Raw genomic sequence first — 201,371 nt, 5'->3', positions numbered from 1 at the left:
ACCTGGCAGTGGAGTCCCCGGAGCGCAGCGATAGGGGCGGAACGGTCTCCCGCGGGAGGAGCGGAAGTGAGATCGACGAACCCGGGACATGAATTTGATCTTCAAAGCACGGCACTCGAAGCCGGCGAAGTCCGGAGGCCCCAACCCCGGGACCGGATAGGCTGACGGGATGCGTACGCCTCAGCAGCCCGTCGGCAGCGGATTCGGCTACCGGTCGACCGCGACCGAAGTCCTCGGCGGGATCGACCTGACCGGCAGGCTGGCGATCGTCACCGGCGGCTATTCCGGGCTGGGACTGGAGACGGTGAAGGCGCTGCGGGGCGCGGGCGCGGAGGTCGTCGTGCCGGCCCGGCGCCCGGAGCACGCGAAGGACGTCGTGCCCGAGGGGGTGGAGGTGGCCACCCTCGACCTCGCCGACCAGGACAGCGTCAAGGCCTTCGCCGCGGGCTTCCTGGACAGTGGCCGCACCATCGACATCCTCATCAACAATGCCGCGGTCATGGCCTGCCCGGAGGCGCGGGTCGGGCCCGGCTGGGAGTCGCAGTTCGGGATCAACCACCTCGGGCACTTCACGCTGACCAACCTGCTGTGGCCGGCCGTACGCGGACGCGTGGTCGCGCTGACCTCGACCGGGCACAAGCTGTCGGGCATCCGCTGGGACGACCCGCAGTTCACGACCGGCTACGACAAGTGGCAGGCGTACGGGCAGGCGAAGACGGCCAACAGCCTGTTCGCGGTGCACCTCGACGCGCTCGGGCAGACCTCGGGCGTACGCGCGTTCGCGGTCCACCCCGGCGGCATCATGACTCCGTTGCAGCGGCACCTGTCGCGCGAGGAGATGATCGCGTCGGGCTGGATGGACGAGGCGGGCACGGTCAACGAGCGGTTCAAGACACCGGAGCAGGGCGCGTCGACCTCGACCTGGGCGGCCACCTCCCCCGCGCTGGCAGGCCTGGGCGGGGTGTACTGCGAGAACTGCGACATCGCCGAGCCGACCGACCCGTCGTCGCCGACAGCGCGGTTCGCCGGGGTCGACGCGCACGCGGTGGACCCGGAGGCCGCCGCCCGGCTGTGGGACCTGTCGGCCGAGCTGACCGGGGTGAACGCGTTCGCGTGACGCCGGACGCGCTCAGCGGTGAAGGCGGCTGACGCAGACCGGGCTTGACCTTGACGCTACGTCAACCCCCGACACTGGCCGCATGAGCAACCCGCCGACAACAACACAGCAGGCCGCCGAGCCTGCCATCCGGGTCCAGGACCTGGCGAAGTCGTACAAGGAACTGCACGTCCTGCGCGGCGTGAGCTTCGAGGTGGCCCGGGGCGGCATCTTCGCCCTGCTCGGCTCCAACGGAGCGGGCAAGACCACGGTGGTGCGGATCCTCGCCACGCTGCTCAAGGCCGACGCGGGGACCGCCCGCGTGCACGGTTTCGACGTCGCGACCCGCCCCGCCGACGTACGCGAGTCCATCAGCCTCACCGGCCAGTTCGCGGCGGTCGACGAGATCCTCAGCGGGCGGGAGAACCTGATCCTGGTCGCCCGGCTGCGGCACCTCCCCGAGCCGGGAAAGATCGCGGACGGGCTCTTGCGGCGGTTCTCCCTGACCGAGGCGGGCGGCCGGCGGGTGGCGACGTACTCCGGCGGCATGCGCCGCCGCCTGGACATCGCGATGAGCATGATCGGGAATCCGCCGGTGATCTTCCTCGACGAGCCGACGACCGGGCTGGACCCGCAGGCGCGCATCGAGGTCTGGCAGGCCGTCAAGGAGCTCGCCGGCGGAGGCACCACGGTGCTGCTCACGACCCAGTATCTGGAGGAGGCCGAGCAGCTCGCCGACCGGATCGCGATCCTGCACGAGGGCCGGATCATCGTCGACGGCACCCTGGCCGAGCTCCGGCGGCTGCTGCCGCCGGCCCAGGTCGAGTACGTCGAGAAGCAGCCCTCGCTGGAGGACGTGTTCTTCGCGGTCGTGGGCCGCACGGGCCCGGACGGCAGCGCCCACGACCTCCTGACCACGTCGAACGAGCAGTAGGGGACGACCATGGCCACGAACTTCCTCGGCGACACCGCCGTCCTCACCGGACGGACGATGCGCCACGTCACCCGCAGCTTCGACACGATCATCACGACCGCGGTCACTCCGATCGCGATCATGGTGATGTTCGTGTACGTGTTCGGCGGCGCGATCGACACCGGGTCGGTCAAGTACGTCAGCTACATGCTCCCCGGCGTCCTGCTCATCACGATCGCCTCGGGCATCTCCTACACCGCGTTCCGGCTCTTCACCGATCTGAAGAGCGGCATCTTCGAGCGCTTCCAGTCCATGCCGATCGCGCGGTCGGGCGTCCTGTGGGGGCATGTGCTGACCTCGCTGGTCGCGAACGCGATCTCGCTCGTGCTCGTCATCGGGGTCGCGCTGCTGATCGGGTTCCGGTCGAGCGCGGACCTGCTCGCCTGGCTCGGCGTCGCCGGCATCCTCCTGTTGTTCACCCTCGCCCTGACCTGGCTCGCGGTCATCCCGGGGCTCACCGCGAGCAGCATCGAGGGCGCCAGCGCCTTCTCCTACCCGCTGATCTTCCTGCCGTTCATCAGCTCGGCGTTCGTCCCCACACAGACCATGCCAGGTCCGGTACGCGCGTTTGCCGAGCACCAGCCGGTGACCTCGATCGTCGACACGATCCGCAACCTGTTCACGGGGCAGCCGGTCGGCAACGGGGTGTGGACGGCGCTCGCGTGGTGCGTCGGCATCCTCGTCGTCGCGTACGCGTTCGCGGTCTCGGCCTACCGGCGGAAGATCTCCTGAGCGGCGCCGGCCGGCCGGGACGGGATGAGGGGCATGATCACAAGATGCTGACGATCGGTCAACTGGCGGAGTACGCCGGTGTCACGACCAGGGCGGTGCGGCACTACCACCAGATCGGGCTGCTGCCCGAGCCGGACCGGGACGCCTCGGGGTACCGGCGGTACGACGCCACCGCGGTCGTGTCCCTCATCAAGATCCGCACCCTGGCCAATGCCGGCGTACCGCTGTCGCAGATCCGGCTGATGCTCGACGCCGACGAGACGACGTTCGCCGACGCCGCCGAGCGCATCGACGAGCGGCTGCGCGAGGAGATCGACCGGCTGGAGGCCAGCCGCAAGCAGATCGCCCAGCTCGTCGCCGGAGACAGCCTCGTCCTGCCGCCGGAGGTGGTCCGCTACCTCGACCGCCTCCGGGAGATCGGCGCGTCGGAGCGGATGGTCGCGGCCGAGCGGGACGGCTGGATCCTGATCGCCGCACGCTGGCCCGATCAGGTCACGACGTGGATGCCGTCGAAGTTCGCGCAGCTCGAAGATCCCCGCCTCGTCCGCATCTACCGGCTCGGATCCGAACTCCTGGAGACCGAGGGGGACACCGAGCCGGGGCTGCGGGAGCTGGCCGACATCATGGCCGAGATGGCCGAGGAGGCGTACCGGCGCGGCGAGCCGGACGTGGCCGAGAGTGTCCACGACGATCTGCCCTTCGACCTGCTGGACTCGCTCGCCCTCGAAGCCAGCCCGGGCGCCCGGCGGCTGCTGGACCTGATGCACGAGCGCGGCTGGGCACGGTGGACCCGGCTGGAACGCTGGCCGAAGCCGCCGGCATGACCTGCCGCTCGACCCTGCCGACAACCGTTCCCGCTATCGAACCAGCGGGGCGGCGGCCGCCGGCCGGAGACCGGTCAGCAGGGAGCGCAGGTCGGCCAGCGGCTGCGGCGGCGCGACGTGGTAGCCCTGCGCGTACGTGACACCGACCTCGGCCAGCGCGGCGAGCTGCTCGGGGCGCTCGACTCCCTCGGCCGTCACCCGCATGCCGAGACCGTGCCCGAGGTCCGCCAGCAGTTTGACCACGGCGTGGTCGCGGGGATTGTCCAGCATCCCGGCCACGAACAGCCGATCGATCTTGATGTCGTCGATCCGCAGCGCCGACAGGTAGCGCAGGTTGGTCGAGCCCGTGCCCATGTCGTCCAGTGCCAGGCGTACGCCGAGAGCGCTCAGCCGTTCCAGCCGCGGGGCCGCCTCGGACAGCGTACGCAGATCGGCCTCCTCCGGCAGTTCGAGGTTGAGCTGGCCGGAGGCGAGGCCGGCGGCGGTCAGCGCCTCCTCGACGATCTCGTCGAACGACTGCCCGAGCGAGGCGGTCGAGATGTTCACGTTGACCCGCCGGGGCGCCTGGCGGCCGAGCGTACGCCGCAGTTGCCGCAGGTCCGCGCAAGCGGTACGCAGCACCCAGCGGTCGAGCGCGGGCAGGTGGCCCTGGCGCAGCGCGCCGGGCAGGAACCGTTGCGGGGGCAGCAGTCCGAGGCGCGGGTGCTGCCAGCGGACCAGTGCCTCCACTGAGGACACCGCGCCGTCGCGGATGCGCACGATCGGCTGGTAGTGCAGGCACAGCTCACCGGCGTCGATGGCCTCGGCCACGGTCCGGTCGACGATGCCGATGTCGTCCGGCAGGCCGGCCTCGACCCCGACGGCGATCTCGACCTGGGCGCCGCCGGCCTGTTTCGCGTGGTACATCGCCATGTCGGCCTCGGCGAGCAGCGTCTGCGGGTCCGGGCGCCCGCCGCCGACCGCCACTCCGACGCTGGCCGTCACCGTGATCCCCGGCGGGTACGCGCCGTCGGGGCCTCCGACTGCCAGCAGGAACCGCCGGCCGAGGCGGTGCGCGGCCTGGACGGCGTCGGCGTCGCGGTCGACCCGGCCGAGCACCGCGAACTCGTCCGCGCCGAGCCGGGCGGCCAGTTCCCCGGGGCCGAGCGCGTCGCGCAGGCGCCGGCCGGTGGCACCGAGCACGGCGTCGCCGGCGTGATGGCCGCGCGCGTCGTTGATGCGTTTGAGGCCGTCGAGATCGAGGAAGACCAGGGCGACACGGTCGTCCTCCGAGGTCGCGTCGGCGCACGAGGCGGCGAGCATGTCCAGGAAGTGCGCGCGGTTGGCCAGGCCGGTCAGCTCGTCGCGGACGGCCCGGGCGCTGAACTCGCGGGCGAGCCGGTCGAACAGGAGCGCCGCCGACACCAGGCCGAGCTCGCCGCGCGGGAGGTCCACGAGGATGTCGTCGTAGCGGCGGGATTCCGCCCGGGTCCGCAGCCGGTGGGAGACCGCGACGACCGTCGAGCGCCAGCCGACCCGCAGCACGTCCCAGGCGGCGACCTCACCGGCGGGCAGCCGGTCGAACAGCGCGTGCCCGAAACCGAAGCGGCCTGACATGACGTGCTCGAACCGCTCGCGCATGATCAGTCCGTGCCGCTCGCCGTCGGCGACGACCACCGAGCGCAGCGCGGCGTCCTGCCGGAAGACGTCCTCCAGCTGCCCGCACCACATCGTCGCCGGGACCACTGTGGCCCGGTTCGCGAGTGCGCCGATCCCGTCGCCGAGCGTCACCGTCCGCCCTCCGCGTCGCCGATGCTGCACAACGTACGCTAACCGGCTCCCCAGCGAATGCCCACTTCCGGCGAGGTTATCGGACCGGCCGCGCCGGCTGCCCGATTCGGCCCCGCCGCCCAGCCTCGGACCAGGCCGTTCACGGCTCGATCCGGACTGGACGGCGGTGGGAGAATTCGCCGGCCGTTCACCCGGGATGCGCGGGTTACCGGCCGGTATTCGTCACCCAGCGTAATGGTCAGGCGGCGAATCGCTCCCCGTACCGCTCGGCCAGTTCGGCCGCCCGGCCCGCGAAGTCCGCGTGCTGCTCGATGTAGCGCAGCGCCCCGCCCGTCCAGGCGGGGTAGCCGATGCCGAGGATCGAGCCGATGTTGCCGTCGGCGGCCGACCGCAGGACGCCTTCCGCCAGGCACTTGCGCGCCTCGATCGCCTCGACGGCGAGCAGCCGGTCCTTGAGGTCGGCCAGCGGCACCCCGGTGTCCGTGCGGTACTCGGCGAGCCCGGACCACAGCCCGAGGCGCTTGCCGCTCTCGTCGTAGTCGTAGAACCCGGCGCCGCCCGCGCGGCCTGGCCGCCCGGCGTCGATCAGCGCGTCGACGAGCCCGTGCACGGCCTCGTGCGGCAGCGCGATCCCGGCCGCCTGCGACTGCCGGCGGATGCGCTGCATCAGGGTGAGGCTGACCTCGTCGGCCAGGGCCAGCGGGCCGGTCGGGTAGCCGGCCTGCAGCGCCGCGTGCTCGACCGACGCCGGCGGTACGCCTTCGGCCACCATCGCGATCGCTTCCTCGATGAACGTGCCGATGACCCGGCTGGTGAAGAAGCCGCGGCTGTCGTTGACGACGATCGGCGTCTTGCCGATGCGCCGGCCGAGGTCGAAGGCGCGGGCGATCGACCGGTCGCTGGTCTGCCCGCCGACCACGATCTCCAGCAGCGGCATCTTGTCCACGGGCGAGAAGAAGTGCATGCCGATGACGTCGGCGGGCCGCTCGAAGCCGTCGGCGATGAGCGTGATCGGCAGCGTCGAGGTGTTGGAGGCGATGAGCGCGTCCGGCGCGACGACCGCGGCCACCTCGGCCAGCACCTTGCGCTTCAGCTCGACGTCCTCGAACACCGCCTCGATGACGACGTCGCAGCCGGCGAGGTCGGCCACGTCGGCGGTGGCGGTAATGCGGCCCAGCACCCCGGCGGCCGCCGCTTCGGTGGTACGCCCGCCGCGTACGGACTTGGCGAGGAGCTTCTCGCTGTAGGACCGGCCCCGCTGGGCGGCTTCGAGCGACACGTCCCGCAGCACGACGTCCACTCCGGCCTTCGCCACCACGTACGCGATCGCGGCGCCCATCATTCCCGCGCCGAGCACGGCGACCCGGGTCGCCGGTGCGACCTCGACGGCGGGCCGGTTGGCACCCGAGTTGACGGCCTTCATGTCGAAGAACAGCGCGTTGATCATGTTCTTCGCGATCTGGCCGGTGAGCAGGCCGACCAGGTAGCGCGTCTCGACGACGGTCGCGGTGTCGAAGTCGACGGCCGCCCCCTCGACCGCGGCGGCCAGGATCGCCTCCGGGGCCGGCATGTCGGCACCCTTCAGCTGCTTGCGCAGGTTCCCGGCGTACGCGGGCAGCTGCATGGCCACCGACGGGTTGCTGATCGAACCGCCGGGGAACTTGAACCCGGGCCGGTCCCACGGCTGGGCCGCGTCCGGATGCGCGGCGATCCACGCGCGGGCCGCGGCGAACATCTCGTCCGATGTGGACACCACCGCGTCGGCCAGCCCCTCCGCCACCGCGTCCGCCGGCCGGAACTGCCTGCCGGTCAGCAGCACGTTCATCAGCGCCGGCGCGAGGCCCATCATCCGCGTCGTCCGGACGACCCCGCCCGCGCCCGGCAGCAGGCCGAGCGTGACCTCGGGGAAGCCGAGGCGGCAGCCCTTCGCGTCGAGGACCACGCGGTGGTGGCAGGCGAGCGCGATCTCCAGCCCGCCGCCGAGCGCGGAACCGTTGACCGCCGCGACGACCGGGCGGCCCAGCTTCTCCAGCCGGCGCAGGTCGCGCTTCATCCCGTTGACCATGTCGGTGAGCATCGCCGCGTCCGACGGCTGCGCGGTGACCATGAGGTCGAGGTCGCCCCCGGCGAAGAAGGTCTGCTTGGCGCTCGTGACGATCACACCGGTGATCTCGTCGCGCTCGGCCTCCAGCCGGTCCACCGCCGTACGCATCGCGGTCGCGTACCGGTCGTTCATCGTGTTCGCGGACTGCTCGGGGTCGTCCATGACGAGGGTGACGATCCCGGCTTCGTCGCGGGTGTAGGAGATCATGCGGTCCTCAGATGCGTTCGATGACGGTCGCGACGCCCATGCCGGCGCCGATGCACAACGTGATCAGGCCCCGCCGCTGGTCGCGGCGTTCGAGCTCGTCCAGCACGGTCGCGACGAGGATCGCGCCGGTGGCACCGAGCGGGTGGCCGAGCGCGATCGCCCCGCCGTTGACGTTGACGACCTCGTGGTCCAGCCCGAGATCCTTCATGTAGTGCAGGACCGCCGCCGAGAACGCCTCGTTCATCTCGTAGAGGTCGATGTCGCCGATGCCGAGGCCGGCCAGGTCCAGCGCCTTGCGGGTCGCCGGGGCCGGGCCGGTCAGCATGATCGTCGGGTCGGCGCCGCTCGTGCCCACCGACACGATCCGGGCGCGCGGGGCCAGGCCCATCGCCTCGCCCGCCTCGGCGGAGCCGATCAGCACCAGGGCGGCGCCGTCGACGATGCCCGAGGAGTTGCCGGCCGTGTGCACGTGCTCGATCTTCTCCAGCCAGTGGTACTTGCGCAGCGCCACCGCGTCGAAGCCGCCCATCTCGCCGATGCCCGCGAAGGACGGCGGCAGCTTGCCCAGCCCCGCCAGCGTGCTGTCCGGCCGGGCGTGCTCGTCGTGGTCCAGCACCGTCAGCCCGTTGCGGTCGGTCACCGGCACGAGCGTGCGGTCGAACCGGCCGTCCGCGATCGCCGCCGCCGCTCGCTGCTGCGACGTCAGGGCGTACGCGTCGACGTCGGTGCGGCTGAAGCCGTTGACGGTGGCGATCAGGTCGGCCGAGATCCCCTGCGGGACGAAGTTCGTGGCCAGCGCCGTCTCCGGGTCCATCGCCCAGGCCCCGCCGTCCGAACCCATCGGTACGCGCGACATCGACTCGACCCCGCCGGCGAGCACGAGATGCTGCCAGCCGGAGCGGACCTTGGCGGCGGCGAGGTTCACGGCTTCCAGGCCGGAGGCGCAGAACCGGTTGAGCTGCACGCCGCCGACCGTGTCCGGCAGCCCCGCGGCGATCCCGGCGATCTTGGCCAGGTCGCTGCCCTGCTCCCCGATCGGCGACACGATGCCGAGCAGGATGTCGTCCAGCCGCTCGGGATCCAGGCCCGGATTGCGCTTGCGCAGCGCGTCGATGAGCCCCACGACGAGCGACACCGGCTTGGTGCCGTGCAGAGAACCGGTCGCCTTGCCGCGACCGCGCGGTGTGCGTACCGCGTCGTAGATGTAGGCCTCAGAGTGCACGGGCCAGCAGCTCCTTCATGATCTCGTTGGTACCACCGTAGATCTTCTGGGCCCGGGCGTCGGCGTACATGCGGGCGATCGGGTACTCGGTGGTGAAGCCGTAGCCGCCGAACAGCTGCAGGCACCGGTCGATCACGGTGCACTGCGACTCGGTCAGGTGGAACTTGGCCATCGCCGCCGTCGGCACGTCCAGCCCGCCCGCGACGTGCCGGGCGATCAGGTCGTCGAGGAACGTCCGCCCGCTGCGGACCAGCGCGGCGCACTCGGCCAGCTCGAAGCGGGTGTTCTGGTGCTTGATGAGCGGCTTGCCGAACGCGGTGCGCTCCTTCGCGTACGCGACCGTCAGCGCGAGCGCCCGTTCCATCGCGGCGACCGCGCCGACCGCGATGACGAGGCGTTCCTGCGGCAGCTGCTGCATCATCTGGAAGAACCCGACGCCCGGCTGCCCGCCCAGGATCGCCGAGGCCGGTACGCGCAACCCGTCGAAGAACAGCTCGGCGGTGTCGTTGGCGTGCAGCCCGAGCTTCTCCAGCGGACGCCCGCGGCGGAAGCCGGCCGGGGCGTCGCGGACGTCGCACAGCACGAGCGAGATGCCCGCCGCGCCCTGGTCCGGGTCGGTCTTGACGGCCAGCAGGACCAGTCCGGCCAGCATCCCGTTGGTGATGAACGTCTTGGACCCGTCGATGACGAGCTCGTCCCCCTCGACCCGGGCGGACGTACGCATCGCCTGCAGGTCGGAGCCGCCGCCGGGCTCGGTCATCGCGATCGAGGCGACCATCTCGCCGGCGCACAGCGGGGGCAGGAACGCGCGCTTCTGCTCCTCCGTCCCGTACGCGAGCAGGTACCCGGTGACGATGCCACTGTGGACGGCCACGCCGAGGCTGTTGTCCCCCGCGTACGCCTGCTGCTCGAACAGCACGGTCTCGTGGCTGAAGTCGCCGCCACCGCCGCCGTACTCCTCGGGGATGGACAGGCCGAGCAGGCCGAGGGCGCCGGCCTTGCGGTAGAGGGCGGGATCGGGGTGCCCCTGGGCGATGAACTCGGCCTCGCGCGGGGCGACCTCCTTGGCGAAGAAGGCGGCGACGGTTTCGGCGAGGGCGTCGTGGTCGGCGGTACGCCACGCGGACCGGTACCCAGACAGCCCTGGGACCTCGACACCGGGAACGGAGAACATACCCTCACCCTCACCCAGTTATTGGCAGATTGTCAACAGCCGTTTCCCGCACCAGCCGTACGCAGTCCCCCGGCGCGTCGGCGAACGGCAGGTGACCGGCCCCGGCCAGGATCTCGTGGCGGGCGAACGGCAGCTCGGCGGCGGCCCGGCGGGCCTGCCGGGCGGGCAGGATCCGGTCGCGGCTGCCCCACACCACGGTGACGGGAACCTGCGGCAGCCGGCCGGGGTCCGCAGGGAACCGGTGTCGCGCGAACGCGTCCCGGGCGGCCGTGAACCCCGGCGCCGCGACGAGCGCCCGCGCGTCCGCGACCCCGGCCACCGGGTCCACCTTCGCCGGATGCCCGAAGAACAGCCCGAACAGCGCCGCCCGGCCGGCCGCCGAACGCGCGAGGAGCGGCAGCGCCGGACCCGCCAGCCGCCCCGACCACCGGCAGGCCGTGATCGACGCCTGGCACCAGCGCCGGCCGAGCGGCCCCCAGAAGCCGATCGGCGCGAACGCGGTCACCGAGCGCGCGACGCCCCGGCGGCCGAGTTCGAGGGCGATCCCGCCGCCGAGCGAGCTGCCCGCGACATGGCAGGGCCCGAACTCGGCGGCCAGGAAGTTTGCGTACTCCTCCACAGTGGACGCACCCGACGCCGTGGACCCGCCGAACCCCGGCAGGTCCACGGCGACCACGTCGTAATGCTCCGACAGCACCGGCAGGACCGGTTCCCAGAGCTGCCACCGGCTGCCCAGCCCGTGGATCAGCAACAGCGGCTCGCCCGCCCCGGCGCGGTGGTGACGCAGACCTTCCGGCATGGCATCACCGTAAGACCTCATTGACACGGCGCCAATAAGGGTGCACGTTGTCGGTCATGTCCGCGGACTACGACGTCATCGTGATCGGCTCCGGCTTCGGGGGCAGTGTCAGCGCGCTGCGGCTGACCGAGAAGGGCTACCGGGTCGGCGTACTGGAGTGCGGCCGGCGCTTCGCCGACGACGAGTTCGCGAAGACCTCGTGGCGGCTGCGCGACTACCTCTACGCGCCGGCCCTCGGCTGCTACGGCATCCTGCGCATGACGCTGCTCCCGCAGGTGCTCGTCATGTCCGGGGCGGGCGTCGGCGGCGGCTCGCTCGGCTACGCCAACACCCTCTACCGGCCGCCGGACGTCTTCTTCGCCGACCCCCAGTGGGCCGGGATCACCGACTGGCGGGCCGAGCTCGCGCCCTACTACGACCAGGCGAGCCGGATGCTCGGCGTCGCCGTCAACCCGGTCACCACGCCGTCGGACGAGGTGCTGAAGGCGGTCGCCGAGGACATGGGCGTCGGGCACACGTTCCGGCTCACGCCGGTCGGCGTACTGTTCGGCGACCGGCCCGGCGCGGCGGTCGCCGATCCCTACTTCGGCGGCGCCGGGCCCGCACGTACGACCTGCACGTTCTGCGGCTCGTGCATGACCGGCTGCCGGGTCGGCGCCAAGAACACCACCGTCAAGAACTACCTCTACCTCGCCGAGCGGGCCGGGGCCGAGGTCCACCCGCTCACCACCGTCGTCGACGTCACCGAGCGCGCCGAGGGCGGTTTCCTGATCTCGACCGTACGCACCGGCGGGAAGCTGCGCCGCGGCCGCCGGACGTTCACGGCCGACCAGGTGATCTTCGCGGCCGGGGCGGTCGGCACCCAGCGGCTGCTGCACCGGCTCAAGAAGACCGGTGCGCTCCCCCGGCTCTCCGACCGGCTCGGCGAACTGTCCCGGACCAACTCCGAATCGATCCTCGGACCGCGTACGCGCCGCGGCACCGCCGATTTCAGCCGCGGGGTCGCCATCACGTCGTCGATGCACCCCGACGCCGAGACGCACATCGAACCGGTCCGGTACGGCCCCGGCAGCAACCTCCTCGGGCTGCTGGCCGCCGTGCTGGTCGACGGCTCCACGCGTACGCCGAGATGGTTGCGGGGCCTGGGACGCACGATCGCGAGCTGGCGCGACTGGCCGACGCTGTTGTGGCCGCGGCGGTGGTCGCAGCAGACGATCGTGCTGCTGGCGATGCAGCCGCGGGACAACTCGATCACGGTACGCGGACGCCGCGGCCCGTTCGGCGGCCGGCGGCTGACGAGCCGGCCGGGGGCCGGTGAGCCGACGCCGGTGGAGATCCCGATCGCGCACGAGGTGACCCGGCGGGTGGCCGAGAAGATCGACGGCGTGCCGATCGGCTCGGTGACCGAACTGGTGGGGCGGCCGGTGACCGGGCATTTCCTCGGCGGCGCGCCGATCGGCGCGGATGCCGACCACGGCGTCATCGACCCGTACCACCGCATCTTCGGCCACCCGGGGCTGCACGTGGTCGACGGCGCGGCGGTGACCGCGAACCTGGGCGTGAACCCGTCGCTGACGATCTGCGCGCTGGCCGAGCGGGCGCTCGCCCTGTGGCCGAACCGCGGCGAGCCCGACGGGCGGCCGCCGCTGGGGGCCGGATACCGGCGCCTCGACCCGGTCGCGCCCGTACGCCCGGCCGTCCCCGACGGCGCCTCCGGCGCGCTGCGGATCGCGGGTGATAATGGCTGACGTGACCGCCGACCTGTTGCCCCGCTGGCGGCGGCTGGAGCCCGACGAGCGCCGGGAGCAGATCCTGGCCTGTGCCGTGCGCCTGTTCGGCGAGCGCCCGTACGCCGACGTCAGCACGACCGACATCGCGACCGCCGCCGGGGTCGCGCGCAGCCTGATCAACCACTACTTCGGCACCAAGCGCGGCCTGTTCATCGAGTCCGTACGCGCGCTCGTCACGATCCCGGCGGTGGCGGTCGAGCAGCTGCCCGAGGGCGACCTGGCGACCCGGGTCGACGCGAGCGTGGCCTGGTTCCTCGACGTGGTGTCCCGGCACAGCCGCTCGTGGCTGGCGGCCGTCGACGGCGGCGGGGTCGGCCGCGACGCCGACATCGAGGCGGTGCTGTCCGAGGCGGACGAGATCGCCGCCGACAGCATCCTCGTGGCCGTCGGCCTGGACGCGGTCACCGAGCGGCGCACCGAGCTGCGGGCGGTCATGCGGGCGTACTGCGGGCTGGCGAAGGCGACCGCCCGCGAGTGGCTGGAACGCGACGCGCTCGACCGCGAGCAGGTCCACCAGGTCCTGGCGACCACGTTGATCATGCTGGTGGAGCAGGTCTTCCCCACCCTAAAGAGTTCCGTCAAAATCAACTGAACGCCCGTTCTGCCCGGCGTTTCTGGCTTTATCTGTCAGCTAGGCGACAGATCAGCTAGATCGATTGATTCATATATTGGCAATGATTTCGATCAATGTTTCCATGGTTCGCAAGCGAGTGGTGCACCCCTCGGACCCCGTTTCTCCCCATCCATAGGAGGAAACCATGGAGAAGACCGTCGAGACCCGCAAGCCGTCCAAGGTCGTCGTCCGCAAGCTCGAGCGGCTGGAGACCACGGCCGTCATCGTCGTCGACCCGGGCTGCCGGAACGAGGTCTGCGGCTAACAGCCGCCGAGCCGGGGCCACGGCGCGAGCCTGGCCCCGGCTCCCTCGTATCCGGGCCGTTCAGTACCTCGGCCTTTCAGTACCTGGGCGCTTTCAGTATCTGGGCGCCTTTCAGTACCTGGGCGCCTTCAGTACTTGGGCCGTTCTGTCTCGACGGAGGTTCGACGGAGTGTTGCGACCACGGATCAAGCGCATCCACAAACCGATGCGGCTCACCCCGACGCTGATCAGCATCGGCGGCCGGCAGCTGGGCATCGGCGCCGAGATGGACGACGAGGACGGCTCCCTGTGGGCGCTGCTCGGCCTGATGGACGGCACGCGTACGCGGGACGCGATCGTCGCCGACCTGCGTACCGCGTACCCCGATGCCGACCCGGCCGACACCGCGGAGACGATCCAGACGATCATCGACGCCGGTTACGTCGAGGACGCCGCCGCCCGCGTACCGGCCGAACTGAGCGCGGCCGAGGTCGAGCGGTACGACCGGGCGCTGACCTACTACGCCTGGGTGGACCTGACTCCGCGTACCTCGCCGTATGACGTGCAGGCCAAGCTCAAGAACAGCCGCGTGGTGATCGCGGGGCTCGGCGGCACCGGATCGGCCGTCGCCGCCTCCCTGGTCGCGGCCGGCGTCGGCGCCGTGCACTGCGTCGACTTCGACGCCGTCGAGGAGGGCAACCTCACCCGGCAGCTGCTGTACACGGAGGACGACATCGGCCTGCCCAAGGTCTCCGTGGCGGTCGAACGGCTGCGCCGGCTCAACTCGTACACCAAGGTCACCGGGCAGGAGGTCCGCATCGACTCGGTCGAGTCCGCCGCCGCGCTCATGCACGACCAGGACCTGCTCGTGCTCTGCGCCGACCAGCCCCGCCACCTCATCCGCGAGTGGACGAACAAGGCTGCGCTGCGTACCGGCACCCCCTGGATGCTCGCCCAGTACGCCGGCCCCATGGCGGTCGTCGGCCTGTTCGTGCCCGGCGAGACGTGCTGCCCCGACTGCCTGCCGAGCGTGGCCGACCGGCTGGCCGACGAGCACGGCGGCCGGCCCGAGGACCTGTTCGCCTTCGACGGGCACGCCGTGATCGCGCCGTCGGCCAACCTCACCGGACACGTCGCCGCGCTGGACGCCGTCTACCACCTGACCGGGATCCCCACGAGTACGCGCGGCCGGATGTTCCACCTGAGCCTGACCGACCTGACCTACCACTACGCCGTCCGGCCGGAACCCGGTCGCACCTGCGCCACCTGCGGCTGGGTCGGGGCGCCCCGATGATCGCCCTGAGCCCCGCCAGCCGCCTGGACGTCGCCCACCTCGTGGTACGCCAGGAGGACGAGGACGAGTTCGTCGTCGGCGACCCGGCCAGCGGCACGTTCGTCGTGGTGCCCGAGGTCGGCGCGCGGCTCGTCGAGCTGTTCGCGGCCGGGCGTACCGTCGCGGAGGCGGCCGACGAGATCGAGCGCACCACCGGCGAACCCGTCGACGCGCTCGACTTCGCCGAGGTCCTCGTCGACTCGGGCATGATCCAGGACCGCCGGGAGCGGGGCGGCCGCAGCTGGTCGGTGTCGCGGATCCCGGCGAGGTTCGTCCGCCCGCTGTTCGGCCGGGTCGCCTGGACCTGCTACGCCGCCTGCCTCCTCGCCACCGGCGTGATGTTCCTCGCCGAACCGTCGCTGCTGCCGTCCTATGAGGACACTTTCCTCTTCCCCGACGTCGTGCTCAGCCTCATCGTCACCAACGTCGTCGTCATCGCGCTCACCGTCGTGCACGAGATCTGGCACGCGCTGGCCGGAGCGGCGGTCGGCGTACCGTCACAGCTGCGGCTCGAACGCCGGGGCATCTTCCCCGTCCTGGAGACCGACCTGTCCGGCCTGTGGGCGCTGCCGCCGGAAAAGCGCTACAGCCCGTTCCTCGCCGGGATGGCCGTCGACTGCGTCCTGCTCTTCTCCGCCGTGGCGCCCCGGTTCGCCTGGTCGCGCGGCTGGCTGGACATGTCCCCCGGATTCGCCCGGCTGCTGGCGATGGTGGTCTTCAGCCAGGTCGCCAAGCTCGCGTTCCAGACGATGGCGTATCTGCGTACGGACATGTACCTGGTGATGGCGACCGCGACGGGCTGCCGCAACCTCCACCAGATCACGCGGCTGTCGGTCAAGCGGCTGTTCCGGCGGCTCACTCCGGCCGAGGCCGCGATCCTGCGCGACGCCCACGCCCGCGACCTGCGCGTCGCCCGGTGGTACCGGCTGCTCTACGTCAGCGGCCTGATCTGGATGGCCTGGTTCTTCCTCCACTTCTTCCTGCCCAGCGCCAAGGTCGTCTTCGGCTGGGCGGCCGGCGTCCTCATCGGCGCTCCGTTCGGCAGCGCGTACTGGTGGGAGGGGATCGGATTGCTCGTCTTCGCCCTGCTCAACGTGACGCTGCCGCTCGGCGTCGCCGTCCGCAACTGGCTGCGCGGCCGCCGCGCCGCCGGAGCGCTGCCGTGACCCGCCGCGGCTGGCTGGGCACGGCTGTCAGCATCGCCGTCACCACGCTCAGCATCATCACCATGTCCAGCCTCGGCGTCGGCGTCCTCGCCCACACGGCCGCCCAGACCGCCGCGCTGCCGTGCGACCAGCTGCCCGGCACGCCGGAACAGTTCGAGGGCAACAACCACATCCCCTACGAAGGCGCCGGGCACGATCCCTACCGGACGATGCCGCCCACCTCCGGGCCGCACTCGCCCCGGGTGGTCACGCCGGGCGTCTACCGCGAGCCGATCCTGCCCGAACTCCAGGTGCACGTGCTCGAGCACGGCCACATCATGCTCCAGTACGCGCCGGACGTGTCGGCCCAGGACATCGACAGGCTGGAACGGATCGGGCGCAAGCATCCGCGGGACGTGGTCGTCGCGCCCTACCCCGACCTCGGCCACGGCATCGCGCTGTCGGCCTGGCAGCGCCTGCAGCGGCTGGACACGCTCGACGAGAAGGCGATCGTCGCCTTCATCACCAAGCTCGCCGGCCGCTACAACCACGCCTGGCAGAACGGCGCCACGGATTGCGTCGTCGCACCGTCCTACAGCGACTGAACCACCCGCACGGGTGACCGCCGGCGTCAGCACTGCGAGTGACGCCGTGTCAGCAAATCGTCACCACTCTCGGCGGAGCGGCCAGACCTTGATGGAGTGGCACCAGTCGATCCCGAGGGGGCCTGATGCTCATCATCATCACCAAGGACCGGAAGATCCGGCAGTTCTACACCAGCACGCGCTCCAATTCCGGCGCCTGGGGACAGGTCATCGAGCTCAACGACACCTACGATCAGGAGCGGGCCACGAACGCGCTGAAGAAGGCGCTCAGCCGGCTCGGCGCCAACGAACCGCTCTGCCTCGTCGGCCACGGCAACGACACCGAGATCGGCGGCAGCGGCAAGACCCGCGACCCGTGGGGCTGGAGCTACGCCGACGTGGCCCCGATGCTGGCCGCCCTGCCGCACCGGCCCACGGCCGTCCTCATCGAGGCGTGCGCCGAGGAAGAGGAGGACGGCACCAAGATCGACCCGGTCTTCGGCTTCGCCCAGGCGCTCGCCCAGCAGCTCAACCGGCACGGGCAGGCGGGCCGGATGAGCGGCTGCACGGTCTACGGGTACATCAACGAGACCGACTCCGAGCACTCGCTGCCCAACCCGGCCACGATCGGGCGAAGCGTCGAGCTGATCCCGTACGTGATCCACTGACGGCGTATCTGCCCAGCTCACGGACCCCCTCATCAGTCAAGACAGGCAAACCGTGAGGGGGAGCACATGCTGATCATCATCACCAAGGACCCGAAGATCGTGCGGTTCTACACCAGTGCCCGGTCCGGCTCCGGCGCATGGGGGCAGATCGTCGTCCTCGACCCCGGCTACGACCAGACGCAGGCGACCAGGCAGCTGAGCGACACGCTGGCGAAGCTGCCGGCCGGCGAATCGCTGTGCCTCGTCGGCCACGGCAACGACACCGAGATCGGCGGCAGCGGCAAGCGCAACGACCCGTGGGGCTGGCATGCCGATGAGCTCGCCGGGATGCTTTCGCTCCTGCGGCAGAAGCCCGACGGCGTCCTGTTCGAGGCCTGCGCGCTGGACGAGGACGATCCCCACAAGGTCGATCCCGTGTTCGGGTTCGCGCAGGCGGTCTGGTCGCGGCTCAACGGTTCCGGCCAGGCCGGCAAGATGAAGGGCGTCACCATCTTCGGTTACCAGAACGGCGTACCGGTGGAGCACACGCTGCCCCGGCCGGGCACCGCCGCCCTGGACAAGAACGTCGAGCTGACCGGCCTCTACGTCAGCTGACATCCGGTGACCGGTGCGCCCGCCCGTCGTGGTGGGCGTACCGGCCGGGGTCACACCTGATACTGGTCGTGGCTCGCCCAGAGCTCGACCCATTCCTCCTGCGACAGTTCCCGTCCCGACGCCGCGATCTCCGCGAGCGCCTCGAAGTACGCCTCCCGCGGCGCTCCCGGCGTGAAGAGCACGAGCATCGACGCCTCGGCGCCGGACTCGTTGGCGAAGCCGTGGACGCCGCCCGGCGGGACGTAGAGGAAGTCCCCGGCGGTCGCCGAACGCCACGTGGCACCGTCGTACAGGGACACCGTGCCGTCGAGGATGAAGAACGATTCCGACATCGTCCGGTGGAAGTGCCCGGCGGGCAGGCTGCCGGGCGGCGGATAGGCGGCCATGTTCCAGCGGTAGAGGCCGAACCGTCCCTCGGTCGACGCGCCGGTGGCCAGGTGGTCCACGAGCGTGCGTACGCCGATCGCCAGATCCGAGGGCGTGTCCGACGGCCGGAAGGTGGCGCTGACGTTGCCGGCGTCAGCCGTGTACTGGACGGGCGGGTACGACATGAAGGGCTCCTCCTGTTGTGCGCGGTCCTTTTCATGATCGCACGCGGGCCTATTGGCAATCTGTCAACAGGGGGTTACGCTGCGGCCGTGACGCGAGTGGCGATCATCGGCGCGGGCTTCGGCGGCATCGCCGTCGCCCATCAGCTGCGCCAGGCCGGCTACCGGGACCTGACGATCTTCGAGCGCGCGCCGGAGGTCGGCGGAGTGTGGCGCGACAACCTCTATCCCGGCTGCGCCTGCGACATCCCCGCGCCGCTCTACTCCTACTCCTTCGCACCCAATCCCGAGTGGACGCGCAGGTTCCCGCCGCGCGCCGAGATCCTCGACTACCTTCGCGCGTGCGTACGCGACTTCGGCCTCACCGCGCACCTGCGGCTGGGCACCGAGGTCGTCGAGGCCGCCTGGACCGGATCCGCGTGGCGGGTCGTGACGGCCGCCGGAGCCGAGGAGTTCGACGTCCTCATCCCCGCCATGGGCCAGCTGTCGCGACCGGTGATCCCGGTGCTCCCCGGCGCGGCCGAGTTCGGCGGCATCGCGATGCACACCGCGCAGTGGGACGCCTCGGTGGACCTGACCGGGCGGCGGGTCGCCGTCCTGGGTACCGGGGCGAGCGCGATCCAGCTCGTCCCCGCGATCGCCGGGCAGGCCGCCCACGTCACCGTGCTCCAGCGGACACCGCCGTGGACGCTGCCGAAGCCCGATCGCCGCTACGGCCGCCTGCGCCGGGCGCTGCACCGACGCGTACCGGTGGTGTTGCGGGCGGCGCGGGCGGGGACGTGGCTGCTCACCGTCGTCACCGGCAAGGCGGTCACCGGCAGCCGGCTCGCCCAGGTCGTCGTCGGCACGATCTCGCGTACGCAGCGGGCGATCCAGGGCCGGGGCCTTGCCGGGGTCCGCCCCGACTACGCCCTCGGCTGCAAGCGGGTGCTGTTCACCGGGGACTGGTACCGGACGCTGCGCCGGCCGGACGTCAGCCTCGTCACGTCCGATGTGGACCGTCTGACGCCGGCCGGCGTACGCACGGCGGACGGTGTCGAGCACCCGGTGGACGTGCTCGTCTACGGGACCGGCTTCGCCGCGACCGAGTTCCTCGCGCCGGTACGCGTCCACGGGCGTACCGGTCCGCTGGACGCCGAATGGCGCGACGGCGCGTACGCGCATCTGGGGATCGCCGTACCGGGCTTCCCGAACCTGTTCCTGATGTACGGCCCGAACACCAATACGGGCAACACGTCGGTGGTCTACTTCCACGAATCGCAGGCCCGCTACATCGTCCAGGCGGTACGCCACGTCGACGCCCACGGCCCCGTCGAGGTACGCCGGGAGGTGGCCGAAGCGTTCGACGCGGAGATCCAGCGGCGCCTGGCCCGCAGCGTCTGGACGGCGTGCTCCAGCTGGTACCGGACGGCGACCGGCCGGGTCGTCACCAACTGGCCCGGGATGGCCGGCGAGTACCGGGCCCGGACGAAGGTGTTCCGCCCGGCCGACTACGCGCCGGCCGGTCAGTTCCAGGGGACGTCGGCCCCGAACGGCTTGGGTTCCAGGTCGCAGTAGGCGTACGCCTCGGTCCGGGCGGCGGCGCGCTGCTCCGGGGCGTCCGCGGTCGCGTCGAGGAAGGCCGTCGCCGTACCGGGCCGGCAGACCTGGTCGCCCGCCGAGCGCAGCGGCGCCTCGTCACCGCCGACGATCGTCCCGTTCGCGGCCCGGTAGACGACCGCGCCGCCCCGCGAGTCCAGTGCCCGGCAGTTCGCGGAGTCCACCGTCATCGAGACCGTCGGCGGGGCGTTGCTGCTCGTGCCCGCGTACGCCGCCGTGACGGGACGGTACGCGCCGAGCACGGCCGGGTCGATCCAGCGGGTGCCGCTCGGCAGGACGTCGATCGACACGGCCTGCCCCGTCCCGGCCACGTACGCGAACGCCCCGACGCCGATCCGCTCGCCCGGCATGAGCACGGGGATCTCCTGCACGAGTTGCAGCGACCTCGGCCGGGCGACGTCGTGGTGCGCCGCGTCGAACACCTGGAACGTGATCCGGGTCCGGTACGCCACCCGGCTGCCCGTGTTCCGCACGACCGCGCCCATGCTCACGCCTTCGGCGCCGCTGTCGGCGGTCCGCCGCTGCCGGCTGAAACCCTTCTCCAGCACGGTGATCACGCCGCCGGACGCGTCCGGGGCGGCCGCCACCGAGTCCGGGATCGTGCACGCGGCCGGGGCCGGCGCGGGTCGGCGATGCGTGGCCCACCAGACCGCGCCGGCCGCGGCGACGATCACGACCAGCAGCACCGCGCCGGCCCGGCGGCTCATACGTAGTACCGCTTCTTCAGTTCCTCGATCTGGTCCATGTGGTTCTTGGCCAGGACGACCACCGCCTCGTGCACCCGCTCGGCGAACTGCCACTCGGTGAGCTCGCGTACGGTGCCGGCGGCGATGCGCACCTCGACGTCCTGCATGGCCCGGCCGGTGACGGTCACCCGGCCGTCGTTCGAGGCGCCGGTCGAGACCATCTCCCCGCGCGCCCTCAGATAGGCGCGGTCCTCGTCGCTGTCCGCGCCGACCAGCGCCTCGCGGAACGATTCGCTGAGCGCCTCGGAGTACGCGCGCTGCCACGCCACGAACAGCAGCCGGGCCAGGCTGGCCAGGTAGTGTTCGAGATCCCGCTCGGACAGCCCGTCGTACACGCCGTGGCCGAAGGAGATGCTCACCTCCTCCCGGTTGCGCAGCTCCGCGGAGATGTCCGTCCCCGGTACGCGTACGCGCAGGTGGATCCGGTCGAGCCGGTCGGCGAGCGCGCCCATCAGTTGGCCTGTCCGAGGTTCTGGCCGCTGGTGACGTTCTGCGCGGTGGCGTCGGCCAGGGCCGGGCGGGGCGCGACGAACAGCCGCTTGCCGTCGCCGAAGACGAGGTCGTGGGTGGCGTCCAGGGACTGGCTGATCTTGGACTCGGTGTCCTGGATGTCCTGCGTCAGCTTGACCAGCGCCCTTGCCCATCTCGTCGGTGATCTGGCGGGCGGTCGTGCCCTGGTACTTCACCTTCGGCGCCTCCGGCGGCTTCACGGCGACCACCGACGAGGCGGACCCGACCGCGGTGATCCCGGTGGCCAGGCCCAGCCCGATGCCCTCGATCGGAGCGAGCGGGACGGCGGCGACGAACGCGACCGCGGCGATCACCGTGAACGTCATGACCCACGAGTTCGTGCTGCAGCAGCCGGAGTTGTCCAGCGCGTCCAGCGTGTCGTGGACGATGGTGTCGACGTTCTGCCGGGCGTTGCGCCACATCTCCTGGTGCGCCTCCAGGCCGGCCTTGAGGATCGAGACCAGCAGGAACTGGTTGCGGCAGACCAGCGGGAACGGGTCGACGAAGTTCGTCTTGAAGGCGATCGCCGCCCGGCCGTCCCACATGGTCATGTAGTCCGCCGCCGTGGTCATCATGGCCAGGTCGGTGTTGGCGTAGAACACGTCGTTCTTGTTCAGCGGCGTGTCGTTGTGGTCGCCCGCCGACAGCCGCGACAGCAGCCTGCGCAGGTCGGCGATCATCGGGTCGTACGCGGCCGGGTCGGGCATCTGCGAGAACGGCTTGAACTGGTCCGGCAGGCCGGCGTAGTAGCCCTCGACGCCGTGGGCGGCGTAGGCCGGGTCGTCCTCGTGCTTCTGGACCGCCCGGCGGATCGCCGTCTGCTGGACGTCGTTGGCCTCTTCCATGAGTTTGTCGAAGCTCATTTCGGGGTCACCGTCGCCTTCGGCTCGCCGTTGACCGAGCGCAGCGAGGTGAGCTTGTCCCGGGCGCCGGTGTCGGCCGCCGCGTACGCGTTGACCGCCAGCACCAGCGCGTGGCCGGTGTCGTCCAGGTTGGACGCGGTCTGCTTGAGCAGGCTCTGCACGGTCTGCTGCAGGGCCGCCCAGGAATCGTGCACGGGGCCGCCCGACCCGCCGCCGAAGTACGCCGGCCGGTTCATCGCCGAGGCGGCCTGCCCACCGGCGGCGTCGACGTCGCCCACGCCCTCGTGGTAGATCTCGGCGATCGACGGCAGATCCTGCTGGCCGACGATCAGCAGCTTGTAGAGGTCGGCTCCCAGTGCGTCACCGTGATCGGGCACGGCGCCCTCCCCCGTATCAGTGGACCGCTCGTGTACCGCGGACAGCGGACGACACCATGGAACACAGCGGCACGCCGAGACGTCAAGGAAGATCGATCCGCCTGTGGATAACCACGCGGACGACTATGCCCCGGCGGGGGCGGCCGCCCCGAAGCGCATGTCGAAGTCGCCGATCGCGAACGACAGCAGCGGGCGCCGGCCGGCGAGGTACCCGAGCGGGCCGCCGGGCGCCACGTCCCAGGTGACGCGGGCCGTTCCGGGCCGGGCGGTCGCGCGTACGGGCGAGGTCTTGGGGCGGCCGCCGAGATCCTGGGCGACCTTGAACCCCACCGGTACGCGGAACGGCAGCAGCCGCCGCCGCAACACCGCCGTGGCGAGCGGGCCGCCCTCCGCCGCGGCCGAGGCGTCCGTTCCGGTCAGCTCGAAGGCGGCCAGCTCCTTCGGGATGCCCCACAGCGCCCGGCCGCCGTCGCGGGAGGGCACGCTGTCGACCCAGATGCCGGTGATCGTGACGCGCGGCCGCAGCCCGTCGCGGGTCAGCGTGGACACGAGCAGCTCGCGGTAGGACAGCACGCCGCCGGGCTCGTAGTCGACCCAGGCCGCGCCGACGAGCGCGCGGCGGCCGAGGCGGACCGGGCGCAGCGACGCCAGGGCGGCGGGCAGCGGCGGCAGGTCGGCGACCGGCACTCCGAACACGGACACGTACATCCGGCCTCGCAGGTGCCACGGCTCAGGCGGGTAGCTCATCAGGCTCCTCGATGATCGAAGGATCATTGTCGCGCGGCCGCTACCATTCCGCGAGAGGTTGTTTTCCTTCCCCGGCCGGAGGCGGACGTGAGCGAGCAGGGCTGGCGGGCGTTCCTCGCCGCGGACGGGGTCGGCGACTGGGTCGTGCTGCACGGCGGCGCGACGGCGGCCTTCCGCGTACCGGGGATGGTGGCGGCGGCCCGGCTGGCGGAGGCGGTCGCCCGGATCCCCGGCACCGGCGAGCTGCTGATGACCGTCGCCGCCGACCGCCTCACCGTACGCCTGACCCGCGACCTCTGGCTGCTGGAGGAGCGCCACGTCGAGCTGGCGCGGGCGGTCTCGGCGACGGCCCGCGAGCACGGCGCCCCCGCCGACCGGACGCTCGTGCAGGAGGTCCAGTTCGCGGTCGCCGCCCGGCCGGACGCGGTGGACGTCGGCTTCTGGCGGGCGGTGCTCGGGTACGCCGCGATGTCCGACGACAACGCCGTCGACCCGCTCGGCCACGGCTCGACGGTCTGGATGCAGGAGCTCGATCCCGGCCGGCCGCTGCGCCACGCGATGCACGTCGACGTCTCGGTCGCCCGCGAGCAGGTCGAGCAGCGGGTCGCGGCGGCGCTGGCCGCCGGTGGCCGGATCGTGGTGGACTCCGGCGCCCCGTCCGCGTGGATCCTCGCCGACCGGGCCGGCAACCGGGTCTGCGTCTGCGCCTGGCCCGACGGCGCCGAGCCGCAGGGGTCCTGACCGGACGCCGCCGGTCTTGTCGCCGGCCGGCCGGCGTGGCAGTGTCGGACCGGTGCAGTACGTCGACGTCGCCGCCCGCCTGATCCTCGTCACCGTCTTCGCGCTCGCCTTCGCGAGCAAGGTCGCCGGCCGGGCCGCGTGGGCCGCCTTCGTGAAATCGTTGCGGGACATGGCCGTCGTCCCCGAACGGCTGGTTCCCGCCGCCGCGGTGGCCGCCGCCGCCGCCGAGGCCGCCGTGGTGCTCGTCGCCCTCGTTCCCGTACGCGTCGCCGGCACCGTGGCGTTCGTGCTCGCCGCCGGCCTGATGGCGGCCCTGACGCTGGCCGTCACGGCGGTGGTACGCCGCGGCGCCGCGGTCGCGTGCCGATGCTTCGGTGCGACCACGGCGCCACTGGGAACAGCCCACATCGTGCGTAACGCGCTGCTGCTCGGGGTGAGCCTGCTCGGCCTGGCCGGGTCGTTCGTGGACGGATCCGTCCAGTGGGGACTCGCCGCGATCGTCGGGCTGTTCGGCCTCGTGATCGGTTTCGTCGTCACCCGCTGGGACGACCTGGCCGCCCTCGTCTGACCCTCGGTTCCACTCGTCCGGCCGTCAGTTCCAGAGGCGTACCTCGACGGTGGGGACGTCCTCGTGCAGCACGGTCGTGGCGATCTTCTGCCCGTGCTCGTCGAGCGCCTCGAACGCCGCCGTGGCCGGCTGGTCCACGTCGAGCGTCGCGGCACCGCCGGTCACGACCGCCTGGGCGACCGTCGCGCCGTCGCGTACCGCTCGGACGGTCCGGGCGCCGACCGGGGCCAGCAGCAGGATCCGGTTCGCGTCGGGGTCCGCCCGGATCGCGGTGAGCGCGGTCGCCGCACCCGGGTCGTGCGACGTGGTGAAGGTCGCGGACGTTGCCACCGAGCCGCCGCTGCCGCTGTCCGGCGAGTCGAACCGGATGTACGCGATGCCCTGCCACCCGGACTGCTTGACCCGCGGCACCGCGGCGACGACCACGCGACCGGTGATCGTCCCACCGGACCCTCCCGGCCAGACCGCGGGGCCGCCCCACAGCAGCCGCGGAGCGCCTCCGGCCAGCGGCCGCTCGCCGTCGAGCTCGCGCAGCGTGTCCCGGGCGACGTCGGGGTCCACGGTCCCGCGCGCCGCCCCGATGAGCGCAGCGAGTTCCGCGTCGGTGTACACGGGCGGCGCCGTGTTCGTCCACGCGGGACTCTCCTGCCGCACGATCCCGTCGCACGTCGCCTGATACCACTCCGTACGCGTCTTCCGGTCGCCGTCGCGGACCAGGAAGCGGCCGTCCGGGGCGGGCTGCCACGGCTGCAGGCCGGGTACCGGGGCGGTGGCGAGCGTGCAGCCCGGCGGAACGATCGCGACCGTGCCGCCGCTGAAGTTCACCCCGGTCAGCGGCTGGATGCTCGGCTGGTTCCCGGCCTCGGCGGCGGCCAGCTGCCGCGGTGTGGCACCGGCCGGCGCCTCGTACAAGGTCATGCCGTACTCCGGGTCACCGGACGTCGATCGGGTCGGCTCCGCCGTGGGGTGGCCGGAACCGTTCCGCCGGACCGCGACGATCGCGACCCACTGGTCGCCGACCGCCCCCAGGAACAGCACCTTCGACTGCCCCTTCGCCAGCGCGGACAGGTACGCGGGATCGTGCGCGGCCGCGATGTTCCCGACCGTCGGGCCGTTCACCAGCCGGTCGGTCCAGCTGTTGCCGGTCGCGGCGTCGATCTCCGGCGCGGCCCGGCCGAGCTGGGTGACGGTGGCGGCCACGACGGCGAGCGCCGCGACCCCGCACACGGCGGCCATCGAGCGGCGGCGCCGTTGCGAGCGGCGCAGGCCGGCCCGGGCCCGGGCGGCCGCCCCCGGCTCGGCGCGTACCTCGCCGGCGAGGTCCAGCATCAGCTCGCGGAGCTGGTTGTCGGTGCTCATAGCGTGATCTCCTCGGGTTCGCGGGTCGGGGCGGCTTTCATGGCGGCGCGCAGTTTCGCCAGGCCCCGCGAGGCCAGGCCCTTGACGTTGCCGACCGAGGTGCCCAGCGCCGCGGCGACCTCGGCCTCCGACAGGTCGGCCAGGTAGCGCAGCGTCACCACCACCCGGGCGCGGGGCGCCAGCGTGCGCAGGGCCGCCTGCAGCGCCAGCCGCTGGGCGACCCCGTCGGCGATGTCCGGTACCCGGTCCGGCTCCGGCGGGCGGGCCGAGACGTACTCCCGGCGGCCGAACCGCCGCCACGAGTTCACGTGCTGGTTGACCATGGCCCGCCGCACGTACGCCATCGGATCGTCCACTTTCGACCATTTCCGCAGCGTGCTCACGAGCGCGCCCTGCACCAGGTCCTCGGCGTCGTGCGCCGAACCCGTCAGCAGGTACGCGACGCGTACCAGATCGCCGTAGCGGGCTTCGACGAATTCGTCGAAGCCGTCGTCGGCCGGTTCTCCGGCCATGCGACCACCTCCCTTGTCACACACTCCGACAATGCACGGTCCTGGAAGGTTGTTGACCGAGGGGAGGAGAATCGGGGCGGGATCTGATCATCGGAGGTGCATGGATCTATGATCTGGGCCACTCCCGCCAACCCGCCCGCACCGCCAGCCGGTTTCACGAAAGCCGGATCGATCCCGGATGGACATCATCTGAGCAGCACAGACTGAGCTGATCGAAAGGGTGCCTCTCCGCAGTGGACCATCGGCCGCAGCCCAGCCGCGTCGGCGTACTCCTGCGCGAGTACCGGCGCCGGGCCCAGCTGACCCAGCAGCAGCTCGCCGAGCGCAGCGGCCTGAGCATCCGGGCCGTACGCGATCTCGAAAGCGGCAAGGTCGCCGCGCCCCGGGCCGGTTCGCTGGCCCGCCTCAACGAGGTCCTCGGCCTGTCCGGCGTGGACGGGCTGGACCAGCGCGTACCGGGGGTGCGGATCGGGGTGCTCGGCCCGCTGACCGTCGTGGCCAGCGGCCTGCCCGCCGATCCGGGGCCGCCGGCGCAGCGTACCGTCCTGGGGCTGCTGGCTCTGCGGGCCGGCGAGACCGTCTCCCGGGACGAGATCGTCGACGTGGTCTGGGGCGACGATCCGCCGCGGACGGCCGTCGGGCAGGTGCAGACCGCCGTCAGCCGGCTGCGCCGCCTGCTCGAGGAGGACGGGACGGTCCGGCTGCACACCGCACCGCACGGCTACCGGCTCGCCCTCGGACCGGACGAAGTGGACAGTGCCGAGTTCGCCGCGCTCCTGGACGCCGGCCGGACCGAGGCGGCGCTGCGGTGCTGGCGCGGCCTCGTGCTCGCCGACGCACCGGCCCGGCTGCGTACCCACCCCGCGGCCCTGGCCCTGGCCCGGCAGCGGATCACGGCGGCGCTCGCGTACGCGGCGTCCGGCGGCCCGGCCGTCGACCTGCTGCGCGAACTGGCCGCCCAGGAACCCCTGCACGAACCGCTGCACGCCCGGCTCGTCCTCGTCCTGGCCCGGGCGGGCGACCGCGCGGCGGCCCTGCAGGCACACGCCGAGATCACCGACCGGCTCGCCGACGAACTGGGGGTGCTGCCCGGCGACGAGCTGCGCTCGGCGTACCGGGAGGCGGCCGGCGACGACGAGCCGGCCCGGGTCCACCCCGCGCAGCTGCCCGGCGTCGGCGCCGGCTTCGTCGGCCGGCTCGACGCGCTGCGCCGTCTGGACACGAGCCGGGCCGCGGTCAGCGTGGTCACCGGCACCGCCGGGGTCGGCAAGACCACCCTGGCCGTACGCTGGGCGCAGAGCGTACGGCAGTCCTATCCGGATGGTCAGCTGTTCGCGGATCTGCACGGCTTCGACCCGGCCGGCGCGATCGCCCATCCCGGTACGGTGCTGCGCGGATTCCTGGCGGCGCTGGGCGTTCCGGCGGGACGGGTACCGGCCGGGTTCGACGCGCAGGCCGGTCTCTACCGCAGCCTCATGGCCGAGCGGCGGATGCTCGTCGTGCTCGACAACGCCCGGGACGCCGCCCAGGTCCGGCCGCTGCTGCCGGGGGCGCCCGGCTGCCGGGTCGTGGTCACCAGCCGCGACCAGCTGCGGCCGCTGCTCGCCGAGGGCGCCGAGCCGATCACCCTGGACCTGCTCAGCCCGTCCGACGCCGTCCGGCTGCTGGCCGAGCGGATCGGTCCACAGCGGACCTACGCCGAACCCCGGGTCGCCGAGCACATCGCCGAACGCTGTGCCCGGCTGCCGCTCGCCCTGGGCGTCGCCGCCGCGCGGGCCGCGCTCTACCCCGGCTTCTCGCTGGCCGAGATCGCCGACGGGCTTCGGCCCGACGATGCCGACCTCGGCGAGCTGGGGGACGTGCGGGCAGTGTTCTCCTGGTCGTATCAGGCCCTGGGCGAAGACGCCGCCACGCTGTTCGCGTTGTGCGCCCTCGTCCCGGGCACCGACTTCGCCGCACCGGCCGCGGCCAGCCTGGCCGGGTGGCCGGCTTCGCGCACCCGGGCCGCGCTCGGCGAACTCGTCCGCGCCCACCTGGTCACCGAGCACGCGCCGGGCCGCTTCACCCAGCACGACCTGCTCCGCGCGTACGCCAACGAACTGCTCGACGCGGACGGGCAGCGGGACGCCCGGCTGCGCGTACTCGATCACTATCGGGCGACGGCGACGGCCGCGGCGCTGTTGCTGGACCCGCACCGGGAGCCGATCGTGCCGCAGCCGCTCGTCACGGGTGTGACGGTGCTGGTGCTCGCGGACGCCGACCAGGCGATGGCCTGGTTCACCGCCGAGCACGCGGTGCTGATGGCGGCGGCGGAACGGGCGGCCGCCACGGGCGAGGACGCGCGGGCCTGGCAGCTGGCCTGGTCGCTGCTGGACTACCTGGACAACCGCGGGCACTGGCGGGACTGGATCACGGTGGAGGGCCTGGCGCTGACCGCCGCCGCCCGCCGCGGCGACCGGATCGGCGAGGCCTACGCCCACCGGCTGCTCGGCCGCGGCCATGCGCAACTCGGCGAGTACGCCCAGGCGATCGGCCACTACAGCGCGGCGTTCACGCTCTACCACCGGCACGGCGACCTGCTCGGCAGCGCCCACACCTCGATGGGCCGCTCGTTCATGCACATGACCCGCGGCAGCCATCACGCCGCCCAGCGCGACCGGTTCACCGCCCTCGACCTGTACCGGCGGGCCGGCCACGCGATCGGCGAGTCCCGGGCGCTCAACGCGATCGGCTGGGGCTACGCCCAGCTCGGCGAGTACGCGCGGGCGCTGGAGCACTGCCGCCAGGCACTCGTGCTGGCCGAACCGCTCGACGACCCGGCCGGCTGCGCCGCGATCTGGGACAGCATCGGCTACGTCCACCATCACCTCGGCGAGCACGAGCTGGCCGTCGAATGCCTCGACCGGGCGGTGACCATGTTCCGGCGGGTGCACGACCTCTACAACGAGGCCGACGCGCTGACCCACCTCGGCGACGCGTACGCCGACACCGGCCGCACCGACGACGCGCGCGCGTCCTGGGAGGCGGCCGTGACGATCCTCGACCGCCTCAGCCACCCGGACGTGGACGGGGTCCGGGCCCGCCTCAAGGACTGAGACGGGCCCGGGCGGTCACTGGATCACCCGTAGCGCGTTCCAGTCGAGGCCGCCGCCGTTGTTGGAGTCCCAGCGCAGGTTCTCGCCGGACAGCGCCGAGCCGGTGTTGTAGAGCACCCACAGCGTCGAGCGGCCGGTGCCGCTGGCGTAGAAGTGGGCGAGATCGGTCTTGCCGTCGCCGTTGAAGTCACCGGTGAAGGCCTTGACGTTGGCCGCGTCCGAGTAGCCGGACGCGGCGCCGATCTGCGCGCCGTTGGCGAGATCGGGCCCGAACCAGGTGAACACCTTCCACACGCCGTTGCCGTAGTAGTACATCGAGGCGATGTCGGCGTACCCGTCGCCGTTGAAGTCGCCGGGCAGCAGGTTCATCGTGTTCGCCGCGCACCACGCGTACTGGGTGGTGACAAACCAGGTACGCGCCGGCCAGCCGCCGATGAGGCCGGAGCCGCTCGACAGGAACCGGAACATGCCGGCGTGGCAGTTGAGGTAGTCGTACAGCGCGCCGATGTCGTCCTTGCCGTCGTGGTTGAAGTCGCCGGCCACGATCCGCATGAGCGTCCAGTCGAAGTTGCCCACTCCGGAGTCCCACCAGATCACGGGGGGCGTGAACGACGTGCCGGTGGAGATCATCACGTACAGCTTCGTCTGCGCGTTGCTGAAGTTGTACAAGGACGCGATGTCGTCCATGCCGTCGCCGTTGAAGTCGCCGACCGCCGTCTTGTCGCCGGTGTAGAAGCACCAGCTGTTGACTCCCGAGTCCCACCACGGGCTGGGGCTGGCGGCGAGGCCGTTGCCGTTGGACAGGTAGACCGATCCGGTCGTGCGGCAGTTGCCCTCGTTGCGGATGGACACCAGGTCGCTCTTGCCGTCGCCGTTGAAGTCGCCCATGTACTGGCGGCTGGAGTACAGCTCCATCACGTAGGGGTCGCTGCTGACCGGCGAGGCCGGGTTGAACACCGTGGAGCCGTCGGCCTTGGTGGTGAAGTCGAGCAGCTTGCTCTTGGCGGCGCCGAGGTCGAACGCGGTGGTGATGTCGGCCTTGCCGTCGCCGGTAACGTCACCGTGTACATGGTGGACGGTGCCCGGATCGGCGCGGAACTGGCGGGTACCCGCGGCGTCCGCCTGGGACACCGGTACGGGTGAACGGTTGCCGGCCGCGTCGACGGCGACGACGGTGAGGAAGTTCTTCGCGATCCCGGAGACCACCGGCACCACCGGGATCGTGCCGACGCCGCCGGGTGCCGCCGGGATGTAGACGGTCGGATCGGTCGGCACCGACCCGACGCCGTAGTAGTAGCCGACGATGTCGGTGTCCCCGTTCGCCGGGGTCGCCGTCACGGACGCCGGAGTGCCGGTGACGTCGTTGGCGGTCGGCGCCGCGGGATAGACCGGCAGATCCGACGAGGTGAGCAGTGGCTGGCCGGGGGCGTTGCTGTCGTAGCCGAAGTGGCACCAGGCGGACACCGAGCCGTTGTCGGTGCCGTCGAACCCGTGCACCCGCCACTGGAAGTTGTGCCCGTTGGGGAACGAGGTTCCCGGGATGGTGACGTCGAACTGGTGTCCCGACGGGAACGCCGGTGTGTCCGGCACGGTGACGACCGCCGTGCCCGCGCTCACATCCTGCCATTCGTAACGGGCCACGAGGTTGTCGCCGGAGTCGTTGTCGGTCAGCGTCGCCTTCAGGTGTACGCCACCGGACGCGTTGATGTACGGCTGCCCGTCCGTTCCCGCCGTGTAGCAGGGAATCGTGGCGGTGATGCCGCTGGCCGACAGGTTCGCGGCCGGGGGCGTACCCGGGAGCGAGTTGTACTTGATGATCAGCCAGGTCGAACCGACGTCGAACTTCTTCCACCGGTCGGTCGTGCCCTCGTTGTTGCCCGACACGTCCCGGGCCGAGAACGCCAGCGTGGTCGCGGTGACCCCGGCGTTCGCCCACTCCTGGACCTTGCCGGTGAGCCCGCCGGTGAACGTCATCGGCATGTCGGGCTGCGGGTCGTTGCCGCACCCGGCGCCCGAACTCGGCTTGTGCGCGTTGCCCCACTCCTCGTCGAGCGAGGCCAGCAGCGCGGTGCTGTACGACACCCGGGTCCCGTTGACCCCGGCCGGCAGGCCGCCCGCCCAGTACAGGTCGACCGGCGTACTGCCGCAGGACCAGGAGTGGGTCAGCAGCGTGCTCACCGACGCGGCGATGATCCGCGTACCGACGACCGCGCTGGTGGGGAACTCGAAGAAGGAGCGGTAGATGCCGCTGCCGTCCGGGTTGAGACCGACGCGGGCGATGCCGTCGTTGCGGTCGGAGTTGCTCGAGTCCGAGTACGCCCACCGGTTGCGGCCCGACGTCTGCGGGTCGATGAACACCGGCAGCTTCAGGGCCGGGTCGGCGAGCGCGGCGGGATCGGGGGTCAGCACGATCTCGCCCGACCCCGCACGTACGCCGACCGGGGCCGAGCGCGTCGTGTCACCCGGGCCGGTGGCGCTCGCCTCGCCCGAGGAGTCCCACAGCACACCGCCGCCCGACGACAGCAGCACCGAACCGTCCGGCGCGACGACCTCCGCTCCCCCGTCTGCCCGCGGTCGCACCGCCGGCCCGGACACCGTCAGGTGTACCGGCTGGAACGTGGTCAGCGCCGTCCGGTCCCGGACGACGAGGACATAGGTGAATCCGGTCGGCAGCGCGCGGACGCGCAGGTCGACCTCGGGGCGGACGTTCGCGTACACGGCCGTGTCGCCTTCGATCGACGGGACGGGCAGTACACCCGGCCAGCCGAGCGCGAAGCGGCCCGCCTTCGTGTCGACGGCTGCCAGCGGACCCGTGCCGCCGCCGGAGAAGCTCACTTTCTCGGTGACCACGCGCGGTGCGATCCGGCCGCCGACGGGCCGCAGCGCGGTGTCGATGGCCGCCCACGAGCCGTCCGCCTGGCGTACGCGCTGCGGGGTCGCGGCCGTCTCGACGGTGTAGGAGCCGTCCGGGTTCGCGTACGTCTGCGACTGCTCGTCGGTCTGGTCGGCCGCCTGGACGCGGTGGCCGCACGAACGGGCCGAGGCGAGGGCCGTTCTTCGGTCGGCGGCCGACGTTACGGGATGCGGGCACCGCGCAGCCGCCGAGGCCGGCGGCGCGAGTGCCACGATCCCCGCCGCGGCGACCAGAGCGGTCGCTGCGATCACGGAAAGGACAGATGGAATGCGCACTAAGTCTCCCAAGCTCTGCGCCGATGACAGTTCAGCGCAGCGTAGGGAGCGGGCACGGGTCGATCGCTCAGCGCCGATCCGGATGTTTCGACGCTGGCCGGAGGGGGTAACGGCGCCCGGACCGGCAGCTCGCGGCGGCAGAAACGGCCGCCTTCTGCCGGTCGCCAAGGTCACGACGGCGAGCGGGGCACCTCCGCCGCCGGGTCTTCGGTCCCGTCCACTCAGGACTAAAGTCCTGTCCTTTCGGGACTAAAGTCCCTAATGTGAAACCTGTTGAGCCACATAGTGTTTCGCGGCGAGGGGCGCTCGCGGCGGTCCGCCGATTCGTCGCACGGGCGGCGCCCCTCACCCTCACCCGCGGCGACGCTCCCGCCTCGGCAGCACTTTCCGGAGCGCACGGCTACGGGTGCTGGGCAACGAGTACACCGCTACGAGCGCAGGTTACGAGTGCAGGGCCTTGAACGCCTCGTAGACCAGGAACGCCGGCCAGACGAGGGCCTTGAGCACGCCGACGACACCGGACCAGAACCCGTCGGCCTGCTGGATATAGTAGATCAGGGCGCCGATCAGGCCCAGCCCGTACACCGCGCCCCCGCCGCCGCCCCCGCGTCCCGACCAGCGACGGCCCTCCCGCTCCGACATGACGCCCACCTTCCGCGATCACCGGCCACAGCGCCCCGCCGTGAGAGACGGCGTTCGATGGCCCCGGCCTCGACGGTAGGCCCCGGCCGCCACCCGCGCCCGCAGTTTGCCCGGCTTTCCTCAGGCCGTGCGCAGTGCCGCCCGGATCGCCTGCTCCGCCTGCTCGGCGCCCACGCCGAGACCGTGCGCGACCCGGGCGAAGTCCCGCGCGGCGACATCGAGCCGCTCGGCCACCGCCGCCGCGGACAGGGCCGGCCGCGGCGCGACGACCGTCCCGTGGCGTACGCGCGAGGTGACCAGGCCCGCCCCTTCCAGCTCCCGGTACGCGCGGGCGGCCGTGTTGACCGCGAGACCGAGATCGGCCGCGAGCTGCCGGACGGGTGGCAGGCGGCGTCCCGGCGGCAGCTGGCCGGTCTCGATCAGCCCCGCGATCTGGGCGCGGATCTGCTCGTAGACCGGGACTGCGCTGCCGGTGTCGACTTCGACGATCATGCGTACGCCAGCGGCCCACGGGCCGACGCGGCGTACCGGCCGACGAGGACGATCGCGAGTCCGATCAGGACGACGACGCCGGGATCGCCGCCCCAGCCGGCCAGCCCGCAGAGCCCGGCGAGGGTGAACCCGCCGCCGCTGAGCACGTGCAGCGAGCGGGCCCGGACGGCGTCGTCCGCGCGTACGCGGTCCGGCTCGCCGGGATCCTGCGCGCGCCGCAGGACGCTGCGGCGCACCAGCCCGACCGCGAGCAGGATGGCGAGCCCGATCGCGGTCCACAGCACCGGCCGCCGACCGGTCGGCCAGGGCGCGACGAGCACGACCGAGGCCGCCGGCAGCAGCCCCCACACGAACCAGCTCACGTACCGGTCCGGCGTACGCGCGTCGAGGGAGGCGGCGCGACGCGTACTGGAGGCGGTGAACGCGAGATGGAGCTCCGCGCACAGCGCGCCGGCGAACCAGCCGGCGAACAGGGCGAGGAAGTTGACGCTGACCCGGTCGGGCAGGCTGACCAGGACCGAGGCGACGGCACCGGCCGCGAAGCCGGCGCTGCGCCAGCGTCGGGTGACCGCGAGGTAGCGGATGACCTGGTCGCCGTTGCCGGCGGTGACGGCGAGCCGGGCGTGGCGGGCGAAGGAGCGCACCCGCGACCGCGAGATCGGCCCGTACGCGTAATACCCGGCGACCAGCACCGCGAAGCCGGCGAAGGAGGCGGCGACCGTCCACAGCGAAGACATGACGACAATGTAGCAATGTCTTGCTACATTGCTCCACATGACGGCGACGGAGATCTCCGATGATGTGTGGCGGCAGCTCGACCGCAACGCGGGACGCATGTCGCGCCGCGGCTTCCTGCTCTTCCTGACCGCCTGCCTGGCCCTGCCCGCCGTGGCCTACGGCGGCCTGGTGGCGTGGCGTACGGTGGCACACCCGCTCGTCGCCGCCGACGACTTCCTCTCGTACTCCGCGACGGCCGGGCAGCACAAGGTGTTCTCGCTCCAGGTGAAGGTCCGCAATCAGGGGATCACGGCGCTCACGGTCGTCAGCGCCGGCCAGGACGGTCCCGGGCTCCACCTCGTCGCGCCCGTGCTGGCGGTCGAGCACCACCTCGCCGTGGGACAGGAACTCCTGCTCGTCCTCGAATACGAGGTGACCGACTGCTCGGCGGTCCCGGCGGGCACGTGGCCGGTGCCGATCGTCGTCGACCAGCCGTGGGGCCGGCGGACCGTCGAGGTGCGACCGCAGACGATGCCCGATCCGGCCGACACGAACGGCGCGTTCACCGCCGCCGACGAAGTGCAGTGGCAGACGGCGATGGCGTACCAGAGCTGCCGGTCACCCTCGGCGTAGCACCACCCAGCTGAACGGCTGCACGGAATCCCACGGCGTACGGTGCTCCTCGCGTTCCACCGCGACGATCTCGAACCCGGGGAACTCCGCCGCCAGCTCCGCCGGCGCGTACCGGGCGGTCGGCAGGCCCGAGCAGGTCTGCGGGCCGTCCGCGGCAAAGGTTCCGATCACCACCCGGCCGTCCGGGGCCAGCCCGTCGACGAGCGCCCGCCGGTAGCGGTCCCGCTCGCGGTGCTCGGTCAGGAAATGGAACACCGCGCGGTCGTGCCAGAAGTCGTACCGCCGCTCGGGTCGCCAGGTCAGCAGGTCCTGGACGAGCCACGTCACCCGGTCGCCGAGCCGCGTACGCCCGGCCGCCAGCGCGCTGCCGGCGATGTCCAGCACGGTCACGTCGGTGACGCCGCGGTCCAGCAGCCGGTCGGCCAGCACCGAGGCGCCGCCGCCGATGTCGATCACACTGCGCCCCGCGGCGAGACCGGCGACGTCCAGCAGGCGCAGGGACGGCGCGGGCTCGGCCTGGTACCAGCTGACCTGGTCGCCCTTCGTGTCATAGGTGGTACGCCAGTGCTCGGCGGAGTCCATGACCTCACGATCTCACGGCCACCAGCACGTCATCGGCGGCTTGCCGGGAAGACCTCCGCGCGAGCGGTACGACGAGCGGCGTACCCGTCTCCGGATCGGCGATGATCCGGCAGCGCAGCCCGAACACCTCCTCGACCAGCGCGGCGGTCACGATGTCGGCCGGCCGGCCCTGCGCGACGATCCGGCCCCGCTTCAAGGCGATCAGGTGGGTCGCGGTTGAGGTCGTGCAGGACGGCGACGAGCGTACGCCCGTGCTGTTCGCGCAGGTCCGCGCACAGCAAGATCCACCGGAGCACCCTATCCGGGCGGCCGCAGGCTCGGCGGAGTCGGTCTTGGACGGGAACCGTTGCTGGGACCGCGCCCCGCCAGTGATCAATAAACGGCCGCCACCTTGATCAGATACCACTAATACGGCATCACGACGCCGATTCCCTTGATCAAGTACCGCCATTACGGCACGAGGGCGCCTCCTTGCCGAATAGACGGTACTTGATCAAGGCCATCCGTCGCGTCCTGCCGTAATAGCGGTGAACGATCACTCGGGGGGCGCCCTGTCAGACGCGAAGGCATGATCAAGTTCCCAAATCCTGCAGAAAACGGGCCGATTCCGCAGCTCCAGGGAACTTGATCACGCCATGGAGATCCACTACAACAGACTCCGGGTACTGGATCGAGGCCAGGGATGTTCCGGACCCACAAGCAACCGGAGAGCGCGGTTTCCATCCAAGACCAACTCGCTGCCGCCGTTTCTAGCCGGCGGCGAGGGCGGTCGCCGGCGCTACCCGGCTAGCGCGGATCGCCGGATACAACCCCGCGATCCCTCCGATGACCAGGGTCGCCGCCACTCCCCCGGCCGTCGCCCAGGCCGGTTCGACGGGCGGCCACCCCCGGCTGTACGCGTACGCGGCGGTGACCGCGATGCCGACCGCGACCCCGCCGACGCCGCCGAGGGCGGACAGCAGGAGGGACTCGGCGAGGAACTGCGTACGCACGTGGCCCCGGGTCGCGCCGAGGGCCCGGCGCAGGCCGATCTCGGAGCGTCGTTCGAGGACGGAGATGACCATCGTGTTCGCCACGCCGACGCCGCCGACGAGCAGGGCGACCCCGCCGAGGCCGACGAGCAGGGCGGTGAGCGCCGAGTCGGTGGCCTGCTTGGCGGCCAGGGCGTCGGACGGGCGGGACACCGCCACCTCGTGCGGGGCGGCCGGGTTGGCGGTCGCGCCGAGGATCGCCTGGACGGCGGCCACCTGGTCTTCCGGCGTACGCAGGTAGATGCGTGTCGGATGCCCGTCGAACCGGGCGAAGGCCTGGGCGGCGGCCCAGCCGATGATGGCCGAGCCGTCGAGTTCGGGGGCGAGGGTGACCGGGCCGAGGAGTCCGGTGACGGTGTACCAGCGCCCGCCGAGCCAGACCAGCCCGCCCGGTACGCGGATGTCGAGCCGGGCCGCGGCCCGCCGGCCGAGGACGACGGTGGGCAGGTCGGGGGCGATCCAGGAGCCGGCCGACAGGTGGGCGCGCAGCGTGCCGAGCAGGTCGCGGTCGGCGGCCAGGACGGCGATGCTGCCGGTCTCGCCGGCCGGGATGTGGTCGTTGCGGTAGACGTGGACGTCGAGGGTGCCGGTGGCGGCGACCGACTGCACCGGGCCGATCCGCGACACCATGACGGTCGACTCGGGCGGCAGCTTGGCCGCCTCGCCGAAGGCGCTCGCGCCGGGCTCGACGGTGAGCAGGTTGGTCCCCAGGGTGCTCAGCTGCCGGTCGAGGTCGGCGTGGCTGGACGCGGAGATCCCGACGACGGCGAGCATCGCGCCGATCCCGATGGCGATGCCGAGCGCCGACAGGAACACCCGCAGCGGCCGCGTACGCAGTCCGCTCGCGCCCAGCCGGGCCGACTCCGCGGGCGACAGTCGCCGGACCGTCCTCATACGACACTTCCTTCGATCGAGGCGGCCGAGCCCGCCGAACCGGCCGAGCCCGCCGAACCGGCCGAGCCCGCCGAGCCAGCCGCGCTCGCCGGCCCGGCCGCTCCCCCGGAGCCGGCTGCCGGTGAGCCCGAGTCGGCGACGATCCGGCCGTCCTTGAGCTCGACCCGGCGCGGCAGTCCGGCCGCGATCTCGCGGTCGTGGGTGATCACGAGGACGGTGGTCCCGGCCCGGTGCAGCTGGTCCAGCAGGTCGAGCACGGCCGCCCCGGCCACGCTGTCCAGGTTCCCGGTCGGCTCGTCGGCCAGCAGCAGCACCGGCTCGCCGACCACCGCGCGGGCGATGGCGGCCCGCTGCCGCTCGCCGCCCGACAGTTCATGCGGCCGGTGATCCAGGCGATGGTCCAGGCCCACCCGGGCGAGCGCCGCCGCCGCGCGTCTCCTTCTCTCCTTGCGGGGTACGCCGGCGTACAGCAGCCCGTCGGCGACGTTGTCCAGGACCGGGACCCCGGCGGCCAGGTGGAACTGCTGGAAGACGAAGCCGATCGTGGTCGCCCGCAACGCCGACAGGGCCCGGTCGGACAGGCGGGCCACGTCGTGCCCGTCGACGCGTACGCTGCCGGTGGTCGGGCGGTCGAGGGTGCCGAGCAGGTGCAGCAGGGTCGACTTGCCCGAACCGGACGGGCCGACGATCCCGGCCAGCTCGCCCCGCCGCACGACGACGTTCGCCTCCGCGAGCGCGGTGACGCCACCGGCGTACACTTTGGATACGTCGGTGAGTTCGACGGCCGCGATCATTGCGGCACCCGCACGACGACGTTCTCGGCGATGCCGGAGCCGGAGATCTCGACCCGGCCGCCGGCGAACATGCCGACCTTCACCGCGACGATCCCGCCGCTGTTCAACTCGACGCCGTAGCCGCCCTCCGACAGTGCCAGCAGCGCCGCCACCGGGACGGTCAGCACGTTCGGCCGCTGCTCGGCGGCGTACCGGACGGTGACCGCGCCCCGGTCCTGGCTCAGCTTGCCCTGGTCGGCGACCGTGATCGTGACGGTCACGGCCGGCGGCCCGCCCCCCGATTCGGCGGTGGCGGCCGGTTGCGTGACGGCCTGCACCGTGCCGGCCACCTCCGCCCCGTCGGCGCCGATCGTCACGGCGACGCCCGCCTTGGCCCACCCGGCCTCGGCCGCCGGGACGGACGCGGTGACCATCTTCGCCGTGCCGGTGACCGAGGCGATGTCGGCCGGGGCCGGGCTGCCCAGGCGTACCAGATGCTGTTCGATGCGCACGGGACCGGGCGCGTAGACGACCCGGGCGAGGGCGACGGAGCCGGTCTCGGGCAGGCCGAGGTCGTGCTGCCAGCGCCTGATCGCGGCGGTGGTGGCCGCGGAGAGCCGGCGGTCGGCGGTGAACCCGGTGTAGCCCAGGGCTTTCAGATTGGTCTCCAGCTGGACCACGTCGGCGCCCTCGGCCGGCTCGGCGAGGTCCCGGTACGCCGGCAGCACCCCGTAGAGCAGCACGACGGGCTGGTCGTCGACCCGGGCGACGGTCTGTCCACGCCGGACGGTCGAGCCCTCGGGGGCGAGCCAGGTGACCGTGCCGGCCGCCTTGACACCGAACGGTTGCGGCGTGCCGAACCCGACCTGCCCGTCCGCGGTGACCGACCGGACGAGCGTCTCCCGCCGGACCGGCACGCCGGCCACCGACGCGGCCGGCGCGGGCGCGGCGGGATCGGTGCCGCCGCCGAGGCCGAACGCGGCCCAGCCGGCGGCCCCGGCGACGGCGACCAGGCCGCCGCCGGTGAGGATCGTCCGGCGCCTCATCCTTGGGCCGGCACGGGTGAGGCGGAGCCGCGCTGGATCGACTCGCACGCCGCGGTGGCTTTGAGCGCTCCCGGGGTGTCCTGGTTCCAGTCCGGCTTCCCGTCGCCGCTGCCGAGGAAGTAGCCGTCGGGGTCCGGATCGGGGAAGTCGGGGGCGCCGTTCTCACGCATGCACCTGGCATAGCGGCCCGCCCGCTCGATCTCCTCCGGCGTCAGCTTCGGCAGCCGCGCCCGCAGCAGTTCCATCGGCATCGGCACGCTCAGGCTCTGGCATTTGCGCTGCGCCTGCTGGAACTTCGGATCGACCTTGAACACCTTCGGGTCGCCCTCGAAGTGCACGTCCCCGGTCGGATCCGGATCGGCGACCTTGACCCCCTCGCCGCGCAGGCACGCGACCCAGGCCCGCTGCGCCTCGATGAACTGGGCGAGCACGTCCGCCGGTGCGGCCGAGGCGGTCGGCGTACCGCCGGCGGTCGCGATCCGCGGGGACGCCGCCGGGGAGCCGCAACCGCCGAGCGCGGTCACGAGAAGCAGGAGCACAGCTGTTCGCTTCGACATGGGCCAGGACGCTAGGCAACCCCCTTTGAAGAACCCGTGAAGAACCTGTGGACTGCCCGTCCGGCCGCGTTCCGACCGGTTCACCCCGCCGACCCGCGCGGCCTACTGTGGCGGCATGACCGCCCGGGTGCTCATCGCCGAAGACGACCGCAAGCAGGCCGACCTGCTGCGCGTGTACCTCGAACGCGAGGGCCACAGCGTCCTCGTCGTCGGCGACGGCCGGGCGGCCCTGGACCGCAGCCGCGCGTACCGGCCGGATCTGGTGATCCTCGACGTGATGATGCCGCTCGTCGACGGCCTGGACGTGTGCCGCATCCTGCGCGCCGAGTCCGCCGTGCCGATCCTGCTGCTGACCGCCCGCAGCACCGAGGACGACCTGCTGCTCGGGCTCGACATCGGCGCCGACGACTACATGACCAAGCCCTACAGCCCGCGGGAGCTGACGGCTCGCGTACGCGCGCTGCTGCGCCGGTCCGGCCGGATCCCGTCGGGTGAGGCCGACGTGCTGACCGTCGGCGACCTGACCGTCGACACCGGCCGGTTCGAGGTACGCGTCGCCGGCCGCGCGGTCACCGTCACCGCCAAGGAGTTCGGCATCCTGCAGACCCTGGCCGCCGAACCCGGCCGGGCCTTCACCCGCGCACAGATCATCGACCGCGCGTTCGGCTTCGACCACCACGTCGAGGAGCGCACGGTCGACGCGCACGTGATGAACCTGCGCCGCAAGATCGAGGACGACCCGGCCGAGCCCCGCTACGTGCAGACCGTATACGGCCGCGGCTACCGGATGGGCGAGCCGTCGTGAGCTTCCGGCTGCGCGTCCTGCTGCTCATCGTGTTCCTGGTCGCGACCTCGTCGGCCGCGACCGCGTGGCTCACGCTCCGCCAGGCCGGCAAGGACCTCACCGCCTCGGTCGTCGCCAGCCAGCACGACGTCACCGAGGCGAGCACCCGGCTCGCCGCGTACGGGCACCTGCACGGAGGCTGGCAGGGCGTCGAGGCGGTCGTGTCCGACCTCGCCCGCTCGCTCGGCCAGCGGGTCCGCGTCACGACCGGCACCGACACCGTGCTGGCCGACTCCGACCTGCTCGCCGGGCACGCCGCCCGGCCCGCCCCGGCCACCTCGTCCCCGGTGGACGCCCGGCCGGTCATCGACTTCGGGCTCGTCCACGACGACTACAACCGGATGATGTTCACCCTCGGCGCGGTCGACGCGTACACCCGCAACCAGCGGTACGCGGCCTGCCTCAGCCAGGCCCGCATCCCCGCGCAGGCGGTCCCCGCCAAGGGATTCGCCCTGGTGGTACCGGTCGACCCGGTCGCCGCCACCGGGGCCGGCTGCGCCTTCCCCAACACGCCGGTCACCAACCCCGCCGCCGCCGACCGCGGCAAGCAATGCCTGCGCGCCACCGATCCCGCCGGCTGCCTGCGCGGCCTTTTCGCCGACGCCATCTCCCCCGCCGCGCCACCCCAGCTGCACCTCTACCTCGGCGTACGCGACGAGCCCACCCACCAGTTGTCCACCGGCTCGATCGCGGTGGCCGCCGGGGCCGTCACGATCGCCGCCATCCTCGCCGGATTCCTGCTCAGCCGGCGCGTCCTGCGCCCGATCGGCGCGCTGACCGAGGCTTCCCGGCGGCTCGGTGCCGGCTCGGCGGCCGCCCGCGTACCGGAGAACGGACGCGACGAGCTGGGCGAGCTGGCGCGTACCTTCAACCGGATGGCCGAGTCGCTGTCGCGCAGCCGGGAACAGCAGCGGCGGCTCATCGGCGACGTCGCGCACGAGCTGCGTACGCCCCTGGCCAACCTGCGCGGCTATCTGGAGGCCCTCGCCGACGGCGTGATCCCGCCGACGCCCGAACTGTTCGCGTCCCTGCACGAGGAAACGCTGCTGCAGCAACGGATCGTCGACGACCTGCAGGAGCTGGCGCTGGCCGAGGCGGGCGCGCTCGCGTACCACCGGGCGGCCGTCGACCTCGCCGACCTCGCCGAGACCACCCGCGCCGCCTTCCTCCCCCAGGCCGAGACCGCCGGCGTACGCGTACGCGTCGAGGCCGTCCCGCTGACCGTGCCCGGCGACCCCGACCGGCTCCGCCAGGTGCTCGGCAACCTGGTACGCAACGCGGTCGCCGCCACACCCGACGGCGGCACCATCACGATCGGCGTACGCCCGGCCGGCGGGCGGGCGATCGTCGAGGTCGCCGACACCGGCCGGGGCATCGCCGCCGCCGACCTGCCGCACGTGTTCGACCGGTTCTGGCGCGCCGACGCCGCCCGGGCCCGGTCGACCGGCGGCAGCGGCCTCGGCCTGGCCATCGCCCGCGAGATCGTCACCGCCCACGATGGCACGATGAGTGTCGTGAGCAGCGAGGGCGCCGGAACGGTGTTTACTGTGGAGCTTCCGGCATAATCTTGAGCCACGTCCAAGCGGTGGGACGCGCCGACCAGATCACATCTTTGAGGGGCTCGCACGGGTTCCGCTCCAAGCACCTGCTACCGCACCATGGATCACCAGTTGGACGCACCCCGCCCCCGGGGAACGTGCACGGTATTCACGATCGCTACTGTTGCGTAGTCCCTCTATCACCGGGAGTGCACGTGGATCAGGTAGAAAGCGCCGACCAGCCGGAAGGCGCCCAGCCCGGCGCGGTCCCGGCCACCGGGCAGCGACTCGGCGTCGTGGCCGAGTCACTCGCGGGCGAGACCCGGGTCGCCGCGACCCCGGCGACCGTACGCCAGCTCACCGGTCTCGGCTACGAAGTGCTGGTCGAAGCCGGCGCGGGTGCGAAGGCGAACTTCCCCGACGAGGCGTACGCCGAAGCCGGCGCGAAGATCGCCCCCCAGCGCGACTGCTGGCAGGCCGACGTCGTCATCAAGATAAACGCGCCCTCGGATCCCGAGGTCCAGCGGCTCGGCACCGGGCAGACCCTGATCAGCCTGATCAGCCCCGCGCTGAACCCCGAACTCGTCCAGAACCTCGCCGCCCGGCCGGTCACCGTGCTCGCGATGGACGCCGTCCCCCGCATCTCCCGCGCGCAGTCGATGGACGTGCTCAGCTCCATGGCCAACATCGCCGGCTACCGGGCCGTCGTCGAGGCCGCCCACGCCTTCGGCCGGTTCTTCAACGGCCAGGTGACCGCCGCCGGCAAGGTCCCGCCCGCCAAGGTGCTCATCGCCGGGGCCGGCGTCGCCGGGCTCGCCGCCGTCGGCGCGGCCAAGAGCCTCGGCGCGATCGTCCGCGCCACCGACCCCCGCCCCGAGGTCGGCGAGCAGGTCCGCTCGCTCGGCGGCGAATTCCTCGCCGTCGAGGTCGCCCAGGAGGTCGGCACCGACGGGTACGCGAAGGCCACGTCGGACGCGTACAACAAGCGGGCCGCCGAGATCTACGCCGAGCAGGCGCCCGACGTCGACATCATCATCACGACCGCGCTGATCCCCGGCCGGCCCGCGCCGCGGCTGCTGACCGCGGAGCACGTGGCCGACATGAAGCCCGGCAGCGTCATCGTGGACATGGCGGCCGCCCAGGGCGGCAACGTCGCGGGCTCGGTCGCCGGGCAGGTCGTCGTCACCGACAACGGCGTGACCATCATCGGCTACACCGACCTGCCGGCCCGGCTGCCGAGCCAGGCCTCGCAGCTGTACGGCACCAACGTCGTCAACCTGCTCAAGCTGCTCACCCCCGCCAAGGACGGCCGGATCGGGCTCGACCTCGACGACGCCGTCCAGCGCGGCATGACCGTCGTGCACGCCGGCGAGCTGCTGTGGCCGCCGCCGCCCGTCCAGGTCTCCGCCACCCCGGCGGCCGCCGCGACCCCGGTCGCCGCACCGGCCCCCGCCGCCGCACCCGTACGCCGTCCCGGCCGCACCTACACGGTCGTCGGCGTGACCGCGGCCGCGCTGTTCGGCGTGACCGCGTTCGCCCCGAACCAGTTCATCGGCAACTTCACGGTGTTCGCGCTCGCGGTCGTCATCGGTTACTACGTCGTCGGCAAGGTGCACCACGCGCTGCACACGCCGCTGATGTCGGTCACCAACGCGATCTCCGGCATCATCGTCGTCGGGGCCCTGCTGCAGATCGGCCACGGCGACGCCGTCGTCACCGCCCTGTCGTTCGCCGCGATCCTGCTGGCGAGCATCAACATCCTCGGCGGTTTCGCCGTGACCCGCCGCATGCTCAGCATGTTCACGAAGGGCTGACCGCCATGACCGCCACCACCGCCGCACAGGCGGCGTACATCGTCGCGGCCCTGCTGTTCATCCTCAGCCTGGCCGGCCTGTCCAGGCACGAGAGCTCGCGCTCCGGCGTCGTCTTCGGCATCGCCGGCATGGCCATCGCCCTCGCCGCCACCATCGCCCTGGCCACCCGCAGCATCTCCACCGCCGGCGGCGCGCTGCTCGCCCTCGCCGTCGTCATCGGCGGCGGCATCGGCCTGTGGCGCGCCCGCGTCGTCAAGATGACCGGCATGCCCGAGCTGATCGCGATCCTGCACAGCTTCGTCGGCCTCGCCGCCGTCCTCGTCGGCTGGAACGGCTACCTCGAAGTCGAGGCCCACCCGGCCACCGCCGAGATGACCGGCTCGCTGCTGCGCATCCACCACGGCGAGGTGTTCGTCGGCATCTTCATCGGCGCCGTCACCTTCACCGGCTCCATCGTGGCCAACCTCAAGCTGTCCGCCCGGATCAGCTCCAGCCCGCTCATGCTGCCCGGCAAGAACCTGCTCAACATCGGCGCGCTGGTGGCGTTCGGCGTACTGACCGTGTTCTTCGTGATCCACCCCAGCCTGGGCCTGCTCATCGCGGTCACCGCGCTCGCCCTCGCGCTCGGCTGGCACCTCGTCGCCTCCATCGGCGGCGGCGACATGCCCGTCGTCGTGTCCATGCTCAACAGCTACTCCGGCTGGGCGGCCGCCGCGTCGGGCTTCCTGCTCGACAACAACCTGCTCATCGTCACCGGCGCGCTCGTCGGCTCGTCCGGCGCGTACCTGTCCTACATCATGTGCCAGGCGATGAACCGCTCGTTCATCTCCGTCATCGCCGGCGGCTTCGGCATCGAGGCCCCCACCACCGACGACAAGGACTACGGTACGCACCGCGAAGCGACCGCCGAGGAGGTCGCGGGACTGCTCAGCGAGGCGAGTTCGGTCATCATCACGCCCGGCTACGGCATGGCCGTCGCGCAGGCCCAGTACCCGATCGCCGAACTGACGCGGCGGCTGCGCGACCGGGGCGTCAACGTGCGCTTCGGCATCCACCCCGTCGCCGGCCGCCTGCCCGGGCACATGAACGTGCTGCTCGCCGAGGCCAACGTCCCCTACGACATCGTCCTGGAGATGGACGAGATCAACGAGGACTTCGCCGACACGTCCGTCGTCCTCGTCATCGGGGCCAACGACACCGTCAACCCGGCCGCGGCCGACCCCGGCAGCCCCATCGCCGGCATGCCCGTCCTGCACGTGTGGGACGCGGCCGACGTCATCGTGTTCAAGCGCTCGATGGCGGCCGGGTACGCCGGCGTACAGAATCCGCTGTTCTTCCGCGACAACACGCAGATGCTGTTCGGCGACGCCAAGGCGCGGGTCGAGGACATCCTGCGGGCACTCGAACGCGAAGGCAGCCCGAACCGGGTGGCCGTGGCCGTCGGCTGACCGGTCCGCGCTCAGCGGCCCGGACCCTGGTGGTCCGGGCCGTTTTCATCGGGCCACGCGGGCGGCAGCGGACTGCTAATCTCACGTCCCGTGACCGATCTCGCCACGCTCCCCGCCCCCGAACCCGCCGAGCAGCCGAGCCCGCGTGGCCGGCTGAGGATCGCGGCCGTCGCCGTCGTGGCGATGCTGGTCGGAGCGGCCGCCGCGACCGGGATCCTTTCCCTCACCGGCCTGCCGGGCCAGCCGGTGCACCGCTTCTCCGTCTTCGTCTACCTCACCCACGACGTGACCGCCGACCAGAAGGCGAGCATCCGGGCGGCGCTGCCGTCCTTCGACCCCACCGGCGACATCACCTTCGTCAGCCGGGACGACGCCTGGCGTATCTTCCAGGAGCGCGCGAAGGACTTCCCCGACCTGTTGAAGGGCACCACCGCCGACAGCCTGCCGGAGTCGTTCACCCTGCAGACCAAGGGCCGCCTGTTCGACTGCACCGGGTACGCGAAGGTCCGCCACCTGCCCGGCGTGGACCGGATCCAGGTGCTCCAGCAGCGTGTGGCCGACTACGGCGCCACGATCGTCTGCGACGCGGAGTACGCCTCCTGACGCGAGTCGCACGTGCTCAGGCGCCGGGCGGTCTCCAGCCCGACGGCGGCGGCACGGGCGGCCCGGACACCGGTGGCGGCGGCGGCATCGGCTGACCCGGCGGCGGGGGCGGCGCCTGGTAGACCGGCGTGACCTGCTGCGGCCCGGCGGAGCTCCCCTGCCCCGCGGTCGGTCCCGGGCGCGGCGTGAAGTCGGTCGGGTACAGCGGTCCCTGGAACGACCGCTTCGGCCGGAACGCCTCGATCGCCTTGTAGACGATGCCGGTCAGCGCCGCGGCGGCGAAGACGAAGCACAGGACCGCTCCGACGAAGCCTCCCAGCGACCGTGCCGGATCCATCGCGCCGCTCACATCCCCTGAAGCGTCCTAGGCCGCTGGGCTGATGCCCCCGTGTGCTCGATGGTAGGCCGACCCGGTCCGTCCCCGCTGCCCCGCGAGCATCCACATCGGAACGCGCCATATCGGACAGTCGCGACAAAGGCCGGGGCGAGGGGTGAAACGGTGACCGAGCCGCGGTGACAGATGCTTCGCCCCACTCACCTGGCAGTGGAGGCCCCCCAGGGCCGGAACGGTCTCCCGCGCGAGGAGCGGAGGTGAGATCGACGAACCCGGGACATGAAATTGATCTTGAATTGATTACGGTTTCAGGTAGACGGCGAGCGCGATGTCGGTGGCCTCGCGTACGGCGGCTTGGACCGCGGCCGGATCGTCCTGTTCGGACAGGTCGTCGAGGAGCACCGCCAGTGCCCCGGTGACCGCTCCGACGAAGGCACCCGTGAGCGCGCCCGCCTGGACCTCCGTCAGCTCACCCGGGTACGCGGCCGCGAGATGCCGGGCGATCTCCCGTTGTGCGTCGAACTGGATCTGGGCGGCGCGCCCCCGCACGGCCGGGACGGTACGCAGGAAGCGGACCCGGAGCGCGGCCATCCGGCTGCCCATGTCGTCGCTGTCCTCGCCGACCGTGCGCAGCGCCCGCAGCAGCACGGAGGCCGGCGGCTCGTCCGGGGCCCGGTCGGCGATGGCCTTGATCGCGGCGACCACCCGGGCGTCGCTCTCGGCGAACATGACCTCTTCCTTGCTGGTGAAGTAGCTGAAGAAGGTACGCGTGCCGATCTCGGCCGCCGCGGCGATCTCGGCGACGGTCGTCTCGTCGTAACCGCGCTTCTCGAACAGTTCGGTGGCGGCCTCGACGATCGCCTGCCGGGTGCGTACGCGCTTGCGGTCACGAAGGGACATGCCGAGGAGTATACGGCAGCCAATGCCGAGCTGCACTTGTTGCAATTCTGCACTCGATGCAGTTATTGTCGACGGCATGACCGACATCCTGATCTCCGGGGCCGGCGTGGCCGGCCCGACGCTCGCGTACTGGCTGGCTCGCAACGGTTTCCGGCCCACCGTGGTGGAGCGTTCGCAGGGCCTGCGCTCCAGCGGCAACCCCGTCGACGTCCGCGGCCCCGCCTTCCCCGTCGCCGAGCAGATGGGCATCCTGCCCGCGCTGCGGGAGCACCAGACGCGGGCCAAGGCGATGCGCGTCCTCGGGATCGACGGAAAGCCGCTGGCCCGCGTACCGATGGGGGCGCAGCGGGCCGGCTCGCAGGAGGTCGAGCTGCCGCGCGGCGAGCTGGCCTCGGTCCTGTACGCGGCGGCCCGCGACCACGCCGAGTTCCTGTTCGACGAGACGATCACCGGACTGCACCAGGACGAGGGCGGCGTGGACGTCACCTTCGACCGGGCCGGGCCGCGCCGGTTCGACCTGGTGATCGGGGCGGACGGGCTGCACTCGACGACGCGGCGGCTGGTGTTCGGGCCGGAGGCGGACTTCGTCCGGCACATGGGCGTCTACGTGGCCACGCTGCCGCTCGGCGAACCGGCCCGCGAACCCGACGAGATCCTCATGTACAACACGCCCGGCCGGCTGCTGTCCATCCACCCGGCCAACGGCGACGCCCTGGCCGCCTTCATCTTCCGCGGTCCGGCCATCCCCGGCTTCGACCACCGCGACATGGACCAGCACAAGAAGATCGTCCTCGACGCGTACGCGGGGATCGGCTGGCGCGTACCGGAACTGCTGGACCGCGTACGCACGGCGACGGACCTCTACTTCGACTCCGTCAGCCAGGTACGCCTCCCGGCGTGGTCGACCGGCCGGGTGGCGCTCGTCGGCGACGCGGCGGCGTGCCTGTCGCTGTTCGGCGAGGGGTCGAGCCTGGCGATGTCCGCGGGGTACACGCTGGCGGCCACGCTGGCCGAGGCTCCCCACGACGTCGCGTTCGCGCGGTACGAGACCGAGCACCGCAAGCTCGTGGAACCCAAGCAGCGCAACGTTTCCCGCGCGGCGGGCCTGATCGTGCCGAAGACCCGCCTCGGTATCGGCGTCCGCAACCTCGCGGCGCGTGTCGGCGGGACCCTCTGACCGGCCGACACCCCCGAGATCCGGTGTGGATCACGGTTGTCACCGGAATCATGGGCCATGATTCGGGTGACTTCCCTGATCCACACCGGATCTTGGGCGGTGCTGGGCGGCGGTTCAGAGGAGCGCGGCGAAGCAGGCGCGTACTTCGCGGAGGAAGATCTCGGGCTGTTCGAAGGCCGCGAAATGCCCGCCCCGCTCCGGCTCGCTCCAGTAGCGGATGTCCGTGAAACGACGCGCCGCCCATCGCCGCGACGGCCGCGGGTTCTCCCGCGGGAAGATCGAGCAGCCCACCGGCACGCTCACGGTGTCACCGGTTCCTTCGCGGAAGATCTGCCGTACGCCGCGGAAGCTCTCCCAGTAGAACCGGGCCGCCGACGCGCCGGTACCGGGCAGCCAGTAGAACATCAGGTTGTCGAGCAGGTCGTCGCGGGCGAAGACGGAGTCGAGATCGCCGCCGCAGTCGCTCCAGGCGTGGAACTTCTCGATGATCCAGGCACAGAGCGCGGCCGGCGAGTCGACGAGTCCGTAGCCGAGAGTCTGCGGGCGGGTGGCCTGCTCGTGGGAGTAGCCGTCGCCATCTTCACGGTCACCGTCGCCGGAGCGTTCCAGGTCGTCGAGCGCACTGCGTTCGGTCGCGGTCAGATCACCGAACGTGTCCGGGTCCGGAGCGACGAGCGGCGGCACGAGATGCAGGCCGAGGATCCGGTCGGGGAACTGCTGCCCGAGCGACGTGCTGACGCTGGTGCCCCAGTCGTGGCCCTGGGCCGCGAAGCGCTCGTAGCCGAGCCTGGTCATCAGGCCGGCCCAGGCACGGGCGGTACGCTCGACGCCCCAACCAGGCCGGGTCGGGCGGTCGCTGAAGCCGTAACCGGGCAGAGACGGGCAGACCACATGAAAGGTCTCGCTCAGCGGGCCGAGCACGTGGCGGAACTCCACCACCGAGCCGGGCCAGCCGTGCGTCAGGATCAGCGCCGGCGCGTCGGGCCGGGGTGCGCGTACGTGCAGGAAGTGCAGGTTCAGGCCGTCGATCTCGGTCCGGAACTGCGGGTACGCGTTGAGCCGCGCCTGCCGCGCCGGCCAGTCGTACTCCTCGGCCCAGTACCGGCACAGGTCCCGCAGATACTCCACCGGTACGCCCTGCGTCCAGCCCGGCGCGGTGGCGGGTTCGGGCCAGCGCGTACGGCGCAGCCGGTCCCGGAGATCGTCGAGGGCGGCGGACGGGACGTCGAGGACGAAACGATCCATGATCAGCACCTTCCCGGGATCGGGCGGGGGTAACCGTCCAGAGGATGACAGCGACGTTGGCATCTCCCGCTTACAGTGAGTCAACGGATTGTTGCCATCTGTCGATCTCTCGCTAGGGCGTGTGGTTGTGCCGACCGAACCTTCCGCTCGAAGACTTCGCGACCCCTTCCTCAAGCATCCCGGCTGGACCGTCCTCGGCACGCTCGCGGGCGTGGCGAGCGCGATCATCCCCTTCCTCATGGCGAACGGGTCACCGAACGATCGGACCGCACCGCCGCAGCCCGGCCCGGCCGCGAGCGCCTCCGCCGCACCGAGTCCGAGCGGCGTCGCCGGGGTCGTGCTGTCGCCGTCGGCCGCTCCGCCGGCCACCCCGTCGGCGACGACCGGCCCGAGCGCGCTCGCTTCGCCGATCGTCGCGGTGCCGAGCCGTACCGGTCCGCCGCCGGCGACCCCGTCGCCGAGTCCCAGCCCGGTCGGGAACGGCGGCGTGCTGCAGGCCGCCGAGGGGACGTGGATCGACTGGGACGCCGGTACGCCGACCGTCCAAGGCGCCACCGGGGACACGCCGACACCGATGGACGTGCGGATCGGGCCGGACAACGCGTACCCGGAGAACAGCGCGCGGCTGTGGCGCACCGACAGCCCCGGCAGTTGCGCGGCGCAGGCCGCATCCAACGGCGGCACGGGCTTCCAGACCGAGTTCGACCTGCACACGGCACTGCAACCGCAGGCCGGGTCGACGATCAGCGCCTGCCTGGTGACGACGGGACGCCGGGTCGCCGTCCTGACGATCTCCTCCGCCGGGGACAACACGTTCGCGCCGTACCGCATCCAGTACCGGTTCTCCTGACCGATCTCCCGCCGCAGTACTCTTGCCCGTCATGTGGACGAGGTACGTGGCGATCGGCGACAGCACGACCGAGGGCCTGGACGATCCGGACGGCCGGGGCGGCTACCGGGGCTGGGCCGACCGGTTCGCCGGGCACGTGGCCGCCGCCCATCCCGGTCTCGAGTACGCCAATCTCGCCGTCCGCGGCCGCTTGACCGCCGAGATCCGCCAGGAGCAGCTGCCGGTGGCGCTGGACCTCCGGCCGGATCTCGCGACCGTGGTCTCCGGGGTCAACGACATGCTGCGGCCGAAGTTCGACGCCGACGAGGTGACCGGGCAGATCGGCCAGATGCAGGCGGCCCTGATCGCCGGCGGCGCCACCGTGATCACGTTCACCATGCCCGACCCGGTACGCGTCATGCCCCTGGCCCGGCCGTTGCGGGGCCGGTTCGCGGCGTACAACGCCCGGCTGCGGGAGGTCAGTGCCCGGACGGGGGCGATCCTGCTCGATCTCGGCGCCCATGAGGTGGCCGGCGATCCCCGGCTGTGGAGCCTGGACCGGTTGCACGCCAACAGCGCCGGGCACGAGCGGATCGGCCGGGCCCTCGCCTGGGCGGCGGGGCTGCCCGGGTTCGACGACACGTGGACGCAGCCGCTCCCGCCCGCCCCCCGCCGTACGCCGTGGGGCGCGCTCGCGGCGGAGGGCGCCTGGCTGCGCGGGCATTTCGTGCCGTGGATCGTCCGGCACGCCCGGGGCGAGTCGTCCGGGGACGGCATCACGGCCAAGCGGCCGGTGCCGACCCCGGTGACCGGCGCGGATCAGGCCGTGTAGATCAAGCCGTGTAGCCGGTCGTCGACCAGACCCACCACGCCACGTTCGCGAGACTCATCGTGTACCGGTGCCCGCTGCCGAGGGCGACGTCCTCGATCACCGCGTACGCGCCGGAGCTGCTGTAGCCGACGACCGTGAGGTAGTGCCCGCCCGGATAGTTGTGGTAGACGCCCGCGGTGTCGGTACGCCCGCCCCGCACGTTGAGCACCAGCACGTAGCCCCGGTCGATGTCGAACGTGATGTCGTACTGGAGCAGGTTCTGCTCGGCCGCGCTGTTGCTGTTGATCACTTTGTGCTCGTACCAGTTGTTGACGTTCGCGTAGCTGTTGAGCACCCGCATCACCTGCGTGATCGAGTCGGTCCCGTTCGTGTCGGTCGGCAGCGCGTTCGCGAGCGTGCTCTGCGCCGGGGCGTACCCCCGGGCCGTGAGCGCGAGCCGGGTCGCGGCGGGACCGCACCAGTAGGAGGTGCTCTGCGCCTGGAACGTGTAGCTCGTGAGGGTGTTGGCGGTCGCGGCGTGGGCGGCGGTCGGCCCGGCCAGGCCGACGACCAGGACCGCGAGGGCGGACAGGGCGGTCGCGGCGAGCCCGCGGCGCAGGGGGTGGAGCGCCATCGGTAAACCCCTTTCAGAGATCGGTGAAATCCTGAAAGGAATTTACATCCACACATCCCTATATGGCGATACCCCTCGCATTCAGCCACGTGTCGATGAGGCGCAGCTGGGACGGCGTCAGGCCGGTCTCCTCGTCGGGCGCGATGATCAGGGCCCCCTCGATGGCGGCACCCTGGCGCAGGGCGTCGTCGTCGGTCCACAGCAGCGCCCGGCCCGAGTCCGCGACCCGTTGCGCCGCGGGCAGCTTCCACCACGGCTCCGCCGCCTCCGTCAGCGGTACGCCGAGCGGCGCCGACGCGTACTCGGGGCAGTCGAGGATCGGCCAGGCGGGCAGGTCGAGCGCGGCGGACACGTTGCCGGCGTAGTGCTGCCAGCCGGTGTGCCAGCGGATCTCGGCCCGGCCGGACCGGTGCACCTCGCGCAGGAAGTCGAGCACGGGCCGGGCGGCCTGCAGCGGCCACTCCAGATCCCCGGCACTGCGGGCGGTCGTGGTGATCCACTGATCGGCGGGCCAGACGGACGCGGGCGGTTCGTCGGCCAGCGCGTTGATCACGCCGTCGATGTCGAGCAGCCACATCGGAATCGCCATGAAATATCGCCCCAACTCGTGCGGGTCCCGGCCAAGCCACCAGTATGCCGAGTTCAGGATGCCCGCGCGGCGTACCTGGCGGTCGTGGACACGGTGAATCACACTGCCGGTATGTCGTTGATCGATTCGCATGCGTACGCCCTCGACGGTCGGGTCGTGGCGGTCGCGCACTGCCCGAAGACCTACGACGTCGGCGGTTGCGACACCTGGTATCTCGTGGAGGCCGCCGGCTCCACCGTCCGCGTGGTCGTCGACGGCCCGACCTGCCGGTACTGCGACCCCGACGGCGACCTGACCCCGGTAACCGGCGTACCGACCCGGGCCGAACGGGAATCCACCGGGGCGCGTACGGTGCTGCGCTGCCGGATGACGGCCGGACGGCGGCCACGCCCCGCGACGGCCACCGGCACCACCGCCGTGCTCGTCCGCCGATGGGCGGCCCAGTACGACGAACCCGGTACGCGGGAACTGCCCACGTTCGGCCGGTCCCTCGCCGAGACGCTGGCCCTGCTCGCGGACGTCCTCGACGACGCGACCCGCCTGATCGGCCGGGGCACCTCCCGGATCGCCGAGGTCGAGCTGACCGTGGACGGCCTCGCCGACGAACTGGCCGAGCGCATCGTGCGGCTGACCGGCCGGGCCCTCGTGCACCATTTCCTCGCGCCCGCGTACTCGGTGTCCATCAGCCTGCGGATAGCGAGCGTCGCCGCGTGGACCCTGGCCGGCGAGCCGGTCGCGCAGTGCCCGGCCGCGACGCTGCTGGCAGCCGAGGCGCTGGACAAGTACGCGCCGCTCGGCGCCGATCTGATGGTGGCCGAGGCGTGGGCCTGGCTCGACGCGACCGTGGGCCTGGCCCGCGAGAAGTTCACCGAGCTGGCCGAGGTGGCCTCGCCCGAGCAGTTGGACGAGCTGCTGACGCTGACGGTCGGCGCGGCGGCCGTCGTCGCGGCGCAGCGGCCCGAGCCGGTGGCCGACCTGCCCCCTGCGCCGAAACGCCCGCTCCGCTCGCTGCTCGACCGGGGTACGCGACGCCGCCGGAAGGCCGCGCCCGCGATCGAACCGGCCGGCGCCGACTGCCGTCCCGAAGCCTGGACCACGCCCGACCCCGAGCAGGACCAGCCCTGACCACCAGCCCTGACCACCAGCCCGACCGCCAGCCCGATCGCCGGCCCTGACCGCCGGCCGGGCAACGGCCAAGATCCCGCTTGGATCAGGGATCGCCACGTAATCTTGGGCCAAGATTCGGGTGATTTTCCTGATCCAAGCGGGATCTTGGGGGTGGGGGGTGAGGTTGGGGGCGGGGGTTGGGGATCAGCAGATCGGGTGCAGCCAGTTGTCCGGGTCGGGGCGGCGGCCGTGCTGGATGTCGAGCAGCGCCGTGCGCAGCTTCTTCGTGATCGGGCCCATCGCGCCGTCGCCGATGGCGAAGTCGCCGTCGCGGTCGCGTACCGCGCCGACGGGGGTGACGACGGCCGCCGTGCCGCACGCGAACACCTCGGTGATCGTCCCGGCCGCGCACTCGGCCCGCCACTGGTCGACCGTGATGCGCTCCTCGCTCACCGCGTGGCCCTCCAGCCCCGCGATCGTCAGCAGGCTGCTGCGGGTGTTGCCGGGCAGCAGCGTACCGGTGAGCTGCGGGGTCACCAGGGTCGCCGAGGAGCCGGAACCGCGGACGAAGAAGAGGTTCATGCCGCCCATCTCCTCCACGTACCGGTGCTCGGCCGCGTCGAGCCAGACCACCTGCGCGCAGCCCGCCTCGTGCGCCTGCCGCTGGGCCAGCAGCGACGGCCCGTAGTTCGCCGCGCACTTCACGTTCCCGGTGCCGCCCGGAACCGCCCGGGTGAAGTCGCGGCTGACCAGTACGCGTACCGGCTCGACCGCGTCGCCGAAGAAGCCGCCCGCGAGGAACGCCATCATCAGGAACGTGTACTCGTTGGACGCCCGCAGCATCAGGTTGTTCTCGCTCGCGTACAGCAGCGGTCGCAGGTAGAGGGTGTGCCGCGGGTTGTCGTGCAGCCAGTCGGCGTCGGCACGCACGACGTCCTCGACCGCCCGCAGGAACATCGCCTCTCCGACCTCCGGCATCGCCAGGCGGGCGGCGGAGCGGGCGAAGCGGGCGGCGTTGGCCCGCGGGCGGAACGCCGCGATCGACCCGTCCGCCTGGACGAAGGCCTTGAGCCCCTCGAACACCACCTGCGCGTAGTGCAGCCCGATCATTCCCGGGTGGATCGTGAGGTTCTCCAGCGCGCCGAGCCGGGCCGGACCCCAGCCCGCCTCTCTGGTCCAGTACGCCGTCACCATGTGGTCGGTGAACGCGTCGCCGTGGCCCGGGTTGGCCATCGCCTTGCTGGGCCGGCCGCCGGGGTGGACGGCCGTCATGGGTTCGGCAACAGCGGTCATGTCAGGTCTCCTGTCGGTCAAAGGGAACAACTCATTCGGAAGATTCAGCCGAGCGGTGCGAAGTAGTACGTGTCGCGGCGCGAGAACAGTCCCGCGTCGCCGAGTTCGAAGAAGTCCGCGAAGCGCAGGTCCATCGGCGTACCGTCGTGCAGTTCGCCGTGGAACTCCCCGTGCACGGCCACGTGGCCGCCCGTGTCGAGGATGGCCGTGAAGTCGTGGCTGCCGCTGCGGAACTTGCGGCCGCTGCTGTAGAAGGCGGCCATCTCGGCGTGCCCGTTCATCCGCGGGTAGCCGGGCCGGCAGTAGACGGCGTCCGGTTCGAACAGCGCGACCAGGCCGGCCACGTCTCCGGCGTCGACGCAGGCGTAGTAGCGGCGGACCAGGGTCTCACCGGAGTCGGGCGTGCTCATCGGTTTCCTCCTTCAGGATTTCGGTGAAGAGCTTGCGGTGCAAGGGCTTCGGTGATCAGCGGGGCGATCCGCGCCAGCGGGCCCGGCTGGAGCATGTCGCCGTGGCGGCACGCGACCTCGTGGACGGTGAGCCGGCCGCCGACGTGGCCGCGCCACGCCGCCGGGTCGGGCCGTTCGCCGGGGTCGCCGGTCGCGGCGACGAAGAGCACGTCACCGCCGAACGTTCCGCTGTCGTATGTGGACATCGCGTTGCCGTTCCCGGCGAACACGGCCGGCAGCGCGGCGATGCCCTCCGCCCCCAGCACCGCGAACGGGCTGTCCGGCGCGGCGGCGAGCGCGAGGAACTCCGCCCGGGAGGCGACCGGCGCGTCGACGCCCACGGAGTCGAGCAGGGCCCGCAGCGACACGGGATCGTCGGCGGCCAGCGGGACCGCCCCGGCATCGCGTACGGCGGGGTAGCCGTCCAGGATCGCGAGCAGTTCCACCCGCTCGCCCGCCGCCTCCAGCGCGGCGGCCATCGCGTGGGCGACGACCCCGCCGAAGGACCAGCCGAGCAGGCGGTAGGGGCCGTGCGGCCGCACCGTCCGGATCTCGGCCACGTAGTCCGCGGCGATCGCCCCGATGTCCGGGGTCACCGGGTCCGCCGCCGTGAACCCCCGCGATTGCAGGCCGTAGAGCGGCTGGTCCGGGCCGAGGTGGCGGAGCAGTCCCGAGTAGACCCAGCTCGTCCCGGCCGCCGGGTGCACGCAGAACAGCGGCGTACGCGAGCCCGACGCGCGCAGCGGCACGAGGACCGCGAGGGCGTCGGCGTCCGTGCCGGCGCCGTCCAGCTGCTCGGCGAGCAGGGCCGGGGTCGGCGCGGCGAACAGCGTACGGATGCCGACGGTGCCGCCGAGCTCCCGCCGGATCCGGCTGATCATCTTCGTCGCCAGCAGCGAGTGCCCGCCGAGGTCGAAGAAGCTGTCGTCGATCGTCACCCGGGGCAGGCCCAGCGTCTCGGCGAAGATCTCCGTCAGCGCCTTCTCGACCGGCGTACGCGGGTCGCGGCCGGTCCCGCCCGCTCCCCACTCCGGTTCCGGCAGTGCCCGCCGGTCGAGCTTGCCGTTGAGGGTCAGCGGCAGGTCGTCGACGATGACGAACGCGGCCGGGACGAGATAGTCGGGCAGCAGCGCACCGCAGTGCCGCCGCAGCTCGGCCGCCGAGACGTCCGGCGCCGCCGGATCCGCGGCCACGTACGCCGCCAGCCGCTGGACGCCACCGGCCGGTTCCGGGCCGGCCGTGACGACGAGGACGACCGCCTGGCGTACGGCCGGATGGCGGCCGAGGACCGACTCGATCTCCCCCAGCTCGATCCGGATGCCCCGGATCTTCACCTGGTTGTCGAGGCGGCCGAGGAACGACAGCTGCCCGTCCGGCCGCCACTTCACGATGTCGCCGGTGCGGTACATCCGCTCCCCCGGCGTACGCGCGAAGGGGTTGGCGACGAACCGGGTGCTGGTGAGGCCGTGGCGGCCGAGATAACCGGCGGCCGTGCCCGAGCCCGCCAGGTACAACTCCCCCGCTACGCCGACCGGAACCGGCCGCAGCGCGCCGTCGAGCACGAGCAGGTCCGAGTTGGCCACCGGCCGCCCGATCGGCGGCAGGCCCTTCCCGCCGGCCTCCACCGCGCAACCGGAGGCGACGACCGTGAACTCGGTCGGGCCGTAGAGGTTCATCAGCGTGAAGGGCAGGTCACGGCCGGGCGTGCGGCGCAGGACGTCGCCGGCGGTGAACAGCCAGCGCAGCGCGGACTTCTCCCATCGCGGATCGTCGAGCAGCAGCTCCAACCGTGGGGTCGGCAGGAAGCAGCAGGTCAGCCGCTTCTCGACGATCCAGTCCAGCAGGGCGTCCGCGTCGTCGAGGGTCTGCTGGGCGGGTAGGTGTACCGAGGCTCCTGCGCACAGGTAGGGCCAGATCTCCCAGACTGTGGCGTCGAAGCCCTGCGAGGCGACCTGCGAGGTGCGGTCGGCCGACGTGAGCGCATAGCGCTCGGCATGGTCGAAGCACATGTCGGTCAGGGTGCGGTGCCGGACGACCACGCCCTTGGGAGTTCCGGTCGAACCCGATGTGTGGATCACGTAGGCGACCCCGTCCGGCGTCGACTCGTCGATCCTCGTGTCCGCGGCAGCCGCGGTGTCCTCCAGCCGGAGGCGGGCCATCCCGTCCGGCAGCAGGTCGGCTCGCGCGGTGTTCGTCACGACGAGGGGCATCGCCGTGTCCTCGATGAGGAAGGCCAGCCGATCCGCCGGATACGTCGGGTCCAGCGGCGCGTAGGCGGCGCCGGCCTTGAGGATGCCGAGCATCGCGACCACCATGTCCACGCCGCGGTCCAGGCAGACTCCCACCACTGTGGAGGGTTCGACTCCGGCGCCCTTCAGGCAGCGGGCCACCTGGTTCGCGCGCCCGTTCAGCTCCGCGTAGCTCAGCCTTGTCAGATCGTCGGCCACGGCCAGCGCGCTGGAGGGTTGCGCTTCGATCAAAGCGCATATAGTACGCGTAACGTCGTATTCCCTCCAGTTGCCTTGCCAGTCGTCGAGGAGCCGGCGGCGTTCCTCGGGACCGATGACGTCCACTTCGGACAGCTTGATTCCGGGGTTGGACGTGACGGCTTGCAGGAGCATGGTGAGTCTTGCGGCGATCGTTTCGACGGTGGCGTCGTCGAAGAGGTCGGTGGCGTACTCGAAGGCGGCGTGGATGCCCTGCGGGGTGCCGTCCTCGCCGTGGTTCTCGGACAGGACCATCGTCAGGTCGAACTTCGCGCCGGTCTGGCCGATCCGCTCGAAGTCGACGTCCAGCCCGGGCAGCGTGAACGTGCTGTCGCCGCCGGTGTTCTGCAGGACCAGCATCACCTGGAAGAGCGGGTGGCGGGCCAGCGAGCGGATCGGGTTCAGCTCCTCGACGAGCTGGTCGAAGGGAAGGTCCTGGTGGGACAGGGCCGCCAGGTCCGTCTCGCGTACGCGGGCCAGCAGATCGGTGAACGTCGGATCGCCGCTGGTGTCGGTCCGCAGGACCAGGGTGTTGACGAAGAAGCCGACGAGCTCGTCGAGTTCCGCGTCGGTACGCCCGGCGACGACCGAGCCGAGCGGGATGTCCTCGCCCGCGCCGAGCTTGGTCAGCAGGCCCGCGACGGCCGCCTGGAGCAGCATGAACAGGGTCACCTGCCGGGACCGGGCCAGCTCGGCCAGCGCCGCGTGCAGCCCGGCGGGGATGACCGCCTCGAAGGTCGCGCCGGCTCCCGTGGGAGTGGCCGGGCGCGGCCGGTCGACCGGCAGGCTGAGCTGGTCGGGCAGGTCGGCGAGCTGCTCCCGCCAGTAGCGCAGCTGCGCGCTCTGCTGCGACTCGGGATCGGCCGCGTCGCCCAGCATCTCGCGCTGCCAGAGGGTGTAGTCGGCGTACTGCACCGGGAGCGGTTCGAAGACGGGTGCCGTGCCGTCCAGCCGGGCCGCGTACGCGGTCGCGAGGTCGGTCAGCAGCGGTCCCATCGACCAGCCGTCGGCGCAGATGTGGTGCAGGACGAGGACCAGCACGTGATCCTCCGCACCCAGCCGCAGGACCCGGGCCCGCAAGGGGCTGTCGGTGGCGAGGTCGTACACGTGCCCGGCCGCGTCGCCGACCGCCTCGGCCAGCCGGTCCGGCGTACAGTCCACTTCGGACCAGTGCGGGACGGCGTCCGCGGCGGCCCGGACGAGCTGGACCGGTTCGCCGTCGACCTGCGGGTAGACCGTCCGCAACGGCTCGTGCCGCTCGACCAGGTCACCGAGAGCGGCCCGCAGCGCGTCGCCGTGCCACGGCCCGCGCAGCCGCAGCGCCGTCGCCATCGTGTACGCGGCGCTCGGCTCCATCTGGTGCAGGAACCACAGCCGCTGCTGGGCGTGCGACAGCGGCAGCCGGTCCGGCCGGGCGGCGACGGCCAGCCGGGGACGCGTACGCCCGCCGGCCTGGTCCAGTCGCGTCGCCAGGCCGGCCGGGGTCGGTGCCCGGAAGATGTCCCGGACGTCCAGCTCCGCCCCGAGCGATTCGCGTACGCGGTTGATGAGGCGTACCGCCAGCAGGGAGTGGCCGCCGAGGGCGAAGAAGTTGTCGTCGGCCCCGACCGGCGCGGCGTTCAGCAGCTCGGCGTAGAGCCCGCAGAGGATCTCCTCCTGCGGCGTACGCGCGGCCCTGCCGGTCCCCACGACCGGAGCGGGAAGCGCCCGGTAGTCCACCTTTCCGTTGGGAGTCACGGGGATCGCGTCGATCGTCACGTAACTCTGCGGCACCATGTGGTCCGGGAGCCGCTCGGCCAGGAAGGCCCGCAGTTCGTCCTCGGCGACCGGCGCGCCGACCGGGTAGGCGACCAGCCGCTCGTCGCGTACCGTCACCACGGCACCGGTCAGGGCCGGGTGCTCGGCGAGGACGGCTTCGACCTCGCCGGGCTCGACGCGTACGCCGCGGATCTTGACCTGGGTGTCGGTACGGCCGAGGTATTCCAGTTCCCCTTGCCGCCAGCGGACCACGTCGCCCGTGCGGTACATGCGGCCGGGGGCCGTGCCGGCTGCGAACGGATCGGCAGGGAACGGATCGGCGACGAACCGCGACGCGGTGAGGCCGGGCCGGCGGTGGTAGCCGCGGGCGATCTGGGGACCGGCGAGGTACAGCTCGCCGGGGCGGCCCGGGGCCACCGGCCGCAGCCGCTCGTCGAGGACGTACACGCGGACGTTGCGGTTCGGCCGTCCGATGGGGACGGTGCCGCCGGCAGTGGCGCCCAGCCGCTCGTCGCAGGTGAACTGCGTGACGTCCACCGCCGCCTCGGTCGGCCCGTACGCGTTGTGCAGCGGTACGCCGAACGTCGAGCGGCACCGGGCCGCCAGGTCCGCGGTGAGCGCCTCGCCGCCGGAGAAGAGCCGGCGCAGCGACGTGCACGCGGCGGCGGCCGGTTCGCGCAGGAAAGCGTCCAGCAGCGCCGGCACGAAGTCGGCGACCGTGACGCCGTGCTCGGCGATGAGCCCGGCCAGGTACGCCGGATCCCGGTGCCCGCCCGGCTTCGCGACGACGACGGCGGCCCCGGCGGTCAGCGGCCAGAAGACCTCCAGCACGGCGACGTCGAATCCGGCGGCCGTCTTGTGGACCATCCGGTCGGCCGGGGTGAGGCCGTAGAAGTCCTGCCGCCAGGTGAGCTGGTTGACCAGCGCCCGATGCGAGGTCAGGACGCCCTTCGGCCGCCCGGTCGAGCCGGAGGTGTAGAGCAGGTAGACGCCGTCGTCCGGGCTCGCCGGACGCAGCGTTGCCTCCACTATGGACGAGGTCGGGACGTCGATCGCGACGACCGGCCGGCCGTCGAAGAGCGGGGCCAGTTCGGCGGTGGTCAAAATGCACACTGGTTCCGCGTCGCCCAGCAGATACGCGATCCGGTCGGCCGGGAGTTCCGGATCGAGCGGCACGTACGCCGCGCCCGCGTACACGGTGGCGAGGATCGCGACGATCGACTCCCGGCCGCGGGGGACGGCTATGCCGACGACCGTGTCCGGTCCGGCGCCGAAAGCGGCGAGCAGGCCCGCCCGGTTGCGGGCCGCTTCGTCGAGTTCGGCGTAGGTCAGCGTCGTCCCGTCCGCGTCGATCAGGGCCGTCCGGTCGGGATGCTCCGCGACCCGGGCGCGCACGAGGGCGTCGATCGTGGTCGCGGGGAGTTCGCCGGCGGTGTCGTTCACCTCGACCAGGGCGTGGTGCAGCTCGGCGGCGGTCAGGACCTCGGCGGCCAGCACCGGGCGATCGAGATCCGCGACGGCCTCGGTGGCGAACCGCTCGAACCGCGCGGCCAGCCCGGCGACCGTGCCGCGGTCGAACAGGTCGGTCGCGTACTCCCAGTAGACGTCGAGGCCCGCCGGGGCGCCGCTCTCGTCCCGCCGGTCCAGGAAGTCGACGCTCAGGTCGAACTTCGCCGTGCCGGTCGCGACGGCCCGCAGCTCGATCCCGTCCCCGTCCCCGTCTCCGACCGCCTCGTTGTTCTGCAGCGCGACCATGACCTGGAACAGCGGGTGCCGGCCGAGGACGCGGGTCGGGTTCAGCTCCTCGACAACCCGCTCGAACGGCGCCTCCTGGTGGGCGAACGCGTCGATCGTCGCCGTACGCACCCGGCGCAGCAGTTCCCGCAGCGACGGGTCGCCGCCGAGATCGGTGCGCAGCACCAGCGTGTTCACGAAGTAGCCGACGAGGTCGTCCAGCGCCGGATCGCTGCGGCCCGCGGTCGGCGTACCGAGCGGGACGTCGGTGCCGGCGCCCATCCGGGCCAGCAGCGCGGCGGTCAGCGCCTGCACCACCATGAAGGTCGTCACCTGCTCCGAGCGGGTGATCTCCAGCAGGCGCGCGTGCAGCTCCGGGCTCAGCCGGTGCACGACCGTCTCGCCCCGGCCGTCCCGCTCGGCCGGCCGGGGCCGGTCCGCGGGCAGCTCGATCTCCTCGGGCAGTCCGGCGAGCCTGTCCTTCCAGTACGCGAGCTGCTCCGATCCTTCGTCCGTGCCCTCGCCCAGCACGTCGTTCTGCCAGAGGGTGTAGTCGGCGTACTGGACGGGCAGGGCGGTCCACTCGGGACTCCGGCCGGACCGGCGGGCGGCGTACGCGCGGGTCAGGTCGTCGATCATCGGCCGCATCGACCAGCCGTCGGCGGCGATGTGGTGCATCAGCAGGAACAGCCGGTGCTCGTCGTCGGACAGCGAGACCAAGGCGGCCCGGAACGGGATCTCGGTCCCGAGGTCGAAGACGTGCCCGGCCAGCCCGTCGAGCACCTCGTCCAGCTCTCCTTTCGCGCAACGCAGGAGTGCCAGGGCCGGGCGTACGTCGGAAAGGTGCTGGAAGGGTTCGCCACCACGCTCCGGGAAGGTGGTACGCAGGACCTCGTGCCGGTCGGCCAGGTCGCCGAGCGCGGCGGTCAGGGCCGCGGTGTCCTGCGGTCCGCGCAGCCGCAGCGAGAACGCCACGTTGTACGCGGTCCCCGGCTCGACCCGGTGCAGGAACCACAGGCCGCGCTGGGCGAACGAGAGCGGCATGGGTGCGGGGCGCACGGCGGCCGGCCGCAGCGGTCGGCGGCGCAGCCCGCCCGCGCTCTCCAGGTACGCGGCGAGCGCGCCCGGCGTCGGGTTGGCGAAGAGCGCCTTGATGGTGATCTCGCGGTCGAACCGCTCGCGGGCCCGGCCGATGAGCCGGGCGGCGAGCAGGGAGTGGCCGCCGAGGGCGAAGAAGTCGTCGTCGATGCCGACCCCGCGCACGCCGAGGAGATCGGCGTAGAGGTCGCAGAGGATCTCCTCGCGGGGGTTGCGCGGCTTGCGGCCGGCGGCGGTGATGTCGGGCTTCGGCAGCGCCCTGCGGTCGAGCTTGCCGTTGGGGGTGCGGGGCAGCTGTTCGAGCACCACGAAGGCGGCCGGCACCATGTAGTCGGGCAGCGCCTGGGTGGTGTGGGCCCGCAGCTCGGCCGTGTCCACGGTCGACTGGCCGACCACGTACGCGACCAGGCGCTTGTCCCCCGGCTTGTCCTCGCGGACGACGACCGCGACCGACCGGACCGACGGGTGGCGGCCGATGACCGTCTCCACCTCGCCCGGCTCGACCCGGAAGCCCCGGATCTTGACCTGGTCGTCGGCGCGGCCGCAGAACTCCAGCACGCCCTCGGCCGTCCAGCGGACGAGATCGCCGGTGCGGTACATGCGCTCGCCAGTGCTCGACGGGGAGCCACCGGCGAAGGGGTTGGCCACGAACCGGGCCGACGTCAGGCCGGGCTGACCGCGGTAACCGTGCGCGAGACCGGCTCCGGCCATGTACAGCTCGCCGGTCACCCCGCGCGGCACGATCTGCAGGAACTCGTCGAGCACGTAGACCTGCTTGCCCCGCAACGGTTTCCCGACCGGGATCGAGGGCCCGGCGCAGTCCTCGGCGGTGATCGGGTGGAACACCGTGAAGATCATCGACTCGACCGGCGAGTAGCCGTTCACCAGCCGCAGCCCTGGATTGATCTCCAACAGCTTGCGGACGTGCGCGACCGAGGCCGCCTCGCCGCCGGTCATCACCTGGCGTACGCCGGCGAACAGGGACGGGTGCTCGTCGACCAGATAGTTGAGCAGGCTCGCCGACACGTGCATGGTCGTGATCTTGTGGTCCTCGACCAGGTCGGCGATGACGGCCGGCTCGGGAGTCTGGCCGGGCTGCAGGACGCAGGTGCCGCCGAAGAACAGCGCCGCGAACAGTTCCAGCGCGAACGCGTCCCACGAGACGGGCGAGCACTGCAGGACTACCTCGTCCGGCGCGAAGCGTACGTAGTCCTGTTCCAGGAACGTGGCGACCATCGAGCCGTGCGAGGAGACGACGCCCTTCGGCCGGCCGGTCGAGCCGGAGGTGAACATGACGCACACGGCGTCGTCCGGGCTCACCGTCGTCTGTGGAGCATCACCGCGGTCGCTTTCCGTCGTGATGTCCAGCCAGCTCCAGGTGCCCGGCGGGACCTCGGCCATCTCGGCCGGCCGGCTCAGCACCGTGCCGATGCGGGCGTCGGCGACGACGGCGGCCAGGCGCTCGACCGGGTACTTGGTGTCCAGCAGCGTGTAGGCGGCACCGGCCTTGGCGACGGCCAGCAGCGCGACGACGAGTTCCACGCTGCGGTCGAGGTAGACGCCGAGGAGATCGCCTCTGCTCGTCCCGTTGCCGAGGAGGTGATGGGCGAGCCGGTTGGCCCGCTCGTCCAGCTCCCGGTAGGTCACGCGCTCGTCGGCGAAGACGAGGGCGACCGCGTCCGGGGTCTCCGCCGCCCACCGCGCGACGGTCTCGTGCACCGTGGACAGTGGCGCGGCCGGCTCGGCGGCGCCGCTCCACCGGTCCACCAGCAGCGCCCGCTCGTCCGCCGGGAGCAGCTCGACGCTGCTCAGCCGGTGCTCCGGGCCGGCGATCATCGAGCGCATCACCACGACGAAGTACGCGAGCATCCGCTCGATCGTCGCGGCGTCGAACACGCCGGTGGCGTACTCGAAGGAGACGACGAGACCGTCCGGTCCCCCGGACGCCGTCAGGATCTCCGAGACGGCGACGGTCAGGTCGAACTTCGCCGACGTCGCCGGGACCGGGATCACCTCCAGCTGTACGCCGGACGCGTCCTGCTCGGCTTCCGCGGCGGACTGGGCGGCCTGGCTCTGCAGGGCGTACATGACCTGGAAGAGGGGATGCCGGGCGAGCGAGCGCGGCGGGTTGAGCGCCTCGACGATCCGCTCGAACGGGACGTCGGCGTGCGCGAGCGCGGCCAGGTCGGTCTCGCGCACGCGGGCCAGCAGCTCCAGGAACGTCGGATCGCCCGAGGTGTCGGTACGCAGCACGACGGTGTTGACGAAGAATCCGATGAGGTCTTCGAGCGCCTCGTCGTCGCGGCCGGCGACGGCGGTGCCGAGCGGGACGTCGGTACCGCCGCCGAGCCGCGTGAGCAGGGTGGCCACGGCCGCCTGCAGCACCATGAACAGAGTGGTCCCGGTGGCCGACGCGAGCGCGGCGAGCCCCGCGTGCACGTCGGCCCCGACGATGACCGAGGACAGCGCGCCGCCCTCGCCGGTGTGGGCCGAGCGGGAGCGGTCGACCGGCAGCGGCAGCTCGTCGACCACCCCCGCCAGGTTCTTGCGCCAGTAGTCGAGCTGCCGCGCGACCACGCTGTCGGGATCCTCCTCGTCGCCCAGCACGTCCTGCTGCCACAGCGTGTAATCGGCGTACTGCACCGGCAGGGGTTCCCAGTCCGGGGCCACGCCGGCCGACCGGGCGCGGTACGCCTCGGTCAGGTCGCCGATCAGCGGCCGCAGCGAGGAACCGTCCGCGGCGATGTGGTGCAGCAGCAGGCAGAGCCGGTACTCGCCGTCGTCCTCGGTGCCCGCCGTGGCGTCGCGACCGGAGACCGCGACGAGGTGGGCCCGCAACGGGATCTCCGCGCCGAGGTCGAAGACGTGCCCGGCCAGCCCGTCGAGCACCCCGTCCAGCTCGTCCGCGGTGCACGAGACGAGCCCGAGCTCCGGGCGTACGCCGTCGTGGATCTGCTGGCAGGGCTCGCCGTCGTGCTCCGGGAAGGTCGTGCGCAGCACCTCGTGCCGGTCGGCCAGATCGCCGAGGGCGGCCCGCAGCGCGTCCGCGTCGACGGTTCCGCGGACGCGCAACGTGAACGCCACGTTGTACGCGGTCCCGGGGTCGACCCGGTGCAGGAACCAGAGCCTGCGCTGGGCGTAAGAGAGGGGGATCGCCGGGATCATCGCATGGACTCCGTCCGGGCTCGGGCACGCAGGGCCGGACGGGCCTTGTCGGCGTTGTCGAGCTGCTCGACGAGGTTGGCGACGGTACGCGCGCTGAACACGGTCTGGATGGTCAGCTCGACGCCGAACGCCTTGCGTACCTTGCTGATCAGGCGGGTCACGAGCAGCGAGTGGCCGCCGAGGGTGAAGAAGTCGTCGTCGATGCCGACCCCGGCCACCCCGAGGATCTCGGAGTAGAGGTCGCACAGCGTCTGCTCGCGCTCGTTGCGGGGACGGCGGCCGTCGGCCGAGGCGGTGATCTCCGGGGCCGGCAGCGCCTTGCGGTCGAGCTTGCCGTTGGGCGTGCGGGGCAGGCCGTCGAGGACCATGAAGGCCGACGGGACCATGTAGTCCGGCAGGCACGCCGCCACGTGGTCGCGGAGACCGGCGACGTCCACAGTGGCCGCGATTCTGTCCACGCCGGCCGGCACCACGTACGCGACGAGCCGCCGGTCGCCCGGCTTGTCCTCGCGGACGATGACGGCGACCGCGCCGACGCTCGCGTACCGGCCGATGACGGTCTCGACCTCGCCGGGCTCGACCCGGAAGCCCCGGATCTTCACCTGGTCGTCGACCCGCCCGCAGAACTCCAGGACGCCGTCCGGACGCCAGCGCACCAGGTCGCCGGTGCGGTACATGCGGCCGCCCTCGGCGAAGGGGTGGCCGACGAACCGGGACGAGGTCAGCCCGGACTGGCCGAGATAGCCGTGGGCGAGGCCGACGCCCGCCATGTACAGCTCGCCGATCACCCCGACCGGCACGATCTGCAGGAACTCGTCGAGGACGTAGACCTGCTTGCCGTGCAAGGGTTTCCCGACCGGGATCGAGCGGCCGTCGGTGTCCGGGCGGGTGACCGCGTGGAACACCGTGAAGATCATCGACTCGACCGGCGAGTAGCCGTTCACCAGGCGCAGCCCCGGGTTGATCTCCAGCAGCTTGCGGATGTGCGCGACCGAGGCCGCCTCGCCGCCGGTCATCACCTGGCGTACCCCCGTGAAGGCGGTCGGGTACTCGTCGACCAGGAAGTTCAGCAGGCTCGCCGACACGTGCAGCGTCGACACCTTGTGCCGCGACACGAGGTGCGCGATCACGGCCGGCTCCGGCGTCTGGCCCGGCTGCAGCACGCACGCGCCGCCGAAGAACAGCGCCGCGAACAGTTCCAGCGCGAACGCGTCCCAGGACACCGGCGAGCACTGCAGCACGACCTCGTCCGGCCCGAACTTCACGAACTCCTGCCCCACGAACGTCGCCACCAGCGACTCGTGCGACGACACGACGCCCTTCGGCCGCCCGGTCGAGCCCGACGTGAACATCACGCACACCGCGTCCGCGGGCGACACCTCGACCAGCGGCGGGGACACCGGCCGCTGCCCGACCTCCGGGTCCGCGATGTCCAGCCAGGACCACCGGGTGTACGCGTTGCGCTCGGTCATCTCCTTCGGCCGGCTCAGCACGGTCCGGATCCCGGCGTCGCTGACGACCGAGGCCAGCCGCTCGACCGGATACTTCGTGTCCAGCAGCGTGTACGCGCCGCCGGCCTTGGCGATCGCGAGGACCGCCACGACGAGTTCGGCGCCGCGGTCGAGGTAGACGCCGACGAGGTCGCCGCGGCGTACCCCGGCCGCGATCAGGTGGTGGGCGAGCCGGTTGGCCCGCGCGTCGAGTTCGCCGTAGGTGACCTGGACGCTGCCCTCGATCAGCGCCACGGCACCCGGCGTACGGGCGGCCTGCGCGGCGAACGTCTCGTGCATCGTGGACGGTGCCGACGCCGGCCGGGTCGCACCGCTCCACACCTCCAGCAACTGCGTACGCTCGGCCGCCGGGACCAGGTCGACGCTGCTCAGCCGGGCCGACGGGTCGGCCACCAGGGTCTGGACGACCATGTCCATGCTGCGGGCGACGAGCTCGATCGTGCGGCGGTCGTAGAGGTCGGTCGCGTACTCGAAGGAACCGCTGATCCCGGCGATCTCCCCCTGCGCGTTGCGGATCTCGGAGAACGCCACGGTCAGGTCGAACTTGGCGGTCCCGGTGTCCGACAGGCGGCTGGTGACCTCCAGGTCCGGCAGGGCCAGCGACGCCTCGTCGTTGTTCTGCAGCACCAGCATCACCTGGAACAGCGGATGCCGGGCCAGCGAACGGGCCGGGTTCAGCGCCTCGACGATCCGCTCGAACGGCAGGTCCTGGTGCGCGTACGCGGCCAGGTCGGTCTCGCGTACCCGGCCGAGCAGGTCGGCGAACGTCGGATCCCCGGAAGTGTTGGTACGCAGCACGACGGTGTTCACGAAGAAGCCGACGAGGTCTTCGAGCGCGTCGTCGACCCGGCCGGCGACCGGCGAGCCGAAGACGATGTCGTGCCCGGCGCCGAGCCGGCTCATCACGCCGGACAGGGCCGCCTGCAGGATCATGAACAGGGTGACCTGCTCGCGGCGGGCCAGGTCGAGCAGGGCGCCGTGGGTCGCCACGTCGAATTCGAGCGGCACGACGGAACCCTGGTAGCTCGGCGTGGCCGGGCGCGGGTGGTCGGGCGCGATCGTGACCTCTTCGGGCAGCGCGTCCAGCGCCTTCGACCAGTACGCGAGCTGCTGGTTGGACAGGCTCTCCGGATCGGCCGCGTCGCCGAGCAGTTCGCGGTGCCAGACGGTGTAGTCGGCGTACTGGACGGGCAGCGGCTCCCAGCCCGGTGCCGCGCCCTGGCTGCGCGCCTCGTACGCGACGGCGATGTCGCGCAGCAGCGGGCTCATCGACCAGCCGTCGCTGACGATGTGGTGCATGACGACGAGCAGCACGTGCTCGTCGGGCGCGCTGCGCAGCAGGGTGACCCGCAGCGGCAGCTCGGCCGACAGGTCGAACACGTACCGCGACGCGTCCCGGATCAGGTCGTCGACCTCGCCGGCGGCGCAGTCGATCTCGATCCACTCGGGCCGGGCGTCGTCCACGATCTGCTGATACGGCTCGCCGTCCCGTTCCGGGAACACCGTACGCAGCGCCTCGTGGCGCGCGACGACGTCGGCGAGGGCGGCACGCAGGGCCGCGGTGTCGATCCGGCCGCGCAGGTTGACCGCGACCGGCACGTTGTACGCCGGGCTGTGTTCCAGACGGCTCAGGAACCACAGCCGCTGCTGGGCGAAGGACAGGGGAATCATCGAAGCTCCTTGAGGCCGTGAAAGGGAACGCAGCGCCGGCCGGCTGCCCCGGGACGTACCCAGGCGGCCGGCCAGGTCGGCGACGGTGGGGCTGGCGAACAGGTCGCGTACGGTCAGCTCCGCGCCGAACGTGGCACGGACCCGGTTGATGAGGCGGGCGGCGAGCAGCGAATGCCCGCCCAGGTGGAAGAAGTGGTCGTCGATGCCGATCGCCGGCAGGCCGAGGACCTCGCCGAAGAGCCCGCACAGCAGCTCCTCCGGCCCGGTCCGCGGCCCCCGCCGCTCGCCGGCCGGCAGCTCCGGCGCGGGCAGCGCCTTGCGGTCGACCTTGCCGTTCGCGGTGAGCGGCAACGCTTCCAGGCGTACGAAGGCACTGGGCACGAGATAGGCGGGCAACCGCTCCTCGCTGAACGCGCGTACGGCGTCCAGGTCCCCGCCGACGCCCCCGCCGACATCCTCGCCGACCACGTAGGCGACGAGGCGCTTGTCGCCCGGACGGTCCTCACGCGCGATCACCTTGACCGCCGCGACGCCGGGCGCCTTCGCCACCACGGCCTCGATCTCTCCCGGCTCGACCCGGAACCCCCGGATCTTCACCTGGTCGTCCGAGCGCCCCAGGAACTCCAGTACGCCGTCCGCCCGCCGCAGCGCCAGGTCCCCGGTCCGGTAGAGCCGTCCTCCACTGTGGAACGGCGACGCGACGAACCGGGTCGCGGTGACGCCCGGCTGCCCGAGATACCCCTGGGCCAGCCCGTCGCCGCCGATGTACACCTCGCCGGGCTCGCCGGCGGGCACCTCGCGCAACTCGTCGTCGAGCAGATGCACGCTCGTGTACGCGACCGGCACGCCGATCGGCAGCGTGACCGCGTCGAGATCGGCCGCCACGACCTGGTGGCAGCTCGCCACGACCATGCTCTCGACCGGCCCGTACCCGTTGACGATGCGCAGGTCCGGGTACATCCGCCGGATCCTGTGCAGCTGGGCGAGCACCGGCACGTCACCGCCGGTGACCACCTGCCGCAGCCGCCCGAAGATCTCCGGGTTCAGGTCGGCCAGCAGGGCGAACAGCCCGGCCGACAGGAACAGGCTCGTCACGCCCTGCGTCTCGATCAGCTCGACCACGAGCGCCGGATCGGGACTCTGCCCCGGCTGCAGCACGCAGGCCGCCCCGTGCAGCAGCGCCGGATACAACTCCAGCGCGCACGCGTCCCACGAGACCGGCGCCGCCTGCAGGTAGACGAGATCACTGGTCAGCTGCATGAAATCCTGGCCGCAGAACGTACGCAGGATCGACCGGTGGTCGCCCACCGCCCCCTTCGGCCGCCCCGTCGACCCGGACGTGAACATCACGCACGCGGCGTCGGTAGGCCCGACGGTCACGTCGGGCTTCGCCGGATCGGCGCTCGCGATTCGCGGGTCGGCGACGTCCAGCGTCCGTCTGTCGTGGAGGGACCTGCCGAGTTCCTTCGTCGTCAGGATCGTGCGCGGGTCCGCCTGGTCCAGCAGCCCCTCGATCCGGCTCACCGGGTACGCCGGATCCGCCGGAACGTAGGCGGCGCCGGCCTTCAGGACCGCCAGCATCCCGACGACCATCTCCGGTCCCCGGGGAACGTAGACGGCCACGAGATCGCCCCGGCGTACGCCGTCCTCGATGAGAACATGGGCCAGCCGGTTCGCGGCCGCGTCGAGGGCGGCGTAGCTGATCCGTTCGCCGTGGAAGATCAGCGCGGTCGCGTCCGGCGTACGCGTCGCGTACATCTCGATCTGAGCGTGCACCGTACTGTCACGGGGATACTCGTGCGTATCCTCGGGTTCGCACCATCGGAGCGCGGGCGGCTCCGCGATAGTCACAGCCACTTTCGCTACCCCTATCTGAGTGGACGTACGACGGGGGTCAGCGAGCGGAGGCCCCGGCCGCCGCGACGAGGCTCGCGGGCCGCAGGTCCGTCCAATGTGTCTCGACATAGTCCAGGCAGGCCGCCCGGGTGTCCGCCTCGTGCACGACCCGCCAGCCGGCGGGCACGCCGATCTCCACGGGCCACAGGGAATGCTGGTTCTCGGAGTTCGCCAGGACCAGGAAGGAGCCGTCCTCGCGATCGAAGGGGTTGGCCATCGCCACCATCTCCAAAGTCGTTCCGGAAAGGGAATGACAGGAGGCTATGGCCGCCACGCAGGCGAAACCGGCTGGTGAAGCGGCAGATGACCGGCAGATTGCCCGGTCATCCAGGAAGCTTTAGCGCAGACTCACGTCCAGGCGGTGGCGTCGACGGCGAGCCATGGTTTGCGCGGTGCGGCCGTCGGCGTCTCCCCGGTGAACTCCACGACTTCGCGGTGCAGGTGGGACTGGTCGGCGTACCCGCAGTCGGCGGCGACCCGGGCGATGTCCTGCCCGGCGACGAGGCGGTGGACCGCGTGGTCGAAGCGGACGAGGCGGGCGGCCCGCTTGGGCGGCAGGCCGATCTGCTCCTGGAACCGCGACCAGAGGCGTTTGCGGCTCCAGCCGAGCTCGGCCGCCAGCTCGTCGATCCGGACCCGGCCGCCCCCGGCCTGTACGCGTCCCCACGCCCACGCGATCTCGCCCGCCGGCTGCGTTCCGGGCGCGGCGGCCCGCAGGCGGCTCGCCAGCTGCTCGGCGACCAGCGAGAAGCGCTCCGCCCAGGATGCGGCGCCGGCCAGCTGTTCGCGGAGCCGCGCGGCCGACCGGCCCCACAGGTCGTCGAGGCTGACGGGGGCGCCGGTCAGGTCGGCGGGGCGTACGCCGAGGAGGGGCCGGGCGAGCGCCGGCGGCAGGCGTACCTGGACGGCTTCGAAGTGCTCGCCGCCGACCCACAAAGGGCCGGGGCCGAAGCCGAGTCCGGCGGCGACGCTGCCGCGCAGTTGCCGGCCGGAGGCGTCGGTGACGATGAGCCGGCCGGCCCCGAAGTCGACGGCCAGGGTCAGCGACGGATGGGCGATCGCGCGCTGCGGGGTGGCGGACACGCCGCGGTCGCGGAAGCCGACCATGCCGACACCCGGGACGGGAATCGGCCTCTGTGGACGGACGACGTCCCACACCGCGGTGGCGCTGGACCTCACACCCCGCATGGTACGCCGCGCAGGTGGGGAACATTCGTTCAAGCCGCGGCACCCCTGCGCGGCCGACAGTGAACGCATGAAACGAGGTCTGATCATCACCGCCGTGGCCGTCGCCGTCGTGGCCGCCGCTCTGCTCACCAACACCCTGCTCGGCTCCCGGCAGGCCGCCGCGGCCACCGGCTCGCCGCTGCTCACGGTCGACGGCGGCCTGATGCACGTCCGCGAGGACGGCCCGGCGGGCGCGCCCGCCCTCGTCCTCATCCACGGTCTCGGCGGATCGTCACGCTGGTGGGACGGTGTCGTGCCGGCGCTGGCCCGGTCGCGCCACGTCGTACGCGTCGACCTGCTCGGCCACGGCGACTCCGCCAAGCCGGCCGACGCCGACTACAGCATCCCGGCCCAGGCCCGCCGGGTCGGGCAGGTGCTCGACCAGCTCCACATCCAGCATGCCGTCCTCGTCGGCCACTCCACCGGCGGCTACGTCGCCACCTCGCTCGCCGAGCAGCGCCCCGGCCTGGTCGACGCGCTCGCGCTCATCGACACCGGCCCGCGCCTGGACCTCTTCGCCTCCGAGGGGTTCACCGGGAAGCTCGTCGAGGCGCCCGTCGTGGGCCAGCTCCTCTGGCGCGTACGCACGGAGGGGCTGGTCCGCAAGAGCCTCAGCAGTGCCTTCGCGCCCGGCTTCACCGCACCGGCCGACATCGTCGACGACGTGCGGGCGATGACCTACCACGGGCTCCTCGCGACGTCGCACGCGTCGGACGACTACCTCACGCAACGCACGATGCCCGAACGGCTGAGCGCCCTCGGCAAGCCGCTTCTGGTGATCTTCGGCCGGCAGGACCAGCGCTGGCCGGTGAGCTCCGCCGAGTTGTACCGGGCGGTCGCGGGAGCCCGCATCGAGGTGGTGGCCGACTCCGGGCACTCGCCGATGGTCGAGGACCCGGCGCGTACCGCCGAACTGCTGTCAGGCTTCCCTCCCGCCGCATAACCGAGGACATCGGGTGGGCCGGCCGCCGGCGTGCTAGATTTCCGCCTACCTGCTTTGTCGCATTTGGGAGGATTTGTGCACGAGGTCGCCGCGAAGAACAAGTACATCGGGATGCTCTTCATGAAGATCGACCCCGCGTATTTCGAGCTCGGCCGCAAGGGGATCCACGACGTGTCCGCCGCGCACGCCAAGGACCTGTCCAAGTGGTCCAGCCAGCTCACCCACATCGTCACCAGCGGTGTCAACGGCAAGTACGACCAGGTGACCATCATCGAGGCGGACACCCTGGAGGAGATCCACCACGCCGCGGTCGACTTCCGGATGGGCGCCAAGGGCAAGTACATCGAGATCGTCGACGTCGTCTGCGGCATGAAGGCACCGCAGCGCAAGGTCGCCGGCGCGTAGACCGGCACCCGGACCCGCTCGCCCGATCGGCCTCGCGAGGCGGTACGGCGATCCGGCCCCGCCAGGCGCGAGACAGGCCGACGTATCGTATCGCCTGTGGACTTCCGCCTCCTCGGGCCGATGGAGATCACGATCGCCGGCGAGCGGGTCCGGGTGGTACGCCGGCAGGAGCGGGAGATTCTGGCCCTGCTCCTGCTGAACGCGGGCCGGTGGGTGACCGTCGACCGGATCGTGGATCTGCTGTGGACGGCGACGCCGCCGGCGCGGGCCCGCGAGACGGTACAGACCTACGTCTCCCGGTTGCGTCACGTCCTCGGGGCTGCGGGCGCGCCCGGCGCGCTGGAGCGCCGCGGGGACGCGTACCGGCTGGACGTCGATCCGCACGCCGTGGACTGCCACCGGTTCGAGGCGCTGGCCCGGCGGGCGGCGGGGCTGGCGGATCCCGCCGAACAGGCCCTGGTCTACGGGGAGGCTCTGCGGCTGTGGAGCGGCCCGGCCCTCGTCGACGCGCCGGCGCTCACGTCGCTGCGCGAAGCCCTGGAGCGGCGGCACCGCGAGGTTCAACGCGGGTCGTACGCCGCCCGCCTCGACGCCGGGCACGCCGCCGAGATCCTCGGCGAGCTGGCGGATCTGGTCGGGGCGCGGCCGCTGGACGAGGACGCCACGATGCTGCTCATGCGCGCGCTCGCGTACGCCGGCCGGCGGGGTGAGGCGCTGGAGGCGTTCGCGCGGCTCCGCGTACGCCTCAGTGAGGATCTCGGTCTGGATCCGGGTGCGGCGGTGGCGGATCTGCACGCGCGGATCCTGCGCGGTGCGACGGTCGAGCCGGTCGCGCGGCCGGCCCGGACGGTACCGGCGCAACTGCCGCCGGAGCCGCGCTTCTTCGCGGCGCGCCGCCGCGACCTGGAGACTCTCGCGGACCTCATGAAGCGGGCCGACTCGCCGGCGGTACTGACCGTCTCCGGGCTCGCCGGGGTGGGCAAGACGACGCTCGCGGTCAGCCTGGCCCACCGGCTCGCCGACACCTACCCAGACGGGCATCTGTATCTCGACCTGCGGGGCTTCTCGCCGGCCGGTGCCGTCGGCCCGGACGACGCGCTGTACGCGCTGCTGGTGGGCCTGGGCGCGGCGCCGGCAGCGGTGCCGCACGGTCTCGACGCCCGGACCGGGCTGTACCGCAGCCTGCTGGCCGGCCGTCGCGTCCTGGTTCTCCTCGACAACGCGCGGGACGCCGAGCAGGTCCGCCCGCTCCTGCCGCCCGGCGGCACGTCGGCGGCCCTGGTCACCAGCCGCAACCGGCTCAGCGGCCTGGCCGTCACCCACGACACCCACCCGGTCGAGCTGCCGCTGCTGGACCCGGACGGCGCGCACCAGGTACTCGCGGGATATCTGAGCCGCGAACGGATGGAACAGGAACCCGACGCGGTCGCCGTCATCGTCGAACGGTGCGCCGGGCTGCCGCTCGCGCTGGCGGTCATCGGCGCGCAGGCTCTCACGCGGCCCCGCCACCGGCTCGCCGACATCGTGCGGCGGCTGAGCTCCACGGTGTCCCATGTGGAGGATCCGGTGACCGACCCGCACAGCGTCTTCTCGTGGTCCTACGACCAGCTGTCCGGGCTCGCCGCGCGGGTCTTCCGGCGGATGAGCATCGTGCCCGACGGCGAGCTGTCGGCACCGGCGGCGCAGAGCCTGGCGGACGCGCCGCCCGAGGACCTGCGCCGGGCGCTGGACGAACTGGTGAACGCCGGCCTGCTCGCCGAGCTGGGATCGGACCGTTTCGGCGCCCATGACCTCCTGATCGCGTACGCGGCGGAACTGGCGGCCGCGCAGGAGGAACCCGATGCGCTGAGCGCCGCCCGGCTGCGCCTCTACCAGCACTACTACGAGACGGCATGGGACGCCCGGGTGCTCCTCTACCCCCAGGAGCCGGTCGCGCACGAGACCCTGGCGACCGCCGTACGCGCACCGCTGACCGACGCCGACGACGCCCGCCGATGGCTGACCGCCGAACGGGCGAACCTCGTCCACACCGTCGCCGACCTCGCCGACCGGGGCTGGAACGAGCAGGCCACCGGGCTCGGCCGCGCGATCGGCTTCTTCCTCGACCGCGCCGGGCACTGGAACGACTGGCTGACCGTGGCCGAGCGGCTGCTGCCCGTCGCCGAACTGCTGGACGACGACGCCGAACGCGGCTGGCTGCACCGCTCGCTGGGGTACGCGTACCTCAAATTCGGCCGCGAAGACGAGGCGGAGACGCAGTTCCGCCGCGCCATCGAGTGCCTGCGGCGTACCGGCAACCGGCGGGTCCTCGGCAACGCGATGAACGGGCTCGCCCATATGTACTTCAGCCGCGGCGACTACACCGCCGTGTGCGCCGCCGCGCGGGACGCGTACGAGGTGTTCCGGGAGGCCGGGCACGACGAGTGGGCGGCGGGATCGATCAACGCCATCGCCTGGGCCGAAGTCCACCTCGGCGAGTTCGACGCGGCGATCGGGCACTGCCGTGAGGCGCTGGACATGTTGGCGGCCGCCGGTTTCAGCGAATCCACCCACGCCGCGGCCACCTGGGACACCTACGGCGCCGCCCTGCACCGGCTCGGCCGCCACGCTCCGGCGTGCGACGCCTACCGGCACGGCGCGCGGCTGTTCGACCTCGCCGTCGAACCCGCCCGGGCGGCGAGCACGCTGCGGTACCTGGGCGACTGCGAACTCGACGCGGGCGACGCCGCCGCCGCCGCGGAGTCCTACCGGCAGGCCCTCGCCCGCGCCGAGAACACCGACAGCCCGCTGACCGTCGAGCTGCGTGAGAAGCTTCGCTCGACCTGACGACCTCGTGCGGCGTACGCGCGCACGGTCCGGCCACCCCCCGTTGCGGATGGCCGGACCGGTGCGGATCACGCGGTCGCGCGTACCGCCTGCTCGATGACGCCGGTGACGACGTCCGGGCGAGTGATCATCGAAAGGTGCCCCGCGCGGACCTCGGTGATCCTGGCGCCGGCCCGTTCGGCCATCATCCGCTGCGCGTCCGGCGTGATCACCTTGTCCTGGGTGCCGAGGACGTACCAGGACCGGATGGTCAGGTACGCCGGCACCCCGGACGGCACGGTCCCCGCGCTGTAGGCGATCGGCCGCTGGGCCGCCCACAGCAACTCGGCCTGCGACCGAGGTACGCCGTTCGCGAACGACGTGACGAACAGGTCGTGCTTCAGATACAGGTCGACGTCGCCGGGCGGAGCACCCGGATACGCCGCGGTGTCGAACACGGTGGCCGGGTCGCCCAGGACGACCGAGCCGGCGCCCGCGAGCGGGAAGATCGACTCACCGGCGGCCGGCGCGAAGGCGTCGACGTAGACGAGTGCCTTCACGTTGGCGTGCCCGTTGGCGGCGTTGGTGATGACCGCGCCGCCGTAGGAGTGTCCGACCAGGATGACCGGCCCGGTGACGGTGGACAGGAAGTCCGAGACCGTCTGCGCGTCGGTGCTCAGGTTGCGCAGCGGGTTCGGCGGCATCCGGACCGGATACCCGTCCTGGATCAGGCGCTGAGCGACCGCGTTCCACGAGGAGCCGTCGGCCCAGGCACCGTGGACGAGGACCACGGTCGGCTTCGGTTTGACGTGGTGGGAGCGGGCGCCGGCGTTCGCGGCCGCGCCGGGGGCGGGCAGGGCGAACGCGAGCAGTCCGGCGAGCGCGGTGAGGACCGCGAACCTGGTTCTTAAGCGTACGCGGGTCAAAATGCCTCCTCAGACGATGAGTGCGGGCACCCGGATCATGGGTGCCGACCTCCTCAACGGGTCGAGGATGCGGATAGTGTTGGCATTTCCGACAAAAGACTAAACGCGCTGCCCAGCGGGCCTCACCTCGACGGCGATCGGCGAGTCCTCGCCCTGCGGACCGGACGCCGTCGCGTAGTCGCACTCCGGGTCGGTGCACACCGTGACACTCCCGCGCCGGCGGATGCGCACGTCACCGTCGTGCACGGTGTCGGTCACCACGTTCGCCCGCAACGTCTCCCGGCCGCAGGTCGGGCACGGCTCGAGAAGCCTGCGCCCCCAGTCGATGTCGGCCCCGGTCAGCGCCCGGACGGCTTCCACGAACCACAGCAGGGCGACCAGCAGCGCCGCCCCGCCGACGAGGTACAGCAGCGGCTTCAGCAGGAAGCCCAGCCAGCCGATCGGCAACGGAATCCGCCTGACGGCGATGACGCAATGGCAGCCGGACGTCGGGTTGTCGCCGACGTCGATCGCGAACACCAGCACCCAGCCGATGAGACCGACGACCGCCACCGCGACCAGCAACGCGACCACGTACGCGAGCCGGCCCCGCTGCCTGCGGGCACCGTCGCGGACCGCGGCCTCGACCAGGACCGCCGCATGCATGGCCTCGTCGCGCGCGACCGCCATCGGACCCACCCCCGCCATGACGTCAGCGGCCCCGGGATCCGGCCGGATCGCAGCGGCCATCCGCATCATCGCTCACGATCTCGTGGATTTCCATGGCCCGAATGCCTCTCACATTCGCGACGCTCGTCCACGCCGGGATCCACTGTGGTCAGCTGCCCACGGCGACCAGGAGCGCGACCGCGGTCGCCTCGTCCCCTTCGGTCCGGATGCCGTTGTTCCGCAGGTTGCCGGGGGTGGCCGCGAGGCCGCGCAGGAACGGCCACAGGCGGCCGGGGCTGGCGATGATCCTCGCGTCGGGGTGGCGGCCCGTCGCCGCGGTGACCCGCAGCCGGCCGTCCTGTACGAAGGCGTGGAAGACCTCGCCGTCGAGCTCCAGTTCGACCAGACCGGCCAGTTTCTCGACCCTGGCGGATGGGGCGAACCCCTTGAGCGCGAGCGCCATGCTCGCGGGAGTGACCGGCGCCTCGCAGTCGAACCGCGGAGACTGGATGCCCCACCGGCCCAGCCCCATGATGATCGGCTCCAGCTCCCGGCCCCAGTCGGTCAGCTCGTACACCCACGAGCCCGCCGGAGGGGGCAGCTTGCGGCGGGTGAGGACGCCCGCCGCGGCGAGTTCCTGCAGCCGCTGGGACAGCACGCTCGTACTGGCGCCGGCGAGCCGGCCGTCCAGATCCGTGAACCGCTTGGGCCCGAACAGCAGCTCACGGACGATCAGCAGGGCCCAGCGCTCACCCACCAGGTCGAGGGCGTGCGTCGCGGCGCAGCCCTCGTCGTAAGCCCGCGCAACCATGCCCACAGCGTAGCCTGCGATTGTCGAATTCCTTACTTGTAAATTCGAAGTGCTGACTGCTACTTTCGCAGCACGGCTCGTCCACTTCGGAAACTCGTCCCCGCGGCCGGCGTACGCACGCCACCGCACCGCAGGGAACGGTGCAGCCGACCCGCACCCCAGAAGGGGGAAAAGCACGATGACACTACTGATCGCCGGCGCCGCGGGGCGCCACGGCGCGACCGGCAACCACGCCGCGCGGCAGCTGCTCGCGCGAGGACTGCCCGTCCGCGCGTTCGTTCGCCAGGACGACGCCCGGGCCGCCGAGCTCAAGGCGCTGGGCGCCGACATCGCCGTCGGCGACCTGCGCGACCTCGGCGATGTCGCCTCCGCACTCGACGGAGTGACCGGCGCGTATTTCACGTATCCGCTCGAGGAAGGGCTGCTGGAGGCGACGACGACGTTCGCGGCCGCCGGGAGACGCGCCGGCCTGCGGTCGATCGTGAACATGTCGCAGATCACGGCCCGTCCGGACCATGCGAGCCCGGCGGCCCGCCGGCACTGGCTCGCCGAGCGCGTCCTCGACTGGTCGGGGATCGCCGTCACGCACCTGCGACCGCCGTTCTTCCTGGAAAACCTCATCACCATCGCCGGCGCGGCGACGATCCGGGCCGAGGGCAGGATGTACCTGCCGTACGGCAGCGCGCGGCACGCCCCCGTCGCCGGCCACGATGTCGCGCGCGTGGTCGCCGGGGTGCTGGCCGATCCGGCCCCGCATCAGGGCAGGACGTACGTGCCGACGGGGCCCGCGTCCTTGTCCATGGCCGAGCAGGCCGACGTGTTCAGCCGCGTACTCGGCCGCCGGGTGGAGTACGCGGACATCCCCGTCGAGCGGTGGCGGCAGATGCTGTCCCAGGTGGACGGTGTGCCCGCGTACCTGATCGAACACCTCTCGCGGGTGGCCGAGGCACACCAGCACGGCGAGCAGGACCTGGTCACCGACGTCGTCGAGACGATCGGGGGCGCGCCGCCGCAATCGTTGGCGACGTTCATCCGCGAGAATCGGGCCGTGTTCGAGCGGTAGTAACGGTGTTCGGGTGATCGACGCCGACGGCGGCCGACGTGGATCACCTGAACACCGCCGCATGTACGCAGCTCTACGTGCGCAGGTATGACGCCCCGTTGAGGTCGATGATCGCGCCCGACGCCCACTGCGCCAGCGGTGACGCCAGCCAGTGCACCGCCGACGCGACCTCCTGCGGCTCCGCCACCCGCTCGAACGGGCTCTCCGCCCGGATCGCCGGTCCGTCGGCGGATTCGAGCCGTTCCCGCGCCATGTCCGTCGCCACGAACCCGGGCGCCACCGCGGCCACCGCGATGCCGTACGGCGCGAGGGCGACGGCCATCGACTGCGTCAGCGAGTTCAGGCCCGCCTTGCTCGCGCCGTAGGCCGCGTGCCGCGGCTCGCCGCGGAAGGCCCCGCGCGAGGAGACGTTGATGATCCGGCCGCCACGGTCGCGCAGGTGCCGTGCCGCGCACCAGATCGCGTTCGCCGCACCGACCAGGTTCGTGTCGAGGGTGGCCCGCCACTCGGCCTGCCATTCCTCATAGGACACTTCCAGCACGGGGTGCGTCGTGTACATCGCCGCGTTGTTCACCAGCACATCGAGCCCGCCGAGCGCCTCGGCCGCCCCGTCCACCATCGCGCGTACCGAGGCCGGATCGGCCATGTCGCCCTGCACCACGGCATGCCCTTCACCCGGCAGGGCATCCCGCAGCTCGGCGGCCGAGGCGGCGGAACCCCGGTAGTGGATCGCCACCCGGTCGCCGCCCGCCGCGAACGCCTCGACGATCGCCCGCCCGATCCCCCGGGCCCCGCCGGTCACCAGAATCGCCCGTCCCATGACGATCATCATGCCCTGTGTACGCCGGTACGCGTACACAGGGCGGAAAAGCGTGGCCCGACGGACCGCGCGCGGGTGGGACTAGGCCGGGACCGGCAGATCCCGGGTCTTCTTGATGGGGCCGAAGAGCCGCAGCCATTTCGCGGCGGCCAGCCCGGCGAGCATGATCCACAAGCCGGCCGTGATGCCGAGGGTGGAGCCGAGCACGCCGCCGATGAGCGCGCCGATCGGCATGCTGCCGTAGACGATGACCATCGCGGTCGTGCCGACCCGGCCCTGCATGTTCGACGGGACGTAGCGCTGGCGGAACGTGGAGCTGATGATGCCGCAGGCGACCATGCCCGCCGCCGGTACGCCCAGCCCGACCGCGAAGAACAGCAGCCCGAATCCCTTGGTGGTCAACGGGATCAGCAGGCCGAACGGCGCGCTGGCGACGGCGAGCACGATCAGGGCGCGGGCGGTGCCCAGCCACTTGCTGACGCGGGTGGCGATGACGGCGCCGGCGAAACCGCCCACGCTGTCGGCGATCATCAGGACGCCGACGAACCCGGCCGAGACCCCGACGTCGCGGACGAGGAAGACGACGAGGAGCGCGAGGGCCCCGGAGAGCAGGAGGTTCTCGATCCCGGCGCAGAGCGCGATGATGCGCATGTAGGGGTCGCGGACCAGGAACCGGACGCCCTCGGCGATGTCCTCGCGGATGGTCGTGGGGCTCGCGGAGCGGTCCATCTTCGGCTCCCGCTTGCGGATCGCGCTGAGGCTGACGACCGCGACCAGGTAGGTGACGGCGTCGATGAGGATGCCGCCGACCGCGCCGAACAGCTGGGCGATGAGCCCGCCGACGCCGGAGCCGCCGATGAAGGCGACCTGGGCGCTGCCGTCGAGCTTGGCGTTGGCCTCGCCGAGGTCGTCGCCCTCGACCAGCGTCGGCAGGTACGCCCCGTACGCCGGGCCGAAGAACACCGCGCCGATGCCGGAGACGGTCGCGACGACGAGCAGGTAGCCCATGCTCAGGTAGCCGAGCCAGTAGACGAACGGGATGCTGGCCAGCAGCACGAAGGCGACGGCGTTGCAGACGATCATCACGGGCCGGCGGGGCCAGCGGTCGACCCAGGCGCCCGCGGGCAGGCCGAGCAGCAGCCAGGGCAGCCAGGCCAGGGCCGACAGGACGCCCATCGCCAGGACGCTCGCGTGCAGCACGGAGACGGCCACCAGGGGCAGGGCGATGCCGGTGATCGCCGAGCCGAACTTGCTCGTGCTCTCGCCGATCCACAGCAGGCGGAAGTCGCGCTGGCGCAGCACTCCCCCGCGTCTGCGGACGACCGGGACCCCCTCGGGTACGCCGGCGACGGATTCGGCCGCCAGTTCGGGCTCAGTGGTGATACTCATGATTGTTCGTCCCTTCCGGTACGCGGCCGGCCACGGTGACCGGATGCTGCGGGAGCCAGATGTCGTCGGCGTCGAGCGCGGCCGGGCTGTACTTGCCCAGGGCGCTGATGACGAGGCGGAGTTCGAGGGCGATGCTGTCGAGCAGCCGGGTCAGGCCGGCCCGGGGGTCCTCGTCGGCGGCGATCAGCGCCGCCCGGCCGAGCCCCGCCGCGCGGGCGCCGAGGATCAGGGTCTTGGCGATCCGCGCCCCGTCGGCCATCCGGCCGGACGCCAGCAGGCAGTACGCGGCGGGCCGCTCGATGCGGCGCAGGCATTCGGCCAGCGGCAGGCCGACGTGGTTGAGGAAGGCCAGCGGCGCCCAGCCGGAGCCGCCCTCGGCCCCGTCGACGGTCACCGCGTCGGCCCCGGCCGCCCAGGCCACCTGGGTCACCTGGGCGATGTCGCGGCCCGGGTGGACCTTGACCCAGATCCGCGCCCGCGGGAAGTTGTTGCGCATCAACCGGATCTGCTGGCGGAGGATCTCGTCGGTGAACGTGCCCGGCGCCCCGCACCGCAGGACCCGGCCGGCGTCCGGGCCGAAGATCGGGTCGATGGCGAACTGCTCCGACACCTGGCGGCCGACCTCGTCGCTGACGACCGTCATGCCGCCCAGGCCCGGCTTGGCGCCCTGGCCGACCTTCAGCTCGAAGGCCAGCCGGCCGGTGTCCATCAGCCGGGTCGCGGCCGGGTCGCTGTAGACGAGGTTCCACACCTCGGCATCGGCGTCCTCGGTGGACTGCTGGACGACCACGCCGCCGGTCCCGTCGGGGACGTGCTCGGCGTACCTGTGCAGGCGGCCCAGCAGCGTACGCTCGGTGTCGGCGTCGATGCGGCCGTAGCCGTTCATCGGCACGATGTTCTCCCCGATCACCATCGGCACACCCAGCCGACCGGCCTGCTCGCTGACCGCGTGGCCCAGGTTCGAGCTGGCCACCTGGGTCGAGCCGAACGCCGAGACGTAGACGGGCAGCGGCGAGGTGAAACCGCCGATCGCGGTCGTCAGGTCGACGTCGCCGTAGAGCGGTTCGCGGCCGAGGTCGATCAGCTTCTCCAGCCGCTGCGGCATGAACACCGGCGGCACGAGCCGGGCGGTGTCGATCTCGTCGCCGGCCGGGCGGCCCGGGTCGGCGCCGAACAGCGCCGTCCCGTAGCCGTCCGCGTCGGGGAACGCCGCCGCGGCGCCGAGGCGGGCGCGGCGGCGTACGTCGGTCTCGGCGAAGGTCGCCGCCCGCAACACGCTCACGGGGACACCACCCCGGGCAGCTTCGGGTACGCGTTCGCCTGCCAGGTCGCGTCGAGCCCGGCGATGTAGCGGGTCAGCCGCTCCAGGCCGATGCCGAAGCCGGAGCTGCTCTTGATGCCCTCGCGGACCAGGTCCAGGTACCAGCCGTACTTGGCCGGGTTCTCGCCGGTCTCCCGGATGCGGGCCATGATGCGGCGGTACTCGAACTCGCGCTCGCTGCCGCTGCACAGCTCCCCGTAACCCTCCGGGGCGATCAGGTCGAAGTTCATCAGGGTCCCCGGCCGGTCGGGGTTCTCCCGGTCGTAGAAGCCCCGGGACCCCTTCGGGTAGTCGGTCACGAAGAACGGGCGCTCGTGCTGGGCGGACAGGAGGCGCTCGGCGTACCAGTCGATCTCGGCGTGGGGGTCCTGGTCGTGGCCCAGCCCGTGCAGGCTCTCCGCCGCCTCGTGGTGGGTCATCCGGCCGAACGGTCCGGCCAGCAGGGCGTCGAACGCGCGCGGGTCGCGGCCGAGGAAGGCGAGCTCGGCCGCCATCGTCCCGGTCACCCGCCGGATGATGTGGCTGACCAGGCCCTGCGCCACGAGCAGGATGTCGTCCCGGCTCGCGTGGGCCACCTCGACGTCGATCTGGTGGAACTCCGCCAGGTGCCGGGCCGTGGACGAGGTCTCCAGCGGCTCCAGGCGTACGTTGGGGGCGATGTAGAAGATCCGGTTGAAGGCCAGCAGGGACGCCTGCTTGTAGAGGATGGCGCTGGTCATCAGCTTGTAGCGGTGGCCGTAGAAGTCGATGTCGACCTGCTTGGCGCCGCGGGCGCCCGGGTCGGTGACCGGGCCGATGATCGGCGGCAGCATCTCCACGAAGCCGTCGCCCGACAGGTACTCGCGGGCGGCCGCCGTGATCTGGTTCTGCACCCGCAGGACGGCCTGGGTCACCGGCGACGTCAGGTGCGCCCGGGGTCCGGGCGGCCCGGCGAGCGACTCGCCCGCCGTCGCGGGCAGCTGGGTCTGGGTCATGACACGCGCTCCTTCACTGTTGTCTTCTCGATCAGGGCCGGCCGCCGCGCGGGGGTCAGCGCGCCGGCGTCGTACTTGAGCTCTACATAGGACAATGCGTCGATCAGCTCGGCCGCGGACATCGGCCGGCCCGAGATCACCTCCGCGGTCTCGCGGATCGGCAGCCCGCCGATGCGCTTCCAGCGCAGCCGGCCCGAGCCGTCGACATAGCCGCGCGTACGCCCCGCGTTGTCGGGGTGCAGGCAGTAGGGGACGTCGAGGCAGCCGCGCGCGAAGGCGGCCACGAGAGCGGCGCCGACGTCGTCGGACAGTTCCAGGACGGCGTCCACGATGGACTTCGCCTGCTCGTGGAGGCCGGTCTCGCCGACCAGCGGAGCCTCGGCGCGGAACTCGTCGGCCGCGACCCGGGCCGCGTACTCCAGGGCGGTCACGTTCTCGGCCACGGTCGGGATCCGGAACGCCTCCGCGGTCGTCTTCACGATCAGCCGCCGGGCGCCGGTACGCACGGCCAGCCGGGCCGAGTCGCCGAGCAGCCGCAGCGCACCCTGCTCCGTACGCGGGAACACGCCCATGTACGTGTAGACGACGACATGCGACCGGGCCTGCGGCAGCAGTTCGCCGGCCAGCCGGTGCAGCGCCGCCACCGCCTCCTCGTCCTGCGCGGCGTTCGTCTGCTGGGCGTAGCTGAACGAGATGTCGCGGACGCCGTGCTGCCAGAAGAACAGCCCCTCCAGGACGCTCAGTGCCACGAGCAGGGCCGGCGGGCACAACTGGCCCATCATGCAGCCGCCGAACGTCTCCAGGTGGGGTTCGCGTTCGGGCGTACGCGCCCCGGCCAGCGCCTCGCACGTACGCGCCCAGTTGTCGACGGCGTCGCGCAACGGCGTACGGCTGTAGGGCAGGCAGTAGGAGACCGGGCCGCCCTCGGTGGCGTCCAGACCACTCGCCAGCAGCGCGGCGACGATGTGCCGCGGATCGGGCGAGCCGTGGCGGACCTGGATCGGGAAGTCCGGGCCGGCCACGCCGTCGATCATCGCGGCGGTGGCGTCCGGGCCGTGGCCGACGATCGGGAAGCCGTTGAGGTCGTCGCCGCGCCGCAGGGCGAGCCGGACGGACTCGTGGTCGCCGACGCGGGTGTAGCTGTCGAGCGTGATCGTCCCGGCGGTGGCCGCCCGGGCGCCCCGGGTCGCGACGAGCCCGGCCCGCATCCGCGCCGGGTCGGCGAACCCCATCCGGGGCTGGACGACCAGGCCGTGCGTGGCGGCCCGGCGACGGACGACGTCGCCGAACGATCTACCGACGAGATCGCCTTCCATCACGCACCCGCCATCGCTTCGCCGGCGCCGACCAGCGCCCGCGGCTCCCACCCGGTCGTGAGGCCCGCGACCGGCAGGGCCGCGACGAAGGAGCGGAACTCGGTGATCGCGCCGGCGTCCTGGAAGACGCCGTCGAAGCCGGCCGCGCGCAGCTCGGCGGCGCTCTGGCCGCCCGCGCCGCCGACGGTGTCCAGCTTGCCGCCGATCACCACCGGCAGCGCCGCGAACTCCGGGCAGTCGCGCAGGGTCCGGATGACGCGCAGCCCGTCGTGGCGGCCGTGGCCGTTCACGGTGCTGATGACGACGAGGTCGGGGCGGCCGGTGCGGCACGACTCGACGATCGTCTCGTCCGGTACGCAGGCGCCGAGGTTGGTCACCCGGTGGCCCATCTCCTCCAGGACGAGCTGGAGGTAGACCAGGTTCCAGGTGTGCGAGTCGGAGGACACGCTCGTCACGACGATGTCCAGCGCCGGGGCGAGTACGCCCGGCACCGGGGCGTCGGCGAGCTCCGCGCCGCCGTCTATCGCATCGAGATTCATGGGTGTGACCCTTCGCATTTGTCGTGCGTGGGAGGGGTGAAAGGTGTGTTGGGCAGACGCTAGGACCGGGCCGCCGCGATCATCGGTGGTTGACCAGGCAGATCACCGGCAGTTTGGGCCGCGTGCCGGACCAGGAACGGGACGGCGAACCGGGGTTCCGTGCCCGGCGGATGCGGCTGCGGGCGCAGCAGCCCGCGGACGGACAGGTTGCGGGCCAGCCGCGCACACCACTGCGCGGGCAGGCCGGCGACGGTCGCGGCGCGGCTGATCGAGAACGTGCCGCCGAGATCGGTCAGGGCGGCCAGCAGCGCCTGCTCCTGCGGCGGCAGGTCGCGTACCGACGTACGCAGCGCGCCGCGCAGTTCGCTGCCGGTCGCGGGCTCGCCGATGACCGCGAAGGGATCGGCCTCGACCCGGTCCAGCAACGCGGCCGGATCGTAGAACAGCAGCCAGGATGCCGCCCCGGCGAGCGCGGCGGGCAACCCGTCGAGCCGCCGGCACAGCGCCGCGACCGTGTCTGCGTTGCCGGCGGAAAGGCACGGCTCGGCCCCGCTGCGGCGGGCGTGGTGCAGCAGCAGGCGTACCGAGTCGATCTCGCGGAGCGCCGCCGGGTCCAGGCCGTCCGGCGGCACCGGCAGCGGCGCGAGCGGCAGGGCGAACACGCCGCCGGCCGGGATCGGCGTACGCGAGGTCACCACGATCCGCAGGCCCCGGCAGGCGCGCAGCAGCCCGGTCAGCGCCGCGACGTCCAGTGTCGACGCGTCGTAGCCGTCGCAGACGATGACCGCGTCCCGGTCGCCGATGACGGCGCCGAGCTGATCGGCCGCGCTGACTGCGGCCACCGGAGCGACCCCGGCACCGAGTGCCGCGCGGATCAGGGTCACCGTCGGATTCGCCGGCGGCCCCGCGTACGCCGACCAGAGCACGGGCAGCCGGTAGCGGTCGTAGCAGTCGGCCGCCACCTCCAGCGCGAGCCGGGTCTTGCCGACGCCGGCCACCCCGACGAGAGCGGTCAGCCGCTGCCCGCCCGCGAGCGCCTCGCCGAGGTCCGCGAGTTCCGCCGTCCGCCCGATCAACCGGTCGTACGCGGGCGGCAGGTCCGGCGGCTCGTGCCACCAGTCCGGCGCGTCGTCCGGCCGGGTGGCCGCCGCGTGGAACTCGGCCCGCGCCCGGCCGGTCAGTCCCAGCCCGTCGCAGATGAGCCGGACGGTGTCCTGCCGCGGCTGCGCGACCCGGCCCATCTCCAGGTCGCGGATCGCCCGCACGCTCACCGTCGACAGGTCGGCGAGCTGTTGCTGGGTGACGCCGCGGCGCTTTCTCCAATGCCGCAGTACGCCACCGAACTGCAGTGGTATCGACATCGTGGTCATCGTGTTCCCCCAAGAAGCCTGTCCCCGTGCCTCCGGCGCGACCGCGCCTGACTTCCAGCCTCGGGACAGCGCTATCGCGGCGTTATCGCCACGCCTGGTCCGGCGGCCGGATCGCTATCGCCGGGCCTTGTCCGCGCGATAAGGAGCCGAAGGGGCGCCTTCATAGCTTGGGATCAGCACCGAAACGGGCCACCGGGTCGGGCCGAGACGAAGGAGCAATCCCATGCGCCGCAACGGTTTCCGCGTCATCACCCTGCTCGGCACGCTCGCCGTCTCGGCCGGCCTCGCGGCCGTCGCGTTCGCCGGGATCGCCGCCACGACGCCGGGCCGCCCGGCCGGTCCCTCGGGCGTCGTGCTCGCCGACACCCCGTGGGGCGACGGCCTGGTCGCGAGCCCGTCCCCCAGCAGCCACTGACGCACTACACCTTCGCGAGGGCGGCCATCGGCCGCCCTTTCGCCATTCCCGCCCACATCAAATTCAAGATCTTTATTTCCCGGGTTCGTCGATCTCACCTCCGCTCCTCGCGCGGGAGACCGTTCCGGCCCTGGGGGGCCTCCACTGCCAGCTGAGTGGGGCGACGCATCCATCACCGTCGTCCGATCGCTGATTCACCCCTTCCCTTGGCTTTTGTCGCGACTGTCCGATATGGGCATCGGCCACTGGTGTGCATCGCGTATATGTCGGACAGTCGGGACAAAGTCCGGGTGAACCTCGGCGGCGACACCGCATCTGCTACGGGAGCCTGCCCAACGCCATGATCATGTAACCCCATTCCGGCAATGGGGGCGGCCATGCCGTGATCATGTAACGCCATCTCGACAGGAGAGCGCTTTCTCGCCGACATAGGGCTACATGATCAAGGAGTTCGACGCGATCATCAGCGACCACCGTCGGCGACCGTGGACTCCTCACCCGAACTCGGGATCTTGGGTCAGGGGCGGGTTTTCACATCTCAGCCGCTGTCGATCATGCCCAAGCCGTCTCGCCATCAGCCCGAGCCCATGACGCGGGAACGATCTTCCATCACGCGGACGTGGATCACTGAATCCTTGATCATTTACGGCTGGGGTGTAAATCCGGCCCGATCCGCATGATCGTTTACGCGCCTGGTGTAGCCAGAGGCGGTCAGCGCGCTCCAGAACCGCAAACGATCATGCATCGGGGGCCCTTTTCGCACCTCAGCCGTAAACGATCACGCCGCCAGCCCTCACCTAGCCAACAAATCGGACAGTCGCGACAAAGGCCAGGGGTAAGACGGGGGTGAGGCAGCCGTGAGACACAGGGTGAGGGACGCGAGACGGTTCAGAGCAGTGCGGGATCGGGCTCGCCAAGGTCGACCGCGAGCTTCGCCAGCGCCGCCCGGATCTCCCCGACGCCGCGCCGGTCGTAGACCTGCTGTTGCAGGGCGAGCGCCTCGCGGAGCAGCCGGCGCGCTTCGGGAATCCGGCCGAGTTCCGCGCTGAGCACACCGAGCCGGTGCAGGATCCGGCCCTGGCCGACCACGTCGCCGGTGGCGCGTACGAGTTCGAGCAGGCCGTTGAGCAGGTCTTCGGCGTCCGCGTGGCGGCCCTGGGACAGCATCAGGCCGCTGAGCCGGTAGCGGACCTGCACCTCGACGCGCCGGTTGCCGACACCCTGGCTCAGCCCGAGCGCGCGGTGCAGCAGCCCGGCCGCCTCCTCGTACGCGTCGCCGCGCAGCGCGATCTGCGCCTGCTGGCTGAGGATGTGGGCCTGGCCGATCGGGTCGCCGGTCTGCTCGAATCCCGCCAGTGCCTGCCGGTACTGGCCGAGCGCCGCCTCGTCCTCGCGCCGCAACTGGTGCAGGAGGCCGAGGTTGCGCCGGGCGAGCGCGATGCCGGCTACGTCGCCGAGTTCGAGGAAGCCGGCCAGCGCGGGCGTGATCGCGGCTTCGGCTTCGTCGAACCGGGATCGGGACAGGTGCAGCGAGCCGATCGAGCACAGCAGCGCGGCGTCGCCCCGGCGGTCGCCCGCGGCCCGGACGGCTTCGAGCGCCAGGGCGTGCGTACGCTCCCAGTCCTCGTAGTAGCAGCGGGTCTCGAAGAGCGCCACCAGCGCCAGCGCCAGCGACCAGGCCAGCTCGTGGGCACCGGTGCGGGCGGCCTGGGCCACGACCGCGCACAGGTTGGCGCGTTCGGCTTCCAGCCAGCGCAGCGGATCGGTGAGCACCTGGGCGGTGTAGGTCGGCGGCGGGCACAGGGCCGGGATGCGGCCGATGACCGTGGTGTAGTCGCCGCCGTAGATGCGCCGGTGCGCCTCCCGGGCCAGCGCGAGCCAGCCGTCGCCGACCCGGGCGAACTCCTCGGCCCGGCTCTGCGCGCTCTCGTTCAGTTCGAGCTGCTCACGGGCGAACAGCCGGATGATCTCGTGGAACTTGTAGCGCGGGCTGCCGTTCAGGTCCGGCGCGGCGATCTCCAGCAGCTGGACGTCGACCAGCACCTCCAGCAGGTCGGCCGCGCCGAACAGGTCGAGTTCCAGCAGGGCGGCGCCGACCCAGATCGGGAAGGTCACGGCGTCCACCCCGGACAGCAGTCGCAGCAGCCGCCGCGCGCCCGGTTCGAGTCCGTCGTAGGACAGGGCCAGGCTCGCGCGTACCATCAGCGACCCGTGCGCCAGCTCGTCCAGCCGGCGCCGCTCGTCGGCGAGCCGCTCGCGCATCCACGCGAGCGACCAGTGCGGGCGCGCGGCGAGCCGGGCCGCGACCACCCGCAACGCCAGCGGCAGGCCGCCCACCAGCCGGATCAGCGCGTCGGCCGCCGCCGGTTCCGCGGCCACCCGCTCGTCACCGATCACCGCGCTCAGCAGCCGCAGCGACTGGTCCGCGGTCATCACCTCGACCTCGATCACCGTCGCCCGCGGCTGCGCGGTGAGCCGGGTCCGCGTGGTCACCAGCGCCGCGCCCGCCGCCGCGTGCGGCAGCAGGGCCGCGACCTGCGCGTCGTCGGCGGCGTCGTCGAGCACCACCAGCAGGTCGCGTCCCTTCACCAGCCGCCTGTACGCGTGGACGCGCGCCTCCAGCCCGTCCGGTATCGCCTCCCCGGGTACGCCGAGCGCGCGCAGGAACCCGTCGAGCACGTCGATCGCGGTGACGGCCTCGGTACGCGTCCCGCCGAGGTCGGCGTACAGGTGGCCGTCGGGAAAGGAACGCGGGCCCGCATGGTGGGCGGCGTACACGGCGAGGGAGGTCTTTCCGACGCCGGGCTTGCCGGTGAGGATCGTGACCGCGCCGGGCCGGGCGAGCGCCTCGGCCACCGCGGCGGCGAGGTCCTCGCGGGCGGTGAAGTCGGGCAGGTCCGGCGGCCGGAGGTCGGGGATCTCGGCCGGCGGTTCGTCCACGGGGGACGGTGCGGGCCGCGGTGCGGCGACGGGTGCGGGCGCCTCCGGCCGCAGCGCGGGGTCGCCGGCCAGGATGGCGCGTTCGAGCTTGCGCAGTTCCTCGCCGGGCTCCAGGCCGAGCTGTTCGACGAGCAGCTCGCGGCCGTCGCGGTAGACGCGCAGCGCGTCGGCCTGCCGGCCGGCCCGGTAGAGGGCGAGCATCAGCTGGCCGCGCAGCCGCTCGCGCAGCGGATGTTCGTCGACGAGGGCGCCGTGGCTGTCGATGACATGGTGGTGGCGGTCGAGCTGGAGTTCCAGGTCGGCGAGCGCCTCGACGGCGTTGAGCCGCTTCTCGTCGAGCTGGGCCGCCCGCGCCTGCAGGACGCGGCTCGACGTTCCGGTCAGCGCGGCCCCCCGCCACAGGTCCAGGGCGCCGCCGATCCGGTCCGCGGCCGCCGACCGGTGCCCGGTACGCGCCAGCCCGTCGGCCTCGCCCACCAGATCGGTGAACAGATGCGCGTCGACGAGTTCCCGCGGTACGCGCAGCAGGTACCCGGGCGCGCGGGTGACGATGGCGACGTCGTCCCCGAGCGGGGCGAGATGCTGCCGAAGCCCGGAGACACAGATCTGCACCTGCGTACGCGCGGTCGCCGGCGGATCGTCGTACCAGATGGCGTCGATCAGCTGGTCGATGCGTACGACCCGGTTGGCCTCGATCAGCAGGGCCGACAGCACGATCTGATGGCGGCCCGGCGGCAGTGGCGCCAGGTCGGCGTCCGCGGTGATGTCGAGGGCGCCGAGCACCCGGAACACCGGCCCCGCGCGGCGGCCGGCCCCCTCACGTGCGTCGGCCACATCGTCTCCTTCGACTCGGGACCACAACGGTCTTGCTCACCGCCGACGTTCCCCATGAGAGCGCTGTGCGACCTGCGTGCGCCGTGCGACCAAATAACGCCGACAATCACGAGAATGCCCGAAATGCACATCGCATTCTGTGAATGTTTTACCGCGACGATAGCAGGAGGTTAGCGCGCGCGAAACGGCTGGTCGCAAGCTGAGTCGGACAAATGACTTTGAACGACTCGCCCCCTCCGGCGAGGTCCGATCGGAGAATCCCGTGGAGCATGACAAGCTTTCCGCCGCGCGTACCGGCAGCGCCGCCGTGGCCGCGATCGGGATCGACCACGCCCGGCTGAGCTACGCCTATCTCAACAATGGGGACATCGACTCGTATGTCTCGCTTTTCGAGCCGGACGCCGTGGTCCGCAGTCCCGAGGCCGAGCCGATCCGGGGCCGGGCCGCCCTCGAAGTGGCCCGCACCGCCGACGCCCCCGGCACCCGCGCCCGCTACCTGACGCAGAGCGTCTTCGCCTCCGGCAATCGCGTCGCCGTGACCGGAAGACTGACCCGGGCAGTGGCCGCGTTCGGCTATCAGGACGTGGAATTCGCCGACATCTTCACGGTCGGCGAATCGGGCCTTTTCGTCGAGCAATCGAGATACTTCTTCGTCTCGGCGAATGCCGCGTCACCGAGTCCTCAATAGAATGAGACTGGCGGATGTCCGCTACCCTGCCGCCATGAACGACGGCTTGGACCCGCCCGAGGACGAAAGACTCCGCGAGCGCCTGGGCGACGAGGAATTCCACAACCTGTACCGCCACACCTGGCGCCGTCGCCACATTCGTCGCGGCCCCCTCGGCGAACTGCTGCAGCGGCTGGTCACCCGGCGCGGGGCGGCGGTGATCTTAGGAATCCTGGCCCTGGTCGTCGCGGGCCGGTACTGGATCGATTTCTCGACCGCCCCGGCACCCCTCTACGGAACGGTGGCGGTCACCGCGACCGGCAGCGGGTACGCCTTCAGCGGGGTGTTCCGATCGGCCGACGGAAAGACCACCGAGGCGGTCGCCGACGCCCATGCCACGAGCCCGGTCAGCATCGGCGACGCGGTGCCTGTCTGGTATCTCGGCGCAGGCAAGGCGACCACTGTGGACCCCGGTGGCGGCTCCGACTCCGGCGTACTGCCCGTCGTCTTCATCATCCTTGTCGCCATGGCCGTCGTCGGCATCGCCGCCCTGCTGTTCTGGTTACGGCGCGCCGCCTCTTCAGCACCGTGAGCCACTGCCGCTCGCCCACTGGTATTTATTGATGTGCATCTCTTGCGTACGGATGCGGGCTCTGCTTGTCTACTACGAACCGTCCCCAGACGGTCCCGACCAGAGGAGCCCCCATGACATCCAGAACGGTGACGGCACGATCTGCCCTCGCTGTTTTCGCCGCCGCCCTGATCACACAGATCTCGCTGAGCGCACCACCGGCGACCGCCGCGCCGGCCGCCGCCCCGGTGACCCTCGCGGCCGCGCCCACCATCGACGTCAACAACGTCAAGGCCCACCTGCAGCAGTTGCAGACCATCGCCACCAACGCGGGCGGCAACCGGGCGACCGGCACCGCCGGGCACACCAACTCGGTCGCGTACGTGCAGCAGAAGCTGACCGACGCCGGGTTCACGGTGACCGCGCAGACCTGCACCACCTGCAACGGCTCGGCGAAGAACATCATCGCCGACTGGCCGGGCGGCGACACGAACAACACCTACATGTTCGGCGGCCACCTCGACAGCGTGTCGGCCGGGCCGGGCATCAACGACGACGGCTCCGGGTCGGCCGCACTGCTGGAGGTCGCGCTGCAACTGGCCGCCGCCCACCCGACCATGACCAACCACGTACGCTTCGGCTGGTGGGCCGGCGAGGAGCAGGGCCTGATCGGCTCGAAGTTCTACGTCAACTCGCTGACCTCGGCCCAGAAGACGGCCATCAAGGCGTACGGGACGTTCGACATGATCGCCTCGACGAACGGCGGCTACTTCGTCACCGGCACCGACGCCATCGCGGTGAAGCTGCGCGAGTACTTCACGTCGATCAGCGTACCGACGGAGACGTCGACCGAGTGCTGCAGCGACGACGGCTCCTTCCGCAACGCCGGCATCCCGTCGTCCATCAACTCGACCGGGGCCAGCTACACCAAGACCAGCGCCCAGGTGACCAAGTGGGGCGGCACGGCCGGAGCGGCGTACGACTCGTGCTACCACAAGGCGTGCGACAGCTATCCGTCCAATGTGAACTCTACGTCGCTGGGCCGGTTCGCCAACGCCCAGGCGTACGCCATCTGGGCTCTGGCCACAGGCACGGCGACGAACGACTTCTCGGTGGCGCTCAGCCCCGCGAGCGGCGCGGTGAACCCCGGCTCGGCGGCGACGTCGACGGTGAGCACGGCCACGACGGCGGGCAGCGCGCAGTCGGTGACGCTCAGCGCGAGCGGCGCGCCGAGCGGGGCGACGGTGAGCTTCAGCCCGGCCAGCGTGACCACGGGCAGCTCCTCGACGATGACCGTGTCGACCACCAGCAGCACGGCACCGGGCACCTACACGATCACCGTGACGGCGACGGGTTCGGTCACGCACAGCGCGACCTACAGCCTCACCGTCAACGGGACCGGCGGATGCACGGGCGCGGGGCAGAAGTTCACCAACCCCGGCTTCGAGTCGGGCACGACCGGCTGGACGCAGACCTCCGGCGTCATCGGCGCGAACACGGGCGACGGCGCACCCCGGACCGGGACCCAGTCGGCCTGGCTCGACGGGTACGGCAGCAGCCACACCGACACGCTGTCGCAGTCGGTGACCCTGCCGTCGGGCTGCTCGTCCTACACCCTGGCGTTCTACCTGAAGATCGTCACGGCGGAGACGACCACGACCACGGCCTATGACAAGCTCACGGTCACCGTCGGCACGACGACCCTCCAGACGTACTCGAACCTCAACGCCGCGGGTTACACGCTGCGCTCGTTCAACCTGTCCGCGTACGCCGGCCAGACCGTGACGATCAAGTGGAGCGGGGTCGAGGACGCGTCGCTCGCGACGTCCTTCGTCATCGACGACACCTCGGTGACGGTCGCCTGACACCCTTCCCCGCTTTGCCCGGGCTGGGCCGTGACCCCGCTGGGCCTTGACCCCGCTGGGCCTTGACCCCGTTTGGATCAGGGAAATCACCCGAATCATGGTCCATGATTCGGGTGATTTCCCTGATCCAAACGGGATCTTGCCTTGACGGGAGCCCGGGGCGTGGAGGCTTGGGAGCGTTCCCATGCTAGCGTCCGCACATGCGAATGCATCGCTCTCTGTTCCGGCTCGCGGCGACCGTCCTCGCCGTGGCCCTCGCCGTCGCCGTCGAGGCCACGCCCGCCCACGCCTCCCTCTGGCAACTCAATGACGGCTTCGAGGCCAACCCGGCCGCCACCTGGTCCTGCTGGCACACCGTCGAAGACCCCAGCTTCGTCAACGGCTGCAACATCGGCTTCACCGACGCCAACGCCCACTCGCCCAGCCACGCCAGCTGGATCCAGGGCAACTCCGGCTGGTCGGACATCGGCCGCACCGTACACCTCACGCCATTCCTGGCCGGGCGTACGCTCAACTGCGCCGCCCAGCTCCAGGGCCGGGTGATCACCAACAACACGCAGCTGCACGGGCAGCTCGAAGTGATCGACGTGGCCTCGTGGACCTACATCACGATCAAGCCGTTCGTCCTCACCAAGGCCAACGACTTCCTGCTGTGGCGGGCGATCACGACGTCCGCGTGGACCCCGCCGCACGCGGACGTCTTCGTGCGGATCGGCCTGATCGGCGAGAACCTCAACCAGCTCGACGCCCTGGAAGTGGACGACCTCATCGTCCAATGCGGATACTGACCCGCCGGCCACGAGACGGGCGCGTCGAGCGCCCGTCTCCGGGGCACCTGCCCTAAAATGGCCGTTTCCGGATCGGTGGTGACGGCATGCCCGGACAGCTTCCCTCCCCGCCCGCGGCGCGATCCCGCCGGCGGATCTGGATCGCCCTCGGCATCGCCGGACTGCTGCTCGCCCTCTGCTGCACCGGCAGCGCGCTGTCGTCGCTGACCACCCGGTAGGTCGCCGACCACCCGGTGGTCAGTACGGCTGCTCCACCGGCAGCAAGGCCCGCGCTCCGTCCAGATCCCGCGCCCCGACCAACCGGTGGATCTCGTGGCAGAGCGGCGTCACGTCCTCGATCCCCACGATCCAGTCATCCGCGTACGCGTGGACGGCCGCACCCGACAGCCCGACCTGGATCGCCCGGTACGCCAACGGTCGCAGCTGCAGATCGCGCTCGGGATCCCACTGGACGCGTACCGGGGCGCGAAGCGCGGCCCGCCAGGCGTCGCGGGAAGCGTGGACATCCGGTTCGTAGCCGCTGAGCGCGCTGTTCGCCAGAGCCCAGTCGAAGCCTTCCCGCCGGATCCGGATCGCCAGTACGCGTTCCTGCCCGGCCTTCGTCGCCCAGCCGCTGCGGTACATCATCCAGAGGAAGGACGGCTTGATCCACGTCATGCGCTCCCGCCGGAAGCCCGCCCCGAACCGTCCCGCCGCGGCCGCGGGGTCCGCGATGGCCGGCGCGTACGCCTGGTAGACGGTGAGGGTCGAGTCGTCGTGCCGGGCGCGGATCTGGCGGAGCGGGGTATTCACGATCGTCGACGGTAGCGGGCACGGGCAGTCCTGGGCGAGTGATATTGCGCGGCTTGCATACCGTACGTACGTACTGTTACGTTGGCCGGATGAACGAGTTCTCGCCCACGACGCTCGCCGACATCCTCGGCCGCGGCCAGGTCATGGCGGCCAGCATCCGTCCGTTGTGGACGCCGATCCCGCGGATCGCCGGCCCGGCCTTCACCGTACGCTGTCCGCCCGGCGACAACCTGATGCTGCACGCGGCGATCCACCGCGCGCCGGCCGGCTCGGTCATCGTGGTGGAGTCCGGCGATCTCGACTATGCGCTGGCGGGCGGGAACGTGTGCGCGGTCGCGCAGGACCGGGGCATCGCGGGGTTCGTCGTCGACGGCATGATCCGCGACCTCGCCGAGGTACGCGAGCGCGGCTTCCCCGTCTTCGGCCGCGGTGTCATCCCCATCCCGGGTACGAAGAAGGCGGTCACCGACATGAACGTGCCGGTGGTGTGCGGGGGCGTCACGGTCAGCCCGGCCGACATCGTCGTGGCCGACGAGGAGGGGATCGTGGTGGTTCCGGCCGAACGCCGCCCGGACGTGTACGCGGCCGCCCGCGTGAGGGTCGACCGCGAGCAGGCGCAGACGCTGGCGGAGTGGCGCGCCGACCACGAAGCCCGCATCACCGCCCTCCTCGCCGCCTGACCCGCCCCCCGACACCCTCCCGCAGGCCCTCAAGATCCCGCTTGGATCAGGGAAATCACCCGAATCTTGGGCCATGATTCGGGTGATTTCCCTGATCCAAACCAGATCTTGGCGGCGGCCCCGGGGCGGGGGCTCGGGGCGGGGGCTCGGGGCGGGGGCCCGGGGCGGCGGCCCGGGGCGGGGGCCGCGGGTCAGCTCGTGAGGACGGGGACCGTGCCGATCAGGATGCGGTGGTCCGAGCACGATCCGGCCGGATACGCTCCCGCCTTGGCCGGGATCTTCGTGCAGGCCGTCGAGATCGCCAGTGAATCCCCGGAGTACGCGCCCGCCAGCCGGTCCTCCCGGACGAAGATGAGGTCGATCTTCCCTTCCGGCTGGGTGGCGCTGCACGGTGGCGTACCGCCGGGGGTGCCGGTCGCCGTCCATTCGCCGTAGCCGGGGCAGTTGGCAGGGTCATTGTCGTCGAGTTCGCGGTAGTGGCCCGTGTTGCCGCCGTTGTTGACCGTGGACAGAGTCGGCGAGTACCAGTTGTCGAGGCGACCGTAGTGCGGCTGGGCGTTGAAGTCACCGGCGATGATCACCGTGTCGCCCGCCGACCGGTACGCCTCCACCTGTGCCAGGACCGCGTTCAGCTGGTTGACGTTGTTGGGCTGGCCGTTGGCGCCGTTCGCGTTGCTCGTCGTGATGTGGGTCGTGCAGAAGCGTACGTGCGGCAGGCTGACGACGTTGTCGCACAACAGGTTGCGGTTTTCGACACTGCCGTCGGACGGTAGCGTGATCCGGGCCGCCGGGCCGAGCGGCAGCTTGCTGAAGACGGCGTTGCCGAACTCCTCGCCGCCGCCGCAGAGGCCGGCCGCGGGTGAGCGGCTCGCGGCGAACCGGGAGAAGTTCGTCGTGTCGGCCGGCCAGCCCCGGGCCGCGAGGCCGTCCTGGATCGCCTGGTACTGGCCCCAGCACAGCTCGTTGAGGGAGGCGAAGGTCGCGCCGCGGCTCACGATCGAGGAGACCGCGCCGTCGACCATCTGGTCGACGGCGCCACCGTGCATGGTGTTGCCGGCGACGTTCCACTGCCACACGGTGTAGGTCGCGCTGGAAGTGGCGGCTGCGGCGGGCGGCGCGGCGAGGAACCCGGCGAGGCAGGCTGCCGCGAGGGCCGCCGCGGATCTGGACATGAAGGGCATGGTGCGTCTCCTCGGCGGACACTGTGGACGAAACAAGATCCATCCTGCCCCACGAACGATCATCCTGAAAGGACGAACTCGCCGCCGACCGGCAGCACTTCCGCCCGTCCCCGGCCCAGCCGCCGCATCTCGTGCTGGAACGCCCGGCCGGGCGCGACCAGGCGCGTACGCATCACGGGGCGCAGGGCGAACGGATGCAGGGTGCCCCAGTGCACCGGGATCGCGACGTCCGCGCCGGCCAGGGCGGCGGCCCGCGCGGCCGCGTCCGGGTCGAGGTGGCCGGGGCCGAGGCGGGGTCCCCAGCCCCACACGGGGATCGCCGCGACGTCCAGCCGGCCGGTGCCGGTGAGACCGGGCAGGTCCCGCATCGCGGGGTGCAGCGCGGTGTCCCCGGCCAGCCAGACCGAACCCTCGGGCCCGTCGACCACGTGGCCGACGGCGAGAGCGCGCGGACCCCAGGGCTCCCGGCGCCCGTGATGCTCGGCGTGGACGACGGTCACGGACACCTCGCCGCCGGCGGGTCCGTCGGGCAGGACGCCGCCGCGCACCGGCACCAGATCCCCGGGACCGGCTTCGACCACCCCGCCGACACCCTGCTTCGTCAGCCACGCACCCGCGCCCGCCGGCACGATCACCACGGGCGCGCCGAGGAGGCGCAGGGAGCGTACGTCGCAGTGGTCGTGGTGCAGGTGCGAGATCAGGACCGCGTCCACCGCCAGCTCACCGGCAGCCATCCGCAGCACCGCGGCGGGCATCGGCACCGCCCACCGCAGCCCGTTCACCCGCGGGCGCAGCAGCGGGTCCGCGGCGACGCGTACGCCGGCGGTCTCGACGAGCACACCGGAGTGGCCCAGCCAGGTGATCCTCATGGGCCGTCCGCCCGGCGCGCGCCGCAGCGCTCGAGCCAGCGCACGAGCTGGCGGTGCACCATGTCCGCGCCGTAGAGCAGGTCGCCGTCGAGCAGGTCCGCGTCGATCTTCCAGCCCGCCGGGTGGACCAGCGCGGCCTCGTTCTGCCACCCGCCCAGCCCGCCGTGGCACCCGACGAGCTCCTCGAACGCGTGCACCTCCCCCGTCCGCGGGTCCAGCGAGGAGTGCACGTACAGGTCCGGCGCCGTCGTCATCGCCGCCACCCGCGCCAGGTCACGTGCGGCGCGCGGCCCGAACGGCGCCAGCGGGTCCGTGCCTTCCACTGTTCCGTCACCCAGCACGTGTACGCCTTCCGGCCCGATCGCGAGCGCCCCGCGACCGCTGTCCACCACGACGAACCCGACCCCGGGTTCGGCCAGCAGCCCGGGGATCAGGTCGGGGAACTCGCGCCGGATCACCTCCACCGGTACGCGTCCCGGCAGCCGCGGGAACCACACGAGGCCGAGATTGCCGGACCCCGCGACGACCAGTTCCGGGGTCTGGGTGCGTACGCCGTCCGGCCGCTCCCGCCGCGCGGACCACCGGGCGGTCGTCTTCGTGGCGCTCAGCAGCTCGGTCAGCATCGCGTTGACCGGCCCCCACGCCTCGACCGTGCTGGTCTCGTCCATGGTGGCGGCCCGGTCGGCGCCGATCCGGCGGCGTACCGCCTCTTCGAGGGTGTGCCCGGCCAGCTGGAAGAAGGTCGCGCCCTGGCTCTGCCCGTGGTCGGACAGCACCACGAACTCGTACGCGCGCGGCGCCGCGGCCGCCACCTGTTCGAGCGTGCCGAGGACCCGGTCGACGCCCCGCAGCGCGTCGAGCGCCTCGGGCCGCAGGACCCCGGCGTGGTGGGCGATCTCGTCGTAGTCCACGAAGTCCACGAAGATCACCGGCGCGCCGGCCATCATGTGCTCGGCGACGAGCGCGACGTTGAGGTCGCGCAGGACGGCGTTGGTGGCGCCGCGCAGCAGGACGTACGAGCCGTGCCGGGGCACGCGCGGCTCGACGCCGCGCAACCGCTGCTGGCGGCCCTGGTACAGCTCCTTGAGCATCTCGGCGACGGTGAGCACGAGGGCCCGGGCGAACACGAACGGGCTGGCGAACAACCGCAGGTACGCCCGGCCCGGCCCGAGCCCGCCGCGGCCGCTCGCGAGCCGGCTCATCACCATGAGGGCGGTCGGCGCGTCGCCGGTGAACATGTTCGAGATGCCGACCCCGCCGTCGGCGAGCAGGCCGCGACCGTTCGACAGCCGCTTCTCGATCTCGGCGGCGTCGGCCGGGCGGTTGGCGACGACCAGCCGGCCGAGTTTCTTGTCGTACCAGCGGAAGGCGGAGATGCCGTCGTTCGTCCCGTGCAGCAGCGCGGCCTGGCTGGCCGGCGTGGTCGACGGTACGCGGGCCCACCAGCGGGCCACGTCGTGGCGGCCCGTGCGTACCCAGCGGGCGAGGGTGGGCAGGTCGCCGGAGACGACGCCGAACCGGAGCACGGGGAAGGGCAGCCCGTCGATCTGGACGATCACCACGCCGGCCGGCCCGCCCCCGGGTACGCCGGACCGCGCCCGCTTCTCGCCCCGCCGGATCAGGTCGGCGACCAGGTACGAGCTGTCGTTCACCCCGATCAGCCAGCGGACGGCGGCCAGCACGACGGCGACCACGATCAGGGTCAGCACGGCGGCCCCGATGCCGGTGAGGGTCACGCCGGGCACGATGTTGACCGCGATCCAGAGCACGGCCAGCTGTACGAGCACGCCGAGCACCATCGCGGCCACGGCGCCGGCCCGGCCCGCCACCAGCCGCAGGACCGGCCGGGCGAGCGCGTCGACGGCGGCGGTGACGACCGCCAGGACGACCGCCGTCCACCAGGGCGCCAGGTCGAACCCGTCCACCAGCGCGGCCGCGACCAGCAGGGCCAGCGCGGTCGGCACCAGGCCCAGCAGCGCGTCACGCAGATCGCCGGCGCGCAGCGGCCCCGGGCGGCGAGAGGTCATCCGCTCATCGTCGCACCGCTCTGCTGGTATATGTCCCGATTCCCCGGGAGCGTGACCGTCACCGTGAGACCGCCGCCGGGGTCGGGCGCCGCCGTGACCGTGCCGGCGTGGGCGAGCACGATCGCGCGGACGATCGCCAGGCCCAGGCCGGTCGAGCCGCCGGCGACCCGGCCGGCCGACAGCCGCTGGAACGGCTCGAACAGCCGCTCGACCTCGGCCGCCGGGATCACCGCCCCGCTGTTGCGTACGCGGACCGTGGCCGCCGGCCCGTCGCTTTCCGTGATCACGTCGACCCGGCCGCCGGGGTGGTTGTGCCGGACGGCGTTCTGCACGAGGTTCGCCACGAGCCTGTCGAGCAGCGCCGGATCGCCGGTGACCGGGGCCGGGCGCAGGTCGCTCGTCATGCTCAGCCCGGCCGCCTCGGCTTCGGGATCGGCGTCGGCGAGCGCGGCGGCCGCCGCCTCCGCCAGGTCGCACGGGTCGCTCGCGAGCACCCCGCTCTCGCTGCGGGCCAGGGCGAGCAGGCCGTCGAGCAGCCGTTCGGCCCGCCCGGTCGCGACGAGCGCCCGCCGGGCCGAGGCCGTCCACTGTTCCGCCGTACTGTCCCGGCGCCCGAGCTGCACCTCCGCCCCGGTACGCACGATCGCCAGCGGCGTACGCAGCTCGTGGGCGGCGTCGGCGACGAACCGGCGTTGCGCGGCGAACGAGGCCTCCAGCCGGGTCACCATCTCGTCGAAGGTGTCCGCCAGCTCCTTGAGCTCGTCGCGCGGACCGGTCAGGGCTATCCGCTCGTGCAGCCGGTCCTGCGAGATGCGTCTCGTGGCGGCGGTCAGCGTACGCAACGGGCGCAGCACCCGCCCCGCGACCAGCCAGCAGATCGCCAGCCCTACGAACGCGGCGACCGCCAGCGCGGCGGCGGAGGGACCGGCGGCGTTGCGTACCGCGCTGGTACGCAGCTCGGCCGCCAGCTCCTGCTGCAGTTCGAGCGCGCGGGCTTTCTGCGCGTCCTTGCTGTCCTCGTACTCCGGGGTCGGCTTCGGCGTGGTCGCGACATCGTCGGGACGCGGGCCGTTGATCTGCGCGTACAGGCTGTTGTAGAGGAGGGTGTCGTTGATGGCGAGGACCGTGGCGCAGGTGCCGAGCAGGATGACCGCGAAGGCCAGGGTGAGCCGCAGGCGGATCGTGGGCCTCACAGCCGGTACCCCGCTCCCACGACGGTCTCGACCAGCGGCGGGTCGCCGAGCTTGCGGCGCAGCCGGGCGACGGTGACCCGCACGGTCGCGGTGAACGGGTCGGCGTGCTCGTCCCAGGCGCGTTCGAGCAGGTCCTCGGCGCTGACCACGGCGCCGTCGGCGGACATGAGGATCTCCAGCACGGCCAGCTCCTTCGTGGTCAGCGGGATGAGCCGGCCGTCGCGGGTGACGGTCCGGCGGGCGGTGTCGAAGGCCAGCCCGGCCCGGTGCAGGACGCGCGGCGCGTTGTTCGCCCGCCGCGCGAGCGCGCGTACCCGCAGCACCAGCTCGTCGAAGACGAACGGCTTGGCCAGGTAGTCGTCGGCGCCCAGGCGCAGCCCGGCGACCCGGTCCGCGGCCTCCCCCGCCGCGGTCAGCATCAGGATCCGCGCGTCGGTCCCGCCCGCCGCGAGCGCGGTGCAGACCTGATCCCCGTGTACGCGCGGCAGGTCGCGGTCGAGCACGATCACGTCGTACCGGTTGGCGCCGGCCTTGTGCAGCCCGTCGAGACCGTCCCCGGCCAGGTCGACGGCCATGCCGTGGTCGCGCAGGCCCTCGGCCACCTGCTCGGCGAGCAGCGGTTCGTCCTCGATCAGCAGTACGCGCACCGGTTCCCCTTCCCGCGTCAGTCTCTCCGGCCGGGCATTACACCGGCGTTACAGGCGCTGTGACGGTGGCGTTGCCGCCGGGCTGGTCGACTGCACCCGTCAGATCACCGCACCGACCCTGCGCCGACCACCGGGAGAGCGTCGATGAGAACGAGAGTATGGGCCACCTTGCTGATGCCGCTCCTGCTGACGGCCGCCTGCACGTCGTCCGGACCGCCGGAGGTGGCCTCGGCCGGCGGGACGGTGTCGCCGCATCCGAGCGGCACGACGAGCCACTACGACCAGCTGGTCGCGTACACGAACTGCATGCGCCAGCGGGGCGTGCCGATCGGCGACCCGATCGGGACGGGGGACGACGCCGACGAGGGACACGTCCAGCCCGGCTTCGACAAGGGCAAGGCGGACGCGGCGATCGCGGCCTGCCAGGCGCTGCGGCCGCCCCGCGTCGGCCCCGAGATCGACCTGAAGAACGAGCTCAGCCGCCGGTACGCGCGCTGCATGCGGGAGCACGGCGTGCAGGATTACCCCGACCCGGACGCCGAGGGGCAGACCCGCGTGTCGCAGGAGGTCGGCGAGGACCCCGAGTACCCGGCTGCGAAGAACGCCTGCGACCAGCTCACCGAGGAGTGGTGGGCGTCCGCGTCGGCGTCGCTGAGGCCGAGCCGGTGAAAGGCCGGCACCGCCGCGCCCGGACGGTCGCCGTGACCGGGGTCGTCGTGCTGGCGGCGGGGGCCGCGACCGCCGCGGCGCTCGGCTTCGGCGGCGCGGACCCGGCTCCGACGGCGGCCGGCGACCTCCCGCCGGAGACCGCGACGGTCACCCGGGAGACGATGCAGGACACCGCCGAGGAGGCCGGCGACCTCGGCTTCGGCCACCCCGACACGCTGCCCGGCTGGCTGCCCGGCGTGATCACCCGCATGCCCCTGGCCGGCCAGGTCGTCGGCCGGGGGCAGGTCGTCTACCGCGTCGGCGAGCAGCCCGTCGTGCTCATGACCGGGCCCGTGGCGGCGTACCGGGATCTCGCGACGGGCTCGGTCGGCGCCGACGTGCGCGAGCTCGAAACCAATCTGCACGCCTTGGGCTACAACGGTTTCACCGTGGACGACCGGTACTCGGCCACGACCGCGGCGGCCGTCCGGCGGTGGCAGGCGGACCTCGGCGTACCCCGCACGGGACGGGTCGAGCTCGGGCGGGTGCTGTTCGCGGCGGGCCCGATCCGCGTCGACGCCGTCGCGACCGGGGTCAACCAGCCGACCGGCGGCGGCCAGCCGGTCCTCACGTACACGGGCACCGGGCACTCGGTCACCGTCCGGCTCGACGTCACCGAGCAGCGGCTGGCGCGGGTCGGCGTACCGGTGACGATCCGGCTGCCGGACGGGACCACCACTCCCGGCCGGATCGAGCGGGTCGCCACCGTCGTCGACCAGCAGTCCAGCGGGGACGGCAGCGCCGAGACCAAGATCGAGGCGATCGTGTCGCTGCGGGACCCGGCCGCCGCCCGGGGCATCGAGGCGGCCGTCGTCACGGTGGTGTTCACCGCGGCCGAACGCCCGGACGTCCTCACGGTGCCCGTCGCGGCGCTCGTCGCGCTCGCCGAGGGCGGCTACGGCGTCGAGGTCGTGGACGGCAACACCACCCGCTACATACGCGTCCGGACAGGACTGTTCGCGCAGGGCCGGGTCGAGGTCACCGGCGACGGGCTCGCGGCCGGGATGACCGTCGGGATGCCCCGATGATCGAGCTGACCGACGTCACCAAGGAGTACGCGGGCGGCATACGGGCCCTGGACGGGGCGAGCCTGACGATCGGGGCGGGCGAGTGCGTGGCGATCGTCGGCCCGTCCGGCTCCGGCAAGTCCACCCTGCTGCACCTCGCCGGTACGCTCGACCGCCCGACCACCGGCCGCGTGGTGGTCGACGGGCACGACGTGGCCCGCCTGTCCGACCGGAGCCTCTCCGCGCTGCGGGCCCGCCGGATCGGCTTCGTCTTCCAGCAGTTCCACTTGGCGGCGGGCGTGCCGGCGATCGAGAACGTGGCCGACGGGCTGCTCTACGCCGGCGTACACCGGAAAGAAAGAAGGCGTCGCGCCGAAGCCGCACTGGTACGCGTCGGCCTGGGCCACCGGCTTGATCATGAACCGCACGAGCTCTCCGGCGGCGAGCGTCAGCGCGTCGCGATCGCGCGGGCGGTGGCCGGGAACCCGGCGCTGCTGCTCGCCGACGAACCGACCGGCAACCTGGACTCGGCCGCGGGCCAGGGGATCCTCACACTGCTGCGCGAGCTGCACGCGGCCGGGACGACGGTCGTGGTGATCACCCACGACCGGGACGTCGCCGCCCGCCTCGACCGCCAGGTACGCGTCCACGACGGAAAGGTGCTCCCCTCATGAATCCAGCCCGTCTCGCCCCCGGCGACGTGCTCCGGGTGGGTGCGGCCGGACTGCGGACGCGGCCGGTCCGGGCGTGGCTGTCCGCGCTCGGCATCGCGATCGGGATCGCCGCGATGGTCGCCGTCGTCGGCATCTCGTCCTCCTCCCGCGAACAGCTCGACCGCCGGCTCGCCGAGCTCGGCACCAACCTGCTCACCGTCTCCACCGGACGCACCGCCACCGGCCAGGACGCCGCCCTGCCCGCCGAGGCCGAATCGATGGTCGGCCGCATCGGCCCGGTGACCGCCGTCTCCGCGACCGGACGCGTACCGGGGTTGCGGGTCTACCGCTCGGACAGGATCCCCTCGGTGGAGACGAACGCGCTGAGCGTCCTGGCCGCCCGGGTCGGCCTGCCCGCCACCGTCGCCGCCACGATCCGCCACGGCACCTGGCTCAACGGCGCCACCGGCCGCTACCCCGCCGCGGTCCTCGGCGCGGCGGCCGCCGACCGGCTCGGCATCGGCCGGCCCAGTTCCGCCGTCGAGATCCTGGTGGGCGGCGTACGCTTCACCGTCATCGGCGTGCTCGCCCCGGTCGCGCTCGCCCCCGAACTCGACACCGCCGTCCTCATCGGCTGGGACGCGGCCGCCACCCGGTTCCATTTCGACGGCCGTCCGACGACGATCTACGCCCGCGTCGACGACCGCCGCCTCGCAGCGGTCCACGCCGTCCTCGCCCCGACCGCCAACCCCCGCGCCCCCGGCGACGTCACCGTCTCCCGGCCCTCCGACATCATCGCCGCCCGCGCCGCCGCCGACGCCGCCCTCAACGGCCTGCTCCTCGGCCTCGGCGCGGTCGCCCTGCTCGTCGGCGGCGTCGGCGTCGCGAACACGATGGTCATCTCCGTCCTCGAACGCCGGGCGGAGGTCGGCCTGCGCCGCTCGCTCGGCGCCACCCGCGGCCAGATCCGCCTCCAGTTCCTCACCGAGTCGCTCCTCCTGTCCGCCCTCGGCGGCGTCGGCGGCATCGCCCTCGGCGTCGCCGTCACCGCGGGGTACGCGGCGTACCAGGCGTGGCCGTCGGTGGTCCCGGCCTGGGCGACCGGCGGGGGACTCGCCGCCACCGTCGTGATCGGAGGGTTGGCGGGGCTGTACCCGGCGTTGCGGGCGGCCCGCCTGTCCCCTACCGAAGCCCTGGCCACCCCATGATCACATCGACACCACGTACGCCCTACGACCCGTTCGGCCGGAGACCCGTGCGGCCGGGGACCGGTTCGGCCGTGGAGTGGTTGGCCGTGATCGAGTGCCCGAAAGCTGTAGATGTTGATCTCCATTGCTTGATCAAGAGCCGGGGAGCTGCAAAATCGGGCCGGTTTTGACAGCATTCGGGTACTTGATCAAGCCTTCGTGCCGCGATCAAGCCGAGCACGCCTGCGGCCAGTGATCGTTTGCCGCTATAACGGCAGTTCCCACCCCATCAGCATGATCAAATACCGTCATTACGGCAAGAAAGCGCTCTCTTGCCATATTAGCGGTATTCGATCAAGGGAATCGCCACCGCGGTGCCGTAATAGCGGTATTCGATCACGCTGATCGTGCCGCTGCGCCGACCTACAGCATCCCGAACGCGCTCCCTGAGCGAGTCGGACACCCTGCATATCGGACAGTCGCGACAAAGTCCAGGCCGCCGGCGAGTCCTGCACGAGGAGCCGCCCCGCCCGGACGCGAGCCAGTGAAGGAAAATCCTATACGGCGATTGTGGTGGATGCGTTACACATTTACAGTCCTCGCCATGACGACTCCCTTGACCGGTTCCGCTCTCCCCCAGCGCATCCGCCGCGTCGCTTTCGCCGTCCTCCTCGGCGCGGCCGCGACCCTGACCGCCACCTCCCCGGCGAACGCCGCATCCCTCGTGCAGTGCGAGAGCGAGGGCGGCTACTTCGACTGCTACCTGCCGAGCGGCTATGCGAGCGAGGTCTGGTACCTCGACGGCACGCATGTGGCCGGCGCGGACAACGCGTCCTCGATGGGCGGTTCCTGTGTGGTCGCCAGCCGCCACAACGTCCGCGTCACCTTCAGCGGGCCGGGCAGTTCCACCACCAATTTCACCTGCAAATAGACCGCTATCGGGCGCGGCGGGCGGCGCGTACCTGGGCGCGGAGGACGCGGGCGGACAGTTCCTGTTCGACGGCGGCGATCAGTTCGGGATCGTCGCCACCCGCCTCTACCTGGTCGACCAGTGCGGCCACCTCGTGGGCGTCGCGGCCGTGGATCTCGTCAAGCCACATGACCGGTTCCCCGGTACGCGGTTCCTTCCAGCGGACGTAGCGGCTGAGGATGTCGTACCAGGCTTGGCGGCAGCGCTCCTCCTCGGCCAGTTTGTCGGGCGGCCAGACGGTACGCCGGCCGCTCACCTCGACCGACGCCGACGGCCCGGTGATGATCGGGCCGCCGGCCTCCTCCTGGTAGAGCACCTGAGCCTGCACCGCGAACGGCGTCGCCCCCGGTACGCCGACGAACGCGATCCGGTGCTGCAACCCTTGGTACGGCCAGATCCACCGGATTCCGGGGGTGTTCGGCACGATGCCGGTCGGGCCGGTGCCCGGGACCGGGTAGAGGATCTCGGTGTCGTTCTGCAGGCTCCAGAAGACGTTCAGCCGGTCCGGGTCGTGCTCGAAACACAGCGCGACGGTCTGGACGAACAGGATGTCGCGGCCGACCCACAGGCCCCGGCGGCAGAGGGTCGCGTGGCTGCCGTCGTAGTCCTCGATCACGACGCGCCGGCCGGTGATCTCCTCGGACCGCTCGCACTCCTGCAGGGTATGGTTGGCCATGGTTCGACGGTAGATTTCCCGGCCCGGCCGCGAACCCGTTTCGGCGATCATCCTCCCGCCGGTCGATGGCGACGGGAAAATATCATGGCCGCATGCCCGCCGAGCCTTATCCGTCCATCACCGTCCGCGCCGTCGTCCCCGCCGACGAGGCGCGCTGGCGCGTGCTGTGGGACGCGTACACCAGATTCTATGAGCGTGAGCCGGTCGAGGAGATCACGCGCCGCACGTGGGCGCGCATCCTCGACCCGGCGGTGCCGATCTTCGCGATCGTCGCGGAGCGCGCCGGCGACGGCGGCCGCAGCATCCTTGGCATGGCCAACTACCTCCTGCACGACAGCACCTCGCACCTGACGCCCGTGTGCTACCTGCAGGATCTGTACGTCGATCCCGTCGCCCGCGGCGGCGGGGCCGGGCGGGCGCTCATCGACTGGCTGTGGCTGCGCACGCGCGAGGAGGGCTGGTCGACGCTCTACTGGCAGACCCGCGAGTCCAACCACCAGGCCCGCGCGCTCTACGACTCCTACACCCCGCACAGCGGCTTCGTCCGCTACGTCCTGCGGAACCAGCCCGTGCTCTGAAGAAGATCAAGATCGTTTTAGGGACAAAAGAATCTTGATTCTGAAGGATGAGCCAAACGGCCTCAGGCCTTGATGAGGTCGCGGGCCGCCATGGCGACCGCCTGGGCGGCGTTGTCGTAGTTGGCGAGGACCGTCACGACCCAGCCGCTGCCGGTGTACATGTCGAGGCTGGTGGACTCGCCCGGCGAACCGCCGCCGTGGCCGACCACCCACTCGTCGGTGACGAGCGCGGCGACCGGCCCGTACGCCTGCATCGCGGTACGCAACCTCGACGTGGCGGGCGGCGGTCCGGGCGGGGACGGCAGCAGGACCTTGCCGTTGAGGGTGAGCCGGGTGAAGGCCGGTTCGAGCAGGCGGTCGCCGAGGAGCGCGCGGGCGAACGTGTCGAGGTCGCGGCAGGTCGTGTACGCGTCCCCGCTCGGCGTGCCCTGATAGAGCCGCCCGGCGACGTCGTCGGAGCGCGTACCGTCCGCCGCGGTCGGATACGGGTGCGCGAAGCGCCGGTCGGTCGAGAACTCCGGCTTCGCGGCGAACTCCGTGGCCGCCATGCCGGCCCGTTCGAACACCGCCGTACGCACGTAGTCGTAGTAGGACGAGCCGGCGGCCTTCGCGACGATCGCGCCGAGGACGTGGAATCCCGAGTTGCTGTAGGACATGCCCGCGCCGGGCGCGAACGCGGGCGTCTCGGCCCGGATGAAGCCGAGCGGGCCGGCCAGCATCTGCCCGGCGCTCGCCCAGGTCGCCGCGACGTCCCAGAACCCCGGCGCCTGCATGTAGTCGCCGAGCCCGGAGGTGTGCGTGAGCAGGTGGTGGACGGTGACGTGGTCGGCGACCGCGGGTGCGAACCCGTCCAGGTACTCCCCGATCGTGCTCTTGTAGTACAGCTTGCGGTCCTGGGCCAGCCGCGCGACGGCGACCGCGGTGAACAGCTTGGTCACCGAGGCCATCGCGAACCTGGTGTCCGGGCTGTTGCGGACGCCGCGGGCGCGGTCGGCCCAGCCGTAGGACCGGGCGAGCACCGTCCGGCCGTGCCGGGTGACCAGCACGTTGCCGGAGAACTCGTCCCTGGCTGCCAGGCCGGCCACGAACCGGTCGAACTCGCCGCCCGGTCCGAGGGCGCCGCTGCCCGTGTCCGCGTACGCCGAGCCGGCCGTCGCCAGGGTCGCGCTCGCGGCCACCGGCAACGCGCCGAGTACGCCCAGCATCGAGCGTCGAGTCGTCATTCGCTTCGCCTTTCGTCGGAAGACCTCTGGGAAGAAGTTCTAGGCACGCGCGGCGATGGCGGCCCGATGCTGCGGCCATAGGCGGTCCATAGGTCCGCGCGGGCATACTGGGCCGGGTGAAGGTGCTGCTGGTGGAGGACGAGGAGCCGCTGGCCGGCTACATCGCGGCCGGGCTGCGCAAGCACGGGTTCGCGGTCGACCTGGCGCTCGACGGCCGGACCGCGCTGGACAAGTACGCGCTCACCCCCTACGACGTCGTGGTCCTCGACCGGGATCTGCCGGTGGTGCACGGCGACGCCGTCTGCCGCCGCCTCACCGAGGACGGGACGGCCCGCATCCTGATGCTGACCGCCTCCGGCACGGTCGAGGACCGCGTACGCGGACTGGATCTGGGGGCCGACGACTATCTCGGCAAGCCGTTCGCGTTCACCGAACTCGTGGCCCGCGTACGCGCCCTCGCACGGCGGGCGGCACCGGCCCGGCCGCCGGTCCTGCGGCACGGCGATCTCGTGCTCGACTCCGCCCGGCGGACGGCCGAACGGTCCGGGCGGCTGCTGCACCTGACCCCGAAGGAGTTCGGCGTCCTCGAACGCCTGCTCGCCGCGGCCGGTGACGTCGTGAGCGCGGAGACGTTGCTGGACAAGGTGTGGGACGAGCACGCCGACCCGTTCACCAACGCCGTCCGGATCACCGTCGGCACGCTGCGCCGCAAGCTCGGCGACCCGCCCGTGATCCACACCGTGACCGGCGCCGGCTACCGGATCGCCTGATGCGCGTACGCCTGACCGCCCGGGCGCGGCTGACGATCCTGTACACCGCCCTGGTCCTCGCCACCGGCATCGTCCTCGCCGGCCTCACCTACGTGCTGATGCTGCGCCGCCCCGTCCACGCCATCCAGCTGACGTGGACCTCCGGGACCAATCCGATGCCACCGGCACCCTCCATCGTGGACGGCGTACGCGCGGCCACCCTCTCCGACCTCCTCACCCAGGCCGCCGTCGCCCTCGCCGTCGTCACGCTGCTCGGTGCCGCCCTCGGCTGGTGGCTCGCCGGCCGCGTCCTGCGCCCGATCCGCGGCATCACCGAGACGGCCCGGCGGCTGTCGGCCGAGAACCTCTCCGAACGCGTCCCCGTCGGCCCGGCCGCCGACGAGCTGACCACGCTCGCCGCCACCGTCAACGGCATGCTCGACCGGGTCCAGGCCGGCCTCGCCGACCGCGACCGGATCCTCGACAGCCAGCGGATGTTCACCGCCAACGCCGCCCACGAACTGCGTACGCCGCTGACGACGATGCGTACCGCCCTCGACGTCACCCTCGACGGCGAGCCCGGCCGCGACGAACTGCTCGCGATGGCCGCCGACATCCGCATCGCCATCGACCGCAGCCGCGACACCCTCGACGGCCTGCTCACCCTGGCCCACAGCCAGGCCGGCCCGGTCCAGCGGACGCCCGTCGACCTCGCCACGATCGCCGCCGACCAGGTGAACGGTGAAACCGTCACCGACCTGCTGCCCGCACCGGTACACGGCGATCCGGTCCTGCTCGACCGCATGGTGGGCAATCTCCTGGACAACGCCGTCCGCTACGGGTCCAATATCACCGTCCACACCGGAGTATCAGAAGGCCGGGCCCACGTGCGGATCGGCAACGACGGGCGAGCCATCTCACCCGACGAGCAAGTGCGACTGCTGGAACCGTTCTTCCGCGGGCGGGCGGCACGCACCCGCCACGACGGGGTCGGGCTCGGGCTGTCGATCGTCCGCGCGATCGTCACCGCCCACGAAGGGAGCATCACGCTCCACCCCCGCGCCACCGGCGGTCTCGACGCCCACATCACCTTCCCCCTCCCCTGACCGGTCCGGCGGGCCGGAACACATTCAAGATCAACTTGAAGATCATATTCATGTCCCGGGTTCGCCGATCTCACCTCCGCTCCTCCCGCGGGAGACCGTTCCGCCCCTATCGCTGCGCTCCGGGGACTCCACTGCCAGGTGAGTGGGGCGAAGCATCCATCACCGTCGCCCAGTCACCGCCTCACCCCACCCCCGCCCGGCCTCACCCCACCGGGCCTCACCCCACCCCGCCCGGCCCTACCCACCCCGCCGGGCCTTTGTCCCGACTGTCCGACTTGTACCCGTTACGGTCCACGATCTTGCGCGAATGTCCGGGCATTTCGGGTGCATCGGACGAAATTCGGGGCATTCGCGCAAGATCGTCGGCCATCTTGGAGATCGGGGCCACCGTCCGACCCTGGCCGGTTCGGGCTTTGTCGCGACTGTCCGATATGGGTGCTGGGGCGGCGGCCGACGGGGTGATCGTTTACGGCTGAGGTGCGAAAACGGCCACTCGGTGCATGATCGTTTACGGTTCTGGAGCGCGCTGACCGGGTTTTACTGCACCTGACGCGTAATTGATCATGCAGATCGGGCTGGATTTACACCTCAGCCGTAATCGATCAAGAAATCCAAACCCGGCGCCCACCTGGCGGAAGATCATTCCCGCATTCCAGACGTTGGCCGTCGACAGTACGGCGTGGACGTGATCCACAGCGGCTGAGATGTCACAACGCACCCCTCTCCCATGATCTACAGCGGCCGGGATGTAGGAAAACGGCCATTACCGACATCCCAGCCGCAATGGATCAATGGGATGGGCACGGAAACTACATCCCAGCCGCGAATGATCACCGGCCAGCCGATCCGCCCAGCCGCCATATCGGACAGTCGCGACAAAGCCCGGGCGGGGGTGGGGTGAAGCGGTGACCGGACGACGGTGATGGATGCTTCGCCCCACCCACCTGGCAGTGGAGTCCCCGGAGCGAAGCGATAGGGGCGGAACGGTCTCCCGCGGGAGGAGCGGAGGTGAGATCGACGAACCCGGGACAAAATGCTTATATGATCTTGATCTTCTAGAAGCTGGAGACGACCTTGACGAAGGCGTCGCCGATGGTCGACGGGTTCTGGGCGTCGAACGCCTTCCCACTGGCCGCGCTCGCGATCTTCGTGAGCGTCGCCAGGTCCGACTCGTCGTCGAACGCGATGCAGAAGATCTTCACCGGCTTCCGCGGATCCAGTTTGACGTCCGCGAGCAGCCGGTCGAGGTCGTTGTCCTTCGCGTACTCGTTCTTGCCGTCGGTGAGGACGACGACCGCGTTGATCCGGCTGGAGTCGTAGTTCGCGGTGAGGTAGTCGTGCGCGGCGCGGATCGTGGTGTAGAGCGCCGTGTTCCCCGCGGGTTTGCGGGCCGCGAGCTTGGCGTCGACCGGGCCGGCGGCGAACGGGCCGAGCGGTACCTCGCTGGTGTAGGGCTGGGAGGGGCGCGCGGACGTCTCGGAGGAGAACGTCCACAGGCCGACCCGGTCCTGGGAGTTGAGCAGCTTGATGCCGTTGGCGACCGCGCCGGCGGCGATCTGCAGGCGGGTGCCCTTCTCGATGTGCTTGGCCATCGAGCCGGAGGTGTCCACGGCGAGCAGGATGTTGGCCTTCTTGCGCAGCGTGCCCCAGCTGCCGAGGATGCCCTGGATCACTTCGGGGTCGGGGGTGGAGAAGTAGGTCAGGTGCGCGCTGTCCTTGCCGCGGACGGTCTGGACGAGGTCGGCGGTGGCGTTCTGGTCGTGGTCACGGAAGCCGACGGCGGCGAAGGCGGCCTGCTGCGCCGGCTCCTGCAGGTACGCGAGGAAGTCGGCGGCCGCGGCCTTCTGGGCGGCGCTGTCCGACGGGAAGACGACGTAGGGGTGGTCGAGGTTGTACGTGCCCTCCTTCGGGTAGAGCGCGACCAGCGGCACCTTCGGCTTCTTCTTCTTGTTCGGCGAGAGCTCGCCCTCGTTGTAGAGGTAGACCAGCTCCTCCTGGGTGACGATCGCGCTCAGGTCGCCGGGTCCGTCCCCTGTGGACACCGTGGTCTGGTCGTTGGCGGCCACGGACCTCAGCAGGTCCACGACGTCGTCGCTGTAGTGGGAGACGTTCGCCTCGATCTGCCGCACGAACCGCGTGACCTCGGGGTCCTTGAGGTCGTCGGTGGTCAGGTCGCTGGACTTGCCGACCGTCGCCGCGTAGTAGGTGGCGATGGTCGCGGCCAGGCCGGAGGTGGACAGGTTCGGGTTGTCCTTGCCGAAGGTGAACCGGCCCCAGTCCGGGCGGCCGAACTTCGCCCAGCCCTGCTCGCCGGACAGCCCGAGGATGTCGTTCCAGCCGAGCGGGCCCTTGGACTGCAGGAGTTCACCCTGCGGCTGCTTCATCGCGATGACCAGCGGGCTGCTCGCGACCGACGGGAACTTCGTGCCCGGGGTCTGTTCGGGGCGGCCGGCGGCCCGGTCGCGCAGCTGCAGCTGGCCGGTCCACAGGGTCGAGGACGGCAGCCACACCTGCGGCACCGGGATGTCGGGCTGCTGCCTCGCCCAGCCCTGGTCGAGCGCGTCCATCGCCACGCCCGAGGTCAGGCCGTGGACGGTGACCCGGGCGCAGTGGCCGGCGTACGTGCGGTCGCTCGTGTTGTAGCGGTCGGCGAGCTCGCGGACCAGCACGTCCTTCTCCGTCGAGGAGACGACCTCCAGTCCCACGCAGGCGGCCCGGTCCACCGCGGGCTGGCGGTTCTGGACGAACACGTAGGCGGCGGCCATCACCGCGAGGCCCGCCACCACCGCGATCGAGTACGGCAGCCAGGTCCGGGAGGTGCGCGCGGTCATGACGACATCATGTCAGTCGCGTACCAGGGCGGCGGCGGCCACCGCGCGGACCGCGTACACGACCGCGAACGTGGCCGCTCCGGCCACCGCGGCCGTCGTGACCACAGTGGACGCGATGTAGGTCGTCGCGGTGCCGGCCGCGCCGAGGAAGATCGCCAGCGCCGCTCCCCGCGGGTCCGCGAGCTGCCGCGCGAGCCGCCGTCCCCAGGGCGCCCGCGCCGTCGGCACCACGGCCGTCGCCGCGTCCGTCCCCGCCTGCAGGACGGTCTCCATCGGCTGCGTCGGCGACGGATCCTTTCCCGTGTACGCGAGCAGCCGCAGCACCACCTGCTGGGCGGTGGGCCGCACGCGCTGGTCCTTGGCGAGGCAGTCGGTGACGAGGTCGCGGAGCGGGCCGTTCAGCCCGGCCAGGTCCGGTGAGCCGGACATGACGCGTTCCATGACGGCGGCGACCCCGTCGTTGCCGAACGGCGGCCGGGCCGCGGCCGCGTACGCGATGGTCGCCGCCCAGGCGAAGATGTCGCAGGCCGGCCCGACGTCCACATTGCGGAACCGCTCCGGGGCCATGTACGGCACCGTCCCGATGACGCCGCTGCTCATGGTCTCGTGCCCGTACGCGCGCGCGATCCCGAAGTCGATGACGCGCGGCCCGTCCTCGCCGAGGATGACGTTGTCCGGCTTGAAGTCGCAGTGCACGACCCCGGCCTGGTGGATCGCCGCGAGGGCGGTGGCCGTGCCGACCGCCAGCCGGTAGAGGTTGTTGGCCGGCAGCGGGCCCTGGTCGCGGACCTGCTGGAACAGGGTGCGGCCCTCGATGAACTCGCTCACCACGAACGGCGGCTCGCCGTCGAGGTCGGCGTCGAGCACCTGGGCGGTGCAGAACGGCGCCACCTGCCGGGCGGCCGCGATCTCCTTGGCGAACCGCGCCTTCGCCTTCGGGTCGTTCACCAGGTCGGCGTTGATCGTCTTCACCGCGACACGCGTACCGGCGGGGTCCTCGCCGAGGTAGACGACGCCCTGGCCGCCCGCGCCGAGCCGGCCGAGCAGCCGGTAGCGGCCGGCCTTCTGGGGGTCGTGCGCCATCAGCGGCTGCGACGGATTCGTGGGTGGCATCGCGCTCGATAGTGCCATGCCCGCGCCGCGCTGTCCCTCCGGATTCCCGCTCCGGCGAGTACCCTGTGCCGGTGCAGACGCTGCTCTCCCTGCTCGGTGTCGTGATCGGAGCGATCGCGACGTACGCCGTCACCGCACTGTCCGAACGGGCCCGCTGGCGGCGGGAGCAGAACGCCCGGTGGGACGGCCAGCGGCTGACCGCGTACGCCGAGTACGCCCACGCCGCCAAGAACCTCATCACGGCCATCGTCAACCTGCCGTACGGCCGCCGCCTCTTCGAGGGGTACGAGAACGCCGGGCAGGAAGCACCGGAGACGACGGTCGCCGATCTGCGGGCCGCCGAGGCCGAGCGTACCGCGCGCTGGGAGGCGGTCCTGCTGCTCGCCGGGGACCGCGGTGTCCAGGCCGGTCGCGAGTGGCACCAGAGCATCTTCGTGCTGCAGACGATCGTCGTCGCCGAGGGCGGGCAGGACGAGTGGAACACCGCGATCGAGGCGGTCAGCCGGGGGCGGCGGGCGTTCTACGAGGCAGCCCGGGCGGACCTCGGCATGCCCGCGAGCCGCACGCCCGAGGTGTTCGAGTGGCAGATCGGCAAGTACCTGCGCCCGCGTACGCCGCAGTCCTCGGAGCGCTGAGCGCCGCCGCGGACCGCTCGGACGGCAGCCGGCGGCAATGGCCGTACGCGCCGGCCCGGCCGGTGCGGGCAGCGCCCGGACCGGCCGTGGTGCGGGTGTTCCGCGGGCCTACGCGGCATCCCGTCGACGCTGGTCACGCTTCTCGTTCTTCTGCGTGCGCTTCTCCTTGAGGGTGAGCGCGGGCTTCTTGACGGTCCGTTTCTGCGCTGACTTGTCCGACATGATGCCTCCCGGATGCCCCGGCCGACGGTCGCCGTCGATCGGTGCGTAGGCGTGCGTTGATCCCGCCGACCCGGACCACGTCCAGGACGCACGAGCTGAAGAGGGGTTCGACCTCGCCGTGTGCGAGGCCGCCGGCGGTGCCGACGAGACGATCACGAGCACCCGTGCGGGCGCCGGCGATCCGCGCGCCGGCTCAAGGGGCGCCGTCGAACCGGTAGTGTCTGTCACCCTACGCGCCGGGACAGCCCCGCACCAGCCGCGCCACGCGTACTTCGATGCGGGCGAATCGACTCCGCGGCGTACGGCACGTGCTCCGGCGGATCCGCAGGCTATACTCGCACTGCCGGGGAAATGGACCCGCGAGTTCGGTTTGACGTATCCAGCTGTAGGTGACCTGCCGTCGAGGCGTGTCCCTGGAGGCGGGCCGAGCGGGACCGGTGCGGCGCGACCACGCGCCCCGCTTCCGCGCCCGGCGTCTCGGCACCTCGCACGCCCCTCCGCGCCCGTCCCCGCCGGTCCGACTGTACACATCGGACGGGGGATCGGCCGTCGCCGTGCCCGCTCGATCGCACCGCATACCCGCGGCGGTGTTCCGCACTGGCCTGACTTCGAGAGGCATGCCGCCTTTCCAGGCAGGCACCGGCTGTGTGAACCGCGCCCGGCGCCGACATCGAATCCGGAGATGCCCAGAGTGAAGCAAGCCGTACGCCTTCCCGCCCACCCGTCGCCGAGCACCCCCGAGCGCCGCGGGGCCAGATCGCTCGCCGAGCGGCCGGGGGCCGCCACGCCGAAGTCCGTCCGGTCGATCGGCATCCTGAGCACCTACCCGCCGATCCAGTGCGGGATCGCCACGTTCACCGCCTCGCTGCGCGACGCGCTGATCGGCGGCCGGTCGGACCTGCAGGTGGGCGTCGTACGCGTCGGCGAGGCCGCGCGGTCGCCCTTCGACGACGCCGTCACCCACGTCATGACCGGCACGGGCGGATCGGACAGCCGGGCGGCCGCGGCGGCCCTCAACCGCTACGACGTCGCCGTCGTCCAGCACGAGTTCGGCATCTACGGTGGCGACGACGGCGAGCAGGTCCTGGAGGTCGTGGCGGCGCTGCGCGTACCGGTGGTGGTCGTGGCGCACACCGTGCCGGCCCGGCCGACGCCCAACCAGCGGCGCGTCCTCACGGCGCTGGGCCAGGCGGCCGACTCCGTCGTCACGATGTCGGCCACCGGCCGCCGGCGGCTGCTCGACGGCTACGGCATGGACGCCCGCAAGCTCACCCTCATTCCGCACGGCGCGCCGGCCGGTGCTCCGTCCACGCGGGACCGCGGCAGCCGCCCGGGCCCGGTCGTGCTCACCTGGGGCCTGCTCGGCCCGGGCAAGGGCGTGGAGTGGGGAATCGCGGCACTGTCAGAAATGGACACGACCCGGCTCGCGCCGACGTACGTCGTGGCCGGGCAGACCCATCCCAAGGTGCTCGCCCGCGACGGGGAACGCTACCGCGACGACCTCGCGGACCAGGCCGAGCAGCACGGCGTCAGCCGGTTCGTGCGGTTCGAGCCGGGCTACCTGAGCCCCGAACGCCTGCGCGAACTGCTGGCCGAGGCCGATCTGGTGCTGCTGCCCTACGACTCCCGCGAACAGGTCACCTCCGGGGTGCTGACCGAAGCGCTGGCGGCGGGCGTACCCGTGGTGGCGACGCCCTTCCCGCACGCCGTCGAACTGCTCGCCGACGGCCGGGGCGGGGTGCTCGTCCCGCACGCCGATCCGGCCGCGATCGCGGCGGCGGTCACCCGCATCGCGGACGAGCCCGACCTCGCAAAGTCCATGTCCGAGCACAACACCCGGCTGACAGCCCTCGTCGGCTGGCCGGCCGTGGCGACGCGGTACCGGCGGGTCTTCGACGACCAGCTGCGGCGCCAGCGACGGCTGACCCGATGAGCGCCGACCTGCGCGCGGCCTGGGGCCATCTGCTGCGGATGTCGGATTCCACCGGGCTGTTCGAGCACGCGGAGGGCGCCACGCCCCGCCGTGAGCACGGCTACTGCGTCGACGACGTCGCGCGCGGCCTCGTCGTGCTGGCCCGCGAAGGTGCCCTCACCCCGCAGCTGCACCGGCTGGCCGAGAACTACCTGGCTTTCCTCTGCCACGCCCAGGTACGCACCGGCGCCATCCACAACAGACTGAGCTTCGACCGGCGCTGGACGGACACCCCGGGATCCGGCGACTGGTGGGGTCGGGCACTGTGGGGCCTCGGCACACTGGCCCACCGCGGTCCCGACAGCTGGCTGCGGGACCAGGCGCTGACCCGGTTCGAGATCAGCGCCGCCCACCGTTCGCCGTCCACGCGCTCGATGGCGTTCGCGGCGCTGGGCGCGGCGGAGGTCCTGGTCCGCGATCCGGCGCACAAGGCGGCACGGCGGCTGCTGGCCGACGGCGCGGCCGCGGTCGGCCGGCCGAGCCCGGACCCGCGCTGGCCGTGGCCCGAGGCCCGGCTCTTCTACGCCAACGGCGCCCTGCCGGAGGTACTGCTGGCGGCCGGGCACCTGCTCGACCGCCCGGCACAGGTCGAAGCGGGGCTCGCCCTGCTGACGTGGCTGCGGGAGATGGAGACCGAGGCCGGGCAGCTGTCGATGACACCGGTCGGCGGCCGGGCGGCCGGCGACCGGCGGCCGGGCTTCGATCAGCAGCCCATCGAGGCCGCGGCGCTGGCCGACGCGTTCGCCCGGGCCTTCGCGTACACCGGGGACGCCGAGTGGGCCGAGGGCGTCCGGCAGTGCGCCGCCTGGTTCCGGGGCGCCAACGACGCCGGCGTGCCGCTGATCGACCCCGGCACGGGCGGCTGCGGCGACGGGCTGGGCGCCACCGAGGCGAGCCTCAACCAGGGCGCCGAATCGACCCTGGCCCTGATCTCCACGCTCCAGCACGAGCGGGCGCTGACAGGACCGGCGCGGTGAGCGGGAATCCGGTACGCGTCGGCCCGCGCCTCGCCGCCGACCCGCGTCGCGTCATCGCCAAGCTGTTCGCGCCCGGCGAGGAGGCCTCCGACAGCCAGTCCCGCGTACACCTGGTCGTCGACCGGGTCCGGGCGCTGACCGAGGACGAGGTGGCGACCGGCCTCAACCGGGTACGCGACGGCTTCGCATCACGGCACCGCGATCTGGACGCCCTCCTCGAGCGGCATGCCGCCACCGTGTCGCCCCGGTTGCACGACACCGACCAGTTCAGCCGGGAGCGCCGGCTGCTCGTCGGGGCGTACCTGACGCACGAGTACTCGGTCGAGGGCGCCGCGCTGTGCAATCCGTCGATGGTCCGCCATCCCGACCAGGCCGGCGTACCCGCCGGGCGGACGCGTTTCGTGATGAGCGTACGCGGCATCGGCGAGGGGCACCTGTCGTCGATCGGGTTCCGCACCGGCACGGTCTGGGCCGGCGGTGTCGACGTCGACGATCCGGGCCACCACCTCACGACCGGTACGCGTACCAGCCGGGACACGGTCAAGCAGACGATGGTGCACCACCTCGCCGGGCTGGGCGTCGACGCGATCACAGCCGGGCAGATCCTCTCGGAGCTGCCCGGGTCCTTCACCGACGAGACCCTGCGGTACGCCCTGTCCAACCTGCATCCGCACCTGCTGGACCGGCCCGGCATCCAGCAGGCGGCCCGGATCGCGGCCGACATCTCCACCAGCCGGTACGCCGTGACGTTCGCCGCCGGCACGCCCCCCGGCGAGCAGCTGATCTGGCCGCAGGCCCCGGCGGAGCGCCACGGCATGGAGGACCTGCGGCTGGTCCGGTTCAGCGCACCCCGCTCGGCCGACGTCTACCTCGGCACCTATACGGCCTACGACGGGGATCACGTCACACCGCACCTGCTGTCCACCCGCGGCTTCCAGACCTACGACATGAGCCCGCTGGCCGGGCCGGCCGCGCGCGACAAGGGGATGGCGTTGTTCCCGCGCCCGGTCGGCGGGGCGTACCTGGCGCTGTCCCGATGGGATCGGGAGAACCTCAGCCTCGCCACCTCCACCGACGGCACCTTCTGGGAACGCGGCCCGGTCATCTGGCCGGCGCTCGAACCGTGGGCGTTCGTCCAGGTCGGCAACTGCGGCTCGCCCATCGAGACGGAGGAGGGCTGGCTCGTGCTCATCCACGGCGTGGGCCCGATGCGCACCTACGGGATCGGGGCCATCCTGCTCGACCTCGAACGTCCCGACCGGGTCCTCGCCGCGGCGTCCGAGCCGCTGCTCCTGCCCGCGGCCGACGAGCGCGACGGCTACGTGCCCAACGTCGTCTACTCGTGCGGCGGCCTGCTGCACGACGGCACGCTGACGATCCCCTACGGGCTGAGCGACGGCGCGGTCGGTTTCGCGCAGGCGGAGCTGGCCGCCCTGATCGCCGGACTGCGCCGCCGCCCGTGACGACGCCGCCCGTGACGACGCTGGAGGAGACGCGTCAGTAGGAGCCGTCGAGTAGGCCGTTGAGGTACTTCTCCACATTGGAGTATCCCGTGTGGTCGAAGTCCCCGCCCGCGTCCGACGCGCTGTCCGGGTTCAGGCCGTGCGCCGTCTCCCACGCGTCGGGCATGCCGTCGCGGTCGGCGTCGGCGGGCGGCGTACCGCCGGCGATCGTGCCGTAGCCGCTGTTGCCCAGGCCCGTGCCGGTCTGGTGCGCCCACAGGTCACCCGACTTGCCCAGCGACTTCACGTCGGCCACCACCAGCGTGTCCACCTGGTCGCGGGGCAGCGCGCCGGCCTTCGCCGTGACCTCCGCGTACGCGGCCGCCGCGGACAGGGCCGGGATCGACGCGGTCGCCGTCGACCACGGGCCGGCCAGCGCGGTGGCACCGCCACCGATCCCGAGAGACGAACCGTTGAGTACGCCGTCCTTGTTGCTGTCGATCACGTTCCCGCTGTTGTAGACCGACTGGTTGCCCATCTGGTAGTACGCGTTGGACGCGTTCGTCGTCCGCGGGCCGGTGATGAAGTAGTTGCCGATCACGTCGTGGTCGAAGTGGCCGGAGGAGTTCCCGGCCGTGTACCCGGCCTGGTAGTCGTACACGACGTTGTTCACGTACTGGGTGTTCGCCTTGGCCAGCGGGCACCGGTTGTGCGCGTTGGCGAACAGGTCGCGGTACCAGGTGTACGGCCCGGTCTCGGTGTGCGCCGCGAACTGCTGCCCGATCGGGTCGGCGCTGATCGAGTACTGGACGGTGACGTTCGTCGCCCCGACACTGTCGATGTTGTTCCACTGGGCGAACTCGATCGACACGTGGTCGAAGATCAGATTGCCGCCGTTGTAGAGGTTGATGCCGCTCTTCTCGTTGTCCGGGTCGAGATCGCCCTGGCGGAAGCGTACGTCGCGGACGATCACGTTGGTGCTGTTGGCGAACGACACCTCCCGGCCCATGATGCCGATGCCGCCGCCCGGTGCGGTCTGCCCGGCGATGGTGAGGTTGCTCTTCACGGCCACGGCCGACGACAGGTTGACGTAGCCGCCGACGTCGAACACCACGATCCGGTTCGAGCCGCCCACCGCGTCGCGGAAGGAGCCGCTGCCCGAGTCGTTCAGGTTCGTCACGTGGTAGACGCTGCCGCCCCGGCCGCCGGTCGCCGCCGCGCCGAACCCGACCGCGCCCGGAAACGCGACGACCGGTCCCGCGGGCGTCGGGCTGGCCGAGGGCGACGGTTTCACCGACGGCGACGGGCCGGCCGACGCGGACTTGCTCGCCGAGGGGGACGCACCCGGCGAGGACGCCGGCGAGGAAGGCGTGCTGGAGGACGGCGTACCCGTGCAGGTGACACCGTTGAGTGCGAAGCTGGAGGGAACGGGGTTGGCCGTGGTCCACGCGCCGTTGAAGCCGAAGCCGACCGTGGCGCCGGCGGCGACGACGGCGTTGTAGGAGACGTTCCGGGCGCTGACCGCCGGGCCGCTCTGCGCGACGGTGGCGTTCCAGGCCTGGGTGACGCTCTGGCCGGGCGCGAACGACCAGGTCAGGGTCCAGCCGTCGACGGCGTCGCCGAGGTTGGTGACCTGCACGTCGGCGCCGAACCCGCCGGACCACTGGCTCGTCACCGTGTACGCGACCGAGCAGCCGGCGCCCGCCGCCGAGGCGGTCAGCGCCGTGGCGGTCAGCCCGGCGGCGACGGTGGCCGTGGCCAACGCGATCACGAGGGGGCGACCTCGTGGGATGGTACGCATCGGGAGTTCCTCCGTGGAGTGGAAGGGACGGGATGTCGTTTCGGAGACGGGACGGGCACGGGGCGGATAACAGCTCCGGCGCGGCCTACCCTGTGCCGATGCGGCGAACGCCCAATCCCGTGCTGCCCGGCTCCCACCCCGACCCGTCCGTCGTCCGCGTCGGCGGCGACTACTACCTGGCCACGTCGACCTTCGAGTGGTCGCCCGGCGTACGCGTACACCATTCGCGGGATCTCGTGACGTGGCGGCCGCTGGGCGGCGTCCTCGACGGCCGGCACCTCGATCTCACCGGCTGCCCGGATTCCGGCGGGGTGTGGGCGCCGAACCTGAGCCACGCGGACGGGCTGTTCCATCTGGTCTACAGCAACGTCTCCACCTATCTCGGCGGCTTCACCGACAGCCCGAACCACCTCGTCACGGCGCCGTCGATCGACGGGCCGTGGTCGGCGCCGGTGCCGCTGCACGCGCGCGGGTTCGACGCGTCCCTGTTCCACGACGAGGACGGGCGGAGCTGGCTGCTGAATCTCGTGCACGACTGGCGACCCGGGCACGGCGGCAGCGCCGGGCTGGAAGCCGTCCGCTACGACCGGTCAGCACGGCGGCTCGACGGCACCCCGGTCCCCATCGAGCTGCCGCCCGGCGGCGGCTGGATCGAAGGGCCGAACCTCTACCGCGTCGGCGACTGGTACTACCTGCTCACCGCCGACGGCGGGACCGGCTGGGCGCACCGGGTGACCGTCGCCCGGTCGCGTACGCTCGCCGGTCCTTATGAGCGCGATCCGGCCGGACCACTCGTCACCGCGTACGACCGGCCGGACTGGCCCCTGCAGAAGGCCGGCCACGGCAGCCTCGTGCGTACGCCGGCCGGCGACTGGTTCCTCGCCTACCTGGTCGCCCGGCCGCTCGGCGTACACGGACGGTGCCTGCTCGGGCGCGAGACCGCGATCGCTCCCGTCACCTGGACCGCCGACGGGTGGCCCCGGATCCCCGGCGCGCTACCGGTGCTCGGCGACGAGCCCGCGGCCGAGGACGAGACGGACGGGTTCGACCAGCCCGTGCTCGGGCCGCAGTGGTCGACGCTGCGCCGGCCGGCCGCGCCGGACTGGCTGTCGCTCACCGAACGGCCGTCGCGGCTGCGGATCCGGGGCGGGCGCTCACCCCAGAGCCTGATCGGGCCGAGCCTCGTGGCACGGCGGATCACCGCGTACAGGTGCGCGTTCGAGGCCACCGTCGAGTTCCGGGCCGAGGGGTTCCAGCAGCTCGCCGGGGTCACCGCCTACTACAACACGCGCAACTGGCATTTCTGCTACGTGACCGACGACGGCGGACCCGTCCTGCGCGTCGCGACCTGCGACCGGGGCGAGGTCCGCGTCCACCCGGCCGGCGTACCCCTGCCCGACGGCCCGGTACGCGTCGGCTTCGACCTCGACCACGGCGACCTCACCTTCCGCTACGACACCGGCGACGGCTGGCGGCGCTGCGGTCCGGTGCTCGACCCGCTGATCCTGTCGGACGAGCACGCCACCGAGATCACCGGCGCCGACGTGCGTACGCTCGCCTTCACGGGCGCGTTCGCCGGGCTGTGGGTGTGGGACCTGACCGGCGGCGGGCACCCGGCGGACTTCGCCGACGCCGCCTACCGCACCGGGGTTCAGACGGTGTCCGGGTCGCCGACCGTCAGCCGGAGCGTGTAGGCGCCGTCTTCGCGGTAGAGCCCGACATGGCTGCACATCTGGTGGCACAGCCACAGTCCGAGACCGCCGCCGTCCCCGGCCCCGAGCGGGAGCATCCCGGCGAGCGGCTCCTTCGGGCCGAGCCCCTGATCGGTCACGGTGAGCACGAGCCGCTTCGCGCCGGCCCACAGGCGTACGCGTACCGGCGCGCGGCCGTAGAGCGAGGCGTTGGTCACCGCCTCGCTCACCGACAGCACGAGCGCGTCGACGTCGGACTGGGGGAACTCCGGCGGCACGGCGGCCTGCACCGCCTGCCGGGCCTCGGCCGGTTCCGGGTCGATGAGACTCACCACCGGCGCGGTCAGCAGCAGCGGATCGTCCGGCGGCCGGCGCGACTCGGTCAGGAACTCGGCCGGGTTTACGTAGTCGATGTGTGGGGTGTGGCCGCCGTCGGGCCGGGCCGCCCGCGGATGCGTACGCACGACGTCGGCCAGCATGTCCGGCGGAGTGGAGGTCGTGTCGTACGCGCACATGCTCCACAACGGGAATTCGTCGTACGCCTGGTTGATCGCCGACTCGTAGCGGGCCCACCAGTCCCAGGTGGCGCCGAACGCGGACGGGGCGAGTTCGCCGATGATCCGGATCTGGCCGGCCCCGCCGAGGACGAAGTCCGCCAGCATCCGCCGGTACGCCTGGATCGCGCCGGGCGGGCGCGCGTACATGTCGCCGCCGGGCAGGTACGTGATGCCGGGATCGCCCCCGGTCGCCCGCCGGATCAGGGCCGCGTGCTCCTCGCCGAAGGCCACCAGCACGGGCTCGCCCGCGGCCACACCGTCCCGCAGGAACGGCACCGCGATGTCGACGAGTTCCCGGTCCGACGCGTACAGGGCGGCCTCGTGGAAGTACCCCGTGTGCCCGGCGGCCGCTCCGGTCCTCATGCCGCCACCTCCACCCGTACCGCCTCCAGCTCCATCAGTTCCACCAGCCGTCTCAGCAGCGGCCGGGCGCCGCGCAGCAGCACCCGCCGGCCGCTGCCCGCGGCCCACCGCTCCAGCGACCGCACCGCGCCGTGATGGGCGAAGCCCAGCCCGGTCATGTCGACCACCAGTTCGCCGTCGTCCGGCCGGATCCGGTCCAGCGCGGCCTCCAGCAACGCCACCGCATCATGATCCAGTTCGCCCGCGAAGGCCAGTCCTGCGCCGACGGCGTACAGGCGGAAGGGCGACGACTGCGGGGTCACGGTCGGATGCAGCGAGGCGACCTGCGCGAGGTCGGTGTCCGGGACGACATCCCGAGCGTACGCGCACAGCCCCGACAGCGGATGCGCCGCCATGTAGACATCGGCGAGATGCTCGTAACGGGCGAAGCCGTCGAGCGCGACGGGATCGCCCACGAGGGTCGTCGCATCGGCGGCGACCCGCAGCCCGGTGTAGCCGGCGGCAAGAGCCCGCTCGGTCTCCTGGCTGTAGTACTCGACCTGCGCGTACGGGTCGGCCAGCGTCCTCGGGTAGACGGTCTCCGCCTGGAGCAGATCCGCCTGGCCGCCCGCCAGCACCTCCGCGAACCACTCGTCGGACCGCCACCGGTGGTACTCGCCCGGCGGGGCGATCAGCAGCACCCGCTCCCCCGACGCCATCCCCGTGCGCGCGAACTCTCGCGCGGCGGCGCGCAGTTCGGCCGGCTCCCGGAACGCGAAACAGACATGAGAATGCGCACCGACCTCGGCCGCATCCGCCACCACACCCGAGCGCCGCATGCGGCGGCCGTTACCCGGCCGGCCGGCGTCCCAAACGATCTTTTTCCGGCAGTCCCGCCGTCCCGACTTTGTCGCGACTGTCCGATATGTGCGCCGGCGGGCCGGCGACAGGTGATCGTTTACGGCCGAGGTGCGAAAACGGCCACTTGATGCATGATCGTTTACGGTTCTGGAGCGCGCTGACCGCCTCCGGGTGCACCTGACACGTAAACGATCATGCAGGTCAGGCCGGATTTACACCTCAGCCGTCAACGATCAGGAAATCGGCGGCCGTTGTCCGCCTGGCGGAAGATCGTTCCCGTATCGCGGACGACGAGCGGCGGCGACGCGGCAAGGCCGGATCGGTCAGGACGGGCGCGGGGTGCGGGGCAGGACGGTCAGAACCCGGATGATGTGGTCGCGGAACTCCGCCATGTAGCCGCGCAGGAACTCCCGGACCCCCTCGTCCGCGACCTCGCCGTCGCCGGGGAACACCTGCGGCGTGAACTGCACGTACGCCTCCGGTGCCGTCATCTGCCGGGCGTTGCAGAAGCTGAGTACGCCGCGCAGGCTCTGCTGGGCCAGCGCCGTGCCGATCTGGCCGATCGAGGCGCCGATGACCGCGGCCGGGATGTGGTCGAAGGCGTTCTGCCCCCAGGGCCGCGACGCCCAGTCGATCGCGTTCTTCAGGCCGCCGGGGATGCTCCGGTTGAACTCCGGCGTGACGAACAGGACCGCCTGCGAGGCGTGGATCGCCTCCTTGAGCGCCACCGCCTCCGGCGGGTAGTCCGCGTCGTGGTCCTGGCTGTAGAGCGGCAGGTTCCGGATCGGGATCTCGGTGAACTCCATGTCCGCCGGGGCCAGCTTGATCAGCGCCCGGGACAGCTCACGGTTGACCGACGTCGAGGACAGGCTGCCGATGAAGTATCCGACCTTGTACGTAGCCACGGTTCCACGGTCGCACGGGGGCGCGGCCCCGGAGGCCTGTTCAGGAAAGTACGCGGAACGCCAGTCGTCGCGGCGGCAGGTCGCCGAGCGCCGTGCGTACGCTGAGCGCCGCCTCGTGCTCGCCCGGCCCGGTCGGCAGGGGCCAGACCGGATCGGCCGCGCCGATCTCGTGACGGACTCCGTCGTGCTGGACGGCGTACCCGAGAAAGTGGGGGTGGCGGCAGGTGAGGCGGACGGCGGCGGTGTCCGCGCGCACGTCCATGCTCAGGCCGATCTCGCCGAGGTCGGGGTAGACGTCGGCGGGTGAGCGGACCAGTTGCCGGCTGACCCGCGGCGCGCCCTGGAAGTGCGGTACGAACGTCTCCGCCCAGGTGGCGCCGGTGGTGGCGATGTGGTGGAAATAGGTGAACCAGAACGCGGCGGTGTCGGGGGCGAGCGGACCGTCCGCGGCGACGAAGGCGGGCGGGCTGCCGGCGGTGAAGGCGGCCTGCAGCTCGGGCGCGGACAGCGGCTGGTCGCCGGAGGACCAGTACGCGCCGTTCTGCCCGTCCAGAACCACCCACTTGCCGAGGTCGTCGAGCCAGGCCTCGCTGACGACGTGGCCCTTGCCCCAGCCCGCGTGGTAGTCGCGCTGGCGCAGGCCGACCCGGCGGGCCGGAATGCCGGCGGCGTTGAGGGCGTGGCTGAGCACGACGCTGTACTCGACGCAGGCGAACCGCATCCCGTCGTCGTCCACGTGCCGCAGGACGTCCACCGCGTCCTGCTCCTCGGCCACGTGGTCGTTGGCGTGCTCCCACCGGCCGGTCACCCAGTGCAGCAGGGTCAGCGCGCGGTTCCAGGCGGAACCGGACAGCTCGGGCAGGTAGGGCCGCAGGAGTTCTTCGCGGTCGGGGGTCGTGCGGTAGAGCTCCAGCGGCAGCGTCGGAGTCAGCGTCGGCCACTCGGTGAGCAGCAGCGGCACGGGCGGGAGGTTCGCCGCGAACCGCGCCTGGATCGCCGGCCACGCGGGATCGGCGCCGAAGGCCTTCTCGACCTCGCCCTCGAAGATCTCGGGCTGGAAGAAGCCGCCGTCGAGCGCCTCGTCGAGGTAGCCGCGGGCCAGCGCCTGGCGGCCGAGCCGGCTCGCCGCGACGGCGCAGGCGGGCGCCCACAGGCTGGGCCACAGCTCGTCCTCCCGCAACTGGTGGGCGAGGGCCAGCAGTCCCCCGTCGTCCTCGGCGCGCAGCAGGTCCTCGGCGGCGATGCGCAGCTGGGTCGGGGTGGTCATGACAGACATCATGGACCACCCCGGCCGTGGTTGGTCACCCGCCGAGTCCCCGGCCGACCGCCACGAAGACGCAGAGCACCAGCAGGAAGCTGGTGAGGGCGACGTTGCGGGGTTCGCGGAGGCGGACGTGGGCGCTGATCGCGCCGATCATGACCATGCCGAAGCCGATCGCGGCCAGCGGCGTCAGGACGGTCGCGATGCCGGTGGCCTGCGGCAGGATCACGCCGAGGACGCCGAGCAGTTCGCAGACGGCGGTGAACCGGACGAGGGGCATCGGGAAGACGCCCACGCCGGTCTGGCCGGAGGCGATGAGCGCCTCGCGGCTCCGGGTGGCCTTCTGCGCCCCGGACACGGTGAATGCGACGGCGAGCAGGATCTGTGCGATCCACAGGAGGAGGTTCATCATGCCCATGGGACCGGACAGCGCCCCGGAGTGTGACATCCCTCAGAGAACCGCCCGTTCCAGTGCCGTCCGCAGGTGCGCCAGGCCGGTCGTGTCCACCGACAGCACCTTCTCGTGGAAGTCCGCCGGGTCGAAGCCCGGCCGCGCCTGGGCGGCCGCGCGTACCTCGCGGTAGACGCGCTCACCGGCCTTGTAGGACAGTGCCTGGCCCGGCCGGCCCAGGTAGCGCACCAGCTCGTAGGCGCCGTGGCCGCCCTGGAAGGCCCGGTCGGTCAGGATCGCCCGGCCCTTCTCCGGGGTCATGACCTCGCCGTCCGCCGGGTCGCGCAGCTTCAGGTGCATGCCGATGTCGAGCACCACCCGCGCCGCGCGCAGCGCCTGCGCCATCAGGTAGCCCAGCCGCGCGCCGGGCGCCTCCAGGTAGCCGAGCTCGTCCATCAGCGACTCCGCGTACAGGGCCCAGCCCTCGGTCGCCGCCGACCGTCCACCCAGGATCTTCAGGCGCTGCGCGATCGGATCCCCCCGGTACGCGGCCAGCCCCAGCTGCAGATGATGACCGGGTACGCCTTCGTGGTACGCGGTCGTCCAGGCGTACCAGGTGTCGAAGGGGCCTTCGCCGGCCGACCAGGAGACGCGGCCGGGCCGGCTCAGGTCGGTCGACGGCTGCATGTAGGAGATGCCGGCGTCCCGGGTCAGTACGCAGTCGATCCGCCGCAACCGCTCCGGTACGCGGAAATGCACGCCGTCCAGCGCCGCCATGGTCTCGTCGAGCGTGCCCTGGAGCCAGCCGGCCAGTTCCGCCCGGGTGGCCAGCTTGCCGGGACCGTCGGGGCCGTCGAGGAAGGCGACCGCCTCGGCCGGGGTGGCGCCCGGCCGGATCCGGTCGGCCTCACGCCGCATCCGGTCCTCGATGCCGCGCAGTTCGTCCCAGCCCCACGCGTACAGCTCGGCGAGATCGGGATCGACGCCCAGGAAACGGCGTACCCACAGGCGGTAGCGGTCCGCACCGAACGCGTCCTCGGCCGGGGCCTTCCCTGCCAGCGTACGCAGGAACGCCTCCAGCCTCCCGTACGCCGCGCCCGCCTGGAACGCGGCCGTCCGCAGGGGTCCCGCCAGCGGCCCGTCGCCGTAGCCCTGGGCGATCTCGGCCATCGTCGCGGCCCAGCCCGGGCAGCGGCGTACGCACTCCTCGACCTGGCGTACGGCGGCGACGTGCCCGCGCTCGGCGGAGGCCCGCAGGCTGCGCTGCAGTCCGTCGAGCGCCTCCGGGACGGCCCGCAGCCGCAGCAGCGCCTGGTTCCAGTCCCCCGGCCCGGCGGCCTGGACGGCCTGGGAGATCAGCTGCAGCGGCCCGGTCACCGCCGGGTTCAGCTCCCGCTGGTCCTCGCCGGCGGCGTGGAAGTCGATCGTCACCGCGAACCGTTCGAGCAGATGATCGCGCAGCAGCGCCTCGCCGTCGTCGGCCGGCTCCATCGCCAGCAGCCGGTCCCGGCCGGCGACCGCGGCGGCGGCCCGGGCGGCGTACCCGTCGGGGCTGTAGTCCGTCAGCGCGGCGATCTGGTCCTCGCCCCCGTCGATCACGGCGGTGCACGGATCGAGGTCGGCGGCTTCCTGCAACAGTTCGGTGGCGTACGCGCGGATCATTGTTCGGATCCTACGCACACCTGGGCTAGGCTCGCGGGCTGTGACAGAGCTCGAACCCCGCGGCAGCGGCATCGAACGGCACACGTCCCGGCACGACGGTTTCGTCGCGTCGCCCGGCCAGCGGCCGCAGGTCGCCGACGCGATCGACCGGCACATCGCCCGGCATTTCGGTCCCGTGTCCTCCGTCCTGCACGAATTCGCCTCGCACCTGGTCGGCGTACACATCTATGTGGTGGAGCCGACCGAGGAGCGGCCGTACCGCACGCTGGTCACCTCGGGCATGAGCGAGCGGCCGATGACCGTCCCCGAAGGGATCAGCCCGTACGCCGAACTCATGCTCTGCCTCCCGGCGGACTGGCCGCTCACCGACCGGGCGCTGCGGGACGAGCGCATGAGCTGGCCGATCAGTCTGCTGAAGCAGGTGGCCCGGCTGCCGCACGAGTACGGCACCTGGATCGGCGAGTGGCACTCGGTGCCCAACGGCGATCCCGCGCAGCCCTACGCGCCCGGCGCCGAGTTCGCGGGCGTGGTGGTGACCCCGATGCTGCACGCGGCCCCGGAGGCGCACGTCGTCGACGCCGGCGACGGTACGCTGATCAACCTGCTCGCGCTCGTGCCGTTGCACCCGGCGGAGATCGACCTGAAGATCCGGGCGGGGACGGACGCGCTGATCGAGGTGCTCGACGGGGGCGGGGTCAGCGAGATCCTCGACCCGGGCCGTCCGTCGCTTGTGGACTAGGCGGTCCCAAGATCCCGTTTGGATCAGGGATATCACCCGAATCTTGGGCCATGATTACGTGCGAAAACCTGATCCAAACGGGATCTTCGCAGCGAGCAGACGGCTCAGGAGGCCACGTCGGGCAGGCGCGAGCCAGCCCACGATCGCCTCGACGACCTCCCGGTCCACGTGTTGCGGCCGGGCGTAGTCGGCCGGAGCGGACGCCCCGGTTCCCGGGAAGAACATGTGGTCGTCGGCTTCGATGACCCGGATCGTCACGTCCGATCGGCCCGCGAGTCCCGCGCGCCACCGGGCGAGGTCGTCGGCCACGGTCACCTGGTAGTCGCGGCCGCCCTGCAGGACGAGCAGCGGCCGGCCGAGTCCCGCGGCCGTCGCCACCTGGTCGTACGCCCGCAGTTCCAGCCAGTACGCGGCCGGCCAGCCGAACAGCAGCTCGGCGGCCGGGGTGGCCGCCGTCAGGGCCGGGTCCTCGACGGCCGCAGCCTGGCGGGCGAGCAGCTCGGCGGTCCGCTCCGCGGCCGGGTCGAGAGCCGCGAGGTGGCGGGCGACGCGTACGGCGGCGGCGGGGAGCGGGACGGCGTCGGCGGCGAGCAGGATCGCGCCCGCGACACCGGGATCCGCGGCCGCGATCCGGGGAGCCGTCCGGCCGCCGCCGCTGTGGCCGGCCAGGAAGATCCGTCCGGCGTCCACACCGGACGTACGCCGGAGCTGTCCGACGGCGGCGAGGGCGGGGTACGCGTACTCGTCGGTCATGCTCGTGGCGGGCGCGGCGGCCTTGTCGAAGCGGGCGACGGTGATGCCGCGGCTCGCGAGGCCCCAGGCCAGGTCCTTCAGGGGCTTGTTGGGTCCGGCGGTGCCGTCGCGGTCGAACGGCCCGGCCCCGGCGAGCAGCACGACGGCCGGGCCGGCCGGGGACTTCGGGAGGGTGAGCGTGCCGGGCGCGTTCGCGAAGACGGCCTCGCGCTCGGTGAACCGGCCGGGCTTCGCGTAGTCCGGCGGCTGCCAGCTCTCCCCCATCGGCGGGGCGAGGCGCAGGCCCTGGACCAGCCCGGTGTCGTCGGCGGAGAGCACGAGCGTGAACCCGCCGCGCTCACCGTCGACCGGCACGTGGAACCGGACGCGGCCGTCGAGCGGCTCGGCCACCGGCGTCCCGGCGGCGAGTCCCGGCCCGGCCTTCGCCGCCTCCGCCGTCCACACCGTACGCAGGGTCTCCTCGGACACGGCGGCCCGCAACGGCGGCGCGAACAGAGCCGCGATGTCGGCGAAGCGCCCCTCGACCGCCAGCTCGGCCACGTGCGCGGCGACGTACGCCGGATCCGATGCCATCCCGTCCCCCAGTGACTGTCGTTCCGAGATTCCACTATCCGTTCTGAGATTCCACTACCCGTTCTCAGATTCTGCGAACGGTAGCACAGCATGAGATAGTTGAGCCATGGAGACGCTGGAGCTGCTCGGCCACCCCGTACGCCTGCGGATCGTGCACGCGCTGCGCGGCGACCGGCAGCTGACCACGACCCAGCTGGCGGCCCTGCTGCCGGACGTCTCGAAGGCGATGGTGTACCGGCACGTCGACCTGCTGGCCGGGGCCGGCGTCCTCGAAGTGGCCGGCGAACGGCGCGTACGCGGGGCCGTCGAACGCCACTACCGCCTGCGCCAGGACCGGGCCGGGATCGACCCCGCCCTCGCGAGCACCCTGACGCCCGACGATCACCGGCGCGGGTTCGCGGCCGCCGTCGCGGCACTGGTCGCCGAGTTCAACGCGTACCTGGACCGGGAGAACGCCGACCCGGCCGCCGATCCGGTCGGCTACCGGCAGCACGCGGTCTGGCTCGACGAGGCGGAACTGCACGAGCTGATCCGCGAGCTGCGGTCGGCCATCGTGCCGCGGCTGGCCAACAAGGCGACCCCGGGCCGGGCCCGCTACCTGCTCAGCCCGATCCTCTTCCCGAGCGAGGCGCCGGCGGACGAGTCACTATCCTGATCGGATGCTCACCCGGCGGGCGCTCGTCCGGGCCGCGGGGATCGCGGCCGTCTCCCTCACCGGCTGCGCGCCCCTGCCGCACCGGCCCGCGCCGCACCTCGGCGACGCCACCGGCGCCGGCCCGGGCTACGAACTCCGGCCCGCCGGCGAGGCCCTCTGGATCTGCGGCGAGGACGGCGTCCTTCAAGCGCTGGACGCGCGTACGGACACGGTGTCGGCCCGGGTTCCGCTGGAGATGAAGCTGCCCGAGCGCAGCGCGCCCGAACTCTTCGCCGGCTCCGCGCTCTGGGCGTACGAGTTCCAGACCGGCGCCGTCGTCGCCGTCGACCCGGCCACCGCGCGGATCACCGGCCGGGCCCGGCTTCCCGGTGCGGCGAACCTCGTCGGCCTGGTCTCGCTCGCCGCGCACGGCACGCTGTGGGTCGCGTACCACGGCGGCGTCCGGCGCGTCGACCGGACCGGCGGCACCAGGCACACCCCCCTCCCGCCCGGCTTCGCCCCCACCGCCGCGACCGCGACCGCGCGCCATCTGTGGCTCGCCGGCGAGGGCACGCTCCTACGCCTCGATCCCGGCGGTGCCGCGCCGCTGTCCGTCCCGCTCCCGGTGGGCGTCGAGGTCGAGGAACTCACCGCCACCACCTCCGCGCTCTACTCGCTCCCCGGCTCCGCCCGGCAGCTGTCGTCCTTCGACCCGGTCACCGGCGCCCATCGCTCCACACAGGACCTCAGCGCGGCCGCCCGGGCCCTGCACGCCGTCGGCGACACCCTGTGGATCGCCGACGACGATCACATCCATCGCGTACGCGCAACCGGGCTGGACAGTCCCCCCATCGAGGTCGGCGAGTACTACGCGGACTCCAGCGCGGTCCTCGACGGGGGCCTGTGGGTCGGCATCTCCGGCCTCAACGAGGTGCACCGCCTGGACCTGACGACCGGGCGTACGACGGCACGCGTACCGGTCGAGGTCGCCGAGGAGGACGACCCCGCATTCGCCGTGTACGCCGGTGCGCGGACGCTGTGGGTCCTCGACGGCGACTTCTTCAACGGGATCGCCCGCATCGACCCAGTGGCGGGCAGGGAACGGAAACTGATCCCGACCACCGGCATCGACATCCAATACGTCACCACCACCCCGACATAACCCCCGTCACCCCGATGCCCGCCGATCTTGCCCGATGTACGGCGACCGCGAGTGCCCGGGCGTACGCGCGTCGACCCCCGCCCTCATGATCAAGTGCCCGGATTCTGCGTAAGTGGATCTCCATTGCTTGATCAAGATCCCTGGATCTGCGGATTCGGACCGATTTCTGCAGCGGGCGGGAACTTGATCAAACATTCGCTTCGCAATCAAGCCCCGCACCCTGCCACGGGTGATCGTTTACCGCTATTACGGCAGCCCAGCGCCCATCTTCTTGATCCAATACCGCCTATTCGGCAAGAGAGCGCTCCCCTGCCGGATAGACGGTATTTGATCAAGGGAGTCAGCGCCGCAGTGCCGTCATAGCGGTAAATGATCAAGAAATATGAAGCCGCCACCCCGCCCTCGAACGCAGCAGTCGGGCCTCGACGCGAGCCCAGACCGCCATATCGGACAGTCGCGACAAAGGCCAGGGCGCAGGGGTGAAAGGGTGACTGGGCGGCGGTGAACGATGCGTCGCCCCACTCAGGTGGCAGTGGAGGCGCCCCGCGCCGGAACGGTCTCCCGCGCAAGGAGCGGAGGTGAGATCGACGAACCCGGGACCTGAATTTGATCTTTACTTGGGAGGAATGGTCGCCGGGATGCCGCGAGCACCGCGATCGCGTTCACTCCGGCGACCACCACGATCCCCGCCCACTCGTGCAGGCCGAGCCGCTGCCCCAGCAGGACGAGGCCGGAGAGCGCGGCGAGCACCGGGTGGATGCTCATGAACACCCCGAAGAACCGCACCGGTACGCGCCGCAGGGACACCAGGTCCGCCGCGTACGGGATCGCCGAGCTGAACAGGCCGGCACCGACCGCGTACAGCAGAGGGAGCCAGCCGAAGCGGCCGTGCGCGACGATGACGGCCGCGACGGGGACGTAGAGCAGGGCGGAGACGGCGGTCGCCGCCGCCGGCGCCTGCAGGCCGGGCAGTCGTTGCCCGAGCAGCCGGTTGAGCAGGATGTACGCCGCCCAGCAGCCCGCCGCGAGCACGGCCGAGCCGAGGCCGAGGTAGTCGCTGGCGGCGCTCGGCAGGACGAGGATGTAGACGCCGGCCGCCGCCCCGAGGGCGCACAGCAGGTCCGGGCGCGTACGCGTACCGGCCAGCGCGACGCCGAGCGGGCCGAGGAACTCCAGCGTGACGGCGAGGCCGAGGCCGATGCGGCTGATGGCGAAGTAGAGGCTGAGGTTCATGACGGCGAAGACCACGCCGAGGGTGAGCGTCGGCCACCACTGCGCCCACGTGAAGCGGCGGAAGTTCGGCCGGGCGAGCGGGAGGAGGACGGCGAGCGCGACGAACTGGCGTACGGCCACGACGCCGGCCGGTCCGATCGCGCCGAAGGCGTGGGCACCGACGGCCGCGCCGATCTGGTTGCTGACGCCGCTGCCGATCATCGTCGCCGACCCGGCGATCACGGAGCCGCGGTTGCGCTGGATCACCCACCCAGTCTCGGCCGGCCGGGCGGTGCGGAGAAATACGCGAGCCGCAAGACTTATACGCTGAACGTATGGATGTCGAGCTGCGCCACCTGCGCGCCTTCCTCGCCGTCGTCGACGCCGGCAGCTTCACCGAAGCGGCCACCGCCCTGGGCATCACCCAGGCGTCCGTCTCCCGCGCCGTCGCCGCTCTCGAAGAAGCTCTGGGTGTACGCCTGCTCCGCCGCACCACCCGGCATGTCGCCCTGACCCCGGCGGGTACGCGGGCGGTGGCGAGCGTACGCCGGATCGTCACGGAGACCGCCCGGCTGCGCCAGGTCGTCGAGCAGACCCAGACCGAACTGCGCGTCGGGTACGCGTGGGCGGCGCTCGGCCGGCACACCCGCCGCGTACAGAAGGAGTGGGCGGCCGCGCATCCCGGCGTACCGCTGGTGTTCGTGCAGGCCAACAGCGTCAACGCGGGGCTGGGCGAGGGGCTGGCCGACATCGCGGTGCTCCGGCGTCCGCTCGACGATCCCCGGTTCGCCACGGCGGCGGTCGGCACCGAACCCCGGTACGCCGCGGTCGCCGGGGACAATCCGCTGGCCCGCCGCCGCTCGGTACGCCTCGCCGACCTGGCCCGCTACACGGTCGCGATCGACAGCCGGACCGGAACCACCACATTGGACCTGTGGCCGCCGGACGAGCCGCCCCGGGTCCGGCGTACGCACGGCCTCGACGAATGGTTGACCCTCATCGCGGCCGGGCAGGCCGTCGGCCTCACCGCGCAGGCGACCGCGCAGCAGAACCCGCGACCGGGGGTGGCGTACCGGCCGGTGGCCGACGCGCCGCCGATCACCGTCGCGCTCGGCTGGTGGCGGGCCGACCCGCCCGCGTACCTGGCCGAACTGCTGGACCTGGTGACGGCCGCGTACCAGGGCGGCGAGCGTGGGTAAGGGCGGCCCGTGGACCCCCATCTCGCCCGTGCCCTGCTGTCGGCCTGGCAACTGCCCGCGTTCCGCGACGCCCTCGCGGACCTGATCGACCTCGACGAGATCGCCGGCCTGCTCACGGCCCTCGCCACCGACGCGTCCGATGAGACCACGCGTCGCCTGCTGGACCTGGTGCGGACCGCGTCGGAGACCGACTCCATCCGCGACGCGGTCCTGCTCCTGCTCGCCGACGGCACCTTCCGGGCGGAGATCGCGGAGGCCGTCGTCGCGGCGCTCCCCGACCGGCCCGCCCTCGCCGCCGCGATCCGGTCGGCCGTCCTCGATCCCGCCGTGGCCGAGGAGGTCGCGCGGATCCTCGGCTCGCCGCGTACGCGTACCACTCTTTGGAAGGTTGTCGACAGCGCAGTGGCCGGGCGCCGCCTGGGACTGGTCACAGGCGGCGCCACCCTTCTGTCCAAAAAGGATGTTCGCCGGCTCCTCCACGCCCTCAAGCGGCACGGCGTCCTGCGCGGGCTCCGCCATCCGGGCACGCCGGTCATCCCGGTCGCGCAGTGAGATCCCGGTACCCTCAGGACCGCACCGGTGCGTAGTGCTGGACGACGACACGGCCGTCCACGGGGCGTACCTCGACGAGGCGCAGGTTCACCCGCTCCGCGGGCGACGCGAACACCCGCCGTCCGCCGCCGAGCACGACCGGATGCACCGCGATGTGGTACTCGTCGATCAGCCCGGCCGCCGTGAGCGCCGCGGCCAGGATCGCGCCCCCGATCAGCAGGATGTCGGCACCCGGGCGGGCCTTCAGCTCCGCGATCCGCCCGGCGAGGTCTTCCCGGATCACCTCGGACGTCCAGTCGTCGCCGGGATGGCTGCGGGAAACGACCACCTTCGGGGTGGCCCGCCAGTAGGGCGCGAACACGGCGACGTGCGGGTCGTCCGGCGCGGCCTGCTCGGCCGTGGGCCAGAAGTCGACCATCATGTCCCACGCGGGCCGGCCGAACAGCAGTGTGTCCGAGCGTCCCGACAACTTCTCCGAGTACGCGGCCAGCTCCGGGCTGAGCGCCGCCCAGTCGAACTCGCCGTTCGGGCCGTCGATGAACCCGTCGACGGAGGTGTGCACCCAGTAGATGATCTTCCGCATCCCATGCTCCTTCGCGTCGGTGGCCTTGCCGTCAAGGCCACCTTCACAGAGAGGTCGGAACGTCGCGGGCGTTCTCGACATCCCGCGGCGAACTCTTCCGCGCCGCCGGGAGGGTCTGGGCGAGCAGGGCGAGCGCGTACGCCGATCCGCTGTCCGGCGCGGCGGTGTGGGTCACGATCCGCTGTCCGCCGGTGTCGGGCAGGTGCAGCACCTGGAAGTCGAGGTCGAGGTCGCCGACCTCCGGATGGTGCAGCCGCTTGACCCCGCTGGTGCACAGGCGTACCGCGTGCTTCGCCCACAGCCCGGCGAACTCCGGGCTCTTGACGGTCAGCTCGCCGATCAGGTCGCTGAGCGCCCGGTCGTCGGGCTGCTGGGCGGCGACGAACCGGAGCGAGGCGACGGCCAGCGCGGCCTCCTCGCTCCAGGCGCGGTGCAGTTCCCGCGTGTGCCGGTCGAGGAACAGCAGGCGGGTGAGGTTGGGCCGGTCGGCCGGCCGGGCCGGGGCGTCGGCCGGCAGGTGGCCGGCGAGCAGCGCGTGCCCGAGCCGGTTCCAGGCGAGCACGTCGTTGCGCGGGTCGACCAGGACCGCCGGTACGCCGTCCATCGCCGCCAGCAGCTGCCGCCCGGCCGTGGTCGCGTGCTCGGCCCGGGGTGCCCGGCGGCGGGCGGCCGGCCGCGGCCGGGCCAGGTCGTACAGGTGGGCCCGCTCGTCGTCGCGCAGCCGCAGAGCCCGGGCGAGCGCCTCGATGATCGAGTCGGACGCGCCCGTCGACTGCCCCTGTTCCAGCCGTGTGTAGTACGCGATCGAGATGCCGGCCAGCTGGGCCAGCTCCTCCCGCCGCAGCCCCGGTACGCGCCGGCGCCCGTAGCTGGTCAGGCCGGCGTCCGCGGGGGTCAGTGCGGCGCGGCGGGTACGCAGGAACTCGCCCAGGTCGCCGGTCTCGGGGATGTTCATGATCCGATTGTGCCTCGGCCGCGGCCGGACAGCCTGACCCTGCCGTTGGTAGGCAACGCAGGGATCTGGCTCGGCCCGGCGGTCACGGCGAACGTGGAGATCATGACCGCAACAATCACGGCGTCCACGCCCCCGACCGCCGAGGCACGTCTCGACCGGCGGGCCCGGATCGCCCTCGCCGTCCTGCTGACCGCTAGCTTCACGCTGGCCGTCGACTTCTCCATCCTCAACGTCGCGCTGCCGGGGATCGGCCGCGACACCGGCCTCGCCCCGGCCGCCTGGCAGTGGATCGCCACCGCGTACGCCTTGTGCGCGGCCGGGTTCACGCTGTTCTTCGGGCGGGTGTCGGACCTGGCCGGACGCCGGCGGCTGTTCCTGCTCGGGATGGCGCTGCTCGGCGTCGCCTCGCTGGCGGGCGGCCTCGCCCAGGAGCCGGTCGTGCTGCTCGCGGCCCGGATCGCGCAGGGTACCGCCACCGCGATGGTCATCCCGGCGGCGCTGTCGCTGCTGACGACGATCTTCCCCGAGGGACCGGCCCGCGAGCGGGCGCTCGGCCTGAACGGCGCGCTCATGGCGGCCGGCTTCACCACCGGCGCGCTGCTCGGCGGGCTGCTGACCGACCTGCTGAGCTGGCGCTGGGCGTTCTTCATCAACGTGGCCGTGGCCGTCGTGGTCCTCGCCGTCGCGCCTTCGGTGCTGCCGGAGAACCGGGCCGGGCACCGGCCGCGGCTGGACGTCGCGGGCGCGGTGACGGTCACCCTCGGCCAGTTCGCGCTCGTCTACGGCGCCACCGAGGCCGGGCAGGGCTGGCGTACGCCCCGCGCCGCTGCGGGGTTCGCGGCCGCGATCGTCCTGTTCGGGCTGTTCTGGCGGATCGAGCGCCGGGCCGCCGAGCCGCTGATCGCGCCGGCCGTGCTGCGCCGCCGGGCGGTCGCCGGGGGCAACCTCGCCGGGCTGCTGGCCTTCGCCACCGAGACCGCGCTCGTCTTCGTGCTGACCCTGCACCTGCAGGAGGTGCTGGGCTGGTCGCCGTGGGCCACCGGGCTGGCGTTCGGCGTCCTCGGGGCGGGGACCGTCCTGGGTGGACTGCTGGCGCCCCGGGTGATCGGCCGCATCGGGTCCCGCCGCGGCATCATCGCCGGGTTCGCGGTCCAGGCCGCCGCCACGTTCCCGCTCGCCTTCGCGGGTCCGGGACCGGTCTGGGCCGCCGCCCTGCTCGCCCTGGCCTTCGCCGGCGGTGTCGCGAACCTCGTGGCGATCGTGGGCTACGTCGTGACGGCCACGTCCGGCCTGCCGGACCGGGAGCAGGGCCTGGCGACCGGGCTCGTCACGATGAGCCAGCAGGTCGGCATCACCCTCGGTACGCCGATCCTGTCCGCGGTCGTCGCCGGCCAGTCAGCTCGCGGGCTGGCGGCCGGGGTGCACACCGCGATCTGGGTCGACGGCCTGCTCTGCCTCGCCGGGGTCGCGCTGGCGGCGACGGTCCTGCGCAGCCGGAGCTGAGCGCGGCCCGAGCCGGCCGGACGGATCCGGCCGGACGGATGGGCGGGGGCGGTCCCGGGCGAGGGCCGCCCCGCTCACTGCCGCAGGCTCGGGTGCAGGGCCACCAGCATGGTGAACCGGTGGTCGCCCGATCCCTTCTTCTCGAACCGCTGGATCAGCTCCAGCAGCGCCTCCCGGAATTCGCCGACCTGCTGCTCCGAGATGCTGGCGCTGGCGTTGGAGACCAGCATCCGCTCGTGGAGCGGCGAGTCGGCGCTGCCGGACATCGTTCCCGACGAAAGTCCCTCGTCGATGTCGTCCCGTACGCGGTTGAGCTGCGCGGCGACGACGGCACGCAGACCTCCCGCGTCATCGTCCTCGTCGGTGCGCCGGGTGAAGGTCAGGTCGAGCTGGCCGGCGCCGTACTGCTTCTCGATGATGCCGTTGACCACGCGGGTGTCGCGGATCTGCACGAGGTCGTGCTTCTCGAGCTGGTTGAGGTGGTAGTAGATCTTCGTCGGGGGGATTCCCACCAGGCCGGCGAACTCTTTCGCCGTCCAGGTGCGGTTCGGTTCACCCATCGCCGCTTCGAGGATCGCCATCCTGATGGGATCGGCGAGCGCCTTCAACGTCGCCACGTCCTCGATGACCCGACGTGGGAGCACGTCGCTCACGTTTCGACCTCCTTCCAACGGTGGAGTTGAACCTAACGGTTCGACTATACACCAACGCTTGACAGAATTTCTTCGCTCAAGTTATTTTGAACGTGCAAAAGCAAAGCATCTTGATCTATCGATACGCAAGCCCCCCGGCACCCCCCGCCGAAACCTCTCGCCCCACCCCCACCCTGGAGGCACCCCGTGCAGTTCGATCGCCTGGCCCGCGTCATCGCGGCCGCCGCCATCGCCGCCACTCCCGCCCTGACCGTCGCCGCCACGACCGCCGCGACCTCGGCCGGCGCCGCCGAGATCCACGCCGCCGGCCCGCAGAGCCTGAGCGTCATCGAGATCGTCGGCAGATCGGCGGACGACGAGTGCTGCGGCTGGCCCGGCAGCACCAACAGCGGCTGCGGATTCCTCGTCTGAGACACGTGAACCGGCCGGCGCCTCACCAGCGCCGGCCGTTTCGTTTTGCCCGTCCGGCAAGTCCCGAACCTCGCGCGTACAGGAGCGTTGGCCATGGAGCGTCTCATCCCGAGCCGGTACCTCACCTTCTCCGACGTGGTGCTGCGGCACCGGTCCGGTGCGCCGGTGCGGGCCGTGTTCCACGCCGCCACCGCGCGTACTCTCGTGCTTGATACCACCACTGTGGACGCTTTGCGCGCAGGCGCACTGGAACGCCTGCCGGATGGTGACCTTCGCACGCTCGCTCAGCTCGGGCTCGTGGTCCCGGCCGGCACCGATGAGCCGGCCGCCGTCATCGAGGCCGGCCGCCGGGCCGCCGAGCAGCGGCCGGAGCGGCAGTTCGTGATCATGCCCACGGCGTACTGCAACATGGGTTGTGACTATTGCGGCCAGGAACATCAGCGCGGACCGCAGGCGCCCCCCGGGCGGCACCGCGACGCGCTGACCGCGCGCGTGACCGCGGCCATGACCGGCGACGGCGACGTGCGGGTGCGCTGGTTCGGCGGCGAGCCGCTCATGGGGTTCGCCACGATCCGCGCGCTGTCGGCGGCGTTCGTGGCCGCGGCCGAGCGGACCGGCACGCGCTACGGCGCGATGCTCGTGACCAACGGCGCCCTGCTCGACGCGCGCAAGCTGCGCGCGCTGCACCACGAGTGCCGCGTCGACCACATCGAGGTCACCGTGGACGGTACGGAGGACCTGCACAACGCCTCGCGCCCGCTCAAGAGCGGCCAGGCGTCCTACCCGCGCATCATCGCGGCGCTGCGGGCCTTCGTCGCCGACGAGACGCTCGCCGGCCTGCGGATCACCGTGCGCACCAACATCGGCCCGCACAACGCGGAGCACGCCACGGCTTTCGCCGAGGCGATGCGGGACGCCGGGCTCGCGCACCCCCGGCTCATCTTCTATCCCGCGGCCATCCACTCCTGGGGCAACGACATCAGCGAGTACGCGTTGAGCCCCGCCCGGATGGCGCGGATCGAGACCGATTGGCTGGCGGCGTACCAGGCGGCCGGATTGTCGTGCCGGATCCTGCCGAACGCCACCAAGCCGGTCGTGTGCACCGCGACCACGAAGCGCAGCGAGGTCGTCGCCCCGGACGGCGCGGTCTTCTCGTGCACGGAGCAGCCGCTCGTGCCCGGCTACGCCGACCGCGCCGTCGGCACGCTGTCCACTCTGGAACCGGGCGAGGAGCGGCCGGACGGCGACTTCGACGACTGGTACGCGGCCCTGCAGCGCAACGAGACGGGCTGCCGCGAATGCCCGATCCTGCCCCTGTGCGGCGGCAGCTGCCCGAAGCTGTGGCGGGAGGGCAAGCCGCCCTGCCCGCCGCTGCGTACCAACATCAAGGACCGGCTGGACCTGGTGGCCCCCTCTCTGGTGTGAGTCACGGGAAGTCCCAGCGCAGAGTTCCCCAGGCGGCGCGGTACTCACGTTCGCGCCGCCCTTGCGCGCTCTTGCGGGCCACCACCCGGACCAGGTCGGCGTCGCGCAGGATCTTCAGGTGGTACTGCATCAGGGTCGGGGCGATCCCGGTCGCGTCGGACAGCTCCCGGGAACTCAGCCCCTTCTCCCCGCCCAGCTCCACGAGCAGCCGCAGGACCGACAGGCGTACGGCGTCACTGACGGCTTTCAGCTCCACGAGCCGCGAGATGTGGTAGGTCTCGCTGTCGTATGGCACACTTACCTCAGCGATGCCCCCGGCCCTCCCTGACGGCCGGGGGCTGCTTACGTTCATCCCTCCTCCTTGGGCGGCTTCTCGGCGGCCGGCTGGTCGTCGGCGTCCTGCTGCCCGGCACCGGCGGAACCGCCGACCGGCATGAGGTAGATGGCCAGGTTGTCGATCCCGTCGAGACCGAACACCTCGTGCACGAGATCGTCGTAGAAGCCGCCGATCATCCCGAGGTGCAGGCCGGTCGCCGCGGCCACCAGGGCGAGGTTCTGGGCGAGATGCCCGGCCTCCGCCACGGCGAACCGCAGGGCCCGCATGCCGTACCGGGGGCGCAGCCGGCCGAGCTCCACGTAGACCGCGAGCATGGCCGGGGCCGCGCCGATGTCCAGGCCCTCGACGAGACCGGTGCGGTCCTGGAACCACATCGACATCGCCCGCAGGTCGGCCACGGTCGGCGCCGCCCCCAGGTACGCGAGCCGCCGCCCCACCGGGTCGACGTGGTAGCAGCCCGGCTCCAGTCCCGCCACGTCCCGCACGACCAGGCGTACGCGGGCCACGTACTTCGCCCCGGCACTGGGATACGGGCGGTGCGGGTACTCGAAGTTGGCCATCACCTGCGTATGGGTGACCGCGTGGGCGCTCCACAGCAGCGTACCGAGGTCCACGTCGGACACCGGTCCGGTGATCCGGCCGCGGGCGGAACCGCGCAGCCGCATCGCCTCGGCCAGGCTGACCGGCGGCAGCTCGTGGGACGGCAGGTTGATCCCGGTCAGCCGGCGGCGTACGCGGGTCGCCGAACCCGGCCCGTCCTCCTCGCGCGGCGCCTGGTCGATCGGGTCGCCGGGCAGGTACTTGGCCGCCTCGTGGTACCGGCGGTCGGGGGCCTGGGCGCCGTCCTCGAAGAAGTGCGGAATCCCTTGCGGGGTCAGCGCCGTGCCGGCGACCAGCCAGCAGACCGAGCGCTCCTCGTCCGGCGTGATGCCGAGCCGGTTGAACAGCATGTGCAGCTGCGAGGACCACACCGCGTGCCAGAGGCCGTCCGGCGCCGGTTCGGCTTCGAGCCGCTCCCGTGCCTGGCGGATCACCGCGGCCCACCGGGCGACCGGCGAGCGCAAGCCCTCCGGGTCGGCCTCGATCAGCGCCTCGGTCCGGGCCCAGCGCTGCTGGAGCGTACCGGACTGCAAGGCGAGCACCTTGGCCGAGCGCTCCTGCATGACCGAGGGCGGGACCATGGCCACTTCGCTGTTCCAGCGCCAGCCCCCGGCGTGCTCCCGCAACCAGCGCGCGGTCGCCAGCCGGTCGAGGCCGAGCGCCAGCGCGGTCGCGATGGTCAGCTCGGTGATGGCGGCCAGCCGGGTCTTCTCGCTGGTGGTCGCGGCGACCACGCGGACGGCGATGTCGGTGCTGCGGCAGAACACCTCCTCGGCGACGGGCAGCGCGCGCTCACCGCCGTACCGGTGGATCTCCGGCTTGTACGCGATCTCGGCCACCTCGCCGTGCGCGTGCCAGCCGGCGCCGGACACCGCGGCCGGGCCGCCCAGGCGCTGGTAGTAGGTGTCGGCCGACAGCTGGCCGACGGGGTAGCCCGCCTCCGCCATCTGCCGGGCCAGCTCCTCGCGCAGCCAGGCACCGGTCGCCGGATCGGCATCGCGGACACGGATGCGCAGGTGCGGGCCGCCCTCCCAGTACCGGATGTAGAACCAGTCGGCGATGCGGTCCTCCGCGCGCAACCGGTCGAGCAGGGGTGCCACCGTCCGGGCGAGGAAGTCGTCCAGGTCCGGTGACCGCCAGTACGCGAAGCAGTGCAGCGCCAGCCATTGCCCGCGGGCGGTCACGGGCGGGTCTGCGGTCAGGACACTCACGGGGACACCTCACTGAGGTCGTAGGCGAAGTCGCGTACCGGCGACACGCCGATGAGCAGGAGATACAGGAAGTCCTCGGCCGGGGACGCGCCGACGGCCGCCTCGATCGGGGCTTCCTTGACGCTGCGGGCCGGCCGGCAGAACAGGCCGAGCGTGGCCGCGACCGATCCGACGTGCTGGGCGGCCGCCCCCGCGGCGATCAGCAGCTCGGCGTAGTCGTGGCCGGCGGCGACCGCGTCCGCGACCGGCGCGGTCATCACCCAGGCCAGGCCCATCGTGTCGACGCGTACCTGGCTGGGCGGGTAGGAGAAGGCGGCGGCGACCTCGTCGGGCGCGGCGAGCACGTGCCGCACCGGGACCGGCCACGCCGACGGCGATCCGGCCGGCGGTTCGGCGATCGCGGCCAGCAGCGCCGCCGTCACCGGGGCCGGCAGCGGACCCGAGGTCGAGTGCAGTCCCCGCGGGCCGATCCCCGAGCTGCGGGGCGCCCGCACCCGGGCCGCGTACGCGGGATCCGCCGCACCGGCCGGGTTCAGGGCCACCCGGAGCCGGCCGTCCACCCAGGACGACACGGCCGCCCAGCCGGTCGCGGCGGCGCACTCGGCCAGCGCGGCGGCGAGGTGCCCGGCTTCGAGGAAGGACAGGCCGGTGGCGAGGTCGGCGTACCCGGCGGGCAGGCGCCCGGGATGCGTACGCAGATCCAGCACGACCGGGCCGCCCGGCAGCGCGGTGCCGCCGACGAGCAGGTCGCGGACGGGGTCGACGGTCCAGCCGCCGATCTCGACGTCGACCAGCCAGGCGGCCCGGGGCGACGGGTAGAGCCGGTGCTCGTTGTAGGGGTTCCACGGCTCGAACCGGCGCGGGGCCAGGGCCGAGCGCAGGATCGACGCGACGGGACCGCCGAGCACGTCCAGCGGTACGCGGCTGTGGCCGACCGGTTTCGCGTACGCGGGCATGGGTCCGGCCATGACGGCCTTCCCGTGAGTCTGGGCCCACGCTTGCAGGGTGGACATCGTGCGCACCTCCTCTAGGGGAAGGGATGGGGGTAGAGGGCGAGATCGTCGTAGCGCAGCGGCGCGGGCGCGCGGCCCAGCCGGTGCGGCACCTCCAGCAGCCGGGGCAGGTCCCGGGTGCGGTGGTGCATGTGGCCGAACGTCATCGGCAGGCTGCCCGGCACGATGACCTTGGCCGAGTGCAGGCCGACCTGCCGGCGCAGGACCTCGTCGGTCTGGTCGACCGCGATGACCTCCAGGCCCTGGGCCCGGAAGTGCTCCACTGTGGAGTCGAGCAGTTCGGTGAGGTCGTGGGCGGGGGCCGGCCCGGTGGGCCAGATCGCCCGCCAGTCCTCGGCCTGCGCCCCGAGCAGGAACTCCAGCCGGGGCCGGGCCTCGGGCAGGGTGTTGAGGGCCACGTGATCGTCGAGCACGCGGACGAGCCGCGGGTCGTCGAGCATCGGCAGCAGCCGCTCGCGGTCGAGGTGCTTCGGCTTGAACCGCACCACGTCCGGCATCACCAGCGCGTCCACGACTGTCTCCGCGGCGGCCGAGCGCATGGCCGCGATCGGGTCCGGGTGCGCCCCGGCCGCGAACAGCGCCTGCGGCGCGCCCGACGCCGGGTCCCGGTGCAGCGCGAGGGCGAGCACCGTCGGCACGGCCAGGTCGTTGGTCGCGTCGAAGAACAGCAGGTCGTAGCCGGCCGCGTCGAGCCGGTCGGCCAGGTGCGGCAGCACCGGGTCCTCTTCGGGTACGCGTACCCGCCGCAGCGGTGTCCGGGCGTACCAGGCCATGAGGAAGGCGTCCCGCTCGGCGACCTCGAAGAGCCCGTAGAGGACGGCCTCGGTGAGGCTGTTGCCCAGGCCGCAGCCGTTGGAGCTCTCGTAGACGAAGCGCGGGCCGTCGGCGCCGTGCAGTCCCCAGTACGCGACGTGCTCCGGCACCGCGATCGGCCGGGTGTTCGTCAGCGACCACCCGTGCACCCACTTGGTGACGGTGTCCGGGGTGTAGGGGATCATCCGGAACCCGGGCTGCCCCAGGTACGCCGGATCGTGCAGCCCCAGCCGGGCCGGGTCCAGTGTGGACGCGGGATCGAGTTCGCTGTAGGAAGCCTTCAGCACCGTCCTGCGCCGGTGCGGCCGCATCCCGGTGTACCGCTCGGCCGCCTCGAACAGCGCCACCCGCTCGGCGTCGGCGAAGGTACGCGACCGGCCGTAGCCCGCTTCGCGTACCTGGCTGTCGCCGGCGAGCTCGGCCGTGACGAGGGCCAGCGGCATCTGCTCGGTACGCCGGATGTGCGCCACCGGCCCATGCCGGAAGTCGAACAGCGCACCCCGCAGCCCTTCCCGCGTCGTCGCCGGGTTCTCGGCCCGGTACGCGTACGGGTCGTCGACCGGGACCGGCGGGAGTTCCATCGTCTCGGGCGCGTCGTCGGGCAGCGGTCCGCAGAGCGCGCAGCCCCGCCGGGCCGGCCGCAGCACGTGCTCGGAGACGGTCAACTGGTCGGTACGCACCGCCACGACGACGCCCTCGAACGCGTCCGGACCCTGGGCCAGCAGCGCGTCGACGACGCCCTGGACGCTCGGCGGGATCAGTCCGCCGAAGCGCAGACCGGCTTCGCGCTGGGGCACGTCCGGACCGAAGACCTCCAGCCGCTGGTGCTCGGCGCAACCGAGGCACACCGGGGCCGCCGCGTGCAGCGTCGGACCGAGGAGGACCAGGCCGCCGTCGAGGCGTACCGGGACGACCTTGTCGGCCGTGGCGAAGGTGATGGAGCTGATGGTCGCCGTGTCGGCACGGGTCCAGGAGTCGAGCAGAAGGGTGGTCATGACGCGCTCCCCACGGTGGTCCGGGCCCACTCGGCCACGGCGAATCCGACCGCGGCGAGGGCCTGGGGCAGGTCGTCGTCGCCGCGGACGACCGGCGGCGGCCCGACGAGGTCGGTCAGCACGGCCTGGAGGTCCTCCTCGTGGCGTACCACGCCCGCGGGCCAGGACCAGCCGTCCGACCAGGGCGTCGTGACCTCCCCTTCGGGCTCCCAGTACGACAGCGCCCCGGTCAGCAGGACAGGCCAGCCTGTGTCCACACCGGACTGGGCGACGCCGGTGGCGGCCAGCGCGGCGAACCCGACGGCATCGGCCGCCTCCGCCTCGACGGCATGCGCCACAACGGTTCCGTCCACCGTGACGACGGCTCGGACCGCTCCGGCCGCGAGCCGGTCGACCGTGAGCGTCGCCGGTACGCCGAACCGCAGCGTCAGCGCCTTCCACCACCGCCGGGCCGCCGGGTTCGACGCCCACTCCGCGTCGGCGACCGGTTCCGCGGCGGGCAGTGCGAGCGCCCGCAACCGGAGCGCCTGGCCCCGGGCGTGGGTGTCGTTGACGCCGACCACGAAGGTCCCGTCCGGGCAGAGCCGGTACGCCGTCCACCGCAGCGCGGCGTCCAGCCGGGCCGCGTCGGTGGTCGCACCGAAGCCGACCAGGTCCCCGGCGCGGGCGAGGGCGGCGGGCTGCTGCGGGAGCGTACCGGCGGCGGGCTCGGGGACCGGGCCGAGGACCGGATCGGTGAGCACGTCCAGCCGGGTGAGGATGTCCGCCACGGTCGCTGGCTGGTCCACCGAACCACCCAGCAGCACCGGGTGGTGGCTGACCCGCAGCGGGTCGAGCCGGGTGACGATGGCCGTCGGGTGCTCCGGGCGTACGCCGGCCGAGTCGGACACCAGGGCCGCCTCGTGCGCGGGGTCGGGCAGGCCGGCGATGGCGCACACGAGCCGGTGGGCCGCCGCGCCGCCGGTGAGGGCGGACAGCACCCACGGCGTCGGACCGTCCACGGCGGACAGTCGCGTGCCGATGATGCCGGTGACGCCGGACAGCTCGCCCCGCGGGACCACCGGCGTGACGAAACCGGTCTCGCCGCGGACCCGCAGACCCACCGCGTACGCCTGCCAGGCCAGCATGTCCGGGCCGTCCGCCTCCGCGACGGAGACGCCGGCGTCGACGAGCGCCCGGACGGCCGCTTTCCGGAGGTCCCCGGCGCCGGTGACGGTGACCGTCGCGGACGACAGCCGCCCCCATGCGTCGGCCGGATCGTCGGCCACGGCGAGCAGCCAGTTCGCGATCGCGGGCGGCGCGGTGAACGTCTCCGGCACCTCGACCAGCATGTCGTGCTCGCGCAGCGACGTGAGCAGCCCGGTGACCGCGCGGACGATCTCCGGCTTCCCCTCCGGAGCGCTCACTTGGTCGGCCGGGATCCCGGCGGCCAGCTTCGCGGACAGGATCTCCCAGATCCGCCACAGTCCGGCGCCGCCGCGTACGGTGACGCTCGACGACCAGCCCCGCAGGTGGACTCCGTCGGCCAGTCTCGTGGCGTGCACGATCGGGCGCAGCTTCACGATGCTCATGACGCCACCTGCCCCGCGTCCGTACGCTGAGCCGCGAGGTAGCCCGCGAGCCGCTCCCGCCAGGTGAGCCCGGTGATCTGCTCGGCCGCCCGGCTGACCAGGAACGCGGCCAGATAGCGCTCGGCCGGTTCGAGGTCGCAGACGCCGAGTAGCAGGTAGAGCATGTTGGTGTTGAACCGGTAGACCACGAACTCGCGCTCGTACGGCGCCTTCTGGAAGTCGATCTTCCGTAGTTCCTTGTGGTACTCGCTGTACTCGGTGCGCTGATCGGGGTCCCACTGGCGCAGCGTGCGGTCGTCGCCGACCCGGCGGGCCCGGTCGGTGTAGGCCTCCCCCGGCGCGCTCGGCAGCTCGCCGCGGTCGAACGCGGGCGCCGTGATCTCCCAGGCCTCGCGGCTCCAGGCCAGCCAGCCGGTCTCCACCGGCGTCTGGTCCCGGCCGTCGGCCATCCGCGCCACCAGGTCGGTCACCCGGCCCGCGTGCCGCTCCCACTGCCGCGTGTAGGTCGCGCGCAGCGTACCGTCGGGGTCGGCGAAGAGCAGGAAGTCCTCCAGGTGGGACAGGAAGGACTGGTGCCCCGCGCCCAGGCCCAGCGGGTAGGCGCCGGCGTGCGCGGCCATCGCGGTCAGCGCCAGCCACACCCGGCCGCTGCTGCCGTCGCCGCGCTCACCCAGCCGCGCCACCGAGGCACCGATCGCGGGTACGCCGAGAGCCAGCAGCCGCGACCGCAGGTCCACCGCTTCGGTGCTGCCGAGCAGCCCGACCAGGTCGGTCCGCGGCTCGACGATCGCGATGGTGTTGTCGGCCCAGATCGGCGTGTACGGCGGCGGGACGAGTTCGGCCTTGCCGGCCAGGGTCGCCCGGCGCAGCAGTTCCGAGGCGAGGGTCACGTCCTTCGACGGGCGTACCGAGACGTGCTCCCGCAGCGCCGCGGCGACCTGGAGGGCGGCCAGTTCCACGGCCGGCTTCGGCCCGCGCAGCCCGATCCGCAGATGCGGCCCGTGCAGCCAGTGCCGCTCCACATGTGTCTGTACATTCTCGACGGACCTGATCGCCGGGAGGACGGCCGCCCGGAGATAGGGCGCCTTCACCGGGTCGTAGTAATGGCTGATCACGTCCAGCCCGTACGCGGTCATCGGGCTCTCCCTTCGTCGTGGGCCGCCTGCGAGCGGGCTCGGTAGACCTCCGTGACGAGTTCGACCACGCGGCCGTCCGGGTTGCCCCGGCCGGGCACGGGCAGCGCCTCCTCGATGCGTACGCCGCCGTCGTGGCGGCCGAGCAGGCGCGACAGCGTACGCAGATGCAGCGCGTTGCCGAAGTCGACGAATTGCGGTTTGTGCGCGTTGACGTACTTGGCCAGATCGTCGGCGCTCTTCATGTCGGTGCCGATCGGACCGAGGAACACCTCCGGGGGCAGCCCGTGGCGGGCCTGCCAGCCGGCGACCGCCTCGGCCGGGACGTCCCCGGCGGTGGCGAGTTCCTGCTGCAGGGCGCCGACGTCCTCGGCCGGCACCCGCCAGGCCCGGCGGGTCAGGACGATGTCGCGGTAGCGCAGCCGCGGCCACACGACCGTCCCGTCCGGACGCTTCGAGGCCGGGGCGAGGTGGTTGATGCTCGCCAGGCCGGCCGAGAAGTCCAGGTACAGCGGGACCATCCGGTCGGGCAGGATGAACGGCACGAGGAACCCGAGGTAGAGCACGTCCAGGTAGGTTCCGTCGACGCGCAGGCGTACCTGGTCGGTCTCGGTGTCGTGGACGACCTCGATGTCCTCCCCGGCGATGCTCGCCCAGGCGGGGTCCTCCCCCACCTCGTCGCCGACCAGCAGCGGATGCAGGTTGGCGTTGAACCCGTTGACCGGGCGGAACTGCGCGATCCGCGAACCCGGGCCGACGCCCCGGCGTACCTGGGCGGCGACCTGGGCACGGGCTTCAGGGGCGACGAGGTCCAGGAAGCGGCTCGTGAACCGGCCCCAGCCCGCGTAGATGTGGTTCAGCACGACCCCGTTGGACTCGCCGTCGAGCGAACCGTCCGAGTAGGGCTGGACGAAGAAGCTGTACGACGCCGGCCGGGAGCGTACCCAGGCGGGCATCGCGGCCTCGGCCAGCGCGGTGATGTCGTCGGTGAGCCACAGCTCGGCGTCGCTCTCCTGGCGGGACGCGGCGACGGCCTCGACGACCAGCCGCCGCGCCTCGGCGAGCTCGCGCAGTTCAGGGGTCAGCAGGCTCTCCTGCCCCGGTGCCGCGTTCACCTCGCCCGACAGCGACAGCAGGCCGCCGGCCTTCCAGATCTCGCCCATCTGCACGGCGAATCCGGCCAGGTCGCGGGTGGCCCCGCCGACACCGTAGCCGGCGACGAACCGGTCGCGGGCCAGCCGGCGGAACACCAGGTACTGGTCGAACAACTCGACCAGGGTGGCCAGCCGCGCCAGGCCCTGCACGGCGTCGCGGCCGTGGGCGTTGCCCAGCCGCAGCGGCGTACGGATGCCGACGTCCTCGCTGAGCACCGGCGCGTCGATCCAGTCGGCGCCCGCCTCGGCGAACGCCTCCTGCCACAGCTCCTTGAGCCCGGCGAGGGCGGCCATCCGGCCGTCGGTCGCCCGGTCGACAAAGGAATTGGTGGCCGTCTCGATCCGCCGCAGCAGGTTCGCCAGCGCGGCCTCGCCGTGCCGGTCGAGCCAGCCGGCGGTGGTGGTGAGCGCGTCGATGTCCTGCGGGTTGGCCGGGGCGATCGGGGCGAGCAGGCCGCCGTCGATCACCTGGAGCACGAACCGCAGCGCCTTGGCGGCCACCTGCTCGGGCTCCCCCGGCAGCTTCCCCGCCAGAACCTCGGCGAGGTACGCCGGCGTGACACCGGCCGGACCCGCCGACCGGGCCTGCGCGACGATCAACGCCAGCGGCGCCGAGTACGCGAGCCCGACCTCCTCCTCCCGGGCGGCCACGATGCGGTCGCCGTACCCGAGCGGGGTGTCCCGCCGGAAGTTGACGGTGCCGCCGTCGACCCGGATGCTCGGCGCCAGCCGGTACGCGATCGAGTCGCGCAGGTTGCCCTGCACGGCGGTGACGACCTTGGCCAGCAGGGTCCGGTTGGCCCGGGCGACGGCGACCGGTTCGCCGTGGACGTTCTCGGTCTCGTCGGCGGCCGCCCACTGTCCCCACGCGACATACGTGAACCAGGACAGCGGGCTCGTCTTCGAGTCGACCCGCAGGGCGTAGCGCAACGCGTTGTGCTCTCCCTTGCGGGCGCGGGCGTCCGGCGTACTGCCGCACGCCGCCGCGCGGTCGATGCCGCGCAGCAGATCCGCCCCCGTGAGGGTGACCGCGCGGCGCAGCGGGTCCGCCGAGCAGGTGGCCGCGAGGGCCGCCCGCTCGGCGGACAGCGCTTCGGGCGCCGTCTGCGCGACGGTGCCGCGCAGTGCGGTCACCTCGGCCATCGCGTCGAGCCAGACCCGCAGCTGGGGTACGCGCTCGGGCAGGTCGCCGAGCTGGTCCAGCAGTACGGGCCGCGGTAGCCGTCCGTTGTGGACGTCCCGCCGCAGCGGCAGCACCACCTTGCGGTGGAACTCGGCGTCGTGCCCGTCGGCGCTGGCGTACAGCGCGTCGCCGAGGGCCGCCGCGGTCCCGCCGAGCGCCCGGGTGACCTCGACCAGCCGTGCGTACGCCGTCCGGAAGGCGGCGGTCGCGTCGGGCGTGGCGGGGTACGGCAGGGCGGCCAGCCGGACCAGGGCGTAGGGCGCGAGTTCCGTGTCGCGAGGGGTGTCCGTGAGCGGGCCGTCGGCGATGGCTTGGGTGCTCATCCGTACCGCACCCCCTCGTCGCGCCGGAACGCCGTCCGGGCGAGCAGGGCGAACAGCAGGGTCCACGCGCCGAGGACGGCCATGGTCCAGCCGGGTGAGGTGATGCGGTCGGCCCGCCCGATGATGGTCAGCACGATCTGCTGGTACTCATGGGTGGGCAGGAACGGCACGATCGGCTGGACCGCCTTCGGCAGCTGGTCGGACGGCAGGAAGAGCCCGCCCAGGAAGGCGAACAGCATGAAGATGATGTTCGCGATCATCATGGCCGCCTGCGGCGCGAACCGGTACCCGATGGCCATGCCGAGCAGCCCGAACGGGATCGACCCGAGCAGTACGCCGCCCAGCCACGCCGGCCACAGGTACAGCGGCAGCTTGATCGTGGTGGTGAAACTGGCCAGGGTGAGCAGCGGGATCCAGCTCACCAGGTTGAAGGTGAGGATGTAGAACAGCCGCCCGGCGAACCGCGTCAGCGACGGGATCGGCAGGACGCGCAGCCGCGACTCCCACGGGTTCTCCCGGTCCGCCGCGACGCCGGCCGAGAGGCTGACGAGCGTGACGTTGAGGGTCGTGAAGAGCAGGAACGGCGTGATGACGTACTCGCTGCCCAACCCGAGCTGCGACAGCCGGTGGGCCGTCGTGTATCCGAAGAGGACGAAGAACAGCAGCGGGAAGAACAGCGCGGGGATCCAGTAGATGGGCATGCGCATCGTGTCGCGCGCATGGGCGAGGGCGTGCCGGAAGACGTGCTTCATCGGGCCACCTTCTCCGTGATCTGGCCGACGGCCGGGCTGACCGGTGCGTCGGCGTCGGTGGCGGTGATGGCGCGGATGGCCTCCTCCAGGCCGACGCGGTCCACCCGGATGCCCCGGAACGGAACGCGGTCGACGACGAGGGCCCGGACGGTGGCGTCCGGATCCGCGGTGTAGATGCGTACGCGGGAGCCGATCCGCTCGACGCGCTCGGCGTGGACCGTCGCGAACGTCAGTTCCGACGTCCCCTCCGGCACGTCGGCCTCCACCAGGTGCAGGCCGACCTGGGCGATGACCTCCTCGATCTCGCCTTCCCGGGCGACCTGGCCGCCCGCGATGACGATGACGTTCTCGGCGAGGTGCTCCGCCTCGATCATGTCGTGCGTGGTGAGCAGCACGGACCGGCCCTGGGCCGCGACCGCGCTGATCGCCGACCACAGCTGGTTACGGGAGTCCGTGTCCAGGCCCGTGGTGGGCTCGTCGAGGAACAGCAGGTCGGGCGCGCCGATGAGGGCCGCGCCCAGCGCCACCCGGCGCCGCTGTCCACCGGACAGGGTGCCGTTGCGCTTGTTGAGGAACGCGCCGAGGCCGAGGGTCTCGACGATGACGGACCGCGGGATGGGGGCCGGGTAGTGCGCCCCGATCAGGTCCAGGGTCTCGGCGACGGTGAGCCGCCAGGGCAGGGCCGTACGCTGCGGGGTGAGCCCGATGCGGGCCTTGATGGCCAGCGTGGTCGGGTCGCCGCCGAGCACCTTGAGCTGCCCGCCGCTGGGGCTGCGCAGGCCGGCCAGGATCTCGATCATGGTGGACTTGCCGGCCCCGTTGGGACCGAGGACGGCTGTCACCCCGGCCGGAACCGTCAGGCTGACCGCGTCCAGCGCGACAACCTGACCATAGGTCTTGGTGACGTGGTCGAGCTGTGCGATGACTGTCACAACTGTCTCCTCGCGGATACGCCAGGGGACGCAAGCGACGCCTGCGTCCCCTGGGCCTGTGTGCTGTCGCACCTCGAAGGTGCATGGTTGTCGGCTACCGGGCAGTCCCTGACGCTGCCGGGTGGCCGTGTCCGGACCGGACAGTCCTTACTGGACGGCCGGCTCGTTCGTGTCCGCGCAGGATCCGCAGCAGGAGCAGCTGCCGCAGCAGGAGGACGAGCTGCTGCTCGAGCTGCCCGACGACGCGCCGGTCTCCGGCAGGGCGGCCGAGTCGCGGATCGAGGTCACCGCGATCTCGTCGAGCTCCAGCTCCTCGACGTTGAAGTCTTCGTTCGACATGATTCACCTCCTTGGTGAGGGGTTGGGGGGATGTACCAGGCGGTGCAGGTGTTGCGGGGGTGTTGCGGTGTGCGGCTACGTACACGGCCTAGGTGACGTAGCAGCACGAGCACGAGGCGTTGCCGCTCGTGTTGACCCAGGACGCTCCGGTCTCGGGCAGCGCCATCGAATCGCGCATCGCCGTGACCGTCAGCGGGCCAAGGTCGAGGTCATCGAGGTCGAACGCGAAGTCGTACTCGGGGACCAGATCCCAGGTGATCGAGCCTTCGGCCATGGTGTGCACCTCCTCTGGGCCGCCCTGCCGGAATCGGGATCCCGGACCGGGCGAGTCGCTGTAGTTGCGCCTTACGTTTTACTTCGTTCCTTCGTTCATCTCTGGAACTACGCTTGAGATTATTCAAACGTCGTACGCATGTCAAGTACCGGGGAACACGAAACTCGTTGTGCCCCAAGGGCTGCGGAAACGTATGTGGATCATCCCTAGTGGACGATGTCGACCCGGTATAGACGCAGGTCAACCCGGCCGCAGTCATCTGCAGGTCGAACTCCCCGACCGGGTCGTTGTGGGAGTCGGGGCCCGGCGTGAGGCGACCCAGCGTAAGTGCGTCCGCTACATAGGGTGTCGAAATTCGGTTGCCCGCGAGGTCAGAGCCCAGGCATGCTCTCGGGCATGACGTACTGAGCGCCTTACCCCGCTTCCTGACACCCGCTGCCCTCGCGGCCCTCGCTGCCGCGCGCCGGGATCTTCCTACGTCGCCCCATCACACCGTGAAGTGAGTCCTTCTTGTCTCAGCAGCCCTTGGCGTCCCCAGCGGCCTCTGTCACCGTGTTCGCCTCCCCCGCCAGCTGGATCGAGTCCGACGCCCTCGACCAGTGCCGCCAGGTCGCCGCCCTCGACGGCATGCGGCACGTCGCGGGCATGCCCGACCTGCATCCGGGCAAGGGCGCGCCGATCGGCGCGGCCATGTCCTCGACCGTGCTCTACCCGCTGCTCGTCGGCTCCGACATCGGCTGCGGCATCGCGGTCTTCCCCATCCGCCTCAAGCGGGTGGCGCCGGAGAAGCTCGCCGCGCGCTTCCCCGACCTCGACCGTACGCCCGAACCGGACGACCTGGCCTGGTCCGTGGTCGACGGCGGCATCCCGGCCGGCCACCGCGACGGGCTCGGCACCGTGGGCCGGGGCAACCACTTCGTCGAACTGGCCCGCATCGACGACGTACGCGACCACGGCCACGCGGCCCGCCTCGGCCTGTCCGGCGGCGACCTCGTCCTCATCGTCCACAGTGGCTCCCGCGGTCTCGGCGAGCGGATCCTGCGGGAGCACACCGAGGTCCACGGCGCCGGACCGGCCCCGGATCCGGACGCGTACCTGGCCCGGCACGACGAGGCGGTCGCCTGGGGGCACCTCAACCGGCGGCTGATCGCGACCCGGGTCGCCCGCGCTCTCGGCGGGGACATCGCGGACGGCACGCCCGTCGTCGACCTGTGCCACAACTCCGTCGAGGTACGCGACGGCGCGTATCTGCACCGCAAGGGGGCCGCCCCGGGCGACGGCAAGGACGTGCTGATCGCCGGCACCCGGGGTACGCGTTCCTTCCTGGTCGCCGGGCACGCCGGTGCCGAGGCGAACCACTCGGTCGCCCACGGGGCCGGCCGCAAGATGTCGCGGGCGGATGCCTTGCGCCGCAACAAGGCCAAGCACACCGTCGAGGAGCTCAGCCGGACGCCGCTCGGCTCCTACGTGGTCTGCGGGGACCGGCAGCTGCTGTTCGAGGAGGCGCCGGCCGCGTACAAGCGGATCGAGCAGGTGGTCGGCGATCTCGTCGAGCACGGCCTCGCCACCGTCATCGCGGCGACCGTCCCGCTCGTCACCTACAAGACGCTCGGCGATACGGCCGAGCAGGGCCGGCGGCGGCGATGAGCGTACACCTGCTGATGTCGGCCGGACGCGGGCCGCAGGAGTGCACCTGGGCCGTGGCGGGCCTGGCCGCCCGGCTCGAAGCGGAGGCCGCGCGCCGGCACCTGACCGTGCACCGGGAGGAGACCGTGGCGGGCGACCGGCCGGGGACCTTCCGATCGGTCCTGCTGCGCATCGGCGGCACGGACGCGCAGCCCTTCGCGGACGCGTGGACGGGGACGCTGTGCTGGCAGGCGCCGAGCCCCTACCGCTCGACGGGCCGCAAGAACTGGTACGTCATCGCCGAGCAGTGCTCGGTACGCGTCGAGACGACCCGGTTCGACGAGGCGGACATCGAGTTCGTGCCGTGCCGCACGGGCGGGCCCGGCGGTCAGCACCGCAACAAGGCCAGCACGGCGGTACGCGCGACGCACCGTCCTACCGGGACGGTCGTCGTGGTGGACACCGAGCGGCAGTTCAGCCAGAACCGGCGCCTCGCCGTCGACCTGATCCGCCGCAAACTGGCCCAGGGGGACGAGGCGGCCGGCCGGGCGGCGGTCACGGCGCGCTGGCAGATCCACGACGACCTGGTCCGCGGCAACCCGGTACGCACCGAGAAGCCCTGACGTGAACGCCCGGCGGGATCCAGCCGGGCGTTCACGATCACTTCAGACCTGGGACGAGTAGCTGCTCGTCCAGCCGGCCGCGACCGGGTTGCCCGCCGCGTCGAAGCAGTTGATCTGCGCGACGATGTCGGTGCCGGCGGTGAACCACGGTTTGTGCAGCCCGCAGAAGAAGTTGTTCGGCCCGTACGCCGTCACCTGCGCGTTGCCGGGCAGGCTCGCCGCGAGGCTGTAGTACTTGATCGTCCACACGGGAGCGCCGCCGCCCACGCCGTTGCTGCCGGCGATCGAGTTGAAGTTCGTCGACGGCGGCCCGGCGCCGGGCATGTCCCAGACGTAGCCGAACCGGTTGGGCGGGAAGGCCGGCCCGTAGAGCGACCGCTTCAGCTGGTACGTCGAGGTGAAGGCGTTGTCGGTGAACGCGCCGGCCGCGTTGAAGCACCAGATCTTGAAGAACTGGCCGTTCGGGGACGACTGCCAGCTCACCGGCTTGCACCGGGCGCCGGCCGACGAGTTGACCGCGGTGACCTGGATGCCGCCATCCTGCGGGCCGGCCGAACCGAGTCCGGTGAACCCGATCGCGTACTGGCCGAGTCCGACGTGCGTACAGGTGGTGCCGAAGCCGAGCGTGGTGTAGTTCGTGATGATCGCGCAGCCCGCGTCGTTGAACATGTACCCGTACAGGCCGCCGCCGATGGCGCCGGAGCTGCGGGCGAACTGCACCGAGAAGCCGGGCAGCGGATCGAGGACGTTCGTCGTACGCCAGCACGAGACGTAGACGATCTCGTTCGGCGGCACCGAGCTGTCCGGTCCCCACTTCTCGGCCTGGCAGAACCGGCCGGGCGGCGACGACAGGGCGTCCTGGACGGCCGTGACGTGCACGACGCCGCCGGCGATGCCCTGTCCGGGGAACTTGACCATCCAGCGGCCGGGCGTGAGCGGGCTGACCGAGGTGGCCGGCGGGTACGCCTGCGACACGGCGCCGCCGTACCAGAGCGCGAAGCCGAACCGGTCGGGGACGGCGGCGCCGGCCGGGTCGGCGACCAGTGCGGTGCCACCGGCGGCGAGCACGAGGGCCGCGGCCCAGGCGGCCCAGCGTTTCCTGCTCATGAGGGGCTCCTTTCGTGAGCTTCCGGGGTGGGAGAGCGGACCCGGAAGAGGAACCCAGTATGTCTATTCATTGACATACCTTGATGTCAGATCACGGACAGCCTGACCGCCGGTCAGCCGGCCGGAAGCAGCTCCGCCACTCCTGGGGCGTGCCGGCGACGCTCGACCCGCGCGTACTCCCGGCGAAGATCTTGAAGGATCAGGGGCCCCGCGGCGAGCTGGTCGCGTAGGGCGGTGAGGGCCGCGGAGCGCACCTGCGGTGCCCATTCGACGGCGCGCTCGACGAGGAAGGGGACGTGTCCCCGGTGCGGCGCGCTCGCCATCGCCGCGACCGCGCGCTCCCGGACGCGCCCGTCGGCGTGCAGGCTGGACAGGGCCGCGACGAGCGGGTCGCGCGGATCGGCGGCCAGGCGCTCCACGAAAGTGGAGAGGTCCAGCTCGCCCCGGTGGGCGTGGTGGAACAGCCCGGCCCGCAGCGCCGGCTGGGCGGCCAGGAACTCCAGCATGGCGGCGGATCGGCGGCGGCGGATCCGCCGCCGCCCCTGGAGCCCGGCTAGGACGCGCAGGAGCGAGCCGTAGCCGGCCGGGTTCCCGCGGCGCAGGGTCCGGCCGAACGGCGCCAGCGACTCGGCGGGCCCGGGCGACCGCCGCCGGGCCAGGGTCCACAGGTGCCCGAACAGCTGCGCGTAGAGCCCGAAACCGAAGAACAGCGCGCCTATGACGCCCCAGACGGGCTCCTCGGGGATCATGCCGAGCGAGCCGCCGGTCATGACCGCCGTGGCGAGCAGCATCAGGCCGTCGCCGAACGTCGTCCGGTCGGGCCGGTCCGGCCGGAACTCGGCCGGCAGGTCCTTGATCATGCCGTCAGCGCCGTTTCGGCCGGTTGATCTTCATGTCGTCGACCGAGGTCGCCGTCCCGCGCAGGGGCCCGTGCGTGATGCGCAGCCGGTCCAGCAGCTCCTCCGCCAGCAGGCATCCTGTCGCGATCGCGTCGTCGTCGCTCGCCTCGGACCCCTGGCGTACCTCGAAGCGGAGGCTGAACGCGTGCAGCGCCCGGTCGTACGCGAGCGTGCCCTCCTCGGTGAACGCCGTCGAGTACAGGTCGTGCTGGTCGGCCTCGGCCAGCAGCTCGGCCTTGCGGGCGGCGTCCAGCCCGGCGAAGGTGCCCCGGACGATCACGCGATAGGTGCGGTCGGTCATGACCTCGACCTTAGTCAGCCGGGCCAGTGGTTTTCCGGTCTCTTCCGGGCCGGAGCACCTACCGAGGCTTGCGCGTTTTGTACCATTTAACCATGCCTAGTGGACGCGTGCCCGGGACACTGATCAAGCACGAACCGCTGCCGGCCGCCCTGAGCCCCACCCAGGCCGGCGCGGCGTACCGGCTGTTCTACCAGGGCACCGGCTACGACGGCCGGCCCAAGCTGATCACCGGCTCGGCCTTCGTCCCGCACGGGTACGCCCCGGCGGACGGCTGGCCGGTGGTGGCCTTCGCACACGGGACGACCGGGCTGCACCAGCGCGCCGTGCCGTCGCGTACCGGGCTGTCCCGGCCGGAACTGGCGCATGTGGACGGCTGGCTCGCCGCGGGGTACGCCGTCGCCGCCACCGATTACGAAGGCCGGGGCGTGCACCCCTACTTCAACGGGGAGGCGACCGCCGACGACGTGATCGACGCCGTCCGGGCCGCCCACGCGCTCGACCGGCCGCTCGACAAGCGGTGGATCGTCGCCGGCTTCTCCCAAGGCGGGCACGCGGCCCACTACACCGCGATCACCGCCACCGCGTACGCGCCGGAACTCGACTTCCGCGGCTCGGTCAGCTTCGGCCCGGCGGTCGGCCTGCGGGCGATGGTCGCCGCGCTCACCGCCGACGGCCACGCACCCGTCCCGTGGGTCATCCCGATGTTCCTCGCCGGACTCCCCCAACTGCACGCCGAGGTGTTCCTCACCGTGGACGGCGTCCGGCTGCTCCGGCTCGCCGAGCGCGCCACGCTCAAGGAGATGGCGTACGCCTGCGCCGACGTGACGAACGACGCGGCCGGCACGACCGGGCTGGCCGGCCACCCCGAACTGACCGAACTGCTCGACCGCATCGACGTCCCGGTGACCACTTTGGACCGGCCCGCGCTCGTGCACGCCGGCGTACGCGACGTCATCGCGCCGATCAGCATCATGGAGCCGTTCGTGCACGCCCTGCGCGAAGCGGGCGGCGACGTCGGACTCGTGCGCTGCGCCGGGGCCGATCACGTCGGCGTACTCGAAGACGGTCTGCCCCACGCCCTGGAATTCGCGGCGCGCGTGCTGGAGGTACCGCCGCGACCCACCGAGGGCTGCCGCTTCAGCCTGCTGGACGCGACGGGCGACGGCTACCTGAGCCGGGACGACTACACGGCATTCGCGTTGCGCCTGGTCCTGGCCCTGGGTGAGGCGCCGCGCTCGCCGCGGGCGCACGCCGTCCGCGAGGGATACCTACGGCTGTGGCGGGCGATCGTGACCCGCGCGGACACGGACGGTGACGGCCGCGTGAGCCGCGACGAGTACGCCGCCTGGGCCGCCCGCTCCGACGCCGACGGCGCGTTCGACGCCGCCGTCCGACCGCTGGCCTGGGCGGTCATCGGGCTCGCGGACACCGACGAGGACGGCCTGCTCAACCGGCCCGACCTGACCCGCCTGCTGACCGCCTGCAACCTGACGAAGGAGCAGGTCGGGCGGACGATCGCGGAGCTGGACACGGACGGCTCGGGAACGGTGAGCGCCGACGAGATCGTCACCGCGGTACGCGACTTCTGCCGGGGGCGCAGCACCGCGGGCGAGTGGTTGTTCGGCCGGGTCTGACCGCTCTCTCGGACTTTGTCGCGGCTGTCCGACTTCTGGGTCCGGCGCGCCGCCGACGGAGTGATCCTTGACGGCCGCGGCGCTACCCGATGCATGATCGATGACGGTTCCGGAGCGCGTCGACCGGCTCCGGCCGCACCTGAAGCGCATTTGATCATGCAGATCGGGCGGGATCGACACCTCAGCCGTAAACTATCAGGAGCTCAGCGCACCGTGTCCGCATGACGGAAGATCGCTCCCGCATCACGGACTACGGCCGAGAGCGGGACGATCTTAGGCGTGATCCACAGCGGCCACGAGGTAAGAACCCGGCTCCCACCCAAGATCCATAGCGGGCGGGATGCAGGAAATCGGCCTCTACCTACATCCCGGCCGCATTGGATCGAGGGAATGGGCCCGAAAACTACATCCCAGCCGCGAACGATCACCAGGAGCCGATCCACCCGGCCGCCATATCGGACAGTCGCGACAAAGTCGGCGCGAGCCCGCAGCCCCGGATGATCGCGCTGCGGACCCCTACGGCAATTGTCCGTTCAACAGTGCGAACGCGTGCGCGATCTTGGCCATGTACACACGGAGGGTGTTTCCGAAGCGCTGATACACCCTCCGCGTGTACATCGGGAGATCATCTCGGCGACGGCGACGGCGACGGCGAGGACGAGGACGAGGACGGGCGCGAGGACCAGCGCGAACGCACGGCGCCACCGAGCGCGTCTCCGCAATTGTCCGATGTGAACGATGCCGCGCGGCCCCCCAACCGAACGCGCCGCATACGCATCTCCCGGCTATTCCGCTCTGCGATTCTCGTGGATGCGAAGCTGGAGCGTGGCCAGGTCCAGCAACGGTGTCGCGACGCCGGAGGCCGACGCCCGCGCCGTGAGGTCGCCCAGGATCTGCTCGACCTCGGTGGCCCGACCCGCGACCAGATCACGGTAGAGCGAGGCCGTGTCCGTCGATCCCGGCCGGGACGTGAACGCGACGACTCCATCCAGAGTGGACTGAGGTACGGGATGCCCCGCCGCCGCCGCGACCGCCGCGCCTTCCGCCGCGATGCGCGCGCCCAGGTCCGCACCGCCCGGAACCGCCACTGCCTCGCCGACGCTGCCGCGCGCGAGCGTGTTCAGGGCGCCGAGCGTACTGATGAAGATCCATTTGTGCCACATCGCCGTCAGGATGTCGCCGGACACCGCGAAGTCGAAGCCGGCGCCGCCCAGCACCGCCGCGACCCGCTCCACGCGCTCCGACCGCGCGCCGTCCTGCTCCCCCACCGCGATGTCCGCGAGCGGCGCGAGCTGCACGATGTCTCCGTCGTCACTCAGCGTCGTGATGACCCGCACCACGCCGCCCAGCACAACCTCCCGGCCGTACGCGTCGTTCAGCGTGTCCATGTGCGCCATGCCGTTGAGGAACGGCACGATGGTGGTACGCGTACCGACCGCGGGCTTGAGGTCCTGGAGCGCGGGAGTGAGGGCGGTGGCCTTCACCGTCAGCAGGACGAGATCGTAGGGACCGTCCACTTCGGATGCGGTGACCAGGTTCGGCGTCACGACGGTGTCCGGGCCGACGCCGGTGATCCGCAGTCCGCGGCGGCGCAGCACCTCGGCGCGGGCGGGCCGAACCAGGAAGGTGACGTCCCGGCCGGCCTCGTGCAGGCGGGCGCCGAAGAAACCGCCGGTCGCGCCGGCGCCGACGACGAGAATCCTCATAGCCGCCGACGTTACGCCGCACCCGTCGACGGCCGCCGTTAGCAAGATCACTCACGCCCCGTGATCCCGCGGAGCCCGCCCCATGATCCCGCGGAGCCCGCCCCATGATCCCGCTTGGATCAGGGAAATCACCCGAATCTTGGGCCAAGATTACGTGGATTTCCCTGATCCAAACCGGATCACGGAGCTGGATCACAGAGCCGGATCGAAGGAGCCGGGTCAGGGGCGTTCGGCGAGGAGGCGGGGCGGGGCGGTTCCGTCGAAGGCCAGGACGACCGGGACCAGTTCGCTCACCGGGCACGGCGACTCCAGGACCGCCTGGTGCAGTTCGCCGACCCAGCCGGAGTCCGCCCGCGTGACCAGTACCGTGTCCGGGTCGGGCAGGCCGACGACCAGGTCGTCGGCGCCGAGCGCCGCGCTCATCTGCCGGTGGAAGTCCGGCAGCGCCACCGCCGAGGACGCGAACATGCCCTCGCGGCGCAGCACGAGCAGTTGCCCCTTCTCCGGGTGCCGCTCGTCCGCGTGGCCGTCGACCTTCAGACCCTGCACGAGCGTACGCGCGGCGGTGTCGAACAGGTCCGCGAACGGGTCGTCGCCGAGCTTCGCGTACGTCACGTGGCTCATGCCGATCTTGCCCTGGGGTGTCGGGGCGACCGCGGCGACGGCCACCCGCAGGCGGCCCGGGACGACCTCGGCGTGCGGCAGGTGTTCCAGCATCCCGATCGACGGGGACGTGCTGCTCCACAGGACGGGCAGGAGTTCGCCGTGCTCGGCCGTGCGGTTCATGTTCTCGACGGCCTCGGCGGCCGCGCGGCTCTCCTGGGCGGCGGCCAGCTGCCGCTGCACGGCGGCGAACGCGTCCGGCCAGCCGTCCGGCCGTTCGGGCCGCTCGAAGCTGTAGGTCACCGCCACCTGCGGGAACGTACGCCCGATGAACTCTTCGTCCGCGGCGGACGGCTGCCATTCGCTGTAGATCCTCGTGACCGCGGCGGCCGCCGTGGCGTGGTCGAGGGGGACGGCGTACCAGGCGCGCTGGATGCTGTACTCGTCCTGGGTCGGTCCGCTCGCGATGAACGGCTCGGGATGGCCTTGGACCTCGAAGGCGACCATGTTGGTCGAGGGGTCGGTGCTCACCCGTCCGCACGTTACCACCGAACGATCTTCCGCGCTCCCCAAGATCAGCCGGCCGGCGTCCCAGGTCGTACACTGTGGACTTGATGGAAGCGCTCCCATTCGCTTAGGATGCGCCCTGTCGGATGCACGCCATTCGATGCGTGGTGCCGAGACTCCGGGCATCTCACTCCACGTGACCATTCCGTTTCGCGCGCCTGCGGGCGCCTGAATCCGTCCCCGGAGTCACACGTGCTCACCACCACCAGACGCGTACTCGCGTCCATGATCGTGTCCGTGACCGGCGCAGCGCTCCTGCTATGGGGGTTGACCATGCCGACCGCCCACGCGGCGGCGGCCGGCTGCCAGGCGACCTACGCCGTCCAGTCCCAGTGGGCGGGCGGGTTCACCGCCAACGTCACGCTGAAGAACCTCGGCGACCCGGTCACCGCCTGGAGTCTCAAGTGGACGTTCCCGGCCGCCGGCCAGGCCGTCACCCAGGGCTGGAACGCCACCTACACACAGACCGGCGCCGCCGTCGTCGCCACGAACCTGAGCTACAACGGCGCCCTCGGCACCGGCTCCAGCACTTCGTTCGGCTTCAACGGAGCCTGGACGAGCGCCAACCCGGTTCCGGCGAGCTTCGCCATGAACGGGGTGACCTGCACCGGAGCGACCACGTCGGCGTCCTCGGCACCGTCGCCGTCCACATCGCCGTCGCCGTCGCGGTCCGCGTCGGCCTCGCCGTCGCCGTCGCGTACGGTCAGCCCGAGCGCCAGCCCCAGCAGCAGCCCGAGTTCGAGCGGCTGGAACCCGCCGGCCAACCTGGTCCAGCCGCTCAACGAGGTGTGGGCGCACTACGAGGCCACCTACAACCAGCTCTACACCTTCCGCAACTACCTCTGGGACCAGATCATGGCCGCCGGCGGGCAGATCAACTACTGCGTACGCTGGGACTCCACCGCCCACGTGACGGCCGCGCTGCGTGACCAGATCCAGGCGGCGCTGCAGCGGCAGTTCAAGAAGTGGATCGACGTGATGGCGGGCCACAACGGCTGGCCGTACGCGACGGTGCCGGTGAAGGTCGTCGGCTGGGCGGTACGCGACCGTGCCACCCTGGAGTGGACGGACAACGCGGTGGACGTCTACGTCAACAACATCCGGGAGGACGCGCCGCAGTGCTCGGAGCCGTGCGGCCGGTTCTTCCACCAGGACGGCAACTACTCGGGCTGCCCGGGAGGGGTCTCGCACCACTACGACGTCTCGCTGTGGCTGACCGCGGGCTTCAGCGGCGGCGCGGGCGGCGACTGGGGCCAGCGGATCGGCAGCGAGTACTTCACCTCGAACCTGAACACCGACAACATCCACATCCTGCTGCACGAGATGGGGCACGGGTTCGGCCTGGACGACTTCTACGACTGGACGCCGACCGGGCAGTGCTGCTTCCTGATGAACGCCGGATCGGCCACCTACATCACCGATTTCGACGCCTGGATGCTGCGCGACTGGTGGCGGCATCTGAAGAACCGCTGGGGCTACTGAGCAGCGGGCCGGGGCCGTGCTCCTGCGGGCGCGGCCCCGGCTCCCGCCGCCACGGCGTCGCCACGGCGAGCGCAGCCACGCCGAGCACGACCGGAACGACCAGCAGTACGCCGCAGCAGGCGAGCACGGCGACGGTGAAGCCGCTGCCCACGACCGCGCTCCACCACAGCGGACCGCCCCGGGGCAGCAGCCGGACGGCGGCGAGCAGGCCGGTCGCCGAGACCGCCGCGAGGCAGGCCGAGGTGGCCCGCATCAACGTGGTGAGGTCGAGGTGCCACACGAGGCTCGCCGCGCCCGTCAGCCCGCAGGCCGCCAGCTGTGCGACGACGCCACGACGGGGTACGGATCCGGCGTCGCCGCTGAGCCGGCGGGGCAGCGCGCCCGCGCGACCGAGCGCCGCCACCAGCCGCGCGCCCCCGGCGATGTAGGTGTTGACGGCGCCGAGCGTGAGGAGCACGGCGACGGCCGCGGTCCCCGCCCGGGTGGCCGGGCCGAGCCCGCGCTCGAACAGCAGCGTCAGCGGCACGTCGGTCGCGCCCGCCCGGTCGCCGAGCACGCCGAAGACGGTGCCGGCGAGCCCGAGGTAGAGCACGCTCACCAAGGCGAGCGTCAGTCCGGTGGCGGCGATGATGTGCCGCCGGGGATCCCGGAACTCCGCCGACAGGTGGCTCGCCGCCTCCCAGCCGGCGAACGCGTAGAAGAGCACGCTCGCGGCGGTGGCGACCGCGGGCCACCCGTGGGGCGCGAACGGATGGAAGTTGGCCGCCCGCGCGGCGGGCAGGGCGGCGGTGATCGCCGTCAGCAGCAGGACCACGAGCAGGCTCACCGAGAACACCTGCAGCCGGCCGGACACCCTCAGCCCCGCGTAGTTGGCGCCGAACGCGGTCAGCAGCAGTCCGGCGGCGACCGGCAGCACCGTTCCCCCGCCCCCGCCGAGCGTCGTCGCGACGTATTCACCCCCGATGATCGCCCCGGCCAGTACGCCCATCGGGACGGCCGCGGCGAACCACCAGCCGACCATGGCCGCCACGCGTACGCCGAAAGCACGCCCGGCGAAGGCCGCCACGCCGCCGCCGTCCGGGAAGCGGGCCCCGAGCGCGGCGAAGGCGAGGGCGACCGGCCCGCTCAGCAGAAGCATGGCCGCCCAGGCGAGCAGGGAGGCAGGACCCGCGGCGCGGGCGCCGAGCGAGGGCAGGGCGAGGACCCCGGGACCGAGGACGGCGCCGGCGTACAGCGCGGTTCCCTCGGCGAGCCCGAGGCGGTGCCGGGTGTCGAGCGTCATGAGTGCCTCCATGCGGACATGGCCGCGCTTCGTGCGGCATGGAGGGCACACGCTAGGCACAAGACCGGGGGAATTACCGTGCCGCCGAACATCATTCGGCAGATCCTGGATAATGACGACCGTGGACGAACTAGATTCGGCGATCCTGCGGGAACTGCAGACGGATGCGCGCCAGACCAACCGGGAGCTCGCGGCCACCATCGGCGTCGCCCCGTCGACCTGCCTGGAACGTGTACGCGCGCTGCGGGCGGCCGGAGTGATCACGGGCTACCACGCCGGGGTGAGCCTCGCCGCGCTCAACCGGGGCGTCCAGGCACTCCTCGCCGTCCAGGTACGCCCGCTCAGCCGCGCGGTCATCGAGGACTTCAAGTCCCACGTGGCGAAGCTGCCCGAGGTGCTCTCGGTCTTCGTGGTGGCCGGTGGCGACGACTTCCTCGTGCACGTCGCCGTGCAGGATGTCGAGCACCTGCACGCGTTCCTCATGGACCGGTTCAGCCAGCGGCGGGAGATCGTCGGCTTCCGTAGTTCGATCATCTACCAGCACGTGCAGAACACCGTGCTCACCCGCCTGGCCGATGCCTGAGTCTTTCGACCATCCGCCCGTCTCCGGAGTTCACGGGCATTAGCGTGGATCGGGTGGGCGTACAGCTGAACCGCCGCCACCTGTTCACCGCCGCCTCCCTCGCGGCGGCGGCGGCCGTGACGGGCTGCGGTTCCGACGAGAAGCCCGCACCTCCCGCGGCACCGAGCCCGAGCCGGCCGACCCCGGCGCCGCCCGCCAACGCGCCCACGACGATCGACGAGGCCGCCGTACGCCGCAAGGTCGCGAGCCTGCTCGTCGTCGGCTTCCGCGGCCAGTCCGTCGGCCCGGACGACTGGATCGTGAAGGCGATCAGGGAGCAGAACATCGGCGGGGTCATCCTGTTCGACACCGACCAGCTGACCGGCGGGCCGCGCAACATCTCCTCCCCGGCCCAGGTCACGAAGCTTGTCGCGAGCCTGCGCGCGGCCGCCGGCGGCCGGCCGCTGATCGTCTCGATCGACCAGGAGGGCGGCCGGATCGCGCGGCTCAACCCGTCCAACGGCTTCCCGGCCAGCCAGTCGCAGGCCGAGGTCGGCGCGATCAACCAGGCCGCGCACACCCGGTCCTGGGCGCAGGGCATGGTCACCAGCATGAAGTCCGTCGGCGTCACGATGAACTACGCGCCGGTCGTCGACCTGAACGTCAATCCGGCGAATCCGGCCATCGGCAAGCTGGGCCGCAGCTTCTCCGCCGACCCCTCGGTGGTCGTCGCCAACGCCACCGAGGAGATCGGAGTCCACCGGGCCGCGCACATCCAGACCTCCATCAAGCACTTTCCCGGCTTCGGCAGCGCCGCCGGCAACACCGACTTCGACGTCGTCGACGTCACCGACAGCTGGCACCGCTCGGAACTCGTGCCGTTCCAGCGGCTCATCGCCGCCGGCACCGCCGACTCGGTCCTCGTCGCCCACCTGCTCAACCGCCAGCTCGACCCGGACAAGCCCATGTCGTTGTCCCGCAAGGTGGTCACCGACCTGCTGCGCGGGCAGCTCGGCTGGCAGGGCCCCGTCGTCAGCGACGACATGCAGGCCGCCGGGATCACCGCCCGCTTCGGCGCCGCGGAAGCGTTCACCCTGGCCGTCCAGGCCGGTGTGGACCTTCTCGTGTACGCCAACCAGCAGGTCTACGATGCCAAGGTGGTCGAGGAGACGCTGGCGACGGCGGTGGCCCGGGTGCGCAGCGGCGACCTGACGATGGCGCAGATCGACGCGGCCGTGTCCCAGGTGGACAAACTCCGCCCCTGAGCCGCCGGGGCCCACCTCAGGGTCAGCGCGGGGTCAGCGCGGTCAGCTGCTCGATGTCGTGGCGCGCCCGCAGCTGCGCGATCGCGGTCTGGTCCGGGCGGCCGCCCCCGATCAGCTCGCCGAGTTCCCGCAGGTACTCCTCATGCCCGGAGGGCGTCACGAGGAACAGCATCCGCGCGGGCGCCGGGCCTGGATTGTGGAACGCGTGCGGTACGCCGGCCGGCACGTACATGCTGCTGCCCGGCCCGCCCCGCAGGACCTCGCGGCCGTCGTCGGACTGCCAGCCGCGCCAGTCGCCGGCGCCGGTCGCGTACCCGGGGCGGGGTTGGAAGGCCAGCAGATCGAGCTCGCCCTCCAGGACGTAGAACAGCTCCTCCGCGTGGTGGTGGAAGTGCGCCCCCACGTCGAATCCGGGCTGGACCACGGTCTCGAACACCGACCAGGCCGGCGTGTGCTCGGCGCCGACCTTGAGGGTCATGCCCGATCCGCCGATGGGCCGGCCCGACCCGGGCGGCAGCAGAAGTCCGGTCATCGCAGTGTTCTCCTCGCCGTCGACGGTGTCGCGGGTATCGCGTCCCTGCCTGCCGACGCTAGCGCCGCGCGGCCGCCGCGGTCCTGGTACGGATCCTGCTACCCTCGCCGCTGGCGATCGGGGGACGACGATGCACGAAGCCGCGCGGCGGGCCGAGCTCGGCCGTTTCCTGCGGGCGCGGCGGGCCGCCGTCCGGCCCGCCGAAGCCGGCCTCCCGCCCGACCCGGCACCGCACCGGCGGCGTACGCCGGGGCTGCGGCGGGAGGAGGTCGCCGAGCTGTCCGGGGTGAGCCACACCTACTACACCTGGCTCGAACAGGGCCGGGACGTCACCCCGTCGGCCCAGGTCGTCGACGCGCTCGCCCGGGCCCTGCGGCTCGACGCGGACCAGCACCGCCACCTGCGCCGCCTGGCCGGACTCGGCGCGCCCGGGACGCCGGCCCCGGCCCGGTCGCACGACCGCCTGCAGCGGCTGGTCGACGCCCAGTCGCCGGGCCTGGCCGCGATCTACGACCGCTGCTTCGACTACGTCGTCTGGAACGGCGCGTACGCGAGCACGCGGGTCGATCCGCTGACGCTGCCCGCGGACCGCCGCAACCTGATCTGGATGATGTTCACGCACGAGGAGAACCGGAAGGTGATGGGCGTACGCTGGGCCGCCGCCGCCAGGGCCGTGCTGGGCCAGTTCCGCATCGCGGCCGGCGAGCACCCGGACGAGCCCCGGTACGCGTACATCGTGGACGCCGTGACCCGGGCGAGCCCGGAGTTCGCCGCCTGGTGGCCCGCCTACGAGGTACGCCCGTTCCGCCCCGCCCGCCTGGTCCTGCACGGCGACGCCGAGGACACCGCCGTCGAGATGTTCCAGCTGCGCCTCGTGGACGATCCGGAGCTCGTCCTCGTCCTCCAGCTGGCCGCCTGACCAGGGTGACCTCGGCCCCGGCATGATCGGGTGGCTTGACGCCGGCCCGCCGGCATGTTCCAGTGCGGCGATGAGAATCGTGCGCTACCGCACCGCCGACGGGGACGTCCGCGTCGGCCTGGACACCGACGGCCGGCTGCTGCGCCTCGCCTGTCCCGGCATCGCCGCGCTCCTGGCCGGGGATCTGGAACGGTGCCGGTCGATCGTCGCGGCGCCGGGTGAGGCCGAGACCGGTCCCGTCGAACTCCTCGCCCCGGTCGACGGCGCCACCGAGGTCTGGGCGGCCGGCGTCACGTACCTGCGGTCGCGCGACGCCCGGATCGAGGAGAGCCACGAGCCCGACGTCTACGACCGCGTGTACGCCGCCGAGCGTCCCGAGCTGTTCTTCAAGTCGCCGGCGTGGCGCGTACGCGGGCCGGGCGAGACGATCTCGGTGCGGGCCGATTCCACCGTGGACGTCCCCGAGCCGGAGCTGGCGCTGGTGCTGACCGCCACCGGGGAGATCGCCGGCTACACGATCTGCGACGACGTCAGCTCGCGGTCGATCGAGGGCGACAACCCGCTCTACCTGCCGCAGGCGAAGATCTACAACGGGTCCTGCGCGCTGGGCCCGGCGATCGTGCCGTCCTGGGCGGCGCCCGGCACCTTCGGCATCTCGCTCACCGTCCGGCGGGCCGGGGCGGTGGCCTTCACGGGGACCACCTCGACGGCGCAGCTGGCCCGCCCGCTGCCCGATCTCGCCCGCTGGCTGTACGCCGAACTCGACTTCCCGGCCGGCGCCGTCCTGTCGACCGGGACCGGGATCGTGCCCGGGCTCGACTTCACGCTGGCGCCCGGCGACGAGGTCTCGATCGAGATCCCGGGCATCGGCACTCTCACCAACCCGGTCGTACGCAATGAACGTCTATGTTAGCGATAACACAATCATGATCCTATTGAGGCCAGGGACCGCCACGTCATCACGGCCCGGATTCGGGCGATTTCGCTGATCCGAGCGAGACCGAGGGGCGGTGCGGCTATCGATCGTTGCCAACAGTCGGACAGTTCGATATGTTAACGTTCACATGGATGGACCAACGCCCTCGGATCCAGCCATGGTACGCGGCTGCCCCGCTGCCGGAAGGAGACCCCGCCGCGTACAGCTCTCCGCTGTTTTCCGTCCCTCGCAACGGAAGAGGTCAACATGGCTCCACATCGGCGCGTACGCGCCGCCGTCCTGGCGTTCGCCGGCGCCGCGGCCCTGTTCGCCGGGGCTCTCACCGGAATGGGCACCTCGCAGGCGGCCACGACCGGCCCCTGCGACATCTACCAGTCCGGCGGCACCCCCTGCGTCGCCGCGCACAGCACCACCCGGGCGCTGTACGGCACGTACAACGGCTCGCTGTACCAGGTCCGGCGCTCGTCGGACAACGCGACGTCGAACATCGGCGTACTGAGCGCGGGCGGGGTGGCCAACGCCGCCGCCCAGGACTCGTTCTGCTCGGGGACGTCGTGCGTCATCACGGTCATCTACGACCAGTCCGGCCGGGGCAACAACCTGACCCAGGCACCCCCCGGCGGGTTCAACGGCCCGGCCTCGGGCGGCTACGACAACCTCGCCAACGCCACGTCCGCCCCGATCACGGTGGGCGGGCACAAGGCGTACGGGGTGTTCGTGGCGCCGGGCACCGGCTACCGGAACAACAACACCAGCGGTGTCGCGACCGGTGACCAGCCCGAAGGCATGTACGCCATCATGGACGGCACCCACTACAACGGCGGCTGCTGCTTCGACTACGGCAACGCGGAGCGCAACAGCCACGACAACGGCAACGGCACCATGGAGGCCATCTACTTCGGCAACATCAAGGTCTGGGGCTACGGCACCGGCAACGGCCCCTGGATCATGGCCGACCTGGAGAACGGCCTCTTCTCCGGCGTCAACGCCGGCTACAACGCCAACGACCCGACCGTGAACTACCGGTTCACCACCGCCGTCATCAAGGGCGAGGCGAACCACTGGTCGATCCGCGGCGGCAACTCCCAGTCCGGCAGCCTGTCCACCTTCTACAACGGTGCGCGTCCGAACGTGTCGGGCTACAACCCGATGAAGAAGGAAGGCGCCATCATCCTCGGCATCGGCGGCGACAACAGCGTCGGCGCGGCGGGCACCTTCTACGAAGGCGTCATGACGTCCGGCTACCCCAGCGACGCCACCGAGAACTCGGTGCAGGCCAACATCACCGCGGCCGGCTACAGCACGTCGGGCTCCACGACCGGCCCGGCGGTCGGCTCGACGATCTCGCTGCGGGCCACCACGGCGTGCTGCACCACCCGCTACATCTCGCACTCCGGCGCGACGGTCTCCACGCAGGTCGTGTCCTCGTCCAGCGCGGCGACCGACAAGGCGAACGCGTCCTGGATCGTGCGCGCCGGCCTGGCCAGCAGCTCCTGCGTGTCCTTCGAGTCGAAGAACACCGCCGGCAGCTACCTGCGGCATCAGAACTACCAGCTCTACCTGCAGGCGAACGACAACAGCACCCTGTTCAAGAACGACGCGACGTTCTGCGCGCAGGCGGGCATGAACGGCCAGGGCAACTCGTTCTACTCGGTGAACTTCCCGGCCAAGTACATCCGGCACTACAACAACAGCGTGTACATCGCGAGCCAGGGCGGCTCCAACGCCTGGGACTCCGCCACGCTGTGGCCCGATGACGTGAGCTGGGTCGTCACCGCCCCCTGGACGCCCTGACCCGTCCGCTGTACGCGGATCAGCCGAACGCGACGGCCGTCCCGCACGTCCCTCGGGACGGCCGTCACCCCCGGGCGATCCCGCCTACGCGATCTCGCTGACGCGCGTGCGGACCAGCGTGCGCACCGCCTCGTCGGGCAGCGGCCGGTCGAGTGTGAACCGGACCGTCCCCTTCGACAACGCGTACCCGTCCAGCAGCCCGCTCGCGGCCTCGACCGCCGCCGGGCTGAACGGGAAGATGCTCAGGTGCGCCTTGGCGGCCCGGAATCCGAGCAGCGGCTTGCCGTCCAGACGCAGCGCGGGCATGCCGTAGCTCACGCTCTCCTGCGCCGCCGGCGCGATCTCGGTCGCCACATCCCGGATGTGCTCGAACGCCGCCCGCACGGCCGGATCGAGCTCCTCGAAATAGTCCGTCACTGCACCCATGCCTCGACCCTATCCGAGCAGGTCGCGGCCACCCCGCACATCATGGACGCCGTTGGGCCGCCCAGCGCGCCGCCACGCGTACGACGGCGTGTCGGGCGAGCACGCGGGACACGTCATACCGGGGTATGACCCGAGGGTTGGCTCCGCGGCGGGACGCGGGCGGTGAGCGTCGGTTCCTAGCGTGAGGGCATGTCGAACGTCATGCCGCAGCACACCGCCAAGCCCGCCAGGTCCGCCGGCGTCGTCGCCTCGGGGATCGCGGTCGGGCTCCTCGGCCTCATCCCGCTGGCGATGATCGCCCTGGGCGTCGCCCGCGGCGCCTTCTACGGCCTCGTGGACCACGGCCCCTACGACAATGCGTGGGGCGGGCCGAGCAAGCAGGGCGCGTGGGCCGCGCACTTCGCGATCAGCGTGCCGGTCGTCGTGGTCGGGATGCTCGCCCTCGTGGGCCTGGCCGCGCTGCACCGCCGCTGGCGGCGGTGGCTCGGCGGCGAGCGCGGCTGCCGCTGGGTTCTGCCGGTGACCGTCCTGCTGTACGCCGGCGCGGCCCTGCTGGTCCGGGCCTGGATCCACCAGCTGTGAGGCGATGCTCAGCGCTCCGCCTCGGGGGTGGCCGCGTGCACGGCGACCCGCTTGCCGAGGTTCACGAAGAGCAGGATGAGGCCGACGGTGAGCACGATGTGCCCGAGCCCGGCGATACCGGCGATCGCCTCGTTGCTCTCGTGGCCGAACACGGTCAGCGTGCCGTGCACGACCATCATCGCGACCGTGAGCACGAGGCCGCCGTTGTAGGTCCAGAAGAACCAGGTGAACAGCCGCCGGTGGGCGGTCAGCGTGAACAGCTTCTCCAAGGCGAGCACGCCCAGGAAGAAGAGCATGCCCAGCGCGAGGACGTGGGTATGGACCAGGCCCAGCTGGGTGTCACCGGTGAAGTCCTTCGCCTTGGTGATCTCGCGGTACGCGAGCCCGCTCACCACTCCGACGATCATGTACGCGTGCGCGGCGTAATACAGCATTCTCACCCGTCCATGATCGAGTGATCGGCGCGGCGGGATCAACGGCAAGGTCGGCAACGCAGCGTTAAGCCGCAGTTGACGGAGCGCATTGAGGGCCGCCCGCTCAACACTGTGTTAAGCCGTAGTTGATATTGTCCGGCCAATGGAGCTGCGCGACATCGAGATCTTCCTGACGTTGGCCGAGGAGCTGCATTTCGGCCGGACCGCGGAGCGGCTCCGCCTGACGCCCGCCCGGGTCAGCCAGTCCGTCAAGGCACAGGAGCGGCGGATCGGCGGCCCGCTGTTCGTGCGGACGACGCGTACCGTCCGGCTGACCACGCTCGGCAAGCAGTTGCAGAAGGAACTCGGCGTGGCCCACCGGCAGATCACGGCCGCCGTGCAGAACGCGACGATCGCGGCCGGCGGCGGCATCGCCGGTACGCTGATCCTCGGCTCGATGGGCGCGCAGCCGTTCACGATCACCCCGGTCCTCGACCTGTTCCGCGAACGGCACCCCGACGTGGAGCTGGTCATCCGGGAGATCCACCCGACCGCACCGCTGAACGAGCTGCGGACCTGCGAGGTGGACGTGGCCCACCTCTGGCTGCCGGTCGGCGAGCCGGACATCGCCGAGGGTCCGGTGGTCCACGTGTGCGACGCGGTCCTGATGGTCAACGAGGCCCACCCGCTGGCCGGCCGGACGTCGGTCACCTGGGAAGACCTCGGCGACTGCGTCGTCCTGCGGGGCGTCGACGTCCCGCGGGCCATGGAAGAGGTCTTCCACCCGCACGTCACCCCGTCCGGCCGGCCCATCCCACGCGGCCCGGTCGCCACCAGCTGGCACGAGGAGATGACGCTCGTCGCCGCGAACAAGGCGGTCGCGGTGGTCGCCTCGGACGCCATCCTGTTCTACAAGTGGCCGAACATCGTCTACATCCCGATCACGGACGCGGCGCCGGTCCGGTGGGCGTTCGCCTGGCGCGCGTCGTCGGAGACGCCGCTGATCCGGGCGCTGGCGGAGGCGGCTCGGGACGCGTCATCAAGACCTGAATCGATAAATCCACAGTAGATCGTTCCATTCATCGATGAATCACACTAAGATCGCGATCGATGTTGTCCGATCCTCTCGGAGGTGGCCGATGAAGAAGATGACGATCCGCCGCAAGGGCGCCCTGCGCCTGCTGTCCGGCGCGCGCCGGCTCTGGATGGAATGGTGCTGGTAGGACGCCGCAAGGCGGGTGCCGTCGAGCACCCGCCTTTCGACTGCCACCGCGACCACGGCCCGTACGCCGGCGTCGACTCCTTCCTGACCACGCTCGCCCACGACCGGCCCCGGCTGGCCGCCGCGCACGCGGTGGAGCTCGCCGCGATCGCACCCGGCCTCGATCCCTCGCCGCGCCGGGCCGCCGAGGAGCAGCCGATCCGGTTCCACCCGGCCCGGCGTACGGCGGCGCTGGCGTACGGCGCGGCGGAGTTCGTGCACGCGTGGGCCGCGGGTCTCCGCACGCCGGTCACCGTCCACTTCGTCCACACCGCCGACGCGGACGAGACCACCGCGGAGCTGCTGGCCGCGCTCGGCCGCCGGCTCGCGGACGGGCCGCTGCGGCTCGCGCTGCACACCGACGGCCCGCCGACTCCGGTGCCCGCCGTGCGGCCCGAGGAGTTGCGCGCCGCCCTCGGCGACAGCCTCGCGCGCGGTTTCTACCACCATGCCGCCCGGGTCGCCCGCCGCGGCCGCGCGATCACCCACGACCCCGGCCTGCGATGGTCGTTCACCACCGGCCTCGCCACCGCCCTCGCCGCGCTCGACCAGGCCTCGGAAGCCCTCCAGCTGTACGCGGAGACGCGTACCACGACGACCGACCCGAAGATCCTGATGTCGGCCGCGTACGCGACGGCGATGCTCTACGCCCGCCACCTGCCGCCGGCCGAGCAGGATCAGGGCGCGGCGCGGGACTGGCTCGGCCGGGCGATCCGGCTGGCGGCGGACCTCCCCGATCCCCGGCAGCGCGTGCTCACGACGGTCTTCTACGAGCAGGGTGTCGCGCTGCTGGACAGCCGCGAGGGCCGGCCGGACCGCGCGCTGGCGACCATCGACAGTGGACTCTCCGCGCTCGCGGCCGTCCTGTCCCCCGGCGAGCGGCCGCAGGACTGGGCGCGGCTGCTGCACAACCGGGCCCAGGTGCATCTCGCCCTCGGCGACCGGCAGCGGGCCCTGGCCGGGCTCGACGAGGTCATCGAGCGCGACCCCGGCAACTGCGAGTACTACGCCGACCGGGCCGCTCTGCACCGCGCGGCCGGCCGCGACCGGGACGCCTTCGACGACTACGCGGCGGCGATCCGGCTCGGACCGCACCTGCCGGAGGCGTACTACAACCGGGCGACGCTGCATGACGAGCACGGGCGGCCGGGCAAGGCCCGCGAGGATCTGCGGCGGGTCCTCGCCATCGATCCCCGCCACGTCGACGCCCGCATCGCGCTGGCGAACCTGGACCTCGGCCGGGCGGCGCTCGACGACGCCGAAGCCGGCGTACGCGCGGGGCTGGCGGTGTCGCCGGACGAACCCCAGCTGCTGTGCACGCTCGGCCTGATCCGGTCCGAACGAGGCGACCTGGCCGGGGCCGACGACCTGCTGACCCGGGCGCTGTCGGCCGATCCCGGTCTCGCCGAGGCCTGGACCAACCGCGCCGCCGTACGCTTCGAGCAGGGCGACCCGGCCGCCGCGCTGGCCGATCTCGACCACGCGATCGCGTTGTCGGCCGCACCCGAACCGCTGTTCAACCGCGCGACGGCCCTCCTGCGCCTCGGCCGGTACGCCGAAGCCGAAGCCGATCTCACGGCCGCGCTCGCGCTGCCGGACCTCGACGCCGGACTGCGCAAGGAGATCCGCGCCGAGCTGGCCCGGGCCCGGACCGCCGCCACGGCTCCGGTCGGAGGATAGGGCCGCGCGCCGGGCTCGGCGGCAGGGCTCAGAAGGTCTCTTCCTCGCCGTCCTCGACGTAGGGGTCGGGCGGCAGCAGCTCGACGTCGGCCGGGATCGTCCGCGCCCGCTCGGCCGGGTCGAGCCCGAACGGCAGCAGCGGCAGCCCGGCCGGCGCGTACCCGCGGGAGATCGCGATGCCTTCGTGGCACGCGTCGCACCAGACGGTCGCGTACCCGAGGCGGGTCTCGAGGTCGCCGGTGAACGCCACGTGCACCGTGCCGTCGCCGTGGCTCGGGCACCCCGGACGGGCCCCGGGGTCGGCGAGAATCTCCTGGTAGGCGTCCATCCAGCCTTCCCAGCGCCGCTGCGACGCGGTCATCTCCACGTTCTCGCCCGTCCTCACTCGCCCAGCAGGTGCTTGTGCTGTTCCCACCACTGATTCTCGTACGCGTACGCGCGTTCCTCCCAGGGTTCGCGTTCGGCGTCGGTCTTCGGGTAGGGCTTGCCGCTGCGGATGTCGTCGAGGTGGAAGCGTTCGTGCGCGAGCGTCCGCGCCAGCTGCTCCTCGTCCATGAACGCGTCCCGCAGCAGCAGGATCTTACCGTCGGGCAGGGTCACGCCGAAGATCGGCTTGCCCGGCGGCCCCTGCCGGACCTTGTCCAGCTTGATCGTCACACCGCGCAGGTCGATGCCGTACTTGGCGGCGATGCCCCGCACGTTGTCCATCGTCATCAGGACCCGCTTGCCGTTGCGCAGGATGCCGTCGCCCTCGCGGGCCAGCTCCGGCGTACGCCCCTTGCCGCGCAGCCGGTCGAGGATCTTCTTCAGGTCGTCCATGATCTCGCCGAGGCGGCGGATGACCGGCTGCAGCTTGCGCAGGCTCGACAGCAGCCCGCGCAGCCACCGGCCGATCTTCGCGGTCCACGACGCGACCAGGGTGGTCACCTGCTCCACCACGAGCGGCGTCGCGAAGCCGAACGAGGCCGCCTCCTCCGCCGCGTACACGATGAGACGGGAGACGCACGTGGCGATCGCGTCGCGGACCAGGATGCGCACCGCGGCGATCAGGGCGGCCGCGCCCTCGGTGATCAGCGCCATGGTGTCGGCGGCCTGGCCCAGCGCGGTGAGCGCGCCCTGCTGGTCCTTCGCCCACGCCTTGTACGCGTCCGCCGCCGGGCCGCGCCAGCTCGCCAGGTCCGCGGCCACGCTGTCGCCGGTGGCCGTGGCGGTGGCCTTCACGCTCAGCGCGATGTTGCGCCAGGTCTGGGCGTGCGCGGTGATCTGACCGGGGTCGCCCGCGAGCCAGTCCAGGGCCTGCGACAGCGGCTTGACGTGCTCGATGATCCACGCGACGCCGTACTGCAGCAGGACGCCGACCGGGTCGGAGACGAGGGCGAGCGCGTCGAGGCCGGCGCCGACCACGCCGAGCGTCCCGTCGATCCACGATTTGTTCTCGACGCCTTGCTTGATCAGCTCGATGTCCTCGGCGAGCCACACCCCGGCCCACGCGTCGACCGGCTGGTCCACCCGCGACGCCACCAACGGGTTGATCGTCATGGCTGCCCGCCCGCCGCCGCGACGACCTGCCCGGCCTGCTCGTCGGAGATCTGGTACGCCTCGGCGACCTCGCGCAGCTTGTCACCGGTGTCGCGAAGGGACAGTTCACCGGCCGAGAGCGTGTCGAGGACGCGGTCGGCCAGCTTCCCGATCAACGCCGGCATGAACCCGCACAACTGCCCGTACGCGCCCGCGTCGAGCCGCACCTGGTCGCCGGCGGACTTGGCGGTGCCCAGTTCGTCGGCACCGTGCTCCAGCTGACCCGCGTGCTTGACCAGATCGGCCGGGACGACGTGCAGTTCGGTTCCCGGTTGGCCCATGAGAGCCCCTCCCCCCGTGGCTGTCGCCCAGTACGGTACGACAGTTCGTCGGAGCGCGCAGCCTCCACTTCAGACTGTGGACACCGGCCCGACGCGGTTGACCCGGAACGCGAATCCCGTCGCGGCGTACACCAGGACCATGACGGCGGCCGCCCACCAGATCCCGAGGCGGGCCGCCGGGCAGGCCAACCCGCCGCCGACGATCAGCGCCGCCAAGGAGTGGTGCCACGGCGCCCACAGCCGGACCAGCCAGACGGCGAAGACACTGGTGAAGTAGAGGAGCGGCAGACCCACCAACATCGCCACCATCACCATGTCCCCCACCGGATCAGCGCTGTTGATGAAGTCGTTGGTGTCGGCGCGCGCGTACTCGTAAGCGAGCAGGTAGACCAGGTAGGCGGCGAGGTCGACTGCGAGCCCGGCGGCGGCACCGCGCGCGGCAAGGCCGAGGAGGAGACGAGTAGGCATCCCCGGCATTCTGATCGGCGCCCGCGATCCCGCGCAACGCACATCTCGACAAATGCCTGCATCCGCGATCGCCTTCCGAGATGCCGCGCGCTCAGTGATCATTTACCGCTATTACGGCAACCGGGACCGAATCAGCAGGAGCGGAGGCGAGATCGACGAACCCGGGACAAGGTTTGGATCAGGGAAATAGGTCGGCCGATCACGGCCGGTGGGCGTACTTGACTGCATGATCGAGGTTGGTTTCCGGTCGTGTCACGAAGATCGAGGCGGGGTTCTGGTCGTCAGGACAGCCGGAACGTCACCTCGATCTTTGCCGCACGACCAGAAACCAACCTCGATCATGGACGGGCGGGCCGCGGGCGGTTCGTGGGAGCGGCGGCTACCAGACGCCGGTGGAGCAGGCCATCTCCCACGTCGTGAGGTTCTCCAAGCACACCCGCGACCCGGCGTTGGTCCCGTTCCAATGCCACCCTGTCGACTTCGTGTACGCGTTGACGACGTACGTGTCGCTCACCGGCGTCCAGTCGTAGCCGCCGCTGCCGGTCACCTTGCGCTCGAGCCAGCCCGCGCACTTCTGCGTACCGCTGCCGAGGTCGACGGACTGGAACCGGCCCATCACATAGCCGTCGCTGTCACGCACGATGAGAATCGCGGTGCACAGGATGGTCCCGTTGCCGGCGGTGATCCAGACGGTGTCGCTGTTGCGGCTGGTGCCGGCCAGGGCAGGCGTACCGACGGCGAAGACCGACGCAAGCGCGGCCAGCGCCGCAAGCGCGATGCGGAAACGAATTCTCATCCGGCGATGCTATGAGCACCTCACCCCACCAGGCATCGAGCGCGGAAGGAGTTCGCGGTCCAACCAGCGGGGTGCCCGTCTCCAACCATCGTGGTAGCAAGAAATCTACTGCGGACCATCAAAATTCTGATTTTTCATGGCATGAAGGCGGCGGATCATGACGCCGACGAGGCGGTCGCGGGCGACGAGACCGAAGTAGCGGGAATCCGTGCTGACCGCGCTGTTGTCGCCGAGGACCACGTACGAGCCGCCCGGCACCCGGGCGTCGCCGAGGCCGTGGAGGTCCGGGGCGGCCCAGCCGGCTGGCAGATGGTCCCCCGCTACCGCGACGACGCGCTTGAGGAGCAGGGCACCATCTGCCGGCAGTCGCATCAGCACGACGTCCCCCCGGCGGGGCCGGCGCGTGCGCCGAACCAGAACCCGCTCCCCCGATCGTAAAGCGGGTTCCATGCTCGGACCGTCCACAATGGTCAGGATGAGCAGTAAGCGGGCCGCGACTGGCAGGGCTACGGCGCAGGAGAGCACGACCAGCAGCAGGGGCAGCATCACAGGACCGCCTGGTAGCCGGAAGCCTGCAACCTGAAGAGCCTGGCGTAGCCGCCGTCGGCCGCGAGAAGGGCGTCGTGCGTACCGAGTTCGGCGATGCGGCCGGCTTCGAGGACCGCGATGAGGTCGGCGTCCCGGACCGCGCTGAGGCGGTGTGAGATGAGCAGGCTGGTACGCCCCGCCCGCTGCTCCCGGATCCGTTGGTGCACCTCGTGTTCGGCTTCGGGGTCGAGGCCGGAGCTGGGTTCGTCGAGGATCATGAGGTCGCGGCCGTCGCGTACGAGGGAGCGGGCCAGGGCGAGGCGCTGCCATTGGCCGCCCGACAGGACCACTCCGGTCTCCACGTCGCCGCTGTCGTCGCCGAGGATGAAGGTACGCGTCAACGGCGTGTCGTACCCGTGCGGCAGCTCCACGAGCCGGTCGTGAACGCCCGCGCGCCGGGCAGCGTCGACGAGGCGCCGGCGGTCGGGCAGGGCGGAGAGGTCGCCGAGGCCGATGTTCTCGGCGGCCGTCATGTCGTAGTTCATGTGCTGCTGGAAGACCGCGCTGATCCGCTCCCGCAGGGCGGCGGGCGACAGCTCCCGGATGTCCGTGCCGTCCCAGAGGATCCGTCCCCTGGTCGGGTCGTACATCCGGCACAGGAGTTTCACGAGCGTCGTCTTGCCGGCGCCGTTGAGACCGACGAGCGCCACCGCGTACCCGTGGGGGATGGTGAGATCGACACCCCGCAGGATCCAGGGATGCTCGTCGCTGTGGCGGAACCAGACGTCGTGCAGTTCGATGCCGCGCCGCAGCGCGGGCGCGGGGTGGTCCGCGAGGTGGCCGAGGTCGGGCTCCGCCCGGACCACCGCGGCGAAGTGTGCGAAGGCGAGCAGCCGCGCATGGCTCTGAGTGAAGGCGCCGGTGAGGCCGGACAGCGCGGCCTGCACGCCGACGACCGCCGCGACGAACATCGAGACGTCGCCCACGCTGAGCGCGCCGGTGCGCGCCGTGACGATCGCCCACCAGAGCCCCGCGCCCGCGACGCCCGCGCTCAGGATCTTGAGCGCACCCTGCACCGCGAGCTGGCGGGCATCCAAGCGCCGCTGGGCGGCATCGACCTGCGTGCGTTCCTTCATCATCCGGGTACGCAGGAACGCGCCGGTCCCGAACAGCCGGATCTCCATCGCGGCGTCCACATCGGTGAGCAGGCGGCCGTAGAAGAACTCGCGTCGCAGAAAGCGGGTCACGTGCCACTCCACGGCCGAGCGCTGCCGGGCGAGGACGAGGTCGGCCAGCAGGACCGGAACGGCCGTTGCCAGCACGACGGCGGTCAGGACCGGGCTGAGCACGAGCAGCGATCCCAGGAATCCGCCCAGCCCCAGTACGCCGCCCAGCAGGCCGCCGGCCCCGTCGACCAGTTCCGGGAGCCGCCGGGTGCTGTCCTGCGCGAGCCGCAGCCGGTCCTGGTACGCCGGGTCCTCGAACCGGCGCAGGCTGGCCTGCCGACCGAGCGCGGTGAACAGCCGGTCGGTCGCGAGCAGGCTGGCGGACCGGCCGATCTGCTCGCGGACGAAGCGCATGCCGATCGGCAGCCAGGCGGCGCCCAGGCCGGCGGCGACCAGTCCCAGCGCCGGGCCGCCGACGGCGCCTTGGCCGGAAGCCAGCCGGTCGAGCACCAGCTTGGTCAGCCACGCGGTGAGCACGGGTGCCGTGGCCGCGGCGACCGTGAGCGTGAGGAACCCGGCCAGCCGGGTCGGACCGGACCGGACCAGCAGGGCGGACGCGTCCATGGCGGCGGCCCGCACCGACCGCGCGTCGATCCGGTCGGCCGGCCGCGACGGCCGCTTCGCCGGCTGGAGAGGCCGGTCTTTCGGCGGGCGGGATCGGTTCCTCGGCGGTGCGGTCACCGCGGGTCAGCTTCCGCTGAGCACGGGCCGGCGCGGCAGATCCGCGAGCTTGGCCCCGGTGGCGAGGACGACCCGGTTGGACACCAGGTAGAGCGCGGGCGTCCAGGTGTTCCGGAACGCCTTCGCGACCGGCCCACCGGGCAGGTCCGCGGTCACGACTCGGGACACCTCGGCGAGCGCGCTCACCATGTCCGGCTCGTCGCCGGCGACGATCGCGAGGACATCGCCGCGCCCGCGCTCCCGCGCGTACGCGAGGAAGTCCGGCAGCAGGCCATGGCACGCGGTACACCCGGCGGAGAAGAACGCGACGGTCCCGGCCAGCGTCTCGTCGGTGATCGGCTCGCCGTCGGTCGTGGTGACCTCGAACGCGCCGATCGCGGATCCGGCCCGTAGCGCGGACGACCGGTCGGGCTTGTACTCCTCGGCGTCGGCGCGCATCCGGCGGAGGATCCCGACCGTCAGCATCAGGTTGAGCAGGCAGAGCAGGCCCACGACCACCAGGGCGGCGATGATGACCGGCATCGTTTTCCCTCCTAGACGGCTCAGGTATGTAGACGGCTCAGGTATGTAGACGGCTCAGGTACGCCGGGCGGCGGCTGGAACGCCGCCCGGCGCGCGGATTCCGGCGCGGCCGATCAGCAGCCGTTGTGGAGCGGGTCGTACGTGCACCCGGTCTGCGGGCAGCAGTAGCGCCAGAACAGGACGCCGCCGAGGCAGACCTGGGCACCGCTGCACGCGGACGCCGTCTCCGTGCGGAGGACCTTCGAGATCAGGCGGTCGACGATACGCATCATGGCCTTGTCCTTCCCTGTCATGGATCCTGGCCTTCACCGCGGCCCGGGATGTCCGGCGCCGGCGGCGGATATGGACCGACGCTAACGCCGGGCGGTGGGCGATCCCCTCAGCGCGCCCGCACACCCGCTGACCACCGGCGGCAGTTGTGAACCGGCAGTTAACACCGGCAGTTCACGCGGTACGCTGCGCGGAATCACGGGGAGGCAGCGATGCTCAGGCGGCTCGCGACATCGGCGTTCATCATGTTTCTCGGCCTGGCCGGAATGGCCCTGGCCGGACCACCCGCTCCGGCGTACGCGGCGACGGCTGGGGCGGCTCCGTTCTTCGTCACCTACGGCTCCGGGCTGACCACCACGATCGGGCACTCCAGCGCGACGAGTGTGCCGATCGGCGTACAGGCGTGGGGTTCGACGGCCATCACCAACGCCGTCGTCACCCTCGACGCCGGCGCGATCTCCGCGAAGGTCAAGGTCGTCGGCGCCACCGGCCCTTGCACCCACACCAGCACGAAGATCACGTGTTCGTTCGGGACGGTCGCGAAGACCAAGAAGACTGCGTACGCGGTCTTCCAAGCGGTCGACGGCGCCCCCGCGGGCCTGGCCGGAACCGTCAAGCTGCACCTGACCGGCAGCCCGTCGCCGACCGACCCGAACGCGACCGGCACGATCCACATCGCCGGCGAGGCGGACGTCGCCGACATGGCCGTCTCCTCCAACCGCCCCCGCGGCGACGTCGGCCAGACCGTCACCGTCACGACCACGATCCGCAACAACGGTCCCGGCGTGCAGCCGTGGATCGAGCTGAGCGCGTACCGCCTGCCGCCCGGCATGTCGTACGCGGGCGGATCCGGCTGCGTCAAGTACGCCGCGGTCTTCGTGTGCCGCAAGGAGAACATGGCTCCCGGAACGTCGGCGACGGTAAAGCTGATGCTGCACATCGACCGCTGCGACAAGGGGTACGCGCAGGGCTACGAGACGGCGGGCGAGAGCATCGGCACGGCCTTGTCCGACCCGAATCAGACGAACAACGACTTCCGACTGAAGATCACGGTGAACGGCTGCTACACCAGTGGCTCGGGCTCGTCCGGTACCACCACGACCACCACCGGTACGCGCCCGCAGGCAAGCAGAAGTCCACAGCCGGGTGCCTCGGCGAGTCCGTCGGCCGCCGCGTCGGCGTCCCCGAGCGCCGAGCCGTCGAGCGAGGCTCCGGTCGCGGCCTCATCCGCCGCCGCACAGCCCACGCCGGAGGCCGCCGCCGACTCGGAATCGGACGGCGGCGCCGTCGGACTGGTCATCGGCGTGCTCGCGGCGGCTGCGCTCCTCGGCGCGGGCGTCGTCGGCCTCCGCCGCCGGCGCGCGACATCTGCCGACACGGCGGAGTAGAGCGTGGGGCCGGCCTCCGGGCGGCCGGCCCCACGAGTATCAGAGGATCAGCCGATCAGCTCCAGGAGATCCCGAAGCTGTTGTCGGTGAACGCCGACGTGCCGTTCGTTCCGCTGATCTCGAAGCCGAACTGCGCCTCGCCCATCGTCACGTCGCCCCACCAGCCCTGGGTCTTGAGCCAGTTGGCGATCGCCAGCACGTCCACCGTGCCGGAGTTCGTGTCGCTGGTACGCAGGAACGAGTACACGGCGTTGCTGCCGTTCGAGCCGCGGTAGATGTTCCAGGTGTGCCCGCCGAGGGTGACGTTGCGGAAGGCCGGGACGGCACCGTTGGAGTCGTAGCTGTCGGCGATGGGGCCGACCGCGCCGTTCCAGTTCATCCACAGCATGACTTCGTACGCGTTGCTGTTGGCCCAGATGTCGTACGCCGTCTCGTAGTTTCCACTGCTCGGTACGCTCACGTTGAACGAACTGGTGAGTGTGGACAGTGAGCTGACGGTCCGGCCGATCGAGCCCTTGACCGTGTGCGGATAGGATTTCACGCCCGAGGTCATCGGGTGGTTGGCCACGACGCCCCAGTTCGTGCCGGTACGCGCCCAGATGGTCTGGGACCCGGCACCGCCGCCCCAGACGTCGTTGTAGAGCGTGTAGCCGCCGTTGGTCCACGTGTCCCACTGTCCCGAAGCGGACCACACCGCGTCCGACGGTACGCCCGGCGTACCCGTGGAAGTGGACGGTGAGGCCGAAGCGGAGCGGGAGGGGGACGCGGACGGCGAGGCGGAGCGCGAGGCCGAAGCGGACGGCGAGGCGGAGCGGGTCGCCGAGGGCGAGGTGGTGACGCCGCCGGTGCAGGCGACGCCGTTGAGGGTGAAGGCGGTGGGGACGGGGTTGCTGGCGGACCACGCGCCGTTGAAGCCGAACTGGGTGCTGGCGTTCGTCGCGAGCGAGCCGTTGTAGTCGACGTTCTTGGCCGTGACCTGCGAGCCGCTCTGGGTCAGGGCGGTGCTCCAGTACTGCGTCACCGTCTGGCCGGCGCCGAACGACCAGACGAGTGTCCAGCCGTTGAGGGCGTCGCCGAGGTTCTTGACGGTGACCGAGGCTCCGAAGCCTCCCGGCCACTGGTTGGTCACGGTGTAGGTGACGCTGCAGCCGGCCGCGGCGTACGAGGGGACTTCGGCGAGGACGCCGGCACCGGTCGCGGCCAGGACGGCGGCCGCGCAGGCGATGGTGGCGGAGATGCCTCTGCGCATGACGGGGTGACCCTCCTCAGGTCGGTCACCCAGGCGTCCGACCGGTCGGCGGAGGGCACGGCGAAACCGCTGCGGCCCCGAGCGGGAGGCCTCCGACCTGCAGGATATCCCTGGGCGACGGGATTTAAGTTTATCGTATTGACAAACTTAAAGGGTCAACCCGGCCAGGTCAACGCCGTCCTGCCGGTACGCCCGCGCGACCGTCCTGCCGGGACGCTCGCGCGTCGTAGGCCTCGCGCGCCGTCGCGACCCGGCCCAGGTTGTCCTGCGACCAGTCCGTGAGATGCGCGAACAGCGGCGCGAGGCTGCGGCCCAGCTCGCTGATCTCGTACTCCACCCGCGGCGGGACCTCCGCGTGGTAGGTCCGCACCACCAGGCCGTCGCGCTCCAGCTGCCGCAGCCGCTGGGTGAGGACCTTCGGCGTGATGCTCGTGATCCGCCGTTCCAGCTCCACGAACCTCTGCCGCCCGTACGCGTTGAGCGTCCACAAGATCGGCGTCGTCCAGCGGCTGAACACCAGGTCGACGACGGGGGCGATGGGGCAGGCCAGTTCGGGATCCGCGGTGAACTCCATGCGTACGCCGTTCTGTGAGGTGGGTCTCAGCAGGGTCACTTTCCTCTAGGTACCTACTATACCGAAGCTACTAACGTCGTACCCGACCGACCGGCGAGTGCCGGAAAGCATTGTGCGACAAGGAGAACAGTCATGATCGTGGTAACCGGAGCCACCGGCAACGTCGGCCGTCCGCTCGTGCGGGCCCTCGCCGAGGCGGGCAGCAAGGTGACCGCCGTATCGCGGAGTATCACGCCGGAGGGCGTACCGGAGGGGGTCCGCGCGGTCGTCGCGGATCTGACCACACCGGACAGTCTCGACGGGGCGTTCGACGGGGCCGAGGCCCTGTTCCTGCACGACGGGGCGGCCAGCGCGGCGAACCTGCGGCCCGCGGAGATCCTCGACCGGGCCCGGGCCGCCGGGATCCGCAAGGTCGTCCAGCTGTCCTCGCAAGGCGTGGTCACCCGCCCCGAATCACGTTCGCACGGCGTGATGATGAAATCGGTCGAGGACGCCGTACGCGCCTCCGGGCTCGACTGGACCATCCTGCGCCCGGGCGCCTTCGCTTCCAACGCGTACGCGTGGGTGCCGTCGATCCGGGCCGGCCGCAGCATGGCCGCCCCGTTCGGGGATGTCGGGCTGCCCGTGGTCGACCCGGCCGACATCGCGGCGGTCGCGGCCGCGGCGCTGACCGGCGAGGGGCACGCGGGACAGATCTACGAGCTGAACGGCCCGGCCCTCATCACGCCGCGGCAGATGGCCGAGACGCTGGCCGGAGCGCTCGGGGAGCCCGTGCGGTTCACCGAGCTGACCCGCGACGAGGCGTACGCGGTGATGACCTCGTTCATGCCCGCCTGGGCGGTGGAGACGACCCTGGCCGTCCTCGGTACGCCGACCGCCCGCGAGCAGGCCGTCAGCCCCGACATCCAGCGGGTGCTCGGCCGCCCGGCCCGCTCGTTCGCGGACTGGGTACGCGAGAACGTCGAGGCGTACCGCTGACCGGCGGCAGCCGATCACTGAGGACGGGCCGCGACCTTCTCGGTCGCGGCCCGCAGGAAGCGCCGGACGGTGTCGAGTTCGGCGGCCGAGAACGTCTCCTTCAGCCCGACCAGATCCTGGATGAGCGGTCCGAAGAACGACCAGCCGAGCTCGATCGCTTCGGGCTCGACGACGAGCAGGATCCGGCGGCGGTCGCGCTCGTCCGGTACGCGCCGCACGTGCCCCGCCTTCGCCAGGCGGTCGACGAGCCCCGTGGTCGACGCGGAGTTGAGCCGCAGCCGCTCCCCCAGCCAGCCCGGCGTGGCCTCGATCCCGGCCCGGTCGGCGTCGAGCAGGTGGATGATGGCGCGCAGATCCGTCGGGTGCAGTCGGTTGCGCGCGGCGAACTCGGCGGCCAGCAGGTTGAACTCGACGGTCAGCCCGCGCAGCAGGTGCACCAGGTCCATCCCCGGCTCGTCCACGGCCACCTCTCTTCTCGCCGTCCGTGCGATGATCACCGCAGCAGATTATCTCGTTGACCGAGATTATCGCTGGATGAGACTATCGTTGATCGAGATTATCGTCCGGCGAGAGAGGTGGCAACCATGGACGCGTACTCCGCGGCGTACGAGGCCGTACTCGGGAAATGGCCGGTGGCCGTCGAGGCGCTGGACGTGCGGTCGGCGTACGGGAGCACTCGGGTGCATGTCAGCGGACCACCCGACGGCCGGCCGCTCGTGCTGCTGCACGGCGGTGGCGCGACGTCGACCGTCTGGTACGCGACCGTCGCCGACCTCAGCCGCCACCACCGCGTGTACGCGATCGACACCATCGGCGACGCCGGCCGCACCGTGAACGACGGCACCCCGGTGACCACCGCGGAGCACCTGATGGACTGGCTCGACGGATTGTTCACCGAACTGGGGGTCGACGGCGCCGCCCTGGCCGGGCACTCCTACGGCGGCTGGATCGCCCTCGCGTACGCGCTGCGCGCACCCGCGCGGGTCGGGCGGCTCGTGCTGCTCGACCCGACGGACTGCTTCGCCGGCCTGGCCGCGGCCTACAAGCTGCGGGCGATCCCGTTCCTCGTGAAGCCCAGTGCCGCCCGCCTGCGGGGCCTCGTCACCTGGGAGAGCGCCGGCAAGCACATCGATCCCGAGTGGCTCGACCTGATGTGCCGCGGCACCGAGGTCCCGCGTGGCAAGCTCGTGATGCCCCGGCGGCCGACGCCCGAAGCGTTGCGGGACATGACGATCCCGACGCTCGTCGTGGTCGCGCAGCAGAGCCGGGCGCACGACGGCAAGCGGGTCGCTGAGACCGCCGAGGCCCTGCTGCCCGAGGTCACGACGGTCGCCCTGCCCGGCGCGTCCCACCACACGATCCCGACCGAGCAGCCGGATCAGCTCAGCCGCGCGATCCTGGCCTTCCTCGGCTGAGGACGCCACAAGTCCTCAGGCGAACGCCTTGCGCGCATGGGCGGCGAATCGGCGTACCGCGGGCGCGGGCGAGTGCCGCCAGACCAGGGCCAGCACCGCCGCATCCGCCATGTCCGCGATCGGCCGCGCGGTCAGCGGGTAGCGCCCGGCCATGGACTCGCTGAGCACACCGACCCCCAGGCCGCGCCCCGCGAGGTCCGCGATCGTGTCCGGCGCCCCCGCCTCCAGCGCGATCCCGGGCACCAGGCCACGCGCGGCACACGCGCCGTCGAGCACCGCGCGCAGGCCGGTCCCTCGCGGCATGCAAATCAACGGGTACGCGCAGAGCGCCCGCAGGTTCAGCCGCTTGGACAGCAACGGGTGGCCGTCGGGCAGCAACGCGACCAGCGGCTCACTGACGGCCGTCAGTCCATCCAGATCGGACGGTGCCGAACCGGCCGCTCCGATCAGCGCGGCGTCCAGCTCCCCGGCGCGTACGCCGTCGATGAGGCGGTCGGAAGAATCCTCCACAAGGGACAGGGTGACGCCGGGGTGGTCCCGGTGGAAGGCCGCGAGGGCCGCGAAGAGCGGGGTGACCGTGCAGCCGACCACCATGCCGACCCGCAGCCGGCCGCGCAGCACGTCGCTCACCTCACCGACGGCCTGACCGACCGCACCGGCGGCGGCGAGCGCGGCGCGGGCGTGTTCGAGGGCGGCCTTCCCAGCGACGGTCAGGGTGGCGCTGCGCCCCGAGCGGTCGAACAACTCCGCGCCCAACTCCTTCTCCAACTGCCGGATCTGGGCGCTGACCCCCGACTGACTGATGTGTACGCGTTCCGCCGCCCGCGTGAAATTCTGCTCCTCCGCGACGGCGACGAAGTACTCCAGCTGGCGCAGTTCCATAACTGATGATTCTAGTACCCAGCAGAACCAGCTGTTGGACTTCTGATCCGGTACGCGTGACGCTGGATGTCGAGGGAAGGAGAGGACCATGACCGAGTACGAGAAGGCGATGACGCCCGAGGACATCACCCGGCTGTTCGTCGAGCGCTCCAACGCGGGGGACGCCGCCGGGGTGGCCGCGCTCTACGAGGAGGACGCGGTGCTCGCGTACCCGCCGGGCGGGCAGACCGTCGGGCGGGCCGCGATCGAGGAGCTCTGGACCAAGGTGCTCGCCGGGCAGCCGCATTTCGAGCCGGAGGCGCCACTGCCGACGCTGATCCAGGGGGACCTGGCGCTCACGGCCACGCCGCCGAAGGACGCCGCCGGGGCGCGGGCCCAGGTCGCTCGACGTCAGGCCGACGGCAGCTGGCTGCGGGTCCTCGACCGACCGGAATTCACCCCGGCGACCTGAGCTTCAGGACGGACCCTGCCCCAAGATCCCGCTTGGATCAGGGAATCCCACTTAATCTTGGCCCAAGATTCGGGTGATTTCCCTGATCCGAACGGGATCTTGTGTGGCCCGCGTACCCGGTCAGTGGTGGAAGGCCGGCGGGTGATCGTGGTGGGGCATCGGCCCGTCGAGGGCGTCGAGGTACGCGACCTCGGTGATGATGTCCGCGAGGAACGACTGCGCGAGGTCGCGGCTGAAACCGCTGCGCACGACGACCCGCTGGACGACGACGTCGGCCAGACCTTCCGGCATCGGGTACGCCGGAACGAGCCAGCCCTTGGCGCGCAAGCGATCCGAGAGATGGTAGAGGTTCCAGTTCGTGGTGTGCCCGGCTTTCATGCTCCACGCGAAGACGGGGATGTCGGTGCCGTCGTTCCACAGCTCGAACGCCGGCAGCCGGGCGATCTGCGAGGACAGGTAGACGGCGACGTCCTGGGCGCACTGCTGGACCCGGCGGTAGCCGTCGAAGCCGAGGCGCAGGAACATGTAGTACTGCAGCAGCACCTGCGCGCCCGGGCGGGAGAAGTTGAGCGCGAGCGTGGGCATCTCGCCGCCGAGATAGCTGACCTTGAAGACGAGCTCGTCGGGCAGCGCGTCCCGGTCCCGCCAGACCACCCAGCCGATGCCGGGGTAGACCAGGCCGTACTTGTGCCCGGAGGTGCTGATGGAGGCGACCCGGGGCAACCGGAAGTCCCACACGACGTGCGGTTGCAGGAACGGGGCGATGAACGCGCCCGACGCCCCGTCGACATGGATCGGGATGTCCAGCCCCGTACGCGCCTGGAGGTCGTCCAGCGCCGCGGCGATCCGGTCGACCGGCTCGTACCGGCCGGTGTAGGTGACGCCCATGATCGCGACGACGCCGATCGTGTTCTCGTCGGCGTACCGGTCGAGGTCGGTGCCGTCGAGGACCTGGTGCTCGGCCGAGATCGGCACGAGCCGCGCCTCCACGTCCCAGTAGGCGCAGAACTTCTCCCAGCACACCTGCACGGCGCTGGACATGATCAGGTTCGGCCGGTCGGCCGGCTTGCCGGCCGCGCGGCGGGCGGCCTGCCACCGCTTCTTCAGCGCCAGACCGCCGAGCATGCACGCCTCGGACGAGCCGATGGTCGAGGTGCCGATCGTCGTACGCGGATCCGGCGCGTTCCACAGCCCGGCCAGCATGGTCCAGCACCGGGTCTCGATCGCGGCGGTCGACGGGTACTCGTCCTTGTCGATCATGTTCTTGTCGAAGGTCTCGGTGTACAGCCGGCCGGCGTGGTCGTCCATCCAGGTGCCGACGAACGTGGCGAGGTTCAGCCGCGCGTTGCCGTCGAGCATCGCCTCGTCGTGCACGATCTGGTACGCCGTCTCCGGCAGCGACTCGCCGTCGGGCAGCTGGTACCGGGGCAGCTCGGTGGCCTCGCCCGGCCGGGTGAAGACCGGATTCAGCTCGACCACGTCGGGCTCGTCGAAATGGTGTCTGTGCGCCGTGACCGACATGGCATTGACGGTAGGCCGGGCCGTCCGGGTCCGGGCGGAAATCGACGGATCCGTCCGGCCCGACGGATCTGTCCGGCCGCGTGGGGTGACCGCCCGCCCGTCAGGCCGCCGGCGTGACCGCCTGGGGGAAGGTGAAGAGGTTGCCCGGATCGACCGCCCGCTTCACCGACCGCAGCCGCTCCAGATTCCCCCGCCAGTACGCCGTGCCGTGGTCCGCGATCGACGGGTCCGCGTAGTTGGCGTACGCCCAGTCGCCGCACCAGGGCCGCAGCTTCAGCCGGAATCCCCGCACGTACGCGTCGAACGGCTCGGCGGACGCGTGTTCGTAGGTGGCGGTGTACTGCGCGATCGCGAGCGACCGGCGGTGCGGGAACGCCGTCGCGTCCGGCGCGACCCGGCCGGCGGCCCCGCCGAGGGCGTCCAGCGACACGCCGCCCTCGATCAGCCCCGGGATCCCCATCGCCTGCGACGCGTACGCGACGGCCGCCTCGATCGCCGGCGCGGGCAGCGGGGAGTCGACGACCGAGGACGTGGCGGCGAACGCTTCGCGGCCCTTGCCCAGCCCGTCGGCGATGCAGGCCGCGGCCGTCCCGCTCGTCGAGCAGCCGGCCTCGAAGAGCATCGCGCGGGCGTAGTCGTAGGTGTGCCGGGTATCGGCCGCCGGTGCGGGCAGCCCGGTCAGCAGCGGCTTGAGCTGGGCGTCGAGTGCCGACGATGGCCCGATCCAGGTGCCCGCGACGAGCGCCCGGCGCCGGCCGGTGCCCGGGGCGGCGAGCAGCTTGCAGGTCGACCAGAGCCGGTCGTCGGCCCGCGCGATCCAGCGCTGCCAGGCCGCCACCACCTCGGCGCCGGCGCTCAGATCCCACGCCAGGTAATAGGTGTTCACGGTCGGCGCCGGCCGCACCGCCAAGGTCAATTCGGTCACCGCGCCGAAACTGCCGCCGCCCCCGCCGCGCAGCGCCCACAGCAGGTCGTCGTCGGCGTTCCGGCGTACGCCGTCCGCGGTCACGATCTCGACGGCCCTGATCGCGTCGCACGTCAACCCGAACGCCCGGTTCAGTACGCCGAGCCCGCCGCCCAGGGCCAGCCCGGTGATCCCGACGGTCGGGCAGGAGCCGCCGGCCACCGCGACACCATGGGTACCGAGGGCGGCGTACACGTCGGCGAGCTTGGCGCCGGCGCCGATCCGGGCCAGCCCGGCGGCCTTGTCCACGGTGACCGACTTCAGGCCGGACACGTCCGCGACGAGTCCCGGGCCGGTCGACCAGCCGCCGTAGGAGTGCCCGCCGCTGCGCATCGCGATCGGCACGTGCGACCGGGCCGCGAAGCGTACGCACGCCGCGACGTCGTCGGCCGTGACGCACTGGGCCACGGCGGCCGGACGGCTCACGGCGTCGAACCGCGGGTTGTAGAGCCGGGCGGCCGGGGCGTACCCACTCTGACCAGGGCGTACGAGGTGACCGGTCAGCGCGTGGGCGAGGCCGGTCCAGTCGGGCGCCGACACGGTGGACGGTGCCGCCGACAGCCCCGCCGAGGGCGTCGGGGAGACCGTCGGGCCCGTGGGCCGGGCGACCGGCTCAGGTCCCTTGGTGCAGCCCGCGACCGCCGCCGCCGTCGCCAGGCCGACTCCGCGTAGTAGGGCGCGCCGCCCGACCGTCCTCATTCCCCCATGCTCGCACCACCGCACCCGCCCCGCCGCCCGGCCGCCCCGCCGCCCCGCCGGCTCCAAGATCCCGTTTGGATCAGGGGTCGCCACGTAATCTTGGGCCAAGATTCGGGTGATTTCCCTGATCCAAACGGGATCTTGGAGCCGGATTTCGGGTCAGCAGAAGCGGATGCCGGGGATCGTGGGATCCGCGCAGCGGAACGAGTTCGGGTCGACCGCTTCGAGGCCGTTCTCCTTGCCCGGCACCAGCACCGCGCTCGGCACGTCCAGGAAGCTGGGCGCGAAGATGATGTACGGCCCGGACCGGAAGATCACCGATTCGGACGGCCGGAAGCCGTTCTTGAGGATCGCGACGATGGTCGAGTCCCCGCCGGGGACGGCGTACACGTCGCCGCCGACCCAGAGGTGCATCCGGTAGGAATGGATCCCGGCCACGCTCGCCCGTGAGGTGTCCATGACGCCGAGGGCCTGGACGGTCGCGTCCGTGAGGCCGGGCGGGGTGGTGTTGTCGGCGAATGCCGGCACGGCCGGCACCAGAACCCCCGCTGCCAGGAGTACGGCGCCGACGACGTTCAGCAGTCGCATCGCCATGGACTCATCATCCGCTCGGCCGGGTGACCGCGAGCGGATATTCACTTGAACCGTCGCGGCCTCCTGCGATATGTTGCCGCGCCCGCTCGAACCGAACCCCTCGCGGCGCCGCGCGCCGGCCGGAGGTGGGGCGTGATGCCGGACGAGTCAGCACATTCTCCGGCCCGGGCGCTGGTACGCCCCCGGCCGCCAGCGCAGGAATGGGGCGATCATGAACGAGACCCGGGACGACATCGAGGCGGAGCGCGCGTATCTGGCGCGGGCCCGGAATGCCTTGGAACTCATGCGCCGGGACGTCGTCGACACCGAGACCCCGGAGTTCGTGTCGGGCACCGACGAGGTGTGGTTCAACACGGTCTACCGGATGGCGCGCGCCCAGCGCGGCCGCGACCTCGTCGACCTGCCGGACGTGCCGCTCTTCTTCGGCCGCCTGGACTACGAGGCCGGCACGGTCTTCGACGCCGTGAAGGACGGTGCCGCACAGGACGAGGCCGCGCAGGACGGTGCCGCCGCGAAGGAGGACCGGGTCTACGTCGGCCGCCGCCATGTCCGCGACGACGACGGCACCCCGGTCGTCGTCGACTGGCGGGCGCCGGTGTCGATGCCGTTCTACCGCGCGACTCCCAAGAACCCGCTCGGCGTCGTCCAGCGCCGGCGGTACGGCTTCGGGGAGGGGGCGGGGCTCACCGCGTACGAGGACGAGGTTCTGGCGACGGGGGAAGGTCCGGGCTCGCTGCTGGCCGCGGAGATCGAGCGGCCGCGGTCCGGGCCCATGCGCGACATCGTCGCGACCATCCAGCCGGAGCAGGACGAGCTGGTCCGCGCGCCGCTGCAGCCGGCCATCTGCGTGCAGGGCGCGCCGGGCACGGGCAAGACGGCGGTGGGCCTGCACCGCCTGGCCTACCTGCTGTACGCGGAGCCGCAGCGCCTCGGCGCGGGCGTGCTGGTCGTCGGGCCGAACCGGTCGTTCCTCTCCTACATCCGCAACGTGCTGCCGGCGCTGGGCGAGGTGTCGGTGGCGCAGAAGACGGTCGAGGAGCTGATCGACCGACCGGCGACGGCGGTGGACGGCCCGGCGACCCTGGTCGTCAAGGGCGACGCCCGGATGGCCGAGGTCGTACGCCGGGCGCTGTGGAGCCACGTCGGCGAGCCGGCCGAGGACCTCGTCTACGTGCACGGCTCGACGCGCTACCGGGTCGGCCAGGGCCGGATGACGCAGATCGTCGCCGAGATGTCCCAGATGCGGTACGCCGCCGGCCGCGAGGGTTCCGCCAAGCGGATCGCCGGCCTGGTGGTGATGCAGATGGAGCGGCGCGGCGCGACGCCGGACGATCGCGAGGTCGCGGCCGTCGCCCGGTCCAAGCCGGTCAAGGCGGTCCTCGACGAGGTGTGGCCGAAGCTGACCCCCGAGCAGGTGCTGTTCCGGCTGCTGTCGGACGCCGGATTCCTGGCCGCGTGCGCGGACGGCGTGCTCACCGCGGACGAGCAGGCCGCGCTGCTGTGGCCGAAGGCGTACCGGTCGGTGAAGTCGGCCCGCTGGTCGGCCGCGGACGCGGTGCTCCTCGACGAGCTGGCCGGCCTGTTCGACCGGGTGCCGTCGCTGAGCTACCTGATGATCGACGAGGCGCAGGACCTCAGCCCGATGCAGTGCCGCGCGCTCGGCCGCCGCTGCGCCAACGGGTCGGTCACCGTCCTCGGCGACCTCGCGCAGGGCACCAGCCCGTGGGCGACCGCCGACTGGCCGTCGCTGCTCACCCACCTCGGCAAGGCCGACGCCACCGTCTGCGTGCTCGACCGCGGCTTCCGCGTCCCCGCCGCCATCATCGAGTACGCCGCCCGCCTCCTACCGGCCATCGGCAGCCATTTCGGCGCGCCGACGTCGGTCCGGCGTACGCCGGGAGCGCTGACCGTGTCCTCCACTGTGGACGTGAACGCCGCCGTCGTCGAGGCGTGCCGGGAGCGGCTGGCCGCCGAGGGTTCGGTGGGGGTCATCGCCGCCGACGACGACGTGGCCGGGCTGCGGTCGGCCCTGGCGGACGCGGGGCTGCCGTCGGCCCTCGTCGGGGCGGACGAGGACGCGCTCGAAGCCGGCCGGCTGGTATGCGTACCGGCGGGGCTGGCGAAGGGCCTGGAGTTCGACTCGGTCGTGGTCGTCGAGCCGGCCCGGATCGTGGCCGCCGAACAGCGCGGGTTGCAACGGTTGTACGTGGCGCTCACCCGGGCGGTCAGCGTCCTGCACGTGGTGCACGCCGAGCCCCTGCCGGCGGCGCTCGCCTGAACGTACGGATCGACTGTCACGGATGACTGACGACCACCCGCGACAACCGGCTCCGACGAACCGTCGGTAGGCATCCATGATCGGCGCGTGATACAAAACTCCCGCACAGACCCGTGCAGATTTTTCCATCAATCGATGGAATATGTGAAGGAGTACCATGCGCCGATCCCTCCGGCGTGCCGCGACCCTCCTCGGTACGCTCGCCACGGCCCTCCTCGTCACCCTCACGCTGGCCGAACCGGCCCACGCCGCCACCTTCCTGACCGACGCGCAGGCCCGCGCCCAGCTCTCGGCGGCCGGGGTCGCCTGGACCTCCAGCGGCAACTGCTCCAACCGCAACGTCGCGACGTGCACCTCCTTCGAGCAGATCCGCCAGTCGACCATCAGCGGAGTCATCACGCTGCACTCCTACAGCGGCTGCGCCGTGACGATCACGGCCGGGACCGAGACCGGGCACGCGTCCGGGACCTACAGCCACTGGAACGGCTACAAGGTGGACATCGCCAAGTACGCCTGCATCGGCAGCTACATCCAGAACAGCTACACCTACGTCGGCTACATCTCCGGATGGGGCTACCAGTGGAAGGCGCCGTCCGGCAACCTCTACACCGACGAGGGCAGCCACTGGGACATCACCTACTACACCTGCGGCTGCTGACCTCGCGTACGCGCTCGCCGGCGGCCGCCTCCCCGGCCGCCGGCGTTTCCTGTGCCGGGTCGCCGGCTTTCACGCGCCGGGCGACAACCTGACGCGGACCCCAGGGCGTCTACCTGGCGGAGCCGATCCGGGGGGACGTCTCATGACCGGAGATGACTGCGCCATGCGGCGCTGGCGCGGGCCGGAAGGTCCGGGCGAGGGCCACTGCCTCGGCGTACTGCCGATGCTCAGTGTGTACGACATCCGGTGTGGGGTCACCGGCCGCGACTACGGTCCGGCCGGTGCACCACCGGCGCACCAGGTGATCCTGGGCCGGTCGGGCGGCTACCTGCGGCGGGTCAACGGCGTCGAGACGTTCGCCGACGTGACCGGGGCCCTGGTGACCGCGGCCGGCGACGAGATGCAGGTCGCGCATCCGCTGGGCGGCGGCGACACCTACACCGTGGTCCAGTGGGACGGCGACGTCGAGGTACGCCTGCCGGCCGGCGAGCTGCGCGTACCGGACGCGGCCGACCTGGCCCACCGGGCGCTGGTGGCCGCCTGCCGGGCCGGCATCGACGGGTTCGAGCTGGCCGACCGGGTCGAGGGCCTGATGCTGGCGCTGCTGCCGGTCGCGCCCGACGGACCCGGGGCGGCCCGGCCGGCCACCCGGACCGCGCATCGCAAGCTGGTCGGGCAGGCGGCCGCCGCCCTGCACTGCGACGGCTACACCCTTTCGCTGGACGGGCTGGCCGCCGAGGTCAACGCGTCGGCACCGCACCTGAGCCGCGTCTTCCGCGAGGTCACCGGCGAGAGCGTCACGGCGTACCGCAACCGGCTGCGGATCCGGGCGGTGCTGGCCGACCTGTCCGACGGCGCCACCAACCTGCGTACGCTCGCCGCCCGCTACGGCTTCGCCGACCAGTCGCACCTGAACCGGGTGATCCGCCGCCACCTCGGCAGCGCCCCGAGCGACCTGCGGCTCGTGCTCCAGGGCGGCCGGCGGTCGCGGAACCGAGCATGAATGTCCAACGCCCACCGACCGTCTCCTTGGGACGGTGGAGCGATGAGACGATTCCGAATCCCCGTCGCGGCCGGCGTGCTGCTGCTCGCCCTGCTGGGCACGGCGGGCGCGGCCGGACCGGTCGCCGCCGCGGCCGGCGCGCCCGCCGCTCGCGGGGCCGACCCCGCCGGGCTGGCCGACGCCGCACCGTGCCCCGGCATCGACGGTTTCACCTGCGGCTACGTCACCGTCCCGCTGGACCGCAGCGGTCGCGTACCGGGGACGCTGCGGTTGCACGCGGCGGTCGCGGGCAACACCGACGCCCCGCGCGGCGTCCTCATGTTCCTCAGCGGCGGCCCCGGCCAGCCGGGCGTCAGCCTCGTCCCGCGGATCAGCGCCCGGGTCGGCTACCTGCTCGCCGACTACCAGCTCGTGATGATCGACCAGCGCGGCACCGGCGACGCCGCGATCGACTGCCCGCGGCTGCAACTGGAGGTCGGCTCGTCCGACATCACCCCCGCGTCGGCCGGCGCGCTCGGCGAGTGCGCCGGCGTCCTCGGCGCCGGCCGTGACTTCTACACCACCGCCGACACCGTCGCCGACCTCGACGCGCTGCGGGCAGCCCTCGGCGTACGCGCCTGGACGCTGGACGGGGTCTCCTACGGCTCGTTCGTCGCCGAGCACTACGGGCTGACCTATCCCCAGCACGTGAACCGGATGGTGCTGGACTCGGTGGTACCGCAGGACGGCGCCGAAACCTTGTACACCGCGTCTCTGCGACGGTCGGCGTACGTGCTGCGGCAGGCGTGCGCGGAACAGTCCTGCGGTTTCGACCCCGCCGCCGACCTCGCCACGGCGGTCCGGACCGACCCGGCTCTGAGCGTCGGCGTGTTCGACCTGCTCGTCACCGCCACGATCGTCGACCCGAAGCTGACCGGGCCACCGGGCTACTTCCCCGTGCTCAGCCTGATCCACCAGGCCGCACAGGGTGATCCGGGACCGCTGCGGGAGGCGGTCACCCAGTTGCAGGGCGGCGGCGACACGCCTGTCCAGGCGTACAGTGCCGGACTGCACATCGCCACGATCTGCGCCGACCTGACCGACGCACCCTGGGGCGACTCCTCGGCACCGACACCGAGCCGGGCACCGCGACTGGCCGCCGCGGCCGGCCGGCTGCCGCAGAGCGCCGTCTGGCCGTTCACCCGGCAGACCGCCGCCGGGCAGGGCATCGCGGGCAACTGCGCCGGATGGGTGCCGTCGCGACCGGACCCGCGCACGCCGCTGCGCGTACTGACGATGCCGGTCCTGCTGATCAACGGCGACCGCGACCTGTCCACACCGCTGCCGTGGGCGATGGCGCAGGCTGCGCGTACGCCTCGGGGCAAGCTCGTGGTGATCGCGGGGATGGGGCATTCGATCCAAGGCCGCAACGCCGACGGCGACGCAGCGGTACGCGGTTTCCTGCTTGACTGATCCCGGTTTGTTCGGGAGTCGAAATCTTGGGGCCGGGCAGCGCACGGGGCTGCCCGGCCCCATTCCGCCTGCTCCTGTACATCCGCACCCCAGCGACGGCGTTGCGGTCGGCGACCGTGTTCTCGTCGGCAGCGATGTGCTGGTCAGCGGCCGTGCTCCGGTCAGCGGCGGTCGTCCGGTCAGCGGCGGCCGATGGTCATCGGGGGGCGTTTGCGGTGGACGCTGAAGTACGACAGGCCCTCGGGACCGGCGGTCACCCGTCGCGGTGTGCCGCGCGGCACCCAGACCAGGCTGTTCGCGCGTATGGCGACGGGGCCGTCGGCGGTCTCCAGTTGGCCGTCGCCCTCGAGAACCACCAGGAGCACATCGAGATCGGCACCCGTCGGGGCCGCCAGCCGGTCCCCGGCCGGCAGATGGATGATGTTCGCGTCCAGCTCCCGCGGCTCGGCGGTCGCGCGCCAGACCGCTCCCGCGAGGCCGTCCCGTCGCGCCCGCGCGATCACCGCACCGGCGTCCTCCACGATGATCGCCACCCGCTCAGCGTACGCCGTGAGCGACCGTCGGCGATAACGATCTATATCGGATAGTCCCGATAAGACACCGATTGCGGCCCGTTATGCCGGTTATATCGGGACAATACCGGTACCCGTGGCAGCCAACCCCTGGTCGGTCGTTGCGTACCAAGGCCGGAGGGTGATCGTTCGCGGCGAGAGGGACTAGCGGCGCCGAGTCCGACCATGGGCCGGCGGGCCCGCGCAAGCATGATCTTGACGGATGTGGCAAACCCGCCCCTAAACCGCCCGGGAAGCGGGTGGTTTCAACCGGTGGGTGCAAGTAGGAGTTGGTTGAGGCGTTCGGTGGGGGTGTCCCAGTCGAGGGTTTGGCGTGGTCGCCGGTTGAGTTGGTCGGCGATCACGTCGAGGCCGGCTTGGTCGATGGTGCGGAAGTCGAAGCGGCCGCGGGGGAAGTAGTCGCGTAGTAGGCCGTTGGTGTTTTCGTTGGTGCCGCGTTGCCAGGGTGAGTGCGGGTCGCAGATGTAGACCCGGCAGTCGGTGGCGAGTTGGATGTGGTGGTGTTCGGCCATTTCGACGCCTTGGTCCCAGGTCACTGTTTTGGTCAGGTGTTCGGGCAGGCGGCGGAACAGGTCGCGGATGACG

At 72.0% G+C, this 201,371-nt stretch carries 181 protein-coding genes and 1 pseudogene; 77 read left to right on the top strand and 105 right to left on the bottom strand.

Translation table 11 applies throughout. From position 1 onward, the window contains the following. Positions 1–169: 169 nt before the first annotated feature. The 4 genes from G401_RS0127280 to G401_RS0127265 all read left to right on the top strand — a co-directional run bounded on the left by G401_RS0127280 (position 170) and on the right by G401_RS0127265 (position 3,625). On the top strand, positions 170–1,117 hold the full coding sequence (locus G401_RS0127280; protein WP_027344968.1) for an SDR family NAD(P)-dependent oxidoreductase: 948 nt from the start codon (positions 170–172) through the stop codon (positions 1,115–1,117). A gap of 82 nt (positions 1,118–1,199) precedes the next feature. Next, positions 1,200–2,030: an ABC transporter ATP-binding protein gene (locus G401_RS0127275; protein ID WP_051367218.1), complete on the top strand. Its 831-nt coding sequence runs from the start codon at positions 1,200–1,202 to the stop codon at positions 2,028–2,030. A 9-nt stretch (positions 2,031–2,039) separates the two neighbouring features. Continuing rightward, complete coding sequence (locus tag G401_RS0127270) at positions 2,040–2,801, top strand: ABC transporter permease (RefSeq protein ID WP_027344966.1); 762 nt, start codon at positions 2,040–2,042, stop codon at positions 2,799–2,801. Positions 2,802–2,845: 44 nt separating this feature from the next. Beyond that, a complete protein-coding gene (locus G401_RS0127265) occupies positions 2,846–3,625 on the top strand; it encodes a MerR family transcriptional regulator (protein ID WP_027344965.1) in 780 nt (259 codons plus the stop codon). Positions 3,626–3,658: 33 nt separating this feature from the next. Here the strand turns inward: G401_RS0127265 and G401_RS48795 are convergent, their stop codons facing one another. The 5 genes from G401_RS48795 to G401_RS0127240 form a co-directional block, all read right to left on the bottom strand. Continuing rightward, positions 3,659–5,395 (bottom strand): putative bifunctional diguanylate cyclase/phosphodiesterase, encoded by a 1,737-nt coding sequence (locus tag G401_RS48795; protein WP_051367217.1) that lies wholly within the window; start codon positions 5,393–5,395, stop codon positions 3,659–3,661. Positions 5,396–5,633: 238 nt separating this feature from the next. Beyond that, entirely contained in the window at positions 5,634–7,706 is a 2,073-nt protein-coding gene (locus tag G401_RS0127255) for a 3-hydroxyacyl-CoA dehydrogenase NAD-binding domain-containing protein (RefSeq protein ID WP_027344964.1), read from the bottom strand. Between the two features lie 7 nt (positions 7,707–7,713). Next, a complete protein-coding gene (locus tag G401_RS0127250; RefSeq protein ID WP_027344963.1) occupies positions 7,714–8,928 on the bottom strand; it encodes an acetyl-CoA C-acetyltransferase in 1,215 nt (404 codons plus the stop codon). Next, positions 8,918–10,102: an acyl-CoA dehydrogenase family protein gene (locus G401_RS0127245; RefSeq protein ID WP_034593239.1), complete on the bottom strand. Its 1,185-nt coding sequence runs from the start codon at positions 10,100–10,102 to the stop codon at positions 8,918–8,920. Before G401_RS0127245 ends, G401_RS0127250 begins: the two co-directional genes overlap by 11 nt. A gap of 10 nt (positions 10,103–10,112) precedes the next feature. After that, positions 10,113–10,901: an alpha/beta fold hydrolase gene (locus G401_RS0127240; protein ID WP_034593238.1), complete on the bottom strand. Its 789-nt coding sequence runs from the start codon at positions 10,899–10,901 to the stop codon at positions 10,113–10,115. A 56-nt stretch (positions 10,902–10,957) separates the two neighbouring features. Here G401_RS0127240 and G401_RS0127235 point away from each other — a divergent pair, with 56 nt between their 5' ends. The 7 genes from G401_RS0127235 to G401_RS0127200 all read left to right on the top strand — a co-directional run bounded on the left by G401_RS0127235 (position 10,958) and on the right by G401_RS0127200 (position 17,872). Further along, positions 10,958–12,649 (top strand): GMC oxidoreductase, encoded by a 1,692-nt coding sequence (locus G401_RS0127235; protein ID WP_027344960.1) that lies wholly within the window; start codon positions 10,958–10,960, stop codon positions 12,647–12,649. A gap of 1 nt (position 12,650) precedes the next feature. Then, the gene (locus G401_RS0127230; RefSeq protein ID WP_027344959.1) at positions 12,651–13,283 is read left to right on the top strand and encodes a TetR/AcrR family transcriptional regulator; all 633 of its coding nucleotides are present in this window, start codon (positions 12,651–12,653) and stop codon (positions 13,281–13,283) included. A 491-nt stretch (positions 13,284–13,774) separates the two neighbouring features. After that, entirely contained in the window at positions 13,775–14,842 is a 1,068-nt protein-coding gene (locus G401_RS48790) for a HesA/MoeB/ThiF family protein (RefSeq protein WP_051367216.1), read from the top strand. Continuing rightward, positions 14,839–16,047 carry a hypothetical protein gene (locus G401_RS0127215; protein ID WP_027344958.1) on the top strand — a complete coding sequence of 403 codons (1,209 nt, stop codon included), beginning with the start codon at positions 14,839–14,841 and terminating at the stop codon, positions 16,045–16,047. Before G401_RS48790 ends, G401_RS0127215 begins: the two co-directional genes overlap by 4 nt. Beyond that, complete coding sequence (locus tag G401_RS53390; RefSeq protein ID WP_051367215.1) at positions 16,044–16,631, top strand: DUF3105 domain-containing protein; 588 nt, start codon at positions 16,044–16,046, stop codon at positions 16,629–16,631. The genes G401_RS0127215 and G401_RS53390 overlap by 4 nt, the downstream gene beginning before the upstream one ends. 125 nt (positions 16,632–16,756) lie before the next feature. After that, on the top strand, positions 16,757–17,278 hold the full coding sequence (locus G401_RS0127205; RefSeq protein ID WP_027344957.1) for a hypothetical protein: 522 nt from the start codon (positions 16,757–16,759) through the stop codon (positions 17,276–17,278). Between the two features lie 66 nt (positions 17,279–17,344). Continuing rightward, entirely contained in the window at positions 17,345–17,872 is a 528-nt protein-coding gene (locus tag G401_RS0127200) for a hypothetical protein (protein ID WP_027344956.1), read from the top strand. A 50-nt stretch (positions 17,873–17,922) separates the two neighbouring features. On the opposite strand, the gene G401_RS0127195 is transcribed toward G401_RS0127200, so the two are convergent. Continuing rightward, entirely contained in the window at positions 17,923–18,423 is a 501-nt protein-coding gene (locus G401_RS0127195; protein WP_027344955.1) for a cupin domain-containing protein, read from the bottom strand. A gap of 87 nt (positions 18,424–18,510) precedes the next feature. Here G401_RS0127195 and G401_RS48780 point away from each other — a divergent pair, with 87 nt between their 5' ends. Next, positions 18,511–19,977, top strand: a complete 1,467-nt coding sequence (locus G401_RS48780) for a flavin-containing monooxygenase (protein ID WP_245601857.1) — start codon at positions 18,511–18,513, stop codon at positions 19,975–19,977. Here G401_RS48780 and G401_RS53385 read toward each other — a convergent pair. The 4 genes from G401_RS53385 to G401_RS0127165 all read right to left on the bottom strand — a co-directional run bounded on the left by G401_RS53385 (position 19,926) and on the right by G401_RS0127165 (position 23,262). Beyond that, positions 19,926–20,726: a hypothetical protein gene (locus tag G401_RS53385; protein ID WP_051367213.1), complete on the bottom strand. Its 801-nt coding sequence runs from the start codon at positions 20,724–20,726 to the stop codon at positions 19,926–19,928. The two genes, G401_RS48780 and G401_RS53385, sit on opposite strands and share 52 nt — an antisense overlap. After that, positions 20,723–22,138: a hypothetical protein gene (locus G401_RS55040; RefSeq protein ID WP_051367212.1), complete on the bottom strand. Its 1,416-nt coding sequence runs from the start codon at positions 22,136–22,138 to the stop codon at positions 20,723–20,725. Before G401_RS55040 ends, G401_RS53385 begins: the two co-directional genes overlap by 4 nt. Continuing rightward, on the bottom strand, positions 22,135–22,515 hold the full coding sequence (locus G401_RS0127170; RefSeq protein ID WP_027344953.1) for a hypothetical protein: 381 nt from the start codon (positions 22,513–22,515) through the stop codon (positions 22,135–22,137). The genes G401_RS55040 and G401_RS0127170 overlap by 4 nt, the downstream gene beginning before the upstream one ends. Positions 22,516–22,638: 123 nt before the next feature. Continuing rightward, complete coding sequence (locus G401_RS0127165) at positions 22,639–23,262, bottom strand: acetoacetate decarboxylase family protein (RefSeq protein ID WP_027344952.1); 624 nt, start codon at positions 23,260–23,262, stop codon at positions 22,639–22,641. Between the two features lie 87 nt (positions 23,263–23,349). On the opposite strand from G401_RS0127165, the gene G401_RS0127160 reads away from it, so the two are divergent. After that, complete coding sequence (locus tag G401_RS0127160) at positions 23,350–24,003, top strand: VOC family protein (protein ID WP_027344951.1); 654 nt, start codon at positions 23,350–23,352, stop codon at positions 24,001–24,003. A 52-nt stretch (positions 24,004–24,055) separates the two neighbouring features. Then, a complete protein-coding gene (locus tag G401_RS48765; RefSeq protein WP_157546376.1) occupies positions 24,056–24,571 on the top strand; it encodes a MauE/DoxX family redox-associated membrane protein in 516 nt (171 codons plus the stop codon). Positions 24,572–24,595: 24 nt separating this feature from the next. Here G401_RS48765 and G401_RS0127150 read toward each other — a convergent pair whose 3' ends face one another. Both G401_RS0127150 and G401_RS48760 read right to left on the bottom strand, forming a co-directional pair. Beyond that, positions 24,596–25,930, bottom strand: coding sequence for a hypothetical protein (locus G401_RS0127150; protein ID WP_027344950.1), 1,335 nt, complete (start codon positions 25,928–25,930; stop codon positions 24,596–24,598). Next, a complete protein-coding gene (locus G401_RS48760; protein ID WP_034593236.1) occupies positions 25,927–26,442 on the bottom strand; it encodes a SigE family RNA polymerase sigma factor in 516 nt (171 codons plus the stop codon). The genes G401_RS0127150 and G401_RS48760 overlap by 4 nt, the downstream gene beginning before the upstream one ends. Before the next feature lie 233 nt (positions 26,443–26,675). On the opposite strand from G401_RS48760, the gene G401_RS0127140 reads away from it, so the two are divergent. Continuing rightward, positions 26,676–29,537, top strand: coding sequence for a BTAD domain-containing putative transcriptional regulator (locus G401_RS0127140; protein WP_084557656.1), 2,862 nt, complete (start codon positions 26,676–26,678; stop codon positions 29,535–29,537). 15 nt (positions 29,538–29,552) lie between these two features. Here the strand turns inward: G401_RS0127140 and G401_RS0127135 are convergent, their stop codons facing one another. The 4 genes from G401_RS0127135 to G401_RS0127120 form a co-directional block, all read right to left on the bottom strand. Beyond that, positions 29,553–32,702, bottom strand: a complete 3,150-nt coding sequence (locus tag G401_RS0127135) for an FG-GAP repeat domain-containing protein (protein WP_027344948.1) — start codon at positions 32,700–32,702, stop codon at positions 29,553–29,555. Between the two features lie 465 nt (positions 32,703–33,167). Continuing rightward, positions 33,168–33,368 carry a hypothetical protein gene (locus G401_RS0127130; RefSeq protein WP_027344947.1) on the bottom strand — a complete coding sequence of 67 codons (201 nt, stop codon included), beginning with the start codon at positions 33,366–33,368 and terminating at the stop codon, positions 33,168–33,170. Positions 33,369–33,488: 120 nt separating this feature from the next. Then, positions 33,489–33,860: a GntR family transcriptional regulator gene (locus G401_RS0127125; protein ID WP_027344946.1), complete on the bottom strand. Its 372-nt coding sequence runs from the start codon at positions 33,858–33,860 to the stop codon at positions 33,489–33,491. Further along, positions 33,857–34,597 (bottom strand): hypothetical protein, encoded by a 741-nt coding sequence (locus G401_RS0127120; protein ID WP_027344945.1) that lies wholly within the window; start codon positions 34,595–34,597, stop codon positions 33,857–33,859. The genes G401_RS0127125 and G401_RS0127120 overlap by 4 nt, the downstream gene beginning before the upstream one ends. A 37-nt stretch (positions 34,598–34,634) precedes the next feature. Here G401_RS0127120 and G401_RS0127115 point away from each other — a divergent pair, with 37 nt between their 5' ends. After that, entirely contained in the window at positions 34,635–35,210 is a 576-nt protein-coding gene (locus tag G401_RS0127115; RefSeq protein ID WP_027344944.1) for a hypothetical protein, read from the top strand. Here the strand turns inward: G401_RS0127115 and G401_RS0127110 are convergent. The 6 genes and pseudogenes from G401_RS0127110 to G401_RS48750 all read right to left on the bottom strand — a co-directional run bounded on the left by G401_RS0127110 (position 35,196) and on the right by G401_RS48750 (position 40,093). Then, the gene (locus G401_RS0127110) at positions 35,196–35,792 is read right to left on the bottom strand and encodes a class I SAM-dependent methyltransferase (protein WP_027344943.1); all 597 of its coding nucleotides are present in this window, start codon (positions 35,790–35,792) and stop codon (positions 35,196–35,198) included. The two genes, G401_RS0127115 and G401_RS0127110, sit on opposite strands and share 15 nt — an antisense overlap. A 4-nt stretch (positions 35,793–35,796) precedes the next feature. Beyond that, positions 35,797–36,070: pseudogene (gene fecE / locus G401_RS0127105) on the bottom strand (Fe(3+) dicitrate ABC transporter ATP-binding protein FecE); the annotation flags it as partial. A gap of 471 nt (positions 36,071–36,541) precedes the next feature. Then, entirely contained in the window at positions 36,542–37,717 is a 1,176-nt protein-coding gene (locus G401_RS0127100) for an ABC transporter permease (RefSeq protein WP_027344941.1), read from the bottom strand. Further along, positions 37,714–38,511 (bottom strand): ABC transporter ATP-binding protein, encoded by a 798-nt coding sequence (locus G401_RS48755; protein WP_034593234.1) that lies wholly within the window; start codon positions 38,509–38,511, stop codon positions 37,714–37,716. Before G401_RS48755 ends, G401_RS0127100 begins: the two co-directional genes overlap by 4 nt. Then, positions 38,508–39,536 (bottom strand): peptidoglycan-binding protein, encoded by a 1,029-nt coding sequence (locus G401_RS0127090; protein WP_027344940.1) that lies wholly within the window; start codon positions 39,534–39,536, stop codon positions 38,508–38,510. The genes G401_RS48755 and G401_RS0127090 overlap by 4 nt, the downstream gene beginning before the upstream one ends. After that, positions 39,533–40,093 (bottom strand): hypothetical protein, encoded by a 561-nt coding sequence (locus tag G401_RS48750; RefSeq protein ID WP_064741861.1) that lies wholly within the window; start codon positions 40,091–40,093, stop codon positions 39,533–39,535. The genes G401_RS0127090 and G401_RS48750 overlap by 4 nt, the downstream gene beginning before the upstream one ends. A 115-nt stretch (positions 40,094–40,208) precedes the next feature. Here G401_RS48750 and G401_RS0127080 point away from each other — a divergent pair, with 115 nt between their 5' ends. The 5 genes from G401_RS0127080 (at position 40,209) to G401_RS0127060 (ending at position 46,340) form a co-directional block, all read left to right on the top strand. Beyond that, positions 40,209–40,898, top strand: coding sequence for a response regulator transcription factor (locus G401_RS0127080; RefSeq protein WP_027344939.1), 690 nt, complete (start codon positions 40,209–40,211; stop codon positions 40,896–40,898). Then, entirely contained in the window at positions 40,895–42,502 is a 1,608-nt protein-coding gene (locus tag G401_RS0127075; protein WP_027344938.1) for a sensor histidine kinase, read from the top strand. The genes G401_RS0127080 and G401_RS0127075 overlap by 4 nt, the downstream gene beginning before the upstream one ends. Positions 42,503–42,690: 188 nt before the next feature. Continuing rightward, positions 42,691–44,289, top strand: a complete 1,599-nt coding sequence (locus tag G401_RS0127070; protein WP_084557664.1) for a Re/Si-specific NAD(P)(+) transhydrogenase subunit alpha — start codon at positions 42,691–42,693, stop codon at positions 44,287–44,289. Positions 44,290–44,294: 5 nt separating this feature from the next. Next, the gene (gene pntB, locus G401_RS0127065) at positions 44,295–45,737 is read left to right on the top strand and encodes a Re/Si-specific NAD(P)(+) transhydrogenase subunit beta (RefSeq protein ID WP_027344936.1); all 1,443 of its coding nucleotides are present in this window, start codon (positions 44,295–44,297) and stop codon (positions 45,735–45,737) included. A 90-nt stretch (positions 45,738–45,827) separates the two neighbouring features. Next, positions 45,828–46,340, top strand: a complete 513-nt coding sequence (locus G401_RS0127060; protein ID WP_027344935.1) for a permease-like cell division protein FtsX — start codon at positions 45,828–45,830, stop codon at positions 46,338–46,340. Positions 46,341–46,356: 16 nt separating this feature from the next. Here G401_RS0127060 and G401_RS57245 read toward each other — a convergent pair whose 3' ends face one another. Then, positions 46,357–46,677 (bottom strand): hypothetical protein, encoded by a 321-nt coding sequence (locus tag G401_RS57245; protein WP_027344934.1) that lies wholly within the window; start codon positions 46,675–46,677, stop codon positions 46,357–46,359. A 297-nt stretch (positions 46,678–46,974) separates the two neighbouring features. Next, entirely contained in the window at positions 46,975–47,574 is a 600-nt protein-coding gene (locus G401_RS0127050) for a TetR/AcrR family transcriptional regulator (RefSeq protein ID WP_034593231.1), read from the bottom strand. A gap of 76 nt (positions 47,575–47,650) precedes the next feature. Between G401_RS0127050 and G401_RS0127045 the strand changes: the two genes are divergently transcribed. Further along, complete coding sequence (locus G401_RS0127045) at positions 47,651–48,751, top strand: FAD-dependent monooxygenase (protein ID WP_027344932.1); 1,101 nt, start codon at positions 47,651–47,653, stop codon at positions 48,749–48,751. A gap of 114 nt (positions 48,752–48,865) precedes the next feature. Here the strand turns inward: G401_RS0127045 and G401_RS0127040 are convergent, their stop codons facing one another. Beyond that, positions 48,866–49,996 carry an epoxide hydrolase family protein gene (locus G401_RS0127040; protein ID WP_034593286.1) on the bottom strand — a complete coding sequence of 377 codons (1,131 nt, stop codon included), beginning with the start codon at positions 49,994–49,996 and terminating at the stop codon, positions 48,866–48,868. A 127-nt stretch (positions 49,997–50,123) separates the two neighbouring features. Here G401_RS0127040 and G401_RS0127035 point away from each other — a divergent pair, with 127 nt between their 5' ends. Both G401_RS0127035 and G401_RS0127030 read left to right on the top strand, forming a co-directional pair. Next, the gene (locus tag G401_RS0127035) at positions 50,124–50,846 is read left to right on the top strand and encodes a hypothetical protein (RefSeq protein WP_027344930.1); all 723 of its coding nucleotides are present in this window, start codon (positions 50,124–50,126) and stop codon (positions 50,844–50,846) included. A 31-nt stretch (positions 50,847–50,877) separates the two neighbouring features. After that, positions 50,878–51,657 carry an SGNH/GDSL hydrolase family protein gene (locus G401_RS0127030; protein WP_027344929.1) on the top strand — a complete coding sequence of 260 codons (780 nt, stop codon included), beginning with the start codon at positions 50,878–50,880 and terminating at the stop codon, positions 51,655–51,657. 1 nt (position 51,658) lies between these two features. Here G401_RS0127030 and G401_RS48745 read toward each other — a convergent pair whose 3' ends face one another. Beyond that, positions 51,659–52,270 (bottom strand): C39 family peptidase, encoded by a 612-nt coding sequence (locus tag G401_RS48745; protein ID WP_051367209.1) that lies wholly within the window; start codon positions 52,268–52,270, stop codon positions 51,659–51,661. Between the two features lie 58 nt (positions 52,271–52,328). Then, positions 52,329–52,859 (bottom strand): hypothetical protein, encoded by a 531-nt coding sequence (locus G401_RS48740; RefSeq protein ID WP_051367208.1) that lies wholly within the window; start codon positions 52,857–52,859, stop codon positions 52,329–52,331. A gap of 111 nt (positions 52,860–52,970) precedes the next feature. Between G401_RS48740 and G401_RS0127015 the strand changes: the two genes are divergently transcribed. Continuing rightward, complete coding sequence (locus tag G401_RS0127015) at positions 52,971–53,984, top strand: hypothetical protein (protein WP_027344928.1); 1,014 nt, start codon at positions 52,971–52,973, stop codon at positions 53,982–53,984. A 186-nt stretch (positions 53,985–54,170) separates the two neighbouring features. Here the strand turns inward: G401_RS0127015 and G401_RS0127010 are convergent, their stop codons facing one another. The 6 genes from G401_RS0127010 to G401_RS0126985 form a co-directional block, all read right to left on the bottom strand. Next, complete coding sequence (locus G401_RS0127010; RefSeq protein ID WP_245601856.1) at positions 54,171–55,259, bottom strand: branched-chain amino acid aminotransferase; 1,089 nt, start codon at positions 55,257–55,259, stop codon at positions 54,171–54,173. Between the two features lie 44 nt (positions 55,260–55,303). After that, entirely contained in the window at positions 55,304–55,669 is a 366-nt protein-coding gene (locus G401_RS0127005; RefSeq protein WP_027344926.1) for a nuclear transport factor 2 family protein, read from the bottom strand. Further along, positions 55,666–65,949, bottom strand: a complete 10,284-nt coding sequence (locus G401_RS48735) for a non-ribosomal peptide synthetase (protein WP_051367207.1) — start codon at positions 65,947–65,949, stop codon at positions 55,666–55,668. Before G401_RS48735 ends, G401_RS0127005 begins: the two co-directional genes overlap by 4 nt. Further along, on the bottom strand, positions 65,946–70,907 hold the full coding sequence (locus G401_RS48730) for a non-ribosomal peptide synthetase (protein ID WP_051367206.1): 4,962 nt from the start codon (positions 70,905–70,907) through the stop codon (positions 65,946–65,948). Before G401_RS48730 ends, G401_RS48735 begins: the two co-directional genes overlap by 4 nt. Before the next feature lie 118 nt (positions 70,908–71,025). Further along, positions 71,026–71,244: an MbtH family protein gene (locus tag G401_RS0126990; protein WP_027344925.1), complete on the bottom strand. Its 219-nt coding sequence runs from the start codon at positions 71,242–71,244 to the stop codon at positions 71,026–71,028. A 131-nt stretch (positions 71,245–71,375) separates the two neighbouring features. Then, positions 71,376–72,206: a helix-turn-helix domain-containing protein gene (locus G401_RS0126985; protein ID WP_245601855.1), complete on the bottom strand. Its 831-nt coding sequence runs from the start codon at positions 72,204–72,206 to the stop codon at positions 71,376–71,378. Positions 72,207–72,282: 76 nt separating this feature from the next. On the opposite strand from G401_RS0126985, the gene G401_RS48725 reads away from it, so the two are divergent. The 3 genes from G401_RS48725 to G401_RS0126970 all read left to right on the top strand — a co-directional run bounded on the left by G401_RS48725 (position 72,283) and on the right by G401_RS0126970 (position 76,428). Next, complete coding sequence (locus G401_RS48725) at positions 72,283–73,197, top strand: alpha/beta fold hydrolase (protein ID WP_157546373.1); 915 nt, start codon at positions 72,283–72,285, stop codon at positions 73,195–73,197. A gap of 75 nt (positions 73,198–73,272) precedes the next feature. Beyond that, the gene (locus G401_RS0126975; protein WP_027344923.1) at positions 73,273–73,602 is read left to right on the top strand and encodes a hypothetical protein; all 330 of its coding nucleotides are present in this window, start codon (positions 73,273–73,275) and stop codon (positions 73,600–73,602) included. A gap of 96 nt (positions 73,603–73,698) precedes the next feature. After that, positions 73,699–76,428, top strand: a complete 2,730-nt coding sequence (locus G401_RS0126970) for an AfsR/SARP family transcriptional regulator (RefSeq protein WP_027344922.1) — start codon at positions 73,699–73,701, stop codon at positions 76,426–76,428. Positions 76,429–76,496: 68 nt separating this feature from the next. Here the strand turns inward: G401_RS0126970 and G401_RS0126965 are convergent, their stop codons facing one another. The 3 genes from G401_RS0126965 to G401_RS53375 form a co-directional block, all read right to left on the bottom strand. Continuing rightward, positions 76,497–77,333, bottom strand: coding sequence for an alpha/beta fold hydrolase (locus G401_RS0126965; protein WP_027344921.1), 837 nt, complete (start codon positions 77,331–77,333; stop codon positions 76,497–76,499). A 99-nt stretch (positions 77,334–77,432) separates the two neighbouring features. Then, on the bottom strand, positions 77,433–78,002 hold the full coding sequence (locus tag G401_RS0126960; protein WP_157546370.1) for a hypothetical protein: 570 nt from the start codon (positions 78,000–78,002) through the stop codon (positions 77,433–77,435). A 148-nt stretch (positions 78,003–78,150) separates the two neighbouring features. Further along, positions 78,151–78,792 carry a winged helix-turn-helix transcriptional regulator gene (locus tag G401_RS53375; RefSeq protein WP_051367205.1) on the bottom strand — a complete coding sequence of 214 codons (642 nt, stop codon included), beginning with the start codon at positions 78,790–78,792 and terminating at the stop codon, positions 78,151–78,153. Between the two features lie 178 nt (positions 78,793–78,970). Between G401_RS53375 and G401_RS0126950 the strand changes: the two genes are divergently transcribed. Continuing rightward, positions 78,971–79,855 carry an NmrA family NAD(P)-binding protein gene (locus tag G401_RS0126950; protein ID WP_027344919.1) on the top strand — a complete coding sequence of 295 codons (885 nt, stop codon included), beginning with the start codon at positions 78,971–78,973 and terminating at the stop codon, positions 79,853–79,855. A 73-nt stretch (positions 79,856–79,928) separates the two neighbouring features. Here the strand turns inward: G401_RS0126950 and G401_RS0126945 are convergent, their stop codons facing one another. From G401_RS0126945 to G401_RS48705, 7 genes are all read right to left on the bottom strand, one after another. Continuing rightward, on the bottom strand, positions 79,929–80,675 hold the full coding sequence (locus G401_RS0126945) for an SDR family NAD(P)-dependent oxidoreductase (RefSeq protein ID WP_245601854.1): 747 nt from the start codon (positions 80,673–80,675) through the stop codon (positions 79,929–79,931). A gap of 81 nt (positions 80,676–80,756) precedes the next feature. Further along, positions 80,757–82,064: an MFS transporter gene (locus G401_RS0126940; RefSeq protein ID WP_084557654.1), complete on the bottom strand. Its 1,308-nt coding sequence runs from the start codon at positions 82,062–82,064 to the stop codon at positions 80,757–80,759. Beyond that, positions 82,048–83,346, bottom strand: a complete 1,299-nt coding sequence (locus G401_RS0126935; protein WP_027344916.1) for a glutamate synthase-related protein — start codon at positions 83,344–83,346, stop codon at positions 82,048–82,050. Before G401_RS0126935 ends, G401_RS0126940 begins: the two co-directional genes overlap by 17 nt. Continuing rightward, complete coding sequence (locus tag G401_RS0126930; protein WP_051367204.1) at positions 83,343–84,359, bottom strand: asparagine synthetase A; 1,017 nt, start codon at positions 84,357–84,359, stop codon at positions 83,343–83,345. Before G401_RS0126930 ends, G401_RS0126935 begins: the two co-directional genes overlap by 4 nt. Further along, positions 84,356–85,675, bottom strand: a complete 1,320-nt coding sequence (locus tag G401_RS48715) for a methylaspartate mutase (protein WP_064741860.1) — start codon at positions 85,673–85,675, stop codon at positions 84,356–84,358. The genes G401_RS0126930 and G401_RS48715 overlap by 4 nt, the downstream gene beginning before the upstream one ends. Further along, on the bottom strand, positions 85,675–86,214 hold the full coding sequence (locus tag G401_RS48710) for a cobalamin B12-binding domain-containing protein (RefSeq protein WP_084557653.1): 540 nt from the start codon (positions 86,212–86,214) through the stop codon (positions 85,675–85,677). The genes G401_RS48715 and G401_RS48710 overlap by 1 nt, the downstream gene beginning before the upstream one ends. Positions 86,215–86,273: 59 nt before the next feature. After that, complete coding sequence (locus tag G401_RS48705; RefSeq protein WP_169734255.1) at positions 86,274–87,575, bottom strand: helix-turn-helix domain-containing protein; 1,302 nt, start codon at positions 87,573–87,575, stop codon at positions 86,274–86,276. 232 nt (positions 87,576–87,807) lie between these two features. Here G401_RS48705 and G401_RS0126910 point away from each other — a divergent pair, with 232 nt between their 5' ends. Then, positions 87,808–87,999 (top strand): hypothetical protein, encoded by a 192-nt coding sequence (locus tag G401_RS0126910; RefSeq protein ID WP_027344914.1) that lies wholly within the window; start codon positions 87,808–87,810, stop codon positions 87,997–87,999. A gap of 888 nt (positions 88,000–88,887) precedes the next feature. Here the strand turns inward: G401_RS0126910 and G401_RS48700 are convergent. Next, positions 88,888–91,773: an AfsR/SARP family transcriptional regulator gene (locus G401_RS48700; RefSeq protein WP_211240850.1), complete on the bottom strand. Its 2,886-nt coding sequence runs from the start codon at positions 91,771–91,773 to the stop codon at positions 88,888–88,890. A 262-nt stretch (positions 91,774–92,035) separates the two neighbouring features. Between G401_RS48700 and G401_RS0126900 the strand changes: the two genes are divergently transcribed. The 5 genes from G401_RS0126900 (at position 92,036) to G401_RS58435 (ending at position 95,882) form a co-directional block, all read left to right on the top strand. Continuing rightward, on the top strand, positions 92,036–92,461 hold the full coding sequence (locus G401_RS0126900) for a nuclear transport factor 2 family protein (RefSeq protein WP_027344913.1): 426 nt from the start codon (positions 92,036–92,038) through the stop codon (positions 92,459–92,461). 34 nt (positions 92,462–92,495) lie between these two features. Continuing rightward, positions 92,496–93,032 (top strand): hypothetical protein, encoded by a 537-nt coding sequence (locus G401_RS0126895; protein WP_027344912.1) that lies wholly within the window; start codon positions 92,496–92,498, stop codon positions 93,030–93,032. A 113-nt stretch (positions 93,033–93,145) separates the two neighbouring features. Next, positions 93,146–94,876, top strand: a complete 1,731-nt coding sequence (locus tag G401_RS0126890) for a M28 family peptidase (RefSeq protein ID WP_027344911.1) — start codon at positions 93,146–93,148, stop codon at positions 94,874–94,876. A gap of 200 nt (positions 94,877–95,076) precedes the next feature. Further along, positions 95,077–95,664 (top strand): hypothetical protein, encoded by a 588-nt coding sequence (locus G401_RS0126885; RefSeq protein WP_157546367.1) that lies wholly within the window; start codon positions 95,077–95,079, stop codon positions 95,662–95,664. An 86-nt stretch (positions 95,665–95,750) separates the two neighbouring features. After that, positions 95,751–95,882, top strand: coding sequence for a hypothetical protein (locus G401_RS58435; protein WP_281174212.1), 132 nt, complete (start codon positions 95,751–95,753; stop codon positions 95,880–95,882). 19 nt (positions 95,883–95,901) lie between these two features. Here G401_RS58435 and G401_RS0126875 read toward each other — a convergent pair whose 3' ends face one another. Continuing rightward, a complete protein-coding gene (locus G401_RS0126875; protein ID WP_027344909.1) occupies positions 95,902–96,456 on the bottom strand; it encodes a DUF4291 domain-containing protein in 555 nt (184 codons plus the stop codon). An 89-nt stretch (positions 96,457–96,545) separates the two neighbouring features. Here G401_RS0126875 and G401_RS0126870 point away from each other — a divergent pair, with 89 nt between their 5' ends. Continuing rightward, positions 96,546–97,136: an RraA family protein gene (locus G401_RS0126870; RefSeq protein ID WP_027344908.1), complete on the top strand. Its 591-nt coding sequence runs from the start codon at positions 96,546–96,548 to the stop codon at positions 97,134–97,136. A 191-nt stretch (positions 97,137–97,327) separates the two neighbouring features. Here G401_RS0126870 and G401_RS0126865 read toward each other — a convergent pair whose 3' ends face one another. From G401_RS0126865 to G401_RS0126845, 5 genes are all read right to left on the bottom strand, one after another. Next, entirely contained in the window at positions 97,328–98,308 is a 981-nt protein-coding gene (locus tag G401_RS0126865; protein ID WP_027344907.1) for an endonuclease/exonuclease/phosphatase family protein, read from the bottom strand. Positions 98,309–98,376: 68 nt separating this feature from the next. Then, on the bottom strand, positions 98,377–99,186 hold the full coding sequence (locus G401_RS0126860; RefSeq protein ID WP_034593228.1) for an MBL fold metallo-hydrolase: 810 nt from the start codon (positions 99,184–99,186) through the stop codon (positions 98,377–98,379). Next, entirely contained in the window at positions 99,183–101,213 is a 2,031-nt protein-coding gene (locus G401_RS0126855; RefSeq protein ID WP_027344905.1) for an alkaline phosphatase family protein, read from the bottom strand. Before G401_RS0126855 ends, G401_RS0126860 begins: the two co-directional genes overlap by 4 nt. After that, positions 101,210–102,406: a sensor histidine kinase gene (locus G401_RS48695; RefSeq protein WP_034593227.1), complete on the bottom strand. Its 1,197-nt coding sequence runs from the start codon at positions 102,404–102,406 to the stop codon at positions 101,210–101,212. The genes G401_RS0126855 and G401_RS48695 overlap by 4 nt, the downstream gene beginning before the upstream one ends. Beyond that, positions 102,403–103,053 carry a response regulator transcription factor gene (locus tag G401_RS0126845; RefSeq protein ID WP_027344904.1) on the bottom strand — a complete coding sequence of 217 codons (651 nt, stop codon included), beginning with the start codon at positions 103,051–103,053 and terminating at the stop codon, positions 102,403–102,405. Before G401_RS0126845 ends, G401_RS48695 begins: the two co-directional genes overlap by 4 nt. Before the next feature lie 144 nt (positions 103,054–103,197). Between G401_RS0126845 and G401_RS57920 the strand changes: the two genes are divergently transcribed. The 4 genes from G401_RS57920 to G401_RS0126825 are packed head-to-tail and all read left to right on the top strand — an operon-like array spanning position 103,198 to position 106,629. Continuing rightward, complete coding sequence (locus tag G401_RS57920) at positions 103,198–103,722, top strand: hypothetical protein (protein ID WP_245601853.1); 525 nt, start codon at positions 103,198–103,200, stop codon at positions 103,720–103,722. Then, entirely contained in the window at positions 103,683–104,789 is a 1,107-nt protein-coding gene (locus tag G401_RS0126835; protein WP_245601852.1) for a peptidoglycan-binding protein, read from the top strand. The genes G401_RS57920 and G401_RS0126835 overlap by 40 nt, the downstream gene beginning before the upstream one ends. Then, a complete protein-coding gene (locus G401_RS0126830; RefSeq protein WP_027344902.1) occupies positions 104,786–105,442 on the top strand; it encodes an ABC transporter ATP-binding protein in 657 nt (218 codons plus the stop codon). The genes G401_RS0126835 and G401_RS0126830 overlap by 4 nt, the downstream gene beginning before the upstream one ends. Next, positions 105,439–106,629 (top strand): ABC transporter permease, encoded by a 1,191-nt coding sequence (locus tag G401_RS0126825; protein WP_027344901.1) that lies wholly within the window; start codon positions 105,439–105,441, stop codon positions 106,627–106,629. Before G401_RS0126830 ends, G401_RS0126825 begins: the two co-directional genes overlap by 4 nt. Positions 106,630–106,948: 319 nt before the next feature. On the opposite strand, the gene G401_RS58430 is transcribed toward G401_RS0126825, so the two are convergent. Further along, positions 106,949–107,071, bottom strand: a complete 123-nt coding sequence (locus G401_RS58430; protein WP_281174211.1) for a hypothetical protein — start codon at positions 107,069–107,071, stop codon at positions 106,949–106,951. Positions 107,072–107,212: 141 nt separating this feature from the next. Between G401_RS58430 and G401_RS0126820 the strand changes: the two genes are divergently transcribed. Then, positions 107,213–107,539: a hypothetical protein gene (locus G401_RS0126820; protein WP_157546364.1), complete on the top strand. Its 327-nt coding sequence runs from the start codon at positions 107,213–107,215 to the stop codon at positions 107,537–107,539. Positions 107,540–107,543: 4 nt separating this feature from the next. On the opposite strand, the gene G401_RS0126815 is transcribed toward G401_RS0126820, so the two are convergent. Continuing rightward, the gene (locus G401_RS0126815) at positions 107,544–108,254 is read right to left on the bottom strand and encodes a hypothetical protein (RefSeq protein WP_157546361.1); all 711 of its coding nucleotides are present in this window, start codon (positions 108,252–108,254) and stop codon (positions 107,544–107,546) included. Positions 108,255–108,346: 92 nt separating this feature from the next. Between G401_RS0126815 and G401_RS0126810 the strand changes: the two genes are divergently transcribed. Then, a complete protein-coding gene (locus G401_RS0126810) occupies positions 108,347–108,832 on the top strand; it encodes a GNAT family N-acetyltransferase (protein WP_034593225.1) in 486 nt (161 codons plus the stop codon). Between the two features lie 62 nt (positions 108,833–108,894). Here G401_RS0126810 and G401_RS0126805 read toward each other — a convergent pair whose 3' ends face one another. After that, entirely contained in the window at positions 108,895–110,055 is a 1,161-nt protein-coding gene (locus G401_RS0126805) for a serine hydrolase domain-containing protein (protein ID WP_027344897.1), read from the bottom strand. Positions 110,056–110,171: 116 nt separating this feature from the next. On the opposite strand from G401_RS0126805, the gene G401_RS0126800 reads away from it, so the two are divergent. Both G401_RS0126800 and G401_RS0126795 read left to right on the top strand, forming a co-directional pair. Further along, positions 110,172–110,825, top strand: a complete 654-nt coding sequence (locus tag G401_RS0126800; RefSeq protein ID WP_027344896.1) for a response regulator transcription factor — start codon at positions 110,172–110,174, stop codon at positions 110,823–110,825. Then, positions 110,825–111,910 (top strand): sensor histidine kinase, encoded by a 1,086-nt coding sequence (locus tag G401_RS0126795; protein ID WP_157546358.1) that lies wholly within the window; start codon positions 110,825–110,827, stop codon positions 111,908–111,910. Before G401_RS0126800 ends, G401_RS0126795 begins: the two co-directional genes overlap by 1 nt. A gap of 1,055 nt (positions 111,911–112,965) precedes the next feature. Here the strand turns inward: G401_RS0126795 and G401_RS0126790 are convergent. Together G401_RS0126790 and G401_RS48685 are read right to left on the bottom strand one after the other, a co-directional pair. Next, positions 112,966–114,741, bottom strand: coding sequence for a vWA domain-containing protein (locus tag G401_RS0126790; RefSeq protein WP_027344894.1), 1,776 nt, complete (start codon positions 114,739–114,741; stop codon positions 112,966–112,968). A 12-nt stretch (positions 114,742–114,753) separates the two neighbouring features. After that, positions 114,754–115,854 (bottom strand): serine/threonine-protein kinase, encoded by a 1,101-nt coding sequence (locus G401_RS48685; RefSeq protein WP_169734254.1) that lies wholly within the window; start codon positions 115,852–115,854, stop codon positions 114,754–114,756. A 71-nt stretch (positions 115,855–115,925) separates the two neighbouring features. Here G401_RS48685 and G401_RS0126780 point away from each other — a divergent pair, with 71 nt between their 5' ends. The 4 genes from G401_RS0126780 (at position 115,926) to G401_RS0126760 (ending at position 121,123) form a co-directional block, all read left to right on the top strand. After that, complete coding sequence (locus G401_RS0126780; RefSeq protein WP_027344893.1) at positions 115,926–116,489, top strand: hypothetical protein; 564 nt, start codon at positions 115,926–115,928, stop codon at positions 116,487–116,489. Between the two features lie 904 nt (positions 116,490–117,393). Then, positions 117,394–118,644 (top strand): glycosyltransferase, encoded by a 1,251-nt coding sequence (locus tag G401_RS0126770; protein WP_084557649.1) that lies wholly within the window; start codon positions 117,394–117,396, stop codon positions 118,642–118,644. Beyond that, complete coding sequence (locus G401_RS0126765) at positions 118,641–119,660, top strand: hypothetical protein (protein ID WP_027344891.1); 1,020 nt, start codon at positions 118,641–118,643, stop codon at positions 119,658–119,660. Before G401_RS0126770 ends, G401_RS0126765 begins: the two co-directional genes overlap by 4 nt. Next, a complete protein-coding gene (locus G401_RS0126760; protein ID WP_027344890.1) occupies positions 119,657–121,123 on the top strand; it encodes a glycoside hydrolase family 130 protein in 1,467 nt (488 codons plus the stop codon). Before G401_RS0126765 ends, G401_RS0126760 begins: the two co-directional genes overlap by 4 nt. Positions 121,124–121,157: 34 nt before the next feature. Here G401_RS0126760 and G401_RS56180 read toward each other — a convergent pair whose 3' ends face one another. Next, positions 121,158–122,903 carry a cellulose binding domain-containing protein gene (locus G401_RS56180; RefSeq protein ID WP_157546355.1) on the bottom strand — a complete coding sequence of 582 codons (1,746 nt, stop codon included), beginning with the start codon at positions 122,901–122,903 and terminating at the stop codon, positions 121,158–121,160. Between the two features lie 98 nt (positions 122,904–123,001). Here G401_RS56180 and G401_RS48675 point away from each other — a divergent pair, with 98 nt between their 5' ends. Then, on the top strand, positions 123,002–124,597 hold the full coding sequence (locus G401_RS48675; protein ID WP_051367199.1) for a family 43 glycosylhydrolase: 1,596 nt from the start codon (positions 123,002–123,004) through the stop codon (positions 124,595–124,597). Here G401_RS48675 and G401_RS0126745 read toward each other — a convergent pair. From G401_RS0126745 to G401_RS0126720, 6 genes are all read right to left on the bottom strand, one after another. Continuing rightward, complete coding sequence (locus tag G401_RS0126745) at positions 124,555–125,514, bottom strand: sensor histidine kinase (protein ID WP_027344889.1); 960 nt, start codon at positions 125,512–125,514, stop codon at positions 124,555–124,557. The genes G401_RS48675 and G401_RS0126745 overlap by 43 nt on opposite strands. Next, positions 125,511–126,332, bottom strand: coding sequence for an MEDS domain-containing protein (locus G401_RS0126740; protein WP_034593220.1), 822 nt, complete (start codon positions 126,330–126,332; stop codon positions 125,511–125,513). The genes G401_RS0126745 and G401_RS0126740 overlap by 4 nt, the downstream gene beginning before the upstream one ends. A 345-nt stretch (positions 126,333–126,677) precedes the next feature. Continuing rightward, positions 126,678–127,259 (bottom strand): NADPH-dependent FMN reductase, encoded by a 582-nt coding sequence (locus G401_RS0126735; RefSeq protein WP_027344887.1) that lies wholly within the window; start codon positions 127,257–127,259, stop codon positions 126,678–126,680. 40 nt (positions 127,260–127,299) lie between these two features. Beyond that, positions 127,300–128,526, bottom strand: coding sequence for a transglutaminase-like domain-containing protein (locus G401_RS0126730; protein WP_027344886.1), 1,227 nt, complete (start codon positions 128,524–128,526; stop codon positions 127,300–127,302). Between the two features lie 34 nt (positions 128,527–128,560). Beyond that, positions 128,561–128,968, bottom strand: coding sequence for a DoxX family protein (locus G401_RS0126725; RefSeq protein ID WP_245601851.1), 408 nt, complete (start codon positions 128,966–128,968; stop codon positions 128,561–128,563). A gap of 3 nt (positions 128,969–128,971) precedes the next feature. Next, the gene (locus G401_RS0126720; RefSeq protein WP_027344884.1) at positions 128,972–130,573 is read right to left on the bottom strand and encodes a DUF885 domain-containing protein; all 1,602 of its coding nucleotides are present in this window, start codon (positions 130,571–130,573) and stop codon (positions 128,972–128,974) included. A gap of 40 nt (positions 130,574–130,613) precedes the next feature. Here G401_RS0126720 and G401_RS0126715 point away from each other — a divergent pair, with 40 nt between their 5' ends. Next, complete coding sequence (locus G401_RS0126715; RefSeq protein WP_027344883.1) at positions 130,614–131,312, top strand: suppressor of fused domain protein; 699 nt, start codon at positions 130,614–130,616, stop codon at positions 131,310–131,312. 54 nt (positions 131,313–131,366) lie between these two features. Here G401_RS0126715 and G401_RS48670 read toward each other — a convergent pair whose 3' ends face one another. Next, complete coding sequence (locus tag G401_RS48670; protein ID WP_034593218.1) at positions 131,367–132,638, bottom strand: alpha/beta hydrolase family protein; 1,272 nt, start codon at positions 132,636–132,638, stop codon at positions 131,367–131,369. A 106-nt stretch (positions 132,639–132,744) separates the two neighbouring features. Here G401_RS48670 and G401_RS0126705 point away from each other — a divergent pair, with 106 nt between their 5' ends. Then, positions 132,745–133,293 carry a helix-turn-helix domain-containing protein gene (locus tag G401_RS0126705; RefSeq protein ID WP_027344882.1) on the top strand — a complete coding sequence of 183 codons (549 nt, stop codon included), beginning with the start codon at positions 132,745–132,747 and terminating at the stop codon, positions 133,291–133,293. Positions 133,294–133,297: 4 nt separating this feature from the next. Continuing rightward, positions 133,298–134,434, top strand: a complete 1,137-nt coding sequence (locus tag G401_RS0126700; RefSeq protein WP_027344881.1) for an NHL repeat-containing protein — start codon at positions 133,298–133,300, stop codon at positions 134,432–134,434. Between the two features lie 522 nt (positions 134,435–134,956). Here the strand turns inward: G401_RS0126700 and G401_RS48665 are convergent. Next, positions 134,957–135,913: an EamA family transporter gene (locus G401_RS48665; protein ID WP_064741859.1), complete on the bottom strand. Its 957-nt coding sequence runs from the start codon at positions 135,911–135,913 to the stop codon at positions 134,957–134,959. Between the two features lie 68 nt (positions 135,914–135,981). Between G401_RS48665 and G401_RS0126690 the strand changes: the two genes are divergently transcribed. After that, a complete protein-coding gene (locus G401_RS0126690) occupies positions 135,982–136,845 on the top strand; it encodes a LysR family transcriptional regulator (RefSeq protein ID WP_027344880.1) in 864 nt (287 codons plus the stop codon). Between the two features lie 9 nt (positions 136,846–136,854). Further along, complete coding sequence (locus G401_RS0126685; protein WP_027344879.1) at positions 136,855–137,397, top strand: hypothetical protein; 543 nt, start codon at positions 136,855–136,857, stop codon at positions 137,395–137,397. 13 nt (positions 137,398–137,410) lie between these two features. On the opposite strand, the gene G401_RS0126680 is transcribed toward G401_RS0126685, so the two are convergent. Both G401_RS0126680 and G401_RS48660 read right to left on the bottom strand, forming a co-directional pair. Continuing rightward, positions 137,411–137,980 carry a dihydrofolate reductase family protein gene (locus G401_RS0126680; protein WP_027344878.1) on the bottom strand — a complete coding sequence of 190 codons (570 nt, stop codon included), beginning with the start codon at positions 137,978–137,980 and terminating at the stop codon, positions 137,411–137,413. A 43-nt stretch (positions 137,981–138,023) separates the two neighbouring features. Then, complete coding sequence (locus G401_RS48660) at positions 138,024–138,935, bottom strand: helix-turn-helix transcriptional regulator (RefSeq protein WP_051367198.1); 912 nt, start codon at positions 138,933–138,935, stop codon at positions 138,024–138,026. A gap of 102 nt (positions 138,936–139,037) precedes the next feature. Between G401_RS48660 and G401_RS0126670 the strand changes: the two genes are divergently transcribed. After that, the gene (locus tag G401_RS0126670) at positions 139,038–140,438 is read left to right on the top strand and encodes an MFS transporter (protein WP_027344877.1); all 1,401 of its coding nucleotides are present in this window, start codon (positions 139,038–139,040) and stop codon (positions 140,436–140,438) included. Positions 140,439–140,512: 74 nt separating this feature from the next. Here G401_RS0126670 and G401_RS0126665 read toward each other — a convergent pair whose 3' ends face one another. After that, entirely contained in the window at positions 140,513–141,091 is a 579-nt protein-coding gene (locus G401_RS0126665; RefSeq protein ID WP_027344876.1) for a winged helix-turn-helix domain-containing protein, read from the bottom strand. A gap of 186 nt (positions 141,092–141,277) precedes the next feature. On the opposite strand from G401_RS0126665, the gene G401_RS0126660 reads away from it, so the two are divergent. Further along, positions 141,278–141,502 carry a hypothetical protein gene (locus G401_RS0126660; protein WP_027344875.1) on the top strand — a complete coding sequence of 75 codons (225 nt, stop codon included), beginning with the start codon at positions 141,278–141,280 and terminating at the stop codon, positions 141,500–141,502. Between the two features lie 93 nt (positions 141,503–141,595). After that, positions 141,596–142,927, top strand: a complete 1,332-nt coding sequence (locus tag G401_RS0126655; RefSeq protein ID WP_027344874.1) for a radical SAM/SPASM domain-containing protein — start codon at positions 141,596–141,598, stop codon at positions 142,925–142,927. 1 nt (position 142,928) lies between these two features. Here G401_RS0126655 and G401_RS48655 read toward each other — a convergent pair whose 3' ends face one another. The 11 genes from G401_RS48655 to G401_RS48625 all read right to left on the bottom strand — a co-directional run bounded on the left by G401_RS48655 (position 142,929) and on the right by G401_RS48625 (position 155,557). Beyond that, on the bottom strand, positions 142,929–143,222 hold the full coding sequence (locus tag G401_RS48655; protein ID WP_034593215.1) for a winged helix-turn-helix domain-containing protein: 294 nt from the start codon (positions 143,220–143,222) through the stop codon (positions 142,929–142,931). A 53-nt stretch (positions 143,223–143,275) separates the two neighbouring features. Next, positions 143,276–145,075, bottom strand: a complete 1,800-nt coding sequence (locus tag G401_RS48650) for a thiopeptide-type bacteriocin biosynthesis protein (protein WP_051367197.1) — start codon at positions 145,073–145,075, stop codon at positions 143,276–143,278. Beyond that, on the bottom strand, positions 145,072–146,088 hold the full coding sequence (locus G401_RS0126640; protein ID WP_027344873.1) for a hypothetical protein: 1,017 nt from the start codon (positions 146,086–146,088) through the stop codon (positions 145,072–145,074). The genes G401_RS48650 and G401_RS0126640 overlap by 4 nt, the downstream gene beginning before the upstream one ends. Before the next feature lie 14 nt (positions 146,089–146,102). Next, the gene (locus tag G401_RS48645) at positions 146,103–147,896 is read right to left on the bottom strand and encodes a TOMM precursor leader peptide-binding protein (RefSeq protein ID WP_084557660.1); all 1,794 of its coding nucleotides are present in this window, start codon (positions 147,894–147,896) and stop codon (positions 146,103–146,105) included. Continuing rightward, positions 147,893–149,467, bottom strand: coding sequence for a hypothetical protein (locus G401_RS0126630; RefSeq protein ID WP_027344872.1), 1,575 nt, complete (start codon positions 149,465–149,467; stop codon positions 147,893–147,895). The genes G401_RS48645 and G401_RS0126630 overlap by 4 nt, the downstream gene beginning before the upstream one ends. Continuing rightward, the gene (locus tag G401_RS0126625) at positions 149,464–150,603 is read right to left on the bottom strand and encodes a lantibiotic dehydratase C-terminal domain-containing protein (RefSeq protein ID WP_027344871.1); all 1,140 of its coding nucleotides are present in this window, start codon (positions 150,601–150,603) and stop codon (positions 149,464–149,466) included. Before G401_RS0126625 ends, G401_RS0126630 begins: the two co-directional genes overlap by 4 nt. After that, positions 150,600–153,260, bottom strand: coding sequence for a lantibiotic dehydratase (locus G401_RS48640; protein ID WP_051367196.1), 2,661 nt, complete (start codon positions 153,258–153,260; stop codon positions 150,600–150,602). Before G401_RS48640 ends, G401_RS0126625 begins: the two co-directional genes overlap by 4 nt. Continuing rightward, positions 153,257–154,012, bottom strand: a complete 756-nt coding sequence (locus tag G401_RS53365) for an ABC transporter permease (RefSeq protein ID WP_051367195.1) — start codon at positions 154,010–154,012, stop codon at positions 153,257–153,259. The genes G401_RS48640 and G401_RS53365 overlap by 4 nt, the downstream gene beginning before the upstream one ends. Continuing rightward, entirely contained in the window at positions 154,009–154,944 is a 936-nt protein-coding gene (locus tag G401_RS48630; protein WP_034593213.1) for an ABC transporter ATP-binding protein, read from the bottom strand. Before G401_RS48630 ends, G401_RS53365 begins: the two co-directional genes overlap by 4 nt. A gap of 147 nt (positions 154,945–155,091) precedes the next feature. Next, the gene (locus tag G401_RS0126605) at positions 155,092–155,283 is read right to left on the bottom strand and encodes a thiazolylpeptide-type bacteriocin (protein WP_027344870.1); all 192 of its coding nucleotides are present in this window, start codon (positions 155,281–155,283) and stop codon (positions 155,092–155,094) included. An 88-nt stretch (positions 155,284–155,371) separates the two neighbouring features. Then, a complete protein-coding gene (locus G401_RS48625) occupies positions 155,372–155,557 on the bottom strand; it encodes a thiazolylpeptide-type bacteriocin (protein WP_034593212.1) in 186 nt (61 codons plus the stop codon). Positions 155,558–156,067: 510 nt separating this feature from the next. Between G401_RS48625 and G401_RS0126595 the strand changes: the two genes are divergently transcribed. Together G401_RS0126595 and prfH are read left to right on the top strand one after the other, a co-directional pair. Continuing rightward, complete coding sequence (locus G401_RS0126595) at positions 156,068–157,204, top strand: RNA ligase RtcB family protein (RefSeq protein WP_027344869.1); 1,137 nt, start codon at positions 156,068–156,070, stop codon at positions 157,202–157,204. After that, positions 157,201–157,806: a peptide chain release factor H gene (prfH, locus tag G401_RS0126590; protein WP_027344868.1), complete on the top strand. Its 606-nt coding sequence runs from the start codon at positions 157,201–157,203 to the stop codon at positions 157,804–157,806. The genes G401_RS0126595 and prfH overlap by 4 nt, the downstream gene beginning before the upstream one ends. Before the next feature lie 42 nt (positions 157,807–157,848). Here the strand turns inward: prfH and G401_RS0126585 are convergent, their stop codons facing one another. The 3 genes from G401_RS0126585 to G401_RS0126575 all read right to left on the bottom strand — a co-directional run bounded on the left by G401_RS0126585 (position 157,849) and on the right by G401_RS0126575 (position 160,113). Continuing rightward, complete coding sequence (locus G401_RS0126585) at positions 157,849–158,913, bottom strand: hypothetical protein (RefSeq protein ID WP_027344867.1); 1,065 nt, start codon at positions 158,911–158,913, stop codon at positions 157,849–157,851. A 113-nt stretch (positions 158,914–159,026) separates the two neighbouring features. Then, positions 159,027–159,773: a hypothetical protein gene (locus G401_RS0126580; protein ID WP_027344866.1), complete on the bottom strand. Its 747-nt coding sequence runs from the start codon at positions 159,771–159,773 to the stop codon at positions 159,027–159,029. A 4-nt stretch (positions 159,774–159,777) separates the two neighbouring features. After that, entirely contained in the window at positions 159,778–160,113 is a 336-nt protein-coding gene (locus G401_RS0126575) for a DUF6204 family protein (RefSeq protein WP_027344865.1), read from the bottom strand. 92 nt (positions 160,114–160,205) lie between these two features. Here G401_RS0126575 and G401_RS53360 point away from each other — a divergent pair, with 92 nt between their 5' ends. Continuing rightward, positions 160,206–161,747, top strand: coding sequence for a lipase family protein (locus tag G401_RS53360; RefSeq protein ID WP_084557641.1), 1,542 nt, complete (start codon positions 160,206–160,208; stop codon positions 161,745–161,747). Between the two features lie 785 nt (positions 161,748–162,532). Here G401_RS53360 and G401_RS0126560 read toward each other — a convergent pair. Both G401_RS0126560 and G401_RS0126555 read right to left on the bottom strand, forming a co-directional pair. Continuing rightward, positions 162,533–163,453, bottom strand: coding sequence for a 2-dehydropantoate 2-reductase (locus G401_RS0126560; RefSeq protein WP_027344864.1), 921 nt, complete (start codon positions 163,451–163,453; stop codon positions 162,533–162,535). A gap of 219 nt (positions 163,454–163,672) precedes the next feature. After that, complete coding sequence (locus G401_RS0126555) at positions 163,673–164,587, bottom strand: hypothetical protein (protein WP_027344863.1); 915 nt, start codon at positions 164,585–164,587, stop codon at positions 163,673–163,675. A 228-nt stretch (positions 164,588–164,815) separates the two neighbouring features. Here G401_RS0126555 and G401_RS0126550 point away from each other — a divergent pair, with 228 nt between their 5' ends. Next, on the top strand, positions 164,816–166,105 hold the full coding sequence (locus tag G401_RS0126550; RefSeq protein WP_027344862.1) for a cellulose-binding domain-containing protein: 1,290 nt from the start codon (positions 164,816–164,818) through the stop codon (positions 166,103–166,105). Here G401_RS0126550 and G401_RS48615 read toward each other — a convergent pair. After that, complete coding sequence (locus G401_RS48615) at positions 166,038–167,387, bottom strand: APC family permease (RefSeq protein ID WP_084557659.1); 1,350 nt, start codon at positions 167,385–167,387, stop codon at positions 166,038–166,040. The two genes, G401_RS0126550 and G401_RS48615, sit on opposite strands and share 68 nt — an antisense overlap. A gap of 112 nt (positions 167,388–167,499) precedes the next feature. On the opposite strand from G401_RS48615, the gene G401_RS0126540 reads away from it, so the two are divergent. Together G401_RS0126540 and G401_RS0126535 are read left to right on the top strand one after the other, a co-directional pair. Continuing rightward, positions 167,500–167,970, top strand: coding sequence for an Lrp/AsnC family transcriptional regulator (locus tag G401_RS0126540; protein ID WP_211240849.1), 471 nt, complete (start codon positions 167,500–167,502; stop codon positions 167,968–167,970). 53 nt (positions 167,971–168,023) lie between these two features. Then, a complete protein-coding gene (locus tag G401_RS0126535; protein ID WP_245601850.1) occupies positions 168,024–169,214 on the top strand; it encodes a glycoside hydrolase family 3 N-terminal domain-containing protein in 1,191 nt (396 codons plus the stop codon). Between the two features lie 22 nt (positions 169,215–169,236). On the opposite strand, the gene G401_RS0126530 is transcribed toward G401_RS0126535, so the two are convergent. Continuing rightward, positions 169,237–169,746 (bottom strand): cupin domain-containing protein, encoded by a 510-nt coding sequence (locus tag G401_RS0126530; protein WP_027344859.1) that lies wholly within the window; start codon positions 169,744–169,746, stop codon positions 169,237–169,239. Between the two features lie 130 nt (positions 169,747–169,876). Here G401_RS0126530 and G401_RS48610 point away from each other — a divergent pair, with 130 nt between their 5' ends. The 3 genes from G401_RS48610 (at position 169,877) to G401_RS0126515 (ending at position 173,396) form a co-directional block, all read left to right on the top strand. Next, complete coding sequence (locus G401_RS48610) at positions 169,877–170,665, top strand: helix-turn-helix transcriptional regulator (protein ID WP_034593255.1); 789 nt, start codon at positions 169,877–169,879, stop codon at positions 170,663–170,665. Between the two features lie 70 nt (positions 170,666–170,735). Beyond that, positions 170,736–171,578, top strand: coding sequence for a fumarylacetoacetate hydrolase family protein (locus G401_RS0126520; protein ID WP_027344858.1), 843 nt, complete (start codon positions 170,736–170,738; stop codon positions 171,576–171,578). Positions 171,579–171,848: 270 nt separating this feature from the next. Next, positions 171,849–173,396 carry an alpha-L-arabinofuranosidase B gene (locus G401_RS0126515; RefSeq protein WP_027344857.1) on the top strand — a complete coding sequence of 516 codons (1,548 nt, stop codon included), beginning with the start codon at positions 171,849–171,851 and terminating at the stop codon, positions 173,394–173,396. Between the two features lie 84 nt (positions 173,397–173,480). Here G401_RS0126515 and G401_RS0126510 read toward each other — a convergent pair whose 3' ends face one another. Continuing rightward, entirely contained in the window at positions 173,481–173,822 is a 342-nt protein-coding gene (locus G401_RS0126510; protein ID WP_027344856.1) for an iron chaperone, read from the bottom strand. A 189-nt stretch (positions 173,823–174,011) separates the two neighbouring features. Between G401_RS0126510 and G401_RS48605 the strand changes: the two genes are divergently transcribed. Next, the gene (locus G401_RS48605; protein ID WP_051367193.1) at positions 174,012–174,404 is read left to right on the top strand and encodes a hypothetical protein; all 393 of its coding nucleotides are present in this window, start codon (positions 174,012–174,014) and stop codon (positions 174,402–174,404) included. Between the two features lie 8 nt (positions 174,405–174,412). On the opposite strand, the gene G401_RS0126500 is transcribed toward G401_RS48605, so the two are convergent. Continuing rightward, positions 174,413–174,838, bottom strand: a complete 426-nt coding sequence (locus G401_RS0126500) for a DUF2871 domain-containing protein (protein ID WP_211240853.1) — start codon at positions 174,836–174,838, stop codon at positions 174,413–174,415. Between the two features lie 142 nt (positions 174,839–174,980). Here G401_RS0126500 and G401_RS0126495 point away from each other — a divergent pair, with 142 nt between their 5' ends. Then, complete coding sequence (locus G401_RS0126495) at positions 174,981–175,886, top strand: LysR family transcriptional regulator (protein WP_027344854.1); 906 nt, start codon at positions 174,981–174,983, stop codon at positions 175,884–175,886. 141 nt (positions 175,887–176,027) lie between these two features. After that, entirely contained in the window at positions 176,028–177,758 is a 1,731-nt protein-coding gene (locus G401_RS48600) for a tetratricopeptide repeat protein (protein ID WP_051367192.1), read from the top strand. A gap of 28 nt (positions 177,759–177,786) precedes the next feature. Here G401_RS48600 and G401_RS53355 read toward each other — a convergent pair whose 3' ends face one another. From G401_RS53355 to G401_RS56855, 9 genes are all read right to left on the bottom strand, one after another. Beyond that, positions 177,787–178,119, bottom strand: coding sequence for a hypothetical protein (locus G401_RS53355; protein ID WP_051367191.1), 333 nt, complete (start codon positions 178,117–178,119; stop codon positions 177,787–177,789). Between the two features lie 20 nt (positions 178,120–178,139). Continuing rightward, positions 178,140–179,297, bottom strand: a complete 1,158-nt coding sequence (locus G401_RS48590; RefSeq protein ID WP_051367190.1) for a WXG100 family type VII secretion target — start codon at positions 179,295–179,297, stop codon at positions 178,140–178,142. Then, complete coding sequence (locus G401_RS0126470) at positions 179,294–179,617, bottom strand: type VII secretion target (protein ID WP_027344853.1); 324 nt, start codon at positions 179,615–179,617, stop codon at positions 179,294–179,296. Before G401_RS0126470 ends, G401_RS48590 begins: the two co-directional genes overlap by 4 nt. 69 nt (positions 179,618–179,686) lie before the next feature. Continuing rightward, the gene (locus tag G401_RS0126465; protein WP_027344852.1) at positions 179,687–180,085 is read right to left on the bottom strand and encodes a hypothetical protein; all 399 of its coding nucleotides are present in this window, start codon (positions 180,083–180,085) and stop codon (positions 179,687–179,689) included. Between the two features lie 379 nt (positions 180,086–180,464). Continuing rightward, positions 180,465–180,881: a hypothetical protein gene (locus G401_RS0126460; protein ID WP_027344851.1), complete on the bottom strand. Its 417-nt coding sequence runs from the start codon at positions 180,879–180,881 to the stop codon at positions 180,465–180,467. A gap of 105 nt (positions 180,882–180,986) precedes the next feature. Beyond that, positions 180,987–181,427 (bottom strand): signal peptidase I, encoded by a 441-nt coding sequence (gene lepB / locus G401_RS48585; RefSeq protein ID WP_051367189.1) that lies wholly within the window; start codon positions 181,425–181,427, stop codon positions 180,987–180,989. Then, complete coding sequence (locus G401_RS0126450) at positions 181,427–183,316, bottom strand: ABC transporter ATP-binding protein (RefSeq protein ID WP_211240848.1); 1,890 nt, start codon at positions 183,314–183,316, stop codon at positions 181,427–181,429. Before G401_RS0126450 ends, lepB begins: the two co-directional genes overlap by 1 nt. A 6-nt stretch (positions 183,317–183,322) precedes the next feature. Then, on the bottom strand, positions 183,323–183,838 hold the full coding sequence (locus tag G401_RS0126445; RefSeq protein WP_027344849.1) for a thioredoxin domain-containing protein: 516 nt from the start codon (positions 183,836–183,838) through the stop codon (positions 183,323–183,325). Positions 183,839–183,951: 113 nt separating this feature from the next. Continuing rightward, positions 183,952–184,110 (bottom strand): hypothetical protein, encoded by a 159-nt coding sequence (locus G401_RS56855; RefSeq protein WP_169734253.1) that lies wholly within the window; start codon positions 184,108–184,110, stop codon positions 183,952–183,954. Positions 184,111–184,320: 210 nt separating this feature from the next. On the opposite strand from G401_RS56855, the gene G401_RS0126435 reads away from it, so the two are divergent. Beyond that, entirely contained in the window at positions 184,321–185,496 is a 1,176-nt protein-coding gene (locus tag G401_RS0126435) for a DUF11 domain-containing protein (RefSeq protein WP_027344848.1), read from the top strand. A 55-nt stretch (positions 185,497–185,551) separates the two neighbouring features. Here G401_RS0126435 and G401_RS55030 read toward each other — a convergent pair whose 3' ends face one another. Next, positions 185,552–186,745, bottom strand: coding sequence for a cellulose binding domain-containing protein (locus G401_RS55030; RefSeq protein ID WP_084557639.1), 1,194 nt, complete (start codon positions 186,743–186,745; stop codon positions 185,552–185,554). Between the two features lie 169 nt (positions 186,746–186,914). Beyond that, a complete protein-coding gene (locus G401_RS48575) occupies positions 186,915–187,358 on the bottom strand; it encodes a winged helix-turn-helix transcriptional regulator (RefSeq protein WP_245601849.1) in 444 nt (147 codons plus the stop codon). Positions 187,359–187,451: 93 nt separating this feature from the next. On the opposite strand from G401_RS48575, the gene G401_RS0126420 reads away from it, so the two are divergent. After that, entirely contained in the window at positions 187,452–188,297 is an 846-nt protein-coding gene (locus G401_RS0126420; protein ID WP_027344847.1) for an NAD(P)H-binding protein, read from the top strand. 14 nt (positions 188,298–188,311) lie between these two features. Here G401_RS0126420 and G401_RS0126415 read toward each other — a convergent pair whose 3' ends face one another. Beyond that, the gene (locus tag G401_RS0126415; RefSeq protein WP_245601848.1) at positions 188,312–188,794 is read right to left on the bottom strand and encodes a MarR family winged helix-turn-helix transcriptional regulator; all 483 of its coding nucleotides are present in this window, start codon (positions 188,792–188,794) and stop codon (positions 188,312–188,314) included. An 87-nt stretch (positions 188,795–188,881) separates the two neighbouring features. Between G401_RS0126415 and G401_RS0126410 the strand changes: the two genes are divergently transcribed. Continuing rightward, complete coding sequence (locus tag G401_RS0126410; protein WP_034593209.1) at positions 188,882–189,712, top strand: alpha/beta fold hydrolase; 831 nt, start codon at positions 188,882–188,884, stop codon at positions 189,710–189,712. Between the two features lie 15 nt (positions 189,713–189,727). Here G401_RS0126410 and G401_RS0126405 read toward each other — a convergent pair whose 3' ends face one another. Further along, on the bottom strand, positions 189,728–190,594 hold the full coding sequence (locus tag G401_RS0126405; RefSeq protein WP_027344844.1) for a LysR family transcriptional regulator: 867 nt from the start codon (positions 190,592–190,594) through the stop codon (positions 189,728–189,730). Between the two features lie 109 nt (positions 190,595–190,703). On the opposite strand from G401_RS0126405, the gene G401_RS0126400 reads away from it, so the two are divergent. Continuing rightward, the gene (locus G401_RS0126400; protein ID WP_211240852.1) at positions 190,704–191,045 is read left to right on the top strand and encodes a YybH family protein; all 342 of its coding nucleotides are present in this window, start codon (positions 190,704–190,706) and stop codon (positions 191,043–191,045) included. A gap of 120 nt (positions 191,046–191,165) precedes the next feature. On the opposite strand, the gene G401_RS0126395 is transcribed toward G401_RS0126400, so the two are convergent. From G401_RS0126395 to G401_RS0126385, 3 genes are all read right to left on the bottom strand, one after another. After that, entirely contained in the window at positions 191,166–192,566 is a 1,401-nt protein-coding gene (locus G401_RS0126395; RefSeq protein ID WP_027344842.1) for a glutamate decarboxylase, read from the bottom strand. 100 nt (positions 192,567–192,666) lie between these two features. Beyond that, positions 192,667–194,229 carry an FAD-binding oxidoreductase gene (locus tag G401_RS0126390; protein WP_034593208.1) on the bottom strand — a complete coding sequence of 521 codons (1,563 nt, stop codon included), beginning with the start codon at positions 194,227–194,229 and terminating at the stop codon, positions 192,667–192,669. A gap of 159 nt (positions 194,230–194,388) precedes the next feature. Continuing rightward, complete coding sequence (locus tag G401_RS0126385; RefSeq protein ID WP_027344840.1) at positions 194,389–194,823, bottom strand: hypothetical protein; 435 nt, start codon at positions 194,821–194,823, stop codon at positions 194,389–194,391. A gap of 211 nt (positions 194,824–195,034) precedes the next feature. Here G401_RS0126385 and G401_RS0126380 point away from each other — a divergent pair, with 211 nt between their 5' ends. The 4 genes from G401_RS0126380 to G401_RS48565 all read left to right on the top strand — a co-directional run bounded on the left by G401_RS0126380 (position 195,035) and on the right by G401_RS48565 (position 200,214). Next, positions 195,035–197,101 carry a HelD family protein gene (locus tag G401_RS0126380; RefSeq protein ID WP_034593207.1) on the top strand — a complete coding sequence of 689 codons (2,067 nt, stop codon included), beginning with the start codon at positions 195,035–195,037 and terminating at the stop codon, positions 197,099–197,101. Between the two features lie 157 nt (positions 197,102–197,258). Then, positions 197,259–197,759 (top strand): hypothetical protein, encoded by a 501-nt coding sequence (locus tag G401_RS0126375; RefSeq protein ID WP_027344838.1) that lies wholly within the window; start codon positions 197,259–197,261, stop codon positions 197,757–197,759. Between the two features lie 142 nt (positions 197,760–197,901). Beyond that, positions 197,902–198,762 carry a helix-turn-helix transcriptional regulator gene (locus tag G401_RS53350; protein WP_084557637.1) on the top strand — a complete coding sequence of 287 codons (861 nt, stop codon included), beginning with the start codon at positions 197,902–197,904 and terminating at the stop codon, positions 198,760–198,762. A gap of 42 nt (positions 198,763–198,804) precedes the next feature. After that, entirely contained in the window at positions 198,805–200,214 is a 1,410-nt protein-coding gene (locus G401_RS48565; RefSeq protein WP_157546352.1) for an alpha/beta fold hydrolase, read from the top strand. Positions 200,215–200,393: 179 nt separating this feature from the next. On the opposite strand, the gene G401_RS48560 is transcribed toward G401_RS48565, so the two are convergent. Next, positions 200,394–200,747, bottom strand: a complete 354-nt coding sequence (locus G401_RS48560; protein WP_051367186.1) for a cupin domain-containing protein — start codon at positions 200,745–200,747, stop codon at positions 200,394–200,396. A 284-nt stretch (positions 200,748–201,031) separates the two neighbouring features. Then, positions 201,032–201,371: IS30 family transposase (locus G401_RS0126355; protein WP_027344837.1), on the bottom strand; the 340-nt coding region annotated here is incomplete at its 5' end.

The organism is Hamadaea tsunoensis DSM 44101, assembly GCF_000428945.1.
Taxonomy (GTDB): Bacteria; Actinomycetota; Actinomycetes; order Mycobacteriales; family Micromonosporaceae; genus Hamadaea; species Hamadaea tsunoensis.
The sequence above is the reverse complement of the archived record's forward strand: the minus strand, read 5'-3'. Positions and strand labels throughout refer to the sequence as shown.

What these genes read in the sequence shown, in the direction of transcription:
- G401_RS0127270 (WP_027344966.1), top strand. Translation starts at nt 2,040, where the DNA reads ATGGCCACGAACTTCCTCGGCGACACCGCCGTCCTCACCGGACGGACG.
- G401_RS0126910 (WP_027344914.1), top strand. Translation starts at nt 87,808, where the DNA reads ATGCGCCGCAACGGTTTCCGCGTCATCACCCTGCTCGGCACGCTCGCC.
- G401_RS48675 (WP_051367199.1), top strand. Translation starts at nt 123,002, where the DNA reads ATGCGGCGAACGCCCAATCCCGTGCTGCCCGGCTCCCACCCCGACCCG.
- G401_RS48725 (WP_157546373.1), top strand. Translation starts at nt 72,283, where the DNA reads ATGAAACGAGGTCTGATCATCACCGCCGTGGCCGTCGCCGTCGTGGCC.
- G401_RS48745 (WP_051367209.1), bottom strand. Translation starts at nt 52,270, where the DNA reads ATGGCGCTCCACCCCCTGCGCCGCGGGCTCGCCGCGACCGCCCTGTCC.
- G401_RS0126680 (WP_027344878.1), bottom strand. Translation starts at nt 137,980, where the DNA reads ATGCGGAAGATCATCTACTGGGTGCACACCTCCGTCGACGGGTTCATC.
- G401_RS0126630 (WP_027344872.1), bottom strand. Translation starts at nt 149,467, where the DNA reads ATGAGCATCGTGAAGCTGCGCCCGATCGTGCACGCCACGAGACTGGCC.
- G401_RS48710 (WP_084557653.1), bottom strand. Translation starts at nt 86,214, where the DNA reads ATGAATCTCGATGCGATAGACGGCGGCGCGGAGCTCGCCGACGCCCCG.
- G401_RS48760 (WP_034593236.1), bottom strand. Translation starts at nt 26,442, where the DNA reads ATGGCCGGAGAACCGGCCGACGACGGCTTCGACGAATTCGTCGAAGCC.
- G401_RS56180 (WP_157546355.1), bottom strand. Translation starts at nt 122,903, where the DNA reads ATGCGTACCATCCCACGAGGTCGCCCCCTCGTGATCGCGTTGGCCACG.
- G401_RS0126420 (WP_027344847.1), top strand. Translation starts at nt 187,452, where the DNA reads ATGATCGTGGTAACCGGAGCCACCGGCAACGTCGGCCGTCCGCTCGTG.
- G401_RS0127235 (WP_027344960.1), top strand. Translation starts at nt 10,958, where the DNA reads ATGTCCGCGGACTACGACGTCATCGTGATCGGCTCCGGCTTCGGGGGC.
- G401_RS48615 (WP_084557659.1), bottom strand. Translation starts at nt 167,387, where the DNA reads ATGACGCTCGACACCCGGCACCGCCTCGGGCTCGCCGAGGGAACCGCG.
- G401_RS48670 (WP_034593218.1), bottom strand. Translation starts at nt 132,638, where the DNA reads ATGGCATCGGATCCGGCGTACGTCGCCGCGCACGTGGCCGAGCTGGCG.
- G401_RS0126930 (WP_051367204.1), bottom strand. Translation starts at nt 84,359, where the DNA reads ATGACCCAGACCCAGCTGCCCGCGACGGCGGGCGAGTCGCTCGCCGGG.
- G401_RS0127080 (WP_027344939.1), top strand. Translation starts at nt 40,209, where the DNA reads ATGACCGCCCGGGTGCTCATCGCCGAAGACGACCGCAAGCAGGCCGAC.
- G401_RS0126820 (WP_157546364.1), top strand. Translation starts at nt 107,213, where the DNA reads ATGACGACTCCCTTGACCGGTTCCGCTCTCCCCCAGCGCATCCGCCGC.
- G401_RS0126940 (WP_084557654.1), bottom strand. Translation starts at nt 82,064, where the DNA reads ATGAGTATCACCACTGAGCCCGAACTGGCGGCCGAATCCGTCGCCGGC.
- G401_RS0126765 (WP_027344891.1), top strand. Translation starts at nt 118,641, where the DNA reads ATGAGCGCCGACCTGCGCGCGGCCTGGGGCCATCTGCTGCGGATGTCG.
- G401_RS0127110 (WP_027344943.1), bottom strand. Translation starts at nt 35,792, where the DNA reads ATGGACTCCGCCGAGCACTGGCGTACCACCTATGACACGAAGGGCGAC.
- G401_RS0126705 (WP_027344882.1), top strand. Translation starts at nt 132,745, where the DNA reads ATGGAGACGCTGGAGCTGCTCGGCCACCCCGTACGCCTGCGGATCGTG.
- G401_RS48565 (WP_157546352.1), top strand. Translation starts at nt 198,805, where the DNA reads ATGAGACGATTCCGAATCCCCGTCGCGGCCGGCGTGCTGCTGCTCGCC.
- G401_RS0126795 (WP_157546358.1), top strand. Translation starts at nt 110,825, where the DNA reads ATGCGCGTACGCCTGACCGCCCGGGCGCGGCTGACGATCCTGTACACC.
- G401_RS0126815 (WP_157546361.1), bottom strand. Translation starts at nt 108,254, where the DNA reads ATGGCCAACCATACCCTGCAGGAGTGCGAGCGGTCCGAGGAGATCACC.
- G401_RS0126380 (WP_034593207.1), top strand. Translation starts at nt 195,035, where the DNA reads ATGAACGAGACCCGGGACGACATCGAGGCGGAGCGCGCGTATCTGGCG.
- G401_RS0126465 (WP_027344852.1), bottom strand. Translation starts at nt 180,085, where the DNA reads ATGCCTACTCGTCTCCTCCTCGGCCTTGCCGCGCGCGGTGCCGCCGCC.
- G401_RS0126530 (WP_027344859.1), bottom strand. Translation starts at nt 169,746, where the DNA reads ATGACCGGACTTCTGCTGCCGCCCGGGTCGGGCCGGCCCATCGGCGGA.
- G401_RS48685 (WP_169734254.1), bottom strand. Translation starts at nt 115,854, where the DNA reads ATGCCACCCACGAATCCGTCGCAGCCGCTGATGGCGCACGACCCCCAG.
- G401_RS48740 (WP_051367208.1), bottom strand. Translation starts at nt 52,859, where the DNA reads ATGGCGATTCCGATGTGGCTGCTCGACATCGACGGCGTGATCAACGCG.
- G401_RS0126605 (WP_027344870.1), bottom strand. Translation starts at nt 155,283, where the DNA reads ATGTCGAACGAAGACTTCAACGTCGAGGAGCTGGAGCTCGACGAGATC.
- G401_RS48590 (WP_051367190.1), bottom strand. Translation starts at nt 179,297, where the DNA reads ATGACGATCAACCCGTTGGTGGCGTCGCGGGTGGACCAGCCGGTCGAC.
- G401_RS0126390 (WP_034593208.1), bottom strand. Translation starts at nt 194,229, where the DNA reads ATGAGGACGGTCGGGCGGCGCGCCCTACTACGCGGAGTCGGCCTGGCG.
- G401_RS0127040 (WP_034593286.1), bottom strand. Translation starts at nt 49,996, where the DNA reads ATGGATCGTTTCGTCCTCGACGTCCCGTCCGCCGCCCTCGACGATCTC.
- G401_RS0126405 (WP_027344844.1), bottom strand. Translation starts at nt 190,594, where the DNA reads ATGGAACTGCGCCAGCTGGAGTACTTCGTCGCCGTCGCGGAGGAGCAG.
- G401_RS0126945 (WP_245601854.1), bottom strand. Translation starts at nt 80,675, where the DNA reads ATGGGACGGGCGATTCTGGTGACCGGCGGGGCCCGGGGGATCGGGCGG.
- G401_RS0126865 (WP_027344907.1), bottom strand. Translation starts at nt 98,308, where the DNA reads ATGTCCAGATCCGCGGCGGCCCTCGCGGCAGCCTGCCTCGCCGGGTTC.
- G401_RS0127195 (WP_027344955.1), bottom strand. Translation starts at nt 18,423, where the DNA reads ATGTCGTACCCGCCCGTCCAGTACACGGCTGACGCCGGCAACGTCAGC.
- G401_RS53365 (WP_051367195.1), bottom strand. Translation starts at nt 154,012, where the DNA reads ATGAAGCACGTCTTCCGGCACGCCCTCGCCCATGCGCGCGACACGATG.
- G401_RS0126990 (WP_027344925.1), bottom strand. Translation starts at nt 71,244, where the DNA reads ATGGCCAACCCCTTCGATCGCGAGGACGGCTCCTTCCTGGTCCTGGCG.
- G401_RS48600 (WP_051367192.1), top strand. Translation starts at nt 176,028, where the DNA reads ATGGTGCTGGTAGGACGCCGCAAGGCGGGTGCCGTCGAGCACCCGCCT.
- G401_RS0126860 (WP_034593228.1), bottom strand. Translation starts at nt 99,186, where the DNA reads ATGAGGATCACCTGGCTGGGCCACTCCGGTGTGCTCGTCGAGACCGCC.
- G401_RS48715 (WP_064741860.1), bottom strand. Translation starts at nt 85,675, where the DNA reads ATGGAAGGCGATCTCGTCGGTAGATCGTTCGGCGACGTCGTCCGTCGC.
- G401_RS0127205 (WP_027344957.1), top strand. Translation starts at nt 16,757, where the DNA reads ATGCTCATCATCATCACCAAGGACCGGAAGATCCGGCAGTTCTACACC.
- G401_RS0127130 (WP_027344947.1), bottom strand. Translation starts at nt 33,368, where the DNA reads ATGTCGGAGCGGGAGGGCCGTCGCTGGTCGGGACGCGGGGGCGGCGGC.
- G401_RS0126895 (WP_027344912.1), top strand. Translation starts at nt 92,496, where the DNA reads ATGAACGACGGCTTGGACCCGCCCGAGGACGAAAGACTCCGCGAGCGC.
- G401_RS48660 (WP_051367198.1), bottom strand. Translation starts at nt 138,935, where the DNA reads ATGAACATCCCCGAGACCGGCGACCTGGGCGAGTTCCTGCGTACCCGC.
- G401_RS56855 (WP_169734253.1), bottom strand. Translation starts at nt 184,110, where the DNA reads ATGATGCGTATCGTCGACCGCCTGATCTCGAAGGTCCTCCGCACGGAG.
- G401_RS0126385 (WP_027344840.1), bottom strand. Translation starts at nt 194,823, where the DNA reads ATGGCGATGCGACTGCTGAACGTCGTCGGCGCCGTACTCCTGGCAGCG.
- G401_RS0126520 (WP_027344858.1), top strand. Translation starts at nt 170,736, where the DNA reads ATGAGAATCGTGCGCTACCGCACCGCCGACGGGGACGTCCGCGTCGGC.
- G401_RS0126445 (WP_027344849.1), bottom strand. Translation starts at nt 183,838, where the DNA reads ATGCCGGTCATCATCGCCGCCCTGGTGGTCGTGGGCCTGCTCTGCCTG.
- G401_RS53375 (WP_051367205.1), bottom strand. Translation starts at nt 78,792, where the DNA reads ATGGTTGCGCGGGCTTACGACGAGGGCTGCGCCGCGACGCACGCCCTC.
- G401_RS0127030 (WP_027344929.1), top strand. Translation starts at nt 50,878, where the DNA reads ATGTGGACGAGGTACGTGGCGATCGGCGACAGCACGACCGAGGGCCTG.
- G401_RS0126410 (WP_034593209.1), top strand. Translation starts at nt 188,882, where the DNA reads ATGGACGCGTACTCCGCGGCGTACGAGGCCGTACTCGGGAAATGGCCG.
- G401_RS0126625 (WP_027344871.1), bottom strand. Translation starts at nt 150,603, where the DNA reads ATGACCGCGTACGGGCTGGACGTGATCAGCCATTACTACGACCCGGTG.
- G401_RS0127015 (WP_027344928.1), top strand. Translation starts at nt 52,971, where the DNA reads ATGTCGTTGATCGATTCGCATGCGTACGCCCTCGACGGTCGGGTCGTG.
- pntB (WP_027344936.1), top strand. Translation starts at nt 44,295, where the DNA reads ATGACCGCCACCACCGCCGCACAGGCGGCGTACATCGTCGCGGCCCTG.
- G401_RS0126810 (WP_034593225.1), top strand. Translation starts at nt 108,347, where the DNA reads ATGCCCGCCGAGCCTTATCCGTCCATCACCGTCCGCGCCGTCGTCCCC.
- G401_RS0127150 (WP_027344950.1), bottom strand. Translation starts at nt 25,930, where the DNA reads ATGAGCACCGACAACCAGCTCCGCGAGCTGATGCTGGACCTCGCCGGC.
- G401_RS0127275 (WP_051367218.1), top strand. Translation starts at nt 1,200, where the DNA reads ATGAGCAACCCGCCGACAACAACACAGCAGGCCGCCGAGCCTGCCATC.
- G401_RS0126470 (WP_027344853.1), bottom strand. Translation starts at nt 179,617, where the DNA reads ATGGGCCAACCGGGAACCGAACTGCACGTCGTCCCGGCCGATCTGGTC.
- lepB (WP_051367189.1), bottom strand. Translation starts at nt 181,427, where the DNA reads ATGCTGCCCCTGCTGCTGGTCGTGCTCTCCTGCGCCGTAGCCCTGCCA.
- G401_RS0126730 (WP_027344886.1), bottom strand. Translation starts at nt 128,526, where the DNA reads ATGACCACCCCGACCCAGCTGCGCATCGCCGCCGAGGACCTGCTGCGC.
- G401_RS0126720 (WP_027344884.1), bottom strand. Translation starts at nt 130,573, where the DNA reads ATGATCCGCGCGTACGCCACCGAACTGTTGCAGGAAGCCGCCGACCTC.
- prfH (WP_027344868.1), top strand. Translation starts at nt 157,201, where the DNA reads ATGAGCGTACACCTGCTGATGTCGGCCGGACGCGGGCCGCAGGAGTGC.
- G401_RS0127215 (WP_027344958.1), top strand. Translation starts at nt 14,839, where the DNA reads ATGATCGCCCTGAGCCCCGCCAGCCGCCTGGACGTCGCCCACCTCGTG.
- G401_RS0126580 (WP_027344866.1), bottom strand. Translation starts at nt 159,773, where the DNA reads ATGATCAAGGACCTGCCGGCCGAGTTCCGGCCGGACCGGCCCGACCGG.
- G401_RS0127005 (WP_027344926.1), bottom strand. Translation starts at nt 55,669, where the DNA reads ATGAGCACGCCCGACTCCGGTGAGACCCTGGTCCGCCGCTACTACGCC.
- G401_RS0127045 (WP_027344932.1), top strand. Translation starts at nt 47,651, where the DNA reads ATGACCGACATCCTGATCTCCGGGGCCGGCGTGGCCGGCCCGACGCTC.
- G401_RS57245 (WP_027344934.1), bottom strand. Translation starts at nt 46,677, where the DNA reads ATGGATCCGGCACGGTCGCTGGGAGGCTTCGTCGGAGCGGTCCTGTGC.
- G401_RS0127200 (WP_027344956.1), top strand. Translation starts at nt 17,345, where the DNA reads ATGCTGATCATCATCACCAAGGACCCGAAGATCGTGCGGTTCTACACC.
- G401_RS55040 (WP_051367212.1), bottom strand. Translation starts at nt 22,138, where the DNA reads ATGAGCTTCGACAAACTCATGGAAGAGGCCAACGACGTCCAGCAGACG.
- G401_RS0126885 (WP_157546367.1), top strand. Translation starts at nt 95,077, where the DNA reads ATGCGAATGCATCGCTCTCTGTTCCGGCTCGCGGCGACCGTCCTCGCC.
- G401_RS0126585 (WP_027344867.1), bottom strand. Translation starts at nt 158,913, where the DNA reads ATGAGCAGGAAACGCTGGGCCGCCTGGGCCGCGGCCCTCGTGCTCGCC.
- G401_RS0126560 (WP_027344864.1), bottom strand. Translation starts at nt 163,453, where the DNA reads ATGAGGATTCTCGTCGTCGGCGCCGGCGCGACCGGCGGTTTCTTCGGC.
- G401_RS0126790 (WP_027344894.1), bottom strand. Translation starts at nt 114,741, where the DNA reads ATGACCGCGCGCACCTCCCGGACCTGGCTGCCGTACTCGATCGCGGTG.
- G401_RS0127100 (WP_027344941.1), bottom strand. Translation starts at nt 37,717, where the DNA reads ATGAGGACGGTCCGGCGACTGTCGCCCGCGGAGTCGGCCCGGCTGGGC.
- G401_RS55030 (WP_084557639.1), bottom strand. Translation starts at nt 186,745, where the DNA reads ATGCGCAGAGGCATCTCCGCCACCATCGCCTGCGCGGCCGCCGTCCTG.
- G401_RS0127050 (WP_034593231.1), bottom strand. Translation starts at nt 47,574, where the DNA reads ATGTCCCTTCGTGACCGCAAGCGCGTACGCACCCGGCAGGCGATCGTC.
- G401_RS0126655 (WP_027344874.1), top strand. Translation starts at nt 141,596, where the DNA reads ATGGAGCGTCTCATCCCGAGCCGGTACCTCACCTTCTCCGACGTGGTG.
- G401_RS0126950 (WP_027344919.1), top strand. Translation starts at nt 78,971, where the DNA reads ATGACACTACTGATCGCCGGCGCCGCGGGGCGCCACGGCGCGACCGGC.
- G401_RS0127255 (WP_027344964.1), bottom strand. Translation starts at nt 7,706, where the DNA reads ATGATCTCCTACACCCGCGACGAAGCCGGGATCGTCACCCTCGTCATG.
- G401_RS48750 (WP_064741861.1), bottom strand. Translation starts at nt 40,093, where the DNA reads ATGTCGAAGCGAACAGCTGTGCTCCTGCTTCTCGTGACCGCGCTCGGC.
- G401_RS0126510 (WP_027344856.1), bottom strand. Translation starts at nt 173,822, where the DNA reads ATGGGTGCAGTGACGGACTATTTCGAGGAGCTCGATCCGGCCGTGCGG.
- G401_RS0126515 (WP_027344857.1), top strand. Translation starts at nt 171,849, where the DNA reads ATGGCTCCACATCGGCGCGTACGCGCCGCCGTCCTGGCGTTCGCCGGC.
- G401_RS0127115 (WP_027344944.1), top strand. Translation starts at nt 34,635, where the DNA reads ATGACGGCGACGGAGATCTCCGATGATGTGTGGCGGCAGCTCGACCGC.
- G401_RS0126435 (WP_027344848.1), top strand. Translation starts at nt 184,321, where the DNA reads ATGCTCAGGCGGCTCGCGACATCGGCGTTCATCATGTTTCTCGGCCTG.
- G401_RS53350 (WP_084557637.1), top strand. Translation starts at nt 197,902, where the DNA reads ATGACCGGAGATGACTGCGCCATGCGGCGCTGGCGCGGGCCGGAAGGT.
- G401_RS0126395 (WP_027344842.1), bottom strand. Translation starts at nt 192,566, where the DNA reads ATGTCGGTCACGGCGCACAGACACCATTTCGACGAGCCCGACGTGGTC.
- G401_RS0126870 (WP_027344908.1), top strand. Translation starts at nt 96,546, where the DNA reads ATGAACGAGTTCTCGCCCACGACGCTCGCCGACATCCTCGGCCGCGGC.
- G401_RS0127240 (WP_034593238.1), bottom strand. Translation starts at nt 10,901, where the DNA reads ATGCCGGAAGGTCTGCGTCACCACCGCGCCGGGGCGGGCGAGCCGCTG.
- G401_RS0127090 (WP_027344940.1), bottom strand. Translation starts at nt 39,536, where the DNA reads ATGAGGCGCCGGACGATCCTCACCGGCGGCGGCCTGGTCGCCGTCGCC.
- G401_RS48625 (WP_034593212.1), bottom strand. Translation starts at nt 155,557, where the DNA reads ATGGCCGAAGGCTCGATCACCTGGGATCTGGTCCCCGAGTACGACTTC.
- G401_RS0126770 (WP_084557649.1), top strand. Translation starts at nt 117,394, where the DNA reads ATGCCCAGAGTGAAGCAAGCCGTACGCCTTCCCGCCCACCCGTCGCCG.
- G401_RS0126495 (WP_027344854.1), top strand. Translation starts at nt 174,981, where the DNA reads ATGGAGCTGCGCGACATCGAGATCTTCCTGACGTTGGCCGAGGAGCTG.
- G401_RS0127125 (WP_027344946.1), bottom strand. Translation starts at nt 33,860, where the DNA reads ATGATCGTCGAAGTCGACACCGGCAGCGCAGTCCCGGTCTACGAGCAG.
- G401_RS0127265 (WP_027344965.1), top strand. Translation starts at nt 2,846, where the DNA reads ATGCTGACGATCGGTCAACTGGCGGAGTACGCCGGTGTCACGACCAGG.
- G401_RS0126825 (WP_027344901.1), top strand. Translation starts at nt 105,439, where the DNA reads ATGAATCCAGCCCGTCTCGCCCCCGGCGACGTGCTCCGGGTGGGTGCG.
- G401_RS0126700 (WP_027344881.1), top strand. Translation starts at nt 133,298, where the DNA reads ATGCTCACCCGGCGGGCGCTCGTCCGGGCCGCGGGGATCGCGGCCGTC.
- G401_RS53355 (WP_051367191.1), bottom strand. Translation starts at nt 178,119, where the DNA reads ATGACCGCGTCGCAGCGGCGCTGGGAAGGCTGGATGGACGCCTACCAG.
- G401_RS48790 (WP_051367216.1), top strand. Translation starts at nt 13,775, where the DNA reads ATGCGGCTCACCCCGACGCTGATCAGCATCGGCGGCCGGCAGCTGGGC.
- G401_RS0126725 (WP_245601851.1), bottom strand. Translation starts at nt 128,968, where the DNA reads ATGTCACACTCCGGGGCGCTGTCCGGTCCCATGGGCATGATGAACCTC.
- G401_RS0127165 (WP_027344952.1), bottom strand. Translation starts at nt 23,262, where the DNA reads ATGAGCTACCCGCCTGAGCCGTGGCACCTGCGAGGCCGGATGTACGTG.
- G401_RS0126855 (WP_027344905.1), bottom strand. Translation starts at nt 101,213, where the DNA reads ATGACCTCTCGCCGCCCGGGGCCGCTGCGCGCCGGCGATCTGCGTGAC.
- G401_RS0126575 (WP_027344865.1), bottom strand. Translation starts at nt 160,113, where the DNA reads ATGACCGACCGCACCTATCGCGTGATCGTCCGGGGCACCTTCGCCGGG.
- G401_RS48605 (WP_051367193.1), top strand. Translation starts at nt 174,012, where the DNA reads ATGTCGAACGTCATGCCGCAGCACACCGCCAAGCCCGCCAGGTCCGCC.
- G401_RS0126690 (WP_027344880.1), top strand. Translation starts at nt 135,982, where the DNA reads ATGGATGTCGAGCTGCGCCACCTGCGCGCCTTCCTCGCCGTCGTCGAC.
- G401_RS0126805 (WP_027344897.1), bottom strand. Translation starts at nt 110,055, where the DNA reads ATGACGACTCGACGCTCGATGCTGGGCGTACTCGGCGCGTTGCCGGTG.
- G401_RS48645 (WP_084557660.1), bottom strand. Translation starts at nt 147,896, where the DNA reads ATGACCACCCTTCTGCTCGACTCCTGGACCCGTGCCGACACGGCGACC.
- G401_RS0126740 (WP_034593220.1), bottom strand. Translation starts at nt 126,332, where the DNA reads ATGCGGCGCTCGGGTGTGGTGGCGGATGCGGCCGAGGTCGGTGCGCAT.
- G401_RS0126890 (WP_027344911.1), top strand. Translation starts at nt 93,146, where the DNA reads ATGACATCCAGAACGGTGACGGCACGATCTGCCCTCGCTGTTTTCGCC.
- G401_RS0126745 (WP_027344889.1), bottom strand. Translation starts at nt 125,514, where the DNA reads ATGAGGACCGGAGCGGCCGCCGGGCACACGGGGTACTTCCACGAGGCC.
- G401_RS58435 (WP_281174212.1), top strand. Translation starts at nt 95,751, where the DNA reads ATGCCCGGACAGCTTCCCTCCCCGCCCGCGGCGCGATCCCGCCGGCGG.
- G401_RS48735 (WP_051367207.1), bottom strand. Translation starts at nt 65,949, where the DNA reads ATGATCCCGGCGATCCCCCTCTCTTACGCCCAGCGCAGGCTCTGGTTC.
- G401_RS57920 (WP_245601853.1), top strand. Translation starts at nt 103,198, where the DNA reads ATGAGAACGAGAGTATGGGCCACCTTGCTGATGCCGCTCCTGCTGACG.
- G401_RS0126500 (WP_211240853.1), bottom strand. Translation starts at nt 174,838, where the DNA reads ATGCTGTATTACGCCGCGCACGCGTACATGATCGTCGGAGTGGTGAGC.
- G401_RS0127010 (WP_245601856.1), bottom strand. Translation starts at nt 55,259, where the DNA reads ATGACCGCTGTTGCCGAACCCATGACGGCCGTCCACCCCGGCGGCCGG.
- G401_RS48640 (WP_051367196.1), bottom strand. Translation starts at nt 153,260, where the DNA reads ATGAGCACCCAAGCCATCGCCGACGGCCCGCTCACGGACACCCCTCGC.
- G401_RS0126670 (WP_027344877.1), top strand. Translation starts at nt 139,038, where the DNA reads ATGACCGCAACAATCACGGCGTCCACGCCCCCGACCGCCGAGGCACGT.
- G401_RS48610 (WP_034593255.1), top strand. Translation starts at nt 169,877, where the DNA reads ATGCACGAAGCCGCGCGGCGGGCCGAGCTCGGCCGTTTCCTGCGGGCG.
- G401_RS0127120 (WP_027344945.1), bottom strand. Translation starts at nt 34,597, where the DNA reads ATGTCTTCGCTGTGGACGGTCGCCGCCTCCTTCGCCGGCTTCGCGGTG.
- G401_RS53385 (WP_051367213.1), bottom strand. Translation starts at nt 20,726, where the DNA reads ATGAGCCGCCGGGCCGGCGCGGTGCTGCTGGTCGTGATCGTCGCCGCG.
- G401_RS0126400 (WP_211240852.1), top strand. Translation starts at nt 190,704, where the DNA reads ATGACGCCCGAGGACATCACCCGGCTGTTCGTCGAGCGCTCCAACGCG.
- G401_RS48705 (WP_169734255.1), bottom strand. Translation starts at nt 87,575, where the DNA reads ATGTCGATACCACTGCAGTTCGGTGGCGTACTGCGGCATTGGAGAAAG.
- G401_RS0126640 (WP_027344873.1), bottom strand. Translation starts at nt 146,088, where the DNA reads ATGTCCACCCTGCAAGCGTGGGCCCAGACTCACGGGAAGGCCGTCATG.
- G401_RS0126375 (WP_027344838.1), top strand. Translation starts at nt 197,259, where the DNA reads ATGCGCCGATCCCTCCGGCGTGCCGCGACCCTCCTCGGTACGCTCGCC.
- G401_RS0127245 (WP_034593239.1), bottom strand. Translation starts at nt 10,102, where the DNA reads ATGTTCTCCGTTCCCGGTGTCGAGGTCCCAGGGCTGTCTGGGTACCGG.
- G401_RS53360 (WP_084557641.1), top strand. Translation starts at nt 160,206, where the DNA reads ATGCCTAGTGGACGCGTGCCCGGGACACTGATCAAGCACGAACCGCTG.
- G401_RS0126830 (WP_027344902.1), top strand. Translation starts at nt 104,786, where the DNA reads ATGATCGAGCTGACCGACGTCACCAAGGAGTACGCGGGCGGCATACGG.
- G401_RS0126460 (WP_027344851.1), bottom strand. Translation starts at nt 180,881, where the DNA reads ATGAGAATTCGTTTCCGCATCGCGCTTGCGGCGCTGGCCGCGCTTGCG.
- G401_RS0126960 (WP_157546370.1), bottom strand. Translation starts at nt 78,002, where the DNA reads ATGGCGGTCGCGCGCGACGAGGCCATGCATGCGGCGGTCCTGGTCGAG.
- G401_RS0126540 (WP_211240849.1), top strand. Translation starts at nt 167,500, where the DNA reads ATGACGACCGTGGACGAACTAGATTCGGCGATCCTGCGGGAACTGCAG.
- G401_RS48755 (WP_034593234.1), bottom strand. Translation starts at nt 38,511, where the DNA reads ATGATCGCGGCCGTCGAACTCACCGACGTATCCAAAGTGTACGCCGGT.
- G401_RS0127280 (WP_027344968.1), top strand. Translation starts at nt 170, where the DNA reads ATGCGTACGCCTCAGCAGCCCGTCGGCAGCGGATTCGGCTACCGGTCG.